Source organism: Klebsiella sp. 10-1 (assembly GCF_009758445.1).
GTDB classification, from domain to species: Bacteria; Pseudomonadota; Gammaproteobacteria; order Enterobacterales; family Enterobacteriaceae; genus Klebsiella; species Klebsiella scottii.
Genome location: NZ_WQRE01000003.1, coordinates 284800 through 515485 on the forward strand (window position 1 = coordinate 284800; position 230686 = coordinate 515485).

Annotated in this window: 186 protein-coding genes, 1 tRNA gene, 2 pseudogenes and 1 riboswitch (2 of these 190 running past the window's edge); of the genes and pseudogenes, 113 read left to right on the plus strand and 76 right to left on the minus strand. The window is 55.2% G+C overall.

The window, feature by feature from the left end; genetic code table 11:
- The 4 genes in view from GO007_RS13340 to yfaU are tightly spaced (at most 52 nt apart) and all read left to right on the plus strand, a layout consistent with a single transcriptional unit that may run on beyond the window.
- Positions 1 to 358, plus strand: partial view of an IclR family transcriptional regulator gene (locus GO007_RS13340; RefSeq protein ID WP_095100607.1) — the final stretch only. The gene continues 425 nt to the left of window position 1, outside the view; the window shows 358 of its 783 coding nt (coding positions 426–783); its start codon lies off the left edge, out of view; the stop codon is at positions 356 to 358.
- A 13-nt stretch (positions 359 to 371) separates the two neighbouring features.
- The gene (gene rhmD / locus GO007_RS13345; RefSeq protein WP_095100609.1) at positions 372 to 1577 is read left to right on the plus strand and encodes an L-rhamnonate dehydratase; all 1206 of its coding nucleotides are present in this window, start codon (positions 372 to 374) and stop codon (positions 1575 to 1577) included.
- Between the two features lie 52 nt (positions 1578 to 1629).
- Positions 1630 to 2919, plus strand: coding sequence for an MFS transporter (locus GO007_RS13350; protein ID WP_095100611.1), 1290 nt, complete (start codon positions 1630 to 1632; stop codon positions 2917 to 2919).
- A gap of 14 nt (positions 2920 to 2933) precedes the next feature.
- Entirely contained in the window at positions 2934 to 3737 is an 804-nt protein-coding gene (gene yfaU / locus GO007_RS13355) for a 2-keto-3-deoxy-L-rhamnonate aldolase (protein WP_095100613.1), read from the plus strand.
- A 25-nt stretch (positions 3738 to 3762) separates the two neighbouring features.
- On the opposite strand, the gene glpC is transcribed toward yfaU, so the two are convergent.
- The 3 genes from glpC to glpA are packed head-to-tail and all read right to left on the minus strand — an operon-like array spanning position 3763 to position 7809.
- On the minus strand, positions 3763 to 4941 hold the full coding sequence (glpC, locus tag GO007_RS13360; protein WP_095100615.1) for an anaerobic glycerol-3-phosphate dehydrogenase subunit GlpC: 1179 nt from the start codon (positions 4939 to 4941) through the stop codon (positions 3763 to 3765).
- A complete protein-coding gene (gene glpB, locus GO007_RS13365) occupies positions 4938 to 6197 on the minus strand; it encodes a glycerol-3-phosphate dehydrogenase subunit GlpB (protein WP_095100617.1) in 1260 nt (419 codons plus the stop codon). Before glpB ends, glpC begins: the two co-directional genes overlap by 4 nt.
- Positions 6187 to 7809, minus strand: coding sequence for an anaerobic glycerol-3-phosphate dehydrogenase subunit A (gene glpA, locus GO007_RS13370; RefSeq protein WP_095100619.1), 1623 nt, complete (start codon positions 7807 to 7809; stop codon positions 6187 to 6189). Before glpA ends, glpB begins: the two co-directional genes overlap by 11 nt.
- Positions 7810 to 8079: 270 nt before the next feature.
- Between glpA and glpT the strand changes: the two genes are divergently transcribed.
- Both glpT and glpQ read left to right on the plus strand, forming a co-directional pair.
- Positions 8080 to 9426, plus strand: coding sequence for a glycerol-3-phosphate transporter (gene glpT, locus GO007_RS13375; protein ID WP_095100621.1), 1347 nt, complete (start codon positions 8080 to 8082; stop codon positions 9424 to 9426).
- A gap of 9 nt (positions 9427 to 9435) precedes the next feature.
- Positions 9436 to 10515, plus strand: a complete 1080-nt coding sequence (glpQ, locus tag GO007_RS13380) for a glycerophosphodiester phosphodiesterase (protein WP_095100623.1) — start codon at positions 9436 to 9438, stop codon at positions 10513 to 10515.
- 62 nt (positions 10516 to 10577) lie between these two features.
- On the opposite strand, the gene yfaE is transcribed toward glpQ, so the two are convergent.
- The 4 genes from yfaE to ubiG form a co-directional block, all read right to left on the minus strand.
- Positions 10578 to 10832 carry a class I ribonucleotide reductase maintenance protein YfaE gene (gene yfaE / locus GO007_RS13385; protein WP_045855971.1) on the minus strand — a complete coding sequence of 85 codons (255 nt, stop codon included), beginning with the start codon at positions 10830 to 10832 and terminating at the stop codon, positions 10578 to 10580.
- Positions 10832 to 11962 carry a class Ia ribonucleoside-diphosphate reductase subunit beta gene (nrdB, locus tag GO007_RS13390; protein WP_095100625.1) on the minus strand — a complete coding sequence of 377 codons (1131 nt, stop codon included), beginning with the start codon at positions 11960 to 11962 and terminating at the stop codon, positions 10832 to 10834. The genes yfaE and nrdB overlap by 1 nt, the downstream gene beginning before the upstream one ends.
- Positions 11963 to 12058: 96 nt before the next feature.
- Positions 12059 to 14344, minus strand: coding sequence for a class 1a ribonucleoside-diphosphate reductase subunit alpha (gene nrdA / locus GO007_RS13395; protein WP_095100627.1), 2286 nt, complete (start codon positions 14342 to 14344; stop codon positions 12059 to 12061).
- A 345-nt stretch (positions 14345 to 14689) separates the two neighbouring features.
- Positions 14690 to 15418: a bifunctional 2-polyprenyl-6-hydroxyphenol methylase/3-demethylubiquinol 3-O-methyltransferase UbiG gene (gene ubiG, locus GO007_RS13400; protein ID WP_095100629.1), complete on the minus strand. Its 729-nt coding sequence runs from the start codon at positions 15416 to 15418 to the stop codon at positions 14690 to 14692.
- 271 nt (positions 15419 to 15689) lie between these two features.
- On the opposite strand from ubiG, the gene gyrA reads away from it, so the two are divergent.
- Positions 15690 to 18329, plus strand: a complete 2640-nt coding sequence (gene gyrA / locus GO007_RS13405; protein ID WP_095100631.1) for a DNA topoisomerase (ATP-hydrolyzing) subunit A — start codon at positions 15690 to 15692, stop codon at positions 18327 to 18329.
- Positions 18330 to 18486: 157 nt separating this feature from the next.
- Positions 18487 to 21333: a two-component system sensor histidine kinase RcsC gene (rcsC, locus tag GO007_RS13410; protein ID WP_095100633.1), complete on the plus strand. Its 2847-nt coding sequence runs from the start codon at positions 18487 to 18489 to the stop codon at positions 21331 to 21333.
- Positions 21334 to 21428: 95 nt separating this feature from the next.
- Here the strand turns inward: rcsC and rcsB are convergent, their stop codons facing one another.
- Positions 21429 to 22079, minus strand: coding sequence for a response regulator transcription factor RcsB (rcsB, locus tag GO007_RS13415; protein WP_095100635.1), 651 nt, complete (start codon positions 22077 to 22079; stop codon positions 21429 to 21431).
- 16 nt (positions 22080 to 22095) lie between these two features.
- Entirely contained in the window at positions 22096 to 24753 is a 2658-nt protein-coding gene (rcsD, locus tag GO007_RS13420; RefSeq protein ID WP_095100637.1) for a phosphotransferase RcsD, read from the minus strand.
- A 770-nt stretch (positions 24754 to 25523) separates the two neighbouring features.
- Between rcsD and GO007_RS13425 the strand changes: the two genes are divergently transcribed.
- The 6 genes from GO007_RS13425 to mgtE all read left to right on the plus strand — a co-directional run bounded on the left by GO007_RS13425 (position 25524) and on the right by mgtE (position 32864).
- The gene (locus tag GO007_RS13425; protein ID WP_095100639.1) at positions 25524 to 26618 is read left to right on the plus strand and encodes a porin OmpC; all 1095 of its coding nucleotides are present in this window, start codon (positions 25524 to 25526) and stop codon (positions 26616 to 26618) included.
- 103 nt (positions 26619 to 26721) lie between these two features.
- Positions 26722 to 27774 (plus strand): FAD:protein FMN transferase ApbE, encoded by a 1053-nt coding sequence (gene apbE, locus GO007_RS13430; RefSeq protein ID WP_095100641.1) that lies wholly within the window; start codon positions 26722 to 26724, stop codon positions 27772 to 27774.
- A 72-nt stretch (positions 27775 to 27846) separates the two neighbouring features.
- Positions 27847 to 28908, plus strand: a complete 1062-nt coding sequence (gene ada, locus GO007_RS13435) for a bifunctional DNA-binding transcriptional regulator/O6-methylguanine-DNA methyltransferase Ada (protein ID WP_095100643.1) — start codon at positions 27847 to 27849, stop codon at positions 28906 to 28908.
- Positions 28908 to 29558 (plus strand): DNA oxidative demethylase AlkB, encoded by a 651-nt coding sequence (gene alkB, locus GO007_RS13440; RefSeq protein WP_095100645.1) that lies wholly within the window; start codon positions 28908 to 28910, stop codon positions 29556 to 29558. Before ada ends, alkB begins: the two co-directional genes overlap by 1 nt.
- 75 nt (positions 29559 to 29633) lie before the next feature.
- A complete protein-coding gene (locus GO007_RS13445) occupies positions 29634 to 31277 on the plus strand; it encodes a multidrug ABC transporter permease/ATP-binding protein (protein WP_095100647.1) in 1644 nt (547 codons plus the stop codon).
- Positions 31278 to 31427: 150 nt separating this feature from the next.
- Positions 31428 to 32864, plus strand: a complete 1437-nt coding sequence (gene mgtE / locus GO007_RS13450) for a magnesium transporter (protein ID WP_095100649.1) — start codon at positions 31428 to 31430, stop codon at positions 32862 to 32864.
- Here mgtE and GO007_RS13455 read toward each other — a convergent pair.
- Positions 32827 to 34074: a SulP family inorganic anion transporter gene (locus tag GO007_RS13455; protein ID WP_095100651.1), complete on the minus strand. Its 1248-nt coding sequence runs from the start codon at positions 34072 to 34074 to the stop codon at positions 32827 to 32829. The genes mgtE and GO007_RS13455 overlap by 38 nt on opposite strands.
- A 274-nt stretch (positions 34075 to 34348) precedes the next feature.
- Here GO007_RS13455 and mqo point away from each other — a divergent pair, with 274 nt between their 5' ends.
- On the plus strand, positions 34349 to 35980 hold the full coding sequence (gene mqo, locus GO007_RS13460) for a malate dehydrogenase (quinone) (RefSeq protein WP_095100652.1): 1632 nt from the start codon (positions 34349 to 34351) through the stop codon (positions 35978 to 35980).
- 46 nt (positions 35981 to 36026) lie between these two features.
- Here mqo and eco read toward each other — a convergent pair whose 3' ends face one another.
- The 5 genes from eco to GO007_RS13485 form a co-directional block, all read right to left on the minus strand.
- Positions 36027 to 36518 (minus strand): serine protease inhibitor ecotin, encoded by a 492-nt coding sequence (gene eco / locus GO007_RS13465; protein WP_095100655.1) that lies wholly within the window; start codon positions 36516 to 36518, stop codon positions 36027 to 36029.
- A gap of 232 nt (positions 36519 to 36750) precedes the next feature.
- A complete protein-coding gene (locus GO007_RS13470) occupies positions 36751 to 37860 on the minus strand; it encodes an AI-2E family transporter (RefSeq protein ID WP_095100657.1) in 1110 nt (369 codons plus the stop codon).
- A gap of 291 nt (positions 37861 to 38151) precedes the next feature.
- Positions 38152 to 38228 (minus strand) — tRNA-Pro (locus tag GO007_RS13475).
- A 77-nt stretch (positions 38229 to 38305) separates the two neighbouring features.
- A complete protein-coding gene (gene yejM, locus GO007_RS13480) occupies positions 38306 to 40066 on the minus strand; it encodes an LPS biosynthesis-modulating metalloenzyme YejM (protein ID WP_095100659.1) in 1761 nt (586 codons plus the stop codon).
- Between the two features lie 19 nt (positions 40067 to 40085).
- Positions 40086 to 40313, minus strand: a complete 228-nt coding sequence (locus GO007_RS13485) for a YejL family protein (protein WP_015583825.1) — start codon at positions 40311 to 40313, stop codon at positions 40086 to 40088.
- 190 nt (positions 40314 to 40503) lie between these two features.
- Here GO007_RS13485 and yejK point away from each other — a divergent pair, with 190 nt between their 5' ends.
- Complete coding sequence (yejK, locus tag GO007_RS13490) at positions 40504 to 41511, plus strand: nucleoid-associated protein YejK (RefSeq protein ID WP_095100661.1); 1008 nt, start codon at positions 40504 to 40506, stop codon at positions 41509 to 41511.
- A gap of 41 nt (positions 41512 to 41552) precedes the next feature.
- On the opposite strand, the gene GO007_RS13495 is transcribed toward yejK, so the two are convergent.
- Complete coding sequence (locus tag GO007_RS13495) at positions 41553 to 42317, minus strand: DeoR/GlpR family DNA-binding transcription regulator (protein ID WP_095100663.1); 765 nt, start codon at positions 42315 to 42317, stop codon at positions 41553 to 41555.
- 81 nt (positions 42318 to 42398) lie between these two features.
- On the opposite strand from GO007_RS13495, the gene GO007_RS13500 reads away from it, so the two are divergent.
- The gene (locus GO007_RS13500) at positions 42399 to 43019 is read left to right on the plus strand and encodes an NUDIX domain-containing protein (RefSeq protein WP_095100665.1); all 621 of its coding nucleotides are present in this window, start codon (positions 42399 to 42401) and stop codon (positions 43017 to 43019) included.
- Here the strand turns inward: GO007_RS13500 and GO007_RS13505 are convergent.
- The gene (locus GO007_RS13505; RefSeq protein WP_095100667.1) at positions 43016 to 44329 is read right to left on the minus strand and encodes a serine hydrolase domain-containing protein; all 1314 of its coding nucleotides are present in this window, start codon (positions 44327 to 44329) and stop codon (positions 43016 to 43018) included. The genes GO007_RS13500 and GO007_RS13505 overlap by 4 nt on opposite strands.
- Positions 44330 to 44435: 106 nt before the next feature.
- Here GO007_RS13505 and GO007_RS13510 point away from each other — a divergent pair, with 106 nt between their 5' ends.
- Positions 44436 to 45326, plus strand: a complete 891-nt coding sequence (locus tag GO007_RS13510) for a LysR family transcriptional regulator (RefSeq protein ID WP_095100669.1) — start codon at positions 44436 to 44438, stop codon at positions 45324 to 45326.
- A gap of 57 nt (positions 45327 to 45383) precedes the next feature.
- Here the strand turns inward: GO007_RS13510 and rplY are convergent, their stop codons facing one another.
- Both rplY and GO007_RS13520 read right to left on the minus strand, forming a co-directional pair.
- Positions 45384 to 45668: a 50S ribosomal protein L25 gene (gene rplY / locus GO007_RS13515; protein ID WP_095100671.1), complete on the minus strand. Its 285-nt coding sequence runs from the start codon at positions 45666 to 45668 to the stop codon at positions 45384 to 45386.
- A gap of 137 nt (positions 45669 to 45805) precedes the next feature.
- Entirely contained in the window at positions 45806 to 47563 is a 1758-nt protein-coding gene (locus GO007_RS13520; protein WP_095100673.1) for a DEAD/DEAH box helicase, read from the minus strand.
- A gap of 147 nt (positions 47564 to 47710) precedes the next feature.
- On the opposite strand from GO007_RS13520, the gene rsuA reads away from it, so the two are divergent.
- From rsuA to GO007_RS13535, 3 genes are all read left to right on the plus strand, one after another.
- Positions 47711 to 48430, plus strand: coding sequence for a 16S rRNA pseudouridine(516) synthase RsuA (rsuA, locus tag GO007_RS13525; protein ID WP_095100675.1), 720 nt, complete (start codon positions 47711 to 47713; stop codon positions 48428 to 48430).
- The gene (locus tag GO007_RS13530; RefSeq protein WP_095100677.1) at positions 48427 to 49623 is read left to right on the plus strand and encodes a Bcr/CflA family multidrug efflux MFS transporter; all 1197 of its coding nucleotides are present in this window, start codon (positions 48427 to 48429) and stop codon (positions 49621 to 49623) included. Before rsuA ends, GO007_RS13530 begins: the two co-directional genes overlap by 4 nt.
- A gap of 328 nt (positions 49624 to 49951) precedes the next feature.
- Positions 49952 to 50296, plus strand: a complete 345-nt coding sequence (locus tag GO007_RS13535; protein ID WP_095100681.1) for a YejG family protein — start codon at positions 49952 to 49954, stop codon at positions 50294 to 50296.
- Between the two features lie 3 nt (positions 50297 to 50299).
- Here GO007_RS13535 and yejF read toward each other — a convergent pair whose 3' ends face one another.
- The 9 genes from yejF to GO007_RS13580 form a co-directional block, all read right to left on the minus strand.
- Complete coding sequence (gene yejF / locus GO007_RS13540; RefSeq protein ID WP_095100683.1) at positions 50300 to 51889, minus strand: microcin C ABC transporter ATP-binding protein YejF; 1590 nt, start codon at positions 51887 to 51889, stop codon at positions 50300 to 50302.
- A 1-nt stretch (position 51890) separates the two neighbouring features.
- The gene (locus GO007_RS13545; protein ID WP_095100685.1) at positions 51891 to 52916 is read right to left on the minus strand and encodes a microcin C ABC transporter permease; all 1026 of its coding nucleotides are present in this window, start codon (positions 52914 to 52916) and stop codon (positions 51891 to 51893) included.
- Complete coding sequence (locus GO007_RS13550) at positions 52916 to 54010, minus strand: microcin C ABC transporter permease YejB (RefSeq protein WP_095100687.1); 1095 nt, start codon at positions 54008 to 54010, stop codon at positions 52916 to 52918. The genes GO007_RS13545 and GO007_RS13550 overlap by 1 nt, the downstream gene beginning before the upstream one ends.
- Before the next feature lie 9 nt (positions 54011 to 54019).
- Positions 54020 to 55825, minus strand: coding sequence for an extracellular solute-binding protein (locus tag GO007_RS13555; protein ID WP_095101341.1), 1806 nt, complete (start codon positions 55823 to 55825; stop codon positions 54020 to 54022).
- A 59-nt stretch (positions 55826 to 55884) separates the two neighbouring features.
- The gene (locus GO007_RS13560; RefSeq protein WP_095100689.1) at positions 55885 to 57456 is read right to left on the minus strand and encodes a cyclic di-GMP phosphodiesterase; all 1572 of its coding nucleotides are present in this window, start codon (positions 57454 to 57456) and stop codon (positions 55885 to 55887) included.
- 185 nt (positions 57457 to 57641) lie between these two features.
- Positions 57642 to 58214 (minus strand): bifunctional murein DD-endopeptidase/murein LD-carboxypeptidase, encoded by a 573-nt coding sequence (gene mepS, locus GO007_RS13565; RefSeq protein ID WP_095100691.1) that lies wholly within the window; start codon positions 58212 to 58214, stop codon positions 57642 to 57644.
- A 424-nt stretch (positions 58215 to 58638) separates the two neighbouring features.
- On the minus strand, positions 58639 to 59346 hold the full coding sequence (locus GO007_RS13570) for a phosphatase PAP2 family protein (RefSeq protein WP_095100693.1): 708 nt from the start codon (positions 59344 to 59346) through the stop codon (positions 58639 to 58641).
- A gap of 42 nt (positions 59347 to 59388) precedes the next feature.
- Positions 59389 to 60366 carry a CobW family GTP-binding protein gene (locus GO007_RS13575; protein WP_095100695.1) on the minus strand — a complete coding sequence of 326 codons (978 nt, stop codon included), beginning with the start codon at positions 60364 to 60366 and terminating at the stop codon, positions 59389 to 59391.
- A gap of 121 nt (positions 60367 to 60487) precedes the next feature.
- Entirely contained in the window at positions 60488 to 61954 is a 1467-nt protein-coding gene (locus GO007_RS13580; RefSeq protein WP_095100697.1) for a mannitol dehydrogenase family protein, read from the minus strand.
- 206 nt (positions 61955 to 62160) lie between these two features.
- On the opposite strand from GO007_RS13580, the gene uxuA reads away from it, so the two are divergent.
- Positions 62161 to 63351: a mannonate dehydratase gene (uxuA, locus tag GO007_RS13585; RefSeq protein ID WP_095100699.1), complete on the plus strand. Its 1191-nt coding sequence runs from the start codon at positions 62161 to 62163 to the stop codon at positions 63349 to 63351.
- A gap of 89 nt (positions 63352 to 63440) precedes the next feature.
- Here the strand turns inward: uxuA and yeiP are convergent, their stop codons facing one another.
- Positions 63441 to 64013: an elongation factor P-like protein YeiP gene (yeiP, locus tag GO007_RS13590; RefSeq protein ID WP_041146493.1), complete on the minus strand. Its 573-nt coding sequence runs from the start codon at positions 64011 to 64013 to the stop codon at positions 63441 to 63443.
- 148 nt (positions 64014 to 64161) lie between these two features.
- Here yeiP and GO007_RS13595 point away from each other — a divergent pair, with 148 nt between their 5' ends.
- Positions 64162 to 64416 carry a YkgJ family cysteine cluster protein gene (locus tag GO007_RS13595; RefSeq protein WP_095100701.1) on the plus strand — a complete coding sequence of 85 codons (255 nt, stop codon included), beginning with the start codon at positions 64162 to 64164 and terminating at the stop codon, positions 64414 to 64416.
- Between the two features lie 25 nt (positions 64417 to 64441).
- On the opposite strand, the gene setB is transcribed toward GO007_RS13595, so the two are convergent.
- Positions 64442 to 65623, minus strand: coding sequence for a sugar efflux transporter SetB (gene setB, locus GO007_RS13600; RefSeq protein ID WP_095100702.1), 1182 nt, complete (start codon positions 65621 to 65623; stop codon positions 64442 to 64444).
- A 332-nt stretch (positions 65624 to 65955) separates the two neighbouring features.
- On the opposite strand from setB, the gene fruB reads away from it, so the two are divergent.
- From fruB to fruA, 3 genes are read left to right on the plus strand one after another with little or no spacing between them, the layout of a single operon-like run.
- Positions 65956 to 67086, plus strand: a complete 1131-nt coding sequence (gene fruB / locus GO007_RS13605) for a fused PTS fructose transporter subunit IIA/HPr protein (protein WP_095100704.1) — start codon at positions 65956 to 65958, stop codon at positions 67084 to 67086.
- Positions 67087 to 68025: a 1-phosphofructokinase gene (gene fruK, locus GO007_RS13610; RefSeq protein ID WP_095100706.1), complete on the plus strand. Its 939-nt coding sequence runs from the start codon at positions 67087 to 67089 to the stop codon at positions 68023 to 68025.
- Positions 68026 to 68041: 16 nt separating this feature from the next.
- Positions 68042 to 69727 carry a PTS fructose transporter subunit IIBC gene (fruA, locus tag GO007_RS13615; protein WP_095100708.1) on the plus strand — a complete coding sequence of 562 codons (1686 nt, stop codon included), beginning with the start codon at positions 68042 to 68044 and terminating at the stop codon, positions 69725 to 69727.
- A gap of 78 nt (positions 69728 to 69805) precedes the next feature.
- Here the strand turns inward: fruA and nfo are convergent, their stop codons facing one another.
- Entirely contained in the window at positions 69806 to 70663 is an 858-nt protein-coding gene (gene nfo / locus GO007_RS13620; protein ID WP_095100710.1) for a deoxyribonuclease IV, read from the minus strand.
- Between the two features lie 93 nt (positions 70664 to 70756).
- The gene (locus tag GO007_RS13625; protein ID WP_095100712.1) at positions 70757 to 71806 is read right to left on the minus strand and encodes a YeiH family protein; all 1050 of its coding nucleotides are present in this window, start codon (positions 71804 to 71806) and stop codon (positions 70757 to 70759) included.
- Between the two features lie 179 nt (positions 71807 to 71985).
- Here GO007_RS13625 and yieE point away from each other — a divergent pair, with 179 nt between their 5' ends.
- Both yieE and GO007_RS13635 read left to right on the plus strand, forming a co-directional pair.
- A complete protein-coding gene (gene yieE / locus GO007_RS13630; RefSeq protein WP_095100714.1) occupies positions 71986 to 72852 on the plus strand; it encodes a DNA-binding transcriptional regulator YeiE in 867 nt (288 codons plus the stop codon).
- 189 nt (positions 72853 to 73041) lie between these two features.
- Complete coding sequence (locus GO007_RS13635) at positions 73042 to 74511, plus strand: amino acid permease (protein WP_095100716.1); 1470 nt, start codon at positions 73042 to 73044, stop codon at positions 74509 to 74511.
- Between the two features lie 70 nt (positions 74512 to 74581).
- Here the strand turns inward: GO007_RS13635 and GO007_RS13640 are convergent, their stop codons facing one another.
- Positions 74582 to 76567, minus strand: a complete 1986-nt coding sequence (locus tag GO007_RS13640) for a ligand-gated channel protein (protein WP_095100718.1) — start codon at positions 76565 to 76567, stop codon at positions 74582 to 74584.
- 238 nt (positions 76568 to 76805) lie between these two features.
- Complete coding sequence (gene fghA / locus GO007_RS13645) at positions 76806 to 77642, minus strand: S-formylglutathione hydrolase (RefSeq protein ID WP_095100720.1); 837 nt, start codon at positions 77640 to 77642, stop codon at positions 76806 to 76808.
- Between the two features lie 448 nt (positions 77643 to 78090).
- On the opposite strand from fghA, the gene folE reads away from it, so the two are divergent.
- The 6 genes from folE (at position 78091) to mglC (ending at position 85200) form a co-directional block, all read left to right on the plus strand.
- Positions 78091 to 78759: a GTP cyclohydrolase I FolE gene (gene folE / locus GO007_RS13650; protein ID WP_095100722.1), complete on the plus strand. Its 669-nt coding sequence runs from the start codon at positions 78091 to 78093 to the stop codon at positions 78757 to 78759.
- Positions 78760 to 78775: 16 nt separating this feature from the next.
- A complete protein-coding gene (gene yeiB, locus GO007_RS13655) occupies positions 78776 to 79933 on the plus strand; it encodes a DUF418 domain-containing protein YeiB (RefSeq protein ID WP_095100724.1) in 1158 nt (385 codons plus the stop codon).
- A gap of 155 nt (positions 79934 to 80088) precedes the next feature.
- Positions 80089 to 81111, plus strand: a complete 1023-nt coding sequence (galS, locus tag GO007_RS13660) for an HTH-type transcriptional regulator GalS (RefSeq protein ID WP_095101343.1) — start codon at positions 80089 to 80091, stop codon at positions 81109 to 81111.
- Positions 81112 to 81405: 294 nt separating this feature from the next.
- Complete coding sequence (gene mglB / locus GO007_RS13665) at positions 81406 to 82404, plus strand: galactose/glucose ABC transporter substrate-binding protein MglB (protein WP_095100726.1); 999 nt, start codon at positions 81406 to 81408, stop codon at positions 82402 to 82404.
- Between the two features lie 249 nt (positions 82405 to 82653).
- Positions 82654 to 84174, plus strand: coding sequence for a galactose/methyl galactoside ABC transporter ATP-binding protein MglA (gene mglA / locus GO007_RS13670; protein WP_095100728.1), 1521 nt, complete (start codon positions 82654 to 82656; stop codon positions 84172 to 84174).
- 15 nt (positions 84175 to 84189) lie between these two features.
- Positions 84190 to 85200: a galactose/methyl galactoside ABC transporter permease MglC gene (gene mglC, locus GO007_RS13675; RefSeq protein ID WP_095100730.1), complete on the plus strand. Its 1011-nt coding sequence runs from the start codon at positions 84190 to 84192 to the stop codon at positions 85198 to 85200.
- Between the two features lie 266 nt (positions 85201 to 85466).
- Here the strand turns inward: mglC and sanA are convergent, their stop codons facing one another.
- From sanA to GO007_RS13700, 5 genes are all read right to left on the minus strand, one after another.
- A complete protein-coding gene (sanA, locus tag GO007_RS13680) occupies positions 85467 to 86177 on the minus strand; it encodes an outer membrane permeability protein SanA (RefSeq protein ID WP_095100732.1) in 711 nt (236 codons plus the stop codon).
- Between the two features lie 127 nt (positions 86178 to 86304).
- A complete protein-coding gene (gene cdd / locus GO007_RS13685; RefSeq protein WP_095100734.1) occupies positions 86305 to 87189 on the minus strand; it encodes a cytidine deaminase in 885 nt (294 codons plus the stop codon).
- 128 nt (positions 87190 to 87317) lie between these two features.
- Positions 87318 to 88013, minus strand: coding sequence for a CidB/LrgB family autolysis modulator (locus tag GO007_RS13690; protein ID WP_095100735.1), 696 nt, complete (start codon positions 88011 to 88013; stop codon positions 87318 to 87320).
- Positions 88010 to 88408, minus strand: a complete 399-nt coding sequence (locus GO007_RS13695) for a CidA/LrgA family protein (RefSeq protein ID WP_095100737.1) — start codon at positions 88406 to 88408, stop codon at positions 88010 to 88012. Before GO007_RS13695 ends, GO007_RS13690 begins: the two co-directional genes overlap by 4 nt.
- A 127-nt stretch (positions 88409 to 88535) precedes the next feature.
- Positions 88536 to 89447 (minus strand): LysR substrate-binding domain-containing protein, encoded by a 912-nt coding sequence (locus tag GO007_RS13700; protein ID WP_095100739.1) that lies wholly within the window; start codon positions 89445 to 89447, stop codon positions 88536 to 88538.
- 126 nt (positions 89448 to 89573) lie between these two features.
- Between GO007_RS13700 and mhbT the strand changes: the two genes are divergently transcribed.
- The 10 genes and pseudogenes from mhbT (at position 89574) to GO007_RS13750 (ending at position 101754) form a co-directional block, all read left to right on the plus strand.
- Positions 89574 to 90932: a 3-hydroxybenzoate transporter MhbT gene (gene mhbT, locus GO007_RS13705; protein ID WP_095100741.1), complete on the plus strand. Its 1359-nt coding sequence runs from the start codon at positions 89574 to 89576 to the stop codon at positions 90930 to 90932.
- 11 nt (positions 90933 to 90943) lie between these two features.
- Positions 90944 to 91981 carry a gentisate 1,2-dioxygenase gene (gene gtdA, locus GO007_RS13710; protein ID WP_095100743.1) on the plus strand — a complete coding sequence of 346 codons (1038 nt, stop codon included), beginning with the start codon at positions 90944 to 90946 and terminating at the stop codon, positions 91979 to 91981.
- A gap of 16 nt (positions 91982 to 91997) precedes the next feature.
- A complete protein-coding gene (locus tag GO007_RS13715; protein ID WP_095100745.1) occupies positions 91998 to 92696 on the plus strand; it encodes a fumarylacetoacetate hydrolase family protein in 699 nt (232 codons plus the stop codon).
- 8 nt (positions 92697 to 92704) lie between these two features.
- Positions 92705 to 93349, plus strand: coding sequence for a maleylacetoacetate isomerase (gene maiA / locus GO007_RS13720; protein ID WP_095100746.1), 645 nt, complete (start codon positions 92705 to 92707; stop codon positions 93347 to 93349).
- A gap of 10 nt (positions 93350 to 93359) precedes the next feature.
- Positions 93360 to 94553: a 3-hydroxybenzoate 6-monooxygenase gene (locus GO007_RS13725; protein WP_095100748.1), complete on the plus strand. Its 1194-nt coding sequence runs from the start codon at positions 93360 to 93362 to the stop codon at positions 94551 to 94553.
- 120 nt (positions 94554 to 94673) lie between these two features.
- Positions 94674 to 95606: a tRNA dihydrouridine(16) synthase DusC gene (gene dusC, locus GO007_RS13730; RefSeq protein WP_095101345.1), complete on the plus strand. Its 933-nt coding sequence runs from the start codon at positions 94674 to 94676 to the stop codon at positions 95604 to 95606.
- Between the two features lie 358 nt (positions 95607 to 95964).
- Positions 95965 to 97329, plus strand: coding sequence for a carbohydrate porin (locus GO007_RS13735; protein WP_095100751.1), 1365 nt, complete (start codon positions 95965 to 95967; stop codon positions 97327 to 97329).
- A gap of 177 nt (positions 97330 to 97506) precedes the next feature.
- Positions 97507 to 98340, plus strand: coding sequence for a transcriptional antiterminator BglG (gene bglG / locus GO007_RS13740; RefSeq protein WP_095100754.1), 834 nt, complete (start codon positions 97507 to 97509; stop codon positions 98338 to 98340).
- Between the two features lie 32 nt (positions 98341 to 98372).
- Positions 98373 to 100344 (plus strand): annotated as a pseudogene (gene bglF / locus GO007_RS13745) (PTS beta-glucoside transporter subunit IIABC).
- 15 nt (positions 100345 to 100359) lie between these two features.
- Entirely contained in the window at positions 100360 to 101754 is a 1395-nt protein-coding gene (locus GO007_RS13750; protein WP_095100760.1) for a glycoside hydrolase family 1 protein, read from the plus strand.
- 37 nt (positions 101755 to 101791) lie between these two features.
- Here GO007_RS13750 and GO007_RS13755 read toward each other — a convergent pair whose 3' ends face one another.
- The gene (locus GO007_RS13755; RefSeq protein WP_095100762.1) at positions 101792 to 102526 is read right to left on the minus strand and encodes a class I SAM-dependent methyltransferase; all 735 of its coding nucleotides are present in this window, start codon (positions 102524 to 102526) and stop codon (positions 101792 to 101794) included.
- Between the two features lie 125 nt (positions 102527 to 102651).
- On the opposite strand from GO007_RS13755, the gene mdtQ reads away from it, so the two are divergent.
- Positions 102652 to 104091 (plus strand): multidrug resistance outer membrane protein MdtQ, encoded by a 1440-nt coding sequence (gene mdtQ / locus GO007_RS13760; protein WP_095100764.1) that lies wholly within the window; start codon positions 102652 to 102654, stop codon positions 104089 to 104091.
- A 40-nt stretch (positions 104092 to 104131) separates the two neighbouring features.
- Here mdtQ and GO007_RS13765 read toward each other — a convergent pair whose 3' ends face one another.
- Positions 104132 to 104701 carry a DedA family protein gene (locus GO007_RS13765; RefSeq protein ID WP_095100766.1) on the minus strand — a complete coding sequence of 190 codons (570 nt, stop codon included), beginning with the start codon at positions 104699 to 104701 and terminating at the stop codon, positions 104132 to 104134.
- A 238-nt stretch (positions 104702 to 104939) separates the two neighbouring features.
- Here GO007_RS13765 and GO007_RS13770 point away from each other — a divergent pair, with 238 nt between their 5' ends.
- Both GO007_RS13770 and pbpG read left to right on the plus strand, forming a co-directional pair.
- Complete coding sequence (locus GO007_RS13770) at positions 104940 to 105527, plus strand: Yip1 family protein (RefSeq protein WP_045855849.1); 588 nt, start codon at positions 104940 to 104942, stop codon at positions 105525 to 105527.
- A gap of 176 nt (positions 105528 to 105703) precedes the next feature.
- Positions 105704 to 106651, plus strand: a complete 948-nt coding sequence (pbpG, locus tag GO007_RS13775; RefSeq protein ID WP_095100767.1) for a D-alanyl-D-alanine endopeptidase — start codon at positions 105704 to 105706, stop codon at positions 106649 to 106651.
- 103 nt (positions 106652 to 106754) lie between these two features.
- Here pbpG and GO007_RS13780 read toward each other — a convergent pair whose 3' ends face one another.
- Both GO007_RS13780 and dld read right to left on the minus strand, forming a co-directional pair.
- Positions 106755 to 107309: a GNAT family N-acetyltransferase gene (locus tag GO007_RS13780; protein ID WP_041146457.1), complete on the minus strand. Its 555-nt coding sequence runs from the start codon at positions 107307 to 107309 to the stop codon at positions 106755 to 106757.
- Positions 107310 to 107462: 153 nt separating this feature from the next.
- Positions 107463 to 109199, minus strand: a complete 1737-nt coding sequence (gene dld / locus GO007_RS13785) for a D-lactate dehydrogenase (RefSeq protein WP_095100769.1) — start codon at positions 109197 to 109199, stop codon at positions 107463 to 107465.
- A 292-nt stretch (positions 109200 to 109491) separates the two neighbouring features.
- On the opposite strand from dld, the gene bglX reads away from it, so the two are divergent.
- The 5 genes from bglX (at position 109492) to GO007_RS13810 (ending at position 115672) form a co-directional block, all read left to right on the plus strand.
- Complete coding sequence (gene bglX / locus GO007_RS13790) at positions 109492 to 111789, plus strand: beta-glucosidase BglX (RefSeq protein WP_095100773.1); 2298 nt, start codon at positions 109492 to 109494, stop codon at positions 111787 to 111789.
- 140 nt (positions 111790 to 111929) lie between these two features.
- Positions 111930 to 112847, plus strand: a complete 918-nt coding sequence (gene osmF / locus GO007_RS13795) for a glycine betaine ABC transporter substrate-binding protein OsmF (protein WP_095100775.1) — start codon at positions 111930 to 111932, stop codon at positions 112845 to 112847.
- Between the two features lie 6 nt (positions 112848 to 112853).
- Positions 112854 to 114011, plus strand: coding sequence for an ABC transporter permease (locus tag GO007_RS13800; RefSeq protein ID WP_095101347.1), 1158 nt, complete (start codon positions 112854 to 112856; stop codon positions 114009 to 114011).
- The gene (locus GO007_RS13805) at positions 114004 to 114951 is read left to right on the plus strand and encodes an ABC transporter ATP-binding protein (protein ID WP_095100777.1); all 948 of its coding nucleotides are present in this window, start codon (positions 114004 to 114006) and stop codon (positions 114949 to 114951) included. The genes GO007_RS13800 and GO007_RS13805 overlap by 8 nt, the downstream gene beginning before the upstream one ends.
- On the plus strand, positions 114935 to 115672 hold the full coding sequence (locus tag GO007_RS13810; protein WP_095100779.1) for an ABC transporter permease: 738 nt from the start codon (positions 114935 to 114937) through the stop codon (positions 115670 to 115672). The genes GO007_RS13805 and GO007_RS13810 overlap by 17 nt, the downstream gene beginning before the upstream one ends.
- Here the strand turns inward: GO007_RS13810 and GO007_RS13815 are convergent.
- On the minus strand, positions 115647 to 115760 hold the full coding sequence (locus GO007_RS13815; protein ID WP_071844955.1) for a protein YohO: 114 nt from the start codon (positions 115758 to 115760) through the stop codon (positions 115647 to 115649). The genes GO007_RS13810 and GO007_RS13815 overlap by 26 nt on opposite strands.
- Positions 115761 to 115819: 59 nt before the next feature.
- Positions 115820 to 116551, minus strand: a complete 732-nt coding sequence (locus tag GO007_RS13820; protein WP_095100781.1) for a MerR family transcriptional regulator — start codon at positions 116549 to 116551, stop codon at positions 115820 to 115822.
- A gap of 213 nt (positions 116552 to 116764) precedes the next feature.
- Here GO007_RS13820 and GO007_RS13825 point away from each other — a divergent pair, with 213 nt between their 5' ends.
- From GO007_RS13825 to GO007_RS13835, 3 genes are read left to right on the plus strand one after another with little or no spacing between them, the layout of a single operon-like run.
- Complete coding sequence (locus tag GO007_RS13825) at positions 116765 to 118453, plus strand: sensor histidine kinase (protein ID WP_095100783.1); 1689 nt, start codon at positions 116765 to 116767, stop codon at positions 118451 to 118453.
- Positions 118447 to 119166 carry a two-component system response regulator BtsR gene (gene btsR, locus GO007_RS13830; RefSeq protein ID WP_095100785.1) on the plus strand — a complete coding sequence of 240 codons (720 nt, stop codon included), beginning with the start codon at positions 118447 to 118449 and terminating at the stop codon, positions 119164 to 119166. Before GO007_RS13825 ends, btsR begins: the two co-directional genes overlap by 7 nt.
- A gap of 53 nt (positions 119167 to 119219) precedes the next feature.
- Positions 119220 to 119690, plus strand: a complete 471-nt coding sequence (locus tag GO007_RS13835) for a YehS family protein (RefSeq protein WP_095100787.1) — start codon at positions 119220 to 119222, stop codon at positions 119688 to 119690.
- A 50-nt stretch (positions 119691 to 119740) separates the two neighbouring features.
- On the opposite strand, the gene GO007_RS13840 is transcribed toward GO007_RS13835, so the two are convergent.
- Together GO007_RS13840 and metG are read right to left on the minus strand one after the other, a co-directional pair.
- Complete coding sequence (locus GO007_RS13840) at positions 119741 to 120202, minus strand: YehR family lipoprotein (RefSeq protein ID WP_095100789.1); 462 nt, start codon at positions 120200 to 120202, stop codon at positions 119741 to 119743.
- A 150-nt stretch (positions 120203 to 120352) separates the two neighbouring features.
- Positions 120353 to 122386, minus strand: a complete 2034-nt coding sequence (gene metG / locus GO007_RS13845) for a methionine--tRNA ligase (protein WP_095100791.1) — start codon at positions 122384 to 122386, stop codon at positions 120353 to 120355.
- A gap of 153 nt (positions 122387 to 122539) precedes the next feature.
- On the opposite strand from metG, the gene apbC reads away from it, so the two are divergent.
- Complete coding sequence (gene apbC, locus GO007_RS13850) at positions 122540 to 123649, plus strand: iron-sulfur cluster carrier protein ApbC (RefSeq protein WP_095100793.1); 1110 nt, start codon at positions 122540 to 122542, stop codon at positions 123647 to 123649.
- Between the two features lie 113 nt (positions 123650 to 123762).
- On the opposite strand, the gene GO007_RS13855 is transcribed toward apbC, so the two are convergent.
- Positions 123763 to 124080: an RcnB family protein gene (locus GO007_RS13855; protein ID WP_095100795.1), complete on the minus strand. Its 318-nt coding sequence runs from the start codon at positions 124078 to 124080 to the stop codon at positions 123763 to 123765.
- Between the two features lie 176 nt (positions 124081 to 124256).
- On the opposite strand from GO007_RS13855, the gene GO007_RS13860 reads away from it, so the two are divergent.
- The gene (locus tag GO007_RS13860) at positions 124257 to 125171 is read left to right on the plus strand and encodes a LysR family transcriptional regulator (protein ID WP_095100797.1); all 915 of its coding nucleotides are present in this window, start codon (positions 124257 to 124259) and stop codon (positions 125169 to 125171) included.
- Here the strand turns inward: GO007_RS13860 and GO007_RS13865 are convergent.
- Positions 125168 to 126511: an NCS2 family permease gene (locus tag GO007_RS13865; protein WP_095100799.1), complete on the minus strand. Its 1344-nt coding sequence runs from the start codon at positions 126509 to 126511 to the stop codon at positions 125168 to 125170. The genes GO007_RS13860 and GO007_RS13865 overlap by 4 nt on opposite strands.
- Positions 126512 to 126513: 2 nt before the next feature.
- Complete coding sequence (locus tag GO007_RS13870) at positions 126514 to 128322, minus strand: adenine deaminase (protein ID WP_095100801.1); 1809 nt, start codon at positions 128320 to 128322, stop codon at positions 126514 to 126516.
- Positions 128323 to 128446: 124 nt separating this feature from the next.
- Here GO007_RS13870 and GO007_RS13875 point away from each other — a divergent pair, with 124 nt between their 5' ends.
- Positions 128447 to 129370 carry a LysR family transcriptional regulator gene (locus GO007_RS13875; protein ID WP_095100803.1) on the plus strand — a complete coding sequence of 308 codons (924 nt, stop codon included), beginning with the start codon at positions 128447 to 128449 and terminating at the stop codon, positions 129368 to 129370.
- A 37-nt stretch (positions 129371 to 129407) separates the two neighbouring features.
- Here the strand turns inward: GO007_RS13875 and GO007_RS13880 are convergent, their stop codons facing one another.
- On the minus strand, positions 129408 to 129830 hold the full coding sequence (locus tag GO007_RS13880; protein ID WP_095100805.1) for a universal stress protein: 423 nt from the start codon (positions 129828 to 129830) through the stop codon (positions 129408 to 129410).
- Between the two features lie 1039 nt (positions 129831 to 130869).
- Between GO007_RS13880 and GO007_RS13885 the strand changes: the two genes are divergently transcribed.
- From GO007_RS13885 to GO007_RS13950, 14 genes are all read left to right on the plus strand, one after another.
- Complete coding sequence (locus GO007_RS13885; protein ID WP_095101349.1) at positions 130870 to 132228, plus strand: site-specific integrase; 1359 nt, start codon at positions 130870 to 130872, stop codon at positions 132226 to 132228.
- 20 nt (positions 132229 to 132248) lie between these two features.
- Positions 132249 to 132950, plus strand: coding sequence for a DNA N-6-adenine-methyltransferase (locus GO007_RS13890; protein ID WP_095101351.1), 702 nt, complete (start codon positions 132249 to 132251; stop codon positions 132948 to 132950).
- A gap of 223 nt (positions 132951 to 133173) precedes the next feature.
- Positions 133174 to 133794 (plus strand): DUF4145 domain-containing protein, encoded by a 621-nt coding sequence (locus GO007_RS13895; protein ID WP_095100807.1) that lies wholly within the window; start codon positions 133174 to 133176, stop codon positions 133792 to 133794.
- A gap of 2716 nt (positions 133795 to 136510) precedes the next feature.
- On the plus strand, positions 136511 to 136954 hold the full coding sequence (locus GO007_RS13900; RefSeq protein ID WP_095100811.1) for a hypothetical protein: 444 nt from the start codon (positions 136511 to 136513) through the stop codon (positions 136952 to 136954).
- Positions 136955 to 137225: 271 nt separating this feature from the next.
- Positions 137226 to 137414 (plus strand): hypothetical protein, encoded by a 189-nt coding sequence (locus GO007_RS13905; RefSeq protein ID WP_143350165.1) that lies wholly within the window; start codon positions 137226 to 137228, stop codon positions 137412 to 137414.
- Positions 137389 to 137688, plus strand: coding sequence for a DUF6945 domain-containing protein (locus GO007_RS13910; RefSeq protein WP_143350166.1), 300 nt, complete (start codon positions 137389 to 137391; stop codon positions 137686 to 137688). The genes GO007_RS13905 and GO007_RS13910 overlap by 26 nt, the downstream gene beginning before the upstream one ends.
- 63 nt (positions 137689 to 137751) lie before the next feature.
- Entirely contained in the window at positions 137752 to 138228 is a 477-nt protein-coding gene (locus GO007_RS13915; protein WP_095100815.1) for a hypothetical protein, read from the plus strand.
- 12 nt (positions 138229 to 138240) lie between these two features.
- Positions 138241 to 138630: a hypothetical protein gene (locus tag GO007_RS13920; RefSeq protein WP_143350167.1), complete on the plus strand. Its 390-nt coding sequence runs from the start codon at positions 138241 to 138243 to the stop codon at positions 138628 to 138630.
- 578 nt (positions 138631 to 139208) lie between these two features.
- Positions 139209 to 139658, plus strand: a complete 450-nt coding sequence (locus tag GO007_RS13925; protein ID WP_223261782.1) for a hypothetical protein — start codon at positions 139209 to 139211, stop codon at positions 139656 to 139658.
- A gap of 11 nt (positions 139659 to 139669) precedes the next feature.
- Complete coding sequence (locus GO007_RS13930; protein WP_095100817.1) at positions 139670 to 140692, plus strand: major capsid protein; 1023 nt, start codon at positions 139670 to 139672, stop codon at positions 140690 to 140692.
- Positions 140693 to 140745: 53 nt separating this feature from the next.
- Positions 140746 to 140955, plus strand: coding sequence for a hypothetical protein (locus tag GO007_RS13935; RefSeq protein WP_095100819.1), 210 nt, complete (start codon positions 140746 to 140748; stop codon positions 140953 to 140955).
- A 185-nt stretch (positions 140956 to 141140) separates the two neighbouring features.
- A riboswitch (TPP riboswitch) is annotated at positions 141141 to 141237 on the plus strand.
- Between the two features lie 34 nt (positions 141238 to 141271).
- Positions 141272 to 142048: a hydroxyethylthiazole kinase gene (gene thiM / locus GO007_RS13940; protein ID WP_095100821.1), complete on the plus strand. Its 777-nt coding sequence runs from the start codon at positions 141272 to 141274 to the stop codon at positions 142046 to 142048.
- Positions 142045 to 142845 (plus strand): bifunctional hydroxymethylpyrimidine kinase/phosphomethylpyrimidine kinase, encoded by an 801-nt coding sequence (gene thiD / locus GO007_RS13945; protein WP_095100823.1) that lies wholly within the window; start codon positions 142045 to 142047, stop codon positions 142843 to 142845. Before thiM ends, thiD begins: the two co-directional genes overlap by 4 nt.
- 41 nt (positions 142846 to 142886) lie before the next feature.
- A complete protein-coding gene (locus GO007_RS13950; RefSeq protein ID WP_095100825.1) occupies positions 142887 to 143633 on the plus strand; it encodes a GntR family transcriptional regulator in 747 nt (248 codons plus the stop codon).
- Here the strand turns inward: GO007_RS13950 and GO007_RS13955 are convergent.
- From GO007_RS13955 to GO007_RS13965, 3 genes are read right to left on the minus strand one after another with little or no spacing between them, the layout of a single operon-like run.
- Positions 143607 to 144572, minus strand: a complete 966-nt coding sequence (locus tag GO007_RS13955; protein WP_095100827.1) for a PfkB family carbohydrate kinase — start codon at positions 144570 to 144572, stop codon at positions 143607 to 143609. The genes GO007_RS13950 and GO007_RS13955 overlap by 27 nt on opposite strands.
- Complete coding sequence (locus GO007_RS13960; RefSeq protein WP_095100829.1) at positions 144569 to 145573, minus strand: ADP-ribosylglycohydrolase family protein; 1005 nt, start codon at positions 145571 to 145573, stop codon at positions 144569 to 144571. The genes GO007_RS13955 and GO007_RS13960 overlap by 4 nt, the downstream gene beginning before the upstream one ends.
- Positions 145570 to 146847, minus strand: coding sequence for a nucleoside permease (locus tag GO007_RS13965; RefSeq protein ID WP_095100831.1), 1278 nt, complete (start codon positions 146845 to 146847; stop codon positions 145570 to 145572). The genes GO007_RS13960 and GO007_RS13965 overlap by 4 nt, the downstream gene beginning before the upstream one ends.
- Before the next feature lie 250 nt (positions 146848 to 147097).
- Here GO007_RS13965 and fbaB point away from each other — a divergent pair, with 250 nt between their 5' ends.
- Entirely contained in the window at positions 147098 to 148150 is a 1053-nt protein-coding gene (gene fbaB / locus GO007_RS13970; RefSeq protein ID WP_095101355.1) for a class I fructose-bisphosphate aldolase, read from the plus strand.
- 441 nt (positions 148151 to 148591) lie between these two features.
- Here fbaB and GO007_RS13975 read toward each other — a convergent pair whose 3' ends face one another.
- Positions 148592 to 150199 carry an FGGY-family carbohydrate kinase gene (locus GO007_RS13975; protein WP_095100833.1) on the minus strand — a complete coding sequence of 536 codons (1608 nt, stop codon included), beginning with the start codon at positions 150197 to 150199 and terminating at the stop codon, positions 148592 to 148594.
- 32 nt (positions 150200 to 150231) lie between these two features.
- A complete protein-coding gene (locus GO007_RS13980) occupies positions 150232 to 150981 on the minus strand; it encodes an SDR family oxidoreductase (RefSeq protein ID WP_189339866.1) in 750 nt (249 codons plus the stop codon).
- A 267-nt stretch (positions 150982 to 151248) separates the two neighbouring features.
- Between GO007_RS13980 and GO007_RS13985 the strand changes: the two genes are divergently transcribed.
- On the plus strand, positions 151249 to 152259 hold the full coding sequence (locus tag GO007_RS13985) for a LacI family DNA-binding transcriptional regulator (protein ID WP_095100835.1): 1011 nt from the start codon (positions 151249 to 151251) through the stop codon (positions 152257 to 152259).
- A 14-nt stretch (positions 152260 to 152273) separates the two neighbouring features.
- Here the strand turns inward: GO007_RS13985 and GO007_RS13990 are convergent, their stop codons facing one another.
- Entirely contained in the window at positions 152274 to 153215 is a 942-nt protein-coding gene (locus GO007_RS13990) for a sugar-binding transcriptional regulator (RefSeq protein WP_095101359.1), read from the minus strand.
- A 227-nt stretch (positions 153216 to 153442) separates the two neighbouring features.
- On the opposite strand from GO007_RS13990, the gene dalD reads away from it, so the two are divergent.
- The 4 genes from dalD to GO007_RS14010 all read left to right on the plus strand — a co-directional run bounded on the left by dalD (position 153443) and on the right by GO007_RS14010 (position 158470).
- Positions 153443 to 154810 carry a D-arabinitol 4-dehydrogenase gene (gene dalD, locus GO007_RS13995; RefSeq protein WP_095100837.1) on the plus strand — a complete coding sequence of 456 codons (1368 nt, stop codon included), beginning with the start codon at positions 153443 to 153445 and terminating at the stop codon, positions 154808 to 154810.
- Positions 154811 to 154819: 9 nt separating this feature from the next.
- Positions 154820 to 156283, plus strand: coding sequence for a xylulokinase (gene xylB / locus GO007_RS14000; protein WP_095100839.1), 1464 nt, complete (start codon positions 154820 to 154822; stop codon positions 156281 to 156283).
- 194 nt (positions 156284 to 156477) lie between these two features.
- Positions 156478 to 157755 carry an RbtT/DalT/CsbX family MFS transporter gene (locus GO007_RS14005; RefSeq protein ID WP_095100841.1) on the plus strand — a complete coding sequence of 426 codons (1278 nt, stop codon included), beginning with the start codon at positions 156478 to 156480 and terminating at the stop codon, positions 157753 to 157755.
- A gap of 52 nt (positions 157756 to 157807) precedes the next feature.
- Entirely contained in the window at positions 157808 to 158470 is a 663-nt protein-coding gene (locus GO007_RS14010; RefSeq protein ID WP_095100843.1) for an HAD family hydrolase, read from the plus strand.
- A 95-nt stretch (positions 158471 to 158565) separates the two neighbouring features.
- On the opposite strand, the gene yegS is transcribed toward GO007_RS14010, so the two are convergent.
- The gene (yegS, locus tag GO007_RS14015; protein ID WP_095100845.1) at positions 158566 to 159459 is read right to left on the minus strand and encodes a lipid kinase YegS; all 894 of its coding nucleotides are present in this window, start codon (positions 159457 to 159459) and stop codon (positions 158566 to 158568) included.
- A gap of 229 nt (positions 159460 to 159688) precedes the next feature.
- Here yegS and GO007_RS14020 point away from each other — a divergent pair, with 229 nt between their 5' ends.
- A complete protein-coding gene (locus GO007_RS14020; protein WP_095100847.1) occupies positions 159689 to 160084 on the plus strand; it encodes a protease inhibitor I42 family protein in 396 nt (131 codons plus the stop codon).
- A 235-nt stretch (positions 160085 to 160319) separates the two neighbouring features.
- Complete coding sequence (locus GO007_RS14025) at positions 160320 to 161060, plus strand: carbonic anhydrase (RefSeq protein WP_095100851.1); 741 nt, start codon at positions 160320 to 160322, stop codon at positions 161058 to 161060.
- 119 nt (positions 161061 to 161179) lie between these two features.
- Here GO007_RS14025 and GO007_RS14030 read toward each other — a convergent pair whose 3' ends face one another.
- The 8 genes from GO007_RS14030 to GO007_RS14065 form a co-directional block, all read right to left on the minus strand.
- A complete protein-coding gene (locus GO007_RS14030) occupies positions 161180 to 163426 on the minus strand; it encodes a TonB-dependent receptor domain-containing protein (RefSeq protein ID WP_095100853.1) in 2247 nt (748 codons plus the stop codon).
- A gap of 624 nt (positions 163427 to 164050) precedes the next feature.
- On the minus strand, positions 164051 to 165412 hold the full coding sequence (gene trhP, locus GO007_RS14035; protein ID WP_095100855.1) for a prephenate-dependent tRNA uridine(34) hydroxylase TrhP: 1362 nt from the start codon (positions 165410 to 165412) through the stop codon (positions 164051 to 164053).
- A 273-nt stretch (positions 165413 to 165685) separates the two neighbouring features.
- Positions 165686 to 166408, minus strand: a complete 723-nt coding sequence (gene baeR / locus GO007_RS14040; RefSeq protein ID WP_095100857.1) for an envelope stress response regulator BaeR — start codon at positions 166406 to 166408, stop codon at positions 165686 to 165688.
- A complete protein-coding gene (baeS, locus tag GO007_RS14045) occupies positions 166405 to 167892 on the minus strand; it encodes an envelope stress sensor histidine kinase BaeS (RefSeq protein WP_095100859.1) in 1488 nt (495 codons plus the stop codon). The genes baeR and baeS overlap by 4 nt, the downstream gene beginning before the upstream one ends.
- A complete protein-coding gene (gene mdtD / locus GO007_RS14050) occupies positions 167889 to 169304 on the minus strand; it encodes an MFS transporter (protein ID WP_095100861.1) in 1416 nt (471 codons plus the stop codon). The genes baeS and mdtD overlap by 4 nt, the downstream gene beginning before the upstream one ends.
- 1 nt (position 169305) lies before the next feature.
- Complete coding sequence (gene mdtC, locus GO007_RS14055) at positions 169306 to 172383, minus strand: multidrug efflux RND transporter permease subunit MdtC (RefSeq protein ID WP_095100863.1); 3078 nt, start codon at positions 172381 to 172383, stop codon at positions 169306 to 169308.
- The gene (locus GO007_RS14060; protein ID WP_095100865.1) at positions 172384 to 175506 is read right to left on the minus strand and encodes an MdtB/MuxB family multidrug efflux RND transporter permease subunit; all 3123 of its coding nucleotides are present in this window, start codon (positions 175504 to 175506) and stop codon (positions 172384 to 172386) included.
- On the minus strand, positions 175506 to 176750 hold the full coding sequence (locus GO007_RS14065; protein WP_095100867.1) for an MdtA/MuxA family multidrug efflux RND transporter periplasmic adaptor subunit: 1245 nt from the start codon (positions 176748 to 176750) through the stop codon (positions 175506 to 175508). The genes GO007_RS14060 and GO007_RS14065 overlap by 1 nt, the downstream gene beginning before the upstream one ends.
- Before the next feature lie 444 nt (positions 176751 to 177194).
- Here GO007_RS14065 and GO007_RS14070 point away from each other — a divergent pair, with 444 nt between their 5' ends.
- The gene (locus GO007_RS14070) at positions 177195 to 178463 is read left to right on the plus strand and encodes a dicarboxylate/amino acid:cation symporter (protein ID WP_095100869.1); all 1269 of its coding nucleotides are present in this window, start codon (positions 177195 to 177197) and stop codon (positions 178461 to 178463) included.
- A gap of 311 nt (positions 178464 to 178774) precedes the next feature.
- On the opposite strand, the gene GO007_RS14075 is transcribed toward GO007_RS14070, so the two are convergent.
- The 5 genes from GO007_RS14075 to yegD form a co-directional block, all read right to left on the minus strand.
- Positions 178775 to 179392: a helix-turn-helix domain-containing protein gene (locus GO007_RS14075; RefSeq protein WP_095100871.1), complete on the minus strand. Its 618-nt coding sequence runs from the start codon at positions 179390 to 179392 to the stop codon at positions 178775 to 178777.
- A 169-nt stretch (positions 179393 to 179561) separates the two neighbouring features.
- Entirely contained in the window at positions 179562 to 179693 is a 132-nt protein-coding gene (locus GO007_RS14080) for a small membrane protein (protein WP_143350169.1), read from the minus strand.
- Between the two features lie 385 nt (positions 179694 to 180078).
- Positions 180079 to 180777: a response regulator transcription factor gene (locus GO007_RS14085; protein WP_095100873.1), complete on the minus strand. Its 699-nt coding sequence runs from the start codon at positions 180775 to 180777 to the stop codon at positions 180079 to 180081.
- On the minus strand, positions 180774 to 182741 hold the full coding sequence (locus tag GO007_RS14090) for a sensor histidine kinase (protein ID WP_370525564.1): 1968 nt from the start codon (positions 182739 to 182741) through the stop codon (positions 180774 to 180776). The genes GO007_RS14085 and GO007_RS14090 overlap by 4 nt, the downstream gene beginning before the upstream one ends.
- Positions 182742 to 183183: 442 nt before the next feature.
- Positions 183184 to 184536: a molecular chaperone gene (gene yegD / locus GO007_RS14095; protein WP_095100875.1), complete on the minus strand. Its 1353-nt coding sequence runs from the start codon at positions 184534 to 184536 to the stop codon at positions 183184 to 183186.
- A 135-nt stretch (positions 184537 to 184671) separates the two neighbouring features.
- On the opposite strand from yegD, the gene alkA reads away from it, so the two are divergent.
- From alkA to asmA, 4 genes are all read left to right on the plus strand, one after another.
- A complete protein-coding gene (gene alkA, locus GO007_RS14100) occupies positions 184672 to 185520 on the plus strand; it encodes a DNA-3-methyladenine glycosylase 2 (protein ID WP_095100877.1) in 849 nt (282 codons plus the stop codon).
- Positions 185521 to 185757: 237 nt separating this feature from the next.
- Positions 185758 to 186399 (plus strand): uridine kinase, encoded by a 642-nt coding sequence (udk, locus tag GO007_RS14105; protein ID WP_041146397.1) that lies wholly within the window; start codon positions 185758 to 185760, stop codon positions 186397 to 186399.
- Positions 186400 to 186489: 90 nt separating this feature from the next.
- Positions 186490 to 187071, plus strand: coding sequence for a dCTP deaminase (gene dcd / locus GO007_RS14110; RefSeq protein ID WP_045855745.1), 582 nt, complete (start codon positions 186490 to 186492; stop codon positions 187069 to 187071).
- A 27-nt stretch (positions 187072 to 187098) separates the two neighbouring features.
- The gene (gene asmA, locus GO007_RS14115) at positions 187099 to 188946 is read left to right on the plus strand and encodes an outer membrane assembly protein AsmA (RefSeq protein WP_095100879.1); all 1848 of its coding nucleotides are present in this window, start codon (positions 187099 to 187101) and stop codon (positions 188944 to 188946) included.
- A 112-nt stretch (positions 188947 to 189058) separates the two neighbouring features.
- Here the strand turns inward: asmA and GO007_RS14120 are convergent, their stop codons facing one another.
- Complete coding sequence (locus tag GO007_RS14120) at positions 189059 to 190645, minus strand: TerC family protein (RefSeq protein WP_095101363.1); 1587 nt, start codon at positions 190643 to 190645, stop codon at positions 189059 to 189061.
- 893 nt (positions 190646 to 191538) lie between these two features.
- Here GO007_RS14120 and galF point away from each other — a divergent pair.
- The 24 genes from galF to ugd all read left to right on the plus strand — a co-directional run bounded on the left by galF (position 191539) and on the right by ugd (position 221279).
- Positions 191539 to 192429 carry a UTP--glucose-1-phosphate uridylyltransferase GalF gene (gene galF, locus GO007_RS14125; protein ID WP_095100881.1) on the plus strand — a complete coding sequence of 297 codons (891 nt, stop codon included), beginning with the start codon at positions 191539 to 191541 and terminating at the stop codon, positions 192427 to 192429.
- Positions 192430 to 192890: 461 nt separating this feature from the next.
- Complete coding sequence (locus tag GO007_RS14130) at positions 192891 to 193520, plus strand: phosphatase PAP2 family protein (protein ID WP_095100883.1); 630 nt, start codon at positions 192891 to 192893, stop codon at positions 193518 to 193520.
- Between the two features lie 1016 nt (positions 193521 to 194536).
- Positions 194537 to 195970, plus strand: a complete 1434-nt coding sequence (locus tag GO007_RS14135) for a capsule assembly Wzi family protein (RefSeq protein ID WP_095100884.1) — start codon at positions 194537 to 194539, stop codon at positions 195968 to 195970.
- A 122-nt stretch (positions 195971 to 196092) separates the two neighbouring features.
- Positions 196093 to 197229 (plus strand): polysaccharide export protein, encoded by a 1137-nt coding sequence (locus tag GO007_RS14140; RefSeq protein ID WP_095100885.1) that lies wholly within the window; start codon positions 196093 to 196095, stop codon positions 197227 to 197229.
- A complete protein-coding gene (locus GO007_RS14145; protein ID WP_095100886.1) occupies positions 197230 to 197664 on the plus strand; it encodes an arsenate reductase/protein-tyrosine-phosphatase family protein in 435 nt (144 codons plus the stop codon).
- A gap of 16 nt (positions 197665 to 197680) precedes the next feature.
- Positions 197681 to 199846, plus strand: a complete 2166-nt coding sequence (locus GO007_RS14150) for a polysaccharide biosynthesis tyrosine autokinase (RefSeq protein ID WP_095100887.1) — start codon at positions 197681 to 197683, stop codon at positions 199844 to 199846.
- A gap of 101 nt (positions 199847 to 199947) precedes the next feature.
- Positions 199948 to 201471: a lipopolysaccharide biosynthesis protein gene (locus GO007_RS14155; protein ID WP_095100888.1), complete on the plus strand. Its 1524-nt coding sequence runs from the start codon at positions 199948 to 199950 to the stop codon at positions 201469 to 201471.
- Between the two features lie 3 nt (positions 201472 to 201474).
- Positions 201475 to 202347 carry a polysaccharide pyruvyl transferase family protein gene (locus GO007_RS14160; RefSeq protein WP_095100889.1) on the plus strand — a complete coding sequence of 291 codons (873 nt, stop codon included), beginning with the start codon at positions 201475 to 201477 and terminating at the stop codon, positions 202345 to 202347.
- Positions 202348 to 202365: 18 nt separating this feature from the next.
- Positions 202366 to 203322: a hypothetical protein gene (locus GO007_RS14165; RefSeq protein ID WP_095100890.1), complete on the plus strand. Its 957-nt coding sequence runs from the start codon at positions 202366 to 202368 to the stop codon at positions 203320 to 203322.
- Positions 203323 to 203378: 56 nt separating this feature from the next.
- On the plus strand, positions 203379 to 204599 hold the full coding sequence (locus tag GO007_RS14170) for a hypothetical protein (RefSeq protein ID WP_095100891.1): 1221 nt from the start codon (positions 203379 to 203381) through the stop codon (positions 204597 to 204599).
- 26 nt (positions 204600 to 204625) lie between these two features.
- Positions 204626 to 205591 carry a glycosyltransferase family 2 protein gene (locus tag GO007_RS14175; RefSeq protein ID WP_095100892.1) on the plus strand — a complete coding sequence of 322 codons (966 nt, stop codon included), beginning with the start codon at positions 204626 to 204628 and terminating at the stop codon, positions 205589 to 205591.
- Between the two features lie 4 nt (positions 205592 to 205595).
- Complete coding sequence (locus GO007_RS14180; RefSeq protein WP_143350170.1) at positions 205596 to 206642, plus strand: glycosyltransferase family protein; 1047 nt, start codon at positions 205596 to 205598, stop codon at positions 206640 to 206642.
- Positions 206639 to 207763, plus strand: a complete 1125-nt coding sequence (locus tag GO007_RS14185) for a glycosyltransferase family 4 protein (protein WP_157349203.1) — start codon at positions 206639 to 206641, stop codon at positions 207761 to 207763. Before GO007_RS14180 ends, GO007_RS14185 begins: the two co-directional genes overlap by 4 nt.
- Positions 207764 to 207790: 27 nt before the next feature.
- On the plus strand, positions 207791 to 208801 hold the full coding sequence (locus GO007_RS14190) for a cellulase family glycosylhydrolase (protein ID WP_143350171.1): 1011 nt from the start codon (positions 207791 to 207793) through the stop codon (positions 208799 to 208801).
- A 79-nt stretch (positions 208802 to 208880) separates the two neighbouring features.
- On the plus strand, positions 208881 to 210035 hold the full coding sequence (locus GO007_RS14195) for a glycosyltransferase family 4 protein (protein ID WP_095100895.1): 1155 nt from the start codon (positions 208881 to 208883) through the stop codon (positions 210033 to 210035).
- 65 nt (positions 210036 to 210100) lie between these two features.
- Positions 210101 to 211498, plus strand: coding sequence for an undecaprenyl-phosphate glucose phosphotransferase (gene wcaJ, locus GO007_RS14200; protein ID WP_095100898.1), 1398 nt, complete (start codon positions 210101 to 210103; stop codon positions 211496 to 211498).
- A gap of 328 nt (positions 211499 to 211826) precedes the next feature.
- Positions 211827 to 213233 (plus strand): NADP-dependent phosphogluconate dehydrogenase, encoded by a 1407-nt coding sequence (gndA, locus tag GO007_RS14205; protein WP_095100900.1) that lies wholly within the window; start codon positions 211827 to 211829, stop codon positions 213231 to 213233.
- Between the two features lie 281 nt (positions 213234 to 213514).
- On the plus strand, positions 213515 to 214930 hold the full coding sequence (locus GO007_RS14210) for a mannose-1-phosphate guanylyltransferase/mannose-6-phosphate isomerase (protein WP_095100902.1): 1416 nt from the start codon (positions 213515 to 213517) through the stop codon (positions 214928 to 214930).
- Positions 214931 to 214951: 21 nt separating this feature from the next.
- On the plus strand, positions 214952 to 216322 hold the full coding sequence (gene rfbK, locus GO007_RS14215; protein WP_095100904.1) for an O9 family phosphomannomutase RfbK: 1371 nt from the start codon (positions 214952 to 214954) through the stop codon (positions 216320 to 216322).
- A gap of 157 nt (positions 216323 to 216479) precedes the next feature.
- Complete coding sequence (rfbB, locus tag GO007_RS14220; protein WP_095101365.1) at positions 216480 to 217544, plus strand: dTDP-glucose 4,6-dehydratase; 1065 nt, start codon at positions 216480 to 216482, stop codon at positions 217542 to 217544.
- A gap of 26 nt (positions 217545 to 217570) precedes the next feature.
- A complete protein-coding gene (gene rfbA / locus GO007_RS14225) occupies positions 217571 to 218440 on the plus strand; it encodes a glucose-1-phosphate thymidylyltransferase RfbA (protein ID WP_095100906.1) in 870 nt (289 codons plus the stop codon).
- Between the two features lie 31 nt (positions 218441 to 218471).
- Complete coding sequence (gene rfbD, locus GO007_RS14230) at positions 218472 to 219362, plus strand: dTDP-4-dehydrorhamnose reductase (protein WP_095100908.1); 891 nt, start codon at positions 218472 to 218474, stop codon at positions 219360 to 219362.
- A gap of 14 nt (positions 219363 to 219376) precedes the next feature.
- The gene (gene rfbC, locus GO007_RS14235) at positions 219377 to 219931 is read left to right on the plus strand and encodes a dTDP-4-dehydrorhamnose 3,5-epimerase (protein ID WP_095100910.1); all 555 of its coding nucleotides are present in this window, start codon (positions 219377 to 219379) and stop codon (positions 219929 to 219931) included.
- Between the two features lie 181 nt (positions 219932 to 220112).
- Positions 220113 to 221279, plus strand: coding sequence for a UDP-glucose 6-dehydrogenase (gene ugd / locus GO007_RS14240; RefSeq protein ID WP_095100912.1), 1167 nt, complete (start codon positions 220113 to 220115; stop codon positions 221277 to 221279).
- 48 nt (positions 221280 to 221327) lie between these two features.
- Here the strand turns inward: ugd and GO007_RS14245 are convergent.
- The 4 genes and pseudogenes from GO007_RS14245 to GO007_RS14260 all read right to left on the minus strand — a co-directional run bounded on the left by GO007_RS14245 (position 221328) and on the right by GO007_RS14260 (position 226294).
- Positions 221328 to 222349 (minus strand): annotated as a pseudogene (locus GO007_RS14245) (acyltransferase family protein).
- A 1209-nt stretch (positions 222350 to 223558) separates the two neighbouring features.
- On the minus strand, positions 223559 to 223687 hold the full coding sequence (locus GO007_RS14250) for a small membrane protein (protein ID WP_143350172.1): 129 nt from the start codon (positions 223685 to 223687) through the stop codon (positions 223559 to 223561).
- Positions 223688 to 223946: 259 nt separating this feature from the next.
- Positions 223947 to 225052 (minus strand): IS3 family transposase gene (locus GO007_RS14255; protein ID WP_143350173.1). Its coding sequence is split into 2 segments (ribosomal slippage): positions 223947 to 224791 and positions 224791 to 225052, totalling 1107 coding nucleotides; the frame shifts between segments, so codons are not numbered across the junction.
- A gap of 237 nt (positions 225053 to 225289) precedes the next feature.
- Complete coding sequence (locus GO007_RS14260; protein WP_095100915.1) at positions 225290 to 226294, minus strand: NAD-dependent epimerase; 1005 nt, start codon at positions 226292 to 226294, stop codon at positions 225290 to 225292.
- 1132 nt (positions 226295 to 227426) lie between these two features.
- Here GO007_RS14260 and rfbB (GO007_RS14265) point away from each other — a divergent pair.
- The 4 genes in view from rfbB (GO007_RS14265) to rfbC (GO007_RS14280) are tightly spaced (at most 32 nt apart) and all read left to right on the plus strand, a layout consistent with a single transcriptional unit that may run on beyond the window.
- Positions 227427 to 228491 (plus strand): dTDP-glucose 4,6-dehydratase, encoded by a 1065-nt coding sequence (gene rfbB, locus GO007_RS14265; protein ID WP_095100916.1) that lies wholly within the window; start codon positions 227427 to 227429, stop codon positions 228489 to 228491.
- A gap of 17 nt (positions 228492 to 228508) precedes the next feature.
- The gene (gene rfbA / locus GO007_RS14270) at positions 228509 to 229378 is read left to right on the plus strand and encodes a glucose-1-phosphate thymidylyltransferase RfbA (protein ID WP_095100917.1); all 870 of its coding nucleotides are present in this window, start codon (positions 228509 to 228511) and stop codon (positions 229376 to 229378) included.
- A 32-nt stretch (positions 229379 to 229410) separates the two neighbouring features.
- Positions 229411 to 230301: a dTDP-4-dehydrorhamnose reductase gene (gene rfbD / locus GO007_RS14275; protein WP_095100918.1), complete on the plus strand. Its 891-nt coding sequence runs from the start codon at positions 229411 to 229413 to the stop codon at positions 230299 to 230301.
- Between the two features lie 18 nt (positions 230302 to 230319).
- Positions 230320 to 230686, plus strand: partial view of a dTDP-4-dehydrorhamnose 3,5-epimerase gene (gene rfbC / locus GO007_RS14280; protein ID WP_095100919.1) — the 5' portion only. It continues 179 nt past the right edge of the window; 367 of the gene's 546 nt are visible here — the first part of the coding sequence; its start codon is at positions 230320 to 230322; its stop codon lies off the right edge, out of view.

Here is a 230686-nt window from a genome sequence, read left to right on the forward strand (position 1 = left end):
ATGCCTGCTGGCCTGGCAGCCCGCGCATATACAGCACGCCATCATCAGCGAACTGCGGTGGGAGCGGTCTACGCCGACCACCATTACCACTGCCCAGCGCCTTTACGATGAGCTGGAACACATTCGCGCCAGAGGCTGGAGCTTTGATAACGGCGAGGATTACCTCGACGTCCGCTGCGTGGCCGCGCCGGTCTTTAACGCCAATAACGATCTGACCGCCGCGATCTCGGTGGTGGGGACGCGTTTGCAAATCAATGAAGATAATCGTGATTACCTTGCCGGTAAGGCGATTGCCTGCGCCAAAGATATTTCCCGTTTGCTGGGGTGGAAGAGCCCTTTCGAACAACGAGCCTCATAACAAGGAGAACATCATGACCCTACCGAAAATTAAACACATCCGCGCGTGGTTTATCGGCGGCGCTACCGCAGAAAAAGGCGCTGGCGGCGGCGACTATCACGATCAGGGAGCGAACCACTGGATTGACGATCACATCGCGACGCCGATGAGCAAATACACCGAGTATGAACAATCCCGTCAGTCGTTCGGCATTAACGTGCTGGGAACGCTGATTGTTGAGGTGGAGGCCGACAACGGGCAGACCGGCTTCGCGGTGTCGACAGCGGGAGAGATGGGCTGCTTTATCGTCGAAAAACACCTTAGCCGCTTTGTCGAAGGGAAATGCGTCAGCGATATTAAACTGATCCACGATCAGATGCTCAATGCCACCCTGTACTACTCAGGCTCCGGCGGCCTGGTGCTGAATACGATTTCCTGTATCGATCTGGCGCTGTGGGATCTGTTCGGCAAAGTGGTTGGCCTGCCGGTTTACAAGCTGTTGGGCGGCGCGGTACGCGATGAAATCCGGTTCTATGCCACCGGGGCGCGTCCGGATCTGGCGCAGGAAATGGGTTTTATCGGCGGCAAAATGCCGACGCACTGGGGGCCGCACGACGGCGATGCCGGGATCCGCAAAGACGCCGCTATGGTTGCAGAATATCGCGAGAAATGCGGCCCGGACTTCTGGCTGATGCTGGATTGCTGGATGAGCCAGGACGTCAACTACGCCACTAAGCTGGCCCACGCCTGTGCGCCCTATAACCTCAAGTGGATTGAAGAGTGCCTGCCGCCGCAGCAGTACGAAGGCTATCGCGAACTCAAGCGCAATGCGCCTGCCGGGATGATGGTCACCAGCGGCGAGCACCACGGCACGCTGCAATCTTTTCGTACGCTATCGGAAACCGGCATCGATATTATGCAACCCGACGTCGGCTGGTGCGGCGGGTTGACCACCCTGGTCGAGATCGCGGCGATCGCGAAGGCGCGCGGTCAGCTGGTGGTGCCGCACGGCTCGTCGGTCTATTCGCACCATGCGGTTATTACCTTCACCAACACCCCATTTAGCGAGTTCCTGATGACCAGCCCGGATTGCGCCACGCTGCGCCCTCAGTTTGACCCGATCCTGTTGGGCGAGCCGGTGCCGCAGAACGGACGGATCCATAAATCCGTGCTGGATAAACCGGGATTTGGCGTTGAATTGAATCGCGACTGTAATCTCAAACGCCCTTATAGCCACTGATCTCGTCGTGCCGCGCAGCGCCGCTGTGCGGCCAATTCCTGAGGATATTGCGATGAGTAATAATTTGCTGGAGAGCGTGGTTAAGAAAAACCGCGCCCGTTTGATCCCCTTTATGCTGGCGCTGTACGTGCTGGCGTTTCTTGATCGTTCGAATATTGGTTTTGCCAAAGAGACCTACCAGCTTGATACCGGGCTGAGCAACGAGGCCTACGCGCTTGGCGCCGGGATATTTTTTGTGGTGTATGCCTTCCTTGGGGTGCCCGCGAATCTGCTGATGCGTAAATTTGGCGCGAGAAAATGGATTGGCTGCACCACTTTACTGTGGGGCGTGCTTTCTGCGGCAATGGCATGGGCGGATAGCGAAACAAAATTCCTGCTGGTACGGACGTTGCTCGGTGCCGCCGAAGCGGGCTTTTTCCCGGGAATGATCTACCTGACTTCCCAATGGTTCCCCCAACAGAACCGCGCCAGCATTATGGGACTGTTCTATATGGGCGCGCCGCTGGCGCTGACGCTCGGTTCGCCGTTATCCGGCGCGCTGCTGGAAATGCACGGCTTTATGGGGCATCCCGGCTGGTTCTGGATGTTTGTGATTGAAGGGCTGTTGGCCGTCTGCGCGGGCTTTTTCACCTTCTTCTGGCTCGACGATACGCCGCAAAATGCGCGTTTTCTGACCGCTGCCGAAAAGCAGGCGCTGATTAGCCAGCTGGCGAGCGAAGAGGAGAAAAAGGTGACTTCGCGGCTCTCCGATGCGTTGCGCAACGGGCGCGTCTGGCAGCTGGCGATTATCTATCTGACGATTCAGGTTGCCGTGTATGGTCTGATCTTCTTCCTGCCGACCCAGGTTGCCGCGCTGCTGGGCACTAAAGTGGGATTTGTGGCCTCGGTGGTGACGGCGATTCCGTGGATTGCGGCTCTGCTGGGGACCTGGTTTATTCCGCGCTACTCCGATCGTACCGGCGAACGACGGAATATTGCGGCGCTGACCTTACTGGCGGCAGCGATTGGCATCGGCGTCTCCGGGCTGGTGCCACCGGTGCTGGCGATACTGGCGCTGTGCGTCGCGGCGGTCGGCGTGATCGCCGTCCAGCCGGTATTCTGGACGATGCCGACGCAATTACTGTCCGGTACCGCGCTGGCCGCAGGCATTGGCTTCGTCAACCTGTTCGGCGCAATCGGCGGCTTTCTGGCTCCGATCGTTCGCGTCCAGGCGGAAACGATTTTCGCCAGCCATTCCGCCGGCCTGCTGACGCTCTCCTGCGTGGCGATTGTGGGCGTCGTTATTATCTTTTCACTGAGCGTAACTCGCATGGTGCCGCAGTCCGGCAGCGTACCGCATTAATATAAGGAAGACTTATGAACGCTATTTTATCGAACCCGTTTAAAGCGGGATTATCCAGGGGAGAAACGCAGATTGGCCTGTGGTTGAGCTCAACCTCTTCCTACGTGGCCGAGATTGCCGCCACGGCAGGCTACGACTGGCTGCTGATTGATGGCGAGCATGCGCCAAATACCATTCAGGATCTTTACCATCAGCTGCAGGCCATTGCTCCCTATGCCAGCCAGCCGGTTATACGCCCGGTCGAGGGGAGCCGCAGCTTGATTAAGCAGGTGCTGGATATCGGCGCCCGGACGTTACTTATCCCAATGGTCGATACGGCCGGCCAGGCGCGGGATATTGTCGCGGCAACCCGCTATCCGCCCATCGGCACGCGCGGAGTGGGCGCCGGCGTGGCGCGGGCGGCGCGCTGGGGCCGGGTTGGGAACTATATGGCGCAGGCGAATGATGAACTCTGTCTGCTCATTCAGGTCGAGAGCAAAACGGCGCTCGACAATCTGGATGAGATCCTCGAAGTGGCAGGCATTGATGGCGTATTTATCGGCCCCGCCGATTTATCTGCCTCCCTCGGCTACCCGGATAACGCCGGTCATCCTGAAGTGCAGAGGATTATTGAACAGAGCATTCGCCGCATTCGCGCGGCGGGCAAAGCGGCCGGATTCCTTGCCGTCGATCCGAAAATGGCGCAAAAAAGCCTCGAGTGGGGTGCCAATTTTGTCGCCGTTGGCGTAGATACTCAGCTCTATACCGACGCGCTGGATAGCCGGCTGGCGATGTTTAAGCCCGGCGCACGGCGGGAGGAGGAAAAGGGGAGCTACTGACCCCCCGTAATCATGGCGCAGAGGTTCAGGACAGCGCCTGCGCCAGCAGGGTGATGGGATGTTCACAGCGCTTGCTGGTGGACATCTCAATCTGCCATTTGCAGGTTTCACAATCGGTCACCACAATATCGGCGCCGCTCTCCTCAATCTGGCGGAAGAGCGGCGCGCCGATGGCCTGCGAAGAAGCGTAGTTCTCCGATTTAAACCCGTAGGTACCGGCGATGCCGCAGCATTGCGAATCAAGGACCTCCAGCCTCAGCCCGGGAATTTGCCGCAGCAGTTCGAGGCTATACAGCGACCAGCCCATCTTTTCCATATGGCAAGGGGTGTGGTAGACCACCTTAAGCGGCAGCGGTTTTAGCGGCAGGGTTCGCCCGCCGTCAAGCTGGCGCCAGATCCAGCGCGTCGCCAGCTCAACGTTGTCGCGCACGTCGCTATTGTCAACATCCAGCACGTGCGGATACTCATCGCGCAGGGTGAAAGTGCAGGTGGAGGAGGTGGCGATGGTCGGTAGCGCGCTTTCGCGCATGGCGGCGACGTTACTCAGCGCCTGCCTGCGGGCTTTGGCAAAAAAGCCGTTGGCAATTAGCGGCACGCCGCAGCATTTTTCTTTGGACAGCAGCTGTACCCCGGTGCCCATGGCGTTCAGTACGCGGATAAGATCTTTACCCAGCTGCGGATGGTTGTAGTTGACGTAGCAGCCGTGAAAGAACGCGACCTGGTCGCTAAACTGCGCCTGCCGCGCGGCGAGCTGGCGGTATGCCCGGCGGAAAGTGCCGAAACCGTATTTTGGCAGCGTCCGACGGTGATCTATCCTGAGCGCCGTATCGAGCAGCCGGCGCACCGGCTGTAGCCCCGTTACGGCGTTGACCAGCGGCGCAAACGGCGTAGAAAGCGTGCCCATAAGATCCGTATGGCTCAGCACCGCATCGCGTAGGGTGGGCTTCTGCTGGCCGTACTGCGCCCGAGCCCGCTGGATAATATCGCCGATTTTAACGTCAGAGGGGCAGGCGACCTCGCAGCGCTTGCAGTTAATGCAGTACTTCAACGCTTCGTCATACAGCGCGCCGTCTTTTAGCCGCAGCCGCTCGCCGTCGGGTCCCGCCTGTTTAGGGCCAGGGTAGCGCGGGTTAACCCGGCTGACCGGGCAGGCGGTGGTGCAAACGGTGCATTTGATGCAGCTCTCAAAGCGGGTATCGTTCATCGTTCGCCTCCGGCAAGGTCGTTGATTTGTTTGGCGACGTGCAGCGCGGTGACTGCGCAAACGCCGCCGCCGCATCCCAGCTGAATAGCGTCAAAGCCGCCGAGCAGAGAACCAGCGGCAAACAGGTTGTTGAGCGGCTGTCCCTGCAGCAACGGACGCAGCATGGCGTCCGTTTTAAGGCCGAAGCGTTGCCAGGGCTGGGAGGCGAAGAAATCCCGCTGATACCAGCTCTCACGCGGCAGGCTTTGCTGTAGATCGAGGCCAAGAATCGGCTCGCGCACGCCATCGCGCCCGGCAATCAGGCCATTGCTGAAGAAGCTGCCGCTGGCCAGGATGGTAAAGCGCGGACGCAGCGGGATATCGCCGTGGTTACGCGTCCATACCCTGTTGACCGTCCCATCCTGATGGCTGATTTTCATCACCTCATCTCCGGCCAGCCACGTTCCTCCGCCGCGTATAAAGCGGCGCTGGAGCTGGCTATGCAGGCGCATTCCCGGTACCGAAGGGGGTAGAGTTGGCAGCAGGCGCAGCGGGCAGGGCAGTCGTTCCTGTAGCCACAGATACAGGTGGTTATCGCTAAGGCCAAAGCAGGCGGGCAGGATCAGCAGATCGTGCTCGCGCGCCAGCGGAAGCAGCGCGGCCAGCAGCGCCGGCCAGTGGCGCTCGTCATCCAGCATTCTGGCGATATTGGCGGCGCGAAATTCGCTCGGACTCTCGCGCAGGACATCCAGCAGCGGTAAGTCGATTTCCGCCGCGCTGGCGTTCATCCCGTGTTGATTAAGCGACGCGGCGGCGAGGTGCGGCTGGAAGTCGGCAAAGCCGCCGATCCCGACCAGGCAGGGGCGCAGGGCGGTTAACGGATAAACGGGAACTTCCTGCGGGGAGAGCCACGCGGCGCGCAGGGCGCCGAGCGGCGTGATGCGCAGGTGCGGCCGGGCGGCATCGCCCTGCATCATTATGCCGCTGGCGGCCAGCAGCGCCTGGGTTTGCGCCGCGTAGTCCATGACGCGCTGTACGCCGATCCTTGCGTAAGGATGCTCCGGGGTCTGGGTCGCCAGCCGGGCGAGCCCCTGGGCAACGTCGGTAACTTTGTCGCCATTGGGCAGCTCGGATAGCAGGTCCAGCGAGGCGGAGGAGAAATGCAGCGCGCTTTGACCGCGGCTGACGATCGCGCTGCGCAAACCGTATTGATTCAGGCTCAGCCCGCAAAGTAGCCCGGCGAGCCCGCCGCCGATAATCGCGCAATCAAATTTCATCCTGCTGCTCCTTTTGCAAACCGCACAGCCCGAGATAGACCCAGCGGGTGAATTCACTCTCACGCAGCGCATCGCCCCATGCTACGGGCTGCACGCCTTTCCAGCGCTCGTTTAAAAACTCCGATAGCTGGGTCAGCGATTGGGCCGGCGTGGCGACATTGAAGCGCTGCAGTAGCCCGGCGGCGCGGCAGGCGCACAGCTCGCCCTGGCAGGTTCCCATGCCGATTCGGGTGCGACGGCGTAAATCGAGCAGGTTATTGACCGCTAAATTTTCTACCGCGTACTGCACTTCCCCCGCCGTAACCGCTTCGCACTCGCAGACCAGGCTACGATGCTGGCGGCTATCGCCAAGCCAGGCGGGCGTGCGATCGCCGTGACGGTACACGGCCGATCCCCGCAGCGGCGCGGGCAGAGAGATGATTTTTTGCAGCGTTGTTTCGACCGGCTCGCGGGAACCTGGTAAAGGCGCGTCGGCGGTGGTGCAGGGGACGGTGTTGCCGAGCTTGCGGCAAACGGCGTCCGTCGCCCATTCCGCCATCAGACGGTAGGTCATCAGCTTGCCGCCGGTAATGGTGATAAACCCGTTCATCCCGTCGCGTTCGGCGTGATCTAACAGCACAATGCCGCGACTGACGCTACGCCCGCTGGGGTCGTTATCGCTGGCGACCAGCGGGCGCACGCCGGAGTAGGCGCGCAGCACCCGGGTGCGGGCCATGACGGGGGTCAGCTTCTCGCCTTCGCGAAGCAGGGTATCGATTTCCGCAGCGGTGACCCGATTATCGTCAATTTCATCGTAGGGAATATGCACCGAGGTGGTGCCAATCAGGGAGATGGTGTCCCCGGGTACCAGAATATCCGCATCGGCAGGCTTGCGGCAGCGGTTGATAACGTGCCGGTTGATGCGATGGTCGAGGATCAGCAACGATCCTTTAGCCGGAAACATCGCAATGCGCAGGTCGGCATATTCCGCGATCCGCTGACCCCAGATCCCGGCGGCATTGACCACCACTCCGGCGCGCAGCGTGCGGCTTTCGCGGCGCTTATGGTCATAGCACTGCACGCCGTGGACCCGATCGCCGCTACGCAGCAGGCCGGTGATTTCGCACCCGGTGAGGATGGTGGCGCCGTGTTCGCGGGCGTCCAGCATATTGGCCGCGCTCAGACGGAACGGATCGACCGTGCCGTCGGGTACCTGAACGGCGCCGAGAATCGCGGGATTGACGGTAGGCTCAATGCGCAGCGCCTCGGCGGGCGACAGCTGACGGGTCTCAATTCCGGCCTGATGGCAGGCGTGAATAAAGGTTTGCTGCCAGGCGAGGTCGTCTTCGGGAAGGGTGATAAACAGCCCGTTAGTGGGTTCCACGCAGTGACGGGCGATGCGGCGCAGGATCCGGTTTTCGCTGATGCATTCGCGCGCCGATTCGCTGTCGGTCGCCGCGTAGCGGGCGCCGCTGTGCAGCAGCCCGTGATTGCGCCCGGTCGCCCCGGTGGCGATATCGTGGCGTTCTACCAGGGTTACGCGCAGCCCGCGGAGCGCGCAGTCGCGGGCGATCCCTGCTCCGGTTGCGCCGCCGCCAATGACAATGACATCACATTCACCGGTTTCGGCCATCTCTCTATCCCTCTACTTTCGTTTTACGCCATTTAGCCACACAAATAGTACGTATTGTTTGATTTCGAGCATATTCGCTCGTTTATCGAGCATGGAATGTGATTTCATGCTCACAATGGAATGTTTTGTCATATTTTTGTAACAAAGCGTGCGATATTTCACAGTATCGTCTGCGAGGTTTCCCTACCATCGCGCCATATCAGAAGTGGGTGATTAAATTAGGGTTTTTTTTACCTGTACCCATAAAAGCAAATGGCAACGGAGGCTGCTATGTTAAGTATTTTCAAACCCGCGGCGCATAAAGCGCGTTTACCCGCGGCGGAAATTGACCCGCACTATCGTCGATTACGCTGGCAGATTTTTATCGGTATTTTCTTTGGCTATGCCGCCTACTATCTGGTGCGCAAGAACTTTGCGTTAGCCATGCCTTACCTGGTGGAGCAGGGATTTTCTCGCGGCGATCTTGGCTTTGCGCTGTCCGGGATTTCAATCGCCTATGGTTTTTCAAAATTCATCATGGGCTCGGTATCCGATCGCTCGAATCCGCGTGTTTTTCTGCCCGCAGGGCTGATTCTGGCGGCGCTGGTGATGCTGGTCATGGGCTTTGTGCCCTGGGCGACCTCCAGCATCATGGTTATGTTTGTACTGCTGTTCCTCTGCGGCTGGTTTCAGGGAATGGGCTGGCCGCCGTGCGGGCGCACGATGGTGCACTGGTGGTCGCAGAAGGAGCGTGGGGGCATTGTTTCGGTATGGAACTGCGCGCATAACGTTGGCGGCGGGATCCCGCCGCTGCTGTTCCTGCTCGGGATGGCGTGGTTCAACGACTGGCACGCGGCGCTGTATATGCCGGCTTTCGGCGCAATTTTGCTGGCGATATTTGCCTTTGCCATGATGCGCGATACCCCGCAGTCCTGCGGTCTGCCGCCGATTGAAGAGTATAAGAACGACTATCCGGATGATTACAGCGAGCAGCACGAGCAGGAGCTCACCGCCCGGCAGATCTTTCAGCAGTATATTCTGCCAAACCGGCTGCTGTGGTATATCGCCATCGCCAACGTCTTTGTCTACCTGCTGCGCTACGGCATTCTCGACTGGTCGCCAACCTACCTGAAAGAGGTGAAACACTTTGCGCTGGATAAATCCTCCTGGGCCTACTTCCTGTACGAGTATGCGGGGATCCCCGGGACGCTGATTTGCGGCTGGATGTCGGATAAGGTGTTCAAAGGCAACCGCGGGGCGACCGGGGTCTTCTTTATGACGCTGGTGACCATCGCTACCGTCGTTTACTGGCTTAACCCTCCGGGTAACCCGGGCGTTGATATGGCCTGTATGATCGTTATCGGCTTCCTGATTTACGGTCCGGTGATGCTGATTGGCCTGCATGCTCTCGAGCTGGCGCCGAAGAAGGCCGCCGGTACCGCAGCGGGCTTTACCGGGCTGTTCGGTTATCTGGGAGGCTCCGTTGCCGCCAGCGCGATCGTCGGCTACACCGTCGACTTCTTCGGCTGGGACGGCGGATTTATGGTCATGATCGGCGGTAGCGTGCTGGCGGTGCTGCTGCTGATTGTGGTAATGGTGGGTGAAAAGCGTCATCACCAGCAGCTGAAACAGTCCTGAGGAATGAGCATGAAAACGGTAATAACGACCTTGATGACCGGGATTTTGCTGGCAGGCTCCACGCTGAGTTTTGCCGCTCAGGCGGGGGATAAGATAGTCATTGCCCACCGTGGCGCCAGCGGCTATCTGCCGGAGCATACGCTGCCGGCGAAAGCGATGGCCTATGCCCAGGGCGCGGATTATCTCGAGCAGGACCTGGTGATGACCAAAGACGATCGGCTGGTGGTGCTGCATGACCACTATCTCGATCGGGTTACCGATGTGGCGGAGAGATTTCCGCAGCGCGCGCGTCAGGATGGCCGCTTTTACGCGATCGACTTCACCCTGGCGGAGATAAAAACGCTGAAGTTCAGCGAGGGGTTTGAACCCAAAAACGGTAAGAACGTCCAGACCTTCCCGGGGCGCTTCCCGATGGGAAAAGCGGATTTCCGTATTCATACCTTTGAAGAGGAGATTGAGTTCGTTCAGGGGCTGAACCACTCAACGGGGAAAAATATCGGTATCTACCCGGAAATTAAAGCGCCGTGGTTCCACCATCAGGAAGGCAAGGATATCGCCACCGCCGCCCTGCAGGTGCTGAAGAAGTATGGCTACACCAGCAAGCAGGATAAAGCGTATCTGCAATGTTTTGATGCCAACGAGCTTAAGCGCATTAAGAATGAGCTGGAGCCGAAGATGGGCATGAACCTGAATCTGGTGCAGCTGATCGCTTACACCGACTGGCACGAAACCCAGCAGCGCGAGGCGGATGGCAAATGGGTTAACTACAGCTATGACTGGATGTTTAAGCCCGGCGCGATGGGGCAGATTGCCCAATACGCCGACGGCATTGGTCCGGACTACCACATGCTGGTGGCGGCGAACGCCGGACCGGGCCAGGTGACGCTGACCGACATGGTAAAAGAGGCGCATCGCCGGCATCTGGTGGTCCATCCGTATACCGTCCGCGCGGACCAGCTGCCGGATTACGTCACCAACGTGAATCAGCTGTTCGACCTGCTGTATAACAAGGCCGGCGTCGATGGGCTGTTCAGCGACTTCCCGGATAAGGCGGTGCAGTTTCTGCAGCAAGAGGGGGAACGCCGCTAACCCGCGGCGTGAATGGCAGACCTGTCCGCGCCGGCTGGCGCGGATGGGATTTTGCCGGGCTGCTACATCTCGATTTCGATATCGCTTTTTGCCCGGCAGCAGCAGGGCAAAATCTCTCCCGGCTGAATAAACGCCAGCGGCTCGGTCAGCCAGTCAACCTGGCCGGACACCAGCCGCGTGCGGCAGGAGCCGCAATAACCTTCGCGGCACTGATACTCCACGTCGATATTATGCGATTCCAGGGCATCAAGCAGGCAGCGGTGTTCATCCTGACACTCGAGATGAGTGTCAGAAATTTTCAAAAAAATGCGTTTCATCAGAGCTGGAAGTTGCTCAGGTCGTCGGCATCGACTTCAGCATCGATCTGGCCAACCAGGTAGGAGCTGACTTCCACTTCCTGCGGCGCAACCTGCACGTTATCGGATACCAGCCAGGTATTGATCCACGGGATGGGGTTGGAGCGGGTCTGGAACGGCAGATCGAGGCCGACCGCCTGCATGCGGATGTTGGTGATGTATTCGACGTACTGGCAGAGAATATCTTTGTTCAGACCGATCATCGAACCATCGCGGAACAGATAATCCGCCCACTCTTTCTCCTGCTGAGCCGCCAGCACGAACAGGTCGTAGCACTGCTGCCTGCACTCTTCGGCAATTTCGGCCATTTCCGGATCGTCGACGCCGGAACGCAGCAGGTTCAGCATATGCTGGGTGCCGGTGAGATGCAGCGCTTCGTCGCGAGCGATCAGACGGATGATTTTAGCGTTACCTTCCATCAACTTACGTTCGGCGAAGGCGAAGGAGCAGGCGAAGCTGACGTAGAAGCGAATCGCTTCCAGCGCGTTAACGCTCATCAGGCACAGGTACAGTTTCTTTTTCAGCTCGCGCAGATTCACGGTGACGGTTTTACCGTTAACGCTATGCGTGCCTTCACCCAGCAGATGCCAGTAGCTGGTCAGCTCAATGAGCTCATCGTAATAGCTGGAGATCCCTTCCGCGCGCTTCTGAATCTGCTCGTTGGTGACGATATCATCGAAGACCATCGCCGGATCGTTGACGATATTGCGGATGATATGAGTGTAGGAGCGCGAGTGAATGGTTTCAGAAAACGCCCAGGTTTCCACCCAGGTTTCCAGCTCAGGAATCGAAATCAGCGGCAGTAGCGCAACGTTCGGGCTGCGGCCCTGAATGGAATCCAGCAGGGTCTGGTACTTCAGGTTGCTGATGAAGATATGCTTTTCATGGTCCGGCAGCGCCTGATAATCGATACGATCGCGAGAAACGTCAACTTCCTCCGGGCGCCAGAAGAAGGAGAGCTGCTTTTCGATGAGCTTTTCGAAGATGTCATATTTTTGCTGATCGTAACGGGCAACGTTAACCGGCTGGCCAAAAAACATCGGCTCAAGCAGCTGATCGTTTTTGGTCTGTGAAAAGGTGGTATATGCCATTAAATGTGCGTCCTGTGATGTTATTGCCCTTCGCTCCGGCCCTGCAGAGAGGGCCGGGCTTTGATGTTCCCTCGCCCAGGGGCGAGGGGGGCGTTATCAGATCTTACAAGCGCCGCTTTCGCAGCCGTCGTCCTGGATGGATGGCGCCAAATCGTCCTGTGCATCTTCCGCGCCATCACGGGTGTTGTGATAGTACAGAGTTTTTACGCCAAATTTATAGGCATTGAGCAGGTCTTTCAGCAGCTGCTGCATCGGCACTTTTCCGGACTGGAAGCGCGTCGGGTCGTAGTTGGTGTTCGCCGAAATCGACTGGTCGATAAACTTCTGCATAATGCCGACCAGCTGCAGATAGCCATCGTTGCTCGGCATTTCCCACAGCAGCTCGTAGCTGTTCTGCAGTTTTTCGTAATCCGGAACCACCTGGCGCAGAATGCCGTCTTTCGAGGCTTTGATGCTTACATGGCCGCGCGGCGGCTCAATACCGTTAGTGGCGTTAGAGATCTGCGAAGAGGTCTCTGAAGGCATCAGCGCGGACAGGGTAGAGTTGCGCAGGCCGTGGGTTTTGATCGACTCACGCAGCTGCTCCCAGTCGTAGTGCAGCGACTCGCTGACGATAGCGTCGAGATCCTTTTTATAGGTATCGATCGGCAGAACGCCCTTGGCATAGGTGGTTTCGTTGAACCACGGGCAGGCGCCCTGTTCGATAGCCAGCTCGTTGGAGGCCTTCAGCAGGTAGTACTGAATAGCTTCAAAGGTTTTGTGCGTCAGGTTGTTGGCGCTGCCGTCGGAGTAGCGTTTGCCGTGTTTTGCCAGATAGTAGGCAAAGTTAATCACGCCGATACCCAGCGTACGACGGCCCATCGCGCCGCGTTTTGCCGCCAGAATCGGGTAGTCCTGATAATCGAGCAGCGCATCCAGCGCGCGAACCGCCAGCACCGCCAGATCTTCCAGCTCGTCCAGGCTCTCAATCACGCCGAGGTTGAACGCTGACAGAGTGCACAGGGCGATTTCGCCGTTTTCATCGTTGACGTCATCCAGCGGCTTGGTCGGCAGGGCGATTTCCAGGCACAGGTTGGACTGACGAACGGGCGCGATAACCGGGTCGAACGGGCTGTGGGTGTTGCAGTGGTCAACGTTCTGGATGTAGATACGGCCGGTAGAGGCGCGCTCCTGCATCATCAGAGAGAACAGCTCAACCGCTTTGATCCGCTGCTTGCGGATGCTGTCATCTTTTTCGTACTGGGTATACAGACGCTCAAATTCGTCCTGATCGGCGAAGAAGGCGTCATACAGGCCCGGGACGTCGGACGGGCTGAACAGGGTGATATCTTCACCTTTCAGCAGGCGGGTGTACATCAGCTTGTTGATCTGTACGCCGTAGTCCATATGACGAACGCGGTTCGCCTCGGTGCCGCGGTTGTTTTTCAGCACCAGCAGGGTTTCAACTTCCAGGTGCCACATCGGATAGAAAAGGGTGGCCGCACCGCCGCGCACGCCGCCCTGTGAACAGGACTTCACCGCAGTCTGGAAGTGCTTATAGAACGGGATACAGCCGGTGTGGAAGGCTTCACCGCCGCGAATCGGGCTACCCAGCGCGCGGATGCGTCCGGCGTTAATGCCGATACCGGCGCGCTGGGAAACGTATTTCACAATCGCGCTGGAGGTGGCGTTGATGGAGTCCAGGCTGTCGCCGCACTCGATCAGCACGCAGGAGCTGAACTGGCGGGTCGGCGTACGCACCCCGGACATGATCGGCGTCGGCAGCGAAATCTTGAAGGTGGATACCGCGTCATAGAAGCGCTTGACGTAGTCCAGACGGGTCTCGCGCGGGTAGTTCGAGAACAGGCAGGCGGCGACCAGAATGTAGAGGAACTGGGCGCTTTCATAAATTTCGCCGGTCACGCGGTTCTGCACCAGATACTTACCTTCCAACTGCTTAACAGCCGCATAGGAGAAGCTCATATCGCGATCGTGCACGATGAACGAATCCATCTGCTTGAACTCTTCTTCCGTGTAGTCTTCCAGCAGATGAGTATCGTATTTACCCTTGTTGACCATCTTCGTGACGTGATCGAACAGCGCCGGCGGCTCGAACTGGCCGTAGGCCTTTTTACGCAGATGGAAAATCGCCAGACGCGCGGCGAGATACTGGTAATCCGGGGCATCGCGAGAGATAAGATCCGCGGCCGCTTTGATGATGGTTTCGTGAATATCGGCGGTTTTGATGCCGTCGTAGAACTGAATGTGGGAACGCAATTCTACCTGAGAAATCGAAACGTTATTCAGTCCTTCTGCCGCCCAATCCAGCACGCGATGGATTTTGTCGAGATTAATACGCTCGGTTGTACCGTCGCGCTTTGTCACCAGCAGACTCTGATTCATGTGGATTATACCTGTCCGTGAAAGAAAATATCCCCCGCTTATCCACAGATGGCCGTTGTGACTAACTCTGTGGATAAATACTATATGTTGGGGGTTGTCGATAAAAAGAACGCTATATGGTGAGTATTCTAGTAAGGATTCTTTTGAGTACAAGAGTTGATTTTGACGTTAAATTGAGGTTGCGGAAGCGTAATAATAGCCGGGACCACGTCGCATAAGGCCTGGAGAAGATGTCAATAAACTCAAAAATAAAAATGAAAATTTGATCGAGTGCTGATTTCTTCGGCGCCAGGGAAAATTACGCGGCTTGATGCCGCGCAATCATCATATGAAAAACAGCTGACGTTATGCGTTTTTCGCCGTTGTATGCAACATGTAGTTAACATCTACGCCCGGCGCCAGCTTGAAGGTATTGGTTAGCGGATTGAAATGCAGGCCGGTAATATGCTGTTCTTTCAGATTTGTCTGATCTACCCAGCCAATCAGCTCGGCCGGCTTGATGAACTTCTTCACGTCATGGGTACCCTTAGGCACCATTTTCAGCACGTATTCGGCGCCGACTACCGCCATCAGCCACGCTTTGCCGTTGCGGTTGATGGTTGAGAAGAAGACCTGGCCTCCGGGCTTAACCAGCCGCGCGCAGGCGTGGACGACGGACTGCGGGTCGGGAACGTGCTCCAGCATCTCCATACAGGTCACGACGTCGTACTGCTGCGCATGCTTGAGCGCGTGCTCTTCGACGGTCTCCTGGACGTACTCAACCTGAATACCGCTCTCCAGCGCGTGCAGCTTCGCCACCTGCAGCGGTTCAAAGCCCATATCCAGCCCGGTGACCGTCGCGCCTTCCCGCGCCATGCTTTCCGCAAGGATGCCGCCGCCGCAGCCGACGTCGAGCACTTTTTTGCCAAACAGGCCGCCGGAGCGCTGCGCAATATAGCCCAGACGCAGCGGGTTGATGCGATGTAATGGTTTGAACTCGCCCTCTAAATCCCACCAGCGCGAGGCGACGGCTTCAAATTTAGCGATTTCATTATGATCAACGTTGTGGGCCACCGACGGTTTTTCGGCATTCATGGGCGCTTTTACTCCTTTTCAGTTCAGACCCGCGAGTATATCAGCAGACCGCCATGAATAAACCGTCTATACCCGTCGCCTTTCGCACCGCCTCTTCGTTGGCCTCACGCACTCACCCGAATCACTCACTACGGTGAGCTCATCGGGACTCCTGCGTTTGCCGCCTTGATGCGGCACGAAATTCATTGGGTATAGGTTTACCGGTATCACCTCGGCTGTGTTATAATTTGCGACCTTTGAATCCGGGATACAGTAGAGGGATAGCGGTTAGATGAGCGACCTTGCGAGAGAAATTACACCGGTCAACATTGAGGAAGAGCTGAAGAGCTCGTATCTGGATTATGCGATGTCGGTCATTGTTGGCCGTGCGCTGCCGGATGTCCGAGATGGACTGAAACCGGTACACCGTCGCGTACTTTACGCCATGAACGTATTGGGCAATGACTGGAACAAAGCCTATAAAAAATCCGCCCGTGTCGTTGGTGACGTAATCGGTAAATATCACCCTCACGGTGATACCGCGGTTTATGACACCATTGTACGTATGGCGCAGCCATTCTCCTTACGTTATATGCTGGTCGATGGCCAGGGTAACTTCGGTTCTGTCGATGGCGACTCCGCCGCAGCGATGCGTTATACGGAAATCCGTATGTCGAAAATCGCCCACGAGCTGATGGCCGACCTCGAAAAAGAGACGGTTGATTTCGTTGATAACTATGACGGCACGGAGCGAATCCCTGACGTCATGCCAACAAAAATCCCCAACCTGCTGGTAAACGGTTCGTCCGGTATTGCCGTCGGGATGGCGACCAACATTCCGCCGCACAACCTGACGGAAGTGATTAACGGCTGCCTGGCCTATATCGACGATGAGGAGATCTCCGTCGAAGGCCTGATGGAACACATCCCAGGCCCGGACTTCCCGACCGCCGCCATCATTAATGGCCGTCGCGGTATTGAGGAAGCCTACCGTACCGGCCGTGGCAAAATTTATATTCGCGCCCGCGCTGAGGTAGAAACCGACGCGAAAACCGGCCGTGAAACCATCATCGTGCATGAAATTCCTTATCAGGTGAACAAGGCTCGCCTGATCGAGAAAATGGCCGAGCTGGTGAAAGAGAAGCGTCTGGAAGGGATCAGCGCGCTGCGCGATGAGTCTGATAAAGACGGCATGCGCATCGTGATTGAGATCAAGCGTGATGCGGTGGGTGAAGTGGTTCTTAACAACCTCTACTCGCTGACTCAGCTGCAGACCTCTTTCGGCATCAACATGGTTGCGCTGCACCACGGTCAGCCGAAGATCATGAACCTGAAGGACATTCTTTCCGCGTTCGTGCGCCACCGCCGTGAAGTGGTAACCCGTCGTACTATTTTCGAGCTGCGTAAAGCCCGCGATCGTGCGCACATCCTTGAAGCGCTGGCGATTGCGCTGGCAAACATCGACCCGATCATCGAGCTTATCCGCCGCGCGCCGACGCCTGCGGAAGCGAAGGCCGGGCTGGTTGCCAGGTCCTGGGATCTGGGCAACGTGTCGGCGATGCTGGAACGTGCCGGTGATGATGCCGCGCGTCCGGAGTGGCTGGAGCCAGAGTTCGGCGTGCGTGACGGTCAATACTATCTGACCGAACAGCAGGCCCAGGCGATTCTGGATCTGCGTCTGCAGAAGCTGACCGGCCTTGAGCATGAAAAACTGCTCGACGAATACAAAGAGCTGCTCGAACAGATTGCCGAACTGCTGCATATCCTCGGCAGCGCCGACCGTCTGATGGAAGTGATTCGTGAAGAACTGGAAGCGATGCGCGAACAGTTCGGCGACCCGCGTCGCACCGAAATCACCGCCAACACCGCTGATATCAACATTGAAGATCTGATCAACCAGGAAGATGTGGTGGTCACCCTGTCTCACCAGGGCTATGTGAAGTATCAGCCGCTGACCGACTACGAGGCGCAGCGTCGCGGTGGGAAAGGCAAATCGGCCGCACGTATTAAAGAAGAAGACTTTATCGACCGCCTGCTGGTGGCCAACACCCACGATACGATCCTGCTGTTCTCCAGCCGCGGCCGTCTCTACTGGATGAAGGTTTATCAGCTGCCGGAAGCCAGCCGTGGCGCGCGTGGACGTCCAATCGTCAACCTGCTGCCGCTGGAAGCCAATGAACGTATCACCGCCATTCTGCCGGTACGCGAGTACGAAGAGGGCGTGAACGTCTTTATGGCGACCGCGAGCGGTACCGTCAAGAAAACGGCGCTGACCGAGTTTAGCCGTCCGCGTTCAGCCGGTATCATTGCCGTGAATCTGAACGAAGGCGATGAGCTGATCGGCGTTGATCTGACGAACGGCGAAGACGAAGCGATGCTGTTCTCTGCGGCCGGTAAAGTGGTGCGCTTTAAAGAGAGCGCGGTCCGCGCTATGGGCCGTACCGCCACCGGCGTGCGCGGTATCAAGCTGGCGGGTGAAGATAAAGTTGTCTCCCTGATCATTCCGCGCGGCGAAGGTGCGATCCTGACCGTCACGCAGAACGGCTACGGCAAGCGTACGGCGGCGGAAGAGTATCCGACCAAGTCCCGCGCAACCCAAGGCGTTATCTCGATCAAAGTGACCGAGCGTAACGGCTCCGTGGTGGGCGCGGTACAGGTGGACGATTGCGATCAGATCATGATGATCACCGATGCGGGCACCTTGGTGCGAACTCGCGTATCGGAAGTGAGCATCGTGGGTCGTAACACTCAGGGCGTCATTCTGATCCGTACTGCGGAAGATGAAAACGTTGTCGGCCTGCAGCGCGTTGCTGAACCTGTTGATGACGAAGAGCTGGATGCCATCGACGGCAGCGTGGCGGAAGGCGATGACGATATCGCGCCGGAAACCGACGCTGACGCTGATGATGACATTGCCGAAGATGATGAATAATCTGCGCTAATGTTGCGAAAAGGGCCGGGGATATCCCGGCCCTTTTTATTTGCCCGGCGCTGGCCTTTAATCCAGAGAGTATAACGTTGCGACAAAACGTGTTTACCGCTACCTTAACCCCATTCTGTTGAGTCCCTGACGGCCGAGCATCGCCACATTGAAATATCTTGCTTCTTTTCATACCACGCTAAAAGTTTCACGCTACCTGTTCCGGGCGCTGGCGGTCCTGCTGTGGATGCTGATTGCTTTCGCCTCGGTGTTTTATATTGTTAATGCGCTGCATGACAGAGAATCGGAGATCCGCCAGGAGTTCAACCTCAACGCCGATCAGGCGCAGCGCTATATCCAGCGCACGGCGGACGTCATTAAAGAGCTGAAGTATGTTGCCGGCAATCGGCCGGGCGGCGGCCGTGAAGGCGACGCGTCGCCGGTGCAAAATGGTGAGATAGCGGTTCCGGACTTCGAACCGCTCTACCCAGATTCAGATTGCGGGGCAATGAGCGGCACCTGGCGCAATTCGCTGCAGTCGCTGGCGTGGTTTATGCGCTACTGGCGCGATAATTTCTCCGCGGCTTACGATCTCAACCGTATCTTTTTAATTGGCAGCGATAACCTGTGCATGGCGAACTTCGGCCTGCGCGAGATGCCGCTGGAACGGGACCAGGCGCTGAAGGTACTGCATCAGCGTATCGAGCAGTATCGCGACGCCCCGCAAAGCGAACGCGGCAGCAATCTGTTCTGGATTAGCCAGGGCGTGCGTCCTGGCGTCGGCTATTTCTACGCGCTGACGCCGGTGTATATAGCTAATCGCCTGCAGGCGATGCTCGGCGTCGAGCAAACTATTCGCATGGAGAGCTTCTTCACGCCGGGAAGCCTGCCGATGGGCGTCACGATTCTTGACGACAACGGCCAGCCGCTCATCTCCCTCGCCGGACCGGATGCTAAAATCAAGGGTGAAGCCCGCTGGATGCAGGAACGAATCTGGTTCGGCTACACCTCCGGCTTCCGCGAGCTGGTCATGAAGAAGAGCCTGCCGCCATCCTCCCTGAGCATCGTGTATTCGGTATCGATAGACCAGGTCCTCGAGCGCATCCGGATGCTGATCCTCAATGCGATAGTGCTCAATATCCTGACCGGGGTGATGCTTTTCGCCCTCGCGCGAATGTACGAGCGGCGGATCTTCATCCCGGCGGAAAATGACGCCCAGCGCCTCGAGGAGCACGAGCAGTTTAACCGTAAGATTGTCGCCTCGGCGCCGGTGGGGATCTGTATTCTGCGCACCCTCGACGGCACCAATATTCTGAGTAACGAACTGGCGCATAACTACCTCAATATGCTGACCCATGAGGATCGGCAGAGGCTGACGCAAATTATCTGCGGCCAGCAGGTCAATTTTGTGGATGTGCTGACCAGCAATAATACCAACCTGCAAATCAGCTTCGTTCACTCGCGCTACCGCAACGAAAACGTGGCTATCTGCGTTCTGGTGGACGTCAGCGCTCGCGTCAAAATGGAAGAGTCGCTGCAGGAGATGGCTCAGGCCGCAGAGCAGGCCAGCCAGTCGAAATCGATGTTCCTTGCGACGGTGAGCCACGAGCTGCGGACGCCGCTGTACGGAATTATCGGCAACCTCGACCTGCTGCAGACCAAAGAGCTGCCGAAAGGCGTCGATCGTCTGGTAACGGCGATGAACAACTCGTCCAGCCTGCTGCTGAAGATTATCAGCGATATTCTGGATTTCTCGAAAATTGAGTCCGAACAGCTGAAAATCGAACCGAGCGAGTTTTCGCCGCGGGAGGTGATGAACCATATCTCGGCGAACTATCTGCCGCTGGTGGTGCGCAAGCAGCTCGGGCTGTACTGCTTTATTGAGCCCGACGTTCCGCAGCTGATGTCCGGCGATCCGATGCGCCTGCAGCAGGTTATTTCGAACCTGCTGAGCAACGCCATCAAATTTACCGATACCGGCTGTATCGTCCTGCACGTTCAGTGCGCCGGCGATTATCTGCAAATCAGCGTGCGCGATACCGGGGAAGGGATCCCGGCCAAAGAGGTGGTGCGCCTGTTCGACCCGTTCTTCCAGGTCGGTACCGGCGTTCAGCGCAATTTCCAGGGAACGGGCCTCGGACTGGCGATTTGCGAGAAGCTTATCAGCATGATGGATGGCGATATCGCCGTGGAAACCGAGCCCGGGATGGGCAGCCGCTTTACCATCCGTATTCCGCTGTATGGCGTGCAAAACGGTCCGCCGTTGATTGCCGATGGCCTGGCGGAAAAATGCTGCTGGCTCGCCATTCACAACACCGCCCTGACGATGTTTATCACCTCGCTGCTCAATCACCACGGGGTTAAGGTGAAAAGCTATGCCGGCGAGGCGCCGGGAGCGGAGGATATTTTGCTCACCGATGATGAGTCCTGTACCGGCTGGTCAGGGGCCGCGGTCGTTATTTTCTGCCGTCGGCATATAGGCATTCCGCTGGAGCGCGCGCCGGGAGAGTGGCTGCATAGCGTAACGACGCCGCATGAGCTGCTGCCGCTGCTGGGACGGATCCTGCGAATTGACGTGGCGAGCGCCGAGCACGGCCCGGCGCTATCCGCGCCGGAAACGCAGACGGCCAACAACGATGACATGATGATTCTGGTGGTGGACGATCATCCGATCAACCGCCGGCTGCTGGCCGACCAGCTCGGATCGTTGGGCTATCAGTGCGTGACGGCGAACGATGGGGTTGATGCGCTGGGCGTTCTCAGCAAGCAGCATATTGATATCGTACTGAGCGATGTCAACATGCCGAATATGGATGGCTATCGCCTGACGCAGCGTATTCGCGAGCTGGGAATGACGCTACCGGTTATCGGGGTTACCGCCAACGCGCTGGCGGAAGAGAAGCAGCGCTGCCTCGAATCGGGTATGGACAGCTGTCTTTCTAAACCGGTGACGCTGGATATTATCAAGCAAACCTTGACGCTGTACGCCGCAAGGGTGCGTAAGAGCAGGGAATAGGTCGGGGGATTTTCCGCAGGCCCGGCCCGGCCAGAGCGGGTCGTTGCCCCGGATATGGCGCATAACTGCCGCGCCGCTATCCGGGAAGGTGGGCGTTAATCTTTGTCGGTTGCGCTCAGCGAAACGGAAGAGAGGTAGTTCAGCAGGGCAATATCGTTTTCTACGCCGAGCTTCATCATGGCCGATTTTTTCTGGCTACTGATGGTTTTAATGCTGCGATTGAGCTTTCTGGCAATCTCGGTCACCAGGAAACCTTCGGCAAACAGGCGGAGCACTTCGCTCTCTTTCGGCGACAGGCGCTTATCGCCATAACCGCTGGCGCTGATTTTTTCCAGCAGGCGTGAAACGCTTTCCGGAGTGAATTTTTTGCCTTTCTGCAGCGCCGCCAGGGCTTTCGGCAGATCGGTCGGCGCGCCCTGTTTTAGCACGATCCCTTCGATATCCAGATCCAGCACCGCGCTGAGGATCGCCGGGTTGTTGTTCATGGTAAGAACAATGATCGACAGATCCGGGAAATGGCGCTTGATGTACTTGATCAGCGTGATCCCGTCGCCGTATTTGTCGCCGGGCATGGACAGATCGGTAATCAGAACATGTGCGTCTAATTTAGGCAGATTGTTGATAAGTGCAGTGGAGTCTTCAAACTCGCCGACAACGTTTACCCACTCAATTTGCTCGAGTGACTTACGAATACCGAACAGTACGATCGGATGGTCATCGGCAATAATTACGTTCATAGTATTCATGTATTAGGCTACCTTGCTACAGCAAGCTCTTGACGTAAACGTCAATGTCGCTGATGTATTTTTCTATGCTTTGCGCATCTTTTTCGCGAATCAGATGCTCAAGCGTTTCACATAACTGTTTGCCGGGGATCAGGTTAAGCATAGCAAACGCCCCTTTGAGGCGGTGCGCAGTCTGTGCCAGCGCAGCTAAATCGCTTGTTGCCAGCTCAGTATACAGTCTCTTAACATCATCCGGAACCGTATCGGCAAACAGCGCATAATAGCCGCTGGCGTGCAGTTCAGCGTTGCTCCCGCTTCCCGGAGGAGAAGGTTGAACGTTCTCTTCCGCCAGCTGCTGTTCAATCAGTTGCAGAATCGCTTCCTGCATGGCCGCGCTGATATTAAAATTGACGCACAGTTGGCCTGGACCTATTTTTCGTATCCCGACCTCATCATCGCTTAAAAGCAAGCCCGAAGCAGTAAGATTAGACGGATTATCCGTTAAAAAGAGATCGTATTCTTGACTTGTCAGCCTGTCATCCGGCGTGATGCAGCTCGCTCCCCAGCTTTCAAGCTGGCGGGTGACGATCCTTCGGACCTCGTTAGCCGTAATATCAAGTAATACCACCACGTCATCCAGCAGATGTTCGCCGGAGCCGCCGGCTTCTTCACTGGCCGGCATTTTAAGATGCAGGGAGTAGCGGGTGCCCAGGGATTCGCGCGCTTTGATATTCATCTGGCCGCCGAGCTTGCGCGTCAGGCGGTCGCAGAGCCAGAAGGTGAGCGCATTGGCCTTGCCATACAGATCGGCCTGGGTAGCGTTAAGGAACGGGAAGTGCATATTATCGATTTCGTTTGCCGAAACGCCGTTGCCGGTATCGAGAATGCGGAAGGTCAGGCGATCGTCCGCGGATTCGTCCTTGCTCACCTCGAGGGTGATTTTACCGATTTGCGTCGTGGTGACCGAGTATTGAATGAGCAGCAGCAGCGTACGGCGCAGCGCGTCGCGGTCGCCATAGCGCTGCTCATTTGCCGGTAGCGCGTTGTTAATCAGCAGCTGCAGGCCCTTGCGCTTAATGACCGGCAGAACTTCAGGCACCACTTCATCGATCAGTTCCTGAATCGAGAACAGATCCGGCGTGCTCTTCCAGCTATCGCTTTCCAGCAGGTTTGCCAGCTGAATCTCGTCAACCAGCTGCACCAGCTCATCGGCATGCTGTGCCAACCTGCCGCTTTCGGCAATGCCGAGCGCGGCCGCTTCTTCCGCCAGGCTGCGGGCGGGCTGCTTCAGCGCGGCGCCAATGTGCTGCATGAAGGCGGTGCGGCCCTGCTGGTTCTTCTCATACAGGCGCTGGGCCTGCTTGAGCTTTTTACTTACCAGAACTTCCCGATCCTGATCGCGGATGATGAAGATTTGCGTTCGCGGCGCGACCTGGCTGCGGTACTGGCGAATCTCATACAGCTCGTTATTCACCGTGGCCTGAATCACGCCCTGATGCTGATCCGCCATATTGGTAATATTTTGCAGGTTCAGATGCGGCAGCAGATGATCGGCGATGGGGTTGCTGATAATCGTGCGGTTAGCTTCCAGATCGTGAACCAGCAGCCCCAGCGGCAGCAGCGAGACGATCTCTTCATTTATTGCTCGCAGCGTACGATGCTCGCCGCTGGCGGCAGAGGAGACCCCCGTCCCGATCTGACGGCTGCGGCCGCTGTAGTGGCGAAAGGTAGTGAAGCCAAACAGGGTCAATGCCAGCAGGCCGATAATCAGCAGCAGCGGCAGCAGAACGTTCTGCAGAGACTCGATAATCAGGGTGCTGAATGGCACCACCCAGATCAAGCGCATCCCGGTGGTATTAATGGTGGTTGTGATTTCGATCCGCGTGCCGTTGAAGTTGACGCTGACGTTATCAGACTCTTCTTTATCGGAATTACTGGCCGCACTCTGTGAAGGATCAGGCTCAAGGCGGAAGCTATCCAGAGTCATGCCGGGCGGGATCAGATCGTTAATCGGCAGATCGAAAGCGACCACCGTGGCCAGATGACCCGGCTGGTTGAAGGTGGTCCGCAGGGTGAAATAGTGGCCGTTTTGCCATGAAAGCTGGCGCAGCGACGAGAAGGTTTCTCTTTCGTCGAGCGTGTTAGCCTGCAGCAGCATTTCCGCGCGGCGGGACTCCACCACGTTGCTAATCGTCGACTCTTTAAAACTGGAAGAGAGATCTTTGAGCGGCAGCGTAGAGATCAGAATCAGGCTGTTATCCAGCCCGTTGAGGTAGTACATCGACCAGGGAATGGTCTCGGCGCCCCACAGAATATCGAGGTAGTTGGAAATCTTTTGCGTCATTTCCAGGGTTGAGCTGTCATGAGAGCCGAAAATCAGCGCCTCGGTCTTACGCCGCGGCTTTTCCAGATAATAGACATCCTGCTTTAACCGCGTTTCCTGTAAACCTTCACCGGCGGCGCTGGAAGAGGTGGCGGCAATATTGTCGTAAATTTGCCAGGTGGCATAGCGCCAGGCATCGATGCGCTTATGCAGCGCATGGCTCACGTCGACAATCTGATAGCTTTTCTCTTTTAACCAGGCGTTGACCGCGCTTTGCAGCGTCACGCTCATCGTCGCCAGCAGGACGATGACCATCAAAATGAAGAAACGGGTGATGCTGCCAGGCATCAGGGTGAATTTTTTCTGGGTCATCGTGTAGCAGTGCGACTCATCAATGTTTGTAAGCAGGATGTTGCACCAAGGTAACTGGTAGCAGAGTGAATTCGCTAAGCAGTATAAAGGCTAATTTATCAAATCCATACTACAGAATGGCCTTCGGCGCTTTTTAGCTTTGGGATTTATCTCAAAGGAGCGGTAACAATAAAAATGTACAGCAAGATTGATTCTGTACAGTTATTTATCGATCGTCTGCAGGAAATAGCACGAAATAACAAGAAATTACCCGGATAAGCGCTTTCTCATACGCCGAGTGTTTGATTAATAACCATTATTTTTATCGCGGCTAGCACAGGTATAATTAAAGTTATGTAAAGAAGGGTAAAAAAAACCGGATGCGAAACATCCGGTCGAAATAGGGGTAAACAGACATTCAGAACTGAATGACGGTAATAAATAAAGTTAATGATGATAGCGAGAGTTATTCTAGTCGCAGGTGACCATTTTGTTTTGTCATTCAGTGCTATACCTGGACCATCATGTAACTGCCTGATACTAATTGAAAAAAATTATTTTCTTGATTATTGGTGCTTATTTTTAAGTTTTTCATCGTTGTGAAAAGTTCCCTTGAGTTTACAAATTGAAACATCTTGTGCGCATTTTGAAACACCTTAGAAGTTTTCGTATCATATTCTTGTTGGATTATTCTGCATTTTACAGCACAATGAATATAGCCGACTGATTAGAAGGGTAATCAGTAAGCAGTGGCATAATAAAAGGCATATAACAAACAGAGGGTTAATAACATGAAAGTTAAAGTACTGTCCCTCCTGGTACCGGCTCTGCTGGTAGCAGGCGCAGCAAATGCGGCTGAAATTTATAACAAAGATGGCAACAAATTAGACCTGTACGGTAAAGTCGACGGCCTGCACTATTTCTCTGACGACAAGAGCGCTGACGGCGACCAGACCTACATTCGTCTTGGCGTAAAAGGCGAAACCCAGATCAACGACCAGCTGACCGGTTACGGCCAGTGGGAATACAACGTTCAGGCGAACAACACTGAAAGCTCCAGCGATCAGGCATGGACTCGTCTGGCATTCGCCGGTCTGAAATTCGGCGACGCGGGTTCTTTCGACTACGGTCGTAACTACGGCGTTGTTTACGACGTAACTTCCTGGACCGACGTTCTGCCGGAATTCGGCGGCGACACCTATGGTTCTGACAACTTCCTGCAGTCCCGTGCTAATGGCGTTGCAACCTACCGTAACTCTGACTTCTTCGGCCTGGTTGACGGCCTGAACTTTGCTCTGCAGTATCAGGGTAAAAACGGTAGCGTCAGCGGCGAAGGCCAGACCAACAACGGTCGTGACTGGAACAAACAGAACGGCGACGGTTTCGGCACCTCCGTTACTTATGATATCTGGGACGGCATCAGCGCTGGTTTCGCATACGGTCACTCTAAACGTACCGACGCTCAGAACGCAGTTGGCCTGCTGGGCGACGGCAAATATGCTGAAACCTACACCGGTGGTCTGAAATACGACGCGAACAACATCTACCTGGCTACTCAGTACACCCAGACCTACAACGCGACCCGCGCTGGCTCCCTGGGCTTTGCTAACAAAGCACAGAACTTCGAAGTGGCTGCACAGTACCAGTTCGATTTCGGTCTGCGTCCGTCCGTTGCTTACCTGCAGTCTAAAGGTAAGGATCTGGAAGGCTACGGCGACCAGGATATCCTGAAATATGTTGACGTGGGCGCGACCTACTACTTCAACAAAAACATGTCCACCTATGTTGACTACAAAATCAACCTGCTGGACGAAAACAACTTCACTCGTAACGCCGGTATCTCTACCGACGATATCGTCGCTCTGGGCCTGGTTTACCAGTTCTAAGCACGCTGAAGTCTCGAAAAAGGCGCCTTTTGGCGCCTTTTTTTATGCCTCGTTTAAGCAGGCTGGTGTACTCTTGCAGCCTTAGCAAGAGGAACCCAATTTTATGGATATCACTTTTTTCCGCGCCGCGCTGCTCGGCGCTTGCGTACTCCTTTCCGGCTGTGATTCAGCTACTTCTCCTGCACCGCAAAAGAGCGCCGCTACCGTGCTGGATGGCAAAACGATGGGCACATTCTGGCGGGTCAGCATCATTAACGTTGATGAAGCTAAAGCCCAGGCGCTGCGTCAGAAAATAGAGGCCCAGCTGGACGCGGACGACCGTCTGCTCTCAACCTGGAAAGATGACTCGGCGCTAATGCGCTTTAACCACTCTCCCGGGACTGAACCGTGGCCGGTAAGCGAAGCGATGGCTGATATTGTCACCGGCGCGCTGCGGATCGGCGCTAAAACGCACGGTGCGATGGATATTACCGTCGGACCTTTGGTCAATCTGTGGGGCTTTGGCCCGGATAAGCAGCCGGTAAAAACGCCGGATCCTCAGCAGATCGCGGCGGCGAAAGCGCGGACGGGTTTGCAGCATCTGACGGTGATTAACCGCGCGGATCGCCAGTATTTACAGAAGGATATCGCGGATCTGTTTGTCGATCTTTCTACCGTGGGCGAGGGCTATGCCGCCGATCATCTGGCGCGCCTGATGGAGCAGGAGGGCATTTCTCGCTATCTGGTTTCCGTCGGCGGCGCGCTGGTCAGCCGAGGGATGAACGCCGACGGGCAGCCGTGGCGGGTGGCGATCCAAAAGCCGACCGATCGCGAAAATGCCGTCCAGGCCATCGTCGATATTAACGGCCACGGTATCAGCACCTCCGGCAGCTACCGCAACTATTACGAGCTGGATGGCAAACGGATCTCGCACGTGATCGACCCGCAAACCGGAAGGCCGATCGACCATAAGCTGGTCTCGGTGACGGTGATTGCGCCGACGGCGCTGGAAGCCGACGGTTGGGATACCGGGCTGATGGTGCTCGGTACGGAGAAGGCGCAGGAGGTGGTGAAAGAGCAGGGGCTGGCGGTCTATATGATTGTCAAAGAGGGGGAGGGGTTTAAAACCTGGATGTCGCCGCAGTTCCGCACCTTCCTGGTTGGCGAAAAGAATTAAACAGCAAGATTTCGGGTTTTATTCGGCGGGCGATGAAGCAGACTGGCTATACACTTAAAGCAGGAGCCGATGATGAAACCGATTATTGCTGATACCGATGACCGCCGCTGGCAGGCGGTATGCGATCGTGATGCCCGCGCCGATGGTCAGTTCGTGTTTGCCGTGCTGACCACCGGCGTTTGCTGTCGCCCCTCCTGCCGCTCGCGGCGGGCGCTGCGGGAAAACGTCCGCTTTTACCCCGATGTGGCAAGCGCCATCGCCGACGGGTTTCGCCCCTGCAAGCGCTGCCAGCCGGACAAAAGCGACCCGCAGCGGCAGAAGGCCGAGAAAGTCGCCAGGGCCTGCCGCCTGCTTGAGCAGGAAACGCCGATAACCCTTGAAGCGCTGGCCCATGAGCTGGCGGTCAGCTCGTACCATTTCCACCGTTTATTCAAATCCGTTACCGGAATGACGCCGAAAGCCTGGCAGCAGGCGTGGCGCGCGCGGCGTTTACGGGAGTCGCTGGCGCAAGGGGGAAAAGTTACCTCAGCGGTGCTGGCTGCGGGTTTTCCCGACGGCAGCAGCTATTACCGTCAGGCCGACGCCGTGCTTGGCATGACCGCCAGCCAGTTTCGCCGCGGCGGCGATAATACGGATATCATCTATACGCTCGGCGACTGCGCGATTGGCCGCTGCCTGGTGGCGGAAAGCGAGCGCGGGGTGTGCGCCGTATTGCCCGGAGAGGGCGATGCGCCGCTGGACGAGCTGCGCCGCCTGTTTCCTAACGCCCGGCTTCTGCCCGGCGACGCGCATTTTTCCCGGCGGGTGGCGCAGATTTTTGCCCATATTGACGATAGCCGCCTGGCGGTCGATCTGCCGCTGGATATTCGCGGCACCGCCTTTCAGCAGAGGGTCTGGCAGGCTCTGCGTCAGATCCCGGCGGGCGAAACGCGCAGCTATCGCCAGGTTGCGCAAAGTATCGGCCAGCCGGGCGCCGTCCGGGCGGTGGCGGGAGCCTGCGCCGCCAACCGGCTGGCTATCATCATTCCGTGCCACCGGGTGGTCCGCGAAGGCGGGGCGCTGTCCGGCTATCGCTGGGGAACCGCCCGCAAAGCGCAGCTGCTGGCACGGGAAGCTCAAACCGAGGAGTCGTGATGCTCGATCTCTTTGCCGATACGCCCCCGTGGCAGGAGCCGCTGGCGCCCGGGGCCGTCATTCTGCGGCGCTTCGCCCGCCAGCGCGCCCCGGCTCTGCTGCAGGCGCTCCTGCGCGTTGCCGACGTTTCGCCGTTTCGTCAGATGGTCACGCCCGGCGGCTATACCATGTCGGTGGCGATGACTAACTGCGGACCGCTGGGCTGGACGACCAATATGCACGGCTATCTGTATGCTCCCGGCGATCCGCTAATGGGACGAGACTGGCCGCCGATGCCGACGATATTTGCCCGGCTGGCCGCAGAGGCGGCGCTCGCCTGCGGTTACGCAGGCTTTGTGCCCGACGCCTGTTTAATAAACCGCTATCAGCCCGGGGCGAAGCTCTCGCTGCATCAGGATAAGGATGAGCGCGATCTGCGTGCGCCCATCGTTTCCGTATCGCTGGGGCTGCCGGCGGTGTTTCAGTTTGGCGGCCTGCAGCGTAGCGACCCGCTGCGCAGAGTGCTGCTGGAGCACGGGGACGTGGTGGTCTGGGGCGGCGAGTCGCGGCTGTTTTATCACGGCGTTCAGCCGCTGAAAGAGGGTGACCATCCGGACACCGGCGCCTGTCGGTACAACCTCACCTTTCGGCTGGCAGGCGATAAAGAATAAAAATAAGAATTATTCTTGATGTCATCGGCGAGCAGTTTACACTGCTGGCTGTTTTGCTTGCCCGGATTGCGTGTTATGGAACTTCTTCTTCTCGTTTGGCGCCAGTATCGCTGGCCGTTTATTTCCGTCATTGCCTTGAGCCTGCTCAGCGCGGCGCTGGGAATCGGGCTTATTGCCTTTATCAATCTGCGCCTGATGACCGTTGTCGATACCTCGCTGACGGTGCTGCCGGAATTTCTCGGCCTGCTGCTGCTGCTGATGGCGGTGACGCTGGGATCGCAGCTGGCCCTGACGACCCTTGGGCATCATTTCGTCTTCCGCCTTCGCGGTGAGTTCATTAAACGCATCCTCGACACTCCAATCGAGAAAGTTGAGAAGATCGGCAGCGCCTCGCTGCTTGCTGGCTTAACCAGCGACGTACGCAACATTACCATTGCCTTCGTGCGCCTGCCTGAGCTGGTGCAGGGCATTATCCTGACCTTCGGGTCCGCCGCCTATCTGGCGTGGCTATCGGGAAAAATGATGATGGTGACCGCCCTGTGGATGGCGATAACCATCTGGGGAGGATTTGTGCTGGTGGCGCGCGTCTATAAGCATATGGCGACGCTGCGGGAAACCGAAGATAAGCTGTACCATGACTACCAGACGGTGCTGGAAGGGCGTAAAGAGCTGACGCTCAACCGCGAGCGCGCCGAATACGTGTTTAATCATCTTTATCTGCCGGATGCGCGCGAATACCGGCACCATATTATCCGCGCCGACACCTTCCACCTCAGCGCGGTGAACTGGTCGAACATTATGATGCTCGGCGCCATCGGGCTGGTGTTCTGGATGGCTAACGGCCTGGGCTGGGCGGATACCGCCGTGGCGGCGACCTACTCTCTGACCCTGTTGTTCCTGCGCACGCCGCTGCTTTCGGCCGTTGGCGCGCTGCCGACGCTGCTCAGCGCCCAGGTCGCTTTCAATAAGCTGCACAAATTCTCTCTGGCGCCGTATCGTGCCGAATTCCCGCAGCCGCAGGCGCATCCGCACTGGCAAACGCTGGAGCTGCGCGACGTCAGCTTCCATTATCCGGACAACAGCTTCGCCGTCGGGCCCATTAATATGACCCTGAAACGCGGCGAGCTGGTGTTCCTGATTGGCGGCAACGGCAGCGGCAAGTCGACGCTGGCGATGCTGCTGACCGGGCTGTATCAGCCGGCCTCCGGCGAAATCCTGCTGGACGGCGAGGCGCTGGCGGTAGACAAACCGGAAGACTACCGTAAGCTGTTCTCGGCGGTATTCACCGATGTCTGGCTGTTTGACCAGCTGCTGGGGCCGGAGGGGAAAGGGGCCGATCCCGCGCGGGTGAACCAGTGGATGGAGCACCTGAAAATGACGCACAAGCTGCGGCTGGATAACGGCAAGATCCTCGATCTGAAGCTATCGAAGGGGCAGAAAAAGCGCGTGGCGCTGCTGCTGGCCCTGGCTGAAGACCGCGATATCATCCTGCTGGATGAATGGGCGGCGGATCAGGACCCGCACTTCCGCCGCGAGTTTTATCAGGTGCTGCTGCCGCTGATGCAGCAGATGGGGAAAACTATTTTCGCTATCAGCCACGACGATCACTATTTCCAGCATGCCGATCGCCTGCTGGAGATGCGCGCCGGTCAGCTGGCGGAGCTAACGGGCGAAGAGCGCGAGCTGGCGACCCGCGATGCGGTCTCCCGCACCGCCTGAAAACCGCGTCTGCCGACCAAAGGCGGGCGCTATTGTTGATTTTTCCGCCGGACGAACCTGCCGGCGGTTATTATTTCCCCCTCCTCGCGCTATGCTTATGGCACCTGGCCTGCTGGTCGGCCAACTATTCTCACAAGGATTGCCTGACCGATGTCCGTTTTGCATAAAAAAAGCGCCAGACTGCGCGACGAAGAGCGCGCCCGCCTCATTTGGCTGCTGAGCACCGATAAAGCCGTTACTTCCTCATTATTGGGCAAATTAACGCTGGCCGAACGCTATGACGACGGCACCCTTGCCGACGATCTGGCGGAAGTGGAAGTGCTGGTTTCCCACCTGCCGCCGCCGGACCTCGCGGATGCGCTGGAAGCGCTGCCTTATGACGCGCGTAACGCGCTCTGGCGGCTGGTTGCCGACGATAAACGCGGCGAAGTGCTGCTTGAAGCGTCGGAAAGCGTCTGGGGCGACCTCATCGACAAGATGAGCGATCACGAGCTGCTTTTTGCGCTACAGAACCTGGATATTGATGAGCAGGTCTATCTCCTGCAACACCTGCCGCGCGACCTGACCGGACGCCTGCTGGCGACGCTTCCGGCGGATAAGCGCGCGCGTATTCGCCAGATGATGCGCTACGCCGACAATACAGTCGGCGCGATCATGGAATTCGAGGTTATCACCGTCCGTCCGGAGGCGACGCTCGCCGCGGTGCAGCGCTACCTGCGGCGGTTAGGCAAAATGCCGGAAAACACCGATAAGCTGTTTGTTACCACCCGCAATAAGCTGCTGCTTGGCGAGCTGGAGCTGCAAACCATTCTGCTCAACGATGCGCAGAAGCGGGTAGGGGAAGTTATGGAAGGCGATCCGGTCACCTTTCAGCCGCATGAAGATGCGGAAAAGGTCGCGCGCACCTTCGAACGTGATGACTTACTCAGCGCCGCGGTGATTGATGCCGACGGCAAGCTGATGGGGCGTCTGACCATCGACGAAATCGTGGACGTGGTCTACGAAGAGACCGATAACGACTTACGCCGGATGGGGGGCCTGAGCAACGATGACGACGTCTTCGCCCCGGTAAGCAAAGCGGTGAAAACGCGCTGGGCCTGGCTGGCGGTCAATCTGTGCACCGCGTTTATCGCCTCGCGGGTAATCGACGGCTTTGAGCATACCATTTCGCAGCTGGTGGCGCTGGCTTCGCTGATGCCGATCGTCGCCGGGATCGGCGGTAATACCGGAAATCAAACCATCACTATGATCGTACGGGCGATGGCGCTGCAGCATATTCAGCCGGGAAGCTTCTCGTTCCTGATCCTGCGCGAAATGGGGGTCGCGGTGATTAACGGACTGGTGTGGGGCGGGATTATGGGCGCGGTGACCTGGTGGCTCTATAGCGACCCGCAGCTCGGCGCCGTGATGACGCTGGCGATGATGCTGAACCTGCTGATGGCGGCGATGATGGGGGTGATTATCCCGATGGTGATGGTGAAGCTGGGACGCGACCCGGCGGTCGGCTCCAGCGTCATGATCACCGCCATCACCGATACCGGCGGCTTCTTTATTTTTCTCGGCCTGGCGACGATTTTCCTGATGTAGCCGGCGCTCCGCTGCGCAGCCTGCGTGGGATCAGGGCCATCGCCACCAGGCCTGCCAGCACGCCAATCGCCAGATTGCTGGTACCCACCGTTGCGGCGACGGTGACCAGCATAACCAGCGTTTCCGGCCACGGATTACGCTTTAGCTCGGCCGGGCGAAGGCTGTGCCAGCTGAAGGTTTTTGCCGCCACAATGACCATCACTCCGGCCAGTACCGCCATCGGAATTTTTGCCATTACTTCGCTCAGCACGGTGACCAGCAGCAGCAGCACCGCGCCGGCGGCGAGGGTGGAGACGCGGCTGCGGCCTTTCCCCATTTCAACGTTAACAATGGTCTGACCAATCATCGCGCAGCCGGCGATCCCGCCGTAGAACCCGGCGAGAATATTGGCGATTCCCAGCCCGGCGCTCTCGCGCGCTTTGCTGGACGGCGTCTGGGTCAGGTCATCGACTAATTTAGCGGTCAGTAGCGACTCCATCAGGCCGACAAAGGCAATGCTCAGGGCACAGGGCCAGATAATTTGCAGGGTAGCGAGATTGAGCGGCACCAGCAGGGCGGTGAACCCCGGAAGCCCGCCGCTCATCGAGCCTTCATCGCCCACGGTAGGCAGCAGCTGCCCGGTGGTGACGGTAAACAGGGTTAATACCACAATGGCAATCAGCGGCGCGGGGACCGCTTTAATATAGCGCGGCGCCCAGAGAACAATCAGCAGCGTCAGCACGAACAGGCCGAGGATCAGCGGCTGCTTACTCCAGAAATGGGGGACCTGGGCGAAGAAGATCAAAATCCCCAGCGCGTTGACGAAGCCGGTCATCACCGCCTGCGGAATAAAGCGCATCAGCCGGGCCATTCCGCCCAAACCAAACAAAATTTGAATAATACCGGCCAAAATGACGGCAGGCAGGATGTAGCCGACGCCGTATTGATGGACCATCGGCCCAATCACCAGCGCTACCGATCCGGCGGCGGCGGTAACCATCGCGGGTCTGCCGCCGAGTACCGACATCGCGAGGCACAGCACAACGGAAGCAATCAGGCTGACCTTCGGGTCAACGCCGGCAATTACTGAGAAGGAGATCACCTCTGGAATCAGGGCCAGGGCGGTGATAACGCCAGCCAGAGCCTCTCGGGTGAGCAGCGACGGCGAACGGAGTACGTGGTGAATGGCGCCTGTTGAAGCGGGCGTAGCGTGGTCTGGAGCCTGAGGCATAAGAATTTCGCTGTTAATATAAGCCGGAATGGATAAGCCTGAGTTTGCGTGCGGTCTGTCACAAAACGGAGGATGATAGCGCGGTCTCGCCGCTTATACCAGTACAAAATGTGATTTGTGGTACACATTTATTAAACATTTTTATAACAGATCTCAAAACTCAACTTAAATTTTAAACAATATTTAATTTTTTTATCTTCAGTGTTACTTTGATTCCTGATAATCGTGTCACCTGCGCTAAATAAAAAAGCGAGTAAAGTAAGGCTCAAATTCGATGAAGAAAAAGATGGCCGTACCCAGCTCACCGGCGGTTGGTTCAAGTACACCTCGGACCAACACCCGCCATGAGCAAGAGACGGATGTACTGTTGATTGGCGGCGGCATCATGAGCGCCACGTTGGGAACCTGGCTGCAGGAACTGGAGCCGGATTGGTCTATTACCATGGTCGAGCAGATGTCCAGCGTTGCGGAGGAGAGCTCGAACGGCTGGAATAATGCGGGTACCGGGCATGCGGCGCTGATGGAGCTAAACTATACGCCCCAGATCGCCAGCGGGATCAACATCGACAAAGCGGTCGATATCAACGAATCCTTCCATATCTCTCGTCAATTTTGGGCCCACCAGGTCACGCGCGGCATTCTGAGTAAGCCGAAATCATTTATCAACAGCGTACCGCACATGAGCTTTGTGTGGGGCGAAGATAACGTTAATTTCCTGCGCGCGCGCTACGCCGCTCTGCAGCAGAGCGAACTGTTCCGCGGTATTCGCTATTCCGAAGATCATCAGCAAATTAAAGAGTGGGCTCCGCTGGTGATGGAAGGGCGCGACCCGCAGCAAAAGGTTGCCGCGACCCGCACCGAGGTCGGCACCGACGTCAATTACGGCGAAATTACGCGTCAGCTGATTGCCGGGCTGCAGACCCACGCTAATTTCTCCTTACAGCTTGGCACCGTTGTGCGTCGCTTTAAGCGCAACGCCGACAAGAGCTGGACGGTCACCCTGGCGGATGCCAACAACCGTCGCCAGAAGCGGGTGATCAAGGCCAAATTTATCTTTATTGGCGCCGGCGGCGCGGCGCTGACGCTGCTGCAGGAAACCGGCATTCCTCAGGCTAAAGAGTACGCGGGCTTCCCGGTTGGCGGCCAGTTCCTGGTGTGTGAAAACCCTGAAGTCGTTAACCACCATCTGGCAAAAGTTTACGGTCAGGCCGAGGTGGGGGCGCCGCCGATGTCGGTGCCGCATATCGATACGCGTATTATTGACGGTAAGCGAGTGGTGCTGTTCGGGCCATTTGCCACCTTCTCCACCCGCTTCCTGAAAAACGGTTCTTTGTGGGATCTGCTGGCCTCGACCAACACGTCAAATATTCTGCCTATGCTCAACGTGGGTCTGGATAATTTCGATCTGGTGAAATACCTGATTAGCCAGGTGATGCAGAAAGATAAAGATCGCCACGAGGCGCTGCGCGAATACTATCCGGAAGCGAATAAAGGCGACTGGCGCCTGTGGCAGGCCGGCCAGCGCGTGCAGATCATTAAGCGTAACGGCAAGAAGGGCGTGCTGCGTCTGGGAACGGAAGTGGTCAGCGATGATGACGGTACCGTTGCGGCGCTGCTCGGCGCTTCACCTGGCGCCTCGACCGCCGCGCCGATTATGCTGCAGCTGATGGAAACGGTCTTTAAGGATAAGGTGCATTCAGCCGCCTGGCAGGCGAAGCTAAAAGAGATCGTTCCCTCCTACGGCCTGCGTCTTGACGGCAACTCCGCGGCGATTGAGCAGGCGCTGGCGTGGACCAGCGAGGTTCTGCAGCTGCGCTATGAGCCGGTTTCAGTCGCGGATAAAGCTCCTCAGGCAGAGCTGAAACCGCTGACGGAGAGTAAACCGATAGCGGATATCGCGCTGTAGAAGACAACTCCGGCGGCCAGCGCCGCCGGTTTCTTATTGCCTGCGGTTAGCGCTCGACGGCATTACCGATAGTTTCGTCTGCTTTCCAGATACGGTACTTCACTTCAACGTTATCCGGCGTGTAAACCACTACCGGCAGCCTGCTGTTGTAACGCAGCATGCCGGCATCACCCAGGCCTGCGGTAACAAACTTCTGCACTTTCTTCCCGTCCGGGCAGGCCATCATGGTCGAAACCGGCGAGGTCACTTTATCAAAGACGTAATAATCGTAGCCCCAGCCTTCGAGGGTTTTGCTCTCCAGCTGACCGCCAAGGCGATGGTGGTTACAGTCGACTTCCAGCGTCTGGCCAATCAGCAGCTCAACTTTATAGGCCGATTCGTCCTTCTGCGGCGGCAGCTGGATCACCTGACGCTTCATGCCTTTCTCCGCTTTTGGATAGGGCGCAATCTTTTCCAGAGGCTGTTCGGCGGCCAGTGCGCTGGCGGAGACACAGGCAACGGTCAGCAGGGAAACAGCAAACGTAGCGATTTTGTTCACGATCGATCATCCTTTGTTATCGTTTTTCAACGCTAAAAGACTATCATCTTTCGCCCCATTGGTAAGATTTATTTACCAATGTTTGCATATAAAGCAGCGTGATATGCTGTTTTATTGTTGTGGAGTATAGGAGTTTGCTGAAAATATGCTTAACTGAAGAGGTATTATCTTGCTGGTTTTTGTCAGCTGCCGCCTGCGGCAGCTGACGTCACGGCGCTAGCGCGCGAGCGGCTTACTCATCGCGGTTTAGCTTGCCTTCCTCAATAAACTCTTCATCAATTTCATCGGTATTGCCGGCGTGTTCGCGGCCTGAGAGCAGATTCCAGCAGGCGATAAACAGCGCGGCGATCAGCGGACCGATCACAAAGCCGTTAATACCGTAAATCTCCATACCCCCCAGGGTGGCTATCAGAATCATGTAGTCCGGCATTTTGGTATCTTTACCCACCAGCAGCGGACGCAGAATATTGTCCACCAGCCCGATAACAATCACGAAGAAGCCGACGACAAACGCCCCTTGCCATAGCTGATCGGTGGCGAAGAGGAAGATGGCTGCGGGAACCCAGACAATGGCTGAACCTACCGCCGGGATCAGCGACAGAAACGCCATGATCGCGCCCCATAAAATGCTGCCATCAATCCCGGCAACGTAGAAGGCTATTCCCCCCAGTATGCCCTGGACCAGGGCGACGGCGACGGTACCTTTCACAGTGGCCCTGGCGACGGCGGCAAATTTGGCAAACAGGTGCTGCTTAACGTAGTTAGACAGCGGCAGGGACTCCAGGATCAGCATCACCAGATACGGGCCATCTTTGAGCAGGAAAAACAGCAGATACAGCATGACGCCAAAGCTAATGGTAAAACCGAACGTCCCTTTGCCAATCAGAAATGCGCTGCCGGCCAGGTACTGGCCGCCTTTTAGCGCCGCGTCTGAGAGCTGTTTCTGAATCTGATCGGCGCTGTCGAGATTATGCTCCGAGAGGAAGCTTCTGACCCACTCCGGGAGATGGGCGAACAGGCTCGCCACCACCGCCGGGAACTGGGTGTCATTATGCTCAAGCCTGGTGTAAACCAGGTTCAGCTCGAGCGCCAGCGAGGAGAAAATAATCGCCAGCGGGGTGAAGACGATCAGGCAGATAATCGCCACGGTCAGCAGCGAGGCCAGGCCATTGCGTTCACCAAGCCTGCTGCGTAGCTTGTTCTTCACCGGATTGAAGATCACGGCCAGAATAGCCGCCCACAGAATGGCTGAGTAATAGGGAGAAAGGACATCAAAAAAGGCAAGGCTGACTATCAGCAGGATCAGGATAAAGAATCCCTTGGTAATTCCATTAACTCTCATTTTTATCTTCCTGGCGTATGACTGATACAGTCGAATATAGAAGCTATTCCTCGATTTACAATCAGCGAGGTCGTAGTTTGTTTACCGAAGTGGCTCAATGAGCGGCACTGCGGGCGGGTTCGCGTCAGTTTTCAGGCAGAAAGAACGGGCGATGGAATATTTTATACGTTCTGATGCGCAGGAATAGCGACGAAGTATGGGGTTATTGTCCGGGTTTCACCCCGTTAACTCCCCGCATGAAAAACAGGCATAAAAAAACCAGCCATAAAAGGCTGGTTTCTCAGAGTGATTTGGTCGGCACGAGAGGATTTGAACCTCCGACCCCCGACACCCCATGACGGTGCGCTACCAGGCTGCGCTACGTGCCGACGCATAGGCGGTAATATTACCCGTTCCCCAGGCGAATGCAAGCGGGGGAGCGACCAATTGATTCATAATTAATCAATCAGTTAGCGATAAAGCGCTTTTCATCCGTCAGGATCTGCAGCAGCAGGCTGAGCTGCGGTTTGCGATTGTCGATCTTCTTACCGTCGCTATTCCAGGTGCTGTAGGTTCCGTTGTGGTTCAGCACCACGGTGACTTCCGGCGAGGTGACCGCCAGCGTATCGCCGTTCGCCGCGGTGACCCAGCTGCGGCGACGTGCCGGACTAAACAGGTCCTCGCCCTGCGAATACTCGTTCGCCGGGGTAGAGACGTGCAGCAGACGCTGCATCAGCGTGGTCATCACATCTTTGTTATCGGTCAGCGTCGCGATAGTCTGCGCCGGAACGCCCGGCCAATGAATCACCAGCGGAACCTGCAGCTGGTCTCTCGACCAGTCAAACTTGCCGTGCTGCGGATTAAGCGGCATGCCGTGACCGGCGGTGACGATAACCACCGTATTATCCAGCTTGCCCGCTTCGCGAAGGGCGCTGAGCACACGGCCGATTTGCGTATCGACCTCGCCCGCCGCGCGGCTATAGCGGCGCACAAAGTTCTGCTGCTGGCCATCGTCAAGCGAGGTGCCGTTGAGCGAAACCCACGAGAACCAGCGGTTTTCATCCTGAGCGTAGCGATTCAGCCAGCCAATCCACTGGTTTGCCGTCTGCTCATCGCTTTGCGTTTTGGCTACCGGCAGCGAGAAGTCGGACAGCAGCGCCTGGCGATAGAGCGGGCTGCTGAAGCCATCGGAAGAGAACAGGCCCAGCTGATAGCCCTGCTGGTTGAGCGCGGTAATCAACGCTGCCGGAATACGGGCCGACAGCACGCCGTCCATATAGCCCGGTGAAATACCGTAGAACAGGCCAAAAATACCGTTATCGGTGCTGTTACCTGAGCTCATATGCTGGGTAAAGTTGACGCTATCCCTGGCGAAGCCGGCAAGCTCCGGCATGTTCTTCTCGAAGCGCGAGTAGTTCAGGTTATCAACGGTAATCAGCAGCACGTTATAGCCGGTGCCGAGGTCGCGATAGCGCAGATCGCTCAGCGGATACTGCACGGAGACCGCTTCCGGCGCGCCTTGTTCCACCAGGCGACGCTGGTAATCCTGCGCGTCCAGCAGGCCGTGTTTCTCAAGGAAGCGGCGGGCGGTCATCGGATAGGAGAGCGGCAGGTTCGCCCGCTGCATGGTAATCGGACGATAGAAATTCGCGTCAGCCCAGATATAAATCAGGTGGCTGCTGATAAAAGAGATAAAGAAAAGCCAGGCGACAGGGCGCGCGTAGTGGCGGCGGCGCGTCAGGCTGCGCAGCTTCTGCCAGCTCCAGGTCGCAAAAAGCATTTCCAGCAGGAAGATAATCGGCACGCTGATAAACATCAGCTGCCAGTCACGCGCCATCTCGTTCTGATCCGGGTTGATAACCAGTTCCCAGACGAAAGGGTTGAGATGCAGGTGGAAGCGGGTGAAAACTTCGCTATCAATCAGCAGTAGCGTCATCCCTGTCGTGGCCAGAATGACCGACAGGAAGCGCATAAGCCGCTGTGATATCACGACAAAGGTCAGCGGAAAGAGAATCAGTACGTAGCTGGTAAAGACCAGAAAACTGAAGTGACCAACGAGGCTGACATACGAAAAAATGCGTCCGCCCAGCGTCGTTGGCCAGTCGGCGACAAAAAGATAGCGGCTGCCGAGCGCCATAGCCAACAACATGTTGAACAGGGCGAACCAGTGCCCCCAGCTGACCATCTGGGAGACTTTTTCTCGGTAGGGCTGACGAAGAGTCACCATATAAAGTTGTTGGTTATCCTTAGTGCGCCGGGTCGTCGTTGATTGAGGACTGCAGAGCCTGGGCAAAAGAACGGGCGATCGCCTGACGCTGCGCCGGCGCGACGCTACTATTGATCAGGTTGGTCACCATATTGCCTAGCACCATCAGTGAAAGGTCAACGGGGGCTTTGTGTGTTTCCAGCACGTTGGTCAGCTCGCTGAGCAGCTGTTCGACGTGTTCATCACTATAGCGGGATAATTGCGGCATAAAAGTCAAAATCTGTTTGTTCGTGAAAGGGCAACATATTACCGTAGCAGCAGCTTTTTTTCCGCATTTTTTCGCCACGGCGCAAAAGCGCGCAGGATCGCGAGTCTCGGCTAGCCGAAGAGTCACGCGCCGGTTGCGTCGCCGTCCCGGCGGTGGTTGAATACCGCCCGGTCTAAAAGGAGAGTTTAACATGAGTCTGGATATCGACCAGATTGCCCTGCATCAGTTAATTAAACGTGATGAACAAAACCTTGAGCTGGTGCTGCGCGATTCGCTGCTGGAGCCTAATGCGACGGTCGTGGAGATGATGGCCGAGCTGCATCGTGTCTACAGCGCAAAAAACAAGGCCTATGGCCTGTTTAATGAAGAGAGCGAGCTGGCCCAGGCGCTGCGCCTGCAGCGCAAAGGTGAAGAAGATTTTCTGCCGTTCAGCCGCGCGGCGACCGGTCGTCTGCGCGACGAGCTGGCGAAGTATCCCTTCGCAGAAGGCGGGATCGTTCTGTTTTGCCAGTATCGCTATCTGGCGGTTGAGTATCTGCTGGTGGCGGTGCTCAACAACCTGAGCAGCATGCGGGTCAACGAAGAGCTGGATATCCGCTCCACCCACTATCTGGACATCAATCATGCCGACATCGTGGCGCGCATTGATTTAACCGAATGGGAGACGAACCCGGAATCGACCCGCTATCTGACCTTCCTGAAAGGCCGGGTAGGGCGCAAAGTCGCCGATTTCTTTATGGATTTCCTCGGTGCCAGCGAAGGGCTGAACGCCAAAGCGCAGAACCGCGGCCTGCTGCAGGCGGTGGATGATTTTGCCGCCGACGCGCAGCTGGATAAGTCCGAGCGGCAGAACGTGCGTCAGCAGGTTTACGCCTACTGCAGCGAGCAGCTTCAGTCCGGAGAAGAGATTGAGCTCGAATCGCTCTCTAAAGAGCTGGCGGGGGTGAGCGAGAAGAGTTTCCAGGAGTTTACCGCTGAACAAGGGTATGAGCTGGAAGAGAGCTTCCCGGCGGATCGCAGCACTCTGCGGCAGTTAACTAAGTTTGCCGGCAGCGGCGGCGGGCTGACGATCAACTTTGATGCCATGCTGCTCGGCGAGCGCGTGTTCTGGGACCCGGCGACGGATACCTTGACCATCAAAGGCACGCCGCCGAATCTGCGCGATCAGCTGCAGCGCCGGACTTCCGGCGGAAGCTGAAACTAATCCCCTCGGCCGCAGGCCGGGGGGATTTCTCTCCCTTACTGCGCGTCGGCGCGGATCGTTTCAATTCCACATTGCGCCAGCCGCGCTTGCAGCATCTCATCCACCGGGCTATCGACAATCAGCGTGCCGGCAAGGCTTAGCTCGCCGATGGCAAAAGCCGATGCCGAATTCAGCTTCTCCCGCGAGGCCATCACAATGGTTTCCGCCGCCCGCGCGGCCAGCGCCCGCTTGATGCCCGCTTCTTCATAATCCCCGGTGGTGAAACCCGCTTGATGGTGTACCCCGGTGACGCCCATAAAGAACAGATCGGCGTTGATCCGCGCAATACCTTCCAGCGCCGCGGCGCCGACGGCGACCAGCGAATGTTTAAACAGGCGCCCGCCGATCAGGATCACCTCAACCAGCGGCCGATCGACCAGCGCGACGGCGATGCCGGGGCTATGGGTCACGATGGTGCAGGCTAAATCGGCGGGCAAAAGCTTCACCATCTCGGTGGTGGTGGTCCCGCCGTCAACGATAACCACCTGGCCTGGTTGAATTAACGCCGCCGCCCGGCGGGCAATCGCCTGCTTGGAATCGATTTGCACGTTTCTGCGGGCCGCGATCGGGGCAACGGCGGCCGAAGCCGGCAGCGCGCCGCCGTGAACCCGCTGCAGCTTCCCTTCCGCCGCCAGCTCGCGTAAATCGCGACGAATGGAATCCTCCGAGACGCTGAAGCGCTGGCTGAGCTCCCCCGACATGACCTGTTTCTCGGCGCTAAGAATCTGCAAAATGAGCTGCTTTCGTTGGCTGGCGAGCATGCGTTTTCCTTCATGTTTGATCTTGTTTGTGCATGATTGTGCATGTTATGGTGCTTTCTGTCACCTGGTAAGGAGCAAAACATGCACATTGACGCACCATACGTTCGCAATATCCGCGAAACGCTGCTATCCGATAACTGGTATACGCTAAAAAAATATACCTTCGAACTGCTGCGGCGGGACGGGCGCTGGCAGGAACAGAGCCGCGAAGCCTACGACCGCGGGAACGGTGCCGTTATTCTCCTCTACAACCGCGAGAAAAAAACCGTGGTTCTCATCCGCCAGTTCCGCTTTCCGGTATGGATTAACGGCCATAGCGGATTTTTGATCGAGGCCGCCGCCGGGCTTTTGGATAACGCCTCCCCGGAAGAGCGAATTATCGCCGAAGCGCAGGAAGAGACGGGCTTTCGGGTGACCCGCATCGAGCCCGTTTTTACGGCCTATATGAGCCCCGGTTCGGTCACGGAAAAGCTGTACTTTTTTATTGCCGAATATTCGGCTGACGACCGGCAAAGTAGCGGCGGCGGGCTGGCGGAAGAAGGGGAAGATATCGAAGTGCTGGAGTGGCCGCTGGAGCAGGCGCTGCAGGCAATACGCGACGGCGAGATCGTGGATGCCAAAACCATTATGCTGCTGCAGCACCTTGCGCTCAATTCAGCATCGCTCCTTGCCGCAGAACGGGCAAAGAGCGACACGGTCTAGCGTAGCTGGTGGGCGATAGCGCTGTACATCAGCGCGGCCTCCAGCGGCTGGGCGTTAAACGAAGGCTCCGCCTGCGGCCAGGTTGACCACTGGACGATAACCAGATGCTCAGCGCGATTGACCATAATCACCTGGCCATATATGCCGAGCGCCCACAGGGAATCCTTCAGCCCCTGCTGAGCCGTAGGTTCGACGTTTTTGGCATTGGCCGGAATCGCGTTATTCCACCACTGGAATCCGTAAATTCCGTCCGGGTGCGCCGCGGAGACCGAGTTCTGTGCCTGAGTCCAGTCGGCGGCCATATCGAACCAGCCGTCAGGCACCAGCGATTTGCCGTTGGGCAGGCGTCCGTCGCGGGCAACAAACTCACCGAAACGTCCCCAGTCTTCAAGCGTGGCGTTGAAGCCGTGGGCGCCGACATCATGCTTCCCTTGCTGATAGGCATGCCACACGCCATCGTGGGCCATGCCGCCAGGCTGCCATAGCGTCTGTTCCAGCCAGGCGGCAAGCGACATGCCGGTTGCTCGCTCCACGATATCCCCCAGCAGCCACGCGCCGCCGGAGGAGTAGGACCACTGCTCTCCGGCCGGATGCGCGCGTTTCAGAGAGGCGACGATCTTACGTACGCAGTCGTAGGCTCCCGGATGCGCCTCGCACTGGGTCAGCCGCGCGAAGTGGGACTGCGGATTGGTGTAATCTTCATTCCACTCGACGCCGGAGGTGTGCTGGATAAGCTGCTTCAGGGTGACGCCGTCCCAGGCGCTGCCCTTCAGCTCCGGTTCATAATCGGTAACCAGATCATCCAAAGAGTGGATTTTCCCCTGCTGGATGGCGATACCGACCAGCGTGGAGACCACCGCTTTGCCCACCGAGCGCGACGTCCACAGCGTGGTGTCGGTGTTGCCGGCGCCAAGGTACTTATAGGCAATTTTGCCCTCTTTTAACACCAGCAGGCCGGTCACATTTTCGCGCTTCAGGTAGTCCTGCAGGTGCCACGTCTGGCCGTTCAGCGTATAGCTGGCGTCGGTCAGGGGCCTGTCTGCCTGCTGTAGCGCAGCGGCGGCGCCGTGGTGAAAGACGTCCCCGGCATAGTTACGATAGTCGTTACGAAAACCAACCACCCGATCGGCTTGATCCCAGCTGAGCATCTCTTTTGCCGCAGGCAGCGTTTTATCAAACGGCGTCGGGCAGGTATCGAGCAGCACGCCGCCGCATGCCCGCTGCGGCTGGGCCTGCGCCAGCGCGACGCCGGGCAGGGCGGTGAGCATCAGCGCCAGCGCCAGCGGTTTGATCGTTTTTATACTTGTCATCAGGAATTCCTTATTAGCCATCACAACCCGATGCGCAGTATATAAATCATCGGGAGCAGGCTAAAATCAGCCGATGGGGGATTTTCCCCCGCAAGGATGGGAAGGTATGAAAACGCTGCAGTACTCTTTTGCGCAAATTGAGGCTTTTGCCACCATCGCCGAAACGGGCTCGCTGTCGCGCGCGGCGATTCGCCTTGGCAAAGATCGCACCACGCTGCGCGATCTGCTGGATTATCTGGAAGATGCGCTGGGCTTCGCGCTATTCCTGCGGCAGGGTCGTAGCCTGGCGCTAACCGCGGAAGGGGAGCAGCTTTTTCGCCAGGCGCACCTGCTGCTGCGCCAGGCGCAGGCCTTTGAATCCTTCGCCCGGACGCTGCCGGGCACGGCCTGGCAGGAGCTGAGGGTGGCGTATGACCCCTTTGTGCCGCGCGGCTTTCTCTGCGCCCTGGCCGATAATCTTGCGCAGCGCCAGCTGCGGATGAGCTACTGGAGCGCATCGCGTCGCGAGGCTGAACAGGCGCTGGCCGACGGCCATGCCGACCTGGCGATATGCCAGGCCAATAACCGCACCCTTGGCAGCGAGATGGAGTGGCGCGCGCTGGGCACCGTTGAACTGGGATTTTATGCCGCAGAGCGGCTGTTTGCCGGCTATGCGAGGCCGCTGACGCTGCTGAACCTGGCGCTGGTGCCTCAGCTGGTGATGCATCGCCGCTCTGACGATCAGATCGCCCGACGGCTGCAAATCTCCGGCCATACGCAGTACATGAATGAAATCACGCTGCTGCGTCACGCCATGCAGCAGGGGCAGGGGTGGGGATTTTTGGCCGATCATTTCCAGGCGCAGAGCTGGGATGGGGTGAGTAAAATCGAAACCGAGGTCGGCAGTCAGGGGCTGAACGTCACGATGGTGATGCTCTGGCAGCCGGGTATGAACAAGCACCAGGCCCTGAAGACGGTTATCGATTTAGCGCCGGCGCTGTGGGCGCAAAGCACATAACAAAACGCCCCGGACCTTGCGGACCGGGGCGTTTCATACAACAACTGCTATCGGCTATTAAGCGCGAACGAAGTCGATGTGAGACAGTTTTGGCTTGAACGGGTGACGCTGAACAGCCTGAACCTTAACTTTCTCTTCTTTGCCATCGATAACGATGGTCAGAACTTCACCGTAGAACTCAGCTTTACCCTGAATGTTCCACAGTTTGTCCTGGTCCAGCTCAATTGCTACCGGAGTAGCTTCGCCGCCATAAATGATGGCCGGGAATTTATTAGCTGCACGCAGGCGGCGGCTCGCACCCTTACCCTGCTCTTTACGTACTTCTGCGTCGATAGTAAACATTGATGTCTCTCTATATTTAAATCCTGCTACAGGCGACCCAGCAGCAGGCAGATGATCTGCTTCGCGAATGCAAAAGCGGGCGGCATTATAGCCGCCAGAGGTTTTTACGGCAATCAAAACCTCAGCCTTAATGCCGATTAACGCAGTTCGTTGGCCCGGCGAAAGCGTCCCTGGTAGTCGAACATTTTCTCCCGCACCTGCCAGTATTGCCCCTTCATGCGGGCGACGACAAAGTCCGGATGGCGCAGCAGCGCCCGCTGGGCAAGGATATCGGCAGCGGTTATCCAGCGCAGCGGCACGCCGGGCGTGCGGGTGTGCGGGCGAATAAACAGCTGTTCAAACGCGGTGCGCTGGGCGGGAGTCTGCAGGCGGAAGCGCTCGCTGACGTCGGCACCGTCTTCATCGTAGTAGGTGATTTTCAGCCACGGGCCTTTGTCGTCGGCGCCGTGCTGCAGATCCATGCCGCTACAGCGCAGCACCAGCGCGTCTTTGAGCTTCAGCGCCGCCTTCAGCATATCATCAGGATCGACGAGAATCGTGTCGCACTCGCGGCAGCGGCGGGCGGCGATATCGTTTTCCGCATTACACTGCGGGCAGTTCTTAAAGCGAAAACGAAAGTCGCACTGCTCGCGATGGCCCTCATCATCTTCAAACCAGCCCTGACAGCGGCGGCCAAAATGTTCGATCAGCGTCCCGTCGGCGGTGGTTTTGCCCCAGAAGGTATTGGCGAAACCGCAGGCCGGACAGAATACCTGCACCGGCACGTTGTCGCTCTTGCCTTTCGGCGTCCCGACTTCAGGCGCGTAGAGATCGTGCGGGTTGCCGGCATAGTCGAGGATCAGGCAGTCGGTTTTCCCCGGCGCCAGGCGCAGGCCGCGGCCAACGATCTGCTGATAGAGGCTGACCGATTCGGTAGGGCGCAGAATGGCGATAAGATCGACATGCGGGGCGTCAAAGCCGGTGGTCAGCACCGCCACGTTGACCAGATAGCGGTACCGCTGGGCTTTAAACGATTCAATAATGCGGTCGCGCTGCGGCCCCGGCGTTTCGCCGGTAATCAGCTCGGCTTCACCTGCGGGCAGCAGGCCGGTGATTTCCCGCGCATGCTCCACCGTAGAGGCGAAAATCATCACCCCTTTTCGCGTTTGGGCAAACTCAACGATCTGGCTGACGATATGCGGCGTAATGCGCTGCTGTTTTTTCAGCTCATGATTGAGGTCGGCTTCGCTGAACAGGCCGTTGCTCTGCGCCTGAAGGCGGCTGAAATCGTACTGCACTACCGGCATATCGAGCCGCTCCGGCGGCGTCAGATAGCCGTGTTTAATCATGTAGCGCAGCGGCAGTTCATAAATGCAGTCGCGAAACAGCGCCTTCTCGTCGCCGCGCACCATGCCATGATAATGGAACTGATAGATCCAGCCCTTACCGAGGCGAAACGGCGTGGCGGTGAGCCCAAGCAGGCGCAGCTGCGGATTGACCTGCCGCAGGTGGGCGATGATTTGCTGGTACTGACTATCGTCGTCATCGCTGATGCGGTGGCACTCATCGACGATCAGCAGCGAAAACTCCCCCTGGAACTGCTCAAGGTTGCGGGCAACCGACTGTACGCTGCCGAAAACGACCTTACCGTGGCTCTCTTTGCGCTTCAGCCCAGCGGCGAAAATATCGGCTTCCAGCCCAAGGGCAAGATATTTAGCGTGGTTTTGCGCCACCAGCTCCTTGACGTGCGCCAGTACCAGCACGCGGCCGCGGGCCAGGCGCGCCAGCTCGGCAATGACCAGGCTTTTGCCGGCCCCGGTCGGCAGGACGATAGCGGCGGGCTCATGGTGGCGACGAAACCAGGCTAAGGTGGCATCGACCGCCTCTTTTTGGTAGGGGCGTAATGTAAAATTCATGGCTTCACAGGCGTTAATTAACTCGCAAATAGTATGCCATGAATCTTTTCCCTTGAGTGGCGTTAAGAGCCCGTTATACTAGCCAATGAATTTCTTCTTTTTCGGGCGCTTGCCCGCTCCAGCATTATTACAGGCTAAAAAAATCTCATGCGACTTGATAAGTTTATCGCTCAGCAACTTGGCGTCAGCAGGGCTATTGCCGGACGTGAAATCCGCAGCAGCCGCGTTCTTGTGGATGGTGAAATCGTGAAAGACGCTTCGTTCAAGCTCCAGCCGGAGCATGACGTTGAGTATGACGGCAATGCGCTTACCCAGCAGAACGGCCCGCGCTACTTTATGCTTAACAAGCCGCAGGGTTACGTTTGTTCTACCGACGATCCGGATCACCCGACGGTGCTCTATTTTCTTGATGTCCCGGTGGCGCATAAGCTGCATGCCGCAGGTCGTCTGGATATCGATACCACCGGTCTGGTGCTGATGACCGATGACGGGCAGTGGTCGCACCGTATTACCTCTCCGCGCCATCACTGCGAAAAAACCTATCTGGTGACGCTGGAAAACCCGGTGGACGAACACACCGCGGAGCAGTTTGCGCAGGGCGTTCAGCTGCATAATGAAAAAGAGCTGACCCGGCCGGCGGTTCTCGAAGTGGTGACTCCCACGGAAGTTCGGCTGACCATCAGCGAAGGGCGCTACCATCAGGTTAAGCGGATGTTTGCCGCCGTGGGCAACCACGTTGTCGGCCTGCATCGTGAACGAATTGGCGCTATCGCGCTGGACGACTCTCTGGAGCCCGGCGAGTATCGCCCGCTGACGGAAGAAGAGATTGCCAGCGTTGGCGTTCAGCATGCGCGGAGTAAAACGTGACGGCAAAGCAGAATTCTTCCCTGGGGATTGTGTTTATTCTTGGCCTGCTGGCCATGCTCATGCCGCTGTCGATTGATATGTATCTACCGGCTCTGCCGGTGATCTCGGCGCAGTTTAACGTGCCGGACGGCAGCGCGCAGATGACGCTTAGCACCTATATTCTGGGCTTTGCTTTTGGCCAGCTGCTGTACGGCCCGATGGCCGACAGCATCGGGCGTAAGCCGGTGATCCTCGGGGGGACGCTGATTTTTGCCGCCGCCGCGGTGGCCTGCGCGCTGTCGCAGACCATCGAAATGCTGATTACCATGCGCTTCTTTCACGGCCTCGCGGCGGCGGCGGCGAGCGTGGTGATTAACGCCCTGATGCGCGATATTTATCCGAAAGAAGAGTTTTCGCGGATGATGTCGTTCGTGATGCTGGTAACCACCATCGCCCCGCTGGTCGCGCCGATGGTGGGCGGGGCGGTGCTGGTGTGGTTCAGCTGGCACGCCATTTTCTGGATCCTTGCGGTGGCGGCGCTGCTGGCTTCGGCGATGATCGCGTTCTTCATTAGCGAAACCCTGCCGCCGGAGCGGCGGCAGAAGTTTCATGTGCGTACCACGCTCGGCAACTTTGCTACCCTGTTCCGCCACAAGCGCGTGCTGAGCTATATGCTGGCGAGCGGCTTCAGCTTCGCCGGGATGTTCTCATTTCTGAGCGCCGGCCCGTTTGTTTATATCAATATTAACCACGTCTCGCCGCAGCACTTCGGCTACTACTTTGCGCTCAACGTGGCCTTCCTGTTCGTCATGACCATGATAAACAGCCGTTTTGTCCGGCGGATTGGGGCGCTGAATATGTTCCGCGCCGGGCTGTGGATCCAGTTCGCGATGGCCGTGTGGATGGTGGTCTGCGCGCTGTTTGATGTCGGCTTCTGGGCGCTGGTGTTCGGCGTGGCCGCGTTTATCGGCTGCGTGTCGATGGTTTCCTCGAACGCGATGGCCGTCATTCTCGATGAGTTCCCGCATATGGCCGGAACGGCCTCTTCGCTGGCGGGAACCTTCCGCTTCGGGATCGGCGCGATTGTCGGCGCGCTGCTGTCGATGGCGACCTTCACCACCGCCTGGCCGATGCTGATCTCTATCGCTTTCTGCGCCAGCAGCTCCATTCTCTTCTACCTCTACGCCAGCCGGCGGCGAAAAGTCGCGCTTTGAATCTCATTTAAGGGGCTATTTCAGCCCCTTTTTTGATGCATATCAACCGCAGCGGGCTTCATTATTCTGCTATTTGTTTCTTTTATGTAAAATCAATTAGTGTAAAAAGTCGCAATGTTGCGATAAAAAAGTTGTTTTGGATCACAGAAACGGGTACATATAGCCCCGATCGGTTCCTCAGCGAAACTATAAAGTTCTGGATAATAAGCGGTTAACTCTGGCGCACGCCGGTGTAAACGTTTTCCACGCTGATACAGGACTATTTGTCAACAATGTGTTAATATTGATGTAAATTTATTGTGAAGCATTTGCTTCCGGGGAAAACCAGGTGAATACACAACAACTCTCTATCGTACACCGACTGCCGCAAAGCTATCGCTGGCTGGCCGGTTTTGCGGGTTCAAGAGTTGAACCGATTCCGCAAAACGGCGTGCAGAGCGAGAATAGCCTCGTGGCGCTGAAATTACTGAGCCCGGACGGCGAGAAAGCGTGGCCGGTTATGCATAAGCTTAGCCAGGCGCTCAGCGACATCGAAGTCGATTGCTCAATCGTTGAGTGTGAAGGGGAACCGTGCCTGTTTGTCAGCATGCAGGACGAGTTTGCCGCCACCTGTCGTCTGAAAAATTTCGGCGTAGCCATTGCCGAACCCTTCTCCGGTAACAACCCGTTCTGACCGTCAGCCCAGCGCCAGCAGCTGGCGGGTATATTCCTGCTGCGGAGCGGTAAATACGCGCTCGCACTCTCCCTGTTCGACCACCTCTCCTTGCCGCAGAACCATCACCTGATGGCATAGCGTTCGCACGACGCGCAGATCGTGGCTGATAAAAATATAGGCCAGCTGGTGCTTTTGCTGTAAAGCTTTCAGCAAGGCTAAGATTTGCGCCTGTACGGTCTTATCCAGCGAAGAGGTCGGCTCATCCAGGACGATAAGCTGAGGTTTGACGATCAGCGCCCGGGCGATGGCGATACGCTGCCGCTGGCCGCCGGAAAACTCGGCCGGGTAGCGCAGGCGCGTTTGCGCATCCAGCCCCACCTCCTGCATCACCTGAATAACCGCCTGTTCACGCTCGGCGGGGGTGAGCGTCGGCTGGTGGACGCGCAGCCCTTCCTCAATAATCTGTAAAACGTTTAGCCGCGGGTTCAGCGATGAGTTCGGATCCTGAAACACGACCTGCATCCGGCGGCGCAGCGGCAGCATCTGCCGACGGCTGCGGCCCTGCAGCGTTTGACCATCAAAGGCAATGGTCCCCTCGGAGGCAATCAGGCGCAGTAGCGCCAGCCCGGTAGTGCTTTTGCCGGAACCGGACTCTCCCACCAGTCCCAGGGTTTCACCCGCGCGCAGCTGAAAGCTCAGAGCGTTAACCACCCGATTATGGTCAACCACCCGGCGCAGGAGGCCCCGACGAACGGGAAAGGCGACGCTGAGCCCGCTGGCGGCGAGCAGCAGCGGCGCATCGGGCGCCAGCGGTACCGGAAGCCCCGCCGGTTCGCTATCCAGCAGGCGGCGGGTATAGGGATGCCGGGGAGCAGAAAAAAGGGCATGGCAGTCGTTTTGCTCGACGCAGCGCCCGTTTTGCATCACCGCCACGCGGTCGGCGAGCTGGCGGACGATGCTCAGGTTATGGGTGATAAACAGCAGGCCCATATTCAGCTCCTGCTTCAGCTCGCGCAGCAGCAGCAGAATTTGCGCCTGCACCGAGACATCCAGCGCGGTTGTCGGTTCGTCGGCAATCAGCAGCTCCGGGCGGGTGAGCAGGGCCATGGCGATCATCACCCGCTGGCGCTCGCCGCCGGAAAGCTGATGCGGATAGTCCGCCAGCCGGCGAGGGGCCTGGCGAATGCCGACGCGCTCCAGGCAGTCGAGAATCTCTCCCCGGGCGGCTTCTTTGCGCATTCCGCGATGCAGAGAGAGCACTTCATAGAGCTGCTTTTCCAGGGTGTGCAGCGGATTGAGTGAAACCATCGGCTCCTGAAAAATCATGGCAATACGGTTGCCGCGCACCCCGCGCAGGGTACGCTCATCGGCATGCAGCAGCGACTGGCCGTGAAAGCGGATATCGCCGCTGGGGTAGCTTACCGGCGGTGAGGGAAGCAGGCGCAGCACCGACAGCGCGGAAACGCTCTTACCGGAGCCGGATTCGCCCACCAGCGCCAGGGTTTCCCCCGCCGCAATGCGCAGCGACAGTTCGCTGACGACGGTCCGGGTTTCGCCCTGCTGGCGAAAGGCGATGGAGAGATTGTCGATTTCTAACAGAGGCTGCGCCATCTTATACCGCCTTACTGGGGTCGAAGGCGTCGCGAACCGCTTCACCAATGAAAATTAAAAGCGTTAACAGCACCGCGACGGACAAAAAGGCGGCGATCCCCAGCCACGGCGCCTGCAGGTTGTTTTTCCCCTGCAGCAGCAGCTCGCCAAGCGAGGGCGAGCCCAGAGGCAGGCCGAAGCCAAGAAAATCCAGAGAGGTCAGGGTGGTAATCGAGCTGCAGAGAATAAACGGCAGGAAGGTGAGGGTGGCGACCATCGCGTTGGGCAGCATATGCCGCAGGATAATGCTGCGGTCGTTAACCCCCAGCGCCTGCGCCGCGCGGATATAGTCGTAGTTACGGGTGCGCAGAAACTCGGCGCGCACCACGCCCACCAGCGTCATCCAGCCGAACAGGACGGTAATAGCCAGCAGCCACCAGAAGCCGGGCTGCACGACGCTGGAGAGCAGGATTATCAAAAACAGCGTTGGCATTCCCGACCACACTTCAATAAAGCGCTGCCCCCAGAGGTCTATTTTGCCCCCGTAGTAGCCCTGGATGGCGCCCGCCAGCACGCCGAGGACGCTGGAAAAGAGCGTCAGCAGCAGGCCGAACAGGATTGAGATCCGCGTTCCGTACAGGATGCGCGCCAGCACGTCGCCGCCGTTGGCGTCGGTGCCCAGCCAGTTCTGCGGCGACGGCGGAGAGGGGAAGGGGGATTGGGTCGCAAAGTTGATGGTCGTCGCACCGAAGCGCACCGGCGCCCACAGCACCCAGCCGTGGCTGTCGAGCTGTTTCTGGAGCCACGGGTCCTGATAGTCGGCGGCGGTGGCGAAGTCGCCGCCGAAGGTCTTCTCGCTATATTCTTTTAATAGCGGAACGTACAGGCTGCCGCGGTACTGCACCAGCAGCGGACGATCATTGGCAATCAGCTCCGCGCCCAGGCTGCAGACGAAGAGGATTAAAAACAGCCAAAGCGACCAGTAGCCGCGGCGGTTGTCGCGAAAACGCGCCCAGCGGGCCTGATTGACGGGACTCAAAAAAGACATCAGCGGCCCTCAAAATCGATACGCGGGTCGACCAGCGTGTAGCAAATATCGCTGACGATATTAAGCAGCAGACCAATTAGCGTAAAAATATACAATGTGCCAAACATGACCGGATAGTCGCGTGAAACCGTCGCCTCATAGCCCAGCAGCCCCAGGCCGTTGAGGGAGAACATCACCTCAATCAGCAGCGAACCGGTAAAGAACATGCTGATAAACATCGCCGGAAAACCGGCAATAACCAGCAGCATGGCGTTGCGGAACACGTGGCGCCACAAAATTTGTTTTTCACTCACCCCTTTGGCGCGGGCGGTGACTACGTACTGCTTGCGGATCTCATCCAGGAAGCTGTTTTTGGTCAGCATAGTGAGTGCCGCAAAGCCGCCAATCACCGTCGCCAGCACCGGTAGCGTGATGTGCCAGAGGTAGTCGAGGATCTTCTGATACCACGGCAGGCTATCGAAATTGGCGGAGACCAGCCCCCGCAGCGGGAACAGGTCGAAATAGCTGCCTCCGGCGAAAATAACGATCAGCAGAATCGCGAACAGGAATGCCGGGATCGCGTAGCCGATAATGATCAGCGTGCTGCTCCAGATATCAAAATGGCTGCCGTTGCTGACGGCTTTACGGATGCCGAGCGGGATCGACACCAGGTAGATAATCAGCGTGCTCCACAGGCCGAGGCTAATGGAGACCGGCATACTGTTTTTGATCAGCTGCAGCACCGAGGCGCTGCGAAACAGGCTGTCGCCAAAATCAAAGCGCAGGTAGTCGCCGAGCATTTTCAGGTAGCGCTCGTGGATGGGCTTATCAAAGCCGTAGCGATGGGTTATCTCGGCGATGACCTCCGGGTCGAGGCCGCGCCCGCCGCGATAGTGGCCCTCGCTGACGTTGCTAACGCCGGTGCGCGCGTGGCTGGCGGCCATTCCGCTGTCGCCCGCGCCCGGCATCCCGCCGTGATTGCCGAACTCAATGGCGGCAATGGCCTGATCGACCGGGCCGCCGGGGGCAATCTGGACAATAAAAAAGTTGATCGTGATAATCGCCCACAGGGTGGGGATAATCAGCAGCAGTCGGCGGATCAGGTATGCGCCCATCGTCGTTCCTTAGCGTCTGTCCGCGGGCAGTTTTGCCGCTTTGTTAACGTCATACCACCAGCTGTCAAAGCCGGAGGAGTAAACCGGCCGCGTTGGCGGGAACGAGAACTTGTCCCACCAGGCCGTTCTGTCCTGCGCCATATACCACATCGGCAGCATGTAGTAGTTCCAGGTGAGCACCCGATCCAGCGCACGGCCTAAGGGCAGGAGCTTCTGCTTATTGCCCTGCCAGCGAATAATCTGCGCGATGAGGCGATCCACGACCGGGCTTTGCACTCCCGGCGCGTTGTAGCTGGAGTGAATATAGGCCGAGTCCCAGGAGATCTGCAGGTCGGTGCCGGGCCACGGCGTCGCCCGCCAGACCACGGGCATCATATCGTAATCCCGGCTGCGGCGGCGATTGCTGTACTGGGAATTATCAACCTGGCGAATATCCATGGTGATGCCGAGACGCCGCAGGTTGTGCTGAAAGGGCAGAACCCAGCGATCGTTACCGCCCGCGGGCAGCAGCAGCTCAAAACGCAGCGGCTTCCCGGTTTTCCCGTTCACCCGGCGCTGGTTTTTCAACACCCACCCGGCCCGGTTGAGCAGGTCGTCCGCCTTCAGCAGATTCGCCCGATCGAAACCGCCGCCGTCGGATCGCGGCGGCTGATAGAGCTCGGTGAAGACCTCGGGTGGGAGATCGTTTTTCATCGGCGTCAACAGAGCGAGCTCATCGGCATCGGGCGCCGCGCGGGCCGCGTACTCGGTATTCTGGAAGTAGCTGTTGGCGCGGCTGTAGGCGTTGTAAAACAGCGCCTTGTTCATCCATTCAAAATCGAAGGCGAGGGTGATGGCTTCGCGTACCTGACGATCGGCAAACACCGGGCGCTGAATGTTGAATGCCAGCCACTGGGTATCCTGCGCCGAGGTATTCTGATACTCATCCTTCACGATGTAGCCGCGCGTAAAGTTGCGCCCCACGTAGCGGGTGGCCCAGTTTTTGGCCATCGTCTCCTCCCGCCGGTCTACCGCCCCCGCCTTAAAGGCCTCAAAGGCGACGTTATCGTCGAGATAGTAGTCGTAGCGTAGCGTATCGAAGTTCCAGCGTCCGCGGTTGACCGCAAGATTGGCCGCCCAGTAGGTTTTAACGCGCGAGTAAACGATGTACTGACCCATCCGCCAGTCGGTAATGCGATAGGGGCCGCTGGCCAGCGGCGGGGTGGAGAGCGGATCGCTGAGCTTATGGTCGCGCCAGAATTTTTCCGGCATCACCGGCAGGGTGAACAGGCTGAGCATGTTCTCTTTGCCCGCCTGGCCTAACTCAATGCGCACGGTGAGCGGGGCGATGGCCTTGACGCTTGTGCCTTTGTAGTACAGGCGAAACTGCGGGACGCCTTCGGTCATAAATTTCTGGAAGGTAAATGCGACATCGCTGGCGCGGATCGGCGTGCCGTCATGAAAGCGGGCCTGCGGGTTGATTGTAATCTCTATCCACGAAAAATCCTCGGCGTAGCGCGCCCCGTCGGCGATTAGCGGATAGTAGCTGCCCGCTTCGTCGTCGGAGGTGGTGAATAAGGTATCGTACAGGGCATCGGTGCGCACGCCGGGATTGCCGCGCAGCGCATAGCGGTTGAAGTTGTCGAAGGTGCCAATGGTGGCGAGCGTGATGCTCCCGCCTTTTGGCGCCGCTGGGTTGGCGTAGGCGAAATGGCTAAAGCCGTCAGGGTATTTCGGCTCGCCGATAATCGCGAAGCTGCTGCTCTCTTTCACGGTCTGCGCCTGACCGTTAAGGCTAATAAAAGTAATTAATATCAGACAAATACGCACAAACATAGCCAGGTTGTTATCCTCTGTCGGCGGGCCCTCTGCGGGCCCGTCCATAGACTAAATTATCAGGAACGCCCGGAGGCGGCGAAGTATTTCGCCGGTTCTTCATGCGCGGCGAGCAGCGTTTCCAGCGGCAGGGGCCGGCTTATCCAGTAGCCCTGCAGATAGTGTACGCCGTGCTTGCGCAGCCACTCTGCCTGTTCAGGCGTTTCAACCCCTTCGGCAACGGTCAGGAGCTGCAGGCGGCGGCTCAGCGTCAGCACGGCATCAAGCACCGGCGAGGTGACGGTTTCGGTACCGATGGCCTGCACGAAGCCGCGATCGATTTTCAAAAAGTCGAAGTTGTAGCGTTCAAGATAGATCAGCGCGCTGTGGCCGGTGCCAAAATCATCAATCGCAATTTCAAAGCCCTGCTCATGCAGCCAGTCAAAGATGGCCAGCGATCGGTGCTTATCGATCATCGCGCGTTCGGTTATCTCCAGCACCACGCTAAAGTGGTTAACCGGCAGGGCGGCGGCGAAGCGCTGTAAATCCGGCTTAAAGCTGTCGGCATGCATGTGGGCCGGGGAGATATTCAGCCCGAGCTTACTCCCCGCCGGCAGGATCTTTTGCAGCGTGGGCGCGTCGCGAGCGATCAGCGCCAGCAGATGATGGGTTAGCGGGACGATCATTTCCTGGGTTTCAGCCAGGTTGATAAAGACATCCGGAGGAATTTCGCCGGCGACCGGATGCCGCCAGCGCATCAGTACCTCAACGCCGCTAATGTGCAGCGTATCGGCTTTAACGACCGGCTGATAGACGATGTAAAACTGGTCGTTCTTTATTCCCACCAGGATCGCTTTTCGCGGATCGGATTTGATCGTCAGCACGTAATAGCCCAGTAGCCCCGCCAGCAGCCCGCATACCACGCCTAACAGCAGCGCGTACTGGGTATTTTCAGCCAGCCAGCTGTTGGCGTAGAGATAAACCTTGAGCGGCAGCCCCTTGATCTGCACTTCGCGAATCGGCTCTGAGAGCGTCGTTTTTGGGTTAACCAGCCCGTTGCTTAAGGTCGAAATGCTGTTGTTGTTGACCACCAGCGCAATGCCGCTGAAGTCATTTTGCCGGGCAGAATAGAGAATATAGGGGGTCAGGTTGGTATTGATTGACACGAAAATACCGTCGTTACCGCCGTGCGGGCTGCGTACCCACATCGCCAGCGCCGAGCTTTTTGGCATCATCGGCGTACCCGGCAGGATGGCCATATCGACAGGTTTACTGATATCGAGCTGGGGAATGAGCTGTGCCAGGGGGCTGTTCATTGGACCTGTTGCCGAAGAGCAAAATGCCTGGCCATTTTTAACCAGCAGAAACGCCCGAACGTTTGGGCTGAAGGCGGCATGCGCGGTCAGGCCCGACGCGATATTCTCACACTTCTGGTCAATCAGCGGCTGCAGCACGGTAATCGTATGATTAAGCTCGTGAAAGTATTCATTCAGGTAACCGTTGACGTTGTTGATGATGAAGTCAAAGCGTTCAGACCGGTTGTGGTAGATAACCATAAATTGAATGCTACCGGCCAGCAGGGCGACGAAAATCCCAATGAGTGTGCTGGTCAGCCAGATTTTACGCCGGGGTGAGAAGTAGCGGGTAAGCATAGGCTATAGTCAGTCCGTGTTTATGAGGCGCGCAAATGGGGTGACAGAAAAACGATTTCACCATCTCCATTAAAAGACATAGCTTATATTGCGGCTTTGCGGGGCAATGAGCAAAAAAAAACACTGCCTCAGCAGTGTTTTTAATTTCCGTTCGTCAGCCAAGGGAAAACTGACGACAGAAGAGGTTAGGAACGGCTCAGCACGCGGCGCGCTTCGTTATAGCGCTTTTTCCAGTACGGCTCGTTCATGCTGGAGATAGTCACACCGCTGCTGGTGGAAGCATGAACAAACTGGCTGTTGCCGATGTAGATACCTACATGGCGGCCAGTGGAACCCGCTCTGAACAGGACTAAATCGCCTGTACGCAGCTGGGAGCGTGAAATCGACTTACCGGAATCCTGCTGCTCGGAAGTTGAGCGCGGCAGTTCCAGACCAAACTGTTCGCGGAAGGTACGCTGCACGAATGCTGAACAATCGATGCCTTTCCGGGTGCTACCGCCAAGGCGGTAACGCACGCCTTTCCAGCTAGCATACTGGTCCATTAAACGGGACTTAACGTCCAGATTGTTGACCATTGTTTCAAATTCATCCTGAGAGGCTTGCAGTGATGACAAATCGCCACTACCCACAGCAAGCGTCTCAGAATGCATATTCTTTGCGGTACTACTGGTCGAACTACAGGCAGAGAGCAAAACTGCCACTGCAACCGCGGGAACGACCCGCAGGATATATCTCAAAATCGGCTGAGATTTGACCATGTTGTTTGTTTTCCCTTGTTGTCCTTAACGACAATGTCGTTATAAAAAATGCCAAACGTGTTAGAGCCTAAATACCTGCCAGCAATGAGACAATTCCTTAAACCTAAATTTGTGCAGTGACGCACAAATTAATTCTGCTGCCGGTTTTACGTTGCTGGAAAGGCAAAACGAGAATGAGATTACCCTATCAACACTGGGATGGCGAGCGGTTTTGCGAGATTTCTTATAAGAATTTTTGCGACAAAAAGTGAATCATCGGGAAAGGACAAAATAGCGGCAGAGATGGGTGAAAAATACGCAATTACCTAATTTGTAAGACGATTAATGTGACAGAAAGATGATTGTGGGGATAAAAATGGCGAAACATAAAAAAAGGGACCGAGAACGATCCCTTATGGATATTTAATAATATGCGACGGGAATGTTAATTTTTGTGCAATCCGCCCGGGAGGGTTCGGTCGAACCAGGCAATCATTTTGTCGCTCAGAGGCGTCAGCAGAACCCAGGGAGCGCCGATCAGCAGCGCGGTTAATGAACCGACGGCAATATCGGTAAACCAGTGGGCGCCAATCATTACCCGCGGGAAGGCAAAAACAACGAAAATGGCGAGAGAAATGGCAAACGCCCGGCGGCCAAAATAGCGCCACATGAAGGTGGCGAAAATCAGCAGCATCATCCCGTGATCGCCCGGGAAGCTATCCTTCGATGCATCTTTAGTCGGGAACGAGACCACGTCGCTTACCTTAACAATGCCGCTAAACGAGAGCGACGGGCTGGCGCGTTTAACCGGCATCAGGTGCTGAGCCAGCTGGTTTATCACCACCGCAGACAGCAGCATCACCAGGCCGATAATCACGATTCGGCGGCGGCCGGCGCTTTGCTCTTTCAGCCAGAAGCTCAGCATCACGCCTCCCATTGCCAGCAGAGAGCAGGCGTCAAAAGCGCGGTTGTTGATAATCGCCAGCAGCCAGGTATAGCCGCGGCTGACGCCCACGTTGTGGTTAAAGAAGTGGAAAATGGCGGAGTCCAGCGGAAACCACGGGCCGTGGTTAGCGGGGAGATACCATGATAAAAAAAGCGCAATACCTGCGGCGTTAAGCAGCAGGATAAGGGGGATTCGGGTTTTATTCATAACGGTCGCGTGTTGTGTAAAACGGGGGCAAACATAGCCGCCCTAACTTAAACGTAGCCTCAACAGAGTGGCTTGTAGTGCATTCCAGTCCGCTTCGCCGTCGCAGATCAGCTCAATACGGCTGTCCGGCGGCGCAACGTTTTGCGTTTCAATATTAAGGTCCAGCCCCTGACGGTTGATCCGCACCAGGCCTTCGGCAATACGCATCACGCCCTTCACGCGGCCCACCGGGGCCAGGCGCGCCCACTCCAGCAGGCCGATGGTATCAAAGGTGGTATCAGCGTCAAAAATCCAGCCGCAGGCCTGGTAGCCCTGGCCGCTGTTCAGGCTGCGGCGCCAGCGCTGGTGGCTGGGGAGATTCAGCGCCGCCAGGCCTTTTTTCTGTCCGTGGCCGTGCGCATGCTCCGCGCTTTCCGGCAGCGGGCGCAGATTCAGCCGCGGCAGGTCCAGCAGCGCCGGGTCAATGCTCCCCTGGGTGGCGCTGACGCGCAGGCGTTTGCCGGCGTACTCCTGCCACCAGGCGCTGAAGGCGCGCTCGCTTTCCGCGGTCATCCGGTCGGTTTTATTGCTGATAATGACGTCGGCGGCGACCAGCTGATCGCGGAAGTTTTCGTTGGCTACGACCTTCGGGTCCAGAAGCTGGCGAGGATCGAGGACGCACAGCGTCGCGCGCAGGTCGATCCACGGCTCGTAGACCGCGGCGGTCAGAATATCGAGGATCTGCTTCGGGTGACCGAGCCCGGTTGGCTCAATCAGCAGGCGGTCCGGCTTCCCCTGACGCAGCAGCGTATTCAGCCCGACCTGCATTGGCAGACCGTTGACGCAGCACATGCAGCCGCCGGGAATTTCTTTAAGCAGCGCACCGCTATCGGCCAGCAGAGCGCCATCGATGCCAACTTCGCCAAATTCATTGACCAGTACGGCCCATTTTTCATCTGCAGGCTTATGGGCCAGCAGATGAAGAATCGAGGTCGTTTTACCGCTGCCGAGAAACCCCGTGATCAAGTTTGTTTTGGTCACATTTTCTCCAGGATACAAATGTAATGTTGTAACAGTTGAGACTATCCTGACGAAAAAAAGGGGAAAAGAGAAGGGTTAGGGCGGACAGAAAATATTTCTGTCCGTTAAACAGCAGAAATTGTTAAGAATCCAGCGCGGCGGCGATAGCGTTGCGGGCGCCCAGCGATGAGAGCTGGCGCCAGGCTGACGTCACGTTGGCGACAAATTCTGCGCTGTGCGGGAGGTCGCTGCCAAAAATCTCTTCGAGGGAGAGCAGGGCGCTGACCCGCTCTTGCTCATGGCTGCTAGCGACCAGGGCCTGGATTTTCTCCGCCAGCGGGTCGCGGACATCGATCGGCTGACCGGCATCGTCCACGCCGCTGACGTAGCGCATCCAGCCCGCGACGCCAAGCGCCAGCAGCGGCCAGCGGCTGCCGCGCGCGAGGTGCACCCGAATACCGTCAAGCATGCGCTGCGGGAGCTTCTGGCTGCCGTCCATCGCGATCTGCCAGGTGCGATGCTTTAACGCCGGGTTGCCGAAACGTTCGAGAAGACCGTCGGCATAGCTCGTCAGATCAACGCCTTCAATAGAGAGCGTCGGCGCCTGTTCATCAAGCATCAGCCGGCGCGCGGCGGCGCGCAGCACGTCATCCTGCATACAATCGCTGATATGCGCACTGCCCGCCAGGTAGCCGAGCCACGCGAGGAAAGAGTGGCTGCCGTTGAGCATCCGTAGCTTCATCTGCTCCCACGGCAGCACGTTGTCGGTCATCTGCACGCCGGCGGCTTCCCACGCCGGGCGGCCGGCGACGAAGTTATCTTCGACGACCCACTGAATAAACGGCTCGCAGCTGATGGCGCAGGGATCTTCGACGCCCAGCGCGGCGCTGATTTCCGCCAGCGACTCGTCGGTGGCTGCGGGAACAATGCGGTCAACCATCGTACCCGGGAAGCTGACCTGTTCAGCAATCCACCGCGCCAGCTCCGGACAGCGTTTCTCCGCCATTCCCAGCACGGCGTTTTTCACCACGTGGCCATTGTCAGGAATGTTATCGCAGGAGAGGACGGTAAACGGCGGCAGGCGGCGCTCGCGGCGGCGGGCGAGCGCCTCGACTAAAATCCCCGGCACCGACTGCGGCAGCGTCGGGTTATCCAGATCGTGCACGATCCGCGGCTGCCTGAGATCCAGCAAACCGCTTGCCGGGTCGATGCAGTAGCCTTTTTCAGTGATAGTCAGAGAGACGATGGCGACCTGCGGTTCGCAAAACTTTTCGATTATCGCCGGGAGCGAATCCAGTTTAGCGTTCAGGCACTCGTGCACCGCGCCGACCACGATAGCCCTGTTGCCCTGCGCCCCTTTCTCCAGCACGGTAAACAGGTGATCCTGCTGGCGAAGCTGGCTCATCAGCCGATCGCCGCTGAACAGACTTATTTCGCAGATCCCCCAGTCGCCGCCGCTGGCGTTCAGCACCCGGTCGGTAAGCAGCGCCTGGTGCGCGCGATGAAAGGCGCCAAACCCAAAGTGCACGATACGCGAGCGCAGCTGGCTGCGATCGTAGCGGGGAAGCTGCACGTCTTCCGGTAGCGTAGCTGTAGCAATAGTCGTCATTATTTACACACCTGATTAACCAATGATTAACACGGTCAGTGTAAAGTTATATGACAGCAAATTAAATTGGTGAGCCGTATTTATACGCTTAGTGTGAGCTGGATCAATCAATTCAGCGGGATTATTTGATCCTTTGCGTGAAGCCTGTATGGTAGTCGTCATTGACGTTCGCATTATTGGTATAACAACTTTAAAGGGGTATAGCGATGGAGCAAACCTGGCGTTGGTATGGACCGAACGATCCGGTATCGCTTGATGATGTACGACAGGCTGGCGCAACGGGCGTGGTTACCGCGTTGCACCATATTCCGAACGGGCAGGTATGGCCCGTTGACGATATTAAGCAGCGTCAGGCGCTGCTGGCGGAAAAAGGGCTGACGTGGTCGGTCGTCGAAAGCATCCCGGTGCATGAAGAGATCAAAACCGATAGCGGGCAGTGTGCGACCTGGATTGCCAACTATCAGCAGAGCATCCGCAATCTTGCGGCCTGCGGGATTGATACCGTTTGCTATAACTTTATGCCGATCCTCGACTGGACGCGTACCGATCTGGAGTATCAGCTAGCGGACGGCTCTAAAGCGCTGCGTTTTGATCAAATCGCTTTTGCGGCCTTTGAGCTGCATATCCTGCAGCGCGCCGGCGCGGAAGCGGATTACACGGAAGAAGAGCAGCGCCAGGCGCAGGCCTATTTTACGGCGATGAGCGCTGCGGAAGTCGAAAAGCTGACCCGCAATATTATTGCCGGCCTGCCGGGAGCCGAAGAGGGCTATACCCTCGATCAGTTCCGCACCCGTCTTGCCGAATATGACCATATCAATAAAGAGCAGCTGCGTGAAAATATGGCCCGCTTCCTGCGCGCCATCGTGCCGGTATGTGAAGAGGTGGGCGTGCGTCTGGCGGTTCACCCGGACGATCCGCCGCGTCCGATCCTTGGCCTGCCGCGTATCGTGTCGACGATCGAAGATATGCAGTGGCTGAAAGAGGTTGTTGATAGCATTAACAACGGTTTTACCATGTGCACCGGCTCCTACGGCGTGCGTGCCGATAATGACCTGGTGAAGATGGTTGAAACCTTCGGCGATCGTATTCACTTCACCCATCTGCGATCGACCTGCCGCGAAGAGAATCCGAAAACCTTCCACGAGGCAGCGCACCTGAGCGGTGACGTTAATATGGTGGCGGTGGTGAATGCGATTCTGAGCGAAGAGCTGCGCCGCAAGCGCGCCGGCGATCTGCGCCCGATCCCGTTCCGCCCGGATCACGGCCATCAGATGCTGGACGATCTGCGTAAGAAAACCAACCCGGGATATTCGGCGATCGGTCGTCTGAAGGGGATGGCGGAAGTTCGCGGCGTAGAGCTGGCGCTGAAGATGACGAAGTATCCGGAACTGCTGTAGGCCACCGTGCGTCGGTAAAAAAATGCCCGTCAGTTGCGATACTGACGGGCATTTTCGCATTGGTGACCGGTTATTATCCCGCCGTTCGATTAGTCGGCGCGGCCCATATAGCGGCTTTCTTCGATATGGATACGAATGCGTTCGCCCGAGCTCAGGTACTCAGGAACCTGCACCACGAGGCCGGTGCTCAGGGTTGCCGGTTTGTTGCGAGCGCTGGCGGATGCGCCCTTGATGCCCGGAGCCGTTTCAACAATTTCCAGATCAACGGTCTGCGGCAGCTCCAGCGCCAGCAGCTGGCCATCCCAGGTCAGAACCTGCATGTCCGGCATGCCGCCTTCCGGAATAAACAGCAGCTCTTCTTCAATCTGCTCTTTGGTGAAGATATACGGGGTGTAATCTTCTTTATCCATAAACACGTATTCGTTGCCGTCGACATAGGAGAAGTCAACGTAGCGGCGAGTCAGGGTCACGGTGTCAACAATATCGTCGCCCTTAAAGCGTTCTTCAACCTTCAGACCGGTACGTACGTCAGCGAAACGCATTTTGTACAGCGTTGCTGCGCCACGGGCGCTCGGTGACTGAATATCAATATTTTTCACAATCAGCAGCTTGCCGTTGTAATTCAGCACCATACCTTTTTTAATTTCATTCGCTCTTGGCATTGCGGTAATCCTGTAACGTAAAGGGTCAAAAATATCGCGTAAAACTACTCGCGCCGGGCCTTTCAGGCAAGTGGAATTCACGCGTTTTGCTATCTTCGGATAAAACGTTTAGGCTGAGCCTGAAAAAGCGCCGTTAAGAGAACCATCTATGGAATGTCGTACTGACTGCGGTGCCTGCTGTATCGCCCCCTCCATCTCATCCCCGATACCCGGCATGCCTGACGGCAAACCCGCGAACACGCGGTGCGTACAGCTGTCTGCGGGCAACCTGTGCAATATCTTTGGCTCACCGCTGCGCCCCAAAGTTTGCGGCAGCCTGCAGCCAGAGCGCGAAATGTGCGGCACCCGACGCGATGAGGCAATGGCGTACCTTATTCATCTCGAACGGCTCACCGCCAGCTAGCGGCGCGCCGTTTTATCTCTGCGGCTTAAATGTCCCTGATGCGCCACAGGCACAGCTGGGCGATCGCCCCCATGCCGAGCGCAATCCAGAATACCGCGTGATAGCTCCAGATCTCGGCGACCACGCCGGCCAGCGACCCGGCAATAATCCAGCCGACGCGAATGGTATTGGCGTACAGCGTGGTCGCCGCTCCCGCCTGGCCCGGCATTAAATCCTGAAAATAGAGCATGCCAATTCCCGCCAGGATGCCAATGAAAATAGCGTTCAGCAACTGTAACGCCAGCAGCAGCCCAGGCGTATGAACCAGCAGCATGCCGACGTAAAAAAGCAGCCCGGCGACGCCGGCCGCGCGCATCAGAAAACGCTTGCCGAAGCGGCGGGCGTAATAGCCGGCGATCAGCATCGTCGGTATTTCGAGGCCGGCGGCTGCGCCCATCATTAAACCCGCCAGCTTCTCCGGCAGGTGCAGCTCATTAATGATATAGAGCGGCATATTAATGATATAGAGGCTGTTGATGCCCCACATCAGCGTGCAGACGCTGAACAGCAGCAGCGCATCGCGGCGATGGGTGCGCGGAGCTTCCAGCTGACCCGCGGCCGCTTTTGGCTCTTTGCGCATGCTGGGCAGAAAGAACCAGACTATCGCACCGCAGAATACGAAGGCGACAGCGGCGCTGAGGTACATCACGGTAAAGCCGAAACCCATCGCCAGCGCGTAGGCCAGCGGCGGACCGATAACCCACGCCAGCGACACCTGGGCGCGCAGAATCGAGCTGAACATCACCGCCTCGCGGCCGGTTTTATCCGCATGCTCGCGGGCAAGGGCGAACATCTGCGGGTTGGCGGTGGAGCCGAAGCTGCTGAGAAATACCCCGACGAAAAGCAGAACAAAGTAGCTGCGATTCCACGCAAACAGCAGGCAGGCCAGCACGCCCAGCAGGCAGCAGAAGACGATCAGCTGTTTACGATCCCCGCGGCGGTCCGAGCGCCCGGCGAGAAACTGGCTCACCAGAATGCCGATTACCGCGCTGCCGGTAAAAAAGAAGCCGACCATCGCCGGGCGCACGTGCACTTCATTGGTCAAAAACAGACTCAAGGTTGGCGTTTGCAACGCGCCGGCAATCCCGGTCAGAAAGGCGACAATCAGGAAGGCGGAAGAGGTTAAATCGAACCCGCGTCGGGGAAGGGCGGCGCTACTGTTTTGCATGTGCGGTTATCTGTGGTTTCAGGAGTCGCGGAGTTTACGCCGCCAGTCAGAAAATGAACAGTAGTATGGCACTAATAAATCAAAAAGGCGTTTCAAAATATTGCGTTCAGCAAAATGCTGAAGCTGAGGCCGGTCTTGCGATACGGCTTCAGCAAAAATGTGCGTTATCTCTAACTTCTGTTATCAGGCTGACAACTTATCTTGCGCGGTGATTAATAAAGGTACAGACTCATTGAAACGTTTCAGCGTCATCAGGAATTTCTTCAGCTGCAGGATGACGCATTTTTTCGCTAAACAGCTGAAACGATTCAACTCAGCAGGAGAGGAGATCCATGTTCCAGTTATCTGTGCAGGATATTCATCCCGGTCAGCAGGCCGGTAATAAAGAAGAGGCGATTCGTCAGGTTGCTTCTGCGCTGGTAAGCGCAGGCAACGTGGCGGAAGGCTACGTTAACGGGATGCTGGCGCGCGAGCAGCAGACCTCCACTTTCCTTGGTAACGGGATTGCCATTCCGCACGGTACCACCGACACGCGCGATCAGGTGCTGAAAACCGGCGTTCAGGTCTATCAGTTCCCGCAGGGCGTAACCTGGGGGGAAGGGCAGACGGCCTACGTGGCGATTGGTATCGCCGCCAGCTCGGATGAGCATCTCGGATTACTGCGTCAGCTGACGCACGTGCTCAGCGATGATTCGGTCGCGGAGCAGCTCAGGTCCGCCACGACGGCTGAAGAGCTGCGCGCCCTGCTGATGGGTGAAAAGCAGAGCGAAGTGCTGAAGCTGGATAACGACACGCTGAGCCTTGATATCGTGGCCAGCGATCTGCTGACCCTGCAGGCGCTGAACGCCGCGCGGCTGAAAGAAGCCGGCGCCGTTGACGCCGCGTTTGTGAGCCGCACCATTAACGATAAGCCGCTGAACCTGGGTCAGGGCATCTGGCTGAACGACAGTGCTGAAGGCAACCTGCGTAGCGCCGTTGCCGTGAGCCGCGCCGCCAGCGCATTTACCGCTGATGAACAGCCGGTGTCGCTGCTGATTACCGTCGCGATGGCCGACGAACAGCCGACCGCGGTGCTCAGTCGCCTGAGCAACCTGCTGATTGACAAAAAAGCTGACCGCCTGCTGAAGGCCGACGGCGCCACGCTGCTGGCGCTGCTGACCAGCGATGATGCGATTGCCGAAGACGTGCTGAGCGCTGAATTTGTCGTGCGCAATGAGCACGGGCTGCACGCGCGTCCGGGCACCATGCTGGTTAATACTATCAAACAATTCTCCAGCGACATTACCGTCACCAACCTCGACGGTTCCGGCAAGCCGGCAAACGGTCGCAGCCTGATGAAGGTCGTGGCGCTGGGAGTGAAGAAAGGTCACCGTCTGCGTTTTACCGCGCAGGGTGAAGATGCGCAACAAGCGCTGGATGCGATTGGCGAAGCTATCGCCGCAGGCCTTGGGGAGGGCGCATAAATGAGCAGACGTGTAGCAACGATTACTTTAAACCCGGCATACGATCTGGTGGGTTTCACGCCGGAAATTGAGCGCGGCGAAGTCAACCTCGTCCGCACCACCGGCCTGCATGCAGCCGGAAAAGGTATCAACGTTGCGAAGGTACTGAAAGATCTCGGTATCGACGTCACCGTCGGCGGCTTCCTCGGCAAAGATAATCAGGATGGCTTTCAGCAGCTGTTTAGCGAGCTGGGGATTGCCAACCGCTTCCAGGTTGTGCAGGGCCGTACCCGTATCAACGTCAAGCTGACGGAAAAAGACGGTGAAGTCACCGACTTTAACTTCTCCGGCTTTGAGGTGACTCAGGGTGACTGGGAGCGCTTCGTCAATGATTCCCTGAGCTGGCTGGGTCAGTTCGACATGGTTTGCGTCAGCGGCAGCCTGCCGTCAGGCGTCAGCCCTGAGGCCTTCACCGAATGGATGATCCGCCTGCGCAGCCAGTGTCCGTGCATTATTTTCGACAGCAGCCGCGAAGCGCTGGTTGCCGGCCTGAAGGCCGCGCCGTGGTTAGTTAAACCAAACCGCCGCGAGCTGGAGATTTGGGCCGGCCGCAAGCTGCCTGAAATGAAAGACGTTATTGACGCCGCCCACGCGCTGCGCGAGCAGGGGATTGCCCACGTGGTTATCTCGCTGGGTGAAGAGGGCGCGCTGTGGGTTAACGCCTCCGGCGAATGGATCGCCAAGCCGCCTTCAGTCGAAGTGGTCAGCACCGTCGGCGCCGGCGATTCTATGGTCGGCGGCCTGATTTACGGCCTGCTGATGCGTGAATCCAGCGAGCATACTTTGCGCCTGGCCACGGCCGTTGCAGCCCTGGCGGTTAGCCAGAGCAATGTTGGTATTACCGATCGTACCCAGTTGGCCGCAATGATGGCGCGCGTCGACTTACAACCGTTTAATTAACAGCAGGAGAGGCATAATGAAAACGCTGCTGATTATTGATGCCGGACTCGGACAGGCTCGCGCCTATATGGCGAAAACCCTGCTGAGCACCGCGGCGCAAAAAGCGCAACTCGAACTGATTGATAACCCGAACGATGCGGAGCTGGCTATCGTCCTCGGCTCAACGCTGCCTGCTGACAGCGCGCTGAACGGTAAAAAGGTGTATCTCGGCGATATTAACCGCGCCGTTGCCCACCCGGAGCTGTTCCTCGGCGAGGCGAAAAGCCATGCGACCCCTTACAGCGCGCCGGCTGCGGCACCCGCTGCGGCCAGCGGCCCAAAACGCATCGTCGCAATTACCGCCTGCCCAACCGGCGTGGCGCATACCTTTATGGCCGCAGAGGCTATCGAAACCGAAGCGAAAAAACGCGGCTGGTGGGTGAAGGTTGAAACGCGCGGCTCCGTCGGCGCGGGCAATGCGATTACGCCAGAAGAGGTGGCGCAGGCCGATCTGGTTATCGTTGCGGCGGATATTGAAGTTGACCTGGCGAAGTTTGCCGGTAAGCCAATGTATCGCACCACTACCGGCCTGGCGCTGAAGAAAACCGCCCAGGAGTTTGAAAAGGCGCAGCTGGAAGCCAAACCGTATCAGCCTTCCGGGCCGAGCGGACAGCAGGCGGATAGCGCGAAGAAAGAGGGCGGCGGCGCCTATCGTCATCTGCTGACCGGCGTCTCCTACATGCTGCCGATGGTGGTGGCGGGCGGCCTGTGTATCGCGCTCTCCTTCGCCTTTGGGATTAAGGCATTTGAAGTGAAGGATACGCTGGCGGCGGCGCTGATGCAGATCGGCGGCGGTTCAGCCTTTGCGCTGATGGTTCCGGTGCTGGCGGGCTTCATTGCCTTCTCCATCGCCGACCGTCCGGGCCTGACGCCGGGTCTTATCGGCGGTATGCTGGCGGTGAGCGGCGGTTCCGGCTTCATTGGCGGGATCATTGCGGGCTTCCTTGCCGGTTACGTGGCTAAACTGATCAGCACGAAGCTGAAGCTGCCGCCGAGCATGGAAGCGTTGAAACCGATTCTGATCATTCCGCTGGTTTCCAGCCTGATTGTCGGTCTGGCCATGATCTACCTGATCGGTAAGCCGGTTGCCGGTATTCTGGCGGGTCTGACCCACTGGCTGCAAACTATGGGGACGGCCAATGCGGTCCTGCTGGGCGCGATCCTCGGGGCAATGATGTGTACCGATATGGGCGGTCCGGTGAACAAAGCGGCGTACGCCTTTGGCGTCGGGCTGCTGAGTACTCAGACCTACGCGCCGATGGCGGCGATTATGGCCGCAGGCATGGTACCGCCGCTGGCGATGGGTATCGCGACGCTGGTGGCGCGTAATAAGTTTGACAAAGGCCAGCGTGAAGGCGGTAAAGCGGCCCTGGTGCTCGGACTGTGCTTTATCTCTGAAGGGGCCATTCCGTTCGCCGCTCGTGACCCGATGCGCGTGCTGCCATGCTGTATCGTCGGCGGGGCGGTAACCGGTGCCATCTCCATGGCGATTGGTGCCAAACTGATGGCGCCGCACGGCGGTCTGTTTGTTCTGCTGATCCCTGGTGCCATTACGCCGGTGCTCGGCTACCTGCTGGCGATTGTTGCCGGTACGCTGGTTGCCGGTCTCTCCTACGCGGTGCTGAAGCGTCCGGAAGTGCAGGCGGTTGAAAAAGCAGCCTGAGTAAAACCTTGATAAGCAAAAGGGCCGATAATTCGGCCCTTTCTTTTTTTAGCAGTTGGGATTCTCCCGGCATCGACCTCAGGCCGAGGCTTCCGCCGTCTGCTGCGCCCGCAGCCAGGCAATCTCTTCCGCCCAGATATCGGGATTCACGGTCTCCAGAATTAGCGGAATACCGTCGAAGCGGCTGTCCTGCATGATCCAGCGGAAAGCGTCATGGCCGATATTACCTTCCCCCAGGCTATGGTGGCGGTCGACGCGGCTGCCGAAGGCGCTTTTCGCATCGTTCAGGTGCATCCCGCGCAGGTATTTGAAGCCGACGATCCGCTCGAAATCGGCGAAGGTTTTCTCACACTCTTCGGCGCTACGCAGATCGTACCCGGCGGCAAAGGCGTGACAGGTGTCGATACACACGCCGACGCGGGATTTGTCCTCCACGCCGTCGATAATGGCGGCCAGATGCTCAAACTTAAATCCAAGATTGCTGCCCTGGCCGGCGGTGTTTTCGATAACCGCGGTCACGCCTTCGGTTTTTTCCAGCGCGATATTGATCGAGCGGGAAATGCGCGCCAGGCACTCCTCTTCCGGTATCTGCTGCAGATGGCTGCCGGGATGGAAGTTCAGCAGCGTCAGCCCTAGCTGCTGGCAGCGGGTCAGCTCATCAATAAACGCTTCGCGGGATTTTTCCAGCGCCTCTTCGACCGGGTGGCCGAGGTTGATCAGATAGCTATCGTGCGGCAGGATTTGCCCGGGACCGAAATGGTATTTTTCGCAGGCGGCTTTGAATTCAGCAATAGTTTCGTCGCTCAGCGGGGCGGCGCGCCATTGGCGCTGGTTCTTGGTGAAGAGGGCGAACGCGGTCGCACCGATTTCGGCTGCGCGAATGGCGGCATTGGCCACTCCGCCGGAGGCGCTGACGTGCGCTCCAATATATTTCATAAAAAACTCCAGTTAAGCCGCTGCGGGGTGGGTAATGATAGCGGCTTAACTGAAGAGTTACATCAACGAATGCTGTCGTCTGTCTGCTTCCGGTCAGGCCATCAGGCCGTGAACCGCCAGGTTAATCGCGCCGCCGCCGACAATCAGCCAGACGAACAGCATCAATGCCATCAGCAGCGGTTTGGCGCCGGCTTTTTTCAGCGCGCTGACGTGGGTGGTCAGCCCGAGGGCGGCCATCGCCATTGCCAGCATTACGGTATCGAGGGTCACCAGCATGTCGACCGCTGCTTTTGGCAGCAGGTGGAAGGAGTTAAATACCGCCACCAGGATGAACATAATGGCAAACCACGGGATAGTGATTTTACTTTGCTCGTCGCTGCCGGCCGGGGCCAGCTGCTTAACGCGGGCGGCGAGGAACAGCAGGAACGGTGCCAGCATCATCACGCGCAGCATTTTGGCAATGACCGCCGCGTTCTCTGCGTCCGGGCTAACGGCGTGTCCCGCAGCGACCACCTGCGCCACCTCATGCATGGTCGAGCCCATATAAATGCCGTAGGTTTCCGGCGTAAACCAGTGCGCCAGCAGCGGATACATCGCCGGATAGAGGAAGATAGCCAGCGTACCGAAAATTACCACCGTGGCGACGGCGACGGTCACCTTACTGGCCTCCGCCTTGACTACCGGTTCCGTTGCCAGAATCGCCGCTGCGCCGCAGATGCTGCTGCCGGCGCCAATCAGCCAGCTGGTATGCTTATCCAGACCGAAGATTTTCTGCCCGAGGATACAGGCGATAAAAAAGGTGCTGGCCAGCGTCAGAACGTCAATGGCAATGCCGCTCACGCCAACATCGGCAATCTGCGCGAACGTCAGGCGAAAGCCGTATAAAATAATACCGAGACGCAGCAGGTGCTGTTTGGCAAAGATCACGCCGCCGTCGCAGGGTTGCCATATTTTCGGGTAGAGCGTATTGCCGACGACCATGCCGAACAGGATGGCCAGCGTCAGCGCGCTGAAGCCGGCGCCGGCGATAGCGGGAAAGCTGCCAGCCCAGAGCGCAGCGCCGGTCACAACGGCGGTAAGCGCCAGTCCTGGGGCGAAATGCCACAGCGGGCGATGTTTTGTCGGTAAAGTGAGTGCTGTCATAACCTTCTCCTTTGTCTGCGTAAAGATTACGACTCGCTGGTTTAAATATAAAATTGATTATATATTTATAATTAATCGTAATAAGTGGTAAACGAGCCTGTTCGCGGTTCCGCGCGGCGTTACGCGCCGGCCGTCGGGATTGCGAAGGGCGATGTCGGATAGACGAGCAAGGAAGGGTTATGCATATCACGCTACGGCAGCTGGAAGTTTTTGCTGAAGTTCTCAAGAGCGGTTCAACCACCCAGGCGTCGCAAATGCTGGCGCTTTCGCAGTCAGCGGTCAGCGCGGCCTTGACCGATCTGGAAGGTCAGCTGGGAGTGCAGCTTTTCGATCGCGTCGGCAAGCGGCTGGTGGTGAATGAGCACGGCAGGCTGCTCTACCCGCGCGCGCTGGCGCTGCTTGAACGCGCTATTGAAATCGAGCAGCTGTTTCGCGGCGATAACGGCGCGATCCGCGTGTACGCCAGCAGCACTATCGGGAACTATATTTTACCGGAAATCATTGCCCGCTATCGCCGCGATTTCCCCGATCTGCCGCTGGAGCTGAGCGTCGGCAATAGCCAGGACGTGATTAACGCCGTGGCCGATCTGCGGGTGGATATCGGGCTGATTGAGGGGCCGTGCCACGCGGCGGATATCATCGCCGAACCGTGGCTGGCGGATGAGCTGGTGGTGTTTGCCGCTCCCGGCTCGCCGCTGCTGGAGGGCGAGGTGACGCTGCAGCGGCTGGCGGAGGCGCCGTGGATCCTGCGCGAACACGGCTCGGGCACCCGGGAAATCGTCGACTATTTATTGCTATCGCACCTGCCGGCGTTTCAACTGGGGATGGAGCTAGGCAACTCCGAGGCTATCAAGCATGCCGTACGTCATGGCCTTGGAATTAGCTGCCTTTCGCGGCGGGTTATCGCCGAACAGCTGGAGGTGGGATCGCTGGTTGAGCTGAGCGTGCCGTTACCGCCTTTAACCCGCACCCTGTGGCGGATTCATCATCGCCAGAAGCATATTTCCAAAGCATTACAGCGTTTTCTGCGTTACTGCGAGGTGTAAAAACGCGGGGGCCGGGGCGTTCGGATGAAGAGAGGTGGGGGATTATTGCTGGCAATTCCACGATTTAGTGCTTTACTAATAATCCATGTTCGATCATGAACCTCTCTTATAACTTTGTATTTGTACCGGATGGATCGCCGATCGTCTGCTACAATCTCGCCTCGTTTTTTTGATGGATAGCATTTTCACATGGTTTCGGATACTAAAACCACAGAAGCGCCCGGCCTACGCCGTGAACTGAAGGCGCGTCACTTGACCATGATCGCTATTGGCGGTTCCATCGGTACAGGTCTTTTCGTTGCATCCGGTGCAACTATTTCCCAGGCAGGCCCCGGCGGCGCGCTGCTTTCTTATATTCTGATCGGTCTGATGGTCTATTTCCTGATGACCAGCCTTGGCGAGCTAGCGGCATACATGCCGGTATCCGGCTCCTTTGCCACCTACGGTCAGAACTATGTCGAAGAGGGCTTCGGCTTCGCGCTGGGCTGGAACTACTGGTATAACTGGGCGGTGACCATCGCCGTTGACCTTGTTGCCTCGCAGCTGGTCATGACCTACTGGTTCCCCGATGCTCCAGGCTGGATCTGGAGCGCGCTGTTCCTCGGCATCATGTTCCTGCTGAACTGGATCTCGGTAAAAGGCTTCGGTGAAGCAGAGTACTGGTTCTCGCTGATCAAGGTCGCCACCGTCATCATCTTTATCGTTGTTGGCGTGATGATGATCGTCGGCATCTTTGAGGGCGCGCAGCCGGCGGGCTGGAGTAACTGGGGTATCGACGATGCGCCGTTTGCCGGCGGCTTTGCGGCGATGATTGGCGTGGCGATGATCGTCGGCTTCTCGTTCCAGGGCACCGAGCTTATCGGTATCGCCGCGGGTGAATCAGAAAACCCGGAGAAGAACATTCCGCGCGCCGTGCGCCAGGTGTTCTGGCGTATTCTGCTGTTCTACGTGTTCGCGATTTTAATCATCAGCCTGATTATCCCTTATACCGATCCGAGCCTGCTGCGTAACGACGTGAAGGATATTTCCGTCAGTCCGTTTACCCTGGTGTTCCAGCATGCGGGCCTGCTGTCTGCGGCCGCGATCATGAATGCGGTGATCCTGACGGCGGTGCTGTCGGCGGGCAACTCCGGAATGTACGCCTCCACGCGTATGCTCTACACCCTGGCCTGCGATGGCAAAGCGCCGCGTATCTTCGCTAAGCTGTCGCGCGGCGGCGTGCCGCGTAACGCGCTGTACGCCACCACGGTCGTGGCGGCGCTGTGCTTCCTGAGCTCAATGTTTGGCAACCAGACCGTTTACCTGTGGCTGCTGAATACCTCAGGGATGACCGGCTTTATTGCCTGGCTGGGGATCGCTATCAGCCACTATCGTTTCCGTCGCGGCTACGTGCTGCAGGGCAACGATGTGAACGATCTGCCGTATCGTTCCGGGTTCTTCCCGCTTGGGCCGATCTTCGCCTTCGTCCTGTGCCTGATTATCACCCTCGGCCAGAACTACGAAGCGTTCCTTAAAGACACCATTGACTGGGGTGGCGTGGCGGCGACCTATATCGGTATTCCGCTGTTCCTGGTTATCTGGTTTGGCTATAAGCTTGCCAAAGGCACCCGGTTTGTCCGCTATAGCGAAATGAAGTTCCCGCAGCGTTTCAAGCAATAACGTTATTGCCTGATAAAAAAACCCCGGGTTTCCGGGGTTTTTTCGTTATCAGATAGTCAGCATCAGATCATCAGAAGCTATAGGTCAGGCCCACGGTATAACGTCGGCCATCAAGTACCGTATCGTAGGTATCGTAAGCAATCTGCTTATCGAGAACGTTATACACCCCGGCGGAAACCAGCAGGTTTTTGTTGGCGTTGTAGCGCAAACCGAGATCGACCTGCGTATAGGACGGTGTGCCCTGAGCCATAGAGGTACGGCTCAGATACTCTGAGGTTTTCCCGCGGAAGTTCAAACGACTCCAGAAACCGACGTCAGGCGTGGCCTGCCAGTCCAGGGTGGTGTTGAACATGTTTTTCGGCATTTTATTTAAAGGCTTGCCGGAGAACTGACCGCTTTTCTGTTCTGACTTGGTATAGGTATAGTTCGCCGTCCAGTTCAGATCGCGAGTGATTTTCCAGCCGAAGGTCGATTCCACGCCGCGCATGTTGGCTTTATCGACGTTGACGCGGTCGCTGACGAAGTCATAGCTGGTATTGCCGATGGTGCAGGCCGGGTCAGACTTGCTGTTACAACGACGTACTTCGGTGATTTTGTTTTTGAAGTCGGTGTTGAACAACGTAAGGCCCGCGTTGAGGTTGTCGTTGTTATCCCACAGTAAAGCAATCTCTTCGCTCAGGCTCTTTTCCGGCTTGAGGTCCGGATTACCCACGATAATGCCGTCAAGACGACCGCCTCCAGTGACCTGGCCCCAGTTAGCGGAAGACTGGCGGAGATCCGGCGCGCGGTAGCCTGCTGAAACTCCACCTTTCAGCGTCCACTGTTCGGCAAGGTGCCATACGCCGTAGCCGCGTGGCGTCCAGTTGGTGCCGTAGTTTTCATCTTTATCCATGCGCAGGCCGCCGGTTAGCGTAAAGCTTTCGGTCATCGCCCATTCATCTTCAGCAAACAGCGCCCAGCTCCAGCGCGTTAGCTTACTCAGGCCATCGGCCGCCTCCAGCTGATTGCCTTTATCGCTGAGCTTCTCATAGCGATACTGCCCGCCCAGCGTCAGGGTGTGATCGCCAAGGAAAACCTGGTTCTGGTTATTAAGGGTCGTATTGTACGACTTCATTTTACGCCCGGGGTTGTTGGTCTCTTCCTGCTGGACGTAGCTGGTGGTGTTGAAGTGCTCGTAATAACCGCTATGGGTCAGCGAGTAGGTGGTGTGTTCGTAGCGGGAATCGCTTTTGCTGTTTGGCGTACAGACATTACCGCGGCAGCTCTCCTCAGCCGTTGACATCCCCGGCGTACTGTTACGGTCCTGCAGTTCGCGCGCGTAGTCGAGATCGAAATCGTTTTTGTCGTCAGGCGTAAAGTTCAGCGTGACGCCGCCGTTGCGCATTTTCTGCTCGTTGAAGCCGTTTTCGATTTTATCTTCCGCGCGGCGGGAGAGCAGGCCCGTAACTTTCGCCCCCAGTAGCCCGTCAATCAACGGGCCAGAAGCGTAGACGTTTGTCTGGAACAGGTCACCAGAATCATTGTTTTCCTGGAAAGTAGCGTCGCCGTGCAGCGAGCCTGTCCAGGCTTTGGTGTTCGAGATTTTTTTGGTAATGATGTTAATCACCCCGCCCATAGCATCGGAGCCATAGAGGGAGGACATCGGTCCGCGGATGACTTCGATCCGTTCAATAGACTCGAGAGGCGGCAGCCAGCCCTGTTCGATCCCTGAGTTATCGCTGTTTGGGCGGGTGCTGCGGGTGCTGACGCGTTTACCATTAACCAGGAAAAGGGTGTATTGGGAAGACATGCCACGAATGCTGATATCGCTGCTGCTTCCGCCGCCCGTGACGACTACGCCGGGTACGTCTTTTAGCGCATCGGTAACGTCGCGGTAGGCCTTATCTTCAATCTGCTGTTTGGAGATAACGGAGATAGAGGCTGGTGCATTCTGGATTTTCTGTTCAAAACCGGTAGCCGTTACGACCATGGTGTCTGAATCGGCTGCATGAACAAGCGGTGAGATGGTGGCTGCGCATATCGCGGCGGCAAGTAGCTTAACGCGAGGTATAGTCATTTTTACATTCCATTTCAAATGAATAAATCTCCATCGGGATAACCCTGAGAACCGTATTTATTTGTCTTGTAAGAACTCTGAATGATGGAGAGAAGAAGGAGAGATTGTACAAAAAAATGTTATTTTGTAAACATTAATGATAATTGAAATCATTTGTATTTACTTTGAATTGAATTAAATAAGCATGAATTCAGAAGGTTAGGGGTGTGTAAATATGGAGGGCCTCAGCCCTCCTGTTTCATTTGATAAGATATTGGGCGTGAAAACGCAGATGGTCTTCGATAAATGAAGCAATAAAGTAGTAGCTATGATCGTAACCGGGCTGAATTCTCAGGGTTAGCGGCCACTCTTTTTGTCGCGCAACTTCGGCCAGCACCGCAGGCTGCAGCTGCTGGGCGAGGAACGTGTCGTTGTCGCCCTGATCGATAAGCGTTGGTATCGCGTCGCTGGCGTGGCTTGCCTGCATTAACGCGCAGCTATCCCACGCCTGCCAGCTTGATTCGTCGGCACCCAAATAGGCGGTAAACGCTTTTTGTCCCCACGGTACCCGGGCAGGGTTGACGATCGGTGCAAAGGCCGACACGCTGACGAAACGGCCCGGGTTCTTCAGTGCTATAATAAGCGCACCGTGACCCCCCATTGAGTGCCCGCTGATAGCGCAGCGATCGCTGACGTTAAACTGCGCGCCAATCAGCTGCGGCAGCTCGTCGCGAAGATAATCGTACATGCGAAAATGCGCGGACCACGGTGCCTCGGTCGCGTTGAGATAAAAACCCGCGCCTTTGCCCAGATCGTAGGCGCTGTCATCGGCGACGCTATCGCCGCGCGGGCTGGTATCCGGCATCACCAGTACCAGGCCTAGCTCCGCAGCAATACGCTGAGCGCCGGCTTTGGTGGTGAAGTTCTCATCGTTGCAGGTCAGGCCGGAAAGCCAGTACACAACCGGCGGCGGCGCGGTATCGCGCTGCGGGGGTAAAAAGATGCTGAACGTCATCGAACAGTTCAGCGTAGTGGAGTCATGCTGCCAGCGTTGCTGCCGACCGTCATAACAGCGATGCTCTTCAAGCAATTCCATGCCGGGCTCCTCAGAAAAGGGGATACGCGTGAGTCTGCAGACCTTACTTTACGGATATATCGTGGTAACGGCTGCTGAGTGATTCTGCGTACAGGGACGTAATTTTTCATAATACAGATATTTCATTCACTCGTGAGCAACTTTCACTTTCTCCTTTAGGGAACATATTGCATCATTAATGCAACTTTTAGCCAACATGCTCCGGCGGCTGTGCTATTGAGAATGACGCGAAGTCGTTCTTTTATTCGGGAAGTGGCAACTGGCGGGCGTTAGACGATTGACAGGCGCGATGTGGGAGACGTGGGACCAGACGCGCACTATCAATAGGTCACGCAAATTTCAATAATTATCGTTTCGGCTACTAGATTATGTGCGCTACCTCACGCACAATGCATGCAAACTTTGCCCTCAGAAGAGCAAAGAGCGCCACACCTGCAGGAGAACATAAATGTCATCACTGAGCAAAGAAGCCATACTCGTTCATGAAGCGCTGGTCGCTCGTGGGCTGGAGACGCCGTTGCGTCCGCCAGTGCAAGAAATAGATAATGAAACTCGCAAGCGTCTGATTGCCGGACACATGACTGAGATTATGCAGCTGCTGAATCTTGATCTTAGTGATGACAGTCTGATGGAAACTCCGCATCGCATCGCTAAAATGTATGTCGATGAGATCTTTTCCGGACTGGACTACGCCAGGTTCCCCAAAATCACCGTCATCGAGAACAAGATGCAGGTTGATGAAATGGTCACCGTGCGCGATATCACCCTGACCAGCACCTGCGAACACCACTTTGTGACGATTGACGGTAAAGCCACGGTTGCCTATATCCCGAAAGATTCGGTCATTGGCCTGTCGAAAATCAACCGCATCGTGCAGTTCTTCTCCCAGCGCCCGCAGGTGCAGGAGCGACTGACGCAGCAGATTTTAACCGCGCTGCAAACCCTGCTGGGTACCAGCAACGTCGCGGTATCGATTGATGCGGTGCATTACTGCGTCAAGGCTCGCGGCATTCGCGATGCAACCAGCGCCACCACAACCACCTCGTTGGGCGGTCTGTTTAAATCCAGCCAGAATACCCGCCAGGAGTTCCTGCGCGCCGTACGTCACAACGGCTAAAATCGGAGCAGGGTACATGGAACGAAACGTCACGCTGGACTTTGTTCGTGGCGTCGCCATTCTGGGTATTCTGCTACTGAATATTAACGCCTTCGGCCTGCCGAAGGCGGCATATCTTAACCCGGCATGGTCCGGGAGCATCTCTTTTAGCGACGCCTGGACCTGGGCGATCCTCGACCTGCTGGCGCAGGTGAAATTCCTGACCCTGTTTGCTCTGCTGTTTGGCGCCGGGCTTCAGATGCTGCTGCCTCGCGGCAAGCGCTGGATCCAGTCGCGTCTGACGCTGCTGGCGCTGCTGGGGTTTATCCACGGACTGTTTTTCTGGGATGGCGATATCCTGCTGGCCTACGCGCTCGTGGGGCTGGTGGCCTGGAGAATGATCCGCGATGCGCATCACCTCAAATCCCTGTTTAACACCGGCGTGATGCTGTACGTCATCGGCGTGGCGGTCTTAGTGCTGCTTGGCGTCATTTCGGGCAATGCGCCGAATCGCTCGTGGGTGCCCGATGCGGCAAATTTACAGTATGAACAGTACTGGAAGATGAGCGGCGGCTTCGAGGCGATAAGCAATCGCGCGGATATGCTGTCGGGTAACCTGCTGGCGCTCGGCGCGCAGTACGGCTGGCAGCTGGCGGGAATGATGCTGATGGGCGCAGCCCTGATGCGCAGCGGCTGGCTAAAAGGGCAGTTCAGCCTCAGCCATTACCGGCGCACCGGCGGCCTGCTGATCGTCGCCGGAATGGCGGTCAATATCCCGGCGATTTTCGCCCAGTGGTATCTCGACTGGGATCCCCGCTGGTGCGCATTCCTGCTGCAGGCTCCGCGCGAGCTCGGCGCGCCGCTGCAAACCATCGGCTACGCTTCTTTAGCGTGGGGCTTCTGGCCCCAGCTGTGTAAGCTGCGGCTGGTGACCGCGATTGCCTGCGTCGGGCGCATGGCGCTGACCAACTACCTGCTACAAACCCTCATCTGCACCACGCTCTTTTATCACCTTGGCCTGTTTATGAAGTTCGACCGCCTGCAGCTGCTGGCCTTCGTCGTACCGGTTTGGGCGGTAAACCTCATCTTCTCGCTCTTCTGGCTACGTCATTTCCGCCAGGGCCCGGTTGAATGGTTGTGGCGTCAGTTAACCCTGCGCGCCTCGGGGACATCATTAAAGAACACATCCAGATAACGATCCCGATCACAATCATTAACAAAATGAATGTAAGCGTTTTCAGGCATGTGACCTCACTCACGTAGCGCGCCGCGCGTCGCTGCCAGAATAGCCACCTTGCTGAACACAGGAGGTGGGTGTGACGTATTGCAATTCTCTACAGGTCGGTGAGCATGATCACCATTCGTGATGTCGCCCGTCAGGCGGGAGTTTCCGTCGCGACGGTCTCGCGCGTGCTGAATAATAGCGCGCTGGTGAGTCCGGATACGCGCGAAAGCGTAATGAAAGCGGTAACGCAGCTGGGCTACCGGCCTAACGCCAACGCGCAGGCGCTGGCGACCCAGGTCAGCGATACCATCGGCGTTGTGGTGATGGACGTATCGGATGCCTTTTTCGGCGCGCTGGTGAAAGCGGTGGATACCGTGGCCCAGCAGCATCAGAAATACGTGCTGATCGGCAATAGCTACCACGAGGCGGAAAAAGAGCGTAACGCCATCGAAGTGCTGATCCGCCAGCGCTGCTCGGCGCTGATCGTGCACTCCAAGGCGCTGAGCGATGAGGAGCTCGGCGATTTCATGCAGCATATTCCGGGGATGGCGCTGATAAACCGCATTGTGCCCGGCTACGAGCACCGCTGCGTCGGTCTGGACAACGTCAGCGGGGCGCTGATGGCCACGCGGATGCTGCTGAACCACGGGCACCAGCGGATCGGCTATCTCTCCTCAAACCACGGCATTGAGGATGACTCTCTGCGCCGGGAAGGGTGGTTCAAGGCGTTACAGGAGCAAAGCATTATTGCCCCCGATAGCTGGGTAGGCTCCGGCTCGCCGGATATGCAGGGCGGCGAGGCGGCGATGGTTGAACTGCTGGGGCGTAATTTAGGCCTCACCGCCGTTTTTGCCTACAACGACAGCATGGCGGCCGGTGCGCTGACCACGCTGAAAGATAACGGCATTGTCGTGCCGCAGCATCTGTCGCTGATTGGCTTCGATGATATCCCTATTTCTCGCTACACCGACCCACAGCTGACGACGGTGCGCTATCCTATTATGTCGATGGCGAAACTGGCCACCGAGCTGGCGCTGCTGGGGGCTGCAGGGAAACTCGACCATGACGCTCGCCACTGTTTTATGCCGACTCTGGTGCGTCGCCATTCGGTGACCCAGCGGCAAATTGTGGGTCCGATCACTAACTGAAAAGGGCGGTGATGTAACCGCTTTCAATCTGTGAGTAAATTCACAGTATATTAACATTCAACTGATTATGATGGCCGCGTTTACCAGTCCTGACCATTTTGTCACGGTGATTAATCACTTTTACAACAGGCACAAGGCGCTAAACTGCGAGTAAAGCCGTACCTTTGGAGCGTTACCCTACACGGAAGACAGAATTTACAGTCGTGAACCTTGTTGTGCGGTAACGTTAATGTAACAACTTTCCGCCAGCCGTTTTCACACCAATGACCCTGCATAAAAAAAACCGGAGATTCCATGAATAAGAAGGTGTTAACCCTGTCTGCAGTTATGGCGAGTATGTTATTTGGCGCCGCGGCACACGCAGCTGATACCCGCATCGGCGTAACCATTTACAAATATGACGACAACTTTATGTCGGTGGTGCGTAAGGCAATTGAGAAAGACGGCAAATCAGCGCCGGACGTTCAGCTGCTGATGAATGACTCGCAAAACGACCAGTCCAAACAGAACGATCAGATTGACGTCCTGCTGGCAAAAGGCGTGAAAGCGCTGGCGATTAACCTGGTGGACCCGGCTGCTGCAGGCACCGTTATCGATAAAGCGCGCGGACAGAACGTCCCGGTCGTGTTCTTTAACAAAGAGCCTTCCCGTAAAGCGCTGGATAGCTATGACAAGGCGTATTATGTCGGTACCGACTCTAAAGAGTCCGGTATTATCCAGGGCGATCTGATCGCTAAACACTGGAAAGCCAACGCCGGCTGGGATCTGAACAAAGACGGCCAGATTCAGTATGTGCTGCTGAAAGGCGAGCCGGGCCATCCGGATGCTGAAGCGCGTACCACCTACGTCATTAAAGAGCTGAATGACAAAGGTCTGAAAACTCAGCAGCTGCAGCTGGATACCGCGATGTGGGACACCGCTCAGGCGAAAGACAAAATGGACGCCTGGCTCTCTGGCCCTAACGCTAACAAAATTGAAGTGGTTATCGCCAACAACGATGCGATGGCAATGGGGGCGGTAGAAGCGCTGAAAGCGCACAACAAGAGCAGCATTCCGGTCTTCGGCGTTGATGCCTTACCAGAAGCGCTGGCGCTGGTTAAATCCGGTGCAATGGCCGGTACCGTGCTGAACGATGCCAATAACCAGGCAAAAGCCACGTTCGATCTGGCGAAAAACCTGGCGGACGGCAAAGAGCCGGCTGCAGGCACCAGCTGGAAGATTGAAAATAAAATCGTTCGCGTTCCTTACGTTGGCGTAGATAAAGACAATCTGAGCCAGTTTGTTGGCAAGTAATATTTAATACTCGGTTTTCGAGCTGCGGGTGAATACCATTTCGCAGCTCGAAATTCATCGGGTAGATGTACGGGCGTATCAGCTATAAATAAAATCACTCGGGATGCGTTGAGATCAACGTCGCCGGTAAAATGGCCGCCTGAAGGATCTCCAGCCGCTACGCCCGATTATTCCTGATACAGAACCAGACTCTTATTTTGACGCTAATTCGTCAGCTGAGAGTGTGCATGAACGCAGCCAGGTATAACTATGGTCAGTAATAATAGCGAACGGTCGGGCGAATTTTTGTTGGAAATGAGCAACATCAACAAATCATTTCCTGGCGTCAAGGCACTCGATAATGTCAACCTGAAAGTCCGTCCTCACTCTATTCATGCATTAATGGGCGAGAATGGCGCGGGAAAATCAACATTATTAAAATGTCTTTTTGGGATCTATCAAAAAGATTCCGGCAGCATTCTTTTTCAGGGAAAAGAGATCGATTTCCATTCGGCTAAAGAAGCGTTGGAAAACGGCATCTCAATGGTTCACCAGGAATTAAACTTAGTATTACAACGTTCGGTGATGGACAACATGTGGCTGGGGCGTTATCCCACCAAAGGCGTGTTTGTCGATCAGGACAAAATGTATCGCGATACCAAAGCGATATTTGATGAACTGGATATTGATATTGACCCGCGCGCGCGTGTGGGGACGCTATCGGTATCGCAAATGCAGATGATTGAAATTGCGAAGGCATTTTCCTATGACGCCAAAATCGTCATCATGGACGAGCCGACGTCATCGCTGACCGAAAAAGAGGTCAACCATCTGTTTAAGATTATCCGCAAGCTGAAAGAACGCGGCTGCGGCATTGTCTATATCTCCCACAAAATGGAAGAGATTTTCCAGCTGTGCGATGAGATAACCATCCTGCGCGACGGTCAGTGGATTGCCACCCAGCCGCTGGAAGGACTGGACATGGATAAGATTATCGCCATGATGGTCGGCCGCTCCCTGAACCAGCGCTTCCCGAGCCGTGAAAATACGCCGGGCGAGGTGATTCTTGAGGTGCGCAACCTGACGTCGCTGCGTCAGCCGTCGATCCGCGATATCTCCTTCGACCTGCATAAGGGCGAAATTCTCGGCATTGCCGGGCTGGTGGGGGCCAAGCGTACCGATATCGTTGAAACCTTATTCGGTATTCGCGAAAAGGCCAGCGGGACGATTAAGCTGCACGGTAAGAAAATTAATAACCATAGCGCCAATGAAGCCATTAACCACGGCTTTGCGCTGGTTACCGAAGAGCGTCGCTCTACCGGGATTTACGCTTATCTGGATATCGGTTTTAACTCCCTGATCTCCAATATTAAGAAATATAAAAATAGGGTCGGATTGCTGGATAACTCACGCATGAAAAGCGATACCCAATGGGTTATTGACTCCATGCGCGTGAAGACCCCAGGACAGCATACGCAAATTGGTTCGCTGTCCGGCGGCAACCAGCAGAAGGTTATTATCGGCCGCTGGCTGTTAACCCAGCCGGAGATTTTGATGCTTGATGAACCGACCCGCGGGATTGACGTCGGCGCTAAGTTTGAAATCTATCAGCTGATTGCCGAGCTGGCAAAAAGAGAGAAAGGGATCATTATTATTTCCTCCGAGATGCCGGAGCTGCTGGGTATTACTGACCGTATTCTGGTAATGAGCAACGGTCTCGTTGCCGGAATTGTTGAGACAAAAACCACTACGCAAAACGAAATTTTACGTCTTGCGTCGTTGCATCTTTAAGATCAGGGGCTTGCGATGAGCGCATTAAATAAAAAGAGTTTTCTCACTTACCTGAAGGATGGTGGGATTTACGTTGTTCTTTTGGTCCTGCTGGCCATTATTATTTTCCAGGATCCCACCTTCTTAAGTTTACTGAACTTAAGTAACATTCTGACCCAGTCCTCGGTGCGTATTATTATCGCGCTGGGCGTAGCGGGGCTCATCGTGACTCAGGGGACCGACCTGTCAGCCGGACGTCAGGTTGGGCTGGCGGCGGTTATCGCCGCAACGATGCTGCAGGCGGTGGACAACGCCAACAAGGTCTTCCCGGATATGGCAACCATGCCAATCCCGCTGGTGATCCTGCTGGTGTGCGCGATTGGCGCGGTGATTGGCCTGATTAACGGGATTATCATCGCGTACCTCAACGTGACGCCATTTATCACCACCTTGGGTACCATGATTATCGTTTATGGGATCAACTCCCTGTACTACGATTTTGTTGGCGCCTCGCCGGTTTCCGGGTTTGACAGCCACTTCTCGCATTTCGCTCAAGGGTTTATTGCGCTGGGGACGTTCCGCCTGTCGTATATTACCTTCTACGCGCTGATTGCCGTCTTCTTCGTCTGGATCCTGTGGAATAAAACCCGCTTTGGCAAAAACATCTTTGCTATCGGCGGCAACCCGGAAGCGGCGAAGGTTTCAGGGGTTAACGTTGCCCTTAACCTGCTGATGATTTATGCCCTGTCCGGCGTGTTTTACGCCTTCGGCGGGCTGCTGGAGGCCGGACGAATTGGCTCTGCGACCAACAACCTCGGCTTTATGTACGAGCTGGATGCGATTGCGGCCTGCGTCGTCGGCGGCGTCTCCTTCAGCGGCGGCGTGGGTACCGTGCTCGGCGTGGTAACCGGCGTTATCATCTTTACGGTGATTAACTACGGGCTGACCTACATCGGCGTTAACCCGTACTGGCAGTATATTATCAAAGGCGCAATTATTATCTTCGCCGTCGCGCTGGATTCACTGAAATACGCGCGTAAAAAGTAACGAGCTCTCTTTATCAGGCCCGCGCAGTGCGCGGGCTTTTTTTTGGCTGCGGCTGCGGTGAGCCCGTTTTTAAACCCCTGCAGGAGTGAAGGAATAAAGTCCAACCATAGGCGCCGGCTCGGCCGCTCTCCTACCGCAATATGTGGCGGAAGATCGCGCCGGTTTTATCTTGTCCGGAAAGATAATCACTTCTTGATGAATCGGCTTTGGCTAAGTGACGCCGATGATAAGAGCGCTGAACCGGCCGATCCAGCGCTGCGCGAGCTCTATTTGTTCTGCAATTCCAGCAGCTGCTCCGGCGTCACCGCCGGATAGGACTGCGTCCCCTGGGGAACTTCCTGCTGCGACGGAATGGGGATCAGCGGGCCTAAAAAACGCGGCTCGCGTTTGAAAACGTAGAGGTCTGCGAGGGCGCCGAAGCGCGCGCCGAACTCACGCAGCCGCACGTTCCACATATCTTTTGGCGACGGGACCGCATAGCACTGCGCCTGAATCCCCATATGCAGGGCGATAAACAGCGCGCGCTCGCAGTGGAAGCGCTGGGTGATGATAATAAAATCGTTGGTGTCAAAAACCTTGCGGGTCCGCACGATAGAGTCGAGCGTACGGAAGCCGGCATAGTCCAGGACGATATCCGCCGGATCGACGCCTGCTTTAATCAGGTCCCGGCGCATCGTCATCGGCTCATTATAGCTCTGCAGCGCGTTATCGCCGCTGAGCAGCAGGTAGTTCACCTTGCCGCTGTTGTAGGCGTTGAGCGCTCCCTGGATACGGTAGCGATAGTATTGGTTGATGACCCCGGTGCGGTAGTACTTGGCGGTGCCGAGAACCACCCCGACCTGGCGATAGGGCAGATCCTGCAGTTCATCGTAGATATAGGGCGCGGTTTTCCAGCTCATCCAACGGTCAAGACCCAGCACGGTCAACAGCAGCAGGCCGAACAGGACTAACAGGCTGTATAACACGCGCTTTAACATTAACCTGGGCTCAACGGTAGACAATGGAGTGTTCAGGCTACTTTACCCGCCGGGCAAGAGCAAGAAACCATCGTTTGATTGCGGGGATTTTCAACAATACGGGCCTGAGGCCCGCATAATGTGTGATTTAACCGAGCAGGACGCGGTCAATACTGTGACAGCCAAGCGCTTTCAGCGTGGCCGCGGTGGCATCCCACTGGATCAGCGGCGCATCGGCCTTTTCGGCAAGAATGGCCCGCTGGATATCGGCATAATCATAGCCGTTCAGGCTAAGCAGGTTGAGCGCTCCCTGCAGCGGCGGCAGCGTCGGGTTAAAGGCGGCGTTTTCGGCATAGCTGCCGGAGAAGAGGGTGCCGTCTTTCAGCTCCAGCGCGACGCCGGACGGTGACTGGCTGTAGGGCATATGGCAACGGTTTGCCGCCTGAATCGCCGCCTGCGCCAGCGCGTCGCCGCTCAGCGGGAAGCCGTGATCCTGTTCATCCATCAGCAGCGTTTTGATCTCCAGATCTTGCGGACCAAACGCGTCCGGCAGATAGTGCTGCAGCGAATGCGCCTCGCGCCCCGGCAGGTGGATCCGCAGCACCTGGCTACTGTTGAGCTCGTTCATAAACTGGCGACAGTGGCCGCAGGGCGTGTAGTTGACGGTGATTGCCAGCAGGGATTTTTCGCCGCGTAGCCACGCATGGCTGATGGCGCTCTGTTCCGCGTGGACGGTTTGCTGCATGGTCGCGCCGAGGAATTCCATATTGCCGCCGAAATACCAGCGCCCGCTGACGCCTCGGGCGATAGCGCCAACGTTAAAATGCGAGAGGTCGGCGCGCGCGCAGGCTGCGGCCAGCGGCAGCAGGGCAAAGGCCAGCGCGTCTTCGTCAAGGCCAGTTGCGCGTTGCAGCGCGGCGACCTGGTCTGCATCGAGCATGGCCGGGAAATGCGGGTCGGTCAGCATCGGGGCGATAGCCGTCTGCAGGTCTGCCGTCAGTTGAGGGAGAGCAGCTTGAAAACGTGGGTGCATGGCGTTGCCTCATAACAATGTAATGGGAATCTAGTGTACGGGCGGTGATGGCCTGTATATGTGATTAATGTCTCATTGTTTGTGCAACTCTATTACGTTGCATTGATAAATGTGATTTAAATCACAATTTATCCCGCCAGGGCTAAAATCACCGGGAACAAAAACGGCGCGACCAGGGAGGTAATAATTCCGCACAGCACCAGCGCCAGCGAGCTGAAGGCCCCCTCCTGATAATCCATCTCCGCGCAGCGCGCGGTGCCCAGCGCGTGCGAGGCGGTACCCATCGACAGGCCGCGTGAGGCCTTGGTGTGGATGCGCATCAGGTTTAGCAGCGTATGCCCGAAAACCGCGCCGAGGATGCCGACGAAAATAACGCATACCGCGCTGATCGCCGGAATACCGCCAATGCTGCCGCTGACCGCCATCGCAATCGGCGTCGTTACCGATTTCGGCATAATCGACGCGGCGATTTGCGGCGTCGCGCCCATTAGCAGCGCAACCGTCGTCCCGGTCACCATCGCCACCACGCTGCCGATAAAGCAGATGGTAATAATCGATTTCCAGCGGGCGCGAATCTGGTGAAGCTGCTCGTATAAAGGAAAGGCCAGCGCCACGACCGCAGGCTGCAGCAGATCGTTGAGGATCTTACTGCCCTGAAAATAGCGGTCGTAAGAGATACCGCTCACCAGCAGAAAGGGGATGATGACCACCATCGCCACCAGCAGCGGGTTGAGCAGCGGAAATTTAAAGCGCGCTGCCAGCCTGCGGGCGAGGAAAAAGACAATCAGCGTCAGCGGCAGTGACCACCAGATCTCATGCATCATTTTTTACTTCCTTCTTGGCCGACCACTTTGCGTTCGCCGTGCACCAGGTGGGAGCTCCAGCTGACAACCAGAAAAACGACCAGCGTGCTGATGGTGCAGGAGACGGCGACCGGGCCGAGCTGAGCGCGGAGCAAATCCCAGTACTGCATCACGCCCACGCCAATGGGCACAAACAGCAGCGCCATATAGCGGATCAGCACGTTACAGCCGGGGTTAACCCACTTCGGCGGCATAATCTGCAGCGCCAGCAGTACGAACAAAATCAGCATCCCGATAATGCTGCCGGGGATGGTGATAGGCAGCAGGGAGGAGATAAAAATCCCGGCGTATAAACAGGCGTAGATCAGGACAAATGCCCGCAGGTACTGCCAGATAATAATCAGTGATTGACTCATGGTAATAACCCTTGATGAACCGCATTCATCATACAATTAAACCCAAAAATGTGCTACCGGTCACAACATGAATTATACGCATAGCTGGAATAGAGCAATGGAACCCTGCGCGCGGGCAGCGTCACGGCTACGACTCCTGCGATAAATAATCAAGAAACCGGCTGAGGGCAAGCGATGGCGTTTCACTTTTTCGCCAGAATACCCCGACGCTACCTTTTTGTTCGATGCGCGGCAAATTAAGAATCGCCAGCTGCTGCTGTTCGGCAAAGCGCTGCGCCAGGCGTAAGGAAAGAATAGAGATCATATCGCTGCTTTGCAGCAGATTGCTGGTGACGTTCATCGACGCCGACTCGATGGTATTTTCCGGCAGCATAACGCCGTTATCGACCAGGGCGTTGTCAATGCTCAGGCGGATCGGCGTGCCGGTTGGCCAGACTATCCAGCGCCAGTGGGCGAGGTCGGCCCAGCCGAGGCTCGGCATCTGCGCCAGCGGGTGATCGGGGCGGGCGACGAAGCACACCGGCTCGGTGTACAGCACCCGATAGTTAAGCGGCAGCTCCAGCGCTCGTCCGCCCACCCGTCCCACCACGACGTCCACCACCCCGGAGAGCAGATCGTGAAGCAGGGGAGTCATCACCTTTTCCTCAATGTTCAGATGCAGGCTCGGCATCTCCTTGAGCAGCGAGAGAATGGCCAGCGCAACGCAGTCGGTGGCCACCGGCGAACAGCCGATCATCAGGCTGCCCACCAGCCCGCCCTGTTTAAAGCGTTCGATCTCATACTGCGAGCGGGACATATCGTTGATCAGGCGCTGGGCGTGCTGCAGCAGCAGCTTGCCGCCTTCGGAAGGGCGTAGGCCTTTGCTATGGCGTTCGAACAGCAGCATGCCGACCTCTTCTTCAAACTGAGTCAGCCATTTCGAGAGCGCGGGCTGGGTAATATTCATCATTTTGGCCACCTGCGTCAGGTTGCCCTGCTCGCCGAGCGCCACCAGCATTTGCAGATGATGCAGCTTCAGTTTTTGCGCCCAGTTTGCCATTAGCTATAACCTCCAGGTTATGTCTGTGCCCGAGATACCATTGTACATTTCATCGCCTTGGTTACAAAATCGCAACATAAAAGAAATAAATACAACATCTCCTCCTCCCTACACTGAGGCATAACGATGACTCAACGACGTGAATTGCAAACGCTGCTGGACGCCGCTCCGATAGGTGCCCGGCAGTGGCGCGTGATTATCTGCTGTTTTCTGGTGGTCATGCTCGACGGTTTTGATACCGCCGCCATTGGTTTTATCGCCCCCGATATTCGCGCCCACTGGCAGCTCAGCGCCAGCGAGCTCGCGCCGCTGTTTGGCGCCGGTCTGCTGGGCTTAACAGCCGGCGCTCTGCTGTGCGGTCCGCTTTCCGACCGCTTCGGGCGCAAGCGGGTCATTGAGTTCTGCGTCGCGCTATTTGGCCTGTTTAGCCTGCTTTCGGCCTTTTCCCCCGACCTTGAGACGCTGGTTGTTCTGCGCTTCCTCACCGGCCTCGGCCTCGGCGGGGCGATGCCGAACACCATTACCATGACCTCGGAGTATCTGCCCGCCCGGCGGCGCGGCGCGCTGGTGACCCTGATGTTTTGCGGCTTTACCCTCGGTTCGGCATTAGGCGGCGTGGTCAGCGCCCAGCTGGTGGCGCAGATTGGCTGGCACGGCATCCTGGCGCTAGGCGGCGTTCTGCCTCTGCTGCTGGCCGCGGCGCTGCTGGGGGTGCTTCCGGAATCCCCGCGCTGGCAGATTCGCCGCCGGCTGCCGCAGCCTGTGATTGCGAAGACCGTCGGCGCCATTACCGGCGAGCGCTATGAGCACACCCATTTCTGGCTGGATGAACCGGCCACCGGCGCCAAAGGCAGCATCGGCCAGCTGTTCGTTGGCCGCCAGCTGCCCATTACCCTGATGCTGTGGGTGGTGTTCTTTATGAGCCTGCTGATTATCTACCTGCTTTCCAGCTGGATGCCGACGCTGCTCAACCATCGCGGCATCGACCTGCAGCATGCCTCATGGGTCACCGCCGCTTTCCAGATTGGCGGCACCTTCGGCGCGCTTCTGCTCGGCGTGCTGATGGATCGCTTCAATCCGTATCGGGTGCTGGCTCTGAGCTACTGCCTGGGCGCGGCCTGTATCGTGATGATCGGCCTTAGCGAGAATGGCCTGTGGCTGATGGCGCTGGCCATTTTCGGCACCGGGATTGGCGTCAGCGGTTCACAGGTTGGGCTCAACGCGCTGACCGCCACGCTCTATCCGACCCAGAGCCGCGCCACCGGCGTCAGCTGGTCAAACGCCGTTGGCCGCTGCGGAGCCATCGTCGGCTCCCTCTCCGGCGGCATGATGATGGCCATGAACTTCTCATTCGACACCCTGTTTTTCGTCATCGCCGTTCCGGCCGCGATTAGCGCAGGGATGCTGATTTTGCTGACGCTGGTCGTCCGCACCCCCGTTACCGTACCCGACGCGCTGCCCTCCGCGGGCATTGCGAATAAATAAGGAGAACAACTATGTCTCAGCACGCTGCGGAAGCTTCCGCCGGTCGCCAGCAGTTTTACGAGCATATTTCGGGCCAGAACCTGACGCCTTTGTGGGAGTCGCTGCATCATCTGGTGCCGAAAACGCCGAACGCCAACTGCGCGCCGGCCTACTGGAATTATCAGGAAATTCGCCCGCTGCTGCTGGAAAGCGGCCGGCTGATTGGCGCTAAAGAAGCGGTGCGTCGGGTGCTGGTGCTGGAGAACCCGGCCCTGCGCGGCCACTCCTCAATCACCTCCTCGCTGTATGCGGGTTTGCAGCTGATCATGCCCGGCGAGGTGGCGCCGAGCCATCGACATAATCAGTCGGCGCTGCGTTTCGTCGTGGAAGGCGAAGGGGCCTTTACCGCCGTTGACGGCGAGCGGACGGCGATGCGCCCCGGCGACTTTATTCTCACCCCGCAGTGGCGCTGGCACGATCACGGCAATCCGGGAGATGAGCCGGTTATCTGGCTCGATGGCCTCGATTTGCCGCTGGTGAACTATCTGGGCTGCGGGTTTGCCGAAGATTACCCTGAGGATCAGCAGCCGGTCACCCGCAAAGAGGGCGACTATCTGCCGCGCTACGCCGCCAATATGCTGCCGCTGCGCCACCAGGTAGGCAACTCCTCGCCGATCTTTAACTATCGCTATGACCGCAGCCGCGATGCGCTGCATGAATTGACAAAAATGGGCGCTGCCGACGAGTGGGACGGCTACAAAATGCGCTACGTCAACCCGGTCACCGGCGGCTACCCGATGCCGTCAATGGGCGCTTTCCTGCAGCTGCTGCCCAAAGGCTTTAGCTCGCGGACCGCGAAAACCACCGACAGCACTATCTACCACGTCGTCGAGGGGAGCGGGCGGGTCACCGTCGGCGGGCAAACCTTCAGCTTCCAGGCGAAAGATATCTTCGTGGTGCCGACCTGGCACGGCGTCTCTTTCAGCGCAACGCAGGAGACGGTGTTATTCAGCTTCTCGGATCGCCCGGTTCAGGAAACCCTCGGCCTGTTCCGCGAAGCGCGCGACTAATCATAAGGACTCGATCATGACTCAATACGTTTTTGCCCCCCAGGCCCCGGTCACCGTTCCCGTTGTCGGCAGCGATGAGCTGTTCCCCGTGCGCCGCGTCTACTGCGTGGGGCGTAACTATGCCGCTCACGCGCGTGAAATGGGCTTCGACCCGGACCGTGAGCCGCCGTTTTTCTTCTGCAAACCGGCCGATGCGGTGGTTGCGGTGGCCGCAGGCGAAACCCTCGATTTAGCGTATCCGCCGCAAACGGATAACTACCACTACGAAATCGAGCTGGTGGTGGCGATCGGCAAGCGCGGCAGCGATATTCCGCTGGAGCAGGCCCATGAATATATCTGGGGCTACGCGACCGGCCTGGATATGACCCGCCGCGACCGCCAGATGGAAATGCGCCAGATGGGGCGTCCGTGGGAAATCGGCAAGGCGTTCGATCTTTCCGCGCCGGTGGCGCCGCTGCACAAAGCGGATAGCGTGGCGGTCAATCAGGCGGAGATTTGGCTGCAGGTGAACGGTGAAGACCACCAGCGTAGCGACATTCGCCATCTGATCTGGTCGGTTAACGAAACCATCAGCTACCTGTCAGGCTTTTTCGAACTGCAGCCCGGCGACCTGATCTTCACCGGCACCCCGGAAGGCGTTGGCGCGGTGGTCAAAGGGGATGTGATTAGCGGCGGCGTGGATGGACTGACGCCCATCGCCGTGCGCGTGGTATGAGGTGAGTGATGAAGCTGTACAGTTTTTTCAATAGCTCCGCTTCATACCGGGTGCGTATCGCCCTGGCGCTGAAGGGGATCGACTACCAGAGCGTGGGCGTCAATATTCGTATCGGCCAGCAAAACGCCCTCGAATACCGGCGGCTGAATCCGGTGGGGCTGGTGCCTACGCTGATGACCGACGAGGGCGAATCCCTGGGCCAGTCGCTGGCGATCGCCGACTGGCTCGACCGGCGCTATCCGCAGGCGCCGCTGTTGCCCCTGCAGGACCCCGCGCGGATGCGGGTGCTGGAGATCGTCTACGCTATCGCCTGCGATATTCATCCGATTAATAACATGCGCGTTTTGCGCTACCTTAGCGATGAGCTGAAGGTGAGCGAAGAGGACAAACAGCGCTGGTATGCGCACTGGGTCCAGCAGGGGCTCAGCGCGGTGGAGCAACTGCTGCGGCACTCCCGGTCCGGCGCCTTTTGCGTAGGCGAGACGCCGACGCTGGCCGACTGCTGCCTGGTGCCGCAGTGGGCCAACGCCCAGCGCATGGGCTGCGATCTGAGCCACTATCCGCGCTGCCAGGCGGTCTATGACGCCTGTACCCGGCTTCCGGCGTTTATCGCCGCCGCGCCGGAAAATCAACAAGACAAAATTCCGGCCTAGGGGGCTGAGTATGGCGAAAGTAACGCGAGCAATCATTGTCGGTGGCGGAATTGGCGGCGCGGCGACCGCGCTCTCGCTGGCGCGCCAGGGCATCAAGGTGATGCTGCTGGAGAAGGCCCATGAAATTGGCGAAATTGGCGCCGGCATCCAGCTTGGCCCCAACGCCTTTTCTGCGCTGGATAGCCTGGGCGTGGGCGAAATAGCCCGCCAGCGCGCCGTCTTCACCGATCACATCACCATGATGGATGCGGTGAATGGCGAAGAGGTGGTGCAGATTAAAACCGGGCAGGCTTTCCGCGATCATTTTGGCGGCCCCTACGCGGTTATCCATCGGGCAGATATTCATGCCACCGTCTGGGAAGCGGCGTTAACCCATCCCGACGTGGAGTACCGCACCTCAACGCAGGTGGTCGATATCCGCCAGAGCGCCGACGAGGTGACGGTATTTGACGATCGCGGCAACGGCTGGAGTGCGGATATCCTGATTGGCTGCGACGGCGTGAAGTCGGTGGTCCGCCAGAGCCTGCTGGATGACGCGCCGCGGGTCACCGGCCACGTGGTTTACCGGGCGGTGGTTGAAGCGGCGGATATGCCGGATGATTTGCGCATCAACGCGCCGGTGCTGTGGGCCGGGCCGCACTGCCATCTGGTGCACTACCCGCTGCGCGGCGGCAAACAGTACAACCTGGTGGTGACGTTCCACAGCTGCCAGGAGGAGGAGTGGGGCGTACGCGACGGCAGCAAAGAGGAGGTGCTCTCCTATTTTCAGGGGATCCATCCGCGCCCGAGGCAGATGCTGGACAAACCCACGTCGTGGCGCCGCTGGTCCACCGCCGATCGCGAGCCGGTCGATAAATGGGGCAATGAACGTATCACCCTGGTAGGCGACGCGGCCCATCCGGTGGCGCAGTATATGGCCCAGGGCGCCTGCATGGCGCTGGAGGATGCGGTCACGCTTGGCAAGGCGCTGGCGCACTGCGACGGCGATGCCGCCCGCGCGTTTGCGCTGTATGAGTCGGTTCGAATTCCGCGCACCGCGCGCATCGTCTGGTCAACCCGCGAAATGGGGCGGATCTACCATGCCGCAGGCGTCGAACGCCAGGTACGCAACCTGCTGTGGAAGGGCAAAACCCAGGCTGAGTTCTATCGCGGCATCGAGTGGCTGTACGGCTGGAAGGAGGATAACTGCCTGCAGCCGCGCTAGCGCAGGCCGCGGGCCGTAGCCTGCGCAACGAGGGGCGGGAAAACCCGCACGGGGCCCTTTCAACCGGCACGTAGAGGCGCTAACATAGCGCCTCTTTTTTTCCGGGCAATGAATAACAATATGCGGGTATTACTGGCGCCGATGGAAGGCGTGCTCGATTCGCTGGTGCGCGAGCTGCTGACCGAAGTCAACGATTACGATCTTTGCATCACCGAGTTTTTGCGCGTGGTGGACCAGCTGCTGCCGGCAAAATCGTTTTACAGGCTCTGCCCGGAGCTGCATCACCACAGCCGGACGCCTTCCGGAACCCGCGTGCGCGTGCAGCTGCTCGGGCAATATCCACAGTGGCTGGCGGAGAACGCCGCCCGGGCGGTGGAGCTCGGCTCGTGGGGCGTTGACCTGAACTGCGGCTGCCCGTCAAAGCTGGTTAACGGCAGCGGCGGCGGCGCGACGCTGCTGAAGGACCCGGAGCTGATTTATCGCGGCGCGAAGGCAATGCGTGAAGCGGTGCCTGACCACCTGCCGGTGACGGTAAAAGTGCGCCTCGGCTGGGACAGCTCCGGGCGGCGGTTTGAAATTGCCGATGCCGTGCAGCAGGCGGGAGCCAGCGAGCTGGTGGTTCACGGGCGAACCAAAGAAGAGGGCTATAAGGCGGAGAGCATCAACTGGCAGGCGATCGGCGAAATCCGCCGCCGCCTGACGATCCCGGTGGTGGCCAACGGCGAAATCTGGGACTGGCAAAGCGCGCAGGAGTGCCTGGCGGCCACCGGCTGCGACTCGGTGATGATTGGCCGGGGAGCGCTTAACGTGCCGAATTTGAGCCGGGTGATAAAATACAACGAACCGCGGATGCCGTGGCCGCAGGTCGTGCTGCTGCTCCAGAAATATACCCGTCTGGAAAAGCAGGGCGATACCGGCCTGTATCACGTGGCGCGTATCAAGCAGTGGCTCAGCTATTTACGTAAAGAATATACTGAAGCGCTGGAGGTATTTAATGAGATTCGCACCCTAAAAACCTCTGCTGAGATTGCCGCCGCTATTGCCCGTTATTAATCTCAGGATTGTTAATTCGCTCACAAATTATTACTCAGGAAGTTTCTGCTGATGGGAATTTCATAAAGAGAGTGATAGTGTACAGTTCTAATATTCAGGGTTGCTACTGATTACAGGCAAAACCTAAGCACTTCCGCCATCCGTGGTGGGGAGTGCTTAGGTTTTTTTTTGCCTTCAATTTATGGGGAGTTTAATTATTAAATAAAACAATGAGTTGTAAATAAAGGTGCGATGCGGCTAAGCGGTTTAATGACCGACAACGCCCCTTTCTCCAAAAAATAAAAAAATAAAATAAAAACGGGCAAAGTTATTGCCTGCGGACAGCTATTACTCCTACTCAGTCAGGTTGGATATATCTATGAATGACCAAAAAATAAATCGCCTGCTATCTTTACTGGCATTTTCACTATTGACGCCGGCGGCGTTGGCTGCCGAAACGCCGCCGTGGAACGGTACCGTATTAGGTTTTGAAAGCCCGCAAAAAGGCCTGCTCGGTGATATGTTTGGGATTCGCCCGATACTTGAGGATCGTGGGTTTAATTATAACCTCGGTTATCTCAATGAAATGGGCTATAACGCCGGCGGCGGCTACAACCATGATAAGCATCTGGCCTATATCGACCAGGTTGCGCTGACCTTTAACCAGGATCTTGAGCGCTGGACCGGGATCCCGGACGCACGCATCGAAGGTAATATCGTGAACCGCAACCACAACGATAATCTGACCACCAAACGGCTGCAGGATCCGCGGGTTAACTTTAACGATCTCTCCCAGGAGAGCTGGGGCGGGCAGTCCATTACCCGCCTCGGCTGGCTAACCTTTGCCCGCAGCTTTGACGACCGGCGCCTGACCTGGCGAATTGGCATGATGAACAAAGTGCAAACGTTCGATCAGATCATTCCCTGCGACTTCCAGCTTCTCTCGCAGTGCGGCGGTAAATCCGCCAACTCGCTGACGTGGAATAACTGGAACGTGCATACCTGGGGGACCACCTTCGAATATAAGCTGATGCCGACGCTCACCCTGAAAGGGGGAGTGATGGAGCAGAACCCGCAGGCAGCTTCCCGCAGCCATGCGTGGAGCTGGTCTACGAAGGGCAGTAAAGGCGTGCTGCTGCCGCTGGAGATTGAGGCTCGTCCGACGATTAACGGTCTGTCGGGCGCGTATAACCTCGGCGTGCTGTTCACCAACGCGCCGCAGAGCGATTTATATTACGGGAAATCCGGCGGCCCCGGCGCGACGGACCCCGAAGGCTACGCGCAGCATAACCGGACCTGGTTCCTGTATGGCGGCATGAACCAACAGGTAACCCGGCACGCCGACGATCCTGACCGCGGGATGAGCCTGTCGCTGAGCGGCAGCTATAGCGACCAGCGCAGCAACTACATCCATACCGCCGTGGCCGCCTCGATGCGCTATCGCGGCCTGTTTGACGCCCGACCGGCGGACTGGATCGGCTTTGGCCTGACATGGATGGATATGAGCGATAGCTACGCGCGCAATCAGCGCTATATGAACCAAATCAGCGGCGCCACGGACTACTATGATGCCAGCTATCAGCCGGTTGCCGGACATTCGCTGAACGCCGAACTCTATTACCGCTTCCGCCCGGTTTCCTGGCTTGAGCTGCAGCCCGGCCTGCAGTACTGGCACCGTCCCGGCGGCGTCGCCGAGACCCAGGATGCGTGGGTGGTGGAGTGGAAAACGGTGGTGACCTTCTAAAAAACGCCGCGGCGATACGCTATTAGTCGCGATCTGTATCACGTTTTTCCGCCTGGGCAGTTGAGACAAAGAAAGAAGTTGCTACAGTGCGGGAGTTGGATTGCTACTGCTTAGGCAGGCAAAACCTGATTTCCTGGCATCTGTCGGGAGTCAGGTTTTTTTGTTTCCGGGGTTCATATGCAAATCGCCAAAGTTCTTAATAACAATGTGGTGGTTATTCTCGACGAGCAGCAGCGCGAGCAGGTGGTGATGGGGCGAGGGCTCGCCTTTCAGAAACGCGTCGGTGACTCGCTGGATGAAAGTAAAATTGAAAAGGTCTTCGCGCTGCAGAGCGATGAGCTGGTCGGCCGTTTAGGAGAGTTGCTCAGTCAGATACCGCTGGAAGTGATGACCACCTGCGACCGAATTATTGAGCTGGCGCGCGGGCGGCTGGGCAAACTGCAGGAGAGCCTGTATATCACCCTGACCGATCACTGCCACTTCGCCATTGAACGGCAGAAAAACGGCGTGACCATCCGCAACGTCCTGCTGTGGGAAATTAAGCGGCTGTATCCGAAAGAGTTTGAGCTGGGGCAGGAGGCGCGGGCGATTATTGCCCGGCGGCTCGGCGTCGAGCTGGCCGAAGACGAGGCCGGGTTTATAGCCCTGCATCTGGTCACCGCCCAGCTCAACAGCGAAATGCCGGAAGTGATGCACGTCACCCGGGTGATGCAGGAAATTCTGCAGCTGGTGAAGTATCAGCTGCAGCTGAATTATGACGAAGAGTCGTTAAGCTACCAGCGCTTTGTCACTCATCTGAAGTTTTTCGCCCAGCGGATGCTGACCCGCACGGTGGTGGAAGATGATGACGTGACGCTGCACAGCGCGGTGAAGGACAACTACGCCAGGGCGTGGAAGTGTGCGGAAACCGTGGCCCGACATCTGCAGAAAAGCTATCAGCGGCAGCTGACGACGGAAGAGATTATGTTTCTTGCCATTCATATTGAACGGGTAAGAAAAGAGGGGCGTTAGCCCCCAGCGACCAAAAATTGGATTGTTACTGCATAACGCAGGCAAAACCTGAGCGCGACGCCATCCGGCGTTGTTCTCGGGTTTTTTTTATTTTAACACTCAGTCACGGGCTGCCTGCGGGCAGCTGAAGTCAAGGAAAACAGCATGGAATATAAAGCACTCGCGCAGGATATTCTTAGCCGGGTTGGTGGCAAAGCGAATATAGTGAGTCTGGTTCACTGCGCTACACGGCTGCGCTTTAAGCTTAAAGAGAATAAAAAAGCGGACGCGGAAGGGCTGAAGATGAATCCGGGCGTCATTATGGTGGTCGAAAGCGGCGGTCAGTTTCAGGTGGTGATCGGCAATCATGTCCACGACGTCTGGCAGGCGGTTCGCAGCGAAGCCGGGCTGACCGACGATAGCGAGCCGGTGGCGGAAACAGGGGAAAAAACCTCGGTTCTCGGCCAGGTTATTGATGTGGTGTCCGGCATCTTCACTCCGTTTATCGGCGTCCTGGCGGCGTCGGGGATCCTCAAGGGGATGCTGGCGCTGGCGGTCGTGTGCGGCTGGCTGACTCCGCAGCAGGCAACGTATCAGATCTGGTTTGCCGCCAGCGACGCGCTGTTCTTCTTCTTCCCGCTCTTTTTAGGCTATACCGCCGGTAAAAAATTTGGCGGCAATCCGTTTATCACTATGGTTATCGGCGGGGCGTTAACCCACCCGCTCATGATTCAGGCTTTTGACGCCAGCCAGGCGTCGGGGGCCGGCGCGGCGCATTTCCTCGGCATACCGGTGACCTTTATCAACTACAGCTCGTCGGTTATTCCGATAATTCTCGCCTCGTGGGCCAGCTGCTGGCTGGAGCGACGCAGTAACGCGGTGCTGCCGTCATCGATGAAAAACTTCTTCACCCCGGCCATTTGCCTGGCGGTGGTGGTGCCGCTCACCTTCCTGGCTATCGGCCCGGTTGCCACCTGGCTGAGCCAGCTGCTGGCCCACGGTTATCAGATTATCTACGCGGTTGCGCCGTGGCTGGCAGGAGCCGCGATGGGCGCGCTGTGGCAGGTGTGCGTGATCTTTGGTCTGCACTGGGGGCTGATCCCGCTGATGATCAACAACCTGACGGTGCTCGGCCAGGATTCGATGATGCCGATGCTGCTGCCGGCGGTGATGGGGCAGGTGGGGGCTGCGTTGGGGATTTTCCTGCGCACCCGCGATGCGCGGCAAAAAGTATTGGCCGGGTCGGCTATCTCCGCGGGGATTTTTGGCATCACCGAACCGGCGATCTATGGCCTGAACCTGCCGCTGCGCCGCCCGTTTATCTTCGGCTGCGTGGCCGGGGCGATCGGCGGGGCGATTGTCGGTTTCAGCGACAGCCACGTTTACTCCTTCGGCTTTGCCAACATTTTCACCCTTGCGCAGATGATCCCGCCGCAGGGCATTGACGCCACCCTGTGGGGCGGTGCGATCGGTATGGTTGCCGCGCTGGTTATCTCCTGCGCGCTGACCTTTGTCGCCGGGCTGCCGAAGAGTCGCGAGGAGCAGGCCGCTGTCGTCACCGCTCCGGCAGGCGAAAACGATATTCTGGCGCCGATGTCCGGCAGCGTTCTGGCGCTGGATCAGGTTCCCGACGGCACCTTCGCCAGCGGCCTGCTGGGGCAGGGGGTGGCGATTATTCCCGCCACCGGCAAGGTCATCGCCCCGTTCTCTGGCGAAGTGGCCTCTTTATTTCAGACCAAACACGCGATTGGCTTACTCAGCGACGGCGGAATTGAGCTGCTGATCCATGTCGGTATCGACACCGTTAAGCTTAACGGCGCGCCCTTTACCGCCCACGTGAAAGAAGGGGATAAGGTGAAGGCCGGCGACCTGCTGCTTGAGTTCGATCGCCAGGCGATTCTGGATGCCGGCTATGACCTGGCTACCCCGATAATTATCAGTAACAGCGACGGCTATCGCAGCGTTGATATTGTATCTGGCAGCGTGGTTGACGCGGGCCAGCCGCTGCTGTCCGTCAGCCATTAATCACAGGAGAGAGAGATGAAGACATTCCCAAAAACGTTTTTATGGGGCGGCGCGACCGCGGCAAACCAGGTGGAAGGGGCGTATCTGGAAGAGGGGAAAGGGTTATCCACGTCAGATGTCCAGCCGCACGGCGTATTCGGCGACGTGGTTGAGCGCGCTGCCGGCGACAGCGGCATCAAAGATATCGCCATCGATTTCTACCACCGCTACCCGGAAGATATCAGCCTGTTCGCGGAGATGGGCTTTAACTGCCTGCGGGTATCGATTGCCTGGACGCGTATTTTCCCCAACGGCGATGATAGCGAAGCGAACGAAGCCGGACTGGCCTTCTATGACCGGTTGTTTGATGAGCTGGCGCAGCACAACATCACTCCGCTGGTGACGCTGTCGCATTACGAAATGCCGTGGGCGCTGGTGAAAAACTACGGCGGCTGGGGCGGCCGCGAGGTTATCGGCTTCTTTGAGCGCTATGCGCGCACGGTGTTTTCCCGCTATCAGCATAAGGTCAAGCTGTGGCTAACCTTTAACGAAATCAACATGTCCCTGCATGCGCCGATGACCGGGGTCGGCCTGCCGGAAGGCAGCAGCAAAGCGGCGGTCTACCAGGCGATACATCATCAGCTGGTAGCAAGCGCGCTGGCGGTTAAGGCCTGCCACGAGATAGTCGAAGACGGGAAGATCGGCAATATGCTGCTCGGCGGCCTGATGTATCCGCTCAGCTGCCGTCCTGAAGATATTTTTGAAACCCTGCAGCAGAACCGCAGCTGGCAGTTCTTCGGCGACGTGCAGTGCCGTGGAGCCTATCCGGGCTATATGCTGCGCTATTTCCGCGAGCAGGATATCAGCCTTGAGATAACCGACGCCGACCGCGCGGCGCTGAAAGAGACCGCCGATTTTATCTCCTTTAGCTACTATATGACCGGCTGCGTGACCGCCGATGAAGAGCTGAATAAAAAGGCGCGCGGCAACATTCTCAGCATGGTGCCCAACCCGCACCTGGCGAGCTCGGAGTGGGGCTGGCAAATCGACCCGCTGGGCCTGCGCACGCTGCTTAACGTCCTGTGGGATCGCTATCAAAAGCCGCTGTTTATCGTTGAAAATGGCCTCGGCGCGAAAGATAAGGTTGAAGCCGACGGCAGCATTAATGATGACTACCGGATCGCCTACCTGAACGATCATCTCCTGCAGGTGCGGGAGGCTATCGACGACGGCGTCGAGCTGATGGGCTACACCAGCTGGGGGCCAATCGACCTGGTGAGCGCCTCGAAGGCCGAACTCTCCAAGCGCTACGGTTTTATTTACGTCGATCGTGACGACCAGGGAAAGGGGACGCTGGCGCGCAGCAGGAAGAAGAGCTTTTACTGGTACAAAGAGGTCATTGCCAGCAACGGCGGTAGTTTGAAAGAGTAAGCCGCTCGCGGCCCGCATGCGCCGGGCCGCCTGCCGGTTACGCCGGTTTACGCGCGCGCAGTAAAAAGATCATCGGCCGTTCTTTTTCTTCATCGAGGCCCGGCTGGGCGGCAATTTGCTCCGCCGTCGGCCCCCACTCATCGAGATGCTCAATCACGAAGCCGGCGGCAATCAGCAGGTTTATCCAGCTGGCGAGCTTGCGGTGCTGTTTTTTTACCCCATCGGCAAACCAGTTGCTGATGCGCTCACCTTCCTGCTGATAGTGGCTGACCGGCCAGCTTTTTTGCCCATCTTCATCTTCCTGCCAGCCCTGACGCAGTGGCGCGGTATAGACCGGATGTTCGGCGGAAAACACCAGCGTGCCGCCGGCGGTTAACGCCTGATAAACGGTGGCGAACAGCGGGGCCACCTCAGGAAGATAGTGCAGGGCCAGCGAGCTATAGACCAGTTCGCAGCTGTTGGCGGGCAGCGTCAGCGTTTGCAGATCGGCGCAGCGGTAGTCAATATCCTGACCCACGCTCATTTCGCGCGCGCGGTCGAGCATGCGGTTGGATAAATCCAGTCCGCTCACCTGCGCCGCCCCGCGATCGCGAGCCCAGCGGCAGAACCAGCCGTAGCCACAGCCGAGATCGACGACCCGCAGGCCGGATAAAGGCGGCAGCATCTGCTGAATGGCGGCCCACTCGGGCGCGCCGTCAAGGCCCTTTACCGAACGGTCGAGGGTCGCGTATCCGGCGAAAAAGCGCGGATCGTCGTAAATATTCTGGCTCATGTTCACTCCGTGAATTCATTTATCTATTTTTAACCATCTGATTTGGCTGGCCACACGCTTTACTTAACGGCGCGAGGGCGATTAACTTATTATAACCGACCCTATTAAGTCATCTGACCTATCTCATGAACCTGAATCCGAGCAAACGTGTCCTCGCCGGGCTGCCCCTGGTCATTGCGCTGGCTGGCTGCGCGCCGTCACACGATACCGGCGCCCCGCAGCAGCAGCAGACTCCTGCATCCCATGTGGCTACGGAGCTGCCTGCCAGCGTGAAAAACGGCTGGCCGCAGGAGAACTGGTGGCAGGATTACCGCGATCCGCAGCTGAACGGCCTGATTCAGCGAGCCTTAGCCAACGCGCCGGATATGCAAATAGCCGATCGGCGCATCAGGCTGGCGGAAGCTCAGGCGCGTATGTCGCAGGCCAACCTTGGCCCGGAGATGGATTTTTCCGCCAACGTTGAGCGGCAGAAAATGTCCTCAGAGGGGCTGATGGGCCCTTTTGCTACCGATACCGATGGCAATACCGGGCCGTGGTACACCAACGGCACCTTCGGCCTGACGGCGGGCTGGGACCTGGATCTGTGGGGTAAAAATCGCGCGCTGGTAAAGGCCCGCATCGGCGAAGTGAAGGCTCAGATGGCCGAGCAGGCGCAAACCCGGGAGCTGCTGGCCAGCAGCGTGGCGCGGCTCTACTGGCAGTGGCAGACCGAGGCGGCGGTGAAGGAGGTGCTGCGGCAGCTGAAGGATGAGCAGAACAATATCGTCAGCGTCGATCGGTCGCTGTACCAGCGCGGGATCACCAACTCGGTCGAAGGGGCGCAGAACGATATCAACGTCAGTAAAAACGATCAGCATCTGGCCGATGTGGCCGGCAGCATGAAGGAGATTGAGGCGCGTCTGATGGCCTTGACCAACGGCCAGAGCCAGGGGCTGAACCTCCGCCCGGCCCCTTTGCCCGCCGTCAGCACGCAAATGCCGGGCGAGCTGGGCTACGAGCTGCTGGCGCGCCGCCCGGACCTGCAGGAGGCGCACTGGTATATCGAAGCCTCTTTAAGCGAGGTGGATGCGGCGAAAGCGGCATTCTATCCGGATATTAACCTGATGGGCTTCCTGCAGCAGGATGCCCTGCACTTAAGCGATCTGTTCCGCCATTCGGCGCAGCAGATGGGGCTCTCAGCGGGCCTGACGCTGCCGATCTTTGATAGCGGTCGCCTGAACGCCAGCCTGGATATCGTCAGCGAGCAGAACAAGCTGTCGGTGGCAAAGTACAATAAAGCGGTCGTTGACGCGGTGAACCAGGTGGCGAAGGCGGCAAGCCAGGTTGAGACCCTGATGGAGAAAAACCAGCAGCAGCAGCAGGTCGAAAAAGACGCCCGGCGGATGGTGGATCTGGCGCAGGAGCGGATGAATGCCGGGCTTCTGCCGGGTTCGAAAGTGAGCATGGCGAAGCTGCCGGCGCTCGAAGAGCGGATTTCCGCGCTTCGCCTGCACGGCCAGTGGCTCGACGCCAGCATTCAGCTGACCTCCGCGCTGGGCGGCGGCTATCGCCAGGCCGCGAAGTAATCCTCTTTTCCCCGGCGACGACGCTGGCCGAGGTGGCCGCTTACTCTTTCCTTTGCGCCTCGCGGCGCTTTAGCCACCAGTGCGCGGCGATCGCCAGCACAACCGCGAGAATCAGCCAGATCGCATGCTTGAGATGGCCGTCAAGATGATGCAGCCACGGGCCAATGGCTTCTCCCCCCAGATAGCCGAGCGTGGTAAATAGCAGCGCCCAGACAATCGCTCCCAGGATATTGAGCGGCAGAAAGACCTTCGGCGGCAGGCGGCTGGCGCCGATCAGCAGCGGCCCGATGATGCGAAAACCGTACATAAAGCGCGTCCCGATGACGAACAGATAGGGGCGGCGCTGGATCATGCGCTGCGCCTTACGGATCCGCGCCTGCTGGCGGGAAAAGCGTCGCAGCAGCCGGCCGCCAAAGCGCCTGCCCAGCAGATACAGCAGCTGATCGCCGATCATCCCGCCAAGCGCTACGGAGATGACCACTAGCGGAAACTTCAATAAGCCCTGATGCGCCGCCACTCCGCCAAGGAGGGTGATAGTTTCGCCTTCCGCTATGCTGCCGATGACCAGCGCAGCGTAACCATAATGGGAAATCAGGTTATTGATATCCATACAAAAAATTCTCCCTCCGCGCGGCATCCTTCAGCTAACGCTGGCGCGTGGCCTTGCCAGACCCGGCCGCCAGTCTTAACCATCCTGAATGACGCGACGTATTTATCCTAAAGCCTAAGCATACACCCTGGCGCTTAAAATAAGGTTAAGTGCCTTTTTATCGCTGTACATAAAATAATCTCTCAGGGTGAATTATACTTGTATCACTGCTGTACGAGGCCGTGACAAGGGGGACGCTATGAACCATGTCTGGGGACTTTTCTCTCATCCGAATCAAGAGATGAGCGTTATCAAGAGCGAAAACGAAACGATTTCGCATCACTACACGCACCACGTGCTGATCATGGCGGCGGTTCCGGTTATCTGCGCGTTTATTGGTACCACGCAGCTGGGCTGGAACTTCGGCGATGGCACCGTGATAAAACCGTCGTTGTTCACCGGGCTGGCCTTAGCGGTGCTGTTTTATGCCGTGATGCTGGCCGGGGTGGCGGTGATGGGGCGGGTTATCTGGTGGATGGCGAGAAGCTATCCGCAGCGACCTTCGCTAAAACGCTGCATGGTGTTTGCCGGCTATGTCGCTACGCCGCTGTTTCTAAGCGGGATCGTGGCGCTCTATCCGCTGGTGTGGCTATGCGCGTTTGTCGGCACGGTGGCGCTGTTCTACACCGGCTATCTGCTCTATCTCGGGATCCCAACCTTCCTGAGTATTAATCGTGAAGAGGGGCTAAGCTTTGCCAGCTCCACCCTCGCAATCGGGGTGCTGGTGCTGGAAGTGCTGCTGGCGATAACCGTTATCCTCTGGGGCTACGGTTACCGGCTTTTCTAACAACATACATTGCCAGCATAAATGGATTTTTATGCTGGCAATGCAGCATTTGCTCACTATTCTTATTAGCCAGGCGCGGCTGTGGCGCGGTATGATGGCTTTTGCCAGCGTCGTTTTTGATTCAGCGTCGCAGCGTACGTGTATAACGTGCAAAAATACTTTTCAGAATGCTCACCATGCCGAAATTTCGAGTTTCTTTGCTCAGCCTGACTTTGCTACTGGCTGTTCCTTTTGCGCCCCAGGCGATAGCAAAAACCCCCGCGACCGTTCACGCCATGCAGCCGGATATCGCTTCCGGTAGCGCGATGATTGTCGATCTTGCGAGTAAAAAAATTGTCTACCAGAGCCAGCCGGATCTGGTTCGCCCGATGGCCTCCATCACCAAAGTGATGACCGCCATGGTGGTACTTGATGCCCATCTGCCGCTGGACGAGATGCTGAGCGTGGACATCAGCCACACCCCCGAAATGAAGGGCATCTATTCACGCGTGCGCCTGAACAGCCAAATCAGCCGCCGTAACATGCTGCTGCTGGCGCTGATGTCTTCGGAAAACCGAGCCGCCGCGAGCCTCGCTCACCATTACCCCGGCGGCTATGACGCCTTTATTCGCGCGATGAACGCCAAGGCGCAGGCGCTGGGCATGACCCATACCCGCTACGTCGAGCCGACCGGCCTGTCGATCCATAACGTCTCGACCGCGCGCGATCTGACTAAGCTGCTGATTGCGACCGAGCAGTATCCGCTGATTGGCCAGCTGAGCACCACCAAAGAGGATATGGCCACTTTCGCCCAGCCGGCCTACACGCTGCCGTTCCGTAACACCAACCATCTGGTGTATCGCGATAACTGGAATATTCAGCTGACCAAAACCGGCTTTACCAACGCTGCGGGCCACTGCCTGATCATGCGCACGGTGATTAATCAGCGCCCGGTGGCGCTGGTGGTGATGGACGCCTTTGGCAAATATACGCACTTTGCCGACGCCAGCCGTCTGCGGACGTGGATTGAAACCGGGAAGGTGATGCCGGTGCCGGCTTCTGCTCTGAGCTATAAAAAGCAGCGCGAAGCGCAGATGGCGGATGCGATGCTGAAAGGCGGCGCGCAGACCGCGCAGAACGACTAATCGGCCCCCAAACTCGGCCATAATAAGCGGCCAGTTCGGGGAATTGCCCGGACTGGCGCTTTTGCGCGCTCTGCGCAAGCGCCAGTCCGGTTTTCGCCAGAAGCTACTCCGGGATCGTCAGGTCGCCGTCGCCAAGCCGACGCTGCATAATTAAGGTATCCCGCCAGTCGCCCATCTTGTAGCCCACGCTGCGCAGCTGGCCCGCCACGCTAAAGCCAAATTTTTTGTGGATCGCCAGCGAGCCGGCGTTATTGTGCCCGTCGCCGATAATAGCCAGCATTTGCCGCCACGGACCCTGTTCGCACTTCGCGATCAACTGTGACAGCAGGGCGCTGCCGATACCGCGCCCGCCCATGCCCGACTCGACGTAAATCGACTCTTCGAGGGTGTAGCGATAGGCGGGGCGAGGGCGGTAAAAGGTGGCGTAGCAGTAGCCGACAATGCTCCCACGCCACAGCGCCACCAGCCACGGCAGCCCGTTGTCGCGTACGGTTTTAATCCGCTTGCGCATTTCGTCGACGGTGGGGGGAATATCCTCAAAGGAGGCGCGTCCGTTCAGCACGTGCCAGACGTACAGCGCGGCGATGGCGTGAGCATCATCGGGCAGGGCTTCGCGGATTTCTAATTCAGCGCTGTGTAACATATCCGCTTCGGACATGGTGGGGCTCCTTAAGCCAGGTTTACCGGAGACGCGTTTTCTTCGGCATGCAGCGTAATACATAACCCCGGTAGATGAATAGCCCTTCGGCCCACCCGCCCGCTGGCGACGGATAAGCCGAATGGGTTCGGCGGTTGGCCTCTGCTGCTGCGCCTACGAGGCGCTGCCGTCGCTCTCCTGGCGCTCGCCCCAGTATTTTTGCTTGCTGGTTTTGCCGATCCCCGGGTTCATGCTGTTGGTCGGGTCGTTCTGGCGGTAGAACTGCTTTAAGCTCTCCGGCGCTTCGTAAAGATGCCCGACGTTGTGCTCGGCGGGATACTGCGCGCCGCGCTCTTTTAACAGCGCCAGCATTTTCTCCTTCAGCTCGTGGGCATCCACGCCTTTCTTGACGATGTAATCCTGGTGGAAGACGTGGCACATAAAGTGGCCGTAGTAGAGCTTATAGACCAGCTGGTCGTCGATGTCGGGCGGCAGATGCTCAAACCACTCGGTGTCGTTGCGGCGCAGCGCGATATCCAGCGCCAGAATATCCTCCACCTCGTCGGCGTGAACGGCCTGGTAGCGAATGGCGGCCCCCGCCGCGGCGAAGCGGTGCAGGAACGCCTTGCTGCCTTCTTCCGCCGTACAGACAAAGAAATCGCCCTCGGCCTGTTTAAAGTACTCCGTCAGCCACGCCTGGGCTTCCTCGACGCCGTCGCCCGCCATCTTCAGCAGCAGGTGATGCTCATATTTATCGCGCCAGGTTTTCATTCGCTCCGGCAGGTGCGCCGGGAAAACGTGACCGATCTTTTGCATAAAGCGGTCGGTGAAGTGCGGTTTAAACAGCGATACCTTCTCCAGAAGCGCATCGGTGCGGCCCTTCATGGTGAAGAAGAACGGCATTTTGTCGGTGCCGAGCTTGTCGATCATCAGGAAGGTGTCTTTGCCGTAGCGCTCGGCGATATCGTAGATATCGCGGTGCATATATTCCCCCGCCACCGGCAGATTTTTAAATTCAGCAAGAATATGACGACGGATTTCGGTCAGCACTTCAGGCCTGTTGCTGCCGATGTAAAACACCTGCTGGCGCTTTTCCGCCGGGAAGGTGTCCAGACGGGCGGCAAAGACCGCCAGCTTGCCGGCGCAGCCCGAAGACTCAAACAGGCGATCGGGGTCGGCGTTGTAGCGCGCCGGCGTGTCGGCGGTGACGTCGCGTACGCGGGTGACGTAATCATGATCGTGGGCGTGGCGGCCGTCGTGAAGGACGTCTTCATCTTTAATTCGATCGTCGTCGAGGCTGCTGAGGATCTGCTCCGGGGTGCTGCCGAGGTCGATGCCCAGATGGTTAACGAGGCGCAGCTTGCCCTGCTCATCAATCTGCGCAAACAGCGACATCTCGGTATAGGCCGGGCCGCGCTGGACCAGCGAGCCGCCGGAGTTATTGCAGATGCCGCCGATAACCGATGCGCCGATGCAGGAGGAGCCAATCACCGAGTGCGGCTCGCGGCCAAACGGCTTCAGCGCTTTCTCCAGCGAATAGAGCGTGGTGCCCGGGAATGCCAGCACCTGCTCGCCTTTACCCAGCAGATGCAGCTTGTCCAGGCGCAGGGTGCTGATAATCACGATGTCGCGATCGTAATCGTTGCCGTTCGGGGTGGAGCCTTCGGTGAGGCCGGTATTCGCAGCCTGCATTAAAATAATTTTATCGGCTTCCACGCAGGCGCTCAGCACCCGCCAGAGTTCCAGCAGCGTTCCGGGAAAGACCACGGCCAGCGCATCGCCGTGGCCGGAACGAAACCCTTTGCGATAGCGCTGGGTTTTTGCCGGGTCGGTTAGCAGGTGCGAGGAGCCAACCAGTCTCGCCAGCTCGGTCAGAAAAGCGTTGTTATGTGGTGTTGCTGCAGATGACATGATCCACTCCTTGTGGTGGGACAAAAAACTCTGCACTAAGAATAGCGCTTTGTATGACAATTTGGTGTATGAATGTTTCGAAAAATCAGAGCAGAAGCCGAGCTTTCTACAGGCGTCTCGCCTATGTTTATGGCAAACTGCGGTTTTTATTATACTTGTCGTCTTACAAGCTGCGCGCGCCGCCAGCCTCGCCCTGTGCGGGCCGGCGCCGGGACGATGAGTCCCCCGGCTCGAAATTGATAGAGTATAGGTTTCGCCAAAATCCTCGCTACTGGAAGAAAGAGAGATAACCATGAAATGGCTCTGTACTGTAGGCCTCGCCGTTAGCCTGGCGCTGCAACCCGCGCTGGCGGATGAACTGTTCGGCAACCATCCTTTGACTCCGCAGGCGCGGGATGCCTTCGTCAGCGAACTGCTGAAAAAAATGACGGTAGACGAAAAGATCGGCCAGCTGCGGCTGATCAGCGTCGGCCCGGATAACCCGAAAGAGGCGATCCGCGAGATGATCAAAGAGAGCCAGGTCGGGGCGATCTTCAACACCGTGACCCGTTCGGATATCCGCGTGATGCAGGACCAGGTGATGCAGCTCAGCCGGCTGAAAATTCCGCTGTTCTTTGCCTACGACGTGCTTCACGGCCAGCGCACCGTCTTCCCGATAAGCCTCGGCCTGGCCTCCTCCTTTAACCTCGACGCGGTGAATACCGTCGGGCGCATTTCGGCCTATGAGGCCGCCGACGATGGCCTCAACATGACCTGGGCGCCGATGGTGGACGTCTCCCGCGATCCGCGCTGGGGACGCGCCTCGGAAGGCTTTGGCGAAGATACCTATTTAACCACCATGATGGGCAAAGCGATGGTTGAGTCGATGCAGGGCAAAAGCCCGGCGGACCGCTACTCGGTGATGACCAGCGTGAAGCACTTCGCCGCCTACGGCGCGGTGGAGGGCGGTAAAGAGTACAACACCGTCGATATGAGCCCGCAGCGCCTGTTCAACGACTATATGCCGCCGTACAAAGCGGGGCTGGATGCCGGCAGCGGCGCGGTAATGGTGGCGCTTAACTCGCTCAACGGCACGCCGGCCACCTCCGATGCGTGGCTGCTAAAAGAGGTGCTGCGCGACGACTGGGGCTTTAAGGGCATTACCGTTTCCGACCACGGCGCGATTAAAGAGCTGATCAAACACGGCGTTGCTTCCGACCCGGAAGACGCGGTGCGCGTGGCGCTGAAGTCCGGCATCAATATGAGCATGAGCGACGAGTACTACAGCAAATACCTGCCGGATCTGGTGAAGTCCGGCAAGGTCACCATGGCGGAGCTGGATGACGCGACGCGCCACGTGCTTAACGTCAAATACGATATGGGGCTGTTTAACGATCCGTACAGCCACCTGGGACCGAAGGAGTCAGACCCGCAGGACACCAACGCCGAAAGCCGCCTGCATCGTAAAGAGGCCCGGGAAGTGGCGCGCGAAAGCCTGGTACTGCTGAAAAACCGTCTTGAGACGCTGCCGCTGAAAAAATCGGGCACCGTTGCGGTTATCGGGCCGCTGGCTGACAGCAAGCGGGACATGATGGGCAGCTGGTCGGCGGCAGGCGTTGCCGATCAGTCGGTTACCGTGCTCACCGGGATTAAAACGGCGCTCGGCGATCGCGGTAAGGTGGTATACGCCCGCGGCGCCAACGTGACTGACGATAAAGGCATCGTTGATTTCCTCAACCTGTATGAGAAAGCGGTGCAGATCGATCCGCGCTCGCCGCAGGCGATGATCGACGAGGCGGTCGCCGCCGCGAAGCAGTCTGACGTGGTCGTCGCGGTTGTCGGCGAAGCGCAGGGGATGGCGCACGAAGCCTCCAGCCGCACCGATATCACGCTGCCCCAGAGCCAGCGCGATTTAATCAGCGCCCTCAAAGCCACCGGTAAACCGCTGGTGCTGGTGCTGATGAACGGCCGCCCGCTGGCGCTGGTCAAAGAGGATCAGCAGGCTGACGCGATTCTGGAGACCTGGTTCGCCGGCACCGAAGGCGGCAACGCCATCGCCGACGTCCTGTTCGGCGACGCGAATCCGTCCGGCAAGCTGCCGATGTCGTTCCCGCGCTCGGTAGGGCAGATCCCGGTCTACTACAGCCACCTCAATACCGGTCGTCCCTACAACGCCGACAAGCCGAATAAGTACACCTCGCGCTACTTTGATGAGGCCAACGGTCCGCTGTACCCGTTTGGCTACGGCCTGAGCTACACCACCTTTAGCGTCTCTGACGTCAAAATGTCGGCTCCGACCATGCGGGCGGACGGCAGCGTGACGGCCAGCGTGCAGGTAACCAATACCGGCAAGCGCGAAGGGGCGACGGTGATCCAGCTGTACCTGCAGGACGTTACCGCCTCGATGAGCCGCCCGGTGAAAATGCTGCGCGGCTTCAAGCGCGTGACCCTCAAGCCGGGCGAGACCCAGACCGTCAGCTTCCCGATTGAGGTCGACGCGCTGAAGTTCTGGAACCAGAAAATGAAATACGCCGCCGAGCCGGGTAAATTCAACGTCTTTATCGGCGTAGATTCTGCCCGCGTGAAGCAGGGTGAGTTTGAATTGCTGTAGTTCAGGCGGGCGCGACGCGCTGACGTTGACTCTCTATCAGGCCGGGTAACCGGCCTTTTCTTTTCCTCTCACTGCGCATTTGGGCTACTCTTTTCTCTTAAGCTTCTGTAAATGGAGCGCAAATTAAAGAGGGAAGCGGGATGATGATTGCAAGCAAATGGTCGGGCGCCCTCGCGCTGGCGGCCCTGGTGAGCCTGCCGCTGCAGGCGGCGGAGCCGGTCAAAGTTGGCTCAAAAATTGATACCGAAGGGGCGCTGCTGGGCAATATTATTTTGCAGGTTCTGGAAAGCCACGGCGTGAAGACGGTGAATAAAATTCAGCTTGGCACCACGCCGGTGGTACGCGGCGCCATTACCGCGGGTGAATTAGATATTTACCCCGAGTATACCGGCAACGGGGCCTTCTTCTTTAAGCAGGAGAACGACCCGGCGTGGAAAAACGCGCAGCAGGGTTATGAGAAGGTCAAAACCCTGGACGGCGAGAAGAATAAGCTGATCTGGCTAACGCCTGCGCCGGCCAACAATACCTGGACCATCGCCGTGCGTCAGGATCTGGCGGAAAAAAACCACCTCACTTCGCTGGCCGATTTGAGCAGCTATCTGCAAAAGGGCGGTGAATTCAAGCTGGCGGCTTCCGCCGAGTTTATCGAACGCCCGGATGCGCTCCCGGCCTTTGAAAAGGCCTACGATTTCAAGCTTAATCAAAACCAGCTGCTGTCGCTGGCGGGCGGCGACACGGCGGTGACCATCAAGGCGGCGGCGCAGCAGACCTCCGGCGTCAACGCGGCGATGGCCTATGGTACCGACGGGCCGGTGGCCGCGCTCGGGCTGCAAACGCTGAGCGACCCGAAAGGCGTGCAGCCGATCTATGCCCCGGCGCCGGTGGTGCGCGAAGCGGTGCTGAAGGCCTATCCGCAGATGGCGCAGTGGCTGCAGCCGGTCTTCGCCAGCCTTGACGAAAAAACGCTGCAGCAGCTCAACGCCAGCATTGCGGTGGAAGGGCTGGATGCGAAGAAAGTTGCCGCAGACTATCTGCAGCAAAAAGGGCTGTTGAAGTAGGTTTTGGTGGCTATTCGTTGCTATAACCGCGTTTCGCTGCTGCTGGCGCTTTTACTGCTGATGATGGTGGCTCTGCCGTTTGTGAACTATGCGCCGAACCGGCTACTCTCCGGAGAGGCGCGCTGGCTGTGGCAGAGCTGGCCGTGGCTGGCCGCCGCGCAGCTGGGCATGGCGATGGCCGTACTGCTGCTTTGCGCGCTGCCCGGGCGCTTACCGCTGCTGTTAACCTTCCTGATAGCCGATGCGCTGCTGCCGCTGCTGTGGTTCGGGGCCGGGCAGGCGGCGCTACAGCTGGCGCAAAGCGGGTCGTCGCTGGCGCGCACTTCGCCGGGCAGCGGGCTGTGGTTTTCGCTGGCGCTGTGCCTGCTGCTGGCCAGCGATGCGATACGGCGCCTGACCGCCCGGGCGCTGTGGCGCTGGCTGCTCAATGCGCAAATCTGGCTAATTCCCTGCATCCTGCTGGCGACGGGGATGCTTGACTCGCTATCGCTGCTAAAAGAGTACGCCAACCGCCAGGATATCTTTGACGATGCCCTGCGCCAGCATGTGCTCCTGCTGCTCGGCACGCTGCTGCCCGCTCTGCTCATCGGAGTCCCGGTGGGCGTGTGGCTCTGGCGGCAGCCGCGGTGGCAGGCGTCGGTGTTTACCTGCCTCAACGTCATTCAAACGATCCCTTCGGTGGCGCTATTTGGCCTGCTGATCGCGCCGCTTGCCGGCCTGACGCGCCGCTTTCCCGCGCTGGCTGAGGCCGGTATCTCCGGCACCGGAACGGCGCCCGCGCTGATTGCGCTGGTGCTCTACGCTCTGCTGCCGCTGGTGCGCGGGGTGGTCACCGGCCTGCAGCAGGTGCCGCGCGAAGCGTTGGAAAGCGCGGCGGGGATGGGCATGAGCGGCGGCCAGCGCTTCTGGCACGTACAGCTGCCGCTGGCGCTGCCGATACTGCTGCGCAGCCTGCGGGTGGTAAGCGTACAAACCGTCGGCATGGCGGTGGTGGCCGCGCTGATCGGCGCCGGGGGATTCGGCGCTCTGGTGTTCCAGGGCCTGCTCAGCAGCGCCCTGGATCTGGTGCTGCTTGGGGTGATCCCGACGATTGCGCTGGCGGTGGTGGTGGATGCGCTTTTTGCGCTGTGGGGCGCGTTGCTAAAAGGAGAGGCGGGTGATTGAATTTGACGGCGTAAACAAATCTTTTGCCGGGCAGCCGGCGGTGAAAAACCTCAATCTGCACCTGCGCGAGGGGGCGTTCTCGGTGCTGATCGGCACCTCCGGTTCGGGCAAGTCGACGACGCTGAAGATGATCAACCGGCTGGTTGAGCACGACAGCGGCACTATCCGCTTCGCCGGCCAGGATATCCGCGAGCAGCCGGTGCTGGCGCTGCGTCGGCGGATGGGCTACGCCATCCAGTCGATCGGCCTGTTTCCCCACTGGACGGTGGCGCAGAATATCGCCACCGTCCCGCAGCTGCAGAAGTGGCCGCGGCGGAAAGTGGCGGAGCGGGTTGATGAACTGATGGCGCTGCTGGGGCTGGAGGCCACGCTGCGGGCGCGCTATCCGCATCAGCTTTCCGGCGGCCAGCAGCAGCGGGTCGGCGTGGCGCGGGCGCTGGCGGCAAATCCTGAGGTTCTGCTGATGGACGAGCCCTTTGGCGCGCTCGATCCGGTGACCCGCGAGGCGCTCCAGCAGGAGATGATCCGTATTCACCGGCTGCTGGGGCGCACGATCGTGCTGGTCACCCACGATATTGACGAAGCGCTGCGGCTGGCGGATCACCTGGTGCTGATGGACGGCGGTGAAGTCGTGCAGCAGGGGGAGCCGCTGCAGATGCTGCTGCAGCCGAAGAATGACTTTGTCGAGACCTTTTTTGGCCGCAGCGAGCTTGGCGTTCGCCTGCTGTCGCTGCGCGGCGTCGCCGACTATCTGCGCCGCGATGAACGTCTCGCCGGAGATACCCTGAACGTGGCGATGACGCTGCGCGAGGCGCTGTCGCTGTTTGTGGCCCACCGTCGCGAGGTGCTGCCGGTGGTGGATGAACGGGGGGCCGCGTGCGGGACGCTGCATTTTGCCGATCTGCTGCGCGAGGAGGTACGGCATGAAGGTTCTGCGTGATCCGCTGCTGTGGCTGCTGGCGCTGTTTATCGCCATTCTGCTGGCGCTCCCCTACAGCGCGCCGCTGTTTAGCGCTCTGTTTCCGGAACTGCCGCGCCCGGTCTATCAGCAGCAGAGCTTTCTTTCGCTGACCCTCGCCCACTGCTGGCTGGTGGCGCTCTCCAGCCTCGCGGCAACCCTTATCGGCGTTGGGGCGGGGATTGCGGTAACGCGCCCCGCGGGCCGCGAATTTCGCCCGCTGGTGGAGACCATTGCCGCAATGGGGCAGACCTTTCCACCGGTGGCGGTTCTGGCGATTGCCGTTCCGGTTATGGGGTTTGGCTGGGAACCGGCGCTGATTGCGCTGGCGCTGTACGGCATACTGCCGGTGCTGCAGGGCACGCTGGCGGGCCTGAGCGCTGTGCCCTCGGGGGTTCTTGAGGTTGCGCAGGGAATGGGAATGACCCGCTGGCAGAGGCTGGTAAAAGTCGAGCTGCCGCTGGCGGCGCCGGTGATGCTGGCCGGTATTCGTACTTCGACGATCGTCAATATAGGGACGGCGACGATTGCCTCAACGGTCGGGGCCAATACCCTCGGCACGCCGATTGTTATCGGCCTGAGCGGGTTTAATACCGCCTATGTGCTGCAAGGGGCGCTGCTGGTGGCGCTGGCGGCGATCGTGGTCGATCGTGGGTTTGAGCGGCTGAATCAGCGAATCAGCCGACACCGCCGCGAACGATAAAGGAGTAACCGGCAAGCATAACGCCGCTGATCCCGCCGATAGCCATAAATAAGAACAGGGTAATAACCGCAATTTTTGCTGGCTTCATAATAGGCTCCTGATGTTAACGGGGCGATTATACGGTGAAGCGCAGGTGTTAATGAAACATTAATTGCTATTTAGCCAGATCGCGCGCCCTTGCTGCTGCCACTCCAGCAGCTGTTCCTGCTCGGCGGGAGCGGGCGTTTCGCCGCACCACACCAGCAGGGTGCTCTCGGGGAACAGCTCCGGGCGAATCTGCGTCAGCGAGTGGGCGACGACGTCGACCCGCCAGCCCTGTTCGCTGGCCACCCAGCCCTCCAGCCACAGCCGGGCGATATCGCCGGTGTTCCAGCCCACGACCAGCGCGTGGCTGCCGGGGTGCTTCCAGGCGCTGGCCAGGCTTTGCGCAATGTGGCTGATGAGGACCCCGTCGAGAATGCCGCGCAGCGCGATAAGCGTCGGCTGGGGGCTAAGCAGGCGATGGCGTAAAGGAACAAACAGGTGGTTGACCAGGGTGTGCGCCGGATAGCTGTGGCTGCGCTCTTTAATCCACGACCGCAGACGACGGTAGCTGCCGTCGTGCAGCAGCGTCAGTACGATCTCCTGCTGTTCGCGCCAGCCGCCTTCCTCCTGCGGGTCGCTGTCGGCGAGCAGCGTTTTGACCTTTCCTACCTGAACGCCGGAGTCAATCCAGCGCTTAATTTCGCGGATGCGGTCAATCTCCTGCTCGTTGAACAGGCGGTGGCCGCCGTCGGTACGCTGAGGTTTGAGCAGACCGTAGCGCCGTTGCCAGGCGCGAAGCGTTACCGGGTTAACGTCACAAAGCTGCGCCACTTCACCAATCGTATAAAGCGTCATCTCTTCCCCTCCCGCAGAATTCTCCTCCTTATAACTGTAGAAGCTGTTTGGGGAAGGGGAAATATTTGCTTATTTTTTGTTCTTTTCGCCGAGGGCGAGGCGCTAAGAAGTGTGATCGCGGCCATGAATGTTCATTTTCTTGTAGCGCTTCAAAGAAAGATTTGCCGGGGCGGTGTATGTTACGCGCTTTCAGGTGATGTGTGGTCTGCGGGTATGTACGAGTTCGATCTGGTGTTGCTGCTGCTCCAGCAGATGTGCGTCTTTTTAGTTATCGCGTGGCTGATGAGCAAGACGCGGCTGTTCATTCCCCTGATGCAGGTCACAGTCCGTCTGCCGCACAAGCTGCTGTGCTACGTTACCTTCTCAATTTTCTGCATTATGGGGACCTACTTCGGTCTGCATATTGAAGACTCTATCGCCAATACCCGGGCCATCGGCGCGGTAATGGGCGGCCTGCTCGGCGGGCCGGTGGTCGGTGGCCTCGTGGGGCTGACCGGCGGGCTGCATCGCTACTCCCTTGGCGGAATGACCGCGCTAAGCTGCATGGTTTCGACCATTGTCGAAGGGCTGCTTGGCGGGCTGGTGCACAGCATCCTCGTGAAGCGCGGGCGGCCGGATAAGGTCTTTAGCCCGCTGACCGCCGGAGCGATCACCTTCTTTGCCGAACTGGTGCAGATGATGATTATCCTGCTGATCGCGCGCCCGTTTCAGGACGCCCTCCATCTGGTTCAGAGCATTGCCGCGCCGATGATGGTCACTAACACCGTTGGCGCCGCGCTGTTTATGCGTATCCTGCTCGATAAGCGGGCGATGTTTGAAAAATACACCTCGGCGTTTTCCGCTACCGCGCTGAAGGTCGCGGCCTCGACGGAGGGGATCCTGCGCCAGGGGTTTAACGAAGAGAACAGCATGCGGGTGGCGCAGGTGCTTATCCAGGAGCTGGATATCGGCGCGGTGGCGATTACCGATCGCGACCGGCTGCTGGCCTTCACCGGCATCGGCGACGATCATCATCTTCCCGGCAAGCCTATCTCCTCCCTCTACACCCAAAAGGCGATCGAAAGCGGCGAAGTGGTATACGCCGACGGCAACGAGGTTCCCTACCGCTGCTCCATCCACCCGCACTGCAAGCTCGGCTCAACGCTGGTGATCCCGCTGCGCGGCGAGAACCAGCGGGTGATTGGCACCATCAAACTGTATGAGGCGAAGAACCGTTTGTTCAGCTCAATCAACCGTACGCTGGGCGAGGGGATTGCCCAGCTGCTGTCGGCGCAAATTCTTGCCGGGCAGTATGAACGACAGAAGGCGCTGTTAACCCAGTCGGAAATTAAGCTGCTGCATGCCCAGGTTAATCCACACTTTCTGTTCAACGCCCTGAATACCCTCAAGGCGGTGATTCGCCGCGACAGCGATCAGGCCGGCCAGCTGGTGCAGTATCTGTCGACCTTCTTTCGCAAAAACCTGAAGCGGCCGTCGGAAATTGTCACCCTGGCGGATGAGATTGAGCATGTGAATGCCTATCTGCAGATTGAAAAAGCGCGTTTTCAGGCCAATCTACAGATTCAGATGCTGGTGCCCGACGCGCTGGCGCATCACCAGCTACCGGCGTTTACGCTGCAGCCGATCGTGGAAAACGCCATTAAGCACGGCACCTCGCAGCATCTTGGCGTGGGCGAGATTATCATTCGCGCCAGCCAGGACGCGCGTTGGCTGCAGCTGGATATCGAAGATAACGCCGGGCTGTATCAGGCCAATCCGGACGCCAGCGGACTCGGCATGAGCCTGGTGGACCGGCGGCTGCGGGCGCGATTTGGCGCTGAGTGTGGAATTACCGTGACCTGTGAAGCCGAGCGCTTTACCCGAGTTACGCTGCGACTGCCCGTGGAGGAGAGCGCGTGTTAAAAGTATTAATCGTTGATGATGAGCCGCTGGCGCGTGAAAACCTGCGTATTTTGCTGGAAGCGCAGAGCGATATTGAGGTCGTGGGGGAGTGCGGTAACGCCGTTGAGGCGATTGGCGCGGTGCACAAGCTGCGCCCGGACGTGCTGTTCCTCGATATCCAGATGCCGCGCATCAGCGGGCTGGAGATGGTCGGCATGCTCGACCCCGAGCACCGGCCCTATATCGTGTTCCTTACCGCCTTCGACGAATATGCGGTTAAGGCGTTCGAAGAGCACGCGTTTGACTATCTGCTCAAGCCGATTGAGGCCGCCAGGCTGGATAAAACTCTGGCTCGCCTGCGCCAGGAGCGCAGCCTGCAGGACATTTCGCTACTCGACGGCGCTCAGCAGGCGCTGAAATATATCCCCTGCAGCGGCCATAGCCGGATCTGGCTGCTGCAGATGGAGGACGTGGCGTTTGTCAGCAGCCGGATGAGCGGTATTTACGTCACCGACAGCGAAGGGAAGGAGGGCTTCACCGAGCTGACCCTGCGCACCCTCGAGAGCCGAACGCCGCTGCTGCGCTGCCACCGTCAGTATCTGGTCAATATGGCCCACCTGAAGGAGATTCGTCTGGAGGAGAACGGCCAGGCCGAGCTGCTGATGCGCGCCGGGCATACGGTGCCGGTTAGCCGCCGCTACTTAAAAAGCCTGAAAGAGGCGATTGGTCTGTAAAACGGCAGAATCGTGGTAGACTTAGCGCCAGTATTTTTCATCATGAAGGCATTATGATCAGCAACGATATCCTACGTAGCCTGCGCTACACCTTGAAAACCAATAATAATGGCCTGGTGCGTATTTTTGCGCTCGGCGATTCCGTCGTCAGCGCAGAGCAGCTGGTACCGTGGCTGAAAAAAGAGGACGAGGACGGCTTCCAGCGCTGTCCGGATATCGTCCTGTCGATCTTCCTGAATGGTCTGATTTACGACAAACGCGGTAAAGATGAGTCCGCGCCGCCGCTGGCGGTTGAGCGTCGGGTGAATAACAATGTCGTGCTGAAAAAGCTGCGCATTGCCTTCTCTCTGAAGACCGACGATATTCTCGCCATTTTGACCCAGCAGCAGTTCCGCGTCTCAATGCCGGAAATTACCGCCATGATGCGCGCGCCGGAGCATAAAAACTTCCGCGAGTGCGGCGACCAGTTCCTGCGCTATTTCCTGCGCGGTCTGACCGAGCGCGTGCACGCCGCCAAACCCTGAGTTTCTGCATCAGGCGGCCCGGCTGGCGCAGCGCTTAGCCGGGCTACGGCCTACTTCACTTCCTGAAAACCCTGCTCTTCGAGTAGTTTTTTCGACACGGACATCGAAACAAACTGCCGCGAGCAGTCGGTGAACATCGATCCCGGTAGCTTGCACAGTTCGCTGATTTTCGCCTCGTTAAAATCGACGCTCAGGTGTTCCTGCGCATAGCTGTCTTTATAGTCGATGGTTTGCTCCACCCCCTTTATGCTGCGATAAACGCTGCTCATCGGTTCAATAATGGCCCGCGCCTGCTCTTCATTGCTGGCGCCGATGGTTTTATAGGGGATGATGTTGTTGGCGTCCTGACGCAGGACTTTGTCGCCCTCATAATAATAGGTAAAACTGAGTTCGACGCCTTCGGCCGCGCGGTTAAAGGTTTTGCTCTGCTCTTTTTTATTGTCGCAGGCGGTCAGCGCCGTGGTCAGCAGAGCGACGACGGCAAGCGCGGTGAGCTTGTGTGTATATTTCATCCCGGTTCCCTGTGTTGATATTAATACCGTTCCGTTGTCAGAATAGCGTATTGATTATTGTTCTTATTAGCAGGGCGTGCAAATTAAAGAGCCTGCCGGGAGAGGCTTCAGGCAAAAAAAACGCTGCCGGGGCAGCGTTTTACGCGGAGATTATTTGACCTGTTGACCAGGCTGGGCGCCGCTGTCCGGGCTGAGCAGGAAGATATCTTTCCCGCCAGGGCCCGCCGCCATCACCATTCCTTCGGAGATGCCGAAGCGCATCTTGCGCGGCGCGAGGTTAGCGACCATCACCGTCAGACGACCAATCAGCGCCTGCGGATCGGGGTAGGCGCTACGGATGCCGGAGAAGACGTTGCGCTTCTCGCCGCCGATATCCAGCGTCAGGCGCAGCAGCTTGTCGGAACCGTCGACGAATTCGGCGTTTTCGATCAGCGCAATGCGCATATCCACTTTGGCAAAATCATCAAAGCTGATGGTTTCCTGCAGCGGATCGTCCGCCAGCGGGCCGGTGGCCGGAGCCGAGAGCGCCTTCACCTCTTCCTTCGATGCCTCTACCAGCGCCTCAACCTGCTTCATTTCGATGCGGTTATACAGCGCTTTGAAGGTGTTGACCTTATGCGCCAGCAGCGGCTGCTGGATCGCATCCCAGCTCAGCTCGCTGTTGAGGAACGCTTCGGCGCGGGCGGTCAGCTGCGGCAGGACCGGCTTGAGCCAGGTCATCAGTACGCGGAACAGGTTGATGCCCATGGAGCAGATAGCCTGCAGATCGGCATCGCGGCCTTCCTGTTTGGCGACTACCCACGGAGCCTGCTCGTCAACGTAGCGGTTAGCCACGTCGGCCAGCGCCATGATTTCACGGATGGCTTTACCGAACTCGCGGCTGTCCCACGCTTCGCCAATGCTTGCTGCCGCATCGGTGAAGGTTTTGTACAGCGCCGGATCGGCCAGCTCAGCGGCCAGCACGCCGTCGAAGCGTTTGGCGATAAAGCCGGCGTTGCGCGACGCGAGGTTAACCAGCTTGTTGACGATGTCGGCGTTGACGCGCTGAATGAAGTCTTCGAGGTTGAGGTCGATATCGTCGATGCGCGAAGAGAGCTTGGCGGCGTAGTAGTAGCGCAGGCTGTCGGCGTCAAAGTGGTTCAGCCAGGTGCTGGCTTTAATGAAGGTTCCGCGCGATTTAGACATCTTCGCGCCGTTGACCGTCACGTAGCCGTGAACGAACAGGTTGGTCGGCTTGCGGAAGCCGCTGCCTTCCAGCATCGCCGGCCAGAACAGGCTGTGGAAGTAGACGATATCCTTGCCGATAAAGTGATACAGCTCGGCGGCGGAATCTTTCTTCCAGTAGGCGTCAAAGCTTTCGCTATCGCCGCGTTTGTCGCACAGGTTTTTGAATGAACCCATGTAGCCGATCGGCGCGTCCAGCCAGACGTAGAAGTATTTGCCCGGCGCGTTGGGAATTTCGAAACCGAAGTACGGCGCATCGCGGGAGATGTCCCACTGCTGCAGACCAGACTCGAACCACTCCTGCATCTTATTCGCCACCTGCTCCTGCAGCGCGCCGCTGCGGGTCCACGCCTGCAGCATTTCGCTAAACGACGGCAGGTCGAAGAAGAAGTGCTCGGATTCACGCATCACCGGCGTCGCGCCGGAAACCACCGATTTCGGCTCGATCAGCTCGGTCGGGCTGTAGGTCGCGCCGCACACTTCGCAGTTATCGCCGTACTGATCCGGTGATTTACATTTCGGGCAGGTCCCCTTCACGAAACGGTCAGGGAGGAACATCCCTTTTTCCGGATCGTAGAGCTGAGAGATGGTGCGGTTTTTAATAAAACCGTTCTCTTTCAGGCGCGAGTAGATAAGCTCCGACAGCTCGCGGTTTTCGTCGCTGTGCGTGGAGTGGTAGTTATCGTAGCTAATGTCGAAGCCGGCAAAATCGGCCTGGTGCTCCTGACTCATCTCGCCAATCATCTGCTCCGGAGAGACGCCAAGCTGCTGGGCTTTCAGCATGATCGGCGTGCCGTGGGCGTCGTCGGCGCAGATGAAGTTGACCTCGTGGCCGCGCATTCGCTGGTAACGGACCCAGACATCAGCCTGGATGTGCTCCAGCATGTGGCCGAGGTGGATTGAGCCGTTGGCGTACGGCAGCGCGCACGTTACCAGAATTTTCTTCGCGACTTGAGTCATAGTGAGCATTACATCTTCTGTTGTAAAAAGGGCTTTTGATATTACCAAAAGGGCACTGGGTGCGCCATAAATGGCTGACCATATATGGATAATCCCCAGCTGTGATAAACTCAATCATTACTGAAAGCATCTCATAACAACAAAGGAGTCGGGATGAATTCGCAATCCCAGGCCAAATCCCCCGAACGTCTACGCGCGATGGTCGCCGGAACGCTGGCTAATTTTCAGCACCCCACTTTGAAGCACAATCTCACCGCGCTGAAGGCGCTGCACCACGTCGCCTGGCTGGACGACACCGTGCATATCGAGATTCAGATGCCGTTCGTCTGGCACAGCGCTTTTGAAGCCCTGAAAGAGCAGTGCAGCGCCGATCTGCTGCGCATTACCGGCGCCCAGGCTATCGACTGGAAGCTGACGCACAGCATCGCCACCCTGAAGCGGGTGAAAAACCAGCCGGGCGTCAACGGCGTGAAGAATATTATTGCCGTGAGCTCCGGTAAGGGCGGGGTCGGGAAATCGTCTACGGCGGTTAACCTCGCGCTGGCGCTGGCGGCGGAAGGGGCCAAGGTCGGGATTCTCGACGCCGATATTTACGGCCCGTCGATTCCTACCATGCTGGGCGCGGAAGATCAGCGCCCCACCTCGCCGGACGGCACCCATATGGCGCCGATTATGAAATTCGGCCTCGCCACCAACTCGATCGGCTATCTGGTGACTGACGACAACGCTATGGTGTGGCGCGGCCCGATGGCCAGCAAGGCGCTGATGCAGATGCTGCAGGAGACGCTGTGGCCGGATCTCGACTACCTGGTGCTGGATATGCCGCCAGGCACCGGCGACATTCAGCTGACGCTGGCGCAGAACATCCCGGTGACCGGCGCGGTTGTGGTCACCACGCCGCAGGACATCGCGCTGATCGATGCCAAAAAGGGCATTGTGATGTTCGAAAAAGTGGAGGTGCCGGTGCTGGGTATCGTGGAGAACATGAGCATGCATATTTGCAGCAACTGTGGTCACCATGAGCCTATCTTTGGCACCGGCGGCGCGCAGAAGCTGGCGGAGCAATATCATACCCAGCTGCTGGCCCAGCTGCCGCTGCACATTCATCTGCGTGAGGACCTGGATAACGGTACCCCGACGGTGATCGCCCGCCCGGAAAGCGAGTTTACCGATATCTATCGCCAGCTGGCAGGGCGCGTGGCGGCCCAGCTCTACTGGCAAGGTGAGGTTATTCCCAGCGAGATCGCCTTCCGCGCGGTTTAACCGCCGCGCGTAAAACAACGCCCGGGACTTCGCTGCGCCATGCGGGAGCAGCAGAAGGACCGGGCGTTTTTCGTTGCGGCTAGCGGCCGCTGCGCGCTGCGTGAGCCTTGCAATCAGTGCTGGTAGAAAATCTCGCCGTCGTAAATTTTGACAATTTTACCTTCAGGCTCGGTGACCAGCACATAGCTGCCGCCCATGTAGGTCCAGTGGGTGTTAACGTCTGGCGCAGGCAGGTGGCGCTGCTGCCACTGCTTAATGGTGTACTCCGGGGTCATATACAGCGCCGGTACGGTATCGCCTACGCGAAACTGCTGGAAGTCGGAGGTAACGCCGTCCAGCTCATATTTCTGCAGATCGGCGGCGGAAACCGACCCAACGACGCCGGCGCTCGCCAGCAGTACGCCCAGAAGCAGCATTTTTGTTTTACGCATAAATTCCTCATTATTATCCTGGACACAAAATCGCAGCCTCGTATCATTCCGAAGCATGACGGCGATGGCAAGTACTGGTTGATTAAAAATGTAAGCAAACGATGGTGCCGGTTACGCGATTCAGCGAACTGCGCCAGTTTTAGGAAAAGTCCGGCGATTCGGAGGTGGGAGTTAATATGTTCAGGCTGGAAGATCTGACGTTATTTGTCCGCGCGGCGGCGCTCGGCAGCTTTAGCGGCGCGGCGCGGGAGGTCGGGCAGCAGCCGGCGCAGGTGAGCGCGGCGATTAAGCGTCTGGAGACCACGCTGAATATCCGTCTTTTTGCCCGCTCAACCCGCAGCCTGCGCCTGACCCCCGAAGGGGAGACCTGGCTGCCCTATGCGACGCAGATGCTCGACACCCTGCACGCCGGGCTGCAAAAAATCCAGCTGCCGGATGACGAAATCCGCGGCACGCTGCAAATTGCGGTGCCCTCCGACCTTGGGCGCAATCTGCTGCTGACGGTGTTTCGCGCCTTTCGCCAGCGCTACCCGGAGCTCAGGCTGCGCATCCTGTTCTCCGATCATCGCACCGACGTGTTTAAAGATCCGGTAGACGTGGCGTTTCGCTATGGCGATAACGACGACGCCTCGTTTATCTCGCTGCCCGTCGCCCCGGAAAACCGCCGGGTGCTGGTGGCCTCCCCGGCGTGGATCGCCGAACACGGCGAACCGCAGACCCTGGAGGAGCTGGCGCAGCGTAACGCTCTGCTGTACGTGCTGCGCGGCAGGCAGTTCGATCGCTGGTCATTAAGCCTGGCGGGGGAGGTTCAGCACGTGCAGGTTTCTGGCGTTATCGTCAGCGACGATGCGGAAGTGATTCGCCGTCTGGCGATTGCCGGGGAGGGGTTTGCCTACAAATCCTGGCTCGACGTCAGCGACGATATTCGCGCCGGGCGGCTGAAGGTTCTCCTGCCGCAGTATCAGGGCGACCGGGTGCCGCTGAATATGATTTGCCCGCACCGCAAGCAGCTCTCTGCCGCGGTGCGTTTGCTGTATGAAGAGGTGAAGGCCCGCTGCGAGGCGCTGCAGAACCAGCGCCCGGCGCCTTAGTGCCTTACCAGCGTCGCGAAGTAGTAGACCAGCGGAATCGCGAGGATCCACAGCCCTAACGGGATCTCGCGCCACTTTCCGGCAACGGCCTTAATCACGATATAGAACAGCAGCCCGCCGGCGATGCCGGTACCAAAGCTGTTGGCAATAAGGGTGATCATCACCATCATTAACACCGGCAGCCCGTCGGTAAAGTTGGCTAAATCGACCTTGCGCAGACCGCTGAACATATTCAGACCAATCAGGATCAGCGCCGGCGCGGTGGCCTCTTTAGGGATCATCAGCGCAATCGGGGTAAACAGCAGCATCAGCAGGAACATCACCGCCGCCGCCAGCGCCGTCAGCCCGGTTTTGCCGCCCGCTTCGGCCGCCGCGGAGGACTCAATCAGCGCGGTGGCTGCCGGAATACCGACCCACGGCCCGATAGCTGCGGCGATGGAGTCGACCATAAACGGCCGGTTGATGTGCACCATATTGCCCTCCTCATCCAGCAGGCCCGCCTCGCCGCCTACCGCCAGAGTTGTCCCCATGGTGGAGAAGAACTCAGAGGCGAAAAAGATAAACAGAAACGGCAGAAAGGCGATATTCAGCGCGCCGAGCATATCGACGTGACCGAGCACCGGCGTCAGCGAGTGCGGCATGGCGATAAAGCTGGTCGGCAGCCGGGTGACGCCGGCCGGGATCCCCACGAGGGTGGCAACGAGGATGGCCCACAGAATCGCGCCCGGAATGCGCCGTGCCTGCAGCGCAATGGCGAGAAACAGGCCGCACAGCGCCACCAGCGCGCCGGGGGCCAGGAAATCGCCGAGCATCAGGGCGTTGGTTTTCGCATTCGCCAGCACCAGGCCGGCGTTGCGAAAGCCGAGAACCGCCACGAACAGCCCGATGGAGGCCGTTAGCCCCAGCTTGATCGACTGCGGCACCGAGCGGGTCACTACCTCGCGCAGGCCGAATTTGGTCAACAGGAAAAACAGAATTCCGGACCAGCAGGCGATGCCGAGGCCGATTTGCCAGCCGATACCTTCGCTACCGGCCAGGGTGACGCCCACCAGCACCGATCCGCCGATGCCGGGGCCGACGATAAACGGCAGGTTAGCGTAGAACGCCATCAGCAGCGTTCCGGCGACGAAGACCAGAATCGTTCCGGTGGTAACCGCGCCTTTATCCATCCCGCCTACCGCCAGCAGGCCGGGAATAACCACCAGCAGATAGGCGGCGGCGAGAAAGCCGGTGACCCCCGCCAGGCACTCGGTACGCAGCGTACTGCCGCGTGAGTAGAGGGAAAATCGCCGTTCCAGCCAGCTGCCCCGGGTTGATGCAGGAAGTGTGTTGTCAGCCATTATCAGGCTCCGTGGTGATTATTGTTGTTGGTATGCTCCGGGGTTTCCCGGCAGGCTATCAGCGGGTCGACGATCCGGCGGGTGGTGCCGTCGGTCAAACCCAAATCGGTCAAATGCGGCCCGGCGTTACAGGCGAGGCAGGTCCCCTCGATGGCCTTAAACACCCGATACGGCGGCTCCCAGTCGGCAATTTCGGCGCTCAGATCGCGCAGCTCGCGGAACTGGCGCGCAAGCTCCGGCGCCGGCAGGTCGGAAAGCATCCCGGCAATCGGCATGGCGACGTGGGCCAGAATCTCTCCCCGCTGCGCCAGCGCCATGCCGCCGCCGGAGGCGATCAGCCGGTTGGCGGCCCGCGCCATCTCTTCGGCGTCTCGCCCGAGCACCACGAGGTTGTGCGAGTCGTGGGAGTAGCTGGTGGCAATCGCCCCGCGCAGCTCGCCCCAGCCCTCAAGCAGGGCAATCTGCGGCGTCGCCTGATGGCGCCCGTGGCGGTGCTTGACCCAAATCAGGCTGAAGCCGTCGGGCAGCTGGACGCTGCCGTCGCGGATCTGCACCTCAACTTCCCCCCACTGCGTAAAACGCGCGCCGCGAATATGCCGCAGGCGGGCGACGCCGTGGCGAATACCGCCGACCTTGAGGATAAAGTCGTCGGCGCTCAGCGGCGCAAGCTGCAGGGTATCGCGCGGCGGCGTGACGTCGGTGGCCGCAGGAATGGGCTGGTGCAGCTGTCCGTCCCGGGCAATTAGCTTCCCGGCGACATAGACCTCGCGCGCCTGCAGCTCATCCAGATCGGGAAACACCACCAGGTCCGCGCGGCGGCCGGCGGCAATCAGGCCTAAGTCATGGCGCTGCAGGCGGATCGCCGCGTTCAGCGTGGCGAAACGCAGGGCATCGGTGGCCGGCAGGCCGTGCCCAATCAGCAGGTTTAGCAGGGCGATAATGCCGCCTTTTTCCAGCAGCATATCCGGCGGCACATCGTCGGTGCAGACGGTGATTTGCGAGGAGAGATGCGGCAGGGTTTTCAGCGCCTTGACGATATCCTCCAGCAGATAGGGGTGCGAGCCGCGAATCTGCAGCGTCAGGCCGGCGCGCAGCTTTTCCAGCGCATCCTCCGCCGAGGTAAGCTCATGATCGGAGGTGACGCCGGCGGCCAGATAGGCCTGCAGATCCGCGCCGTTCAGCCCGCGGGCGTGGCCTTCAATCAGCTTGCCGCTGTTGAGACCCGCCTGGACTATCTCCTGCATCCGCTCGCTGGCGTGCAGCACGCCGTGCATATCCATCACTTCCGCCACGCCGCGCACTTCCGGCCACGCCAGCATGGTGGTCATCTCTTCTCCGGCAAAATCGGCGCCGGACATCTCCAGCCCAGGCGTGGACGGGACGCTGGAGGGGGCGGCGACCATCACCTCCAGCGGCAGATTGCGGCTGGCGGCAACGGCGTAGCGCACGCCCTCCACGCCGAGAACGTTGGCCAGCTCGTGCGGATCCCAAAATACCGCCGTCGTTCCCTGGGCGAGGACGATTTCCGCGTAGCGCTCGGGAGGCAGATGGGAGCTTTCGAGGTGGACGTGGGTATCCATCAGCCCCGGAGAGAGGTATGCGCCCCGCAGGTCGTGGGATTCCGCGGCATCGCTGCGGCTACCGCGCGGGTGGACGCTGGCAATCATCTCTCCGACGATGCCGACGTCGGCGGCGCGGATTTCCCCGGTGACCATATCAACGATCTGTCCCCCGGTGAGTAAGAGGTCGAACGGCAATTCGCCCCGGGCGGCCTGCACGGCGCGGCGGCGGTTTTCAGCACTGCTGGACATAACAACTCCGGCACAAGGATAATGGCGATACTCTAGGGGCACAGCAAACGTTTGCCCAGATGAATAAATTTATCGCCCGATAAGCTCGGGTTATTCTGCCTGCTCACTCTCAGCGATGGATAACATGACCGAACCGTGGCAGCGGCTGCCCGCGCTTTCTCTCAAGCAGCTACAGTATTTTGTTACCCTGGCGCAGCTGCGTCATTTTACCGATACCGCCAACCGGCTGGCCATCAGCCAACCGGCGCTGAGCAGCGCGCTGCGGCAGGTGGAGGCGGTGCTCGGCGGCAAGCTGGTGAACCGCACCGCCTCTTCGGTCACGCTAACCGAACTGGGCGCGGCGATCCTGCCCCACGCGCAGCGCGTGCTGAGCGTGGCCCAACTGGCGTTTGATGATATGCGGCAGATTGTCGAAGCCGGCGGCGACGGTACGGTGCGCATTGGGCTGATGCCGTCGGTCAGCTCGCTGCTTTTTCCCCTGCTGCCGCAGACCCTGGCCGAGACCTTTCCGCGCCTGCGGGTCGAGTTTCACGATCGGGCCAACGACGCGCTGGTGCGCGAACTGCTGAGCGGGCAGATTGATTTCGCCGTGGGCGCCATCGACAGCTCGTTGCCCGCAGAGCTGCAGGTTTATCCGCTGCGTGAGGACCCGTTTGTGGCGGTGCTGCACGGCGACGATCCGCTCGCCAGCCAGCCGCATCTGCCGTGGAAGCTGCTGGCCGGTCGCGAAATCGCGGTGTTCTCGAAAGGCAATATCCAGCGGCTGGTGGGGGCGCTGGCGGAGAGCCATCGCCTGACGCTGAATACGCGCTATCAGGTGGACTATATCGAAACGCTGTATGGCCTGGTGCGGTCGCGCCTGGCGATAGCCATTCTGCCCGAGCTCTATACCACTCATTTATGCGATCCGCAGCTGAAGATAGCCCAGTTGCAGCAGCCCGCGCTGAGCCGCACCGTGGCGCTAATGCGCGGGCCGCAGCCGCTACCGCCGCTGATTGAGTCCAGCTTCGCGTTGCTGCTGAGTTCGCTGCGGGAAGTGAATCCGTAATCAGCCGCCACTCTTTCGGGGAGGCCGCAGCGCTGGGTCAGGGCAGGTGCTTAATCAGCACGTCCACGCTGAGGTGATTGATGTACTCGAGCGAGCGGGAAGCCATCACCCCCAGCAGGCGGTTGCGGTGGCCGGCAATAATCAAATCGATATTGCGCTGGCGCACGCACTCCTCGACGTCGGCAAAGCGGCGGGCGGTGACCAGCGCCAGCGTCTGCACCGGCAGAGCGACGGTGGTAGCCAGTTCGTTGAGCAGGGCTTTGGCCTGGATCACCTCCTGCGAGACGTCATCATCCATCAGGCTGTCGGAAACATAGTTCAGCGCCCGATAGTCGGTACTGATATGGGCGATGGTTATCTTCATGGCGTTCTCTTCGGCCATTTTAGCCGCGTGCTGAAGCAGCGGAACCCCGTCAGTGCTGCTGTTAATCAGCACCAGCGCATGGTGATAAACGGACATAGCCCACCTCGGTTGGTTATCTGCGCAAAACATTATTCCCACTGCTAATCTTGTGCCCGGGTAGCGGCGAAAGCAAATCGATATGTGCGTAAAAAGGGCAGGGAAATCAGGGCGGGAAGCGCATGTTCCGGGGGCTGGAAAACGGTAAAGCATCCCCCACGAGCGGCGGCGGGGTCAGTCCACTGGCAACCTGCCGTTGATGCAGTGGATTTTAGACGGTACAAACGACGACGCGATTATTAATGTCGGCCTGATTGTCGTCGTTCCAGCCTGCTTGATCGTATTCAAAATTACGGATTCGATAGCGCTATTCGGCATTATCTTAATGAGAAAAGAACGAATAAGATCAACTAAACCGGGCGGTTTCCCGTCCGGTTTTTTTATGCCTGTGTTTTAGATTCAGCCCGGACCATGACCTCCACCAAATCCACCGCCACCGCCACCACCAGGCCCTTGCATCGGACCTCCGCCACCGCCGCCTCCGCCACCTGGTCCCCACCAGGGCATGATACATCCGGATAAACTGGAGACACTTGCTACTACAAGCACGAAAAGGATTATTTTTTTCATCTTCAACTCCTGAACTGGAGTAGACAGATTATCATTCCGTTATGAATTTCTATTCAGCGTTTTCCTAAATCCCGAGTTGTCAATGACAATCTTCACATTTTCTACATTTTGTAGCTCATTATCTCGACATATCGCGATAGCGCCACCGGGGATGCCGCGTGTTTTGGTTTGCTCTTGTGGTCCCCAACATGGGTCACTGGCGGGACGTATGCTGTTTTTAGAAAGGTTGTGTCTTTGACTTCCCGATGGCATTATCCTGATCAGAGATTAACGGAATGTTAATCGCAAGTTTTTGATTTTGAATTAAATGACTCGGGGTGCCCTTCTTCGTTGAAGGCTGAGAAATACCCGTACCACCTGATCTGGATAATGCCAGCGTAGTCCTGGCGATTATCCAAGATATAAATCAAAGACTTGTCAGTTTTTTTCTCCTCATTTTGTTATGTTGTCACTCGCTGAGACAAACAAAATGGCACACACATCTATCAATCACACCATCATCCGTAACGGGATCTACTACGTCAGCTTTCGCCTGTCTGGTAATAAATATTTCCGTCGGTCGTTAGAGACGGATAGCTATAGCCAGGCGCAACTGCTGATGTCTTTTGCCTCTCCGGTTATTCCATTAGTCAAGCGTGGAACCATCCACCCGGATCAGTTCGGTGATCGTCTTTCAGATTTCAGTAACCACTTAAAGCAGCAGAATGAACAGTGGCTGACACAACGATTTCTTATTGGCGAGTGCCGTGATACTCAACCGATTGTAATGCAGGAATATCGGGAGGTTGTCGCGCCTGGGGTAGTTCTTGGCTCTCAGAAGCAAGCAGAACAAAAGGAAGTGCTAACGCTGGCTGGCGCCTGGAACATGTACAAAAAGGAGAAGGGCAGCAACTGGACTAAAGCAATTGCCCAAGCCAATGAGCGTTTTATGGAAGTGCTGCTTGTTGTCCTGGGGTCATCAACAGACGTAATGACAATCACTAAGCAAGATATTAAGCAGGTGATGGAAGTAGTAGAGAACCTGCCTAAGCGTGTTGTTCAGCCGTACCGCGCAATGACTATCCAGCAACTGATTGAATGCGATGATGTTCCACCAGATGATTTAGTGGGAGCTGAGGCGATTCATAAGCATCTCAAAATATACAAATCTTTGTTCAAGACCTTTCTCACTGACAGCAAGGATATTCTGGAGAAGTCTCCGACTGATGGCGTAGTTGCTGCACCATCTAAGGCGAGATTTGGCGCATACAGCGCAGCAGAAATGAGAAAATTTGTGGGGTGGGCACTCAAGCAGCCGGATGGCTGGCAGAAGTGGGTTACATTGTTGTTGGCGTACACTGGAGCCAGGAGAGGCGAGATCGCTAAGCTGGAGAAGTCACAGATCAAGTATGATGAAGACAGCCAGCGGCACTATCTTCTGATCGCTGAAGGCGGGCAGGGCAAAACGGAAAATGCCACACGGCAGGTGGCGATCCATCCCAAGCTGATCGAGTGGGGCTTCCTCGATTTCGTTAACCGCCAATGGAAGGAAAAAATCTTTTCGCCTGTATCTGGTAAGAACATGCCGAAGATCGGTAAGGTTTTAGCGGATGTCCGTGATCAACTTGGAATTCCTTATCTTGATGATTATGGGCAGCGGCGGTTGGTTCATAGCTTTCGGCATACAATGATCTCAACCTGTTTAGCTGGCTGGGTTGGAAACTTGGCACACCTGCAACAGGTGGTCGGCCATGAGAAAAGCGGCTCAGGAATTACTCGGCGGTATCTGCATACGTTCCCGCTATCCACGGTCTGCTATGTAATAGATGGGTTACGTTGGGAATCCTAACTAGTCTGGGAAAGATGATTATGCCAAGTTTATTATTAAAAACAGATACGAGACGCTATATCCGACACGGCAAACACCAGGGCGGTTCAGATGCATGGCGCACCAATCCCAGAATGTTTAAAAACCTCGCCCGTGAGTTCGGCGGGTTTACTCTGGATGCGGCAGCGAGCGCGGATAACACACTCTGTGAGCGGTATTGGTCGGAATATGATGACGCTCTTACACAGGACTGGTCTATTGAGGATCGCGTCTTCTGCAATCCTCCGTTCTCCCTGGCGGCTGAGTTCCTGGCTCACGCTCATAAACCTGAGCTATCTGTTTTTATGATTCCGTGTCGCCCTCAGACCTCGTGGTGGTTGCGGTACGTCTGGGGCAATCCCCACTGTCACGAAATCCGCTTCCTGCATCGTGGTCCCAAATTCTTACATCCAGAGACAGGGAATAGCTCAATCAGAGCACCGCTTCCGGTTGCCGTGGTGATATACAGAAGCATCCCGTGTAACGGTGATAAGCGGATCACTGTGAACTGTGCGGATACGTTACTTCCACTGGAAGTGGTCTGTAGGGGAAGTAAGCCGGGGAGGCCCAATGTGTACGACTGGCAGACCCTCGATAGCGTGATCAATCTCTGGGACAACAAACGGCAGACAGCCAAACAGATAGCGGAGGCATTGTCGATCCCCCTACGAACAGTCCAGCGGGTAGTGCAAAGATTGGTCTAACTGCGCCATAATATCCATGCAATATGGCGTAAAGTGAATGATTTTTATGCGGTAAAGAATCGATGGATGTACCCACCACGGCACTTATTGACTTGTATTGTCTGAAATCAGATAGTTGCACAAAATATGCACCAAAAATAACCTTTGTATTGTTCGGCTTACTCTCCATGCTTTGGGGGAGTATCATCACAACAGCAATGAAAGTATTAAGAGGTTGATGTAAATGACTGATTATTTTCCGGCTACATATGATAGCAATGCTTTCAATTGCCCCCATTGCGGAGTTTACGCGAGACAAAATTGGGAGATATTCTGGGTAAACAATGAAAGGTCGGGAATGCGTTCATCTCAATGTTATCAATGTAATGAATTAGCCTTTTGGCATTGCGGTAATCTAATAATCCCAGCCTCAGCTAACATTGAGATGCCCAACCAAGATATGCCAGAGGACTGTAAGGCCGACTACATGGAAGCCAGAAGCATCGTTAACCTGTCCCCTAAAGGAGCTGCGGCGCTTCTCCGTTTATGTCTCCAGAAACTCATGCTCCATCTCGGAGAACCTGGGAATAACATTAACGCTGACATTAAGTCTCTCGTCGAGAAAGGATTGCCTCCTCGTATCCAGCAGGCAGCGGACATCTGCCGCATCGTCGGAAATCAGGCTGTGCACCCCGGAGAAATCAACCTTGATGATGACCCACAGTTAACGCATAGTCTATTTAAGCTATTGAATATTATTGTGGACGATCGTATCACAAGACCTAAAGAGATTGAGACGATGTTCCAGAGCATGCCAGTTAACGCATTGAAAGGCATTGAAGGAAGAGACAAAACTCCAGGATAAAAGTGCACCACCTTTCTATAGGCAATGATCGCAGGCATAAACCGTTTGATCAAAAATCACGATAGAAAGGGAGAGGAGGGAGACCCTCCTCTAGTGTTACAGCTTAGCTTGCCTTTTTGTACGAATCACGAACGCCATCGCGATAGCCCTCAGCAAATGCAGCTTGCGGGCTTTTATGGCGAACAGTACCAGCTTGGCTATTAGGAAGAATCTCCAAATCAGGAAGCGTAGTCAAATCAACCCTAGTTTGCCCTGTGCGGGCAAAGCCAGCGCGATACCCCTGCTCATAAGCGCACCCACAACATTTGTGGCGTCCTTCACCACCTTGGTCGTCAGGTAGACTATCGAAAAGGATATTGTATCGATGCGGTTTTTTACACGTTGTCATCTATAAATACCTACGTCAATTTAAGTTGAGTATTTACATGACCAACCAAGCCTGGCACAATCAAGAAATCAAAACTGATGTAGAGGCTAACAATCGTTATGAGTTTGCAGACTCATGGCGGTCATGCTTCATAAACCGGATGGGAAACCTTCCGGTTTTTTTATGCCTATAATTCAGGCACCAATACTACATATAGGTTTATCAAAATCCCTACCCCCTATATGATGAGTATTCTAGTAAGGATTATCTTTAGTACAAGAGTTGATTTTGACGTTAGATTGAGGTTGTGGAAGGGGAATAATCGCGAAGTCCACGTCGCATAAGGCCTGGCGAAGATGTCAATAAATCAGAAAAAAAAATGAAAATTTGATCGAGTGCTGAAGAATTCAGCAGATGTATAGATTGCGTGGTCTGATGCTACTCAATTCTCAACATTGCCTCCCCGCCGGAGGCACATTCCAGCATCCCCCTAACATCGTACTCGGATGGGCGGGAAATATCTTAGGCGCAATCGCAGCAGTGCCTAGCAGGGCTGATGGCCCCCTCAATTTTCACACCGATCCTGCTCAAATATCGTACAGGCATCAAGGTCATGCACAGATGTTAAATTTGTTAAATTTCGGCCCTATTTAACATAATGTACGTTACCCGCACCACGCGATCGGCACTCACCATGCAATCAATCTGGAAGGGCTGTTACGAGGGTTTATGCGTGGGAATTGGCAGAAACTTACTGCATAACTCGTGAATAAAAGAGGGCTGTTTTTGCATAGAGATTTTTCGGGTCTAACGGCTCGTTTTGATACATTTTCCCACAATCTGGGTGGCGTCTGACTGCGTGTAAAGTTGATGCGGCGCGACAGCCTCATTTTACCTTCTGCCTGCCGCAATTCCCACAAGATGCCGCCAGCGGCTGACCATATGGCCCGGCTCCCGGCCCTGGTCTTTGCCTCATCCAACAATGTAAACAGCAGAACCACATCCAGACCCCTCCACGCCCTCTATAACGCGATGTAACGCGTTCTGCGACGTTTTCCCACAATCTGCATCTCAATATGACCGTGATTGCTGCGCCACTCACAGAGGCATACAGGCCCCTCAAAAGCGATGATTTTTCGATGTCTTTTGAGAATTAAATGGTTTTTATTGTTTTTCGACAAAAAGGGAGGGGAGATCGTGATTGTTGTTTAGCCCCTATCTGAAGGGGCAAGCCACGATACCGGCAGACAGAATTGACGAAGCCCCGGCTTGCGCGGCGCTCAGACTTGATCGTTGTTGTAATTACTTTCCTCCACACCATAGCGAGTTCACTTCCACGCGCGGAGAGTGTCCTAAGTAGGGCCTGAAAGGTCGAAATACGGTAGGTTTTTGGGCTATTTGGTGGCATTTGTTTTGAGAAAAGATCGCAAGGTGGCGGGGTGATATGGCAGGAGTAACCCAGGTGATTTTCACCGGGGGTAGGGACAAGATAGTGTCCCCATAGTCTCCCGGTAATTTCCACATCCATTGGTTAAGATCCTTTACTAATGGAATCCACCACTGAAGAAAGGTAAGCGGTAACAGATTAACCATGTCCCAAAATGGTACATGAACCATGTCCCAAAATGGTACATGAACCATGTCCCAAAAAAGGACACTAATAAGATCAATATTAAAATAAGATCAAAAACACCAATAAGATCAGTAAAACCTTATGCGGTCTTCCCTGGCCGTGAAGACCTTACACAAGGTCAACACCAACACCTTTTCAGATCGCCATTGTGATGGCTATCGTTCTTTCTGACCTTGTTCAGTCGCTACGCTCGAAGCTTCGCGATATGCATCGCCCATACGGTGACTCGTTATCCTGTTCTGACCGAACAGGCTCGCCACCTTTTGGGCAGCAAGGGCGACAGCCCGCGCAGTAATTTGGAAACAATGTCACGAGACCGTAGGTCGAGAGTCTATGGGCCGCGAGGGTGTGGGGGTCGGGTATGGCAACCAAAGACCGTGCCAACCCAACCGAGGCTTCACAGGTGGCCCGTATAGCGATTTAAATGCATCAGGTAATACGATGGTAGCGGGTGTTAGTTAGAAGGCCGTAGAATCGCTTACAGAGCCTTACAGCTCGTTTTAGCGTTAATTAAAATGATCTTGACATTGAAATCAGGATTATGTCATGGTATGATAACGAAATCAATGTATTCTATAGTTTTTCTTGCTATTTGCAGGGATTACTGATACAATGGTTTTAAATCAAATAAGGTGCGTCGCCGCCCGGTGATGGCTCCTGACAAATGGGTACAAATGACCTCCGAGAATAATTTCAATAACTCAACGGAGAACCCAATGAACAAACCAAAATCCCAACGCATCACCCCAGCCACCATGACTGGCGAGCAGATCGCAGACGCCATCATGTACGGCACATACACCAAAACCGCACTTTGGTCTTTCATTAGCCGTAGTGGTGGCGCTGACGCAGCACACGCGAAGTACCCGCAACTGGCTGTTGCACTTCATATCCTGAAACAGGAAAAGAAAAAGGCAAAGAGCGCTCGTGCTATTAAGGCGATCCTGAAACCGCTATCCCGCCAGTTTGCTGATGGTCAATCCCTGACTGAGATTCTGGCCCCGGTGCTCCAGACTTACCGCCGCCTGTATCGTGAGAAACTGAATCTCGATGTGACGCTGGAGCAGGTGATCCTGTTCCTGATTGCCACTGATGGTGTGGAAAACCTGGAAAACTACGGTTACGCCATCACTGGCGACTTTCCTACCGCCGCCCTTTAAATAATTGCTGACAACCTGAGCCGGTTCGCCTTCTGGGCGACCACTGGCGAGGCTTGTTTGTGCCTATACAAGGAGAGCAATCATGAAAATCCATCTTGATGATGAAACATTCGAGATATTCCGTCAGCTACGCTGACGCGAGGAACGTTCCGCTGCCCGGTCTGATTAGCACCATGTGCCGCAACATGGCCCGCCAGCTACAAGAGCGCGAGCAGGAGCGCGAGATGAAAAAATCTTCATCTGTCCTGTGTAAATAAGAGGAGAAGCATAATTGAATATTTCATTTCCAGATGAAACGTACCGAACGTTGCTGAAAGAGGCTAACCGCCGCGACATGCCAATGGCGAAAATGTGCAGCGAACTGCTTCAAACAGCAGCAAAGATCATCGAAAAAACAAACTCAGACAATCAAACAGACGACCAGCGAGGGAAGAGTGACCACAGAGACAGAAAAAACTAACAATCAGCGTACACCAGGCGAGGGATACGGCGTAATAGAGATGCGTTATCTCTGTGCTAAACAACTGATCATCCGATCTACGGGTGAGATTGTGGATGTAACGGACGCAATGCGCCTCCTGTACATTTACATGCTGAACCAGTTTCTGGGCTTCTCAAGCCGAGGGATGTCATTTTATAAAGATCAACGGGAAATGGCGGCGGCGCTGGGCTGGGACAGAAAAAAGGTGATGCGCTCTTTGGATGGGCTGAAAAAGATCGGCCTAGTCGAATAGGCCGGGAAAATCGGTAACAGCGAAGCGTACACGGTCTACTTTTTCAGTGACATAGCGGAGTCTTTGGCGGTTGTCCACGGGGAGTGGAAGGGTGCCCCGGCTTGGGATCACGACCGTGCAAGCGGGAAGAAAACACGCAGGAAAACGAAGACCAAAAAATCCGAGGAGATTAAAGGAGATGGCAAATCCGATGACGGGGCTATACCGCAGGCAGAAACACAGGCAGAGCAGGCCGCAAAACAGGCAGAACCCACTAACCAACCCGCTGCTACACCCACTAATCAGAATCCTGGTGTGGCCTCTGGCAGTGCCCCGGATGCTTCTGAACAACAATCTAGCGTGGCATCTAACGACGACAGCGGCGGCAATGATGGCGCCGATGGTGATCATGAGGTGAACCAGGAGGCGCAGCCCGTTGTTGTGGAAACCGGCTATAAAATACCAACAATCAACCGTAAATCCACTGGGCTGACAGCCGCGCAGATCGCTATTTATAGGGCTGAGGCGGCTGCGGCTGACCCAGACGATCCGCCTTTTTAATGTAGAGGAATAATGATTGATGACCGTAACGGCGTAAACGCCGCACCAGAAAAGATCGACCCAGAAAACCTTCCCAACCTGACCCGCTCCAGAAAACTCCGTGCCAGAACTGAATCTCTAATTGCTACTGCAAAAAAACTTTTGGTGTCCGGTATCGGGCCAAACGAGGTTGCTTGCAGACTCAGATTAGATCCGGCTGTAGTGCTCGACCTCTATCAATCGTGGAATCCGCGTTACCGGAAGGTGACTCCCCCCAATGCCTGGACATGCCAAAAGCTGGCGATCCAGTGCTTCGGGACTGGTGCTCCTCTAAATGTGATGATAAAAAATAAACCCAACAAATTTAACGTCATATTTGATTGCCTAAGTTATAGTTTCATGTTAAAATTATATACAAGGTGATTAATAGATTCGAAAGAGTCTGCGTACTACTGCCATTGTATGTCACCTCTCAGGCGGGCTGGTTCCCGAGATTTGCCTCTTTGCACCAGTCCGCCACCTTATTCATTCAGCAGGGCAACAATCCCGCTGAACACGAAATAATTCTGCCGTGGTCCTAGCCCGCCGCGATGGGATTTGCCAGCGGTCTAACAACCGCACTACGTCCCTCTCCTCAGTGGGCCGTCTGCCGGACGTAAAACGGCACGAGCGCGGCTAAACCGCGCTCCCTTATTCCCAGCCCGGTTTAGCCGGGTTATCGGTTTCCGATAACGCCCGTAAAGGGCGCTGCACCCTTTCCCAGATCAGAAAAATAACAAAGATAAATGCTCATTCCTTTGTCCTCCGGGGCGGTATCTCCTGCCGCCCGGTCTTTTTTCTGATGCAGCGGGGAGAACCCCCGTTAACCAAAGGTTAACCCCGTCTCGCGGGGGTACAGTTCCCTTATCCACGCCTTCCGACGGCGTGATGCAGATAAGGGAATGAAAGCGACGCTTTCACCGCAAAGCGGCTTCGGGCTGGACTGATGCAGCAACAAATAAATGAAGGTCGCCACCGCGCGACCTCTTTTGTGCCTGCACGTCGTCAATTTTGACGGCTGGCATATGAATCAAAAACACAACACCGTCAAATCTGACGTTAACCAATTATGGAGTGACTCAATGTTAACTGATATCGAAGATCGCAGTTTCCGGGATGTCTGCATTTATCGGGATGACCCGATCTTCTCGCACTACACAAAAACTTTTGCCACCCTGGCTGTGGACACCGTGCCGGGCACGCTATTAGCCAGCGATGGCACGGCATACGCCAGCGGCAGCGATATTCTAATCGCGCTGGACTCCCACAAGGCTGGCGCTAACGTCCCAGTAATTGTTGTGGATCGTGGTGTGGTTCTTAACCGCGCCGGACTGATTGGCACCAATGCAACCGCCGTTGCAAACGCAATCGCAGCAATCAAGGCCGCTGGCCTGAACCGTGTTTCAGAATAAGGAAAGAGAAAATGGATTTTAAATATAATGATTTTACCGGAAGTTTCGTTAAACCTTTCGGGAATAATTTCCTGCTGCAAGAGCTTGGCCTCTTCAAAGAAAAGCATTCGGATACACCTAAGATCGAAAGCGACGACCTTCGTGACGGCGCAATTGAGGTAGCTGGTTCCATAAACCGTTACGGCAGCGAGCTAATTGCGACAGAACGCCCCCTATCTCGTTCACGCCTGCTAGAAATCCCCCATTGGGCTCTAAGCGGTGAGGTTAGTGCGGCCGATTTCCAGGGTATTCGCCGCCCAGGAACTCAACGCCAGCAAACAATGGATCAGCTGGTCAGTGATGAGGCTATCCGTCAATTCCTGAAATATCGAACCATAAAAGAGGATGTTCTAGCCACCTGCCTTTTTAAAGGCATTGTCAACGCGCCGTACACCCAGCAAAAAGTTATCGATATGGAGGAAGAATTCGGCGAAGGATTCTCCAGCGCTGTTATCAGTGTCAACCTGCCATCCGCTATTCTGGAAACGCTGGATACTGCCGCTACCGATCTGCGCGTGAGCCTGGGTGGTTGGGTTAAAGCACTTTCAGGGATGTTGGTTCTGTGCTCCCCCGAGTTCTACAAAAAGATTAAATACTCAGAAGAGATCAGGGTCCTCGTACAACATGGTGTGCTCCCCGATTCTACGCTGTTCAATGCGTCTGTACGGGCCAATCTGCCTGCTTATCAGGCATTCGAGTTGGACGGTCTGACCTTTGTGAACTGTGTTGGATACGAGAAGTACATCTCAACCGGGGAAGCATTCATGGTGCCCGTGTTCGCTGATAATATCGTACAGTCTGACCACAGCCCACGCGAAGTCATTTCCGGTCCGGCATCGCGTAACGCGAGGGTCGCCGCGAGTGGTGTACAAGCTCCATTCTATGCCTACGGCTTCGAGGATAGACTAGGCAACAGAACCGTTATGTCAGAATTTGGGGTATTACCCCTACAGTACGATCTATCGATGACCAAAAAACTGACATTCGACGTGTAAGCGGATTTAGGAGCGGCGATTGCCGCTCCCCGTATTTGGAGAGGTAAAAAACCATGAGGTTAAATCTATTAGGTGTCGGCAACGCGCCTTTGCTATCGGTCAAGGTAAAGACGCTGGACGATGCCGGACTGCTGAACGTATCTGCGCTCGCCAGATCGCTGGGCACACCCCGGAGCACCTTTTTATCGCGCGTGGCGACGCATGGCCTTGAAGCTGCGATCTTGTATTATGCAACTGAACAGAAATTGAAAAATGTAAGCTAATGCCGGATGGGAAACCATCCGGTTTTTTTATGCCTAGAGAAAATGTTCTGTCACACAAACTGTCACTCATCCTGTCACACATGGCCCAAAAGGGCCGCTTTTGCCGTTTACAAGACTTCCCGCTGGCATTACTATCCTGATCAGGGATTAATGAGGAGCATTAATCGCAAGTTTTTGATTTTGAATTAAATGACTCGGGGTGCCCTTCTTTGTGAAGGCTGAGAAAAACCCGTACCACCTGATCTGGATAATGCCAGCGTAGGGAAGTCAGAGACCGCAAGGTCGTTGCTTCTTCATCGCCTGGCTGGAGCAAACGATGCAAGCTGAGCCACTGAACCCCGCGCATATCGCGCATCTGCGACATCTTTTTCGCCGCCATTCCCCCCTTATTCACTGCATGACCAACGACGTGGTGCAGACTTTCACCGCCAACGTCCTGCTGGCGATTGGCGCTTCCCCCGCGATGGTGATTGACCCGCAGGAGGCAGGCCAGTTTGCCGCCATTGCCGATGCGCTGTTAATTAACGTCGGAACCTTAACCGTCGACCGCGCCGACGCCATGCGGGCGGCTGTCCGCAGCGTGCAGCAGGCCGGCAAGCCGTGGGCGCTGGACCCTGTTGCGGTCGGCGCGCTCACTCTGCGCAGCGAATTCTGTCGCGATCTGTTAACCCTGCAGCCGGCCGCCATTCGCGGCAATGCCTCGGAGATTATGGCCCTGGCGGGGATGAGCGGCGGCGGGCGCGGGGTCGATACCACCGATACCGCGGCGGCGGCGCTGCCGGCCGCCCAGGCGCTGGCGCGTCAGCTGAATACGGTGGTTGCGGTGACCGGTGAGGTGGATTACGTCACCGACGGCCAGCGCACGCGCGCCGTAAGCGGCGGGGATCGCCTGATGACCCGCGTTGTTGGCACCGGCTGCGCCCTGTCTGCGGTAGTTGCCGCCAGTACGGCGCTTCCCGGCGACCGGCTGGAAAACGTCGCGGCGGCCTGCGGCCTGATGAAGCTGGCGGGCGGGCTGGCGGCCCGTCAGGGCGGCCCGGGCAGCTTTACCCCGGCGTTCCTTGATGCGCTGTACGAGGAGGACCATCAATGAAGCGGATTAACGCCTTAACGATTGCCGGCACCGACCCCAGCGGCGGCGCGGGGATTCAGGCCGATCTTAAAACCTTTTCCGCCCTCGGCGCCTACGGCTGCTCGGTGATCACCGCGCTGGTGGCGCAAAACACCCGGGGCGTGCAGTCGGTGTACCGCATCGAGCCTGATTTTGTTGCCGCCCAGCTGGACTCGGTGTTCAGCGACGTCCGTATCGATACCACCAAAATTGGCATGCTGGCGGAAACGGATATTGTCGAAGCCGTGGCCGAGCGGCTGGCGCGCTACCGGATCGCCAACGTGGTGCTGGATACGGTGATGCTGGCGAAAAGCGGCGATCCGCTGCTGTCAGCCTCGGCGGTGGCGACGCTACGCACCCGGCTATTGCCGCAGGTTTCGCTGATAACGCCCAACCTGCCGGAGGCCGCGGCGCTGCTGGATGCTCCCCACGCGCAGAATGAAAAAGAGATGCTTGAGCAGGGCCGGGCGCTGCTGGCGCTGGGCTGCGGCGCGGTGCTGCTGAAGGGCGGTCATCTGGACGATGCCGAAAGTCCGGACTGGCTCTTTAGCGCCGAAGGCGAGCAGCGCTTCACCGCCCCGCGGATCAGGACCAAAAATACCCACGGCACTGGCTGTACGCTCTCCGCCGCGCTGGCCGCGCTGCGTCCGCGCTACCACGATTGGGGACAAACGGTTGCCGAGGCCAAGGGTTGGCTCTCAGCGGCGCTGGCGCAGGCGGATTCGCTGGAAGTGGGGCAGGGGATTGGTCCGGTGCACCATTTCCACGCCTGGTGGTAAGCCTGATATACTGACGCCAGATTTCAGTCAGGAAAAGACAAATGGAACAGGCGCATACCCGGTTGATTAACCAGCTCGTTGAACGCATGGCCGCGACGGATAACGCGCCGCTGTATATCAGGTTTGCCGACACCATCAAGGATGCCGTGCGCAGCGGCTGGCTGGAGAACGGCAATATCCTTCCCGGCGAGCGCGATCTGAGCCAGCTCACCGGCGTATCGCGTATCACCGTGCGCAAGGCGCTGCGGACGCTGGAAGATGAGGGCGTGGTCACCCGCGCCCAGGGCTACGGCACCCGGGTTAACAATATTTTCGAGTATTCGCTGAAAGAGGCGCGCGGCTTTACCCAGCAGGTTGTGCTGCGCGGCAAAAAGCCCGACACCCTGTGGGTCAATAAGCGGATCGTCAAATGCCCGGAGGAGGTCGCGCAGCAGCTGGCGATTGCCGCAGGCAGCGACGTGTTTATGCTCAAGCGCATCCGCTACGTGGATGAAGCGGCGGTATCGCTTGAGGAGTCGTGGGTTCCCGCGCATCTTATCCACGACGTCGATGCGATCAGCGTCTCGCTGTACGACTACTTCCGCAGCCGGCAGATCCTTCCCCAGCGCACCCGCTCCCGGGTCAGCGCCAGGATGCCGGACGCCGAGTTTCAGTCGCATATTCAGATGGATAGCGCGATCCCGGTGCTGGTGATTAAGCAGGTTGCCCTCGATCAGCACCAGCACCCTATCGAATACAGCATTAGCTACTGCCGCAGCGATCTATACGTCTTTGTGTGCGAGGAGTAGGGTTTCGCGATCCGGGGCGCAATCGCCGCCCCGATGACCCACCACCCACGCCGCCACGGCATTCCCCAGCGTCACCGCTTCTTCCAGGCTCCAGCCGGCGGCTAATCCGGCCAGGGTGCCCCCCGCGTGGCTGTCCCCGGCGCCGATGGTATCGACGACCGTCGCCGGGAAGGCTCGGGCCTGTCCGCTCGCCTGCGGGCTGAAAAACCACGCGCCTTCTTTATCCAGGCGGACGATCAGCGGGGCGCGGTACTTTTTCAGCCACCCGGCGCCGAACTCGCTCACCTCAGCGGAGAAGCCGTTAGCCTCGGCGGCAATCTGCGCCTCCTGACGGTTAACGGAAACCAGCGGCTTCAGCGCCATCAGGCGCGCCATTAGCGCCTCGGGGATATCGGCGATTCGCGGACCAAAATCGATAAACGGCGTGACGTCACTCTGCTTCTCCAGCCACGCCACCAGCCGCTCGCCGCTGGGGGAGGCCAGCTGGTAGCCGGAAAGATACACCAGGCCGTTGAGCCCGACATTGAGCGGTATGAGCCAGTCGTCGCACCAGCGGTTTTCGACGCCGCTGAAGGACATAAACGTGCGCTCTCCGTCCGGCTCCACCAGCGCCAGGCACCAGCCGTTGTCGCCGCTGGCGTGGGTTATCACGCTGGTTATCCCCTCCTGCGCCAGGCGATTGCGGATAATTTCCGCCCACACGCCTTCGCCGATGGGCAGCGCGTTTTGCGCCGCGATGCCCAGCCTTTTTAGCGCCACCGCAATATTCAGGGCGCAGCCGCCGACGTTCACGCTCTGCTGCTGCAGTTCGATATCGCAGCCGCGCCACGGCAGGGCGTAAGCGTCGGCAATCACGTCGATCACCGCGGCCCCGATAACCGTCACCGGCCTGACGGCGGTGAGGGTCGCGAGCTTATCGCTCAGCTGACGGCTATTCATTGCGCCTCCCGCTGCCGGCGGTAGCGGCCGAGGGCGTCGGCGTAGCGCGTGAAGTCCAGCTTATTGACCTCGTCCAGACGCGCTTTGAGCCGGCTATCGATGGCCGATATGCCGTTTATCGCCCCGCAAATGGCGGTGGCCATCGCGCCGATGGTGTCGGTATCGCCGCCAAGGTTCGCGCAAAGTACGGCGCAGCGGTTAGGGTCGGCTGCGGCCAGCTCAACCATCGCCACGGCGCAGGGCACGGATTCGATGGTGCTGGTTCCGGCCCCCACCAGCTGATAAAGCTGCTCGCAGGCGGACTCTACTCCGCCCGCGCTGCGTACGGTGCGTAATGCCAGCTCAATGCGCAGGGCCAGCGAGGCGCTAAAGGTCGTGGTGCGCTGCTGCTGGGCATGATGGGCGATGGCAGGAAGCGCATCGGCGATGGCGGACCAGCTTGCGCCGTCGACGGCGCGCGAGATGGCCCAGGCGATGACCGCGGCGCCGGCGATGGCTAAATCAGATTTATGCGTCGGGCTGGAGGCGGCGGCAACCTCGTCAATAAAGGCGTCGAGGTCGCCGGTCGGCAGCAGGCATCCCAGCGGCGAGGCGCGCATGGCCGCGCCGTTGGTCACCCCGTTATTCTCCAGCTCGCTCACCGGCGTGCCGCTGCGAATGGCCTTTAAGGCGATTTTTGACGTTGGCCCGAGGACGTTCTTATTAAAGGCGTCAAACTCCTCCGCCCAGCGGAGGATGTGGCGGCCGATGGTATCAGGAACAATCCGGCCGTCGCATTCGATGATGGCATCGGCGAGGCACAGGGCCATCGAGGTGTCGTCGGTGAACTCGGCCTCGGCAAAGTAACAGGCGGCATTATTTTCCGCCGGTCCGGGCAGGAAACGGTCGATCCAGCCAAAGTGGGCCTTCACCCGCGATCTTGGCCAGAGCTCCGACGGCATGCCCATCGCATCCCCTAACGCCTGCCCGTAAAGGGCACCGAGAATACGTTCTGCTTTCATTTGACTTCCTCTTGTGTAAGCGCAGCATTTTGCGCATCGATGTCAATGGTGGTGATGTCTTTATCCGACTCGCGGAAGAACACCATGAACAGAACGGCGATAACGGCAATCATTATGGCGCCGAACGTCCACATTCCCGCCCAGTTAAAGGTATGACCGTTAACCGGCGATGAGTAGGCAAACATTTTCTCCATCATCACCCCGCCGAGGCGGTAGCCCAGCAGGCTGCCGAACCCCTGGCAGCAGAGTGTGATTAGCCCCTGCGCGGCGTTGCGCATCGCCACCGGCGCCTTTTTATCGACGTAGATGTAGGCGGTGACGTAATAGAAGTCGTAGCTGACGCCGTGCAGCAGAATACCGAGGAACATCAGCGTATAGGTGAAATAGTTATCTGCCGCGCCGTAGACGAAAAAGCCGTAGCGAATGGCGGCGGTAATAAGACCAAGCAACAGAACCTTTTTAATACCAAAGCGCTTAGTGAAGAACGGCAGCGCCAGCATAAAGAAGATTTCAGAGAACTGGCCGAGGGTCATCCAGCCGGTGGCGTTTTTCATCCCCGATTCGCTGAGATAGCCGTTGGCAAAGATGTAATAGAAGGCCAGCGGCATGGCGAAGAGGAACGAGCAGAAGAAAAAGACGAGGAAGTTCCTGTCGCGCAGCATGATCAGCGCGTCCAGTCCCAGCATCACCTTGAGGCTCAGTTTGCCGGTACTCTTCGGCGGCGTATCCGGCAGGCACAGCGCAAAAATCCCCAGCACCAGCGAGCTGCCCGCGGCGATCAGCAGCGGTACGTTGGTGGGCGAGATGTCGCCCAGGCCGAGCATTCCCGGTAAGAAACCGCACACCAGCCCGGAGCCGATCCAGCCGATGGTCCCCATCACCCGAATGCGCGGGAAATCGCGTTCGACGTCGGCGACGTTGGAAAACGCGATGCTGTTAGTTAGGGCGATAGTCGGCATGTAGGTGAGGGAGTAGGCCAGCAGCAGCGGGAAGAAGCCGCTGAAGGTGGTCTGCTGAGCAGCGAAGTACATCAGTATCGCCCCGGCAAACATCAGAATCGCCAGCACTTTTTGCGCAGAGAAAAAGCGATCCGTCAGCGAGCCAACCAGCACCGGAGAGAGAATGGCGGCAATGGCGGTACAGGCATAGGACCAGCCAATTTCGCCGGCGCTGAAGCCGCTTTTACTCAGCCACAGCCACAGAGGAACAAACCACGCTCCCCAGATAAACCACTCAACGAACATCATGAACGACAGCTTTGCTGTAGTTTTCATTTGGAGATCCTTCATGACAGGTAAGGTACGCATTTAGAGTACCACTTGATAATACCTTTGAAATACCATTGAGCTGATTGTTTGAGCAAGCTAACACTTTTTCGTATCTGAATCGTGCCAGCAGAAGTTGCTGAAAAAATGCGATCCCGGCTGGAAAATATGCTAAGTCGGTACCAGGCTTAACCTGCCCAAAAAAGTTGGGTCAGGAACATTGACGCCGGCCGCGGCCGGCCTTACGGGAGTTATTGCTATGACTGATATTACGCAATTGCTTGGCAAAGATGCCGACAGCTTGTTACAGCACCGTTGTATGACTATTCCAGCCGATCAGCTCTATTTACCGGGATCGGATTACGTCGACCGGGTGATGGTTGATAACAATCGTCCGCCGGCGGTGCTGCGTAATATGCAAACCCTGTACAACACGGGGCGCCTGGCCGGCACCGGCTACCTGTCGATCCTGCCGGTTGACCAGGGCGTGGAGCACTCGGCGGGCGCCTCTTTTGCCGCCAACCCGCTGTACTTCGATCCGAAAAATATCGTCGAGCTGGCGATTGAGGCCGGCTGTAACTGCGTGGCGTCGACCTACGGCGTGCTGGCCTCGGTATCGCGCCGCTACGCGCACCGCATTCCGTTCCTCGTGAAGCTAAATCACAACGAGACCCTGAGCTACCCGAACACCTTCGACCAGACGCTGTACGCCAGCGTTGAGCAGGCCTTTAATATGGGCGCGGTGGCGGTGGGCGCGACTATCTATTTCGGTTCAGAAGAGTCGCGCCGCCAGATCGAAGAGATCTCTGCGGCGTTCGAGCGCGCGCACGAGCTGGGGCTGGTCACCGTGCTGTGGGCCTATCTGCGCAATCCGGCATTTAAGAAAGATGGCGTCGACTATCACGTCTCCGCCGACCTGACCGGCCAGGCTAACCACCTGGCGGCGACCATTGGCGCGGATATCGTGAAGCAGAAAATGGCGGAAAATAACGGCGGCTATAAGGCGGTTAACTTCGGTTATACCGACGACCGCGTCTACAGCAAGCTGACCACCGAGAACCCGATCGATCTGGTTCGCTACCAGCTGGCGAACTGCTATATGGGGCGGGCGGGGCTGATTAACTCCGGCGGCGCGGCGGGAGGCGAGACCGACCTGACGGATGCCGTGCGTACGGCGGTAATCAACAAGCGCGCCGGCGGCATGGGGCTGATCCTCGGACGTAAAGCCTTCAAAAAATCGATGGCCGACGGCGTGAAGCTGATCAACGCCGTGCAGGACGTCTATCTCGACGGCAAGGTAACCATAGCCTAGGCGTGTCTTTTGTGTCTCTGAACGTTTTTTATCGGACGTTCATTGCTGCGAAGATGTCGGCTGAAACTGCTGGTGTTGTCGGCCTCAAAATCGCTGAGACGCTGCCGGCAGGCCGGGGCAGCCCGCATGGATGCGGGCTGAGGGCCGTGATTTACAGGGACGTTACCTCGGCCCGACCCGACAGCCTGACGGCATCGGTCGAAGGGACCGCGCAGCGGCGATTTTGGCTGGCCGGAGCCCGGGGGTACAGGGGGCGGCGGCGATGGGCCGCCCCCTGTGCGCTCCCTGCGCTACGGGGAACATAGGGCAGGGAAATCGCCGGGGAGCGCAACATCCTGCGGAGCAAGAAAATATCCTCCGCCGCGGCGACCACCAAACCTCATGCGGCGGCGATGGGCCGCAATATCCTGCGGAGCAAGAAAATATCCTCCGCGGTGGCCGCTACTCCCTTATCAGCCTGGCCGCCTGCTGCAGAGCCAGATAAGCCTCATAGCGACGCTGGTGAACCGCCTGATGCTGCGTCGCGCTGAAATAGGTCTTATCCACCCGGGTAAACCGCTTCATCGCCTCCGGCAGCGACGCGCAAACCCCGCCGGCGACGGCGCCCAGAATCGCTGAACCTAACAGCACCGGCTCGCTGCACTCGGTGCTCATCACCGGAATGCCGCAGGTATCGGCCAGCAGCTGGCGAACCAGCGGATGCTGCCCCGCGCCGCCGCTAATCACGATATTCTCGCTGCGCACGCCGCAGACCTCCTGGGCATCAAGGATCTGTCTCAGGCCGTAGCCAATGCCGCACAGTCCGGCCACGTACAGCGCCAGCAGATGATCGACATCCTCCTCCATCCCCAGCCCGGCAACGATCGCCCTGGCGTTAGGGTCCGCCAGCGGCGCGCGATTGCCTAAGAATTCAGGCACCACGTGCAGGCCGGCGGCGAGGCGTACCGCCTCGGAGGGGCTCTCCAGGCGGGCCAGCACCCGGTCCGCGAGATAGACCGGCAGCGGCAACCCGGCCTCCTGCGCCAGCTGACGGGCTTCATGCGCCGCCGGATGGAAGCTCAGCAGCCGGTCGATAGCGGCGCCTGCCGCGCTCTGACCGCCTTCATTCAGCCAGAAGCCCGGCACCATCGCCGAGTAGTAAGGGCCCCAGACGCCGGGCACGAAGATGGCCTCCTGCGAGGTGGTCATGGTGCAGGAGGAGGTGCCAAACACGTAGGCCATATTGCTGAGCGCGCCGTCGAGAACCCCAACTGTGCCGATGCCGCCGGCGTGGGCGTCAATCATGCCAACCGCCACCGGCGTGCCGACCGGCAGGCCCATCTGCTGTGCGGCGACGGCGGTAAGGCCGCTGCCGCAGGGCGTTCCCGGATCGACAATGCGCTGGCCGATGCGCGCAAACCCCTCGTCCGCCAGCTCGGCAAGCCCAATCTGGCGGAAGTAGTCGGCATCCCAGCGCTGCTCGTGGGCCAGATAGGTCCATTTACAGGTGACGGTACAGACCGAGCGGGCCTCGTCGCCGGTGGCGCGCCAGGTCAGGTAGTCCGCGAGATCAAAAAAGTGTCGCGCCTGCTGATAAACCTGCGGGCGGTTCTCCTTAAGCCACAGTATTTTTGGCGTTTCCATCTCCGGCGAGATAATGCCGCCGACGTACTGCAGCACCGGGTGACGGGTAGCGTTAATTTTTTCCGCCTGCCCGGTCGCGCGGTGATCCATCCAGACGATGATATCGCGGTTTGGGTCCTCTGAAGGACCCACCGCCAGCGGCGCGTCGTTTTCACCGACCACCACCAGCGAACAGGTGGCGTCGAAGCCAATGCCCGCCACCGAGTCCGGCGCGGCGCCGGAGCGGGCGATCGCGGTTTTAATGCAGTCGCACACCGCCTGCCAAATCTCGCTGCTGGATTGTTCAACCATGCTTCCCGGGCTGCGAAAGAGGGTAATCTCCCGCGTCGCGTGGGCGAGCAGTTCACCATTGAGGTTGAAAATGCCCGCCCGCACGCTGCCCGAGCCGACATCGACGCCAATAATGGTTGGTGTATCGCAGTTCATAGAGCCATCCTTTAGCCAGCCTGATTAAAGAGTTAGAGATCCACGCTGTTAGGCAGGATAACGAGGTCGCGTACGGTGACGTTTTTCGAGCGGGTCACCATAAACAGCACGGATTCAGCCACTTCAATCGGCTGCATCAGGCTGCCGTTGGCCAGCGCTTCCTCCATTTTTTCTTTCGGCCAGTCGTCAAGCAGGGCGGTAACTACCGGGCCAGGCAGGACCGCGCCGACGCGCACGCCGTACTGCGACACCTGGCGACGGGTGGTGTGCACGAACGCCTGAACCGCAAATTTTGAGGCGGTGTAGATAGGTTCCCAGATAACCGGAACCACCCCGGCGATGGAGCTGGTAAAGATGATATCGCCGGACTTTTGCGCGATCAGGTGCGGCAGAACGCTGCGCACGCAGCGGAAGGCGGCGTTGGTGTTAAGGTGGAGCACGCGATCCCACACGTCCGGATCGCCTTCGGCCACCGGCCCGCCGATATAGGCGCCGGCGTTGGCGTGGAAGATATCCAGCCCGCCCGCCAGCTTAAGAATACCGGCCAGAATATTATCGACCTGTTCGCCCTGCATCAGATCCACCTGCAGGGCGAAGGCGTTTTCGCCCAGTTCGGCCACAATCTTATTTAGCTTTTCGCCTTCGCGGTCGATCAGGACTACCTTTGCGCCCGCCGAGAGCAGGGTTTTGGCGCATTCGAGACCGATACCGGAAGCCGCGCCGGTCACCGCAGCGACTTTACCATTGAGAGAAGTATTCATAGAGGATACGGAGTGGTTCATTTTATAATCCTTCACCGGGTCTGTTTTGGTAAATCGATCTGGCCCGTAATAAGCCGGGACCAGCGTTGGAGTCAGGTACTAAATCTTGCTAAGATTTTGAATATCAGCATCATTTATTTATATACGCTGGATACTGAGCGGCGTGCGACCTGGCGCGCCGGGGAGCATAGTGGTTGCTCAATCGATGAAGCTAATGTGCGCCAGCTTCATCGATTGAGCAAGTGGGGAAATTAACAGCGAAATGAATTTGTGACGCAAGTTGGGAAAATGAAAAAAATCACTATCTACGATCTGGCGGAATTATCCGGCGTCTCGGCAAGCGCGGTCAGCGCGATCCTCAACGGTAACTGGAAAAAACGCCGTATCAGCGCGAAGCTGGCGGAGAAGGTTACCCGGATTGCCGAAGAGCAGGGCTATGCGATCAACCGCCAGGCCAGCATGCTGCGCAGTAAAAAATCCCACGTAATCGGCATGATCGTCCCTAAATATGATAACCGCTACTTCGGATCGGTGGCGGAAAGTTTTGAAGAGATGGCGCGCGAACGCGGGCTGCTGCCGATTATTACCTGTACCCGCCGTCGCCCGGAGCTGGAAATTGAAGCCGTGAAGGCGATGCTTTCCTGGCAGGTGGACTGGGTGGTGGCGACCGGGGCAACCAATCCGGACAAAATTGCCGAGCTGTGCCAGCAGGCGGGGGTGCCCACCGTCAACCTTGACCTGCCGGGAACCATTGCGCCTTCGGTAATTTCCGATAACTACGCCGGCGCGAGGGCGCTGACCGATAAAATCCTCGACAACAGCCTGCGGCGTCACGGCAGCCTGGCGCCGCTGACCTTCGTCGGCGGCCGCAGCAGCGACCATAACACCCTTGAGCGTCTGCGCGGCTTTCACTACGCGCATCGGGCGCGCGGCCTGAACGTGCCGGCGGAAAATATCCTCGCTCCCGGCTACTCAAAAGGCAAAGTTGAGGCCAGCATGCTGGCCCGCTTCGGCGCGCCGGATGAACATCTGCAGGGCTTCTTCGTCAACTCAACCATCTCTCTTGAAGGGGTCGTCCGCTGGCTGGCCCAGCGGGGCCTGACCGGCACCGGGCAGCCGCCGATGGGCTGCTTTGACTGGGACCCTTTCGTCTACCTGCTGGGGCACGATATTGACATGGTTCAGCAGAACGTGCCGGCGATGCTGGAAGCGGTGTTCGGCATTATTGATTCCGGCGACGCCGCTAAACAGCTGGTCGAAATCCCGCCGCTGCTGATCGGCAGCCGCGAGCTTATCTGAGCGCGTTGCGGGCGTTAGCGCGTCAGCAGCCAGCGGGCGGTGTGCTCATCGGTCACCAGGCCGTTGATCCAGCCGCCTTTCAGCGCCGCCAGAATTGCCGGACGCTTATATTCGCCGCAGGCTACCGCAATTCGCGGGCAGCGGTTGTGGCGGATATCGTAGCTGGTGATCATCTGGTTGATATTGCTCTCCACCACGCCGCCTTCGGCATCGATAAACCGGCCGAGGATCTCGCCGATCCCGCCCTGGGCCGTTAGCTCGTCCAGCTGCGCCTGATTAATAAATCCGTCCTTGAAGATTGGGCTGTGGGTGCCCAGCGGGCCGATGCCGACGAAAATCACGTCCGCCTGCTGCGCCACTCCGGACACGTTCTGAAACAGGCGGCTGGTGCACCACATCCGGTGCTCGTCCGCCGTTTGCGCATAGCGCGGCGCCGGCCACTGGTAATATTTGGCCTGTATTTTCCGCGCCAGCAGCAGGGGAACGTCGTCGTAGTAGTTGCACTGTCCGTCGGCATCCATCGCGCTTATCAGCGCCACGCAGCGCGTGTTCAGGCTGTCGAAATCGATGCGCTGCATGGTTTTCTTCAGCGTCAGCCCGGAGCCAATGCCGATAATTTTGGCCTTATCGTCCTGCAGATAGCGGGCCATCAGCTGGTAGCAGCCGAACGAAACGCTGTCGAGGGTGCTCTCCTCGCTATAGGCCGGAACGATATTGCAGTCGATAAGCCGATATTTTTCCTGCAGCAACTGGGCGTAGTCGAGGCAGTTTGCCACCGGATGATGCAGCCCAATCGAGACGATGCCTTCCTCTTTCGCCGCGGCAATCAGCCGCTGGACCACCGGCCTTGAGGTGCCGAGCTGGCTGGCGATCTCGCTCTGATTCTGGCCGGCAATGTAGTACATCCACGCGGCGCGGACCTTCTGGTCCAGCCTGATGTCATCTTCTTTACTCACGGTTCCCTGCCTTAAGTTTGCGGCCACGGCGATAAGTTCGTCTTTCTGCAGGCCCACTGATTTTGACTATTAGCAGCATTTTGGCTGCGGCTCAGAAAACAGGCAAGCTTTTGCTCTGATTTGGTCATTTGTAATTTAATTGGGTAATTGCTCTTTTGTGATCTATGGCTCTTAATTGGGTCAAATGATCATCTACAGTGAGCCACATCACTCAAGGAGATCAGAATATGAATCAGCAATACACATGGCTTCACATCGGTTTGGGTTCTTTTCACCGTGCGCATCAGGCGTGGTACCTGCATCGCCTGATCGCCAGCGGCGATAAGCGCTGGCATATCGCCGCCGGCAACATTCGCGACGATGCCGAGCAGGTGGTGCAGGCGCTGGCCGCGCAGGGCGGGCGCTATGTGCTGGAGACCGTCAGCCCGGAAGGCGAACGCGAGTATGAAGAAATCACCTCTATTCAGAAGCTGCTGCCGTGGCAGAAGGGGCTACAGCCGCTGATTGATGAAGGGGCCAACCCGCAGACTAAGGTCATTGCCTTCACCGTCACCGAAGGGGGTTACTACCTGAATACCAGCCATCGTCTGGAGACCAGCAACCCCGACCTGGTTGCCGATCTGCAGGGCGACTGCCAGACCATCTACGGCACCATCGCGCGTATTCTGGAAAAGCGCATGGCGGATAACGCCGGACCGCTGACCCTGCTGAACTGCGATAACGTCCGCCACAACGGCGAGCGCTTCCACGACGGGCTGGTGGAGTTCCTGCAGCTAACCGGCAGGCAGGCGCTGGTTGAGTGGCTGGCGGCGAATGCGAACTGCCCGAACACGATGGTTGACCGCATTACGCCGCGCCCGGCGGCGGATCTGCCGGCGCGAATCAAAGCGCAAACCGGCATTGACGATAAGGCGCCGGTCATGGGCGAAACCTTCATTCAGTGGGTGGTGGAAGATAATTTCCGCGCCGGGCGACCGAATCTGGAAGCCGTTGGCGTTGAGATGGTGGCCTCGGTTATTCCTTACGAAGAGGCGAAAATTCGTATTCTCAACGCCTCGCACAGCTGCATCGCCTGGGCGGGCACCCTCATCGGCCAGCGCTATATCCACGAAAGCACGCTGACCGGGTTCATCTACGCCATCGCCGATCGCTACGTCACCGAAGACGTGATCCCATGCCTCGGCGATAACGGGATCGACCTCGCGACCTATCGCGACGTGGTGCTCAAGCGCTTTACCAACCCCTACATCCAGGACACCAACCAGCGGGTGGCGGCGGACGGCTTCTCTAAAATTCCGGCGATGATCGCCCCGACCCTGCAGGAGTGCTATCAGCGCGGCGCGCGTCCGGAAGCGACGGCGATGCTCCCGGCGCTGTTCTTCGTCTTTATGGAGCAGTGGCACAAGGGAACGCTGCCGTATCAATACCAGGACGGGATCCTCGACGCGCAGGCGGTGCATGAGATGTTCGAAGCCAGCGACCCGATCGCCGTCTACGCCAAAGACCGGGCGCTATTTGGCGCGCTGGCGGATCGCGAGGACTTCCTGGCGCTGCTGCGCGAGAAGATTGCCGCAGTTTATACGCTGATTAAGTAAGAGGTGGCTATGTACTTAGGGATCGATCTTGGCACGTCGGAAGTGAAAGCGCTGGTCATTGATGAGAACAATGACGTCGTCGCCAGCCATAGCGCGCCGCTGAGCATTCAGCGGCCCCATCCCCATTGGTCCGAGCAGGCGCCGCAGGCGTGGTGGGAAGCCACGGAGTATTTGATGACCACCCTGCGGGAAAAGTGCGGCCATCACTGGTCGGCCATCAAGGCGATCGGCCTCTCGGGGCAGATGCACGGCGCGGTGCTGCTGGACAGCCGCGGGGAGGTGATTCGCCCGGCAATCCTGTGGAATGACACCCGCTGCGCCGACGAGTGCCGCGAGCTGGAGGAGGCGGCGCCCGAGCTGCACCAGGTGGCGGGAAACCTGGCGATGCCGGGGTTTACCGCGCCAAAACTGCTGTGGGTGCGGCGCCATGAGCCGGCCAACTTCCAGCGCACGGCTACGGTTATGCTGCCGAAGGATTATCTGCGCTACCGGATGACCGGCCGGAAAATCTCCGATATGTCGGATGCCGCCGGGACGCTGTGGCTGGACGTGGCGAAGCGTGACTGGTCCGATGCGCTGCTGGACAAGTGCGGCCTGTCGCGCAGCCATATGCCGTCGCTGGTCGAAGGCTGCGAGGTGTCCGCGACCCTCGATCCGCTGGTGGCGGAGCGCTGGGGACTGAACGCGTCGGTGGTGGTCGCCGGCGGCGGGGGCGATAACGCGGTCAGCGCTATTGGCGTCGGGGCGGTCTCTCCGGGCGATGCCTTTATTTCTCTCGGGACTTCCGGCGTGCTGTTCGTGGTGACCGACGCCTATCGTCCGGCGCCGCAGTCGGCGGTTCACGCCTTCTGTCACGTGCTGCCGAACCTGTGGCACCAGATGAGCGTCATGCTCAGCGCCGCCAGCTGCCTGCAGTGGTTCTGTCGTCTCACCGGTACCACCGAAGTCGCTCTGCTGGAAGAGATTGCCCAGCTCAGCGAGGAAGAGAAAGCCAGCGCCCCGTTCTTCCTGCCGTACCTTTCCGGCGAACGCACGCCGCATAACGATCCCGATGCCCGCGGGATGTTTTGGGGGATGACGCACTCCAGCCTGCGCGCGCAGCTGGGCTACGCGGTGCTGGAGGGCGTGAGCTTTGGCATTAACGACGGGCTGCAGGTGCTGAAGGACAGCGGCACGCGGATTGAACAGTGCTCGCTGGTTGGCGGCGGCGCCCGAAGCCCGTTCTGGGCCCAGCTGCTGGCGGATATTCTCGCGATGCCGGTGGTTACCCATAAAGGGGGCGAAACCGGCGGCGCGCTGGGGGCGGCGCGGCTGGCCTGCCTGGCGGCAGGGAAACCGCTGGCTGCGGTGTGCGAAAAGCCGGAAGTCTGGCAAACCTGGCGCGCGACGCCGGCCCGCCATCAGGCCCTGATGCAGCGCTATGCGCAGTTTAAGGCCTTATATCTCAACGACCTGAATTACCGTCAGCGCTAATTATAAATAACATATCCTAAATAATTCGGGCTGCAGGAAGGCGGCGACGCAGGGAATCTCCAGGAGCTTACTTAGGTAAGCGACCGGAGCGAGTGAGGAAGCCAACGCACCTGCAGCCTGAATTATGACGGGTATAACAACCGCCCCGGTGACGCCACCGGAGCGGCATCCTGTACCCTGAAAACGAGGTCATTATGTCCGTAACCAATAAACAGTGGCTTGGTCTGCCCCTGAATCTGATATGGGGATACATTGCTATCGCCGTGTTTATGACCGGCGACGGTTTCGAGCTGGCTTTTCTCTCGCACTATATCAAAGAGCTGGGCTTCACCCCGGCGCAGGCCTCTTTCGCCTTTACGCTGTACGGCCTGGCCGCCGCGCTCTCGGCGTGGATTTCCGGCGTGGTGGCGGAGATCATCACCCCGCAGAAAACGATGATGATCGGCTTCGTGCTGTGGTGCGTGTTCCACGTTCTGTTCCTGGTTTTTGGCCTCGGACACGCTAACTATCCGCTGATCCTGCTGTTCTACGGCATTCGCGGCTTTGCCTATCCGCTGTTCCTCTACTCGTTTATCGTGGCGATTATTCACAACGTCAAAAGCGACAGCGCCAGCTCGGCGCTGGGCTGGTTCTGGGCCGTCTATTCAATCGGCATCGGCGTATTCGGCAGCTACATTCCGAGCTTTACCATCCCGCATATCGGCGAGCTCGGTACCCTGTGGCTGGCGCTGGCGTTCTGCGTCACCGGCGGCGTTATCGCGATGGTCGCGCTGCGCAAAATTGAGACGCCGCGGCATATGCAAAACCTGACCACCCGCGAGAAGTTTGCCGAACTGGGCCGCGCGGTGACGCTGCTCTACAGCAATCGCAATATTCTGCTCTCCAGCGTGGTGCGCATTATCAATACCCTGTCGCTGTTCGGCTTTGCGGTGATTATGCCGCTGATGTTTGTTGATGAGCTGGGCTTCACCACCTCGGAGTGGCTGCAGGTGTGGGCGGTGTTCTTCTTCACCACCATTTTCTCCAACGTGCTGTGGGGGATCTTAGGCGAGAAGCTGGGCTGGATCAAAGTGGTGCGCTGGTTTGGCTGCGTGGGCATGGCGCTGTCGAGCCTCGCTTTTTACTACATTCCGCAGCACTTCGGGCATAACTTCGCCATGGCGCTGATCCCGGCGGTTGCGCTGGGGATCTTTGTCGCCGCCTTCGTCCCGATGGCCGCCGTGTTCCCGGCGCTTGAGCCTAAGCATAAAGGGGCGGCCATTTCGGTCTATAACCTGTCGGCGGGGCTGTCCAACTTCCTCGCCCCGGCGATAGCGGTAGTCCTGCTGCCGTACTACAGCACCATCGGGGTGGTTATCGCCTACACCGCGCTGTACGTGCTGGCGTTCTTCCTCTGCGCGTTTATCCGCGTTGAGCAGCCGGGTTTTAGCCAACAGCCGGCCGGTAGCGGTAAAAGCGTTGAATTTTCCTGATGAGAGTCTACGGGCCGCGATGGCAGACATCGCGGCCCGCCTGAGGTGGATGATGAGTATTAAAGCGGTAATTTTTGACATGGACGGCGTGCTTATTGATTCGGAAAGCCTGTGGCGCCAGGCGCAGATTGAGGCCCTGGCGCGCTGGGGCGCCACGGTTAGCGTGGCGGAGTGTGAAACCTTGACCAAAGGCAAGCGGCTGGACGACATTGCGCGCACCTGGTGCCGCCATTGTCAACTCAGCGTCGCGCCTCAGCGCCTGCAGCAGATGATCCTGCGGCGGGTGACCGGGCTGATTATCGCCAGGGGCGAGGCGATGGATGGCGTCAATGAAGCCCTGGTCCATTTCCGCCACTGCGGCTACAAGATTGCGCTGGCGACCTCCTCATCCCATCAGGTTATTGCCGCCGTGCTCGATAAACTCGCCCTGCGCCCCTGGTTCGACGTGATATCCAGCGCCGATGACGAAGCGTGGGGCAAGCCGCACCCGGCGGTCTACCTCTCGACCCTGCGCAAGCTCAATCTCCGCGCGGACCAGTGTCTGGTTATCGAAGATAGCGCCAGCGGCTTTCAGGCCGCCCGGGCCGCGGGCATCCCGACGATAGCGGTGACCGAAGATTGCCAGCATCAGCAGTTCCACGGCGCCGTCGCCCGCCATCATTCGCTAACCGAGCTGCTGCTGTCGCGCGCTGAAAGCGTCAAGGCGGCCGGATAGCCACGTACCGATGAGCGCAGAAACCCTGGGGATGTAACGGTCGGTTTATCTCTTTTCTGCGCTCATTTTCACACCTTTCCCTGGCGATCGCCCATCTATTTCAGCAGCGCGCAGTCCGGCGGCAGCCGGCAGCGCAGGGCGCCGGGCAGAATTTCCATGCGGAAGGTTTTGCCGCTTAGCGGCTCGCCGTCGAGGTTAAAGGTCATCTCGTGGGCGGCGGTAATTTCAAACCAGGACGAAACGCCGTCCACCAGGTTAGGGGAGTTGTCGGGATTGGCCAGCGTACTGAACAGCGCCGGCAGCAGCTCCTGACCGGTAAAGATGCGCAGATGCAGCAGCCCGTCGTTAATTAACGCCTGCGGGCACAGCTGCTGGCCTCCGCCCGCCTGGCGTCCGTTGCCGATGCCGATCACCAGCGCGTCCCCTTGCCAGGAGAAGTTCTCCCCGCGGATTTCACAGCGGTCGGGTTTGAGGGTATCCATGCGCATCAGGCCGTGGATCAGGTAGGAGACGCCGCCCAGCGCGGCCTTGAGCTTTTCCGGCGTTTCGGTAGTGATCCGGGTGCCGAAGCCGCCGGTGGCCATATTAATAAAGCCGGTTTTATCGTTGACCCGCGCGACGTCTATCGCGATATCGCGCCCGACAATCGCCAGCTTGAGGGCGCTGGCGAGGTCCAGCGGGATCCCGACGCTGGTAGCGAAGTCGTTGGCGGTACCGAGCGGCAGGATCCCCAGCGCCGCCTTGCTGCCACGCTGGACCAGCGCGGTGGCGACTTCATTAATGGTGCCGTCGCCGCCGCCGGCAATCACCGTGCCGACGTTAAGCCGTTCGGCCTCATCGACGAAGCGCCCGGCGTCGCCTTTTTCCCAGGTGACGCGGACGTGGATATCGACGCCCTCTTCGCGTAACAGATTTATCGCTTCGCGCAGCTGCGGCTCATTAGCGCCTTTGCCATTCAGAATCAGTAAGCTGGCCGGAAACGTTGACATGATGGTTGCCTCATTGCACAAGATGCAGAAAGTGTACCGCATGAAGAGAAGGATGGATATTTCGTAAATTATCGGCCCGGGGGGCGTGGATATCGGGCTATCGATAACCGCGCCCCCCTTTTTCTGCAATGGTAGCTCAACCGGCGCGCTATTCGTCCTGTGATACGTTGCGCGGGAGTGTCAGAATTGCGCGGGTAAATTTGACCATTGATACAGTAAGGAAAAGAGGATGTCCCGTAACACATTCACCTACGTAACGAATTCCTGCATGGCGGTATTTTGTCTGGCTTTCTCCCTGCAGGCTCTCTCCGCGCAGGTGACGGAGAAGAGCATTTCCGGCGGGGAACAGTTTACCGTTACGCTGCAGGATATCCCGGGCACCGGCTACAAGTGGATGCTACGTTCCTTACCCGCGCAGGTCATGCTGGTCGCCGAGAATTACCGCCAGCCCGCCAGCTGCGGTAAGCGCGCAACGGGCTGCCCGGTGGAAAGAACCTTTACCTTTAAAGGTGTCCAGCAGGGGAGCGGAAATATTAACTTCGTCTATGGCCGCCCCTGGCTGAATATCACAGAGAAAGCGACCACCGTACGGGTCAGCGTAAGGTCAAATGCCCCTGCGCGGTAATTCGGCATTACGCTATTACTTCGCATCTTATTCGCGCACGGTTTTTAAACTGTGCGCTTTATGTTAATTGTCTTTTCAAAAAGGCTTCTTCATATTAACAACCTGCCCCTGCGAGCGTCATTATTGAAACAAAGGGCAAAAAAATTTCTCTATATATCGTGTGGTTTTAGTTTGGTTGTTCTTTACCAGGAGATTATCTGCGTAATTTGAATAACCCGGTCCATAGAGAGATATTATGAAACAGAACCAACAAGCTGAACCTTCACGTCGTACCATTCTGAAGCAGACGTTAGCGCTTTCCGCGCTGTCCATCACCGGGCTGGCGGCCTTATCGGTACCGACGATCTCTTTTGCCGCGTCTCTGAGCAAAGAGGAACGCGACGGTATGACGCCGGATGCGGTAATTGAACATTTTAAACAGGGTAATCTGCGTTTCCGGGAAAACCGCCCGCTTAAGCACGATTATCTGCAGCAAAAGCGCAGCAGCCTGGCGGGGCAGTTCCCGGCGGCGGTGATCCTCAGCTGTATCGACTCGCGCGCGCCGGCAGAAATTATTCTGGATGCGGGGATCGGTGAAACCTTTAACTCTCGGGTTGCGGGTAATATCAGCAACCGCGATATGTTAGGTAGCATGGAGTTTGCCTGCGCCGTCGCCGGTGCGAAGCTGGTGCTGGTGATGGGGCATACCCGCTGCGGCGCCGTCCGCGGGGCCATCGATAATGCCGAATTAGGTAACCTGACCGGCTTACTCGATGAAATTAAACCGGCCATCGCAAAAACCGAGTACAGCGGTGAACGTCAAGGCAGTAATTACGACTTTGTTGATGCCGTGGCGCGGAAAAACGTCGAGCTGACAATCGAAAATATTCGGAAAAATAGTCCGGTGCTGAGAAAGCTGGAAGAACAAAGGAAAATCAAAATTGTTGGCAGCATGTATCATCTTGCTGGCGGGAAGGTCGACTTCTTCGAGGTATGAGTTAGATAACAAAGCCCGCGCGCATGCAGCCTGAAGATAAATATTCATAGCGCATAATCGGCAGGGAAGAGGGCGCAAAAATCGCCCTCTTCCCTGATAGCGCCTCTGGTGGGGAACAATCAGAAGCGGAGGTCAACGCCGAGCATTACCGTTCTGCCGGGATCTGGCATGCTGATAACCGCTCCGGGCTGGATATCATAGCGATCTGTGACATTATTAACCGCGGCAAAAAAGGTCGCATTTTTATTTAAAATATATTCTCCATACAAATCAATTTGGTACCCGGAAGGTATTTCGATAACCGGGTTGGCTGCTGTCCCCTCAAGCCATCCCGCAGGGTTTGTTTTCGCCGAGTGATATCTGTATCTGATGCCAGCATCGACGGTTTCATTGCGGAATTTTTTCCCCAGATTCACAGAGATATTTTGTTTGGCGGGAATTCTGGTGGGCGTTAATCCCCAGGCGAAGCCCATGTTATTGCAGCTGCTGGTGTTATATTTTTGCGCATAGTAGTTTGAGCACACCGCCGTTTTGCTATACAACGTTGCGGAAATGGCAGAGTAGAACAGTTCGCTGTTGTATTTAAGCGAAAAGTCAATTCCGGATAAATCGAGCTTATCATAATTCATAAACGTGAAGTTATCCTGCCATGCCGGCATTCCCGCGGTTTTATCCTTTAATCCGGGAGAGATAAAATTATTGGTCCTGTTGTTAAACCAGGAGAGGGAGAGGTCAAGAGCATCCTCCGCGGATAATAAAGCCGGGCGATGTATCTTAACCCCAACTTCTTTTTGCAGGGAGACTTCTGGCGCGATCGGGTCCGCCGGGTTATAGCTGAAAATCTCATTCGATACCGTGGTTTCATACAGGCTCGGCATTCTGTAGTTTCTGGCTGCTTTCACAAACACGGTTGTGCCTGGGGTCAGCGCATAGCTTATTTCGGAACTCAGGTCTGCTTTAGCCTGATATTTTACGCTTTGATTGGTCTGAAAATCGTTGGCTGCGGAATTATGATAATTAATACCCAGATTGACCTGGAGCGGACCACTCTCAATCATCCCGTTGACGAAAAGGGCATTTTCCCTTCTCTCGCCATGCCGCGAGGTGGGATAGGCGGTAAACCGGGTCAGACCGTCAGATTTTGGCGCCAGCTTTTCTTTTTGCGTTGACGACCCGTAGCGGAGCGTGAGCATGTTTAACTGGCTTTCATTGACAATGGCTATACCATTTTTATTGTTGCTATAGGCATGCAGATATTGTTGCGCATTGGTCCCCAATGCCCACAGGCCGTTATATTGCTTTAAGTTCGTATCGGTTATCCAGTAGTTCAGATTTAAGTTAATCAGCCTGTTGTTAACGGGGGTATAGGTATATCCGGCACTGTAGGCATTAACAATCGCGCTGCCGGGTTTCCATTGTGGCATGGATTCCACGCCCGCAGGCAGGGGCTCGAAGTCAATGTCATTGGCGTTTTTATACCAGTAGGCAGCCAACGTTTCACCGGCCTGCTGACGATGGTTGCGGTACGCAAGGTTGAAGTGATGATCATCATTCGCGTTGATCGCAAGCTTATAAATAAATGACTCGCTTTCAAAGTAAGTGTTTACGACCTCTTCATTTTTAAATACCACCGGATCGTTGAATTTTTTAAAGCCATTTTTCCCTGAAAAATAGTTCCCGGTAGATCTTTTACTATAGGCAAGCACGGTATCAACCGTATCATCTCTGAAGCCAAAGGCAAGCGTGGCGGAGCCATTTCTAAAATCATACCCGCGGGGCTTGTCCGTTAACTGATAATAGCTCTGCTCCGCATAATCATCAGGGATATCAGGCTTTTTATTATTATTGAACGTTCTTAGCTTAAGAAGTAAGCCGTAGCTATTGCCGGGATTGATAATATCCTCCGTGGAGAGGGTTTTTATATTTATTACCCCACCGATGGCGCCGGATGAAAAGGCATTGTTATTCTGTGAGGCCCCTTTGCTGATGGTGATATTGCTGATTAAATCAGGGTCGATATACGTTCTGTCGCTGGTTCCCTGATAGCCTCTTGACGTGTGGGTCGACTGCAGCGAGCCGTCAATAAACACCGGAACACGGCCTTCTCCCTGCAGTCCCCTGATTCCTGGATCAATCGCACCCGCCTCATTTCTCATATTATTTGACTGGATATATGTTTCAGAGGAAAAAATATCTGCATTCGCAATTCCTCTGAATCTGTTTAAATCAGATCCGGAGAGGGTATTTTCGGCGGTCCCTGTAGATGAAACAACCATAATTTCTTCATTGTCATTTTTTCCCTCCGCAAGCGTCGAACCTGTAAAAACCGACGTCGATAAGGTGAGGATTAAGGCGCGTTTTCCCATGAAATTTCCTTATTTTTTAAAAAGATATCGAAAATCCAACAATGTTAGTGATGAAAAACCAGTAGATGGTTAATTACCGGTTTAAAACACTAAAAAAATAAAGAATGGCAGTTTATGCCTCTAATTAAACAAATGCAAATAGTTATCATTATCATTTAATTGAGGTGATTATAATTATCTGTCTAATGAATGATGGATAAAAAGCATGTCACTCCTGGGCCAGCGGGAGAGCGCCGTTCCGGTCAGAGCGGCTGATGGCGACAACATATTGATGGCCGCGCCTGAACGGAGGTTTTGTCGCCCAGGAGGAACCAAAGCAGCGGGAAAGGCGGGGAATTGTTTTTAATATCAGGGGAACGATCGCGGATGGGTCTCCGCTGTAAAGAGGGCACCTGGTAAAGCAAAGCCGGTATCCAGGCATGGACAGCATGCGGACGTAGATAGGTTAATAATAAAAAAATAAGCCCGCGTAAGGGAGATTACGCAGGCTAAGGAGGTGGTTCCTGGTACAGCTAGCATTTATGGGTTATGTTTTTCAGCGAAATGGATGATACCGGCTTTAAGCGAAACGGTATGTGATCCGTTTCTAATATCCGTGCATCCTGAAAAAATAACCCTGGTAAACTAGCTGCCGTGCGGGTTTCTGGTGCTCTGGCCGGCAAAGTTGCGCATCAGCAGGGCGTACTGCAGCACCATATCTTCCGGTACCGGCAGCCAGACCGTGTAGCCATCGCCGGGGGCGACCGGCATCACTTCGCCTTTGGCATTTTCCATATGCTCAAGGGTGAAGTTGACGTTGCCCTGCGGCGTCATCAGCTCAAGGCTGTCGCCGAGGGTGAATTTGTTCTTCACCGCCACCGCCGCCAGCTGGCCGTTACGTTCGCCGGTAAACTCTCCGACAAACTGCTGGCGCTCTGAGAGAGAGTAGCCGTACTCGTAGTTCTGATAATCATCATGGGTATGGCGGCGCAGGAAGCCTTCGGTATAGCCGCGGTGGGCCAGCCCTTCCAAGGTTTCCAGCAGGCTTTCGTCAAACGGTTTGCCGGCGGCGGCGTCGTCGATCGCCTTGCGGTAGACCTGGGCGGTACGGGCGCAGTAGTAGAAGGACTTGGTGCGGCCTTCGATTTTCAGCGAGTGCACGCCCATATTGGTCAGGCGCTCAACGTGGGCGATGGCGCGCAGATCCTTCGAGTTCATGATGTAGGTGCCGTGCTCGTCTTCGAAGGCGGTCATATATTCGCCCGGGCGCTTGGCTTCTTCAATCATAAATACCCGGTCGGTCGGCTCGCCGATCCCCAGCGTTGCCTCAACGTTCTGTACCGGGATCGGCTCATATTTGTGGACAATATTGCCGACGTCGTCCTGCTTGCCTTCCTGGACGTTATATTCCCAGCGGCAGGCGTTGGTGCAGGTCCCCTGGTTCGGATCGCGTTTGTTGATATAGCCGGAGAGCAGGCAGCGGCCGGAGTAGGCCATGCACAGCGCGCCGTGAACGAAAATTTCGAGCTCCATCTCCGGCACCTGGCTGCGGATTTCGGCAATCTCTTCCAGCGACAGCTCGCGCGAGAGAATGACCCGGCTCAGCCCCATCTGCTGCCAGAATTTTACCGTTGCCCAGTTGACGGCGTTGGCCTGTACCGAGAGATGGATCTGCATCTCGGGGAAGTTTTCCCGTACCAGCATGATTAAGCCCGGATCGGACATGATCAGCGCATCCGGCCCCATTTCCACTACCGGCTTCAAATCGCGAATGAAGGTCTTCAGCTTGGCGTTATGCGGCGCGATGTTCACCACCACGTAGAACTTTTTCCCCAGCGCATGGGCTTCGTTGATGCCGAGCTGCAGGTTTTCGTGGTTGAATTCGTTATTGCGCACGCGCAGAGAATAGCGCGGCTGGCCGGCATAAACGGCATCTGCGCCGTAGGCGAAAGCGTAACGCATATTTTTCAGCGTTCCCGCCGGGGAAAGGAGTTCCGGTTTAAACATGATTTTCTCGTTCTGATGACAGGTCAGATTCGCCGCACCTGGTGGGCGAGTTGGGGAGTGTCCCCACATTAAGGGCGGGCATTGTAGCGCCGTGGGGGAGGCAGGTAAACCCTTTCACGCCGTCAGCGCCGGGTCGGCGGGTCAATGACGGCAAATGCTCCTGCTGCGCGGACTCGTCGGCGCCATATGGGCGAGAGCGCCGGAGGCGTTTTTCGCATAAAAATCACCCGCCAGCAGGCGGGTAATCGCGCGGGCAGAACGGCATCCGGCGGCCTATGCCAGCCGGCAGGCGTCCGCCTCCCAGCGGTAGCCGACGCCGTAGACGGCGCGGATAAACGACTGCTCTGCGTCCAGCGACTCCAGCTTGCGGCGCAGGTTTTTGATATGGCTATCGATGGTTCGGTCGGTGACCACGCGATAATCATCGTAGAGATGGTTCAGCAGCTGTTCGCGCGAGAACACTTTTCCCGGCTCCTGGGAGAGGGTTTTCAGCAGGCGAAACTCGGCGGGGGTGAGATCCAGCAGCTTGTCGCGCCACGAGGCCTGAAAACGCCCTTCATCGACGATCAGCGGGCTGACGGCATCCAGCGCCTGCAGCTCCGGACGCGGCTTGCAGCGGCGAAGGATGGTTTTCACCCTCGCCACGACTTCACGCGGGCTGTAGGGCTTGCAGATATAGTCGTCGGCGCCGATCTCCAGCCCCAGCAGGCGGTCGATCTCCTCAATCTTGGCCGTCACCATCACCACCGGAACGTCGGAGAAGCGGCGAATTTCACGGCACAGCGTCAGCCCGTCGGTGCCCGGCAGCATCAGATCCAGCAGGACCAGGTGCGGCGGCGTCTGGCGAACGTAGGGCAGAACCCGATCGCCGTGATTAATCAGCGTCGGCGCATAGCCTGCGGCAAGCAGATAGTCGATCAGCAGCTGGCCGAGCTTGGGTTCATCTTCCACGATAAGAATACGCGGGGTGTTTTCATCAACAGGTAATTCAATCATACGTCTCTCGGTAAATCGCGTTCCAGAGGTAACTCTACTTTAATGCTAACCCCGCCAAAAGGCGAATGGCCGGCCCGTAAGGTGCCGCCGTGGGCGGCGACGATATTGACGCAGATAGCCAGCCCGAGGCCGGAGCCGCCGCTGGCGCGATTGCGCGAACCTTCTGCGCGGTAGAATCGTTCGCAGAGGCGCTCCAGCTGGGCGTCGCTGACGCCAGGGGCGCTATCGGCGAAGTCGACGATCAGCATCCGACCGTTTTGACTGGCGCTAATCAGCAGCTTGCCGCCGCTATCGGTATAGCGAAGGCTGTTTTCCAGCAGGTTATTGAAAAGCTGCATCAGGCGGTCGCCGTCGCCAAAAATCATGGCGCTTTCCGGTAACGATACGCCGATCTCCAGCCCGCGGCTGGAGAAGCGCTCGCGGAAGGCCCCCGCCGCGACTTCCAGCAGGGTGATAATATCCACGGAGGTTTTCTGATAGGCCAGCGCGCCCTCATCCGACATCGACAGCTGGTGCAGATCGTCAACCAGCTTGGTCAGGGTGGCGACTTCCGCCTGCAGGGAGGGGATAGAGTCCGGGGTGAATTTGCGTACCCCGTCCTGAATCGCCTCCAGCTCGCCGCGCAGAACCGCCAGCGGCGTGCGCAGCTCGTGGGAAATATCCGCCATCAGATCGCGACGCATCTGCTGGTTGCGCTCAAGGGTGCTGGCAAGCTGGTTAAAGTCCTGCGCCAGGCGGCCAAGCTCATCGCCGCCGCTAGCGGTGACCCGGGTGGAGAAATCACCCGCCGCGAGGCGATGGGTTCCTTCTACCAGCCGTTTAACCGGCGCCAGCAGGCCGCGCGCCAGCGGGAAGGTCGCCAGCGCCGCAAGGATGGTCGCCAGGGCCACAATCAGCCAGCTGGTGCGCTTCTGCTGCCGATCGAAATTGATATCGGTATTGCGGGTTAAGCGCTCCACCGGCGAGGCGATGACCGCCCCTACCGGAGCGCCGTCAACGAGGATCTCGCGGCGGGTACCGTCTTCAGGCACCGGCTCCCGCGGGCCGACCAGCACGCGGCCTTTCTGATCGACCACCCAGAACATCGTCCGCCAGCCGTGCGGAGGCATATCCGGCCCGGGACCGCGGGGTCCGTTGTCCGGCGGCGGGCCTCGGTCCGGCCCCGGACCCCGCTCGCCGTCAGGCCCTGGGCCGTGGCCGGCGGGGGAGCGATCGTCGTTGTCGCGCTCAAAGGTGCGCAGCAGCTGGAAAATAAAGCGGTCGTTGTTGCGCAGGAACTTCCAGCTGCCGTGCTGGGCATACTGCTCGCTGAGGGCGTCGCCAAGCATCGTCAGCCGCTGTTCGTTACCGCGCTTAATGTAGTCGATAAAGCCGCGTTCAAAGCTGATACGCACCGCCCAGTGCATGCTGATCAGCAGCACGATGCAGGTGGCGAAGATGGCGAGAAACAGTTTGCCGGTAATGCCGGGACGCCAAAGCTTCACGGTTCACTCCTTTTGCGGCGGGCGATGACGGTATTGCCTTCGATGTCATCCGGTACGCGGGAAAAAATAAGCGCCGGCAGCGCGATAATGACCGCCATGCTCAGGTAGGTGTAGAGAAAGACCTGATGCGCGGTAGCCGCATCGGCGCTGAGGTGCTGCTGGCCGAACATCCCCAGCAGCATGCCGGCGATGGTGACGCCAATACTCATCGACAGCTGCATCACCATCGACAGCATGCTGTTGCCGCTGCTGGCCAGCGGGTCCGGCAGATCCTTCAGCGTCAGGGTATTCATCGACGAGAAGCGGCTGGAGTTGATCATGCCTTGTAAAAACAGCACCACCGGCAGCAGCCAGTACCAGCCCGCCAGCGCGACGGCCATAAACAGCAGGCTGACCAGCGCCAGGCCGATCGTCGCCACAATCAGCACCCGGCGGTAGCCAAAGCGGTTCACCACCTGCACCACGATGCGCTTCATGCCCATGCTGCCGAGCACCATCGGGATCATCATCAGGCCGGCGTGGAACGGCGTGAAGCCGAGGCCAATTTGCAGGAATACCGGCGTCATGAACGGCAGCATGCCGCTGCCGATACGCCCGGCGAAGCTGCCGCCGAGCCCGAGGGAGAAGGTGCGGTTGCGGAACAGGTCGAGGCTGAACAGCGCGCCGTCATTGCCCCGCGCGTGCCACAGATAGAGAACAACGGAGGCGATGCCGATAGCCACCAGCGCCGTCAGCAGCAGCGGAGAAATACCCAGCCCTTTTTTGCCGTCAAGAGCGAGGGTTAACGTCGCCATGCCGGTGGCCAGCAGGATAAAGCCGAGCATATCAAAGCGGCGCGTCTGCAGGGTGTAGTTCGGCATCAGCGAGAGCGTGGCGATAGCGCCGATAATGCCGACCGGAATGTTGATTAAAAAAATCCAGTGCCAGGAGGCATATTCCACCAGCACGCCGCCGAGCGCCGGACCCAGCAGCGGCCCGACCTGGCCGGGGAGGGTGACGAACGTCATCGCCGCCATATACTGCGAGCGGGGGACGATTTTCATCACCGTCAGGCGGCCTACCGGCACCATCATGGCGCCGCCGATGCCCTGCAGCACGCGGGCCAGCACCAGCTGGTCAAGGGTGTTGGCCTGGGCGCAAAACAGCGACCCGAGGGTGAACAGGATAATGGCAGTAAAAAAGATATTGCGCACTCCGACCCGATCCGCCAGCCAGCCGCTGGCGGGCAGCATAATCGCCACCGTCAGCACGTAGGAGACGATAACCATATGCATATGCAGCGGGCTCTCCCCGAGGCTTTTGGCCATCGAGGGGAGGGCGGTGTTGACGATAGTGGTATCCAGCGACTGCATAAAGAAGCCGAATGCCACTATCCATAGCTGCCAGCGCACGCTGGACGGGAGATCGGTCATGTTATTCGCTTACCGGTTGCCTGATTTTTCGGGAAAAACGCAGCCGCAGACGATCGAAGAACAGATACACCACCGGCGTGGTGTACAGCGTCAGCAGCTGGCTTACCACCAGACCGCCGACGATCGTAATCCCCAGCGGCTGGCGCAGCTCCGAGCCGTCGCCGCCGGATAGCACCAGCGGCAGCGCGCCGAACAGCGCCGCGAGGGTGGTCATCATAATGGGGCGAAAACGCAGCAGGCAGGCCTGGAAGATGGCCTCTTCCGGCGGCAGGTTGCCGTTACGCTGCGCCTCCAGCGCGAAGTCGACCATCATGATGGCGTTTTTCTTCACTATTCCAATTAATAGCATAATTCCGATCAGCGCGATGAGGCTGAACGGCGCGCCGAACAGCTCCAGCGCCAGCAGCGCGCCGACCCCCGCCGAGGGGAGGGTGGAGAGGATCGTTAACGGATGCACGTAGCTTTCGTAGAGGATCCCCAGCACGATATAGACCGTCGCAATCGCCGCCAGAATCAAAATGATCTGCGAATTCATGGTCTGCTGGAAAACCTGAGCGGTGCCGGCGAACGAGCCGCGGACGCTGGACGGCACCCCGAGCTGGGTCATGGCGCGGTTGATGGCGTCGCTGGCTTCCGACAGGGATTTACCGGTCGGCAGGTTAAAGGAGATGGTGGAGGCCGCCGAAAGCCCCTGATGGTTCACCGACAGCGGGGCGTTAGCCGGCTGCCATTTGGCGAAGTAGGAGAGCGGGATCGGTTTGCCTTCGCTGTTGATAACGAACATCTTATCCAGCGCGCTGACGTCCTGGGTATAGACCGGGTCAACCTCCATCACCACCTTGTACTGGTTGAGGGGCTGGTAGATGGTGGAGATCTGCCGCTGGCCGAAAGCGTTGTTGAGCAGGCTGTTGGCGTCCTGCACGCTGATGCCGAGGCGCGACATGGTATCGCGATCGTAGAGCAGGTCCATCTCCGCGCCGTTGTCCTGCTGGTCTGAGTTGACGTCAGCCAGCTCAGGCAGCGCCGCCAGCGCTTTGCGAATTTTAGGCTCCCACTCGCGCAGCGCCGCCAGATCGTCCGACAGCAGGGTGTACTGGTAGCTGGCGTTGGCCTGACGTCCGCCGACGCGGATATCCTGCACCGCCATCAGGAACAGGTTTGCCCCCGGCTCTTTCGCCAGCTTTTTCCGCAGGCGGTCAATAATCTCCTGCGCCGTTTCATGGCGCTGGTCGCGTGATTTGAGGGTGATAAACATCATCCCGCTGTTGACCCGCGAGCCGCCGGTAAAGCCGGTAACGTTATCCACCGCCGGGTCTTCACGAATGATTTTCATAAAGTCCTGCAGCTTGCCGCGCATCGCCTGGAAAGAGATGCTCTGGTCGGCCTGAATGCCGCCCATCAGCACGCCGGTATCCTGCTCCGGGAAGAAGGTTTTCGGAATTGAGATATAGAGCCAGATGCTAAGGGCAATCGTACCCAGCAGGACGAGGCCGGTCATTCGGCTGTGCTTCAGCACCCACCTCAGCGATTTGCCGTAGCCGCCCTGAATGGCGACCAGCAGGCGGCCAAAGCCGCGGTTGCGCGTGGGCTCATGCGGCTTACCGCTTTTCAACAGCCAGCCGCACATCATCGGCGTCAGGGTTAGCGACACCGCCAGCGAAATACCAATCGCCACCGACAGCGTGACCGCGAACTCGCGCAGCAGACGCCCCGGCAGGCCGCCCATCAACAGCAGCGGTAAAAACACCGCCACCAGCGACAGGCTCATCGACAGCACCGTAAAGCCCACTTCCCGGCTTCCCTGCAAAGCCGCCTGCAGCGGCTTCATCCCCGCCTCAAGGTGGCGGGAGATATTCTCCAGCACCACGATGGCGTCATCCACCACGAAGCCGGTGGCGATGGTCAGGGCCATCAGCGACAGGTTGTTGAGGCTAAAGTCGCAAAGGTACATGGCCGCAAAGGTGCCGATCAGCGATACCGGCACCGCCACCGCCGGGATCAGCGTGGCTCTGCCGGAGCGCAGGAACAGGAACACCACGAGGATCACCAGCGCGACCGAAATCACCAGCGTCTGCTCGACTTCCTCCAGCGAGGCGCGAATCGTCGGGGTGCGATCCTGGGCGATTTGCAGATCGATCGCCGCCGGGATAGTTTTCTGTAGCTCCGGCAGGCGCGCGCGAATGCTGTCCACCGTCTGGATGATATTGGCTTCCGGCAGCTTGCGGATCATCAGCAGAATCGCCGGTTTCGCATTGGTCATCCCGGCGTTGCGTACGTCCTGCACCGAATCGCTGATGTTGGCGACGTCGCCAAGACGCACCGCCGCGCCGTTGCTGTAGTGCACGATTATCGGCTGATACTCGGCGGCGGTTTTCAGCTCATCGTTGGTTTGCACCTGCCAGCGATGGCTGCTGTCCTCCAGCGCCCCCTGCGGCCTGCGCACGTTGGCGCTATCAATCGCCGTGCGCACGGCGTCCAGCGATACTCCCTGGTTAAACAGCGCCTGCGGATTGAGGTCTACGCGCACCGCGGGCAGCGAGCTGCCGCCGACGTCAACGTCGCCGACGCCGTCAATCTGGGCGATAGTTTGCGCCAGCTGGGTGGAGGCAAAATCGTACAGCTCGCCCTGGGAGTAGGTATCCGAGGTGAGCGTCAGGATCATGATCGGCGAGTCCGACGGATTGGCCTTGCGATAGGTCGGACGGCTCGGCATGCCGCTGGGCAGCAGGCTTTGCGCGGCGTTGATCGCCGCCTGGACGTCGCGGGCGGCGCCGTTGATATCGCGGTCGAAGTTGAACTCCATAATAATGCGCGTGCTGCCAAGGGAGCTGGAGGAGGTCATTTCATTGACCCCGGCAATGCGCCCGAGGGAGCGCTCCAGCGGCGTCGCCACCGACGATGCCATCGTCTCCGGCGAGGCGCCGGGCAGCGAAGCGCTGATCATAATCACCGGGAAATCCACCTGCGGCAGCGGGGCGACCGGCAGCAGGCGGAAGCCGAGAATGCCGCACAGGGTGATGGCCAGCGAAATTAAAATCGTCGCCACCGGGCGGTAAATGAAGAGGGCGAAAAACTTCATTTACGCCTCCTCCTCGCGCCGTGGGAAGCGGCTTTTGAGGTACAGCGACAGGCGGTCGAACAGCAGATAGATCACCGGAGTGGTAAACAGCGTCAGCACCTGGCTTAGCATTAGGCCCCCGACCATGCCGATCCCCAGCGGACGGCGCAGCTCTGCGCCCACGCCGGTGCTCAGCATCAGCGGCAGCGCGCCGAGCAGCGCCGCCAGGGTGGTCATCAGGATGGGGCGGAAACGCAGCAGACAGGCCTGATAAATCGCCTCGCGCGGCGCCATGCCCTGTTCGCGCTCTGCGGCCAGGGCAAAGTCGATCATCATGATGGCGTTCTTCTTGACGATGCCAATCAGCAGGATGATGCCGATGATGGCAATCACGTCCAGCTCGCTGCCGGCGAGCCACAGGGCCAGCAGCGCGCCGACGCCGGCGGTCGGCAGGGTCGAGAGGATAGTGATCGGATGGATAAAGCTCTCATACAGCACGCCGAGGACGATATACATCGCCACCACCGCGGCGACGACCAGCCAGACGGTATTTCCCAGCGCCGACTGGAAGGCAAGGGTGCTGCCCTGGAACTGAGTGCGGATATCGGTCGGTAAATCCAGCGCCTGTTCGGCGGCCTGAATCGCCTCGACCGCATCGCCAAGCGAATAGCCATCCGGGACGTTAAACGAGATGGTGGTCACCGGGAACTGGTCGAGATGGTTGATCGACAGCGGGGCAAAGCGCTGCTCAACGGTGGCGATCGATTTCAGCGGCACGATGCCGCCATCGCTGCCGGTGAGGCGAATGCCGTCGAGTGCGGCGAGCCCCGGCGTGGCCTGGGTATCATGCTCCAGCACTACCCGGTACTGGTTGGCCTGGGTATAGATGGTTGAGATCAGGCGCTGGCCAAAGGCGTTGTACAGCGCATTATCGATATCGGCCATGCTGATCCCAAGGCGGCTGGCGCTGTCGCGGTCGACGTTGATGTACGCCGCAAGGCCCTTATCCTGCCAGTCGCTGCTGACGTCGGAGAGCTGCGGTAGCGCCTGCAGGCGGGTCAACAGCTGCGGAACCCAGTTGCTGAGCGCATCCAGCGAGTTGGCCTGCAGCGTGAACTGGTACTGAGTGCGGCTGACGGTGGTATCGATGGTCAAATCCTGGGTGGGCTGCAAATAGAGCGCGATGCCGGGAATGCCGTCCACCGAGTGCTGCAGGCGAGAGATAACCGTCTGCACGCGATCGTCGCGCTCGCTCAGCGGCTTGAGGTTGATCTGCAGCCGGGCGCTGTTCAGCGCCGGGTTGGTGCCGTCGACGCCGACAAACGACGTCAGGCTCTCCACCGCCGGGTCCTTGAGGATCAGGGCGGAGACCTGCTGCTGGCGCTGCGCCATGCTGGCAAAAGAGGCCGACTGCGGGGCCTGCAGCGTGCCCTGAATAATGCCGTTGTCCTGAATCGGGAAGAAACCTTTCGGGATAAATACCCACAGCATAATCGACAGCGCCAGGGTGCCCAGCGCCACGCTGAGGGTCAGCCACGGATGGTTCAGCACCCGGCTCAGCAGGCGGCCGTAGGCGGCAATTACCCGCTCGAAGAAGCGTTCGCTGGCGCGGGAGAAGCGGTTTTGCTTACGCAGCGATTCGTGGCTCAGCATCCGGGCGCACATCATCGGCGTCAGGGTCAGCGACACCACGGCGGAGATCAGGATCGCCACCGCCAGGGTTACGGCAAATTCGCGGAACAGCCGGCCGACGATATCGCCCATAAACAGCAGCGGGATCAGCACCGCAATCAGCGAGAAGGTCAGCGAGATGATGGTAAAGCCGATCTCGCCGGCGCCCTTGAGCGCGGCGGTCAGCGGCTTTTCGCCTTTTTCGATATAGCGCGAGATGTTTTCGATAACCACGATGGCGTCATCGACGACGAAGCCGGTGGCGATGGTTAAGGCCATCAGCGTCAGGTTGTTAATTGAGAAGTCGAGAAACACCATCACCGCAAAGGTGCCCACCAGCGAGAGCGGCACGGCGACGCCGGGAATGATCGTCGCCGGGACGTTGCGCAGGAACAGGTAGATGATCATCACCACCAGGGCGATCGCCAGCATCAGCTCAAACTGCGTATCGCTCACCGAGGCGCGAATGTTGTTGGTGCGGTCGGATAAGACCTGCACCTTGACCGATTTCGGCAGGCTTTCGGTCAGCTGCGGCAGCATCTGGCGCACGCTGTCGGCGGTGGCGATAATATTCGCGCCCGGCTGGCGCTGAACGTTCATGACGATCGCCCGCTGGTTGTTCGCCCACGCGCCCAGCCAGCTGTTTTCCGCGCCCTGCTCAATGGTGGCGACGTCGCCGAGGCGAATCGGCGCGCCGTTCTGATAGGCGACGATCAGGCGACGATAGTCTTCCGCCGACTGCATCTGGTCGTTAGCGGAGAGCGTTACCGCCCGCGAAGGGCCGTCGAGGCTCCCTTTCGCCGAGTTGACGTTGGCGCTGGTAATCGCGGTGCGAATGGTTTCACTGGTCAGCCCGAGGGCGGCAATCGCCTGAGCGTTGAGCTTCACGCGCACCGCCGGACGTTGACCGCCGGCGAGAGTCACCAGCCCGACGCCGGATACCTGGGAGATTTTCTGCGCCACGCGGGTCTCCACCATATCTTCCACCTGGGTCATCGGAATGGCGGAAGAGGTGACCGCGAGGGTCATGATCGGCGGATCGGCCGGGTTGACTTTACTGTACACCGGCGGATTAGGCAGGTCCGAGGGGAGCAGGTTGGTGGCCGCGTTAATAGCCGCCTGCACTTCCTGCTCGGCGACGTCCAGCGGCAGCGTCAGCTGAAACTGAAGGGTAACCACCGAGGCGCCGCCGGAGCTTTGCGACGACATCTGCTTGAGGCCGGACATCTGACCAAACTGGCGCTCCAGCGGCGCGGTGATCGATGAGGTCACCACGTCAGGGCTGGCGCCCGGGTAGAGGGTAACGACCTGAATGGTCGGATAATCCACTTCCGGGAGCGCCGAGACCGGCAGGAACCGGTAGCCGATAATCCCGGCCAGCAGGATCGCCACCATCAGCAGCGTGGTGGCCACCGGACGCATGATAAAGAGACGGGAAGGGCCGCCCGTACTGCTCGGCGGTAAGACTTGCATCAGGAGCGCGCTCCTTTTTTACCGTATTCGCGGCTGGTGGCTTTTTCCGGCGCGGAGGCGCTGTGCGGCTCGACGACTTCGACCTTCGCGCCTTCGGTCAGGCGGTCGATACCGTCGGTGACCACGCGGTCGCCGGCGGAAAGCCCGGCGTTAATGACCACCTTCAGGCTATCCTGGATACCCGGCGTGACCGTATGCTTGCTGACCTTATTGTCGGCGTTCAGCACCCACACGAAGTGGCCCTCATTGCCCATCTGCAGAGCGGCTGTAGGGATCACGACCGCATTCTGCTCGGTGTCCACCAGCATGCGGGCGTTGACGAACTGGTTCGGGAACAGCGCATCGTCCAGGTTGCTGAAGCGGGCTTTCAGCTTGATGGTGCCGGTGGTGGCATCAATCTGGTTATCAAGGCTGAGCAGCGTGCCGCTGGTGATTTTCTGCTTGTTGGTGCGGTCCCAGGCTTCGACCGGCAGGGCTTTACCCGCTTTCTGCGCCTGAACCACCGCCGCGATGTCATTTTCCGGCAGCGTGAAGACTAAATCGATCGGGTGGGTTTGCGTTAATACCACGATACCGGTGGTATCTCCGCTGGAGATCTGGTTGCCGATATCCACCTGTTTTAAGCCGACGCGCCCGTCGATGGGCGCGACGATCCGGCTCCAGTTGAGCTGCAGCTGGGCGCTGGCCACCGCGGCTTCGTCGGCTTTAATCGTGCCGTTGGTTTCGCTGACCAGCGACTGTTGTGTATCCAGCTCCTGGCGCGAAACGAGGTTGGTTTTTACCAGCTGCTGATAGCGGGCGAGGTCGCGCCTGGCGTTGGCAAGGGTCGCCCGATCTTTGGCTAACTGTCCCTGCGCCTGCGCCAGCGCCACTTTGAACTGGCTGGGGTCGATTTCAGCCAGCAGATCGCCGGCTTTAACCTGCTGGCCTTCCTGGAAATGGATCGCCAGCAGCTGGCCGTCGACGCGGCTGCGCACGGTGACCGTATTGGCTGCGGTTACCGTGCCGAGGCCACTGAGATAGCGCGGCACCGATTCGCTGGTGGCCGTTGCGGCCTGGACCGGTGCCAGCGTCGCGCCTAAGCGGCCGTGACGACCGCCGCCCGGAGCAGGCGCACCTTGTCCGGCCGCCGCTGGAGCCGCTTCGCCCGCCGTATCACGACCCTGCCAAAACCAGTATGCGCCGCCGGCAACGATGACGACCGCCAGGGCGGTTGCCCAACGAAGTGTGTGACTGCCTTTCATTATTTTGCTATCTCATCCTGAAACGTTTCGCGAAATGATACTAGTTTAGTGAGGGAACGCCTCGCAAAAATGGAGAAATTATGAAAAGACTGTTGAGATATGTCTGGATTGACGCCATTTTTTGCGGCCGGCGAGCGGGCGTTTTCCCCTCCTGAACCCGCGATGGGAGGCTCATCGACGGAACCCCTTTGGAACTTTCCATCCGCCGGGGCATCTTCTCCACGGCGGCCCGGCGGCAACGCGCAGAGAAGATGCAGCGAATGTGCATTATTAAGCACTTGATGCACATCAAGCATCCTGCCAACTTTTAATTTAAAAAATAAAAAAGAGTTGTAACTGGCGCGGCTTTTATTCAATTTATACGACGAATGTTTTGGTGTGCTTCGATAATAAAAAATATATGCACACTGAACGCGACGGGTTCATAAATCAGGGGTAATTTTAGTGGCTAGTGCAAACAAACTCACGCTCTTCATCGTTATCTTCATGCTGATGGGGATCCTTTCCGGCGCGGCAATCCACGCCTACGCCTCCCAGACCGCCATCGTGGCATGGTCTGAGAACATCACGCTTTTCACCGATATGTTTTTACGCCTCATCAAGATGGTGATTGCGCCGTTGGTCTTCAGTACCCTGACCGTCGGCATCATGCGGCTGGGCGAAACCGCCACTATCGGCCGCGTAGGCGGTAAGGCGATGGTGTGGTTTGTCACCTCCTCGATCCTCTCCATTCTGGTGGGATTAGTGATCGTCACGCTGTGGCATCCGGGCAGCGGCCTGAATCTGACGATCCCCAAAGAGTCCGTGGACACCGGCCTGGCGGTCAGCGGGATGAGCCTGAAAGGCTTCCTGTCGCATACCATTCCGACCAGCATTACCGAAGCGATGGCCAATAACGAAATTCTGCAAATCGTGGTCTTCTCGATGTTCTTTGGCATCGCCGGGGCATCGCTGGGGGAGAAGTTTAACGCCCCGCTGGTGGCGGCGCTGAACGTGGTCTCCCACATTATGCTTAAGGTGACCGGATACGTGATGTACGTGGCTCCGCTGGCGATTTTTGCCGCTATCTCCTCGGTTATCGCCTCCCAGGGGCTGGGCATTCTGCTGAACTATGCCTCTTTTATCGGCGGCTACTACGTTGCGGTGCTGCTCACCAGCGCGGTGCTGATGGCGGTGGGCTATATGGTGCTGAAAAAAGAGGTTTTCCGCCTGCTCAATATGCTTAAGGATCCGGTGCTGGTCGCCTTTACCACCAGCAGCTCCGAAGCGGCCTATCCGAAGACGCTGGAGCGGCTGGTCAGCTTCGGCTGCTCGCGCAATATCGTCTCCTTCGTTTTGCCCATCGGTTACTCCTTTAACCTGGTCGGCTCGATGGTCTACTGCTCCTTTGCCTCTATGTTTATTGCTCAGGCATATAACATCCACCTCAGCTTCAGCGAAATTACGGTGATGATGCTGACGCTGATGCTGGCATCGAAAGGGATTGCCGGGGTGCCGCGTTCGGCGCTGGTGGTGCTGGCCGCGACGATCCCCAGCTTCAATATTCCCGTCGCCGGAATTTTGCTGCTGATGGGGATCGACCATTTCCTCGATATGGGGCGTTCCGCCATCAACGTGCTGGGCAACGGTATTGCCACGGCGATGCTGTCGAAAAATGAGGGTCAGCTGCAGGAAGAGGTGCCGGAGGCGGAGCCTCAGGGCGTTCAGGCCTGACGGTAGCATACGCGCTCTGGCCGGAGCGCGTATTTTCTTCTGCCGCGAAGGGCGCGGTGATAGAAAAAGATGCCCCTAACAGGCACGCAAGGGGCGATGTGACGAAGTAAATATTCCCCGCTAAATACATTGTTATTATTGTATAACCACGCATTGCTGCGCCTTTATACCGAGGATGCGCTGATGTTATCTGCTGTTCGTCGGGCATGAGAAGCTATTTTTCCGCGCGGCGGTTTTTTTAGGAATAGCATCCCTGCACAACCCCATAAATTCCTAATTTTTACCCTTCGGTCGCAAATATTCCCCGGCGATTACCCTCTTTCTCTTAGTAAATTCATAAACTGAAAAAAGTCATGGTTATTATTGAGGCGGTATTTTTCCATGATCTTACTTTTATGGTAGGTGGTCGTTTTGATACTCACCTTATTGATGGCGGATATTTTACCGATATCAAACCCATGAATAAGACCGTGGGCCACCGCGACCTGCGACCGCGATAGCGTTTGGTGCGGGCAGTGGCTGCAGATTAACCCGGGGTCCTTGAATAATTTTATCGGCGGATTTTCAACGTTCTTCAGCACTTTTTCTATTATCGTTCGCATCTGTTCGACGCTGGCTGATTTGATGGCGAAAAAGATAACGTCCCTCAGGCAGTTGACGATGCATGCCGGTTCCGGGAGGGTGTCGTAGCCGTGCAGGATAATAACCGAACTGGCGGGCTTACGATTTTTGATCAGCGTGTTGCACAGGTGGATCTCGCCCGGCAGAACGTCAGAAAAAATGATGTCCTCATGCGCCAGCGTATCGCTGCGTGAGGAGAAACTCACCCGGAGGCCGGCGCGATCCCGGGTAAGCTCGTTCACTATGTAAACCAGCGCATCCCGGATAAAGGTGTTGCGAGTGTTAAGCGCAATATTAATGGTTTTCATGGCGCGACTTCCTTTATAAGTCAACATGACGCCATTCCGCGACCGGACCTCCGGCGTAGGCGATGGTTGCTGTGTGTTATGCACAAAAATAGGGTCAACATCGGCTTATTAGCGCTGCCGCTTATTATATGGCGCGTTATTTTTAGTATTGCCGAAAGTCCGGCGGGCGTTATTTTTTACGCCCGTTGGTAAACGGAATCTTTTGTTTTCTTCGGTCCTTCAGATAGGACACCAGGCTGTAGACCGAAATACAAAGACAAAATATGCACAGCAGCAGGGCGAACCCCGTTTGCATGGTCATTATGAATATCCTTTCTCTAAGAGCCTGCCGGGACAGGTTCTAATTGGTATATGGCGCTAAAAAATAGCTAAGTATGAATATTGCTCTACGCTGCATGCTGCGCTGCGGCCAATGCAGCGACAATTTCAGACAGGGCGGCTATATCATTATATTTACCAGGGGCCGGTAGCCATGAACCGTGCCTGTCAGACGGTTCGATAAACGGGACACACCGGCAGCCCGCGCTTTATGGCGCAAAATCAGTGTAAGAAAATTCCTAATCAAGGCGTCAGTCTCATTTCTCTCATTTCTCTCAAAAAGCGAGAAAAAATTAACAACCCCAGAAAAATTAATAACGTAGCGGCAATAACGATGGCGCGGGAAGGGGAGTATCGGCCCACCGACCTCAGGAAAGAAACGCCAGCCCTTTGCCGAAAATGGCCCGGATGGGCAGGCTGATGCCGTGCAGCCGCGCCTTGTGCCGCAGCCGACTGATGACCACGTCGATGCGGTGCAGCTCGGGTTCGCCTTCGTCGGTAAAGAGCCAGGCATGTAGATCGACCTTGCTGCACACTTCATTCCGGTTGCGCATCAGGATCTCCATCAGCCGGTACTCCTGCTGCGTCAGCGGAAGGATCAGCCCCGACGGCGCGACCAGCCGCTCAGCCTGCAGCGTCCACGGGGAGGTGAGCGCCGGGTCGGCTAATCGCGTCGGCGGAACAGGCGTCACCGCCTGTTGCTCCTTCAGCCGCGCGCCCAGCGCATGGATGGTGTCTGCGAGGTCGGAAAAGTTAACCGGTTTAATCAGGTAGAAGTCCGCGCCGAGGTTTAATGCCTGCAGCTTGTCCTGCTGGTGGCCCCTGGCGGTAATGACTATCAGACCAAACTGGCCAAGCTGATGCAGATACTCCAGCACGCTGAAGCCATCCTCGCCCGGCAATCCGATATCAATTAATACAATATCAACCGGGTCAGCGTGCAGCTGCCGCCAGAACGCCTCGGCGCTGCGTACGCCCCAGGCCGCAAATCCGCGGTGGCGGAGAAAGGCCAGTAGTTCATCGAGTAAATCAGCGCTATCTTCAATGATAGCCACACGTAATGTCATAACTTGACCTTTTGCTGTCCTGTCAGGGGAAGCGTTAACGCAAATTCGCAGCCGGCTGGCGTATTCGCTGCCAGCCATAAATCGCCGCCGTGGGCCTGGACAATTTGTCTCGCGACATACAGCCCAAGGCCGGTGCCGGCCGGTGATGCGCCGCGCGTTTCGCCGCGTCGGTAGCGCTCAAAAATAAGCTCGATCTCCTCGACGGCAATGCCCGGGCCCTGGTCGCGGATCCTGATCTCGAAGTGCCGCTCCTTTTGCGCGATATCGATTCCAATTTCGCCGGAGGAGGCGTACTTCACCGAATTGTCGAGCAGGTTGGCCAGCGCCACGCACAGCAGGCCGCTATCAATAAAAAGCACCGGCGAGTGGTCGTCGGGCGTTACCAGACGTCCCTCCAGCCTGACCTTGAGATTGTGTTTTAGCGAGAGATCCACCACCGTCGCCGCCATCTGAATCACCGGCAGCAGCGCCGCGTCCTGTTTATCGACGGAGAGAGCGTCAGAGGAGAGCCGGGCATCGGCCAGGCAGTTATCGGTGAGCTGCACGAGGCGGGTGGTCGCCCGCTGCATCCGATCCAGCCGGGGCGCCTGCGCCTGCGTGGCGGCGCACAGGCGTAGGTTTTCCAGCGCGGCCTGGATAATCGCCAGCGGTGTTCTGAATTCATGTGCCACCATGCCCATAAACTGGCGCTGATGAAAGCTGGCTTCGCGCTCGATGCGCAGCTCCCGCGCCAGCTGCTGTTTCTGCAACAGCCTGCGGTTTTCCGCGCGAACCCGCAGCACGGCGATGATCAGTACGGTGATGATATGGACGATCAGCGCGTACTGCCAGGCGGAGTAAATCGCCTGATGATAGGGAATGATGCCGTGTATCGAGAGCAATACCAGCGCCGCCGAGGCGACGTAGACCGGCGGCAGCAGGCCAAGGAGCAGCGTATTTAAGTCGATCGCTTTGCGCCGCCACAGCATCCACGAGGTTGTCAGCAGCACCGGGGAGGCAATAAGGAAGATCCCGGCCTCAATCTGCATCGCCAGCCCGTAAAAGCCCAGCGGAATGCTGAGCTGGAGCACGACGTTCAAACCCACCGCCAGCAGCAGCAGCCGATACAGCCTGGGCATATTCTTCTTCAGGTCGAACACTTCGCCATGCAGCCACAGGGCGGTGGCGTAGCTGAGCAGCGACAGGCAGCTGATCATGTAGTCCTGAACGGGCAGCACCGCCTGGCCGAATAGCCACTCCGGGTAGCCGTGCAGCGCCGCAACCAGCGGGTAGTTGAGGGAGAAGAGGCAGATCCCCCACAGCAGGCGGCGGCGCAGCGCGATGGCCAGCCACAGGGCAATGCCGCTGGCAATAATGGCAAGGCCGAAATAGAAGCTCCAGAAGGCGGTATCAATGGTGGCGGCCTGTACGAACTCCTCGGGGGAAGAGAGGGTCGCCAGCAGGATCAGGGTGCTGCTGCTCTGGAGATGGAAAACCACCTCGTATCCCGCAGGTCCCGGGGGCGGCGGAAAAATCAGTACGCTTTCGCGATAGTCGATATCGCTCTCCCTGGCCGGAGCATGGTCGCCGAACGTCTTGCGAATCCAGGGCGTAGCGCTGCCGGCCGGGCGGTAGAAGACCGTCAGGTTATCGACAAAGGATGGGCCAACCTGCAGCCAGCGCGGCTGGCCGGCGAAGTAAGAGGCCGGTAAGGTGGCCTTGAGCCACCAGGCTTTGCGCGAGTAGCCAAAGGAGGGGATTTTGCGCAGCGGCTGCAGATCGCTCTCCGGCAGTGAGGCGAAGGTATCCACCGTCATCTGGCCGCCGGCGTCGACGAACCAGTAGAGGGGAATATCGATCCCCAGCTGGCGGGATTCAGCATGAGCCGGCGCCATCGCCTGGAGATAGCTAAATACGCCGCAGCAGACTAAAAAAAGGCACCTGAACCAGGCTACCGGCTTAGCCGTAGCAAAAATAGCGCACACGCGATCCAATCACGCCCCCTTGCGGCATTGATAACGGTATTTTAAATAGCGCGACAGTGAATAACCGGCAGCGTAAATCCGCCGGTATCCCGGGGAAAAGTGCAGAGGTTCAGACGCGAAAACATTTTGCTGACCCGACAGAGAATATTCCAGCTTTATTTCAGTTCGTCATTTCTCTTTATCATGACGGGCCGGAACCCTCGCGCCAGCTGCGCGGGTTTACGCCATAGGGTATATCACGAATGGAAGAGGACGGGAGAGAGCATTTTGTGATAGCAGGCGCCCGGGCGGGCTGAGGATATCTCTTTTTAGCCGCCGATATGTCCGCTACCGGCAGCAGAATTATTTACCGCTGTCCGTACCAGGCGCTAAGCCGCCGCATATTAATAAATGATAATGTTCGATGACAGGGCGGCCGAAAGTCCGGCCGCCCGCAGCGGGGTTAGCTAAAGACCACCTGCGCCCAGCGGGCCAGACCGGCGGTGACCGAGCCAAAATCATCGCCACCGGCAACAGGAATGCCCGGCAGATGGGCCGCCAGCGCTTTCTTAATCAGCGGGGAGCGGGCGCTGCCGCCGGTCAGATAGATGACGTCCGGCGTTTCGCTGCTGCTGTCCAGCGCGAGCTGAACCTGCTCCATGATGCGCGCCAGCGGCTGATTCAGCGCGGCTTCCAGACCCTGCTGGCTGATGGCCGTCGCCAGGTCGGCGCTGATAAACGGTAGTCCGGCGGTGACGCTATCCTGCGCGGAGAGGGCAATCTTGCTCTCTTCGGCGCCGCGTACCAGGCGATAGCCGAGGCGCTGGCGCCACACCTTGGTCAGCAGCGCGACCTTCTCGCCATCGCGGGCATCGCGGACTAAATCGTTCAGCAGCCTGCCGTTGGCGCTGCTGTAGAAATCCGTTTGCGCCGGGACGTCGTTAATCGCCACCGCGTTCCACCACGGCAGAACCGGCAGGGCAATCCCTTTTTCGGTTTCGCCGCCCATGCCGAGCAGCGGCATCAGGCATTTAAAGGCGAGCGCGATATCAAGATCGTTCCCGCCGACGCGACAGCCGCTGTGTCCCAGCAGGCTTTGCTGGCGATCGGCCTTCTGACGCCACTCCGGGCCCATCAGCAGCAGCGAACAGTCGGTCGTACCGCCGCCGATATCGACAACCAGCACGCGTTTTTCCGCGCTGAGCGTGGCTTCGAAATCCAGCCCTGCGGCAACCGGCTCAAACTGAAACACCACGTCGCGGAACCCGGCACGCTGCGCCGCGCGTTCGAGGATCCCCTGCGCCTGGGCGTTAGCCTCATCGCCGCCGAGGCCCTGAAAGTTAATCGGCCGCCCGATGACCGCCTGGTCGATGGTTTCCGCCAGCTGGGTTTGCGCCTGCTGCTTAATATGGACCATCATGGCGCAGACCAGATCTTCAAACAGCGCGACCTGCTGCGGCTTCAGGCCGCTGGCCCCGAGGAAGGATTTCGGCGATTTGACGAAGTACACTTCCTCCGGGTCATCGACGTACTGATGCAGGGAGGCAAGGCCAAACTGCACGCTGTTGTCGAGAACCTCGATATCTTCCTCGCGGTTAAAGTTCATCGCGCGGCGCAGCAGCGCCTGATTTTCATCACCGTTGGTCGGGACGCTATGATGCCGGTAGAGCCACTCGCTGACCGCTTCGCGGGTCGGCGCAGAGAGCATTGAAGGCAGCAGCTTGCTGCCGTTTTCCAGCGTTAACAGCTGCGGAGTATTATCGCGCATTACGGCAACCGAACAGTTGGCGGTTCCGTAGTCAAAACCAATAAACATGACCTGAAAATCCCCATGCCAGTGAAGAAGGGGGGCGACTTTAGCGGATTGCTGCCACGGCGACAACTGGAATTTAAAAGCAAGGTACGGCATCCGCGGAGCGGCTATCATTGAGGCAATTCATCGGGAGAAATTATGACGCTATTACCCTGGCACCCGCCCTACGACGGGGAGTGGATACTCGGTTTTCTCGGCGCCCGCGCTGTTCAGGGAATCGAAACCTTTAGCGAAGGGCGCTATACCCGCAGCTTCTCTCTGGCAGGGCACCGCGGGCTGATAACGATCGCGCCGGACGCTATCGCGCAGGGGCTGCGGGTGACGCTATCCGAGGGGCTGCTGCCGGTCGCGGATGAGTGTCTGCGGCGCGTGGCGCGCATGTTTGACCTCGCCTGCGACCCGCAGCAGATTATGCACGCGCTGGGCCCGCTGGCGCTGGCGCGGCCGGGTCTGCGCTTACCCGGCTGCCTCGATGCCTTCGAGCAGGCGGTTCGGGCGGTGCTGGGGCAGCTGGTTAGCGTGGCGATGGCGGCCAGGCTGACGGCGAAGGTGGCGGCAGCCTTCGGCGAGCCGCTGGCCCAGGCGCCGGGATATTTTCTTTTTCCGTCGCCGCAGCGGCTGGCGCAGGCCGATCCGCAGGCGCTGAAGGCGCTGGGTATGCCTCTGCGGCGCGCCGAGGCGCTGGTTCACCTGGCGCAGGCAGCCATCAGCGGCGACCTGCCGCTGGCGGCGCCGCCCGATATCGCTGCAGGGATGAAGCAGCTGCAAACCCTGCCGGGTATTGGCCGCTGGACCGCGAGCTACTTCGCCCTGCGCGGCTGGCAGGCGAAGGATATTTTCCTCGCGGATGATTACCTGATTAAGCAGCGCTTCCCCGACATGACGCCGGCGCGCATCGCTCGCTATGCCAGCCGCTGGCAGCCGTGGCGATCCTATGCGCTGCTGCACATCTGGTACACCGAAGGGTGGAGCCCGGCGGCGGAATAGCCTAACGGGGCGCATAGCGCTGGTATCGCCGCGCTGAAGCCCCTATAATTGCCGCGTTTGACGCTAAAACGTCACCCTTCCTGTACATAAAATCATCCGAGATACGTCAAGGCGACGGGGAAGTGAATCCCCGGAAGCTGGCTAAAGTCAGCGACCGGAGCGCACGACGCAGCTAACGCCGGGCAGTTTGCAGGATGATGTGTATATACATCCAGGTTAATCAGGTCGCAAAAAGTTATGACTGATACGTCTCATCAGTGCGTCATTATAGGTATTGCCGGCGCATCGGCTTCGGGAAAAAGTCTTATTGCCAGCACGCTTTATCGCGAATTACGCGAGCAGGTTGGCGACGAGCATATCGGCGTTATTCCGGAAGACAGCTACTACAAAGATCAAGGTCATTTGTCGATGGAAGAGCGGGTTAAAACGAACTATGACCATCCCAGCTCGATGGACCATAGTCTGCTGTTCCAGCACCTGCAGATGCTGAAAAGCGGCCAGCCGATTGAACTACCGGTTTACAGCTACGTTGAGCACACGCGTATGCCGGAAACGATCCATATCGAGCCGAAGAAAGTGATTATCCTTGAGGGGATTTTACTCCTGACCGACGTGCGTTTACGCAATGAATTAAACTTTTCCATCTTCGTCGATACGCCGCTGGATATCTGCCTGATGCGGCGCATTAAGCGTGATGTTAACGAACGCGGCCGCTCGATGGATTCGGTGATGGCGCAGTATCAGAAAACCGTTCGTCCGATGTTCCTGCAGTTTATTGACCCTTCCAAGCAGTATGCCGACATCATTGTGCCTCGTGGCGGTAAGAACCGCATTGCGATTGATATTCTGAAGGCCAAGATCAGCCAGTTCTTTGAATAACACTAACGAATTGTGTAACGTGCAAAGAGAACCCATATTGCCCTTATCCCCGGAAGGTGTGAGGGCGCGATGCCTTAAAGGAGAAAGCTCATGCGTCTGTGCGACCGAGATATAGAAGCCTGGTTGGATGAGGGCCGGCTATCCATCAGCCCGCGTCCGCCCGTTGAGCGCATTAATGGCGCGACCGTCGATGTCCGTCTGGGCAATAAGTTCCGCACCTTTCGCGGCCACACGGCGCCGTTTATCGACCTGAGCGGGCCGAAGGCGGAAGTGACCGCGGCGCTGGATCGCGTGATGAGCGAAGAGATCGTGCTGCCGGAAGGCGAAGCGTTCTATCTGCATCCGGGCGAGCTGGCGCTGGCGGTAACCTTTGAGTCGGTCACCCTGCCTGCGGATCTGGTGGGCTGGCTGGACGGCCGTTCGTCGCTGGCGCGTCTGGGACTGATGGTCCACGTAACCGCGCACCGTATCGATCCGGGCTGGTCAGGCTGCATCGTGCTTGAGTTCTATAACTCCGGCAAGCTGCCGCTGGCCCTGCGTCCGGGGATGCCGATCGGCGCGCTGAGTTTTGAACCGCTATCCGGCCCGGCGGCCCGTCCTTATAACCGCCGTGAAGACGCCAAATATCGCGACCAGCAGGGCGCGGTGGCGAGTCGAATCGACAAGGATTGATAACGTAAGCGGCTTGCTGAGGGTGCCATGAGACGAATTCTGACGACGCTGATGATCTTACTGGCGGTAGTTGTCGCCGGGCTTACCGCATTGGTATTGCTGGTCAATCCCAATGATTTTCGCGCCTATATGGTGCACAAGGTAGCGGAGCGTAGCGGTTATCAGCTCAAACTCGATGGCCCGCTGCGCTGGCACGTCTGGCCGCAGCTGAGCATTCTCTCCGGGCGCATGACGCTGACGGCGCCCGGGGCTGACGAACCGGTCGTGCGCGCGGACAATATGCGCCTTGACGTGGCTCTGCTGCCGCTGATTTCCCACCAGCTGCAGGTTAAGCAGGTGATGCTCAAGGGCGCGGTTATCCAGCTGACGCCGGAAACTGAAGCGGTGCGCGATCTGAATGCGCCGGTGGTTCCGCATGACAATACGCTGCCGCAGGTGTCGGAAGACAGCGGCTGGTCATATGACGTGCGGCAGCTGAAGGTTGTCGACAGCGTGCTGTTCTTCCAGCATGAAAGCGGCGAGCAGGTGACGGTGCGCGATATCCGTCTGCAGATGGATCAGGATCAAAATCATCACGCGACGCTCGATTTCTCCGGGCGGGTCAATCGCGATCAGCGCGATCTGGCGCTCTCCTTCTCCGCCCAGGTGCAGGGCGGCGATTATCCGCACTCCCTGCAGGCAGAAATTTCTCAGCTTAACTGGCAGCTGCGCGGCGCAGAGCTGCCGGCTAACGGTATCAGCGGTCAGGGCAGCCTGCAGGCCAGCTGGCTTGAGGATCGGAAAATGCTCAGCTTTGATAAGCTGAACCTGACGGCTAACGGCAGCGTGATTTCCGGCAATGCCAGCGTGGTGCTTGGCGAGCAGGCCGACTGGAAGCTTAATCTCCATGCCAGTACGCTTAACCTCGACAGCCTGCTGACGCATACCGATGCCGCCGGCGATAGCTCGGCAAGCCAGCGGGGTCAAAGCCAGCCGCGGCAGATGCGTCCGGTGATTGCCGATAGCGACATTCAGCAAGATTACGATAGCCTGCGCGGCTTCAGCGCGCATATGGCGTTGACCGCGGATCGCCTGCAGTGGCGGGGAATGAATTTTACCCAGGTTAAGAGCGATATCAGCAACCAGCAGGGGCTGGTGACGATTAATCAGCTGCAGGGCGAGCTCGACGGCGGGCTTATCTCTCTGCCCGGCACGCTGGATGCGCGCACGGATACCGCAGAGGCATCGTTCCAGCCAAAACTCGATAATGTCGAGATTGCGACCATTCTCAATGCCTTTAACTACTCGTTGAATCTTACCGGCAAGCTCTCTCTGGCCGGTGATTTTTCCGGCCAGCGCATTGATGCCGACGACTTCCGCCGTAACTGGCAGGGGCAGGCGCATCTGCAAATGAGCGATACCCGCACCGAAGGGCTCAATTTCCAGCAGCTGGTGCAGCAGGCCGTTGCGCGAAGCACCAACGTGCAGGCGCAGGAGAACTACGATAACGCCACCCGCCTCGATTCCATGAGCAGCGACCTGCTGCTGGATAGCGGCGAGGTGACGCTCAAGAGTATGCAGGGGCAGTCCGAGCTGATGGCGCTAAGCGGGCAGGGTAGCCTGAATCTGCTGAAAGAAGATTGCGATATGCGCTTTAACGTCCGCGTGCTTGGCGGCTGGAAAGGCGAGGGCAAGCTAATCGACAAACTCAAACAGACGGCTATTCCGCTGCGAATCTACGGTAAATGGCAGGCGCTGAGCTACAGCCTGCAGGTTGACCAGATTCTGCGTAAACAGCTGCAGGATGAGGCCAGGCAGCGCCTGAACGATTGGGTTGAACGCAATAAGAACAGCCAGGACGGCAAAGACGTGAAGAAGCTGCTCGATAAGCTTTGACCGCGGCAGGGCCTGAAGACGAACCCGGATGGCGCGATGCTTGTCCGGGCTACGCGCCCTGCGCTAACCCGAAGCCCCGGCGAGCGCTGCGCTACCGGGGAAGGTCATCATCCTACACTTCGTAACTCAGCTCATCGTCCTGCACTGGCGGTGGGATAATCTGCACCTTCTGCACCCGGTGGCTTTCGACCTGCAGGGTACGCAGAATGTAATCGCCAATCTTAACCTCTTCTCCGGCTTCAGGCACATGCTGCAGATACTCCATCAGCAGGCCGGCTATGGTGTGATATTCGCGTTTATCATCGAGCGGCAGGGGAACGTACTGCACTAAATCTTCGAGCGGCATATGGCCGTTGACCGTCCAGCTGCCGTCAGGGTCCCGGGTAATATCGTGGCGGGCATCAATCTCTTCCGCCTCATTCGGCAGATTACCGGCAATAGTTTCCATCACGTCGCTGAGCGTCACCAGCCCTTCAACGGAGCCGAATTCATCGACCACGAAGGCAAAGTGGGTACGGGCATGACGAAACTGCTCGAGGGCTGGAAGCAGCGGCAGCGTTTCGGGGAAGACCAGCGGCTGGCGTAGCAGAACGTGCAGGTCGAGCGGCTCGTGGCGCAGCGACTGCTGGAGCAGGTCGATAACGTGCACCACGCCAAGCAGGTCTTCGTCATTTTTCCCGCCGGTAACCACCAGCCGGGTATGCTGGTTTTTCTCCAGCAGCGCGCGGATCTCGGCTTCCGGCGCGCTGAGATCGATATGCTCAATATCATGGCGCGAGGTCATGATGCTGCTGACGGTACGCTGGTTGAGATTAAGCACCCGCTCAATCATCCGGCGCTCCTGAGGGTTGAACAGAGGACCGTCTTCCTGATTGACGATTAGCGCTGAGGTGTCCGTATTCAGCTCGGCGTTTTCCTTATGCCCGCTCAGCAGGCTCATTACCGCTTCCGTGGTTCGCTGGCGCAGCGTCAGATTAGCCGACAGGAAACGACGGCGATTGAACAGCGCCAGCTGGTTTAGCGATTCGATTATCACGGAGAAGCCGATCGCCGCGTACAGATAACCTTTCGGGATTGGGAAGCCAAAACCTTCGGCGATCAGGCTAAAGCCGATCATTAACAGGAAGCTAAGGCACAGGATAACGATAGTCGGGTGGCTGTTAACAAAGCGGGTTAACGCTTTGCTGGCAAGCAGCATCAAGCTCATGGCGATAACCACCGCCGCCATCATCACCGCCAGATGATCCACCATCCCGACCGCGGTAATCACCGAGTCGAGCGAGAAGATGGCATCCAGCACCACAATCTGCGCCACCACGCCCCAGAACCGCGCTCCTTTGCGTTGAACCGGATTATCGCTGTCCTTGCCTTCGAGGCGTTCGTTAAGCTCAACCGTGGCCTTAAACAATAAAAATAATCCGCCAAACAGCATGATCAGGTCGCGGGCGCTGAAGCTGAGATCATGAAAGGTGAACAGCGGTTTTGTCAGGGTGACCAGCCAGGATATCGATGCCAGCAGCAGGAGACGCATCAGCATGGCCAGCAGCAGGCCAATGACGCGAGCGCGGTCGCGCTGGGCAGGGGGAAGTTTTTCGGCAAGAATCGCGATAAACACCAGGTTATCAATCCCGAGCACCAGTTCAATAACGACAAGCGTTACCAGACCGGCCCAGATTGAGGGGTCGGCAATCCATTCCATCATTCGTTAAAACCTTTACAACATAAGCGTGCCATAGGTCGATCATGGATAAGCGACTGCTAAATTGCAACTCGAATTATTCCGTATACGGGCCCTGAGGCCCCGCCGTCGCTGAGGTTTGATACAAATAAAAGTAATCGTGATGAATATTTCACCGGGTAAAATATAAACGGTATGGCTTATATTTATGCGAATTAACTTACTTATAAGCTAGTGAAATCAGGAGCGCAGCCAGGCGGTGGGTTATTGTTACCCTGAACGGCGAAGGCGTTATATCGCAGTCTCTCTGCTGGTTACCGCCAGCACTATCGCATGACGCGCGGTACGAAGAACAGGCGCTATTTTGCCGTATCAGGCGGGTGGGTAGTTTTTCCAACTACCTAATCGCGTGGCTTGTGACATATCCGTTTATATATGAGGATGTTGATAGATTTATATATCAACAGATGGCGTATCGGCTGCTCAGGTATATGGATAATATATTCAAAATATCCAATCTTAACGCTCATTTTGCCTGAGCGCTGAGCGCTGAGCGCTATCTGGCGAGTCGGTTTGCCTGCTGGTGATGATAAATTAGTCATAAATATCAACTTGTTGTAATAGCTATATGTTTATAAATACATAGCTTCGTCTTATGCGTGAGGATGGACAGATAAGTCGGATGGGTCATGATGAGCGCATCTTGCGATCCTACGAAATAAATGGCATAAGAATTTTCTTAAATCGGCCTGTCGGCTGCCATACTTTAAGTGTATTCTCTGGTTAAACGCGTAAATTCAGAATTTGACGGGAAGTCGGGCTGGTCGCAAACATGTATTATCAGGAATAAATGCCGTTGATACATGCGGTCTGACAGGCATAGAAAGATCTATAACTTACGGATGGATATGAGAATGGCGAGTTTGAAAGCGGTTATTCCGGTAGCAGGGTTAGGTATGCATATGTTACCGGCCACCAAGGCGATCCCCAAAGAGATGCTGCCGATCGTCGATAAACCTATGGTTCAGTACATTGTTGACGAAATTGTTGCCGCCGGCATCAAGGAAATCGTGCTGGTTACCCATTCATCCAAGAATGCAGTTGAAAACCATTTTGACACCTCCTACGAGCTGGAAGCGCTGCTTGAACAGCGTGTAAAACGCCAGCTGTTGGCCGAGGTGCAGGCTATTTGCCCGCCGGGCGTCACGATTATGAACGTACGTCAGGGGCAGCAGCTTGGTTTAGGCCACTCTATCCTTTGCGCGCGCCCGCTGGTTGGCGATAACCCGTTTGTGGTCGTGCTGCCGGATATCGTATTAGACGATGCCAGCGCCGATCCGCTGCGCTACAACCTTGCTGCAATGGTTGCCCGCTTTAATGAAACGGGGCGTAGCCAGGTTCTGGCGAAGAGAATGACCGGCGATCTGGCCGAGTATTCGGTTATACAGACCCGTGAACCGCTGGAAACGGAAGGGCAGATTGGCCGCATTATGGAGTTTATCGAGAAGCCGGATGAACCACAGACCCTCGACTCTGACCTGATGGCCGTAGGACGTTACGTTCTGTCCGCCGACGTCTGGAGTGAGCTGGAGCGCACTGAACCGGGCGCCTGGGGCCGCATTCAGTTAACGGATGCTATCGCAGCGCTGGCGAAAAAGCAGTCCGTTGACGCCATGCTGATGACCGGCGAGAGCTACGATTGCGGTAAGAAGATGGGATATATGCAGGCATTCGTTAATTACGGGCTGCGTAACCATAAAGAAGGCAACAAATTCCGCGAGAGCATTAAGAAGCTTCTGGCTTAACGGTGTGACGGCGACAGCCTAAAATATCGGTCTACGGAAGCATAATTATGAGGGTGAGTCCTTCGTTGCTTCTGTAGCCGGTTTGCAATCGCTAAACCTGAAAGGAATGATTATCTACAAAATTAAAAATATCAATGCGTTAGGTTTTTTAGATAAGTGTTTCAATGAATTGTCCCTAAATCCGTGAAGTAGAATACGCTGCACGCGGATAACGGTAAGATGGCGTAATGGTCAGACGAGCAGAATTTAATCTTAATGAAGAGTTACTTACTAAGATTATTCTCAAAACAGAAGCGTGATTCCGGTGGAGACAAAAAAATAAAACTTGACTGAGATCATACTTACGCATTAAACAACGATTATGAATGCATAAAAATGTGAAGTTTATGGATATGCATTCCCACATAAAAACAGTGGAAAAACGCGATGAACAGGAGATATCGTCAAAGGATGAAAAGTAAATGAGCTGGCAATTTGTCTCTTTTTTTGGCGATAGCACCGTGCTGTTACCCAGCGCGGCGGCACTGTTGATTGTTTTGTTTCTGCGCGCACCATCCCGGCAGGTGGCCTATCAGTGGGCACTCTTGTTCGGTATCACTGGCGCTATCGTTAGCGCATCCAAACTGGCCTTTATGGGCTGGGGCATCGGTATCCGAGAGCTCGACTTTACCGGTTTTAGCGGACACACCGCACTATCTGCGGCATTTTGGCCGATTTTCATATGGCTTCTCTGTGCACGAGCTACGGCTGGGATTCGTCGCGCTGCCGTCGTGATTGGTTATGCCCTGGCGGCGCTGGTGGGTTACTCCAGATTAATGATTCATGCCCACTCCACCTCGGAAGTGCTCGCCGGCCTGCTGCTCGGCGCGAGCGGCAGCGCATTATTCCTCCTGCTGCAATCGCGGACATCGCGTGCAGGGAATGTACAGCTTTCGTTGAGTGGGTTACTCAGCGTGATTTTGATCCCCGTGTTGCTGCTTAATACCGGCGTAAAGGCGCCAACTCAGTCTTTACTGGGGGAGATTGCGATGAAGATTGGTCCTCTGGAAAAGCCCTTTACCCGTGCGGATCTGCATAAGCGCTTTTATTAAAAACATGGCGTTGAGCTGGCGGTCATCGCTCAATATCAGAGATAGCGTTAGCATCATGATGATTACAGCTTGATTAAGCGGGTTGAAGCTGATTCATATTCATGAAATAAATAACTGTTACTACATCCTGAGCGATACCCATGATTTTTATAATGCTTGTGAGATGATTCCTAAATAGAACGATAAGATTACCGTCTGATTTTAAATTAAACTTGTCAAGTATAATAACCAAACAAAATCTATTAAATTTTGTAGTTGACCGGGATGCATAACGAAAGAATTGCGTAGAGCGCGTTTTTTATAAATTCTTTTAAAAACAATATGTTACGCGATCGGCTTGATAGTGATAGTGTTAAATTAACAAACTCTATGGCGCGGCTTAATAATCTTATTGCCAGGAGTGCGTTTGCTTTTTGCGTCGGCGGAGAAGGCTTTTAATGAGTGAATAATTTTCATTTGCTCTCCCATTTAACGGCAGAATCTCGTAAACTTGATGGCGCTGAAATTATAGTAAGTGATTAATTATTCGACGGACATGAAGTCGGTCAATTGGCTTAAAAAGGAAGTACAGTGCATTGGTAGCTGTTAAGCCAAGGGCGGTAGCGTTTCCAAATGTACTCGAATCCTTTCAGTATAACCTTCTTTAGACGTTCCAAATTCCTAAAACCTGCCTCAGCAGGTGAATATCCTGACTACCTGGATATACTGAGTCGCTTTCAAAGAGCGCCAGTTGCTGTCTGAAACGACATGTCAGTCAGACCAAACACATAAAAGAATAGTTCCAGATAGCGCTACGCGCTTTTTTTTGCTTGCATTATATGCGATATGAACGATTATCAACCGCTGAGGCGGCAACGTTTCAGCGGCAATCCGCTATATCGCTCCCCGGTGGCCGTTGCTGCAGTATAAGATGTGCATAAACATACTGAAGGCTGGCGTCAGAGTACGCTCTCAACACCTACATTCCCCGCAATCATGCCTGTTTGCTGGTGGGGCTAAAAAATGGATCTTGTATAATGATGAAAATTGCGCGTATAGCACTTGCTCTCGGGCTGCTTACCTCGGTAAGCTCGCAGGTTTTTGCCTCTGGCCTGGTAACCAATGATAATGAGCTGCGAAACGATCTGTCGTGGCTATCCGACCGGGGCGTTATCCAGCTTAGCCTTTCAACCTGGCCCCTGAGTCAGGAAGAGATTACTCGCGCATTGAAAAAGGCAAAGCCCTCCTACTCATCTGAACAGGTTGTTCTGGCGCGTATTAACCAACGCCTCTCTTCTCTGAAAGCTGATTTCCGCGTCAGCGGCTATACCTCGACAGATCGGCCCGGAACGCCGCAGGGCTTTGGCCAAAGCCAGCCCGCGGATAACTCGCTTTCGTTGGCCTTCAATAATAGCGGCGAATGGTGGGACGTTCATCTGCAGGGAAATGTGGAAGGCGGAGAGCGAATCAGCAACGGCTCCCGCTTTAATGCGAATGGCGCCTATGGCGCCGTGAAGTTCTGGAACCAGTGGCTGTCGTTTGGTCAGGTGCAGCAGTGGTGGGGCCCTGGCTACGAAGGCAGCCTGATCCGCGGCGACGCCGCGAGGCCGATGACCGGATTTTTAATGCAGCGTGCCGAGCAGTCCGCACCGGAAACCTGGTGGCTGCGCTGGATTGGCCCATGGCAGTATCAGATCTCTGCCAGCCAGATGGATCAATATGTCGCAGTGCCGCATACCAAGATTATCGGCGGACGATTGACCTTCACGCCATTCCAGTCTCTTGAGCTGGGTGCGTCACGCATTATGCAGTGGGGCGGGGAAGGGCGGCCGCAGTCTTTCAGCAGCTTCTGGGATGGCTTCACCGGGCAGGATAATACCGGTACGGCCAATGAGCCAGGGAACCAGCTGGCAGGATTTGATTTCAAATTAAAGCTTGAGCCTACGCTAGGCTGGCCGGTAAGTCTGTATGGGCAGATGATCGGTGAGGATGAAGCGGGCTACCTGCCGTCGGCAAATATGTTCCTTGGTGGTGTTGAAGGGCATCACGGTTGGGGGAAAGATGCGGTTAACTGGTATATAGAAGCGCACGATACGCGCAGCAATATGAGTCGAACCAACTACAGCTATAACCACCATATCTATAAAGATGGCTACTATCAGCAGGGATACCCGCTGGGGGATGCAATGGGGGGAGACGGGCAGCTGTTTGCTGGCAAAGTCGAACTAGTCACGGAAGACAACCAGCGCTGGAGTACACGTTTAGTCTTCGCTAAGGTAAATCCCGAGAATCAATCAATTAATAAGGCGTTTCCGCACTCAGATACATTGAAAGGCATACAGTTAGGATGGAGCGGGGACGTGTATAAAACAGTACGACTGAATACCTCATTATGGTATACCGACGCAAACCATAGCGATAGCGATGATGTCGGGGCCAGTGCAGGGATTGAAATACCGTTTAGTTTATAGGCTGGCTGCTGCAAATATCGAAGAGAAAGTGATGTTCTCTTCCTAAGCCAGGTAGCAACAAACTGGCAGATGAATAGTAGCTCAGGAATTGGCAAATTTTGGTTTACTGATGATGTGACATTATGAAGAAAAAAATTGTTAGATTTTCGGCATTAGCATTGGCAATTGGATTTTTAGCGGGTTGTACCATTATTCCGGGGCAGGGATTAAATAGCCTGCGCAAGAATGTGGTTGAACTACCGGACAGTGATTACGATCTGGATAAATTGGTTAATGTTTACCCAATGACGCCGGGGTTGATAGATCAGCTTCGGCCCGAAAGTCTGATGGCCCGCCCAAACCCTCAGCTAGATATTCTACTTAAAAGCTACGAATATAGAATTGGTGTGGGTGACGTATTGATGGTTACAGTCTGGGATCACCCGGAGCTGACCACCCCTGCAGGGCAATACCGAAGTGCAAGTGATACCGGCAACTGGGTTAATGCCGACGGCACGATCTTCTATCCGTATATTGGTAAAGTTCAGGTTTCTGGAAAAACACTAAGTCAGGTACGCCAGGAGATCGCAAGTCGTCTGACTACTTATATCGAAAGCCCGCAGGTCGATGTTAGCATTGCGGCGTTTCGATCCCAGAAAGTCTATGTGACAGGTGAAGTCGCAAAATCAGGACAGCAGCCGATAACTAATATTCCATTAACTGTGATGGATGCTATTAATGCCGCAGGTGGTCTTGCACCCGATGCGGACTGGCGAAATGTTGTATTAACGCATAATGGTAGAGATACTAAAGTTTCGTTGTACGCATTAATGCAAAAAGGCGACTTGACTGAGAACCATTTACTTTTCCCTGGAGATATTCTCTTTATACCTCGCAATGACGATCTTAAAGTGTTTGTCATGGGGGAGGTGGGTAAACAAAGCACTATGAAGATGGACCGGAGTGGGATGACTCTAGCGGAAGCATTAGGTAATGCCGAAGGTATGTCGCAAGCATTCAGTGACGCAACAGGTGTATTTGTCATTCGCCAGTTGAAAGGTGATAAGCAGGGTAAAATTGCCAATATTTATCAACTTAATGCACAAGATGCTTCGGCAATGGTACTGGGCACAGAGTTTCAGTTACAACCGTATGATATTGTGTATGTAACAACCGCACCTTTGGTTCGTTGGAACCGCGTAATTTCGCAACTTGTACCAACCATCTCAGGTGTACATGATATGACTGAAACAGCAAAATTCATTAAGGATTGGCCATAAATGTTCGATTCAATTCTTGTCGTCTGTACGGGGAATATATGTCGTTCTCCCATAGGTGAAAGGTATTTGAGAAAATATCTACCAACTAAAAAAATAGACTCGGCTGGAACTGGAGCATTAGTGGATCATTCCGCGGACGCAAGTGCGGAAAAAATAAGTTTGCAAAATGATCTCTCTCTAGCTGGTCACAAAGCTAAACAATTTACATCTGAATTAGCAAGGAAGTATGAGTTAATATTAGTCATGGATAAAACTCATATTGAAGAAATTGGTAAGTTAGCTCCTGAAGCTAGAGGTAAGACAATGCTTTTTGGTCATTGGATGAACCATCGGGAAATCCCTGATCCTTACAGGAAAAGTGACGAAGCATTTGCATCTGTATATCAATTAATCAAACTGGCTGGCGATAGCTGGATTGAAAAATTAAGCTCATAAGATCAGGAATAATTTCATGTCATCGGGAAATAAAAAAACCAATACAAAAGAAGCAGATGAAATAGATTTAGGCCGAATCATCGGTGAGTTAATTGATCATCGTAAGCTTATTATTTCAATAACTGCTTTATTTACTTTATTAGCATTAATCTATGCTATTTTTTCAACCCCAATATATCAAGCTGACGCATTGGTCCAAGTAGAGCAGAAACAGGCTAATGCGATATTAAGTAATTTGAGCCAGATGCTTCCTGATAGTCAACCACAATCCGCTCCGGAGATTGCATTGCTGCAATCCCGTATGATTTTAGGTAAAACTGTGGATGACTTAAATTTACAAATTCGAGTGCAAGAGGATTATTTTCCGCTATTTGGTAGAGGTTGGGCGAGAATCTCTGGGAAAAAAGAGTCAGAAATTAAAGTTTCAAGTCTCTATATACCGAAAAAGGATGGTGATATTCCTGAAGTTAACTTGATTGTTGAGGATGAAAAGCATTATATAATTAAAACTGATGACTTCAAGTTTAAGGGTACTGTGGGAGATTTAGTCGAGGAAAAAGGCATAACGATCAAAGTTGACAGTATATCTGCACAACCCGGAACATCTTTTACTGTCTCATATGTTACTAAGTTAAAAGCAATTTCAGATATTCAAGATCAATTAACAGTTGCTGATCAGGGAAAAGACACTGGAATATTAATATTGTCTTTAATAGGAGATAACCCGAAATTAATCGAAAGCATAATTGATAGCATCAGTAGTAATTATTTGGCTCAAAACATATCTAGACAAGCGGCGCAGGATGAAAAAAGTTTAGAATTTCTGAGCGTACAATTACCTAAAGTTCGAAATGATTTAGATAATGCAGAAGATAAATTAAATCTCTACAGACGTCAAAACGATTCAGTTGATTTATCTCTTGAGGCTAAATCAGTATTAGATCAAATTGTGAATGTCGATAATCAGCTAAATGAATTGACGTTTAGAGAGTCGGAAATATCACAACTTTATACAAAAGAGCACCCAACTTATAAAGCCTTAATGGAGAAAAGGAAAACATTACAAGATGAAAAAGGGAAACTAAATAAGCGTGTGGCTGCTATGCCAGAGACGCAACAGGAAATACTCCGCTTAAGCCGCGATGTTGAGTCCGGGCGAGCTGTATATATGCAATTGCTTAATAGACAGCAAGAATTAAATATTGCTAAATCCAGTGCCATTGGAAATGTTAGGATTATTGACAATGCTGTTACTCAGCCAAAACCAATTAAACCTAAAAAAGCCATTATTGTGCTTCTTGGAATTATAGGCGGTGGGGTTGTTTCAATTGGCTTAGTCTTTTTACAAATTTTCCTAAGAAGAGGAATTGAGTCGCCGGAACAGCTAGAAGAAATAGGGATTAATGTATATGCGAGTATTCCTGTGGCAGAGGCATTCTCTAAACAAGCTATACAAAGTATCAGGGTTAAAAAGAAAGCTAGTAATGAGTATTCTGCTGGATTTTTAGCTGTAGAGAACCCTGCAGACTTGGCAATAGAGGCTATAAGGGGATTGAGAACAAGCCTTCATTTCGCTATGTTAGAATCTCGAAACAATATCCTTATGATATCTGGAGCTAGTCCGAACGCCGGTAAGACATTCGTAAGTACAAACTTAGCAGCTGTAATCGCGCAAACGGGTAAGAAAGTACTATTCATCGATGCTGACTTACGGAAAGGGTATACGCATAAATTATTTAATGTATCTAATGAAAATGGTTTGTCGGGAATACTTTCTGGCACAGTATCTGCCGATAAGGCTGTTAAAAAACTAAAAGAACCTGGGTTTGATTTTATATCTCGAGGTATAGTACCACCAAATCCAGCAGAGTTATTAATGAACTCGAGATTTAATGAGCTTTTAGAGTGGGCAAATAATAATTATGACTTAATTATTATTGATACGCCTCCTATACTTGCAGTTACCGATGCAGCAATAATTGGTAATTACGCAGGAACAACAATGTTAATTGCGAGATTTGAATTAAACACTGCGAAAGAAATTGAAGTAAGTTATAAACGTTTTGAACAAAGCGGCGTCAAAGTTAAAGGATGTATTTTAAATGGAGTAGTAAAAAAAGCTAGCAGTTACTATAGTTACGGATACAATCATTACGGTTATAGCTACACAGATAAAAATTAATTAGAGTTGGGCATATCAAGTTCAATGATATGCCTTTCCTGACATTTTTCCGTTAGGTCAAAATTAAATAGATGTTATGACTATTAACCGTGGAAATAAAGATGAGTGGTAAAAAAGTCGCTAAAAATGCTTTCATGCTATATATACGCATGAGCATAATGCTGCTAGTTAATTTATATATGTCGAGAGTTGTATTAAATACATTGGGTGTTACAGATTTTGGCATATATAATGTGACTGGCGGTGTTGTATTGATGTTTTCTTTTATCAGCAATACAATGGCTAGTGCATCGCAAAGATTTTTTTCATTTGAAATAGGTAAGGGTAATGGTGAGAAACTAAAAGATTTATTCTCTGCAACATTCATTATATATATCGCTTTTGCAATCGTCATCTTTATTCTTGCAGAAACAATTGGATATTGGTTTGTCAGTAATCATTTAAATATACCTAAAGAAAGATATGATGCTGCGAAATTCGTATATCATGCATCTATTTTTACATTTATATTTACTATTATTAGGGTGCCATATATATCTTTTATTATTGCAAAAGAAAGAATGAGTTTTTTTGCTTGGAGTAGTATCGTCGAGGCGTTGCTTAAACTTTGTTTAGCTTTTACTATTGTATATATTTCATTTGATAAATTGGAGTTATATGCATTGTTAATGCTATCTGTTGCTATCATAATAACATTCGCATACTATATTTTTTGTAAGTTTGCATTTATAGAAACAAAGTTAATCTTTGTAAAAGAGAAAAAACTATATTCTGAGTTAACAAGTTATGCTGGGTGGAATTCCTTTACATCTATTGCGAATATCATGGTTGACCAGGGAATAAACATCACTTTAAATATATTCTTCGGTCCTGTAGTTAACGCGGCAAGAAGCATTTCATATCAAATAAAAGCACAAGTAACAACATTCGTCGGAAATGTGCAGATGGCTGCAAACCCTCACATTATTAAATTATATGCGGAGGGGAAGTATAAAGAAATGGAGCATATTGTATTATTGAGTTCTCGTGTTACATACTATTTTATGTTTGCGGTTGCACTTCCATTTTTGCTCGAGACAAAAATTATATTAAAATGGTGGTTAATTGATATCCCTTCTCATACCGTATTGTTTTGTCAGTTAGTAATTATCAATGTTTTAATTGAAACAATTTCAGGTACAGTTACTTCAGCAATTCAAGCCACTGGAAAAATAAGAAAATACCAAACTATAGTTGGTTGCGTTTTGCTAACATCTGTACCACTTGCATACATGCTGTTAAGTTTTGGCTTATCACCTGAAGTTACAGTTATTCTTACTTGTATACTGTCATTAATATGCGTTGTTATCAGATTATTGATTTATAAAGAATTGTTAAAAACAAAAATATCTACATATGTCAAAAAAGTAATTTTTAGTTGTTTGAGTGTATCTATAATTGCCTCAATTATTCCAATATTAGTAAAACAGTATTGGCTTGATAGTCAGGAAGTTATCTCTTTTCTAATTGTTTGCATACTTTGTTTTATATGTACGATAACAACTATTAGCATAATTGGTATAACAAACGAAGAGAGAGCTTTTTTACTTAATAAATTGTCGAAAATCGTTAAAAAAAAAGGTTAAAAAATGAAAGAAGTTAAAGTACATTGGTGTAATATTGAAAACTTTGGTGATGCACTTAATCCTTATTTGATTTCAAAATTATCAGGGTTACCTGTTAGATATAGAAATTACAAAACGCCATCATATTATAAAGAATTAAGGTCACTGACAAAATGCCTATTAACTTTCAAAAAATACGATTTTAATAGAATGTTACCTTATAACAGTCGTGAGAGTGTTGTATTAGGGATCGGTTCATTACTAGATCGTTCACGAAGTAACTTTTCTGTATGGGGAAGTGGCTACATGAATAATTTTGAAAGAGCCGAAGGTGGCACATTGCATGCAGTGAGAGGACGATTTTCGGCAGAAAAGCTTCAAAAAGAAGGTTTTCCATATTGTTCTGTTTGGGGAGATCCTGGCTTACTTTTGCCTAGAGTGTATTGTCCGAAGAGGAAAATACAATTTAAGGTAGGTATAATACCGCATCTTAAAGACTATGATTATTTTAAAAATAAATATGAAAATGACAACCATATTAAAGTTATCAACTTGAAAACAAAAGATATTGAATTTGTTGTTGATGAAATAATTTCTTGCGAATATATACTTTCAACTTCTCTACACGGAGTTATCGTTGCGCACGCATATGATATACCAACATTATGGATTAAACACAATGACATTAATACTGATGGTATAAAATTCTATGATTATTTTGATTCTGTAGGAATTAAGCCTTATGATGGTTTTGAGAACTATGAATCTTTAATAAATGATTATGAATCGGCATTTGAAAAATATGCGAGTATCAGTAAGATCATGACAGATCTTATAAAAATGCAAGATAATTTATTGTCGATTGCTCCGTTTCCAGTGCTCGATAAATTTAAATAATACTTATAGGTTATAGGCATGGTGATTTTTAGAATTATTCGAAAAATAATAGTCTATGCAACTGGACGAAAAGAAGGAACGAAATTATATGACGGCTATGTTCAAATAAAAGGGCAAGAGGCCAATGATTATATTTCTAAAATAATTGAAAGTAAAAAAGCAGCTATGATCTCAAAATTTGGTACTATAGAATTAAATGTATTAGTATCACATTTATGCAACAAGCAAGAGTCGTATAATTTAAAAGATTATCTTGATTACTTTCGAGGTGAAAAGCCAACTCTTTGGTGGAAAATAAAACTTGATTCATTATGCAGTAATGCCGGTTTCTTTCCTAATGATTCTTCATTGTTGGAGCGATTTTATCAAGTTTATCACCAAGGAATTAAAAATATCGATGTGTTAGGTAGTTATATTTATAATGAGAAGTATTTCTCCGAGGAATTAATAAACGCAGTTAAAGTTGATTTGGATGGTTACTACGCGCCTTTTTTATATAACCAGCCATGGACTAAAAATTTAGAAGGTCGTAAAGTTTTAGTAATCCATCCGTTCATTGATGAAATAAAAAGTCAATATGCTAATCGCGAACTTATCTGGGCGGACCCCGATGTGTTGCCTAACTTCGAATTACTGACATACAAGCCCATCGTTTCTATGTTAGATAATAAAACTGAATTTAAGACATGGTTCGAAGCGTTAGATAAAATGCAAAATGACATTAAGCGAATTGATTTCGATGTGGCAATAATAGGTTGTGGAGCCTACGGTTTACCTTTAGCATCATTTATTAAAAATTTAGGTAAACAATCTGTTCATCTTGCTGGATGGACTCAAGTTCTATTCGGAATAAAAGGAAAACGTTGGGATGATTTGCCTCAAATTAGTAAGTTTTATAATGAGTATTGGGTGCGTCCAGGACAGAATGCCAAGATTGATGGATTTTCAAAAGTTGAAAATGGATGCTATTGGTGACCTCTATATTTTTATATCATAATAATAAATAATAATATTACTTAAAGAGATTTGTAATGAAAATAAATAAAAATAATATCGGGATTTATATGTTATATATATATCCTGTGATTTTTTATCAATTCTATCATTATATTAGCATTAATGTTACTATTGCAAAATTGTTATTTTTTGCAATGATTTCGGGATTGATCATTTATTTGCTTCCAAGTCTCTTTAAAATAAAGAGAAAATCAAAATATGAAGTGCCGTTTCGTCTTTTGCTTTTGACCATTATTTTTTCGATGTTCAGTTCCTTATTATTTTGGGGGCAAGATATAATATTATCTTTTAGGGCGACAGCGCCATACTTAGGATTAATATATTTTTTCCTTTTAATGAAAGTAAAACCAGAAAAAGAACAATTAGAGAGAATTGCTTTCCTTTTTTGCTTTGTGTATATTATTTTATGGTGCTACGGTATGCTCAAAGCACCACAAGTTATTTTTAGTTCTGATCCTGATGCGGGTATTGACGATAGCCGAGGTATATTCAGACTATCATTAGAAGGTAAGGGTTTTTTAGTCCTCGGATTTTTTATTGCTGTAAATAAATATGTTTATGAAAGAAATGCGAAATGGATGATGTGTTTTGTATTCTTATTTACCATAATCATATTACAAGTTGCACGCCAAATGATCCTATTTAGTTTTTTAATCTCTGTAGTATTTCTATTAAGAAAAACAAAATGGCTTTGGATTATTGTGGCGTTAACTACTCTTGTCATTATTGTAAATGGCATTAACATCAACATTAACGATGATAGTTTAATAAGTAGATTGATTTACATCAGTACTAAACAGTTACAAGATCATAATACTGGTGATGAGAATGTTAGGCTTTTAGAATATCAATATTTTTTAACCTCTTACTCGAAAAATTTATTTACTGATATTTTTGGTAATGGGGTACCGCATGTAGAATCATTGTATGGTCATAAAGAAGTGAATATTAAGGAACTGTTCGCCTATTTTCTGAGTGATGTTGGATATGCAGAAGTTTTCATTCGATTTGGATTTATTGGATTATTTTTATATATACTAATGTTTTTCCGAGCTGCTAAACAATCTGTTTCTGCCGATGTTGTTTATGCAAAAATGTTTATAATTTATATTGCATGCGTATCTGTAACATCATCTTGGATATTTAAAGACATTATACCAATTTGTATTTCTTTTTATCTTTTAGAAATGGACTCTCTTAACAGAGTTAACAAGCTTAAATACCAACATTCTTAGGTTTTTAATCAATAGTGGAAAATAGAATGAAAGATATTAAATTTTCGATCGGCATACCTGCTTACAAGGCTAAATTTTTATATGATTGTATATTAAGTATAATTAATCAGACATATACAAATTTCGAGTTGATCATTGTTAATGATGCATCCCCAGAAGATTTGAATAGTATAGTACAAAAATTTAATGACGACCGTATAATCTATTCTAAAAATGAAAAGAATTATGGTGCCGAAGAAGTTATCGGCAATTGGAATAAGTGTTTATCGTTTGCAACGGGCGAATATTTTTTGCTAATGGGTGATGACGATACCTTGGATAAGCATTATTTAGAGGAGTTTTATAATGCGATCTTAGAGTATCCGCAGTTTAACGTATATCACTGCAGATCGAATATTATTGATGAACACTCTGTTATCACGTCATTAACTCAAAGTTGGCCTCAATATGAATCTTTACTAGATAATATGTGGCATAGATTGAATGGTTTTCGTCAGCAATTTATTTCTGATTTTGTATATAAGCGTGATTTCTTGATTGAAAATGATGGCTTTTTCTATAATAAACTAGCCTGGGCTTCAGATGATATCACTGCATATTTAGCAATGAAGGATAAAGGTATTATTCATATCAATAAGCCCTTATTAAACTATAGAAGAAGTCCGATAACTATTTCTTCTTCTGGCTCTGTTGAATTAAAGCTCCAGGCGATTGTATATGAGTATGATTGGTATAGTGATTTTTTATCTCAATGCTGCAATCTTGAAGAACAGGATAAATTGATTAAAGAAATAATAACAAAAGACTTAGATAAATTGAAACGCAAAAAAAACATACATACCTTGGCGTATAGTGGTTTTTTTAATGGTAAAAAATACTTATATAATCTTTTTTATTGGCTGTCTAAACTTGAGAAATATAATATATCCTTGAAAGACTATGCCTTTATCAACTTACTTGCTTTAAAAAAAGCGAAAGCCAAGTCTAGGTAATTGAATGAATATATACTTTTATCCGCCACCTCGGAATGATGAAACAAAAGTTGTGAACAACCCTTATTGTCAAGAGTTTATTAATTCATTAAACGCTGATTTTAATATCAACAAGAAGTCAAAATATTCTGTTGATATTTTAGATTTCTTATTTTCAGCATTTAAGAATGATGTTGTGATTTTAAATTGGATTGAGAATGTTGCGATAAAAAGGTTTGCAATAATTCAATTTATTATTGCTTTGTTCGTTTTTCTTATTCTGAAAATACGGGATGTCAAAATTATATGGGTTATGCATAATATATTCCCACATAAAGGGGATAATATTCTTGTTAAGTTAATGTTGCATCTATTATATAATCAAAGCGATATAATTATCACCCATTCTAAGCAGGCTGAGGCTTTTTTAAGAAGTAATAAAAAAATAAAAGGAAAAATTATTTTTGTACATCATCCTATTAATAAGTCTTTAATAAATAATAAAATTTCACCTCCTCACGATAATAATAGGGCAAATAAAACATATGATGCAATTATTTGGGGCTCTATAGAACCATACAAAGGAATACTAGAATTTTTGAAGTTCTACAGTTTGAATAAGAAAAAAAATATTGATAAAATACTAATAATTGGTAGGTGCAAAAATGAAAGTTATTTTCAAGAGCTTTTGAGTTGCTGCCCTGAAAATATAGAAATCCAAAACAGGAAAGTTGATTTTTCGGAGTTGGCTTTGTTGATTGAAGATAGTAAAAGCGTATTGTTTCCCTATAAGTCAGGATCTATATCAAGTTCTGGTGCATTGATGGATACCATTGCATTAGGAGGGCATGCCATTGGACCTAAAGTTGGTGCATTTAATGATCTAGAGAAAGAAGGACTATGCAAGACTTTCTCTGAGTACTCTGAAATTGATAACCTAATAGAAAATATAGAAAGCATAAATGTCGATAAGTTGTCTGATTTCATCAATAATAATACATGGGAAAGCTTTGGGGATTATATTTCTATGATGATTAAAAAAATATGTACCCCAAAAAAGGTAATGTCATGAAAAAAACAATATTTGTTGATCATACTTCACGTATTGGCGGTGCTCAACTTTCACTGTTTGATATAGCGATAGAGTTTAAAGAAAATTCCTCTGTTTTACTCTTTGGGGATGGTGAGTTTCACAAAATGCTTAAAGATAAAAATGTGGATGTAAAACTATATGATATAGAAAAAATACTATATCCCTTGAAAAGGAATGTTAGTTTTTTTAAGGTTTGCAAGTCCGCTTTCTTACTGATTTCAAAATTGTTCACAATTAGAAAATTATTAAAGCAATATGACGTTGTATATACAAACTCTTTTAAATCGTATGTGATATCCTCTTTAAGTTTGATTGGCATAAAAAAGAAAGTTATACTTCATTTAAGAGATGCACTAACAAAGGATAATTTTTCGGCAATTGTTATTAAAACCGTCATTAACTTTACAAAAATCTTTAATACGAATGTTATTGCTAATTCCTCTTATACTAAAGATTGTTTTATATCATCTGGTGGAAATAAAAAACAGTGTACTGTTATATTAAATGCAGTTAATGCTGATGACTTCTTGAGTATTAGCGATATAAATTACAATGAACAATTCTTAAATATATTGTCATTGGGCCGAATATCGCCTTGGAAAGGGCAACATATCGTAATCGAAGCAATTAAAGATCTTGATTTCGTCAAGTTAAGGATCGTCGGTTCCGCTAATTTCGGAGAAGATGAATATTTCAATTATTTAAAGAAACTAGTTTCAGATTATAACTTGCAATATAGGGTTGAGTTTTATCCATTTTCATTAGATATTAAAGAACACCTATCATGGTGTAATGTGTTTATACATTCTTCGACTTCTCCAGAGCCTTTTGGACGGGTAGTTGTTGAAGGTATGCTTGCTGGACGTATTGTCATAGCAACTGATTCTGGTGGCGTTCCTGAAATAATTAACGATGAATCTATCGGTATATTAGTTCCACCAGGAGATGCGACTAGCTTAAAACAAGCAATATGCAATATTGATAATAACAGAGAAAAATTTAAAACTGTTGCGACGCAAGGGCGGAAGAAGGCTTTAAAGGAGTTTTCGTTACCAGTTTTGTTTGCTAATATTTCAAGCTATATCGATAATGTTAAATGATTTTTCCGCCATGCAAATGAGGCTTATATGTTGAAATTGTTTTTATGTATATGGTGCTTTTTTAATATCACTGTTTCTTACGCAGAAGAATTCAACGTCGGAATCGCAGCTCATTTATTGTCGAATAACCCAGCCTCATTAGATCCTGGCACCGCTAATACTAAGATAAAATCAGCTGGTGGTAAGTATGTCAGAATGGATGCTTTGTGGCGTGATGTTGAAATAAAAAAAGGTCAATTAACAATACCGAAAAAATGGGATGAAGTTATTAACGAGCAGAAATCAATGGGTTTAGAACCTATATTGATACTAGCTTATGGTAATAAGTATTATCAAAATGGAGACAAACCTACGAATGAAGAGGCCATTAATGCTTATGTCAAATATGTCTCATATATGGTAAATCATTTCAAAGGACGAGTTAAATATTATCAAATATGGAATGAATGGAATGGTACAGCGGGCTCTACTTCGGTAGGCAGTGTCCGCGATTATAAGGTATTAGTAAAGGCTGTTTATCCGGCCATTAAAAAGATAAACCCTGAGTCAGTTATCATTACTGGTGAATTTTCTAATGGCGCCTTTAATAAAGAATTGGGACTGACATCTGAGGATTTCTTAAGGTTTTTTTTATCACCGGATATGGTTGAATATACCGATGTGATTGGTATTCATCCTTACGTAGTATACAGAACTCCACCATATAATGAATATTGGGCATACTTGTCACAAATAAAATATGCATCTAGTCTTATTAAAAATACTAGTGGATTTGCTGACAAACCACTTTTTATTACAGAGATAGGTTGGAGTACTGCAAACTCTAATAAAGGAATTAGTGAGGATTCTCAAAATAAATTTATTAGCAATGCTATTTGCGATGCCAAGAAAATTGGAATTTCAGCTGTAATTATATATCAATTAAGAGATGGTCTGCCGAATAATGCTCATCCAACAGAGCCGGGTTTTGGTATTTATAAGTATAACTGGGACGATAAACCAATAGTACGATCTCTTAAGAGTAAATCCTGCTGGTAACCGTAGGTCCATTAATATTTATTCTATGGTTATGTATATGATTTTTTAAACTATATTTTATGATGCATTAGGACTTTTTATGTTACAAAAACCAAATATTGGGATTGTTGCTGATTGGCTCGTTACATATGCTGGTGCCGAACGTGTAATAAAAGAGTTTTTAGATATTTTTCCGGATTCGGAACTATATTCTATCGTAGATTTTTTACAGCCTGAAGCTCGAAAAGAATTACATGGAAAAAATGCCGTCACATCATTTATTCAAAATCTGCCGAACTCAAAGAAAAACTATCAAAAATATTTACCTCTAATGCCTTTAGCTATTGAGCAATTAGATGTTTCTCCGCATGACATTATTCTCTCTAGTAGTCACGCAGTTGCTAAAGGTGTTTTAACGGGTCCTGATCAATTACATATTAGTTATGTTCACTCACCCATACGTTATGCTTGGGATCTTCAACACCAATACCTTCGGGAAGCTGGCTTTAATAAAGGGATTAAAGCATTTTTTGTCAAATATTTGTTACACAAAATCAGACTTTGGGATTATCGAACTGCAAATGGTGTTGATCATTTTATTGCAAACTCTCAATTTATCTCTAGACGTATTAAAAAAGTATACAATCGTGAGTCTACGGTTATCTATCCACCTGTAGACGTAGAGAAATTTACTCTTAATGATAGAAAAGAGGATTACTATTTTACTGCGTCAAGAATGGTACCATATAAGCGTATTGACTTGATTGTTGAAGCATTTTCTAAAATGCCAGATAAAAAACTGATAGTCATAGGCGATGGTAGTGAAATAGGTAAGGTAAAATCAAAAGCTGCAAAAAACATCGAAATCTTGGGATATCAACCCAATCATATTATGTTAGAGCATATGCAAAATGCAAAAGCCTTCGTTTTTGCGGCTGAAGAAGATTTTGGAATAACTCCTGTTGAGGCTCAAGCTTGTGGAACTCCAGTTATAGCTTTTGGCAAAGGAGGAGCATTGGAGACAATTCGGCCTTTGGGTGTAGATAAACCCACAGGAATGTTTTTTAATGAGCAAACTACTGAATCGATTATTAATAAAGTAAATGCCTTTGAACAAAACATAGATTTTTTCGAACCTGAAAACTGTCGTTCAAATTCCTTTAGATTCTCGGCGTCCCGATTTAAAGATGAAATGGACAGCTTTATTAATAGCAAGTGGTTGATTTTTCAGGAAGCTAAAAAAATTACTTATTAAATGCTTAAGGCTTAATGGATGTTTATGTTTAAACAATACCCTGCTATGATTATGGTGAGATTTTTATGAAAACTTTCTCGCATCGTGCACGTGCTAATGCTAATGCATCATTAATATCTATGGTCCAAAGATTTTCAGATATTTCTATTGTTTTTCTTGGCATATATTTAGTTTGTTTTTTTAGCGGGGTTAACTTTGGATATAAAAATATTGTAATTGCTTTATCTGTTATAGTGATTTTTCAAATGATAGGTGGTATAACCGATTTCTATCGTTCCTGGCGTGGTGTTAAAATATCTACTGAATTAATTCTTATACTAAAAAATTGGTCTCTTAGTTTTTTATTAACATTAGGAATCGTATCACTTACACCATCTTTTGATATTGCCTATCATGTGTTAGTTATTTGGTTTATATTTGTAACTGTTGGGTTTATATTGTGTCGCACTGGTATTCGTTTATGTGCGGGTTTTTTAAGGAAATTAGGTTATAATAATCGTATTGTTGCTGTTGTTGGGGCAACACCAGTCGGCATCAACTTACTTAAAGGGTTTATGGAAGAACCTTGGTTAGGTTTTGTTGTTAAGGGTATATATGATGATGATACTACCATAGATTTAGAAGGTGTCCCTTATGGTGGAAACTTTGAAGCTTTAATTAAAGAAGCAAAAGAAGGAAAAATTGACCGGATTTATATTGCTTTAAATATGAAGGATGAAGTTATTATTAAAAATGTTATTGCTCAGTTAACAAATACAACATGTTCTGTTTTGTTAATTCCTGATCTCTTTACATTTAATATTCTTCAGTCACGTACTGAAGAGATTAACGGAGTGCCAGTTGTTCCTCTTTTTGATACACCCTTGAATGGCATTAACATGGTTTTCAAACGGTTGGAAGATATAATAGTTTCATCGATCATTCTGTTTGTTATTTCACCAATCCTGATTGTTATTGCGTGCGCTGTTAAATTTACGTCACCAGGGCCAATTATATTTAGACAGATACGGTATGGCATGGATGGCAAGCCGATTAAGGTTTGGAAGTTCAGAAGTATGTCTGTTATGGAAAATGACAATAATGTTATACAAGCAACAAAAAATGATGTTAGGGTTACAAAAATTGGTAGATTTTTAAGAAGTACCTCCTTGGATGAGTTACCTCAGTTCTTTAATGTTCTTTTTGGCCAAATGTCAGTGGTTGGGCCAAGACCTCATGCCGTTGCTCATAATGAACAGTATAGATCTTTAATTCAAGGGTATATGCTTAGGCATAAAGTTAAACCCGGTATTACTGGACTTGCTCAAATTAACGGATGGAGAGGAGAAACGGACACTCTTGAAAAAATGGAAAAAAGAATTGAATACGATCTATTATATATCCGTGGGTGGAGTATCTGGTTGGATTTAAAAATCATTTTTTTAACTGTTTTTAAAGGGTTTGTTAATAAATCGGCATATTGATTCTTCTCTGATTATGAAACTTGTTACTTCTTTTTTTTTGCTTAATTTAAAAAACATGTAATATGTTCAAGGTTCTTAGATTTGTTAGTGTGATTAATATTTAATGCTGCGATGTTTTGTACTTTTGTACAGAGTGTACATGTTTTTTATATTTTATTACGTTTCTATTAATATTTTTTTGTATCTTGCTTGTTTAAGCGGAATAAACACATTTCAACTTCCACATTTTGAATGTCCTTTCTCTATTCTAATTGTCATCTTTGCGCTAACATAGTGATCACATAAGCTGCGAGTTTGTCGCAGTGACCACACCTGACAGGAGTATGTAATGTCCAAGCAACAGATCGGGGTTGTCGGTATGGCAGTGATGGGGCGTAACCTTGCGCTAAACATCGAAAGCCGTGGTTATACCGTCTCCGTTTTCAACCGCTCCCGTGAAAAGACCGAAGAAGTGATTGCCGAAAACTCAGGCAAGAAACTGGTCCCCTACTACACAGTACAAGAGTTTGTTGAATCCCTAGAAACACCACGTCGTATCCTGTTGATGGTGAAGGCAGGGGCTGGCACCGACAGCGCCATTGATTCTCTAAAGCCTTACCTCGATAAAGGCGACATCATCATTGACGGTGGTAATACCTTCTTCCAGGACACCATTCGTCGTAACCGCGAACTGTCCGCCGATGGTTTTAACTTCATAGGTACTGGTGTATCCGGTGGAGAAGAGGGGGCTCTGAAAGGTCCTTCTATTATGCCTGGTGGCCAGAAAGAAGCGTATGAACTGGTTGCTCCGATACTGAAGCAGATTGCTGCAGTTGCTGAAGACGGTGAGCCGTGTGTCACCTATATCGGTGCTGATGGCGCTGGCCATTATGTGAAGATGGTTCATAACGGCATCGAGTATGGCGACATGCAGTTGATTGCCGAAGCCTATGCTCTGTTGAAAGGCGGTCTGGCACTGTCCAACGAAGAGCTGGCACAAACCTTCACCGAATGGAACGAAGGTGAACTGAGTAGCTACCTGATCGACATTACCAAAGATATCTTCACTAAGAAGGATGAAGAGGGTAAATACCTCGTCGATGTCATCCTTGATGAAGCGGCAAACAAAGGTACCGGTAAGTGGACCAGCCAGAGCTCACTGGATCTTGGCGAACCTCTGTCTCTGATCACTGAGTCCGTGTTTGCTCGTTATATCTCTTCTCTTAAAGACCAGCGTGTGGCGGCATCGAAAGTTCTGAGCGGCCCGCAGGCTCAGCCGGCAGTTGATAAAGCTGAATTTATCGAAAAAGTGCGTCGCGCGCTGTACCTCGGTAAAATCGTTTCCTATGCTCAGGGCTTCTCGCAACTGCGTGCTGCTTCTGATGAATATCACTGGGATCTTAACTACGGTGAGATCGCTAAGATTTTTCGTGCAGGTTGTATCATTCGTGCTCAGTTCCTGCAGAAGATCACCGATGCTTATGCGCAAAATGGCGGCATTGCTAATCTGCTGTTGGCTCCATACTTCAAACAGATTGCGGATGACTATCAGCAGGCGCTGCGTGATGTGGTAGCCTATGCCGTGCAGAATGGTATTCCGGTACCGACGTTCTCTGCAGCAATTGCCTACTACGACAGCTACCGTTCTGCGGTTCTGCCCGCTAACTTGATTCAGGCTCAGCGTGATTACTTTGGTGCGCACACCTATAAGCGAACCGATAAAGAAGGTGTATTCCATACAGAGTGGCTGGAATAATCTTTATTTGTCGCAGTCAGGCCATTAGGCCTGACTGTTTTTATCTTTATATTTAATTTTATAAACTGACCAAATACATTTCCTTTCTGAAAGTATTTATAATATCTAATTTTAAGGCTTTTAAGGCTTTTAAGGCTTTTAAGGCTTTTAAGGCTTTTAAGGCTTTTAAGGCTTTTAAGAATTTACCATGTTTATTATCTTGTGCCTCTATATTAGTTTGCTTCTGGCCTCAGTAATTTACTGGGTGTTAAATAACAGGGTTTTAATTAAAGGAAATTGATATGTTACTTCCTGTGATAATGGCTGGCGGTACCGGCAGTCGTCTCTGGCCGATGTCTCGCGAGCTTTACCCGAAACAGTTCCTCCGGCTGTACGGGCAGAACTCCATGCTGCAGGAAACCATCACCCGACTCTCGGGCCTTGAAATCCATCAACCGATGGTCATCTGTAACGAAGAACACCGTTTCCTGGTGGCCGAACAGCTGCGCCAGCTCAATAAACTGTCGAATAACATCATTCTCGAGCCGGTCGGGCGCAACACCGCCCCGGCCATTGCCTTGGCGGCCCTCCAGGCCACTCGCCACGGGGACGACCCGCTGATGCTGGTCCTTGCCGCAGATCATATCATCAATAACAAACCAGTCTTCCACGATGCGATCCGCGTCGCCGAGCAGTATGCCGATGAAGGGCATCTGGTAACCTTCGGGATTGTGCCGAATACCCCGGAAACCGGCTACGGCTACATCCAGCGCGGCGTTGCGCTTACTGACAGCGCCTATACCCCTTACCAGGTGGCCCGCTTCGTTGAGAAGCCGGACCGGGAGCACGCCGAGGCCTACCTCGCCTCCGGGGAGTACTACTGGAACAGTGGTATGTTTATGTTCCGCGCCAAAAAATATCTCTCCGAGCTGGCCAAGTTCCGCCCGGATATTCTTGAGGCCTGCCAGGCCGCGGTCAGCGCCGCGGATAACGGCAGCGATTTTATCAGCATTCCGCATGACATTTTCTGCGAGTGCCCGGACGAGTCCGTCGACTACGCGGTGATGGAAAAAACCGCCGATGCAGTGGTGGTCGGTCTCGATGCCGACTGGAGCGACGTCGGTTCCTGGTCCGCCCTATGGGAGGTCAGCTCGAAAGATGAGCAGGGCAACGTGCTCAGCGGCGATGCGTGGGTGCATAACAGCGAAAACTGTTACATCAACAGCGACGAGAAGCTGGTGGCGGCGATTGGCGTGGAGAACCTGGTGATTGTCAGCACCAAGGACGCGGTGCTGGTAATGAACCGCGAGCGCGCCCAGGACGTCAAGAAGGCGGTCGAATTCCTCAAACAGAACCAGCGCAGCGAGTACAAGCGCCACCGTGAGATTTACCGTCCCTGGGGCCGCTGCGACGTGGTGGTGCAGACCCCGCGCTTTAACGTCAACCGCATCACGGTTAAACCGGGCGGCGCCTTCTCCATGCAGATGCACCACCACCGCGCGGAGCACTGGGTTATTCTCGCTGGTACCGGCCAGGTGACGGTCAACGGCAAGCAGTTCCTGCTGACGGAGAACCAGTCCACCTTTATTCCTATAGGGGCCGAGCACAGCCTGGAAAACCCGGGCCGTATTCCGCTGGAAGTGCTGGAGATCCAGTCGGGGTCATACCTCGGCGAAGACGATATTATCCGTATTAAAGACCAGTATGGTCGTTGCTAATTTTTCGGGACAAGACGCAGAATGACACAGTTAACATGCTTTAAGGCTTATGACATCCGTGGTGAACTGGGCGACGAGCTGAACGAGGACATCGCCTACCGTATCGGGCGCGCCTATGGCGAATTTCTGAAACCCGAGAAGATTGTGGTGGGGGGCGATGTGCGCCTCACCAGCGAGTCGCTGAAGCTGGCGCTGGCCCGGGGGCTGATGGACGCCGGCACCGACGTACTTGATATCGGTCTGAGCGGCACCGAAGAGATTTACTTTGCCACCTTCCACCTCGGGGTGGACGGCGGGATCGAGGTGACGGCGAGCCACAACCCAATGAACTACAACGGCATGAAGCTAGTGCGCGAGAACGCGAAGCCCATCAGCGGCGACACCGGGCTGCGCGATATCCAGCGCCTGGCGGAGGAGAACCAGTTCCCGCCGGTGGACCCGGCGAGCCGCGGCACCCTGCGTCAGATTTCTGTGCTGAAGGAGTACGTCGACCACCTTATGGGCTACGTGGACCTGGCGAACTTCAACCGTTCGCTAAAGCTGGTGGTGAACTCCGGCAACGGGGCTGCGGGGCATGTGATTGATGAGGTGGAGAAACGCTTCGCGGTGGCCGGGGCGCCGGTGACCTTTATCAAGGTGCATCACAAGCCGGATGGGCATTTCCCAAACGGTATTCCGAACCCGCTGCTTCCGGAGTGCCGCCAGGACACCGCCGATGCGGTGCGCGAGCATCAGGCGGACATGGGGATTGCCTTTGACGGCGACTTCGACCGCTGCTTCCTGTTCGATGACGAGGCATCGTTTATCGAGGGGTACTACATTGTCGGCCTGCTGGCGGAAGCGTTCCTGCAGAAGCAGCCCGGGGCGAAAATCATTCACGACCCGCGCCTGACGTGGAACACAGTGGACATCGTAACCCGTAGTGGTGGCCAGCCGGTGATGTCGAAGACGGGGCATGCGTTTATCAAGGAGCGGATGCGCCAGGAAGACGCCATCTACGGCGGGGAGATGAGTGCGCACCATTACTTCCGAGACTTTGCGTACTGCGACAGCGGGATGATCCCGTGGCTGCTGGTGGCGGAGCTGCTGTGCCTGAAAAACAGCTCGCTGAAGTCGCTGGTGGCGGACCGCCAGGCGGCGTTCCCTGCCTCGGGGGAGATTAACCGCAAACTGGGTAATGCGGCGGAAGCGATCGCTCGTATCCGGGCGCAGTATGAGCAGGCGGCCACACACATCGACACAACGGATGGTATCAGTATTGAGTACCCTGAGTGGCGCTTTAACCTGCGCACATCCAACACGGAGCCAGTGGTGCGTCTGAACGTTGAGTCCAGAGCGGATAGTAGTCTGATGGAGAGTAAAACAAAAGAAATACTCAATCTCCTTTCATAAAGTAATCAAACAATTAATGAAAATAATTTGGCGTCATTTAAAGATACTGTATATCTTTTGAAATCAAAAGATTCATTAATTTCTCTCTCTTTAATTAAAGGGGCATTTAAAAATGCTATGCCCTTTTATCAACGAAACTATTTCGGACAAGATTATCATGAAGATTCTTGTAACAGGTGGCGCAGGTTTTATTGGCTCTGCCGTGGTTCGCCATATCATTGAAAATACCTTGGATGAAGTCCACGTGGTGGACTGTCTGACCTATGCCGGCAACCTCGAATCCTTGGCTACGGTGGCCGGGAGCGAACGCTACTCATTTTCCCAGACTGATATCACCGATGCCGCTGCCGTGTCTGCGCAGTTCAGCGAATTCCGTCCGGATATCGTGATGCACCTTGCTGCGGAAAGTCACGTGGATCGCTCCATTGACGGACCTGCGGCTTTTATCCTGACCAACGTGATCGGCACTTTTACTTTGCTAGAGGAGGCCCGCCACTATTGGTCCACCCTCGGCGAGCAGCAGAAACAGTCCTTCCGCTTCCACCATATTTCCACCGATGAAGTTTATGGTGATCTGCATGGCACCAATGACCTGTTCACCGAAGAAACCCCATACGCGCCGAGCAGCCCGTACTCTGCCTCCAAAGCCGGCAGCGACCATCTGGTTCGTGCCTGGAACCGCACCTACGGCCTGCCGGTTGTGGTGACCAACTGCTCTAACAACTATGGCCCTTATCACTTCCCGGAAAAACTGATCCCGCTCACTATCCTCAATGCCCTGGCGGGTAAACCACTGCCGGTATATGGCAACGGTGAACAGGTCCGTGACTGGCTATATGTCGAAGACCATGCTCGTGCTCTGTATAAAGTAGCGACAGAAGGCAAAAGTGGCGAGACCTATAATATCGGCGGCCATAACGAGCGTAAAAATATCGACGTGGTGCGCACCATCTGCGCCATTCTCGATAAGGTGGTGGCCCAGAAGCCAGGTAACATCAGCCACTTTGCAGACCTGATCACCTTTGTGACCGACCGTCCGGGGCATGACCTGCGCTACGCTATTGACGCCACGAAAATTCAGAGCGATCTCGGCTGGGTACCACAGGAGACGTTCGAGAGCGGCATTGAGAAAACCGTGCACTGGTACCTGAATAACCAGTCCTGGTGGCTGCGTGTGCTAGACGGCTCCTATGCTGGCGAGCGTCTGGGCCTGAATAACTGATATCTGTCTGATAAAGGAAAAGATGTATGAAAGGTATTGTTCTGGCCGGCGGCTCCGGCACGCGTTTATATCCGATCACCCTGGGCGTTTCCAAGCAACTGCTGCCGATCTATGACAAGCCGATGATTTTCTACCCAGTATCAGTCCTGATGCTTGCAGGCATTCGCGACATCCTGATCATCTCCACGCCGGACGACATGCCTTCTTTCCAGCGCCTACTGGGTGACGGATCGCAGTTTGGTGTGAACTTCAGCTACGCCATTCAGCCGTCCCCGGACGGCCTGGCGCAGGCCTTTATCATTGGCGAGAAGTTTATCGGCAACGATGCCTGCGCTTTGGTACTGGGAGATAATATCTACTTTGGGCAGAGCTTCGGCAAAAAGCTGGAAGTCGCGGCGGAAAAGACCTCCGGTGCCACCGTGTTTGGTTACCAGGTGCTGGATCCGGAACGCTTCGGTGTGGTGGAGTTCGACGAGAACTTCAAGGCGCTGTCAATCGAAGAGAAGCCACTGAAGCCGAAATCAGACTGGGCAGTGACCGGTCTCTACTTCTACGACAACAACGTGGTGGAGATGGCGAAAGACGTGAAGCCTTCGGCGCGTGGAGAGCTAGAGATCACCACTCTGAACCAGATGTATCTGGATCGCGGTGATCTGCAGGTCGAGCTGCTGGGACGCGGTTTTGCCTGGCTGGATACGGGCACCCACGACAGCCTGATCGAAGCTTCACAGTTTATTCATACTATTGAGAAGCGCCAAGGGATGAAGGTCGCCTGTCTGGAAGAGATTGGTTACCGTAATCAATGGCTGTCGGCGGAAGGGGTGGCAGCTCAGGCCGAACGCCTGAAGAAAACTGAATATGGTGCCTACCTTAAACGTCTGCTCAGTGAAGACTGAACCTAGCTGGCCATTAAAGGAAGATAACAAGATGAAGATTTTACTGATTGGCAAGAATGGCCAGGTGGGTTGGGAGCTACAGCGCTCGCTTTCCACGCTCGGCGACGTGGTTGCGGTGGACTACTTTGATAAGGAGCTGTGTGGCGACCTGACTAATCTGGAAGGTATTGCGCAGACCGTACGTATTGTCCGCCCGGATGTGGTGGTGAATGCTGCCGCACACACGGCGGTGGACAAGGCAGAAAGTGAGCGGGAGCTCTCCGACCTGCTGAACGTCAAAGGGGTGGCGCTGCTGGCAGCGGAGTCGGCGAAGCTGGGGGCCCTGATGGTGCATTATTCCACGGACTATGTCTTCGACGGAGCCGGCAGCCATTACCGCCGGGAAGATGAAGCGACCTGTCCGCTCAATGTCTATGGCGAAACCAAGCGAGCGGGTGAGCTGGCCCTGGAGCAGGGTAATCCGCATCACCTGATTTTCCGTACCAGCTGGGTGTATGCCACTCGCGGCGCCAATTTTGCCAAAACGATGCTCCGCCTGGCGGGCGAGAAAGAGACCCTCTCTATCATCGACGACCAGCACGGAGCGCCAACTGGAGCAGAGCTACTTGCGGACTGCACGGCAACGGCGATTCGCGAAACGCTGCGTAATTCGGCACTAGCAGGCACTTATCACCTCGTAGCCTGTGGGGAAACCAGCTGGTACGACTACGCCCGATATGTGTTCGAGGTGGCAAGAGCACATGGTGTGGAGCTGGCGGCTCAGGAAGTGAAAGGCATCCCGACCACTGCCTACCCGACGTCTGCCAAGCGCCCGCTGAACTCGCGGCTGTCGAATGAAAAGTTCCAGCAGGCATTTGGTGTGACTCTCCCGGACTGGCGTCAGGGCGTGGCACGCGTGGTAACAGAAGTCCTGGGCAAGTAAATGGGTAGCAAAAGATGAACATTATTAAAACAGATATTCCTGATGTGCTTATTTTTGAACCGCGCGTGTTTGGTGATGCGCGGGGCTGCTTCTTTGAGAGCTTCAGTAGTAAGGTGTTTAATGAAGCTATAGGTCGCAATGTGGATTTCGTCCAGGACAACCATTCCCAGTCTCAGAAAGGCGTACTACGCGGGCTGCACTACCAGCTGGATCCGCACGCACAGGGTAAACTGGTACGCTGCGTTGAAGGTGAGGTGTTTGATGTGGCGGTGGATATCCGTCGTTCATCTTCAACCTTTGGCAAATGGGTAGGGGCGGTCCTCAGCGCAGAGAATAAACGTCAGTTGTGGATCCCGGAAGGATTCGCCCACGGATTTATGGCACTGAGCGACACGGTGCAGTTTGTCTACAAGGCGACGAATTACTACGCATCGCAGTCTGAACGGAGCATTATCTGGAACGATCCGGATATTGGGATTGACTGGCCGGCCCTGAGCGGCTGCGCGCTGTCGCTGTCGGAGAAAGATCTGCAGGCACATAATCTGGCCACCGCGCAAGTGTATAAATAATTTTGTTGTCGTTCCAAAACATGGCGGTTTCTTGGTGGAACTTGTCATGCTTATTTGTTTGATGGGCGGGAGCAACAGGCTGACTTGACTTACCTTCTTTCTCCGCGTAAAACCGCCAACAGCATTATTTAAATTCGTGGCTATCCGCCATGCCCCAGTTAACTGATTAAAGTGTGATCGAATGAAAATTACTATTTCCGGTACCGGTTATGTCGGTTTATCGAACGGCATCCTGATTGCGCAAAACCACGAAGTGGTGGCGCTTGATATCATTCAGTCCAAAGTAGATATGCTTAACCAGAAGATTTCTCCGATTGTCGATAAGGAGATCCAGGAATATCTGGCCGAAAAGCCGTTGAATTTTCGTGCCACAACTGACAAGCAGGACGCTTATCGCAATGCTGACTATGTCATTATTGCTACGCCGACTGACTATGATCCAAAAACGAACTATTTCAATACTTCTACTGTTGAGGCCGTCATTCGTGATGTTGCAGAGATTAACCCTGGTGCCGTAATGATTGTGAAATCGACCGTTCCTGTTGGTTTTATCCGTGATATCAAAGAACGTTTCGGTATTGATAACGTTATTTTCTCTCCAGAGTTTCTGCGCGAAGGTCGTGCGCTGTATGACAACTTGCATCCCTCCCGCATCGTTATTGGTGAGCGTTCCGAGCGTGCAGAGCGTTTTGCCAATCTGCTGAAGGAAGGGGCGATTAAGCAAGATATTCCGACTCTGTTCACTGATTCGACTGAAGCCGAAGCGATTAAACTGTTTGCCAATACCTACCTTGCACTTCGCGTTGCCTATTTTAATGAACTGGACAGCTATGCTGAGAGCCAAGGTCTTAACAGTCAGCAAATAATTGAAGGAGTGTGCCTGGATCCTCGCATTGGGAACCACTATAACAATCCGTCGTTTGGCTATGGCGGCTACTGCTTGCCAAAAGATACTAAGCAGTTGCTGGCAAACTACGAGTCGGTACCGAACAACATCATTGGCGCTATTGTTGATGCTAACCGCACCCGTAAAGATTTTATTGCCGATTCTATTCTTGCCCGTAAGCCGAAGGTGGTTGGGGTTTATCGTCTGATAATGAAGAGTGGTTCAGACAACTTCCGTGCGTCCTCTATCCAGGGCATTATGAAGCGTATTAAAGCCAAAGGTATTCCTGTTATTATTTACGAACCCGTCATGCAGGAGGGGGAGTTCTTTAACTCTCGTGTGGTGCGTGATCTTGAAGCTTTTAAACAGGAAGCTGACGTTATTGTTTCTAACCGCATGGCGGAAGATCTTGCTGATGTCGCTGATAAGGTTTATACCCGCGATTTGTTCGGTAACGATTAAACATAATCACCGGTAGATTATCCTACCGGTGATGTCATTTATTTGTTGTTAATGCTTTTTCTCTTTCTTAACTCTTAGAAATGGCGAGTTGAAAAAGAATTGCATATTCATTTTTTTTGTTAAATAATAAAATAGAATTGGGAATATGATGCCAATTAAAGTACCAAAGAAAATATGTGTATACCAATTATTGATATGAAGGATTTTACTTATTATTATTCTGGCCCCACTTCCTGCCAGGATGTGTGTTAAATATATTACCATACTGAGTTCGCCTATTTTACGGAGCCAGAAAATGTTTTTTTGTTTTAGCTCTATAGATAGGTTGGTTATTAGTAGTATAGCCGTAATGGCAAGCCAGAATGTGAATATGCCCGTCTGAGTGTAGTTCATATTGTAATAGAAGTGAAAAAGATACTGTGAGCAAATGAATAATAAAGTAAGTATAATTAAGCTGAGTTTTGAAAATATTTTTTCTATATGTTTATAGTAAGTGTTAAAAATACAACCAATAAAGAAGAAAACAATGTTGTTAGTTATATAATCAATATGAAGTTGAGTTCCTATTTTAGCACTGAAAATATATGCGACGCAGGAAGCTAGAATAACTAGCGGTAATGCTTTTATGAAATATCTATGATGATAAATGATACATGCTAGAATAAATATCATAAATAAAGCATATAAAAACCAAAACTGAGCTCTTGGTTGGAATGGGAAGCTGAGTACCTCTATCATATTGGTTTTGGCATTAGTATATTTAGATAAGATAACTTCAGTAGTGCCTTGTAGAAGTGACCATATAATATAGGGGTAAATAATTGTGTTTAATTTATTTAATGTAAAGTCAAGCTTGGTGCTTTTTTGAATTGAACTTATAAAAAACAATCCCGACAAGAAAAAAATAATGGCATATGAAAAGAATAAATGATGCTATCAAGTTTCACAAAGAAGGTATTTGAGATACTTATTCCTGAACTATGCAAACCTCTGTTCACATGTCCAAATACAACTAATATTATCCCGATTGCCTTTGCGTAATCAACCCATATATATCGCATTTTGCCCATCCATTTGATTAAAAATGATGTCTATATTGTATTTGATGTATATTATTTCCATTTTTAATAAAAAGCAACTATTTTTGGTTTGGTTAGTTGTTACTATCCATTTATATTGTAGAGTGAGGATGGTATATTAAATTATATGGTTGTAGTCTTTTTAATACTAAATTTGTCGTTACGGTTGTTGTCTATTTGTATGTTCTCTGGGTTTATGTTGTTATTTGACCACTCGGATTACTTTTGACTTAAAATTGGTGTGGCGATAATCAGAAGCTGACTGATTTTTATAGTGATTTACACTATTATTTAAAATGTGGTTAGTGCTTGTATTTAATCTCTTGTAACTATATGTTATATGATGCTTTTTACAAGGCTCTTGGTTTTTTAACGCTCTGTTGTTTTTTTATTATCATATTTATTATGCCTTTTATGAAGAAAACAATTCTGCATCTGCCATGATAATTTTATTCCTCACGCCATTTTTAATTTTTATAAGATGTGTTAGGCCTAAATGTCAGTAAGTTATCATGTATATGTCAAATTTTTACTGCCATGATTATTCATGGATGAATTTAACTTTCCCATATGAAATCTTATCACCAAATAAATAGAAATTATCGGATTTATGGAGTATGCAATCTCACTTGTAGGTTATATCTGTATGCTTTCGGGCCGGGTGTAAAAAGATCGCGACATTACTTTTTTATCACTGATTTGAGCTTGTTTATAACTTTTTCCATGCTCAATAACAAGGTGTGGCTCATAACTATTTTGTTCCCATAAATAACCCCCTATCTGATCCTGAGTATTACGAATTATTAATTAATAGTGGCTATATATAAAATATACCCTTAAAAAATAAGTTATACGATAGTGTTTTTATACCTTTGTATTATAAAACTCATGACCAAACTGCTAAAATTGTGACTTAGTGCGCGTTCTAACACTCCACCCATTGCATCGTCCGAACAGGTCGGATATGTTGTATCTACCTTGTAAAGAGCTACCGTCACTGTGATGTAGATGCTGGAGATAAGCGCCGGAAGGTAAAACGAAGCCTGCAATGCAGGCTTTTTTTATTTCTGTGACAAGATTATTGCATATGTTCTTCAGCAATTTTTTAATTTCCGTTCTATAAAGAGTCCGTACCGAAATAAAACGATACCCCTTACTCTATCAAAATTTTTCTTCCCTGCCAGTTTACTGATACCCCAATTACCATTGACGTTTATTAAACGATAATTTCGTTCTTTTTCTATCCTTTAAATAAGAAATTAAAAAATAAACAGAAACAGAAACAGAGAGCAGTATGGCAGCAGTAACTAAGAATAATAGGTTTTCCATAAGATCTACCAGAGCGAAAGTAACGGAAATAAATGATTAGGTTGAAATTAAAGGACGGATGGAAACCATCTTTATCGTAATAATATAGCTTCTTTCCAGGAAAATTCCTATGCGGTAATTATGTTTTTTTAATGAATAATAAAAAACTACGCATATAAAAAGCTTAGCGTTAGCTTCTGATTTTTGGCAAAGACTATGCTTTTAGCTTGTTAGAGGCATTTTCAGACAGTTATAAAGGGGGAATGTAAGCACACCCACTTTAGTTCCACGCACTTTTTGAGAGTTCCGGTTTATCAGCCATCAGCCGGTACTCTTCCGGCGTCAGGTTATTCAGGGACTCATGAGGTCGCTCGCTGTTATATTCCATCAACCAGCGCTCAGTAATTTCCCGTGCTTCATTCAGTGTTCTGAACAGATAAAAATCCAGTATTTCTGTCCGGTACGTCCGGTTAAAACGCTCGATAAAGGCATTCTGCGTTGGCTTTCCCGGCTTAATAAATTCCAGCATCACGCCATGCTCCTCTGCCCACTGTGCCAGAGAGACCAGTTCTGGTCCGTTATCCATCCGCATCTTCAGTAGATAACCGCGGTTTGCCACTATCCTGTCCAGCACTCTGATCACCCGCTGCGCCGGGATATTCAGGTCGATTTCTATCGCCAGTGCTTCGCGGTTAAAGTCATCCACCACATTGAAGGTCCGGAAGCGTCTGCCACAGATCAGCGCATCATGCATAAAATCGATGGACCAGCTCTGGTTTAACGCCTCCGGCGTGGCCAGTGGTGCTGGGTTACGCACTGGCAGACGCTGCTTTCCCCTGCGACGAAAATTCAGTTTCAGCAGGCAGTAAATCCTGTGAACGCGTTTATGGTTCCAGGTGTGCTCCTGCCTGCGCAGAAGCTGGAACAGCTTCTTAAAACCGTATCGCGGATAGCGCTCCGCCAGCTCAGTCAGTGCCTGGATCACCCGTTCATTGTGCCGGGTATCGGGCTGGTAAAAATAAACCGTCCTGCTCAGCGATAACATCCTGCATGCCTGACGTACACTCATCGAAAACACCTCTTTCAGATAGCTGACGAGTTCACACTTTATCACTGGTTTTAAAGCTTTTTTTCGATGACGTCTTTTAGTGCGCGATTTTCCAGACTCAGGTCGGCAAACATCTGTTTGAGGCGGCGGTTTTCGTCCTCAAGATCTTTTATCTTTTTGATATCAGAGGCTTCCATCCCACCGTACTTTGCTTTCCAGTTGTAGTACGAGGCTTCAGAAATTCCTGCTTCGCGGCAGACATCCTTGACGGCACGTCCGGCTTCAACAGACTTCAGGACAGCGATGATCTGGTGCTCAGTGAATCGGGCTTTACGCATGGCGATCTCCTCAGGGGACATAATCAGTATGTCGGAAGATCTCTAAAAGTGAATGGTTCGTTTTGCCGGGATGCTTACAGAAATCTTGGGCCCTTTCATCAAGAGTTTAAGAGCTCGGAAGTGAAAAAAGTCATTAAAATTAGCCACAGAGAATAGCTGCTAAACGGAAGAGAGAGAACGATACCCGGAAGGGAGAACCGCAGCCACGCAGCTGCGGTTCAGAAACTGATTGCGCGATTATGCCTTGTAGTAGGCCTTATACCAGTCGACGAAATTCTTCACGCCTTCTTTGACGGTTGTCTGCGGTTTGAAGCCAACAAGATCGTACAGCGGTTTGGTGTCCGCGCTGGTTTCAAGTACGTCGCCCGGCTGGATAGGCATCATATTTTTTTCAGCGATCATTCCCAGCGCCTCTTCCAGGGCGGTGATGTAATCCATCAGTTCAACCGGAGAGCTGTTGCCGATATTGTACACGCGGTACGGAGCAGAGCTGTTTGCCGGCGAGCCATTCTCAACGGTCCACTCCGGGCTTGGCTGGGGGATCACATCCTGCACGCGCACAATAGCTTCCACAATATCGTCAACGTAGGTGAAATCACGTTTCATCTTGCCGTAGTTGTACACATCAATACTCTTACCTTCCAGCATGGCTTTAGTGAATTTGAACAACGCCATGTCAGGGCGACCCCACGGGCCGTATACGGTGAAGAATCGCAGCCCGGTAGTCGGTATCCCGTAAAGGTGGGAGTAGGTATGCGCCATCAGCTCATTCGCTTTCTTGGTGGCGGCATAAAGAGAAACCGGATGATCGACCGAGTCGTCGGTTGAGAACGGCATTTTACGATTCAAACCGTAGACGGAACTGGACGATGCGTACAGCAGGTGTTCGACCTTATGGTGTCGGCAACCTTCCAGAATGTTCAAATAGCCGATCAGGTTGGAGTCGGCATAGGCATGAGGGTTTTCCAGCGAGTAGCGAACGCCGGCCTGAGCGGCCAGGTGGATCACGCGGTTAAACTTCTCTTCTGCGAACAGTCGTGCAATGCCTTCCCGATCGGCAAGGTCGACTTTGTGAAAACTGAAAAGGGAGGATTGCAGTAAATCCAGACGCGCCTGCTTAAGATTGACGTCGTAGTAATCATTCATGTTGTCGATACCAACAACCTGATGACCCGCCTCAAGAAGGCGCTTGCAGGTGTGGAAACCGATAAATCCTGCGGCTCCAGTGACTAAAAACTTCATGTTCATCCTCCGGGTTTGTTGTTTCCCGCTATATATAATCGCCGATTTTACACCGGGTTGCCTTGGGGGTCATCTGCTTTCCCGTTTCCGGATCTTCATGAAGCAGTCAGAGAAGGGGAGTGCTTAAGAAGCGGCAGATCGCATCTGCGCTATATTCCCTATATTATTTTTTGCAAATAAAAATCATTATCATTTAAATGTAAGTTAGCATCATAATAATACCTATAGTTTCTTATACCAATAATTGATGTTCTGCCGATAAAGTACTCAATGCGAGATCGAGCGTGTCCTATGGACTATATTGTTACTGATTATATGTTTTCCGAGTATTTCGCCGCTGAATGCTCGTTATTTCTATGTTAATTGAACGGTTTTTATTTTTTTTAGTTACATATCAGTTGGTTATGGTTTTTCTTTGAAATTGTGTAAATAATGTATCCTTGTTGTTTGCTTTTTACATGAATTGATCCGCCATGCTTTTTGATTTTTATTCTTAGTTACCAGCGTTATAATGCGCGGATAATCTATGCATCACAGCATTGTTGTTTTGCAGGGTAATGCTTCCTCAGAACATTTGGTGACCTGTGTTACAAACCCTGAAATGGATATTCTTTCTCGGGGGGGCAGAATATGAGGAATGGGGTGGATCGTTGCGCCAGTTTAGCTACCCTTGATGCTTTAGCGACGCATACAGCAGCTTTACTGACGCGTTGAGCCAGTGTTCAGCGAACGTACCTTTGATGTCGGTGATCCCGGGTTCTTGCTAAATGAGAAAGTCCTGATGGATAGCCGGTAGCAAAAGGGAGAAAGTGGCGCCTGCGCAGCTGCCGCCTGATGCGCGACTTACGGCCTGAAAACAGAGATATGGCTACCGAGGTATATCTCTGTTTTTGGTTATTCATCGCGGGTCTCTCTGGGCTGTTTGCCTGTGGCGGTAAGACTCAGCGGAAAGGTCAGTTCCTGGGAAATGGCAATTGTTTGCTGTTACCTGCTGTCCGAGAGTCCCGAAATGATGATGACAGTGTACAGAAGCGTTACGCGTTTTGGTTGCGATAGCCAATGGCGGTAGCGTGCCTGAAATTTATGATACATGCTTAATTAGCATATAACTATTTGAAAAACGAGATAAAGTATGAAGATCCTTGTTACGGGTGGCGCGGGTTTTATCGGTTCCGCCGTTGTTCGTCATATTATTGAAAATACCCAGGATAACGTTCGCGTCGTGGACTGCCTGACGTACGCAGGTAATCTCGAGTCTCTGGCACCCGTAGTCCAAAACGAACGCTATTCGTTTTCATGCACGGATATCACCGACGCACAGGGGATCGCCGGGCAGTTCAGTGAGTTTCAGCCGGATATCGTGATGCATCTGGCGGCTGAAAGCCATGTTGACCGCTCTATCGACGGCCCGGCCGCCTTTATCCAGACGAACCTGATCGGCACCTTCACGCTGCTTGAAGCGGCACGTCACTACTATCAGTCGCTGAACGATGCGCAGAAACAAGGCTTCCGCTTCCATCACATCTCCACTGATGAAGTCTACGGCGACCTCGATGGCACCGATGACCTGTTCACTGAAGAAACGCCGTATGCGCCAAGCAGCCCGTACTCGGCCTCCAAAGCCGGCAGCGATCATTTAGTCCGCGCCTGGAACCGCACCTACGGTCTGCCGGTGGTGGTGACTAACTGCTCGAATAACTATGGCCCGTATCACTTCCCGGAAAAACTGATCCCGCTGACCATTCTCAACGCGCTGGCGGGCAAACCGCTGCCGGTTTACGGCAACGGCGAACAGATCCGCGACTGGCTGTACGTCGAAGACCACGCGAGGGCGCTGTATAAAGTGGCCACCGAAGGCCATAGCGGCGAAACCTACAACATCGGCGGTCATAACGAACGTAAAAATATCGACGTGGTGAGAACCATCTGCGCCATTCTCGATAAAGTGGTGGAGCAGAAGCCGGGCAACATCAGCCACTTTGCCGACCTGATCACCTTTGTTAAAGACCGTCCGGGCCATGATCTCCGTTACGCCATTGATGCGGCTAAAATTCAGCGCGACCTCGGCTGGGTGCCGGAAGAAACGTTCGAAAGCGGGATTGAGAAAACGGTGCACTGGTACCTGAACAATCAGACCTGGTGGCAGCGCGTGCTGGACGGCTCCTATGCCGGTGAACGTCTTGGTCTGAATAACTAATTAAGGTGGATTGCAGGATGAAAGGTATTGTTCTCGCTGGCGGCTCCGGCACCCGTTTGTATCCGATTACCCAGGGCGTATCTAAACAGCTGCTGCCGATTTACGACAAACCGATGATTTACTATCCGGTCTCGGTGCTGATGCTGGCCGGTATCAGGGACATCCTGATTATCACCACGCCGGAAGATATGCCGGCCTTTCAGCGTCTTCTGGGGGATGGTTCGCAGTTTGGGGTGAATTTCAGCTACGCCATTCAGCCATCGCCGGACGGCCTGGCGCAGGCCTTTATCATTGGTGAAGAGTTCATCGGGAATGATGCCTGTGCGCTGGTGCTGGGCGACAATATCTACTTCGGGCAAAGCTTCGGTAAAAAACTGGATGCGGCGGCCAGCAAAACGTCGGGCGCCACCGTTTTTGGCTATCAGGTGCTCGATCCGGAGCGTTTTGGCGTGGTGGAGTTTGATGAAAACTTCAGGGCGCTGTCGATCGAAGAGAAGCCGCTGAAGCCAAAATCAGACTGGGCGGTGACCGGTTTGTACTTCTATGACAATGACGTGGTAGAGATGGCGAAAACGGTAAAGCCTTCCGCACGCGGTGAGCTGGAAATCACCACCCTGAACCAGATGTATCTGGAGCGTGGAGATCTGCAGGTTGAACTGCTGGGCCGCGGTTTTGCCTGGCTGGACACCGGTACCCACGACAGCCTGATTGAGGCCTCGCAGTTCATTCATACCATTGAGAAGCGTCAGGGGATGAAAGTGGCCTGTCTGGAAGAGATCGCCTTCCGTAACAAATGGTTGTCTGCCGAAGGGGTTGCGGCGCAGGCCGAGCGGCTGAAGAAAACGGAATACGGCGCGTATCTGAAACGCCTGCTCAACGAGCGTTAATCGCCTGCCGATAAAATACAGGGTATTCGTTTATGAAGATTTTACTTATTGGCAAAAATGGCCAGGTGGGCTGGGAGCTGCAGCGTTCGCTTTCGACGCTGGGTGAAGTGGTTGCCGTGGACTATTTTGATAAAGAGTTGTGCGGTGATTTGACCAACCTTGCGGGTATTGCACAAACTGTCCGTCAGGTAAAACCGGATGTGGTTGTCAATGCCGCAGCGCACACGGCGGTGGATAAAGCAGAAAGCGAACGTGAACTGTCCGACCTGCTGAATGACCGGGGCGTGGCGGTGCTGGCAGAAGAGTCGGCGAAGCTGGGCGCCCTGATGGTGCACTACTCCACCGACTACGTCTTCGATGGAGAAGGCGAGCATTATCGTTCCGAGGACGAGGCCACCGGGCCGCTGAACGTTTATGGCGAAACCAAGCGCGCCGGGGAAATCGCACTGGAGCAGGGTAACCCGCGCCATCTGATTTTCCGTACCAGCTGGGTGTACGCGACGCGCGGGGCAAACTTTGCCAAAACCATGCTGCGCCTGGCGGGTGAAAAAGAGACGCTGTCGATCATTAACGACCAGCACGGCGCGCCAACCGGCGCCGAGCTTCTGGCCGACTGTACCGCCATTGCCATCCGTGAAGAGTTACGCAATAAAGCGGTTGCCGGAACCTACCATCTGGTGGCCAGCGGTGAAACCAGCTGGTGTGACTATGCGCGCTTTGTGTTTGATGTGGCTCGCGAAAACGGAGTTCAGCTGGCTATCAAAGAGGTTAACGGTATTCCGACGACGGCCTGGCCTACGCCGGCTAAACGCCCGCTGAACTCCCGCCTGTCGAATGAGAAATTCCAGCGCGTATTTGGCGTAACGCTCCCGGACTGGCGCCAGGGTGTTGAGCGCGTGGTTGTTGAAGTATCAGGTAAGTAAAGCAAGCGAGCATACAAAATGAATATTATTAAAACTGACATTCCTGAGGTCTTAATCTGCGAGCCGAGAGTCTTTGGCGACGCGCGCGGATTTTTCTTTGAAAGCTTCAGTAGTAAAGTATTTGATGAAGCGGTGGGTCGCAAGGTTGAGTTTGTACAGGATAACCACTCGCAGTCGCAGAAAGGCGTGCTGCGCGGGCTGCACTATCAGCTGGCGCCGCATGCACAGGGCAAGCTGGTGCGCTGCGTTGAAGGCGAAGTGTTCGATGTTGCCGTTGACATACGCCGTTCATCGCCGACGTTTGGTCAGTGGGTGGGCGTGGTGCTGAGCGCGGAAAACAAGCGTCAGCTGTGGATCCCGGAAGGCTTTGCGCACGGATTTATGG

Bases quoted from the DNA above. Each gene is read 5' to 3' on its own strand.
- rhmD (WP_095100609.1), top strand. From the start codon at position 372: ATGACCCTACCGAAAATTAAACACATCCGCGCGTGGTTTATCGGCGGC.
- GO007_RS13350 (WP_095100611.1), top strand. From the start codon at position 1,630: ATGAGTAATAATTTGCTGGAGAGCGTGGTTAAGAAAAACCGCGCCCGT.
- yfaU (WP_095100613.1), top strand. From the start codon at position 2,934: ATGAACGCTATTTTATCGAACCCGTTTAAAGCGGGATTATCCAGGGGA.
- glpC (WP_095100615.1), bottom strand. From the start codon at position 4,941: ATGAACGATACCCGCTTTGAGAGCTGCATCAAATGCACCGTTTGCACC.
- glpB (WP_095100617.1), bottom strand. From the start codon at position 6,197: ATGAAATTTGATTGCGCGATTATCGGCGGCGGGCTCGCCGGGCTACTT.
- glpA (WP_095100619.1), bottom strand. From the start codon at position 7,809: ATGGCCGAAACCGGTGAATGTGATGTCATTGTCATTGGCGGCGGCGCA.
- glpT (WP_095100621.1), top strand. From the start codon at position 8,080: ATGTTAAGTATTTTCAAACCCGCGGCGCATAAAGCGCGTTTACCCGCG.
- glpQ (WP_095100623.1), top strand. From the start codon at position 9,436: ATGAAAACGGTAATAACGACCTTGATGACCGGGATTTTGCTGGCAGGC.
- yfaE (WP_045855971.1), bottom strand. From the start codon at position 10,832: ATGAAACGCATTTTTTTGAAAATTTCTGACACTCATCTCGAGTGTCAG.
- nrdB (WP_095100625.1), bottom strand. From the start codon at position 11,962: ATGGCATATACCACCTTTTCACAGACCAAAAACGATCAGCTGCTTGAG.
- nrdA (WP_095100627.1), bottom strand. From the start codon at position 14,344: ATGAATCAGAGTCTGCTGGTGACAAAGCGCGACGGTACAACCGAGCGT.
- ubiG (WP_095100629.1), bottom strand. From the start codon at position 15,418: ATGAATGCCGAAAAACCGTCGGTGGCCCACAACGTTGATCATAATGAA.
- gyrA (WP_095100631.1), top strand. From the start codon at position 15,690: ATGAGCGACCTTGCGAGAGAAATTACACCGGTCAACATTGAGGAAGAG.
- rcsB (WP_095100635.1), bottom strand. From the start codon at position 22,079: ATGAATACTATGAACGTAATTATTGCCGATGACCATCCGATCGTACTG.
- rcsD (WP_095100637.1), bottom strand. From the start codon at position 24,753: ATGACCCAGAAAAAATTCACCCTGATGCCTGGCAGCATCACCCGTTTC.
- GO007_RS13425 (WP_095100639.1), top strand. From the start codon at position 25,524: ATGAAAGTTAAAGTACTGTCCCTCCTGGTACCGGCTCTGCTGGTAGCA.
- apbE (WP_095100641.1), top strand. From the start codon at position 26,722: ATGGATATCACTTTTTTCCGCGCCGCGCTGCTCGGCGCTTGCGTACTC.
- ada (WP_095100643.1), top strand. From the start codon at position 27,847: ATGAAACCGATTATTGCTGATACCGATGACCGCCGCTGGCAGGCGGTA.
- alkB (WP_095100645.1), top strand. From the start codon at position 28,908: ATGCTCGATCTCTTTGCCGATACGCCCCCGTGGCAGGAGCCGCTGGCG.
- GO007_RS13445 (WP_095100647.1), top strand. From the start codon at position 29,634: ATGGAACTTCTTCTTCTCGTTTGGCGCCAGTATCGCTGGCCGTTTATT.
- mgtE (WP_095100649.1), top strand. From the start codon at position 31,428: ATGTCCGTTTTGCATAAAAAAAGCGCCAGACTGCGCGACGAAGAGCGC.
- GO007_RS13455 (WP_095100651.1), bottom strand. From the start codon at position 34,074: ATGCCTCAGGCTCCAGACCACGCTACGCCCGCTTCAACAGGCGCCATT.
- mqo (WP_095100652.1), top strand. From the start codon at position 34,349: ATGAAGAAAAAGATGGCCGTACCCAGCTCACCGGCGGTTGGTTCAAGT.
- GO007_RS13470 (WP_095100657.1), bottom strand. From the start codon at position 37,860: ATGAGAGTTAATGGAATTACCAAGGGATTCTTTATCCTGATCCTGCTG.
- yejM (WP_095100659.1), bottom strand. From the start codon at position 40,066: ATGGTGACTCTTCGTCAGCCCTACCGAGAAAAAGTCTCCCAGATGGTC.
- GO007_RS13485 (WP_015583825.1), bottom strand. From the start codon at position 40,313: ATGCCGCAATTATCCCGCTATAGTGATGAACACGTCGAACAGCTGCTC.
- yejK (WP_095100661.1), top strand. From the start codon at position 40,504: ATGAGTCTGGATATCGACCAGATTGCCCTGCATCAGTTAATTAAACGT.
- GO007_RS13495 (WP_095100663.1), bottom strand. From the start codon at position 42,317: ATGCTCGCCAGCCAACGAAAGCAGCTCATTTTGCAGATTCTTAGCGCC.
- GO007_RS13500 (WP_095100665.1), top strand. From the start codon at position 42,399: ATGCACATTGACGCACCATACGTTCGCAATATCCGCGAAACGCTGCTA.
- GO007_RS13505 (WP_095100667.1), bottom strand. From the start codon at position 44,329: ATGACAAGTATAAAAACGATCAAACCGCTGGCGCTGGCGCTGATGCTC.
- GO007_RS13510 (WP_095100669.1), top strand. From the start codon at position 44,436: ATGAAAACGCTGCAGTACTCTTTTGCGCAAATTGAGGCTTTTGCCACC.
- rplY (WP_095100671.1), bottom strand. From the start codon at position 45,668: ATGTTTACTATCGACGCAGAAGTACGTAAAGAGCAGGGTAAGGGTGCG.
- GO007_RS13520 (WP_095100673.1), bottom strand. From the start codon at position 47,563: ATGAATTTTACATTACGCCCCTACCAAAAAGAGGCGGTCGATGCCACC.
- rsuA (WP_095100675.1), top strand. From the start codon at position 47,711: ATGCGACTTGATAAGTTTATCGCTCAGCAACTTGGCGTCAGCAGGGCT.
- yejF (WP_095100683.1), bottom strand. From the start codon at position 51,889: ATGGCGCAGCCTCTGTTAGAAATCGACAATCTCTCCATCGCCTTTCGC.
- GO007_RS13545 (WP_095100685.1), bottom strand. From the start codon at position 52,916: ATGTCTTTTTTGAGTCCCGTCAATCAGGCCCGCTGGGCGCGTTTTCGC.
- GO007_RS13550 (WP_095100687.1), bottom strand. From the start codon at position 54,010: ATGGGCGCATACCTGATCCGCCGACTGCTGCTGATTATCCCCACCCTG.
- GO007_RS13555 (WP_095101341.1), bottom strand. From the start codon at position 55,825: ATGTTTGTGCGTATTTGTCTGATATTAATTACTTTTATTAGCCTTAAC.
- GO007_RS13560 (WP_095100689.1), bottom strand. From the start codon at position 57,456: ATGCTTACCCGCTACTTCTCACCCCGGCGTAAAATCTGGCTGACCAGC.
- mepS (WP_095100691.1), bottom strand. From the start codon at position 58,214: ATGGTCAAATCTCAGCCGATTTTGAGATATATCCTGCGGGTCGTTCCC.
- GO007_RS13570 (WP_095100693.1), bottom strand. From the start codon at position 59,346: ATGAATAAAACCCGAATCCCCCTTATCCTGCTGCTTAACGCCGCAGGT.
- GO007_RS13580 (WP_095100697.1), bottom strand. From the start codon at position 61,954: ATGACGACTATTGCTACAGCTACGCTACCGGAAGACGTGCAGCTTCCC.
- uxuA (WP_095100699.1), top strand. From the start codon at position 62,161: ATGGAGCAAACCTGGCGTTGGTATGGACCGAACGATCCGGTATCGCTT.
- yeiP (WP_041146493.1), bottom strand. From the start codon at position 64,013: ATGCCAAGAGCGAATGAAATTAAAAAAGGTATGGTGCTGAATTACAAC.
- GO007_RS13595 (WP_095100701.1), top strand. From the start codon at position 64,162: ATGGAATGTCGTACTGACTGCGGTGCCTGCTGTATCGCCCCCTCCATC.
- setB (WP_095100702.1), bottom strand. From the start codon at position 65,623: ATGCAAAACAGTAGCGCCGCCCTTCCCCGACGCGGGTTCGATTTAACC.
- fruB (WP_095100704.1), top strand. From the start codon at position 65,956: ATGTTCCAGTTATCTGTGCAGGATATTCATCCCGGTCAGCAGGCCGGT.
- fruK (WP_095100706.1), top strand. From the start codon at position 67,087: ATGAGCAGACGTGTAGCAACGATTACTTTAAACCCGGCATACGATCTG.
- fruA (WP_095100708.1), top strand. From the start codon at position 68,042: ATGAAAACGCTGCTGATTATTGATGCCGGACTCGGACAGGCTCGCGCC.
- nfo (WP_095100710.1), bottom strand. From the start codon at position 70,663: ATGAAATATATTGGAGCGCACGTCAGCGCCTCCGGCGGAGTGGCCAAT.
- GO007_RS13625 (WP_095100712.1), bottom strand. From the start codon at position 71,806: ATGACAGCACTCACTTTACCGACAAAACATCGCCCGCTGTGGCATTTC.
- yieE (WP_095100714.1), top strand. From the start codon at position 71,986: ATGCATATCACGCTACGGCAGCTGGAAGTTTTTGCTGAAGTTCTCAAG.
- GO007_RS13635 (WP_095100716.1), top strand. From the start codon at position 73,042: ATGGTTTCGGATACTAAAACCACAGAAGCGCCCGGCCTACGCCGTGAA.
- GO007_RS13640 (WP_095100718.1), bottom strand. From the start codon at position 76,567: ATGACTATACCTCGCGTTAAGCTACTTGCCGCCGCGATATGCGCAGCC.
- fghA (WP_095100720.1), bottom strand. From the start codon at position 77,642: ATGGAATTGCTTGAAGAGCATCGCTGTTATGACGGTCGGCAGCAACGC.
- folE (WP_095100722.1), top strand. From the start codon at position 78,091: ATGTCATCACTGAGCAAAGAAGCCATACTCGTTCATGAAGCGCTGGTC.
- yeiB (WP_095100724.1), top strand. From the start codon at position 78,776: ATGGAACGAAACGTCACGCTGGACTTTGTTCGTGGCGTCGCCATTCTG.
- galS (WP_095101343.1), top strand. From the start codon at position 80,089: ATGATCACCATTCGTGATGTCGCCCGTCAGGCGGGAGTTTCCGTCGCG.
- mglB (WP_095100726.1), top strand. From the start codon at position 81,406: ATGAATAAGAAGGTGTTAACCCTGTCTGCAGTTATGGCGAGTATGTTA.
- mglA (WP_095100728.1), top strand. From the start codon at position 82,654: ATGGTCAGTAATAATAGCGAACGGTCGGGCGAATTTTTGTTGGAAATG.
- mglC (WP_095100730.1), top strand. From the start codon at position 84,190: ATGAGCGCATTAAATAAAAAGAGTTTTCTCACTTACCTGAAGGATGGT.
- sanA (WP_095100732.1), bottom strand. From the start codon at position 86,177: ATGTTAAAGCGCGTGTTATACAGCCTGTTAGTCCTGTTCGGCCTGCTG.
- cdd (WP_095100734.1), bottom strand. From the start codon at position 87,189: ATGCACCCACGTTTTCAAGCTGCTCTCCCTCAACTGACGGCAGACCTG.
- GO007_RS13690 (WP_095100735.1), bottom strand. From the start codon at position 88,013: ATGATGCATGAGATCTGGTGGTCACTGCCGCTGACGCTGATTGTCTTT.
- GO007_RS13695 (WP_095100737.1), bottom strand. From the start codon at position 88,408: ATGAGTCAATCACTGATTATTATCTGGCAGTACCTGCGGGCATTTGTC.
- GO007_RS13700 (WP_095100739.1), bottom strand. From the start codon at position 89,447: ATGGCAAACTGGGCGCAAAAACTGAAGCTGCATCATCTGCAAATGCTG.
- mhbT (WP_095100741.1), top strand. From the start codon at position 89,574: ATGACTCAACGACGTGAATTGCAAACGCTGCTGGACGCCGCTCCGATA.
- gtdA (WP_095100743.1), top strand. From the start codon at position 90,944: ATGTCTCAGCACGCTGCGGAAGCTTCCGCCGGTCGCCAGCAGTTTTAC.
- GO007_RS13715 (WP_095100745.1), top strand. From the start codon at position 91,998: ATGACTCAATACGTTTTTGCCCCCCAGGCCCCGGTCACCGTTCCCGTT.
- maiA (WP_095100746.1), top strand. From the start codon at position 92,705: ATGAAGCTGTACAGTTTTTTCAATAGCTCCGCTTCATACCGGGTGCGT.
- GO007_RS13725 (WP_095100748.1), top strand. From the start codon at position 93,360: ATGGCGAAAGTAACGCGAGCAATCATTGTCGGTGGCGGAATTGGCGGC.
- dusC (WP_095101345.1), top strand. From the start codon at position 94,674: ATGCGGGTATTACTGGCGCCGATGGAAGGCGTGCTCGATTCGCTGGTG.
- GO007_RS13735 (WP_095100751.1), top strand. From the start codon at position 95,965: ATGAATGACCAAAAAATAAATCGCCTGCTATCTTTACTGGCATTTTCA.
- bglG (WP_095100754.1), top strand. From the start codon at position 97,507: ATGCAAATCGCCAAAGTTCTTAATAACAATGTGGTGGTTATTCTCGAC.
- GO007_RS13750 (WP_095100760.1), top strand. From the start codon at position 100,360: ATGAAGACATTCCCAAAAACGTTTTTATGGGGCGGCGCGACCGCGGCA.
- GO007_RS13755 (WP_095100762.1), bottom strand. From the start codon at position 102,526: ATGAGCCAGAATATTTACGACGATCCGCGCTTTTTCGCCGGATACGCG.
- mdtQ (WP_095100764.1), top strand. From the start codon at position 102,652: ATGAACCTGAATCCGAGCAAACGTGTCCTCGCCGGGCTGCCCCTGGTC.
- GO007_RS13765 (WP_095100766.1), bottom strand. From the start codon at position 104,701: ATGGATATCAATAACCTGATTTCCCATTATGGTTACGCTGCGCTGGTC.
- GO007_RS13770 (WP_045855849.1), top strand. From the start codon at position 104,940: ATGAACCATGTCTGGGGACTTTTCTCTCATCCGAATCAAGAGATGAGC.
- pbpG (WP_095100767.1), top strand. From the start codon at position 105,704: ATGCCGAAATTTCGAGTTTCTTTGCTCAGCCTGACTTTGCTACTGGCT.
- GO007_RS13780 (WP_041146457.1), bottom strand. From the start codon at position 107,309: ATGTCCGAAGCGGATATGTTACACAGCGCTGAATTAGAAATCCGCGAA.
- dld (WP_095100769.1), bottom strand. From the start codon at position 109,199: ATGTCATCTGCAGCAACACCACATAACAACGCTTTTCTGACCGAGCTG.
- bglX (WP_095100773.1), top strand. From the start codon at position 109,492: ATGAAATGGCTCTGTACTGTAGGCCTCGCCGTTAGCCTGGCGCTGCAA.
- osmF (WP_095100775.1), top strand. From the start codon at position 111,930: ATGATGATTGCAAGCAAATGGTCGGGCGCCCTCGCGCTGGCGGCCCTG.
- GO007_RS13810 (WP_095100779.1), top strand. From the start codon at position 114,935: ATGAAGGTTCTGCGTGATCCGCTGCTGTGGCTGCTGGCGCTGTTTATC.
- GO007_RS13815 (WP_071844955.1), bottom strand. From the start codon at position 115,760: ATGAAGCCAGCAAAAATTGCGGTTATTACCCTGTTCTTATTTATGGCT.
- GO007_RS13820 (WP_095100781.1), bottom strand. From the start codon at position 116,551: ATGACGCTTTATACGATTGGTGAAGTGGCGCAGCTTTGTGACGTTAAC.
- GO007_RS13825 (WP_095100783.1), top strand. From the start codon at position 116,765: ATGTACGAGTTCGATCTGGTGTTGCTGCTGCTCCAGCAGATGTGCGTC.
- GO007_RS13835 (WP_095100787.1), top strand. From the start codon at position 119,220: ATGATCAGCAACGATATCCTACGTAGCCTGCGCTACACCTTGAAAACC.
- GO007_RS13840 (WP_095100789.1), bottom strand. From the start codon at position 120,202: ATGAAATATACACACAAGCTCACCGCGCTTGCCGTCGTCGCTCTGCTG.
- metG (WP_095100791.1), bottom strand. From the start codon at position 122,386: ATGACTCAAGTCGCGAAGAAAATTCTGGTAACGTGCGCGCTGCCGTAC.
- apbC (WP_095100793.1), top strand. From the start codon at position 122,540: ATGAATTCGCAATCCCAGGCCAAATCCCCCGAACGTCTACGCGCGATG.
- GO007_RS13855 (WP_095100795.1), bottom strand. From the start codon at position 124,080: ATGCGTAAAACAAAAATGCTGCTTCTGGGCGTACTGCTGGCGAGCGCC.
- GO007_RS13860 (WP_095100797.1), top strand. From the start codon at position 124,257: ATGTTCAGGCTGGAAGATCTGACGTTATTTGTCCGCGCGGCGGCGCTC.
- GO007_RS13865 (WP_095100799.1), bottom strand. From the start codon at position 126,511: ATGGCTGACAACACACTTCCTGCATCAACCCGGGGCAGCTGGCTGGAA.
- GO007_RS13870 (WP_095100801.1), bottom strand. From the start codon at position 128,322: ATGTCCAGCAGTGCTGAAAACCGCCGCCGCGCCGTGCAGGCCGCCCGG.
- GO007_RS13875 (WP_095100803.1), top strand. From the start codon at position 128,447: ATGACCGAACCGTGGCAGCGGCTGCCCGCGCTTTCTCTCAAGCAGCTA.
- GO007_RS13880 (WP_095100805.1), bottom strand. From the start codon at position 129,830: ATGTCCGTTTATCACCATGCGCTGGTGCTGATTAACAGCAGCACTGAC.
- GO007_RS13885 (WP_095101349.1), top strand. From the start codon at position 130,870: ATGGCACACACATCTATCAATCACACCATCATCCGTAACGGGATCTAC.
- GO007_RS13890 (WP_095101351.1), top strand. From the start codon at position 132,249: ATGCCAAGTTTATTATTAAAAACAGATACGAGACGCTATATCCGACAC.
- GO007_RS13895 (WP_095100807.1), top strand. From the start codon at position 133,174: ATGACTGATTATTTTCCGGCTACATATGATAGCAATGCTTTCAATTGC.
- GO007_RS13900 (WP_095100811.1), top strand. From the start codon at position 136,511: ATGAACAAACCAAAATCCCAACGCATCACCCCAGCCACCATGACTGGC.
- GO007_RS13920 (WP_143350167.1), top strand. From the start codon at position 138,241: ATGATTGATGACCGTAACGGCGTAAACGCCGCACCAGAAAAGATCGAC.
- GO007_RS13925 (WP_223261782.1), top strand. From the start codon at position 139,209: ATGAAGGTCGCCACCGCGCGACCTCTTTTGTGCCTGCACGTCGTCAAT.
- GO007_RS13930 (WP_095100817.1), top strand. From the start codon at position 139,670: ATGGATTTTAAATATAATGATTTTACCGGAAGTTTCGTTAAACCTTTC.
- GO007_RS13935 (WP_095100819.1), top strand. From the start codon at position 140,746: ATGAGGTTAAATCTATTAGGTGTCGGCAACGCGCCTTTGCTATCGGTC.
- thiM (WP_095100821.1), top strand. From the start codon at position 141,272: ATGCAAGCTGAGCCACTGAACCCCGCGCATATCGCGCATCTGCGACAT.
- thiD (WP_095100823.1), top strand. From the start codon at position 142,045: ATGAAGCGGATTAACGCCTTAACGATTGCCGGCACCGACCCCAGCGGC.
- GO007_RS13950 (WP_095100825.1), top strand. From the start codon at position 142,887: ATGGAACAGGCGCATACCCGGTTGATTAACCAGCTCGTTGAACGCATG.
- GO007_RS13955 (WP_095100827.1), bottom strand. From the start codon at position 144,572: ATGAATAGCCGTCAGCTGAGCGATAAGCTCGCGACCCTCACCGCCGTC.
- GO007_RS13960 (WP_095100829.1), bottom strand. From the start codon at position 145,573: ATGAAAGCAGAACGTATTCTCGGTGCCCTTTACGGGCAGGCGTTAGGG.
- GO007_RS13965 (WP_095100831.1), bottom strand. From the start codon at position 146,847: ATGAAAACTACAGCAAAGCTGTCGTTCATGATGTTCGTTGAGTGGTTT.
- fbaB (WP_095101355.1), top strand. From the start codon at position 147,098: ATGACTGATATTACGCAATTGCTTGGCAAAGATGCCGACAGCTTGTTA.
- GO007_RS13975 (WP_095100833.1), bottom strand. From the start codon at position 150,199: ATGAACTGCGATACACCAACCATTATTGGCGTCGATGTCGGCTCGGGC.
- GO007_RS13980 (WP_189339866.1), bottom strand. From the start codon at position 150,981: ATGAACCACTCCGTATCCTCTATGAATACTTCTCTCAATGGTAAAGTC.
- GO007_RS13985 (WP_095100835.1), top strand. From the start codon at position 151,249: ATGAAAAAAATCACTATCTACGATCTGGCGGAATTATCCGGCGTCTCG.
- dalD (WP_095100837.1), top strand. From the start codon at position 153,443: ATGAATCAGCAATACACATGGCTTCACATCGGTTTGGGTTCTTTTCAC.
- xylB (WP_095100839.1), top strand. From the start codon at position 154,820: ATGTACTTAGGGATCGATCTTGGCACGTCGGAAGTGAAAGCGCTGGTC.
- GO007_RS14005 (WP_095100841.1), top strand. From the start codon at position 156,478: ATGTCCGTAACCAATAAACAGTGGCTTGGTCTGCCCCTGAATCTGATA.
- GO007_RS14010 (WP_095100843.1), top strand. From the start codon at position 157,808: ATGAGTATTAAAGCGGTAATTTTTGACATGGACGGCGTGCTTATTGAT.
- yegS (WP_095100845.1), bottom strand. From the start codon at position 159,459: ATGTCAACGTTTCCGGCCAGCTTACTGATTCTGAATGGCAAAGGCGCT.
- GO007_RS14020 (WP_095100847.1), top strand. From the start codon at position 159,689: ATGTCCCGTAACACATTCACCTACGTAACGAATTCCTGCATGGCGGTA.
- GO007_RS14025 (WP_095100851.1), top strand. From the start codon at position 160,320: ATGAAACAGAACCAACAAGCTGAACCTTCACGTCGTACCATTCTGAAG.
- GO007_RS14030 (WP_095100853.1), bottom strand. From the start codon at position 163,426: ATGGGAAAACGCGCCTTAATCCTCACCTTATCGACGTCGGTTTTTACA.
- trhP (WP_095100855.1), bottom strand. From the start codon at position 165,412: ATGTTTAAACCGGAACTCCTTTCCCCGGCGGGAACGCTGAAAAATATG.
- baeR (WP_095100857.1), bottom strand. From the start codon at position 166,408: ATGATTGAATTACCTGTTGATGAAAACACCCCGCGTATTCTTATCGTG.
- mdtD (WP_095100861.1), bottom strand. From the start codon at position 169,304: ATGACCGATCTCCCGTCCAGCGTGCGCTGGCAGCTATGGATAGTGGCA.
- mdtC (WP_095100863.1), bottom strand. From the start codon at position 172,383: ATGAAGTTTTTCGCCCTCTTCATTTACCGCCCGGTGGCGACGATTTTA.
- GO007_RS14060 (WP_095100865.1), bottom strand. From the start codon at position 175,506: ATGCAAGTCTTACCGCCGAGCAGTACGGGCGGCCCTTCCCGTCTCTTT.
- GO007_RS14065 (WP_095100867.1), bottom strand. From the start codon at position 176,750: ATGAAAGGCAGTCACACACTTCGTTGGGCAACCGCCCTGGCGGTCGTC.
- GO007_RS14075 (WP_095100871.1), bottom strand. From the start codon at position 179,392: ATGAAAACCATTAATATTGCGCTTAACACTCGCAACACCTTTATCCGG.
- GO007_RS14080 (WP_143350169.1), bottom strand. From the start codon at position 179,693: ATGACCATGCAAACGGGGTTCGCCCTGCTGCTGTGCATATTTTGTCTT.
- GO007_RS14085 (WP_095100873.1), bottom strand. From the start codon at position 180,777: ATGACATTACGTGTGGCTATCATTGAAGATAGCGCTGATTTACTCGAT.
- yegD (WP_095100875.1), bottom strand. From the start codon at position 184,536: ATGTTTATTGGTTTTGACTACGGAACCGCCAACTGTTCGGTTGCCGTA.
- alkA (WP_095100877.1), top strand. From the start codon at position 184,672: ATGACGCTATTACCCTGGCACCCGCCCTACGACGGGGAGTGGATACTC.
- udk (WP_041146397.1), top strand. From the start codon at position 185,758: ATGACTGATACGTCTCATCAGTGCGTCATTATAGGTATTGCCGGCGCA.
- dcd (WP_045855745.1), top strand. From the start codon at position 186,490: ATGCGTCTGTGCGACCGAGATATAGAAGCCTGGTTGGATGAGGGCCGG.
- asmA (WP_095100879.1), top strand. From the start codon at position 187,099: ATGAGACGAATTCTGACGACGCTGATGATCTTACTGGCGGTAGTTGTC.
- GO007_RS14120 (WP_095101363.1), bottom strand. From the start codon at position 190,645: ATGGAATGGATTGCCGACCCCTCAATCTGGGCCGGTCTGGTAACGCTT.
- galF (WP_095100881.1), top strand. From the start codon at position 191,539: ATGGCGAGTTTGAAAGCGGTTATTCCGGTAGCAGGGTTAGGTATGCAT.
- GO007_RS14130 (WP_095100883.1), top strand. From the start codon at position 192,891: ATGAGCTGGCAATTTGTCTCTTTTTTTGGCGATAGCACCGTGCTGTTA.
- GO007_RS14135 (WP_095100884.1), top strand. From the start codon at position 194,537: ATGATGAAAATTGCGCGTATAGCACTTGCTCTCGGGCTGCTTACCTCG.
- GO007_RS14140 (WP_095100885.1), top strand. From the start codon at position 196,093: ATGAAGAAAAAAATTGTTAGATTTTCGGCATTAGCATTGGCAATTGGA.
- GO007_RS14145 (WP_095100886.1), top strand. From the start codon at position 197,230: ATGTTCGATTCAATTCTTGTCGTCTGTACGGGGAATATATGTCGTTCT.
- GO007_RS14150 (WP_095100887.1), top strand. From the start codon at position 197,681: ATGTCATCGGGAAATAAAAAAACCAATACAAAAGAAGCAGATGAAATA.
- GO007_RS14155 (WP_095100888.1), top strand. From the start codon at position 199,948: ATGAGTGGTAAAAAAGTCGCTAAAAATGCTTTCATGCTATATATACGC.
- GO007_RS14160 (WP_095100889.1), top strand. From the start codon at position 201,475: ATGAAAGAAGTTAAAGTACATTGGTGTAATATTGAAAACTTTGGTGAT.
- GO007_RS14165 (WP_095100890.1), top strand. From the start codon at position 202,366: ATGGTGATTTTTAGAATTATTCGAAAAATAATAGTCTATGCAACTGGA.
- GO007_RS14170 (WP_095100891.1), top strand. From the start codon at position 203,379: ATGAAAATAAATAAAAATAATATCGGGATTTATATGTTATATATATAT.
- GO007_RS14175 (WP_095100892.1), top strand. From the start codon at position 204,626: ATGAAAGATATTAAATTTTCGATCGGCATACCTGCTTACAAGGCTAAA.
- GO007_RS14180 (WP_143350170.1), top strand. From the start codon at position 205,596: ATGAATATATACTTTTATCCGCCACCTCGGAATGATGAAACAAAAGTT.
- GO007_RS14185 (WP_157349203.1), top strand. From the start codon at position 206,639: ATGAAAAAAACAATATTTGTTGATCATACTTCACGTATTGGCGGTGCT.
- GO007_RS14190 (WP_143350171.1), top strand. From the start codon at position 207,791: ATGTTGAAATTGTTTTTATGTATATGGTGCTTTTTTAATATCACTGTT.
- GO007_RS14195 (WP_095100895.1), top strand. From the start codon at position 208,881: ATGTTACAAAAACCAAATATTGGGATTGTTGCTGATTGGCTCGTTACA.
- wcaJ (WP_095100898.1), top strand. From the start codon at position 210,101: ATGAAAACTTTCTCGCATCGTGCACGTGCTAATGCTAATGCATCATTA.
- gndA (WP_095100900.1), top strand. From the start codon at position 211,827: ATGTCCAAGCAACAGATCGGGGTTGTCGGTATGGCAGTGATGGGGCGT.
- GO007_RS14210 (WP_095100902.1), top strand. From the start codon at position 213,515: ATGTTACTTCCTGTGATAATGGCTGGCGGTACCGGCAGTCGTCTCTGG.
- rfbK (WP_095100904.1), top strand. From the start codon at position 214,952: ATGACACAGTTAACATGCTTTAAGGCTTATGACATCCGTGGTGAACTG.
- rfbB (WP_095101365.1), top strand. From the start codon at position 216,480: ATGAAGATTCTTGTAACAGGTGGCGCAGGTTTTATTGGCTCTGCCGTG.
- rfbA (WP_095100906.1), top strand. From the start codon at position 217,571: ATGAAAGGTATTGTTCTGGCCGGCGGCTCCGGCACGCGTTTATATCCG.
- rfbD (WP_095100908.1), top strand. From the start codon at position 218,472: ATGAAGATTTTACTGATTGGCAAGAATGGCCAGGTGGGTTGGGAGCTA.
- rfbC (WP_095100910.1), top strand. From the start codon at position 219,377: ATGAACATTATTAAAACAGATATTCCTGATGTGCTTATTTTTGAACCG.
- ugd (WP_095100912.1), top strand. From the start codon at position 220,113: ATGAAAATTACTATTTCCGGTACCGGTTATGTCGGTTTATCGAACGGC.
- GO007_RS14250 (WP_143350172.1), bottom strand. From the start codon at position 223,687: ATGGAAAACCTATTATTCTTAGTTACTGCTGCCATACTGCTCTCTGTT.
- GO007_RS14260 (WP_095100915.1), bottom strand. From the start codon at position 226,294: ATGAAGTTTTTAGTCACTGGAGCCGCAGGATTTATCGGTTTCCACACC.
- rfbB (WP_095100916.1), top strand. From the start codon at position 227,427: ATGAAGATCCTTGTTACGGGTGGCGCGGGTTTTATCGGTTCCGCCGTT.
- rfbA (WP_095100917.1), top strand. From the start codon at position 228,509: ATGAAAGGTATTGTTCTCGCTGGCGGCTCCGGCACCCGTTTGTATCCG.
- rfbD (WP_095100918.1), top strand. From the start codon at position 229,411: ATGAAGATTTTACTTATTGGCAAAAATGGCCAGGTGGGCTGGGAGCTG.